Consider the following 228008-nt stretch of genomic DNA (forward strand, 5'->3'; position numbering starts at 1 on the left):
AGGGTGGCGGCCAGGGAGGTGATCAAGTCGCTGCTGTCGCTGAGGAAGACGGCGATGGCGCTGGCCGAGCCGAACGGGCTGTGCCAGGAGGGCAGGGGCGTGACGCGCAGGCGCAGCTGTTCGCCCGTCAAGCCATTCAGGTTGAGTACGCCGCCGGGGCCGCCTGCCGCCGTCGTACCCGTTTGGGCCGCCTCGTGCAGCATGCGCCGCAGCGCGCCGTTGTCCGCTTCGCGCGGGCAATACAGGGGCGCGCCTTCGCGCAGTTGCAGCAGCCGCGTCGAAGCCGTCATGGCCAGCGCCCGCTCGTTGGCGTAGAGCAATTGCGACGTGGCGTCGAGCAACAGCACGCCAAACGGCAGCAATTCCAGCACCTGGGTGGAGCTCTGCGACAGCACTTCCAGCCGGCGCAGCTTGCGCTGCAGGGCAAAGGCCGTCTGCAAATGGGGCATCAGGCTGCGGATCAGCACCAGCTCGCCCGCCTCGTAGGCGCCCGCCCGTTCGCGGCGCACCACGGTGACGTTGGTGGAGCGCTCGGCGCGCAATTCGACGATGGCCGCCGCCGTATAAAAGATGTCTTGCGGGCGCAGCCAGTCCGTCCAGTATTCGGTTTTTTTCAGGCAATGGTCGGGAAACAGCATGGAGCCGGTGACGACGGCGCCTTCGCGGTGCAGGGTGGCGTCTTCCAGCCAGACATTGCGCGCGCCGTAATAGCTGGCAAAGCTGGCCATGGCATCCGATTCGAAGCCATACGTGGCGGACAGGCCGCTGCCCGGCAGCTGGACGTCGACCGAGCGGTTGCTGAAATCATTGGCCCAGATCAGACCCGCGTGCGATTTCAGTTGTTGCGCAAAGGCGGCGAGGAATTGCGACCAGGCGCCATGCTGCGTGGCCGCTTCGTAGATCAGGGTAATCAGCGCCTGGCTGGCGACGGCGAGCGATGGCGTCATGGGCAATCCTCATGCGGCAAGCGGTGGACAAGACATATCTCGGGCGGCCTTGGCCTCGGCCGCCCGACTTCCCTAGCGCGATTCCAGCCAGCTTTTGCCGCCGGAGGTGCACGTGCTGAGGCTGGCGTACTGGCTGATATAGCTATAGCCGCTGCCGCAGCCGCCTTCGCCCGATTTGACGGGGCCGTAGCAAGCACCTTCATAGCTGAGCTTACCATTGACGCTGGTGCTTTTGACACAGAAATTGTAATTGCTGGCCGTGGTGTTGTTGGGCAAGGTGGGGCCATTGTTTTGCCCGCAACCGAGGTCCTTGCTTACGGAGCGCGCATAGTCGACCATTTTCTGGTACGTGCCGCTGTAGTAGGCATCGGCCTTGGCTTTGTCTCCCTGCTTGCAGGCGGCCACGAGGCTATCGTACCCCGAGTCTGCCTGGGCATAGTTGCCCGATACCTGGATGCCGCAGGCGCTGGCCTGCTTGCGCTCCGTATCACTGATCAGATTGCTGTACTGGCAGGTTGACGAAGTGCCGCCGCTGGCACTGGTGGAGCCGCTGCCCGAGCTGGTGCCGTCGCTGCCGCCGCCACCGCAGGCGGACAGCATGAGGCAGCCGAGCAGAGTGGCGGCAAAGGTGGTTGGATGTGCTTGCATGATTTCCCCTGTGGACTGTGACTTGCCACCATGTGTCTGGTGGTATCTTTTTTATTGCTACAAGGAATTGTATCGGGCATGTTTTTTGGAAACATCACCCATTTGGGGTATGCGCAGGCAGCACGGAGCGGAGCGAGGCAGGGCGGCCGGCTGGCCGCCCCGGCAGGGATCAGGCGAAGTGGAACAGCAGCAAGGCGATGACGGCAGGCACGGTTTGCAGGTAGAGGATGCGCGTCATGACGGTGGCCGCGCCCCACACGCCGGCCACGGCGATGCACGCCAGGCCGAACACGGTGAACGCATGGGCAATCGCCGCGTCCGGGTGAAAAAAGCCCAGCGCCAGCGCCGCGACGAGAAAACCGTTGTAGCAACCCTGGTTCGACATGGCGGGACGCACGATCTCCGCTTTTTCCTTGGACAGGCCAAACACCTTGCGTCCGCGCGCATCGAACAAGACGGTTTCCAGCAGCACGATGTAGACGTGCAGCAGCAGGATAAGGGCGGTAAGGATTTGGGCCAGAAGTAGCATCATTGTTCCCGAGAGTGAATGGATGCAGCAATTATGCTGCCATTAGCATGTTTTTTGGCAATTTTCGACTGGAGCGGCCGCACTAGAAAAAATGTGCTGGCGGCAAGATTTTTCACCCAATGGTATACTTTTGCCTTTGCTCCTGTGGGGACGACCCCGCTCGATGTGGGGGCTGTATGGTGGGGACGACCCTGCCGCCTCGGGAGAAAAGTATGGCGTGGATCATTCTGGTATTGGCGGGCTTGCTGGAAATCGGCTGGGCCATTGGCCTCAAATACAGTGCCGGCTTTACCCGCCTCGTGCCATCCGTATTGACCGCCATTTCCATGCTGGGCAGCGTGGTGATGCTGGGTTTGGCCCTGCGCACCTTGCCGCTGGGCACGGCCTACGCCATCTGGACGGGCATCGGTACCGTCGGCACGGCCATCTTCGGCATCATGGTGCTGGGCGAACCGGCCAGCGCCGCGCGCATTGCCTGCATCGCCCTGATCGTGTCCGGGATCCTGGGCTTGAAATTGCTCAGCCCTCAATAAAGGATGCCAGTATGAGTCTTGCCATGACGTATTTCTACCTGGGCATCGCCATCATTGCCGAAGTGATCGCCACCAGCGCCTTGAAGGCGTCCGAGGGTTTCAGCCGCTTGTGGCCCAGCGTCATCACCGTGGTCGGCTACAGCATCGCCTTCTGGTGCTTGTCCTTGACCTTGAAGGTCATTCCTACCGGTATTGTCTACGCAATCTGGTCCGGCGTGGGCATCGTGCTCATTTCCGCCGTCGGCTGGTTCTGGTTCAAGCAAAGCCTCGACACGCCGGCCCTGATCGGCCTGGGGCTGATCATTGCCGGCGTGCTCGTGATTAACTTGTTTTCCAAGTCCGTCGGGCATTAATCAAAAGCTGCTGGCCACCCGCGCCAGGTAATACCACTCGGCATTGGCTTGCGCGTTGACGTCCGGGAACAGGATGTAGGCGTCGAATTCGGCCGTCACGGGCGTGCCGTCCGCGCGCACGCCGATCTGGTCGCCCTGTTGCACCTTGTCAAAGCTGGACCAGGTCCTGATGAAGCGGTCGCCCGCATCGAGCTTGTCGTGCACGACGACCATGTTCAGCGCTTCCATGTCGGCATCGGCGATCGGATTCGGCTGCGGCGCGTCAATGAAACCGAGGAAGGCGAGGGTGTTCATGATGGCGCGGTAGGCCACATCCGGCGCGGCCGGGTCCGCGTGCTGGCCGCATTCCAGGGTCAGGGCGTAGCCGCCCGTCGAGCGCATGTATTCGGTGGTGCCCACGCCATAGCGCAAGACCATGCCGACCTGGTCGCTGCTGCCCAGGCGGCGCTGCACGCCGGCGCCATACGTTTGCAGCCAGCCATCGACGAAGCGGCGCACGCCCAGGCGGCGCGCCAGCGCGCGCTCCTTGTCTTCATGTTGAAATGGTTGCAGCGGGCCATCGTTGTTGCGCGGACCCACCATGACGAAAGGCTGACTGTCCGCATTGAACGAGTGCAAGTCGAGCAGCACGTCGTGCTGGCCCAGCAACGGGCACAGCCAGTTGGCGATGCGGTCTTCGAAATCCTGTGGATTGTCGTTCGGGAACAGATTGCGGTTCAGGTTGCGGTCGCCGCTGCGCACGCCCTTGGCGTAAGCGAGCGGGTTGGTGATGGGCACGAAGGTGACGCTGCCGGCCACGATGGAGAGGGCGCCGCTGTCGAGTTCAGCCATCACGCGTTGAATACCCTTGGTGCCGCAGGTTTCATTGCCGTGCACGGCGCCGGTGACGATCAGGCGCGGGCCGCTGCCCAGGCCCGTGTAGTTGATGGACTTGAAGTGGAGTGCGCTGCTCATGCTGGACATATCCTATGCTGTTGCTGGAAGGGAAAGCGGGGTCGGCATATTTTAGCGGGATTCGCCGTGGACGCCTGTAAAAATGTGGCCATGGCAGCGTGTGGCGTGGCATGATCGGCGCCACCGTTGTTTTCCCTTGCCGAGATCCATGTCGTCCTCTTCACCTTCTTCCCGCCTGTATGGCCTCGATACCTTGCGCGCGCTGGCCATCGTGCTTGTCTTCATGAACCATTATTTGCTGTTCGTCAGCGAGGGCGGGGCGTTTGGTTTCTGGGGAGAAATCGGCTGGGTAGGCGTGGACCTGTTCTTTGCCCTCAGCGGCTATCTGATCGGCAACCAGATCTTTGCGGCCTTGCGCAGCGAACATGGCTTTTCCTTGCCGCGTTTCTATGCGCGGCGCTTCCTGCGCACCTTGCCCAGTTTTTATGCCGTGCTGGCCCTGTATTACCTGTGGCCCGCGTTTCGCGGCGATAGCGCACTATTGCCTCTGTGGAAATTCCTGACCTTTACGCAAAACATCAACCTGACGCCGGGCACGGCGTTTTCGCATGCCTGGTCGCTGTGCGTGGAAGAGCAGTTCTACGTGCTGCTGCCGGCCGTGGCGCTGCTGATCGCCGCTTGCCGCAGGTCTCTGCTGTGGGCGTGGCTGGCCGTGGCCGCCAGCTTTATCGTCGGCATGCTGGTGCGCGCGACTCTGTGGGATGAATATGTGCAAGTGCCGCGCGGTGGCCTTGGCTACTACAAGTATATTTATTACGCGTCGTGGTGCCGCTTCGACGAGCTGGTGGCGGGCGTGGCGCTGGCGCTGCTGAAAAACTACCATCCGGTAGCCTGGTCGCGTCTGACCTCTTATGGCAACCGCACCTTGCTGGCGGGAATTGCTGGTACGGCGCTGATGTTTTATGTGTTTCTCAACGATCACTATGGCTATTGGGTGACGGTGTTCGGTTATCCGGCCCTGGCGGCCAGTTTTACTTTATTGCTGATCGCGGCGCTCAGCCCCGCCAGTGTCTTGTATCAGCTGCGCGTGCCGGGCGCGGCCAGCCTGGCGCTGTGGTCGTATGCGATTTATTTGCTGCACAAGCAGCTGTGCATCCTGCTGCGCCCGCTCTTGCAGGATAGGGGTTACGGGCCGGACAGCGTGCCGGCGATCCTCGTGATGATTATTCTCAGCATTGCCGCAGGCTGGCTTTTATATGCATTGGTGGAAACCCCATTCATGCGCTTGCGGGCGCGTTATGTTCCCGCCAATCACGTTTGATCTACATATCGATGACGTCCAGTCCCCGTGGCGTGCCGACCAGTAACTCGAGGATCGCATGCACGCGCAGATTCGTGTCTTCGTGCTCCGTGTTATAGATCAGGGCGCGCAGGCCGGGCACGGCTTCCGTGATGTGGTCGCTGGCGTAGGCATTGATCAATAACAAGACCAGGTCCGTGGCGCCCGTGCCGGGCTGGCGCCGCAGCCGGTCGTGGATCACGTTCAGCAGCGCGCGCTGCATGCGTGGCGTGGGATTGGTGATGTAGGCGAAGACGCTCGGCGTGTTGGCGATGGCCGCGCAGATGCGCCGTTCGATTTCGTCAGGCTTCACATCGGAGGCGATATCGAAATACGCAGCTTCCCACCGCGTGCGTGCGTAGGGATGATTGGGCGGGAAGGAGTCGGCCGTTTCAAAACCGCAGATGCGGCTCAGGGTTTTCAGCCAGGCTAATATAGTGGAGTTCATGTCGCGATTCTAGCGGCATTCAAGGTGCTGCGGGCTCCCTCTATATAAAGGGAGCTGACGCCCGGAGAACTGATTAAAGTTTCCTGTAAAACAGCCCTTGTCATTCTGGGAAAGCCTCTCTATAATGCTGGTCTTCGGGGCGGTTAGTTCAGCTGGTTAGAATACTTGGTCGACATCCAAGGGGTCGGGGATTCGAATTCCTCACCGCCCACCAGAATTTGGCAGTAGATGGTTTTAAAGACGATTGCTGATGCAGTAATCGATAAAAAAGTTTTACGGGCGGTTAGTTCAGCTGGTTAGAATACTTGGTCGACATCCAAGGGGTCGGGGATTCGAATTCCTCACCGCCCACCAGAATGCAGTTAGAGAGAAAGGGTAAACCGGTTATGACACCGCGAACTACTACCAAGCTTTGGGAGTGACGCTAGTCGAACGGGTTTCCTTTGTCTCAAGAAAGTGAAAAACGCGGCTAGTCCGCGTTTTTTTGCGTCTGCGTTTTCCTTTCAGTTTTTCAGTCCACACCACATTGCAGTTTTACCTGGCGCCAGCGCCGATATGGAGATCAATATGCTTACAATCCGACTTCCCGATGGTTCCGCCCGTCAATTTGACGGCCCGGTCACCGTGGCCCAGGTTGCGGCCAATATTGGTACCGGCCTGGCCAAGGCTGCCCTGGCCGGCAAGGTCGACGGCAAGCTGGTCGACACCTCCTATCTGATCGAGCAAGACGCCGAACTGGCGATTGTGACGGACAAGGACGCCGATGGTCTGGAAGTGATCCGCCACTCGACGGCTCACTTGCTGGCGTATGCCGTCAAGGAATTGTTCCCGGATGCACAAGTGACCATCGGTCCCGTGATCGACAACGGCTTTTACTATGACTTCGCCTACAAGCGTCCGTTCACGCCGGAAGATCTGGTCGCGATCGAAAAGAAAATGGCCGAGCTGGCCAAGAAGGACGAGCAAGTCACGCGCAAGGTGGTCGCGCGCGACGAAGCCATCGAGTACTTCAAGGGTATTGGCGAAGCCTACAAGGCTGAACTGATCGGCTCGATTCCGGCCGACCAGGAAGTGTCGCTGTATTCCGAAGGCAAGTTCACGGACTTGTGCCGCGGACCCCACGTGCCATCGACGGGCAAGCTGAAAGTGTTCAAGCTGATGAAGCTGGCCGGCGCCTACTGGCGCGGCGACTCGAAAAACGAGATGCTGCAGCGTATCTATGGCACGGCCTGGGCCAAGAAGGAAGATCAGGAACTGTACCTGCACAACCTGGAAGAGGCGGAAAAGCGCGATCACCGCAAATTGGGCAAGCAGCTCGATTTCTTCCATTTCCAGGAAGAAGCGCCGGGCTTGATTTTCTGGCACCCGAAAGGCTGGTCGATCTGGCAGCAGGTCGAGCAATACATGCGTAATGTGTACCAGGTCAACGGTTACCAGGAAGTCAAGGCGCCGCAAATTCTCGACCGTGGCCTGTGGGAAAAAACCGGTCACTGGGACAATTACCGTGAAAACATGTTCATCACGGAATCGGAAAACCGCGCCTATGCGCTGAAGCCGATGAATTGCCCTGGCCATATCCAGATTTTTAACAATGGCATGCGCAGCTACCGCGACTTGCCACTGCGCTACGGCGAGTTCGGTCAATGCCACCGCAACGAGCCGTCGGGCGCCTTGCACGGCATGATGCGCGTGCGCGGCTTTACGCAGGATGATGGCCACATTTTCTGCCTGGAAGAGCAGATCGCCGGCGAAGTGACGGCCTTCCACCAGCAGGCGATGGATGTGTACACGGCTTTCGGCTTCACGAATATCGACGTGAAACTGGCTTTGCGCCCCGATAACCGCATCGGCACGGAAGAGTCGTGGGATTTCGCCGAGGAATCGTTGCGTTCGGCCCTGCGCGCTTGCGGCGTGGAATGGACGGAATTGCCGGGCGAGGGCGCGTTTTACGGTCCGAAGATCGAGTATCATCTGAAGGATAGCCTGGGCCGCGCATGGCAAGTGGGTACCGTGCAGATCGACCCGTCGATGCCGGGCCGCCTGGGTGCGGAATACGTGGCCGTGGACAACACGCGCCAGGTGCCGATCATGCTGCACCGCGCGATCGTCGGTTCGCTGGAACGTTTCATCGGCATCCTGATCGAACACTATGCTGGCGCCATGCCGTTGTGGTTGTCGCCAGTGCAAGTGTCGGTGTTGAATATTTCCGACGCTCAAGCCGACTATGTACAGGAAGTTACAACAAAACTGCGCAAAGCGGGGCTGCGTGTACAGGCTGATTTGCGTAACGAGAAGATTACCTATAAAATACGTGAACATTCCGTACAAAAATTGCCTTACATCTTAGTAATTGGCGACAAAGAGCGGGATGCGAATACAGTGGCCGTGCGGGCGCGGGGCAATGTCGATCTGGGCGTCATGTCCGTCGATGCCCTGATTGAGCGACTCAAACATGAAGTCGACACCAAGGCCTGACGAGGAAACTCGCTGCACGACCGTCTTACAAGATTTTTAAAGGAAATTACAATAGCTACTGACAAGTCACATCGCATCAATGGCGAAATCACTGCCCCTGAAATGCGTTTAAGCGGGGTCGATAACGAGCCACTCGGTATCGTAAGTTTGGCTGAAGCCTTCCGCCTGGCGGAAGAGGCAAACGTCGACCTGGTGGAAATTGCGCCTACCGCGCAGCCACCGGTGTGCCGTTTGATGGACTACGGCAAATTTAAGTATTCGGAGCAAAAGAAAGCTCACGAAGCCAAATTGAAGCAAAAGATCATCCTCGTGAAGGAAGTCAAATTCCGTCCGGGGACTGATGATGGTGACTACAATATCAAGTTGCGTAATCTCATCAAGTTCCTCGAAGATGGCGATAAAACCAAGATCACCTTGCGTTTCCGCGGTCGTGAGATGGCGCATCAGGATATTGGCTTCCGTATGCTGGAACGTCTGAAAGCCGATCTGGAGCCGTATGGCCAGGTCGAGCAGTTCCCGAAGATGGAAGGCCGCCAAATGATCATGGTTCTTTCGCCTAAGAAGAAGAAGTAAGATACAATAGCGTTTTACTGTGGATCGACGTGGTTTGTGCCTGTATGGGCGCGACACCAGATTCCAGGCAGAATTTGCGCGGCCCGGTCAGTAATGCCCGGGCCGCGTGAACTGTAGTGGACTCGCATCCGCTGCACAACATGTGAAAGCAGGCATCTAAGCGCAGCGTCGTGTTGCCACCTGCAATCCTGTTATAAATGGAGCTGTCCGTAAGAGGACAGATTGCTATGCCTAAAATGAAGACCAAAAGCTCCGCGAAAAAACGTTTTCGCGTGCGTCCAGGTGGAACAGTCAAGTCGGGTCACGCGTTCAAACGCCACATCCTGACCAAGAAAACCACCAAAAACAAACGTCAGTTGCGCGGTACCCGTAACATCAACGCATCGGATGTCACATCCGTCATGCGCATGATGCCGACTGCTTAATCTCACACTCAATTTAAGGAGTTACTATGCCTAGAGTAAAACGTGGGGTTACAGCTCGTGCCCGTCATAAGAAGATTCTTGTTCAAGCTAAAGGCTACCGTGGTCGCCGCAGCCGTGTATACCGTGTTGCCAAGCAAGCAGTTATGCGCGCTGGCCAATACGCTTACCGCGATCGCCGCAACAAGAAGCGCGTTTTCCGCCGCCTGTGGATCGCCCGTATCAACGCCGCTTCCCGTGAGCATGGCGTAACGTACAGCGTATTCATGAACGGCTTGAAAAAAGCAAATATCGAACTGGACCGTAAAGTCCTGGCCGATATGGCTGTGATGGACAAGCCAGCATTCGCTGCGATTGTCAACGCAGTTAAAGCAAAAATCGCTGCGTAAGCATCGGTCATTGCACAACGTCATCCGTAGGGTGACGTTATAAAGAGCGGGGCAGGGGTGTGAACCTTATGCCCCGTTTCCGTTTTTGATTGTTGGGTTCTAGATTACTAAATCCAGGATTGATTTCCAAAACAGGAAAAGCCGCATGAACTCCCTAGAAGAACTCGTCGTCTCGGCCCAGGCTGACTTTATCGCCGCCGCAGACGCTGCCGCACTTGAAAACGCCAAAGCCCGTTACCTGGGCAAGACTGGCCAGATTACTGAAATGATGAAGGGCCTGGGCAAGCTGGACCCGGACGCGCGCAAGGCGCAAGGCGCCCTGATCAACGCCGTCAAAGTGCAGATCGAAGACGCGCTGACGGCGCGCCGTGATGCATTGGCCGATGCCCAGATGCAAGGTCGTCTGAACGCCGAAGCGATCGACGTGACCCTGCCAGGCCGTGGCCGCATGCCCGGCGGCATCCATCCCGTGATGCGCACGTGGGAACGTGTCGAGGAAATCTTCCGTTCCATCGGTTTCGACGTGGCCGACGGCCCCGAAATCGAGAATGACTGGACCAACTTCACGGCGCTCAACAGCCCGGAAAACCACCCAGCCCGTTCCATGCAAGACACCTTCTACATCGATGGCAATGACACCGATGGCAAGCCCTTGCTGCTGCGCACGCACACGAGCCCGATGCAGGTGCGCTATGCGCGCACGCACACGCCGCCGATCAAGGTCATCGCGCCGGGCCGCACCTACCGCGTCGACAGCGACGCCACCCATTCGCCGATGTTCCACCAGGTCGAAGGCCTGTGGATCGCCGAAGACATCAGCTTTGCCGACCTGAAGGGCGTGTACCTGAATTTCGTCAAGGCCTTCTTTGAAACGGACGACCTGCAGGTGCGCTTCCGCCCGTCCTACTTCCCGTTCACGGAACCGTCGGCCGAGATCGACATCGCCTTTGGCTCCGGCCCCTTGAAAGGCCGTTGGCTGGAAGTGTCGGGCGCCGGCCAGGTGCATCCGACCGTGGTGAAGAACTTCGGCCTCGATCCCGAGAAATTCATCGGTTTTGCTTTCGGCTCCGGCCTGGAACGCTTGACGATGCTGCGCTACGGCATCAACGACCTGCGCCTGTTTTATGAAGGCGACTTGCGTTTCCTGAAGCAGTTCAACTAAGCATTGTTCCGTTTGATTCATGGCGCTTGAGCGCCTGTGCGCTCGCGCTGTGAGCTTTGACCCTTTGAAGGCTTGATTATGCAATTTTCCGAAAACTGGCTCCGTACCATGGTCGATCCGAAGATGACTTCGGACGAACTGGCCCATCTGCTGACCATGTCCGGTCTCGAAGTCGAGGACGTCGATCCTGTCGCCCCGCCGTTCTCGAACGTGGTGGTGGGCCTGGTCCTGGAGATGGAAAAACATCCGAATGCGGACCGCCTGAATGTATGCCAGGTCGATGTCGGCACGGGCACCATGCTCAACATCGTTTGCGGCGCGCCGAACGTGCGTCCTGGCTTGAAAGTCGTCTGCGCGATGGCCGGCGCCGTGCTGCCGCCTGGCGCCGATGGCAAGCCGTTTGAAATCAAGGTGGGCCAGCTGCGCGGCGTCGAGTCGCAGGGCATGCTGTGCTCCGCGCGCGAATTGAAATTGTCGGAAGAAAACGCCGGCCTGATGGAATTACCGGACGACGCGCCGATCGGCCAGAATTTCCGTGATTACTTTGCGCTCAACGACTTGAAATTCACCATCAAGTTGACGCCGAACAAGGCGGACTGCCTGTCCGTGCTGGGTGTCGCGCGCGAAGTGTCGGCCTTGACGGGCGTGCCCCTGAATGCGCCGCAATTCCGTACCGTACCGGTTTCCAGCGATGAAATCCTGCCTGTGAAAGTCAGCGCGCCGGACCTGTGCGGCCGTTTCACGGGCCGCGTCATCCGCGGCTTGAACGCCAAGGCAGCCACGCCGGACTGGATGAAGCAGCGCCTCGAACGCAGCGGCCAGCGTCCGCTGTCGGCCCTGGTGGATATTTCCAACTATGTCATGCTGGAACTGGGCCGTCCTAGCCACGTGTTTGACCTGGCCAAGATCCACGGCAGCCTCGACGTGCGTTGGGGCAAGGCGGGCGAATCCGTCAAGCTGTTGAATGGCAACACCATCGCCGTCGACGAGTGGATCGGCGTCATTGCCGACGAGCAGGAAATCGAATCGTTGGCAGGCATCATGGGCGGCGACGCCAGTTCCGTGTCGGACGATACGGACAGCATCTACCTGGAAGCGGCATTCTGGTGGCCAAACGCCATTCAAGGCCGCGCGCGCCGTCTGAATTTCTCGACCGATGCGGCGCACCGCTTCGAGCGCGGCGTCGATTTCGCCACCAACGTCGAGCACATCGAGCGCATTACCGCGCTGATCGTGGAAATCTGCGGCACGCCAGCGACCACCGTCGGCCCCGTCGACGATCACGTGGTGAACTTGCCGCAACGCCAGCCCGTGTCGATGCGCACGGCGCGCGCGCAAAAAGTCATCGGCGTGCCGCTCAATGATGAGCTGATCGCCGATATCTTCACGCGCCTGGCCCTGCCATTCACTTTGCTTGATGGCGTGTTTTCCGTGACGTCGCCCAGCTACCGTTTCGACATCGAGATTGAGGAAGATCTGATCGAGGAAGTGGCGCGCGTGTACGGCTTTGAAAACATCCCGACCTTGCCGCCCGTGGCCGCGAACGTGATGCAGATTGCACCGGAAAATACCCGCTCCTTGTTTGCGGTACGTCATGAGCTGGCCGACCTGGGCTTCCAGGAAGTGGTTAACATGAGCTTTGTCGATACGGCATGGGAGCGCGATTTCTCGGGCAACACGAACCCGATCAAATTGCAGAACCCGATCGCCAGCCAGATGAGCGTGATGCGTTCCTCGCTGATCGGCAGCCTGATCGCCAATGTGCGTTACAACCTGAACCGCAAGACGAACCGCGTGCGCATCTTCGAAGTGGGCGCCATCTACCAGCGCGACGACAGCGTGGAAAACGGCCCCTTGTCGGTGGCTGGCTACGCCCAGCCGAAGCGCGTGGCCGCCATGGCCTACGGCGCGGTGGCCGACGAGCAGTGGGGCCAGCCTGCCCGCACGGTCGACTTCTTCGACGTGAAGGCGGACCTGGAAGCGCTGTTCGCGCCGCTGGTCTTGCGTTTCACCAAGGCGGAACACCCGGCCCTGCATCCTGGCCGTTCGGCCAACGTGGAGCTCGATGGCAAGGTCATCGGTTTCATCGGCGAATTGCACCCGCGCTGGATGCAAAAGTACGACTTGCCGCTGGCGCCCGTGCTGTTTGAAGTCGACGCCGCTGCCTTGACGCAACGCATCGTGCCCGCGTACCAGGAAATCTCGAAATTCCCTGGCGCCAGCCGCGACTTGGCCGTGGTCGTCAAGCAATCGGTGGCGGTGCAGGATCTGCTCGACAGCTTCCACGCCGCCGCCAAGGCTAGCCCTGCAGCGCGTATCGTGCAAGCCATTGTTTTATTTGATGAATATCGTGGAAAAGGTCTGGAAGCGGATGAAAAAAGCCTTGCTTTCCGGATTAGCTTGCAAGATACTCAAAACACCCTGCAAGACGATGTCGTCGATGGCCTGATGGCTGTCCTGATCGATGCGGCCAAGCAGGGCCACGACGCGAAACTGCGTTCGTAATTACCGGACTGGCCGTCGCCTTGCGTGACGGCCTTTCCGTCGTCAACAGTAGACGAGCTTGCCATATGGCGGGTTCGGGCGCACAGAAAAGGCAGGGCAGGAAAATTAATAACAGCGACGTTGATTCCGCCGTACTGCAATCCGCACTGGCTGCCGATCTGCATCGGGCCATGCTGGTTGCCAAAGTGCGCCAGGAAGCGGAAAAAGATTTACCCACCTTGACCAAGGCGGAACTGGCCGAACTGTTGTTCGAGCAAGTGGGCCTGAACAAGCGCGAAGCGAAGGATATGGTCGAGACGTTCTTTGACGAAATCCGCAACGCGCTCGAGCGTGGCGAGGCCGTCAAGCTGTCCGGTTTCGGCAATTTCCAGTTGCGCGACAAGCCGCAGCGGCCGGGCCGCAACCCGAAGACGGGCGAAGAGATTCCCATCACGGCGCGCCGTGTCGTGACTTTCCATGCGAGCCAGAAGCTGAAAAGCATGGTCGAAGAGACCAGTCCGCTGGCACGTGCTGCCTGAGTGAGTGGCGATGAACGAGCGCATCAGTAAAACCGAGTTGATCGCCTTGCCGCCCATTCCGGCGAAACGCTATTTCACGATCGGCGAAGTGAGCGAGTTGTGCGGCGTCAAACCGCACGTATTGCGCTACTGGGAGCAGGAGTTTTCCCAGCTCAAACCGGTCAAACGACGTGGTAACCGCCGTTATTATCAGCACCACGAGGTGCTGCTGATACGCCGCATCCGCGAATTGCTGTACGAGCAGGGCTTTACCATCAGCGGCGCGCGCAACAAGCTCGACAGCCGTGGCGCCTCGCACGCCATCGCCGACGAGCTGCCTGTGCTGCCGGCCATGCCCGTCGTGCCGCAGGAAGCGCCGCTGGACCGCGCGTGGATACGCCATGAATTAATTGCGATTTTAAACTTGCTAAAATAAGATTTGTACCAATATAGGTGGGGTTGTCCGGCCGCGGTTGACCAAGTTGACTATACTGCATGGGTGCTCCGTCCTCGCGCTGACGCTACCGTACGGCACGCCATATTTTGAATATAATGTTAATGTTGCGTTTTTGTTAGTGACGCTGAACCGGAGCAGCGTTCAGGTTCCGGTAGTCTTTCCCAGGCCAGGAAAATTTAAGGGGAAACAATGATACGCGTTGCCATTTGTGATGATCACCAAATAGTACGAGCTGGATTCAAACAGATTTTTTCGTCGTCAAGCGACTTCAGTGTGGTGGCGGAAGCCGGTACCGGGCGCGAAGCGCTCGATATCGCCCGCCGCGAAATTTGCGATGTATTGCTGCTCGATATAGCCATGCCCGATCAGAGCGGCATTGATACCTTGCGCACGATCCGCCAGGGCCAGCCGGAGTTGCCCGTGCTGATCCTCAGCGGCTATCCCGCGCAGCAGTATGCGCTGAACCTGTTCAAGATGGGCGCGAATGGCTATCTGAACAAGGAATGTGAAGCCGACGAGCTGATGACGGCCGTGCGCACCGTATTCCAGGGGCGCCGCTACGTCAGTTCCACCGTCGGTGAATTGCTGGCGCAATCGTTCGACCGCGATACGAATGCCGCCCTGCATACGGAATTGTCGGACCGCGAGTTCCAGGTCTTCCTGCGCCTGGCGCGCGGTGCCACGGTATCCGATATCGGCGTGGCCTTGTCGCTGAGCATCAAGACGGTGAGTACCTACCGTACGCGCATCATGGAAAAAATGGGCTTGCAATCGAACAGCGACTTGACCTATTACGCAATGAAAAACAATTTGCTTGACTAGCGCTGCGGTGCGATCATGGAAACATGATCGCTCAGCCCGCTGGCCAGCACGACTTGTGCAGTGCAGCAGTTTGTGGCGAGGACTATAATTGGCCGGCGCCGGCGCTCTCTCCCGCGCCGAACCTTGCTAAGGATGCACATCAGGATGTATTTCACCGCTGAACCGGCCCCGAATCACCGCCTGCCCCTCTACAAGACGATCCTGTGCGTGACGTGCGCCTTGCTGCTTGTACTCAATGGTTTCAGTCTCTATCATAATCTGCAGTCGCTGAAGGGCACGAACGCCTTGCTCAGCCAGAGCGCCCGCGTGGCGGACCGCCTGCAGTATTTGAACGTGCTCGTGCTCGATGCGGAAAGCAGCTTGCGCGGCTATTTCATTTCCGGCTCCGAAACCTATCTGGGGCCGTCGAAGACGGCTACCACCGAAATCGAAAACGAATTCAACGAGTTGCAAACCTTGCTCGCGGGCAGTCCCACCCAGCTGAAAAACCTGGGCCAGCTGAAAACTTTGATCCGTCGCAAGATGTCGATGCTGCAAGAGTCGATCGAGGTCTACAAGCAGGGCGGGCTGGCCGAGATCGTCAACATTTCCCGTGTCACCGATGACCGCGCCACCATGGACGAGATCCGCCTGCAGGTGGTGATCATGACGCGCGAACAGAATGAAGCGCTGTCGTCCGGCAGCGCCGCCTTCTACCATGAGTACCAGAAAGCCGTGCTGCTCGGCATCGGCATCAATGCCCTGGCCATCCTCGTGCTGATCATGTTTTACCAGCTGGTGCGGCGCAGCTTCCAGAACCGCGCGGCCGTCGAGTATGCATTGCAAAATGCCAACGACAACCTGGAATCGACGGTCAGCAAGCGTACGGAGCAGTTATCCGTGCTGTCGCGCCATTTGATCAGCGTCAATGAAGTGGAAAAAGCGCGCCTGGCGCGCGAGCTGCACGATGAGCTGGGCGCCAACCTGACCTCGATCAGCATGGACCTGGGCGCCGTCACCCAGCAACTGGCGCACACGCAGCCGGAACTGGCAGCGCAGTTGCGCCGCGCCAAGGCCACCCTGCTGGAAACGGTGGAACTGAAGCGCCGCATCGTGGAAGACCTGCGCCCCAGCCTGCTGGACAATCTGGGCCTGTGCGCCGCCATCGAAAGTTATTGCGAGGATTTTACGCGCATGAGTTCGGTGCGCTGCGAAACGGACGTGGCCATCAATATCGACAACCGCGAAGCCACTCTGACGATCGCCCTGTTCCGCATCGTGCAGGAATCGCTGACGAATATCATGAAATATGCGCGCGCCGGCATGGTCAGCGTGACCTTGAAACGCAACGAACACGGCCTGGTGCTGCGCGTCATCGACGACGGCATCGGCATCACGGAAGACGCGCTGCAAAAACCCATGTCGCACGGCTTGCTGGGCATGCGCGAGCGGGCTTTGCTGCTGGGCGGCACCCTCACCGTGCGCCAGGGGCCGGAAGGCAAGGGGACCTGCGTGGAAGCCGTGATTCCGCTGCCGCTGACGCCGGAGCCGGAAGACATCGACGCGGATATCGAAGCGTAATTTTCTTTGAGATAAAAAAATGGCCGGGCATGCAGCCCGGCCATTTTTTTGTCTATCTTGCCTGATCAGCAGCGCATCAGGTATCAGCAGCGCGATACGTCGCGCAGCAAGCGGTCGTATTCCGTCTTGGCGACCTTGTAGCACTCGCCCGCATAGCATTCCAGGCCGGCGCGGTCCAGCACCGTGATATTGCCGCGGCGATAGTGGATCAAGCCTTCTTCCTGCAGCTTGCCCGCGGCGGCCGTGATGCTTTCGCGGCGCACGCCCAGCATGATGGAAATCAGCTCTTGCGTGACTTTCAATTCGTTCGATGGCGAACGGTCCAGGCGGTCCAGCAGCCAGCGGCACAGCTTTTGCTCGATCGAGCTGTGGCGGCCGCCGACGGCGTTCTGCGCCATTTGCGCAAACAGGGCGTTGGTGTAGCGCATCAGCAACTGGGGCAGGGCGCCACCTTGATTGAAAGCATCGCGCAAGCTTTGCGTTTTCAGTCGGTAGCCGTAGCCGGCGCTTTGCACGACGGCCGTGCACATGGCGCGTTCGCCCGCCAGCAGCGAGGCACCAGCCACGCCTTCATGGCCGACGACGGCGATTTCCGTCGTCGCGCCGTCTTCCATTACATACAGCAGGGAAATGATGGCGGTGGTAGGAAAGTAGCTGTATTCCAGGTTGTTACCGTAGGCATACAATTCCTTGCCGAAAGGCAGTTCCACCAGTTCTAGGTCTTCGAACAGCGATTCGAGGGCGGCGCGCGGCAGGGCGGCCAGCAATTCATTCTGTTGTGCACTGCTGAGACTAACCCGCGACGCAAGCTTGATTTCCCGACCGGCCGCCGGCATGGCGCGCGGCAGCAACTGGTTCTTCTGGACCGGGGCGATAAGTTGAGTATGGCTCATAGTATTCCTCACAGGCTTTTTACATCGGAGTGCGACTGCCGCGTTGCTGGTCAAAAAAACTCTCGTACCCAGGTGGTAACGGCGTTTTTTTCAACCGCGCGGTGCAGATCGCGATGTAGCTACTTTAAAAGCTTATGTAAGTGGCGAACATAAGATTAGCAGTCGCCACCTTGTAGTCTCTTTTGAGGCGAAATTGTAGTCCTTGTCCTACGCGGACACTTTTGACTAGCTAGCCTTGCGCCGTTCCGCGCGATTTTGTGATATGACGCGCGGTTTATTGGCGCTCCACAGGCCGGCCGGCCGCACGCTGGGCAAGCCGTCGCGCATGCTTGCTGCGGGCGCCGGGCGCGCACTTGGCATCTCGTGCTCCCCCAGGCGGAAGCGGCTGACGGCCTGCGTCAGCGCCTCGCCTTCCTGGTGCAGGCGCTGCGAACCGGCGCGCGCTTCGTCGACCAGGCCCGCGTTCTGGCGCGTCATGTCGTCAATTTGCGCCAGCGCCTGGTTGATGCGGGCGATCTCGCCATTCTGCTCGGCGCCGGCGCTGCTGATGCGCCCGATGACGACGGCCACCTGCTGCACGGCGTCGACGACTTGCCGCATGGTGTTGCCGGCGGCATTGACGAGGTCGCCGCCTGCATCGACGGTGGCGACCGAATCGCCGATCAGGCGCTTGATTTCCAGCGCCGCCTCGTTCGAGCGCTGCGCCAGGCTGCGCACCTCGGAGGCGACCACGGCGAAGCCGCGCCCCTGCTCGCCGGCTCTGGCCGCTTCGACGGCCGCGTTCAGGGCCAGGATATTCGTCTGGAAGGCGATGCCGTTGATGACACCGATGATGTCGACGATCTTGTGCGAGCTGGCCTTGATCGAGGCCATGGTGTCGACCACGGCGCCTACGGTTTGCCCGCCGCGCAGGGCCACGTCGGCCGCCGTCGCCACCAGGGTGCGGCCCTGTCCTACGTGGGCTTCGTTGCGGCCGACGGTGGCCGTCAGCTCGCGCATCGAATCGACGGTGGCGCCCAGCGCGTCCGCCTGCGTGGCCGTATGGCCGGACAGGGCCGCGTTGCCCTGGGCGATGTCGGCGCCGGCGGCCGCGATGACGGCCGCGCCGCCGCGGATTTCCTGCACCAGCGTGGCCAGGCCGTGCGTCATGGCGCCGAAGTCGCGCACCAGGTCGCCGATTTCATCGTGCGCCTGCGAGGTGATGCGCTGCGACAGGTCGCCCGCCGCCGCCGCGCCGACGGCCACGCGCAATTGCGTCACGTCGCGCGCGAAGGCGGCATAAAAGCCTGCGCACAGGTAGGCGGCGGCCAGCAGCACCAGCAGCATGGCCGCCAGGATCAGGGCGCGGCGCGCCTCGTCGCGGGCGATGCGCTGCTCCAGCAAGCCGTCCAGCGCGGTGGCCGACGCGCCCGAGAGCGCGTGCAGGGCGTCGATCGCCTGCATGCCGGCCGCGTGGAATTGCGCGCCCGAGGTCTGGTCGTAGGAATTCGTCACTTCGTTTTTCGTGCGTTCGAGGAAGGCCAGCGCGGCCGGCACGGCTTTCAGGGACGGCTGCAGGCTGGCGCGCAGTTCCGGCTTGGCGGCGATGATTTCGTCAAAGCGGGCCGGCAGGCGTTCCAGTTCGTGGCGCGCGATCAGGGCGTTGGCGTTGACGAGTTGATCTTCATTCGCCTCGAACAAGCCCGTGTCGATGTAGGCGGCGCCGCGCCCGGCGATGTCCGACAGGCTTTCGGCCAGGTCGGGCAGGGTGGCCGTGAAGACGGCGCTCAGGTGGTTGGCGCCCGCGTCCGGGTCCAGGCTCAGGTGCGAGCGGTCGGCCACCAGCTGGCCCAGTTTGGCCGCCTGGCGCAGCAGCGCCGTGTGCGCCGCGTAGCTGTCGCGCGCCGCGAGGCCCGTCTGGCGGCCCAGCAGGGATTGCCACTGCTTCGTCAGCTCGGCCGCCTGGGGCAGGCCGGCGCCGGCCGGCAGGCGCGCCAGGGCGGTCAGCGTGGCCGTGATGCGCGCATTGACGGCCGTGTTGTCCATGTCCGCCTTGCCACTCAGGCGCAAATGTTCGAGGCCGCGCCGCTGCTGCAGCAGGCGCGTGCCTTCCTGCAACTGGCGCACATAGGCCACGCCCCGCTGCGCATCCTGCGCCTGGGCCAGCGACTTGCCCAGCTCCGAGATCAGCAGGGTGGTCGCCAGCACCAAAGGCAGCAAAAAGACCAGGCAGACAAGCATGAATTTGGGCAGCAGGCGCAGGCGCTGCATGAGTCGGATGGCGGGGGTGAGGAGCATTTTCATCGGGTTTCCAGGGTAGGGTGACAACATTTCTGCAGTGCAATGTTGCCTGCGGATTGTGACCCCTTGATGAAGCGGGCGATTTTGCTTTTCTCCAGAGTGAAGCAGTTCACACGGAAGGCCGATCCTTCTGTAAAATCGAGGGTTTTTTGCGAGGGCCATATTATGGTCACCAATATGGCCAACGAGAACGACATCAACACCCCCGATTCCAGCGACACTGCGGACAGCGCCGCAGCGTCCGTCAGCAGCAAAGCGCCGGCCGTGATCGCGCGCGAAGTGCAGCGCCGCCGCACCTTCGGCATCATTTCCCACCCGGATGCCGGTAAAACCACCCTGACGGAAAAACTGCTGCTGTTCTCGGGCGCGATCCAGATGGCCGGTACCGTCAAGGCCCGTAAATCGGGCCGCCACGCGACGTCGGACTGGATGGAGATCGAGAAGCAGCGCGGCATTTCCGTCGCTTCCTCGGTGATGCAGTTCGAATTCCGCGACCACGTCGTCAACCTGCTCGACACCCCGGGCCACCAGGACTTCTCGGAAGATACCTACCGCGTGCTGACGGCGGTCGACTCGGCGCTGATGGTGATCGATGCGGCCAAGGGCGTGGAAGCGCAGACGATCAAGCTGCTGGCCGTGTGCCGCATGCGCAATACGCCGATCGTCACCTTCATGAACAAGATGGACCGCGAGACGCGCGATCCGCTGGACCTGCTCGACGAACTCGAATCGGTGCTGAAGATCCAGTGCGCGCCCGTCACCTGGCCTATCGGCATGGGCAAGAACTTCCGCGGCGTGTACCACCTGCTGAACGACGAGATCATGCTGTTCAAGGCCGGTGAAGAGAAGGCCGATGGCGCCTTTGAAATCATCAAGGGCATCGACAACCCGCGCCTGCAGGAGATGTTCCCGCTCGAGATGGACCAGCTGCGCATGGAAGTGGAACTGGTGCACGGCGCGTCGAATCCGTTCAACCTGGAGGAATTCCTCTCCGGCGTGCAGACGCCCGTGTTCTTCGGTTCGGCCATCAACAACTTCGGCGTGCGCGAGATTCTCTCCGCGCTGGTCGACTGGGCGCCGGCGCCGCGCGAGCGCGATGCGACCGTGCGTTCGGTGGCCCCGTCCGAGCAGCCATTTACCGGTTTCGTCTTCAAGATCCAGGCGAACATGGATCCGGCCCACCGCGACCGCATCGCCTTTTTGCGCGTGTGTTCGGGACGTTTCGAGCGCGGCATGAAGGTCAAGCACTTGCGCCTGGGGCGCGAGATCAAGGTGTCGAACGTGGTGACCTTCATGGCATCGTCGCGCGAACAGGTGGAAGAAGCGTACGCGGGCGACATCATCGGCTTGCCGAACCACGGCAACATGCAGATCGGCGACAGTTTTTCCGAAGGCGAGATGCTGACCTTCACGGGCATCCCGTACTTCGCGCCAGACTTCTTCCGCTCCGTGCGCATCCGTAATCCCCTGAAAATCAAGCAGTTGCACAAGGGCTTGCAGCAGCTGGGCGAAGAGGGCGCGGTGCAAGTCTTCAAGCCGGTGCAGGGCGGCGAACTGGTACTGGGCGCCGTCGGCGTGCTGCAGTTCGAGGTGGTGGCCAGCCGCTTGCTCAACGAATATGGCGTCGACGCCGTGTTCGAAGGCACCAGCATCAGCAGCGCCCGCTGGGTCAGCTGCGACGACAAGCGCATCCTGCAGGATTTCGAGAACGCGCTGGGCCACAACGTGGCCTACGATGCGGCCGGCAACATGGCTTACCTGGCCACGTCGGGCGTCAACCTGCGCCTGACGGAAGAGCGCTGGCCGAAGCTGACGTTCCACGCGACGCGCGAGCATTCGGCGAAATTGGCTTGATGTAGCGTAGTGGTGTCGGATTACGCGCTGCGCGCTAATCCGACCTACGCCGACCTACCTGTTCATGGTGTGGTGCTGTAGGTCGGATTAGCGCGGGACGCGCGTAATCCGACACCATCGTTGGCACCAACTCAAGCCGGCAAAATCGTGCGCGTACTCCAGTCGCGCCGCTCCAGCAGCAATGCCGTCAGCTGCGCCGCCGTCATCGGGCGCGCGAAGAAGAAGCCCTGCACGTTGTCGCAGCCCGCTTTTCTCAAAAACTCCACCTGCTGCAAGGTTTCCACCCCTTCGGCCACCACTTTCAGGTGCAGGCTGTGCGCCATGGCGATGATGGCCGTGACGATGGCTTCACCCTCGCCGGGCAGGTCGTGCACGAAGCTGCGGTCGATTTTCAGCTGGTCGATGGGCAGGCGCTTCAGGTAGGACATCGACGAATAGCCGGTGCCGAAATCGTCGATCGACAGGTGGATGCCAGCTTCCTGCAGGCGCCGCATCAATTCCACGTTGGCGTGGACATTGTCCATCAGGACGCCTTCCGTGATTTCCAGCTCCAGCAAGCCATGCGGCAGCTGCGTTTCGTCGAGGATGGCGCGGATATCGTCCATCAGGCCCGGGTCGCGCGCCTGGCAGGCCGACAGGTTGACGGCCACGTGTTCGAGCGAATCGAGCAGGCCCGCCTTGCACCACAGAGCCGCCTGGCGGCAGGCGCTTTGCAGCACCCAGCGTCCCAGCTCGACGATGATGCCGCTTTCCTCGGCCACGGGGATGAATTCGGCGGGGCTCAACTGGCCCATGTCGCGGCAGTTCCAGCGTATCAGCGCTTCCACGCCGACGATGCGCCCGCTGCGCAAGTCGATCTGCGGCTGGTAGTGCAAATACAGTTCCTCGTTTTGCAGGGCGCGGCGCAGGTTCGCTTCCATGCGCAGGCGGCGCTGGGCCCGCATTTCCATTTCGGCCTTGAACACGGCGTAGCGGTTCTTGCCCTGGTGCTTGGCGTGGTACATGGCCGTATCGGCATTGCGCGTCAGGGTGGCCACGTCCTGCGCGTCGAACGGATACAGGCTCACGCCGATGCTGGCGCTGACATACAGCTGGTGGCCTTCGAGGTCGAACGGCGCGGCCAGCACGGCCAGGATCTTGCGCGCCACGCTGGCCATTTCCGACGCGTCGTCGGCCGGTTCGACGATGACGACGAATTCATCGCCGCCGATGCGGCAGATGATGTCGGTGCCGCGCAAGATGGCCACCAGGCGTTCGGATACGAGCTTGAGCAGCTGGTCGCCGCAGTGGTGGCCCAGCGTATCGTTGACGACCTTGAAGTTATCCAGATCCAGCAGCAGCAGGCCTACGCTGCTGTCCTGGCGGTCGGCACGCGCCAGCGCGTAGGCCAGGGCGTCGTTGAATTCATGGCGGTTCGGCAGCTGCGTGACCGGGTCGACGTGGGCCAGGTAATGCAAATGGTTTTCCGCATGCTGGGCGGCCGTGCGCGTGCGGCGCACCATCAGGAACGTCAGGCCGAATGCGCACAGGCAGACGAGCAGGGTGAAGGCGGCAAATTGCGCCAGGCTGGCGTACAGCGGCGCCAGGCTGGCGCGCAGGTACAGCGCGCCGCCGCCCGGCAAGGCCGTCAAGACGGCGGCGCTGCCGTCCAGGTAATCGAGATGCAGGCCGTTGCGCGGCGCCGCCGGCACGGCATCGTTGCTGCTGCGCGCGTAGCGGGCAAATGGCGTGCCATAGGGACTGTAAAGTATTGCTTGCCGGACATGCGGAGCGGCGGCGAGGGAGGCGAGCAGTTGTTGCGCCGCAAGGCGATTGTCCTGGCGCATGGCTTGCGCGGCGGCGGGGGCCAGCATGTCGGCCTGGATTTGCAGGTTGCGCTGCAAGGATGCCTGGAGGGCAAACAACTGGAAGAGGATCAGCAGCAGGCTGGCCATGGCCAGCATGGCCGCCGCGGCCAGCAAATTCAGCCTGGCAATCCGGTCGCCGCGCAATTGCGCCGACGGCAGCATCAATGGCGTCATCATGGCGCTCCCTCCTGCCGGCCCCGCTTGCCGCCGCCCCGTGTAATCCCGCCTCGCCCTGCCATACTTTGCGTTCCAGTCTGATGAAAACCGAAGTGAGCCGGAACTCTCAACGTGTTGCCAAGTGTTGCTAAGGCCGACATATTGTCATTTTGCAGCGTGAAAGTACAGGGCGCGCGGCAATTTTGTGTGCATGCGGCGGGCCGCTGGCAGCAGGCAAGGCGACAAAGCAGGCGGAAAAGGCAGGGCGTGTCTTTCTAATAATAATGCTGGCTGAATTTTAATCCTTTTTTTGCCAGCCGGTTTTTTCTCTAAAAACATGCTGACAGTAAACAAAATGCCATGAAGAATAACTTCAGTATCCCAAGATATCCGGATGCGGATTAACTTTTTGTCCGTATCGTCCATTGCAAGTCATTGATTTTAATAAATTTTAATGAAGAATGCGAGAACGCTATGGCCTTGCTCCGCGAGTTCGTCCATAATCCGCTGATGATGGACGTTCTGATGCTGTTTGTTTTGTCTCGCGCGGCCACGCAAGATGCCGCCAGCAAAACCGGACGTCGCCCTAATGATCAATAGTGAGGATATCTTGGAAAAAAAACCAAAAATTATTTTGTCGTCACAAGACCTGGAACGACTGGAAGCGTTGTTGTATGCCTTGGGTAATAACTTATCGCCGGACAAGGCCGCCTTGCTCGACGAGCTGGGCCGCGCCGAGGTGCTCGAGCCGCAAGAGATTCCCCCGACCGTCGTGACGATGAATTCCACCGTGCGCTTCACGGTGGAAAACAAGGAGGAATTCTGCCTGACGCTCGTGTATCCGAAGGATGTGGAAGGCCAGGCCGACCGCATTTCCGTGCTGGCGCCCGTCGGCAGCGCGCTGCTGGGCTTGTCCGTTGGCGACAGCATCGCCTGGCCCATGCCGGGCGGCGTGGTGAAGGTCAAGATCGAGGAAATCGTCTATCAGCCTGAACGGGCTGGCGAATACCACCGCTAAGCGCAGCAAGCAGTGACGGCGGACGGCGCCTGCCGTTCGCCTGCCAGGCCGTGTTTCCGATAGTTAACTATTGCGTTGCACGCGCACCACCAGCCATCCCGCCACCACTGTGAACGTGACGATGATGGCGACGATGATCCAGAAGCCCTGCGGATGCTGGGCCAGCGGAATCCCCCCCACATTCATGCCCAGCATGCCGGCGATGATATTGATCGGCAAGGCCAGCACGGTCACGATGGTCAGCACGAACAGGCTGCGGCTGTTTTCCTCGTTGACGCTGGCGGCGATCTCTTCCTGCAGCAATTTGATGCGTTCCTGTAGCGAAGACATATCGCTGAGCACGACGGAAAACTCCTCCGTCGACTGGCGCAGTTCCAGGCTGTCCAGTTCCGACACCCACGATGGCGGGCGTTGCAGCAGGCGGAACAGGGCGGCCGGTTCCGGCGCCAGCAGGCGCTGCAGCCGCACCAGCACGCGCCGCATGCCGCCCAGGTCTGCGCGTTTCGGCACCAGGCGCCCGGCCAGCAAGTGGTCCTCGATATCGTCGACCCGCGCCACGGCGTCGCGCACGATGTTGACCAGCACGTCGGCCTGGTCGCGCAGCAGATGGATCAGCAATTCCACCGACGAGCGGATCGGCTCGTGGTTCTTGATGACGGCCTGGCGCAGGCGCTCGATCGACTGCAACGGTGCGCGGCGCGCCGTGATGACGAGGTTTTGCGCCACGCTGGCCCACATGGTGGAAATGTCGGAAGCTTCGAACGAGAAATTGTGCACCACATCGTTGACCACGGCGATCAGGGTGTTTTCCGCCTGTTCGATGCGCGTCGAGCGGGAACCCTGGTGCAGGGTTTCATAGAATTCGTCGGCCAGCTGCGTGTGCGTCATCAGCCATTTTTCGCTGGCCGCATGCGACAAATTGAAATGCAGCCAGACGAACTCCTGCGCCGGCCGGGCCGCGCCATCGGCCAGCCAGGCCAGCGCCGCCGTCGAGTCGAGCGCCAGCGGCTGCCCGTCGCGCCCAAACAGGAAGCCCCAGACCAGGCCCGAGGTATCCGAGCCGTAGGTAAAACCGGCAGTTTCCATCGCCATCGTGAATCTTTCTCGTGCAGTGTGATTGATCGTCGCGCGATGTTAATACACGGATGTGTCGGGAAAATGACAAGGCCACCGCGATGGGTGGCCTTGTCCGGACTGCAGATGCATATTAATTGCGGCGCGGGTTGTCGGGGCGGCGGTCGTCGCGGTTCGGTATGCCGTCGCCGTCGCGGTCGTGGCGGTTGCCATTGTCGCGGTCATAGCGGTTGGGGATGCCGTCGCGGTCGCGGTCACCGTTCGGGCCGCGTGGCGACCAGCGGCCTTGCTCCATCTGCCAGCGGCCATCGCGCTGGTTCCAGGCGGGCGGCGCATACACGTAGCCGGGGCGTTCGGCGATCCACACGCCTGGCGTCCAGGCGTAGCGCTGGCCGCGCCATTCCCAGTGTCCTGGCGCCCAGGTGTAGCCGTGGCGCGCGCGCGGGATGGCTTCGCGGCGCGGTGGCGGCGGGGCGATGCGGATGTCGTCATAGCGCACGGGCTGCACTTGCGCGGCAACCCAGCCGCCGCGGTCCAGGCGCCAGCGGTTGTTCTCTTGTATCCAGGCGGCGCGGCGGTAGTGGTTGCCGCCCCGTTCGCGCAGCCATTCGCCATTGTTCCAGACATGGCGCTGGCCATCCCAGTTCCAGTAGCCGGGCGCCCAGACATAGCCGGCGCGCGGCGCTGGCACGCTTTCAAACCGTGGCGGAGGCGGCGCGTTGCCGATGACAATGCTGACGCCGAGCTGATTCTGTGCCATGGCTTGCGCGGGCAGGAAGGCCGCGGTGCTGATGGCAAGCATGGCTGCTGCGTAGAGTGTGATGGGTTTCATGATGTGCTCCATTTCGGTGATTGCTTGAAATGGACTATAGGCGCTTGCAGGCGGGCGGATCGCCTTTGATTCAACTTATTACAATTGACACAATGCTGTGTGTCCGTGTATCCGTGGCGGATACAAATGGCGGCCTGGCGCGGCGGAATTCACATTGGCGCCAGGCGGCGTGGTGTCAGCATCGTTGGCTCACAGGGTGCTGGCGGTGGCGTTGCCCAGCAAGGCTTGCCGTTCCTCGATCAGCGAGATTTTCTTTTCCTGTTCCGTCAGGCGCCTGGCGCTGACGACGACGACGGGGATGGCGCTCGCTTGCGCCACATCAGTCGCTTTGGCGGCCGATGGTTGCATGAAGCTGACGTAGCTGGCGCCGCAGGCGATGGCGACGGCGACGGTAAAGATGGCTTCCATGTTTTTTAACGTTTTCATGATGCTTCCTTTCGGGTGGCGGGTGGGTATGCATGCACTGTAGCCAGGCGCGGGCCGGCGCGCCATGCAGATGCGACCAGCCGTGGTTTTGGCGGGATGGCCTGCAAAAAAACGGCGCTGAAATGCCTGCGCGCGGCGCTGGCGGGCGACCGCATGAATTGAGGCCTAATTCGCCCTGTATCCGTGCATATGAATGCAATTGCCCTATGGCATTATCTGATGCTGCGCCGTTTCGTGCACGCTCGGCGCGCGGCAGGTGCTGCGCCAGCTGTGCTGCTAGAATCGGCATGGCAGCCGTGTTGCGCGCACAATCATTCTCATCAGGAGTCACACATGTTCCAATTGTTTGGTTTTGGCGGCGCCCGCTGCCCGCGCTGCGAGCACAAGAACGGCGCTGCCGCCGGCTATTGCGCGCAATGCGGCTTGTCGCTGGGGGCACCCGACAGCGACGCGGTGCTGCATGCCAATCAATGGCATCTTGCTGATGGGCAACTTGCCCTGTTCTTTGGCGTGCGCGAACTGTCCTCGCTGTTCGGCAGCGCCGCGCGCCGCCTGCAGGTGCCCGCCGAGTCGCGCGCCTGGATCGTGCAATCGGACGCTTTCACCTTGATACCGGCCGGCGACTACGACAGCGCCGCCTTCTTTGCGCGCCTGCCCGCGCTGCTGCCGGCGCGTCCGGCCGAAGTGCTGATCGTGCGCGCCGACGCCGTCAGCCTGGAATTCGACTTGCCGGCCCTGGCCAGCACGGAGCTGCTGAACGTCGCCGCGTCCCTGCGCGTCGACATCGCGCTGGGCCAGCCCGATGCGTTCGCGCGCCAGTTCATGCGCGCGCCGGGCGCCGTCACGCGCGCCCATTTGCACGCCTTGCTGCTGCCATCCGTGCGCCAGATCGCGCTGGAATTCATCGGCAGCCGTGCGCTGCGCGAGATGGATGCGAATGCGGACCTGCGGCCCGAATTGAACGAACGCCTGCAATCGGCGCTGACGCAGCGCCTGGCGCCTTCCGGCCTGGCCGTGGCGCGCGTGGAGACGCTGGCGCTACGCCATGACAAGCGCGAAGGAGATGCCGGCACCAGCATCGGCACCCTGTGGCTGGGCGGCTTGCCGGCGCAGGAACTGGAACAGCACAGCCTGGAGCGCATGAAGCAGCTCGACCAGCTGTATGACGAGGAAGAGTGGCAGCGCATCCGCCGCGAGGAACTGGCGGCGCGCCACGCGCACCGCCGCGCGGAATTGCAGCAGGATGCGACGGTGGAAAAGGCGGAATTGAACCACCAGGAAGCGGAGCGCCTGCAAGCGCTGCGCGGGCGCCAGATCGACCTGTATGGCCGCATCCTGGAAGCGAAATCGCGGCGCCAGGCGCTCGACCATGGCGCCGCGCTGGCGCTGGGCGAACTGGAACAGGAACTGGCGCAAAAAGGCGCGCAGCGCGCCGATGAAACGGCCAACTGGGAACACGTGCGGGCGCTGGCCGCCATCAAGATGCGCAGCGAGCTGGAACTGTCGCAGCTGCACGGACGCGAACAGATCCAGCTGGCGCAGCAGCGCTTTACGCACCAGGTCCATTTGCAGTCGATCGCGCAGCAAGTGGAAAGCGCACTGCTGATCGACGACGAGACGGGCCGCCGCACCCAGCTGGCGCGCCTGCGTCAGGCGGAAGCGGATGCGGCCCAGCGCGAGGCGCAGCTGGAGGCCGAGCAGCACCAGGCTGCGTGGCAGGGCCTGATGCTGGCGAATGCGGCGCGCAAGCGCGAAGCGGAGCGGGTGCAGGAGTGGGAAGACCAGATGCAGCTGGCGCGCCAGCGCGAATTGCTGCGCGCCGAGGCGCACAAGGATGAAGCGGCCCAGGTGCAGGCGACGGAAATCGCGGAAAAAGTGGCGGCGTTGCGGCGCGGCGGCGCGCGCGAAGACGCCATCGTGCAGCAGGAAAAATTGTTGCGCACCATCGAGGCCGATGGCGTGCACGCGCGCCAGCTGCAGCAGCAAACGCAGCTGGCGCAGCTCGACGCGCTGGCCATCGAGGAACAGCGCCAGCAGCTGCGCCAGCTGGAACAGGAAGCGCAATGGCAGCGCGATCTGCTGGCCATGGCGCAGCAGCGCGAAAGCGATTACGCGCGCTGGAAGGGAGAGTACGAAGCCTTGCTGGCGCAGCAGGCGCATGCGGCCGAACTGGCGCGCATCGATATCGACCGCATCGAGAAAATCGGCTCGCTGAGCGACACGGGCAAGGTGGCCATGGCCGCCGGACAGAATGCAAGCGCGCTGGCGCAAGTGCTGAAAACGCAGCTGCAGGCGGGCATGAGCGCCGAGCAGATCCACGCGCTGGCGGCGCTGGCGGCGGCCGAGAACAGCGTCGCGCCGCTGGACGCCATGCGCATGGCGCAGGACAGCGTGGCGCAGGAGCGCAGCTATCTGGAAGGCCAGGCGGAACGCGAACGGCGCCAGCAGCTGGACTTGATCAACCTGCAAAATGCGGCGCACGCGCATGGCCTGTCGGCCCAGGCGCAGCTGGGCGTGGCCGTGGCGCAGGCGTTGCAGCCGGGTGCCGCCGCCGTCGCAGCGCCGCCGGCCCGCTGCAAGAACGGCCATGCGCAGCGCGCGGGCCATCCGGAAGATAAATTCTGCGCCGCCTGCGGCGTCGCCCTGCAGCCTTGATGGAAGCGGTTCACCCCAGATGATGCAAAAAGCACGAGACAAGCTGCGGGAACTGCGCGCCCTCCACGACGACGGGCTGCTCAGCGAGCAGGAATTTGAACGCCGCAAGAACGCCATCCTCGACGCCGAGTACGCGCCGCCAGGCGCCGCGCCTGTGGCCGCGCCGCTACCCGTGCGCCAGGGTACGGAACTGGGCTTCATGAAGGGCCAGGAAATCGGCCCGCAAAACCGCCGCTACCGGCTTGAACGACTGATCGGCACGGGCGGCATGGGGCAGGTGTGGCAAGCCACCGACCTGGCCACGCACGCGGAGCTGGGCAGCAGTGAAATGGTGGCGCTGAAGATTTTGCCGCCGCAGCTGACGCAAAGCGCCACGCACGCCAAGCTGCTGATCGAGGAAGCGACGCAGGCGCGCAAACTCGCACATGAAAACATCGTGCGCGTCTACGAGTGGGCGCAGGATCCGGCCACGGCCAGCTATTTCATCATCATGGAATGCCTCGATGGCGAAGACCTCGAGCACTATCTGGCGCGTACGGGCGCGCTGCCCCTGTCCACGGTGCAGGAACTGCTGCAGCCGGTGGCCGAAGCGCTGTCGTATGCGTGGGAAAAGCACAAGCTGGTGCACCGCGACCTCAAGCCGGGTAATGTCTTCCTGACGGCGAAGGGCGACGTCAAATTGCTCGACTACGGCATCGCCTCGCGGGTGCGCAATGCGGACAGCAGCCTGGCGCTGGAGCTGCCGAACGCGGGCACGCACGGCTACCGGGCGCCCGAGGCTGGCGCCAACCAGCGCCAGCCCAGCCCGCGCCTGGACGTGTATGCGGTGGCCGTGATGATCTATCAGATGCTCGAAGGGCGCATGCCGTTCGACGACACGCGCAGCGCCAGCCATTTGCCGTCCGCGCCGCAAGCGCTCAACGCGCAGCAGTGGCAAGTCTTGCAGAACGGTTTTTCGCTGACGCCGGAACTGCGGCCCCAATCCGTGCAAGCCTTGCTGGAAAGCCTGGAGCGCGCCGCTGGGCCGTCGCCCGAAGAACTGGCGGAACAGGCGCGCCAGCAGCAGGCGCGCCTGGCGCAGCAACAACGGCAGGCGGCGCTGGCCGCCGAACAGGCCCGCGAGGAAGAACTCAAGCGGGCCCGCATACGCCAGGAAGAACTGGACCAGCGCCGCAAGGCGGAAATCCAGGCGGCCGCGCTGGAAAAGCAGCGCCAGGACAAACTGCGCCGCGAGCAGGAGGCGCAGCGCCATTTCGAAGCGGAAGAGGCGCGCAAGCTGCGCAAGGAAGCGCTGCGCGGCCAGTTGCGCGCGCGCCGCGAAGCCGATGCCGCCACGGCCTTGCAGGAACACCAGGAATTGCAGCGCAAGGCCATCGTCGCCAAGGCGGAGGCGGCCTACCGCGCGGAACAGGAACGCGCGCGCCGCGAAGAGGCCAGCCGCGCCGCGACCGCAGCCGTCCCTGCGCCGGCATCCGCGCCAGCGCAGGAAACGGAACACGCGGAACCGGTGGCCAATGCCGAAGGCATCTTGCGCGATGACTTTCTCGATGGCGCGGGACAGGGCCCGGAACTGGTGCTCATTCCCAGCGGCCGCTTCCAGATGGGCGCGCACGAGACGGAACACAAGGCCGCCATCCAGGCCGGCTCGCAGCAGTCCTGGCTAGAACGCGAGATGCCGCAGCACTGGGTTGGCATCGAGCGCCCGTTCGCGCTGGCGCGCCACCCCGTCAGCGTGGGCGAATGGCGCGCCTTCGTCAAGGCGACCGGCTGGGCGGGCGGATCGGAAACGGACTGGGACAATCCCGGTTTCGTGCAAACCGACCTGCACCCGGTGGTCGGCGTGAGCTGGAATGACGCGCAGCTGTACCTGGCGTGGATGAGCGAACGCACGGGCCGGCGGTACCGCCTGCCCAGCGAAGCGGAATGGGAGTACGCATGCCGCGCCGGCACGCGCACGGCCTTCAACGTGGGCGACACGATCAGCACCGAGCAAGCCAACTACGACGGCCTGTACGTGTACAACGGCGGCCCGCGCGGCGTGTACCGGGGCGGCACCACGCCGCTGGGCACGTTCGCGCCGAATTCCTGGGGCCTGTTCGACATGCACGGCAATGTGTGGGAATGGGTGCAGGACGTGGTGCACGACAATTACGACGGCGCGCCCGTCGACGGCAGCGCGTGGGAAGAGGGCGCCGACAGCAGCCGGCGCATCCTGCGCGGCGGCTCGTGGCTGTACCACCCGCGCTATTTGCGCTCGGCCCTGCGCAATGGCTTTTCCACCGTGCTGTCGAACGACATCGTCGGCTTCAGGGTGGCGCGCACGCTCGACTGACTCATTATCATATTGGTCATCTTGAGGGATACTGCATGCACCTTGACCGTGCCGGAGTGTCCATCGTCTTCGCCTGCCCACCGCTGCCCTGTTCCGTATCGAATGATCAGGTAGTGGGGCGGCAGGCTGCGCAAAGCGGGCAAACGGTGTAAATTGTGGCTTTCCAAACGCACCCAGGAACGCCATGACCATCAAAGCCATCCGCGACCAGTCGCAAGCCATGCGCCACATCGTGCACGTGCGCGATCACATCATTTCCGCCGACGCCTCGGTGGCCGAAGGCGGCGGCGACGCCGGCCCGTCGCCGCACGACCTGTACGACGCGGCCCTGTCGGCCTGCAAGGCGCTCACCGTCGTCTGGTACGCCAAACACAAGGGCATCCCCCTGGAGCACGTGGAAGTGTCGACCGAGCGCGACGCCAGCGAAGAGCGCAAGGGCGTGTACCGCCTGGCCACCACCCTGCACCTGACGGGCGAGCTGACGGAGGCGCAGCGCCAGGAATTGCTGTCAGCCGCCGGCAAATGCCCGATCCACAAGCTGATGACGGCCGTCACCACGGAAATCACGACGGTGCTGGCATGAGCGCGGCCATCCTGAAAAGCCACGAAAAGGACCTGGGCGGCGGCTTCGTCGTGCGGCGTTTGCTGCCTTCCGCCGTCAAACAGGCCGTCGGCCCTTTCATTTTCTTTGACCATTTCGGCCCCATCGACGTGGCGCCCGACGCCAACCACGACGTGCGCCCGCATCCGCATATCGGCCTGGCTACCGTCACCTACCTGTTCGAGGGCGCGATCGACCACCGCGACAGCATCGGCTCGTACCAGCGCATCGAACCGGGCGCCATCAACTGGATGACGGCCGGGCGCGGCATCGTGCATTCGGAACGCACGCCGCAGGACCTGGCCGGCAAGCCGCACCGCACGCACGGCTTGCAGCTGTGGGCCGCGCTGCCGAAGGCGCACGAAGAGGATGAACCGAGTTTCACGCATACGCCGCAGGCCGACATTCCCGTGGTGCCGCTCGATGGCGCCGTCGTGAAGGTGTTGATCGGCACGGCCTTTGGCCAGACCTCGCCCGTGCGCACCTACATGCAGACGGTGTACCTGGACGTGGCGCTGCAGGCGGGGCGCGAGTTGCGCCTGGAAGGTTTGCCGCCGGAAGCGGCGATTTATCCGATCAGCGGGGATGTGCTGGTCGATGGCGTGGCGCTGGTGCCGCACACCATGGCCTTGCTGGAAGCTGGTGCCGCGCCCGTGGTGACGACAGGCGGCGGCCCGGTGCAGTTCGTCGTGATCGGCGGGGAGCCGCTGGACGGCCACCGCTTCCTGTTCTGGAATTTCGTCTCGTCGAGCAAGGAGCGATTGTCGCAGGCGGCCGACGACTGGACCGCCCAGCGCATGGGGCACGTGCCGGGCGAGACGGAATTCATTCCGCTGCCGAAGGCGCCATTGCGTCCTCCGGCATAAGCTGGATTAGAACCGCGCGCGCAAGGTCAGTTGCGCCTTGCGCGGCTCGCCATAGAAATTGCCCCACGCCGGCGCGCTCACCGTCTGGTAGTAGCGCTTGTCGAGCAAGTTCGTCACGGACAGCGACGCCGTCCAGTTGCGGTCGATCTGGTAGGCGGCGCGCGCGCTCCACAAGGCATACGCGCCCTGCGCCACCTTCACGTCGCGCGTCGTGCGCGAGCTCTCCGTCTGGAAGTTCACGCCGCCGCCCACGCTCCACTTCTGCAAGGCGCCGGGCAGGCGGTAGTCGCTCCACGCGCGCAGCATGTGGCGCGGCGAGTAGGTACTGGCGAACATCACGCCTGCGTCCGACGTCTGCTCCAGGTATTTGAAGTTGTTCAGGGTGTAGCCGGCGAACAGCTGCCAGCCCGGCGTCACTTCGCCGCTGATTTCCGCATCGACGCCTTCGCTGCGCACCTTGCCGGTCGAGAAATAGCACTCCGTGCCGCTGGTGCAGATATTGACCAGATCGGCCTCGGCGCGGTTGCGCTGTTCGATGCGGAACAGCGCCAGCGAGGTATTGACCTTGCCATCGAACAGTTCACCTTTCACGCCCACCTCCAGGTTGCGCCCTTTCAGCGGCTCAAGCAGGGCGCCTTCGGCCGTGCGCTGGTTTTGCGGCTGGAAGATGTCGGAGACGCTGGCGTAGCCGGACCAGCGCTTGTCGAACGCGTAAATGACGCCGCCATACGGCGTGACGACGCCGTTTTCGCGGGACGGATCGAGATATACCTCGCCCGTGTCGCGGTACACGCTGGTTGATTTGAAATTCGATACGCGCGCGCCCGCCACCACGGTGAGCGGGTCGCTGACGCTGAATCGGGCCACGCCATAGGCACCCGTCTGTGTCATGGTGGTCAGGCTGTGGCCGCCGCCATATTGTTTCTCGCGTATCCAGGCATCGCTCGGTTCCGCCACGCCGTGATTCGGTTGCAGCGCGCTATTGGGCAGCTTCATCATGGCCAGGCTGTAATCGCTGTCGCTTTCCAGCCGGTTCGTGCTGACGCCGGCGCTGAAGCCGTGGCGGCGGCCGAAGGCGTTGAATTTGCCATCGAGCGACAGGTCGAGTCCCTTGTTGGTGGTGCCGTAGTCGAACACGCCCGCGTACATCATCATGCCGGCCATGGTGGCGGGATTGAGCGCGCCCAGGTTGAACATGTATTTCACGTCATGCTGTTCGCGCGTGTAGTTGGCGCTGGCCTTGAGCGACCAGTCGGCATCGAAGCGGTGTTCGAATTCGGCGAAGGCGGCCGTCTGGCGGCTGTCCCAGCGGTTCCAGTCCGCGCCCAGGTAGGTCGACCGGGGCAGTTTCGGGTCGCTGCCATCGAGGTAGCGGGGCATGCCGGAGAAAAACGGCGTCGACTTCAGTTTTTCGTAGCTGGCGCCCGTTGTCAGTTTGCTGCCCGGCGCCAGGTCGAATTCCAGCACGCCGTACAGCACGTCGGTGCGGCTGTCGGCCACGTCATAAAAATAATCGCGCTGGTCGTGCGCGGCCACGACACGGCCGCGGATGCTGCCCGACTCGTTCAAGGGGCCGGTGACGTCGACTTCGCCGCGCACGTCGTTCCAGCGGCCCGCGCTGAGTGCCAGCTGCACCTGCTTTTCCGCCAGCGGGCGCTTGCGCACCATGTTGATGGCGGCGCCCGGCGAACCGGTGCCCTGCAACAGGCCCGTGGCGCCGCGTACGATTTCGACGCGATCGAGCATGGCCGTATTGCTGGTAAAACTGTTCGCCTGCGGGTAGAACATGGCGCGGTTGACGCCATCGAACTGGTAAGTGTCGACCATGAAGCCGCGCGAATACACATAACGCCCGCCCATGGGGCTGTCGTACATGGTGATGCCGGTGGTGTTGGCCAGTACGGCGTCGATGGTGTTGAGGTTCTGGTCGTCCATCTTCTGGCGCGTGACGACGCTGACGGATAACGGAATTTCGCGCAGGGTTTGCACGCCCTTGCCGACGGTGACGGCGCGCGCCGCGTACGAGTTGCTGTGTTCACTGACGGGGTCGCGCTCCATGCTGGCGCTGACGGTCACGGGCGCCATGGTCTTTTCCGTGCCGGCCGCCGCTGCGGACGCTGGCGCCGCCTGGCGCAGCACGTAGGCGCCGTTCGGCAGCTGCACGGCCTCCAGTCCGCTGCCGGCCAGCACCTGGACAAAACCCTGGCCGACATTGAAGCTGCCGCGCACGCCCGGCGAGCGCAGGCCGCGTGTCTGCGCGGGATCGGTCGACAGGCCGACGCCGGCGGCGACGGCAAAGTCGTTCAGGGCCGTGGCCAGCGGACCGGCCGCAATGGCGTAGGCTTGCGGTGCCGCCGCGGCAGCCTGGCCTTGCGCCAGGGCGGGGGCGGCGACAAAGGCGGCGGGGGCGGCGCACGCCATGGCGAGGACGGCCAGGCGGATGGCGCGCGCGGCGGGATGGAGGACGGGGGTGGTCAGCTGCATGCTCGGTCTTTCTGTTCAGGGTATGGTCAATGGAGGATGAATCGGCTACTTATCTATGAAGCCGAAGCAGCGCAGCGAAACACCAACCCCTGGCGCAAAAAAACTGAAAATAATTATGTGGCGCGGGCCGCCACCGTGGCCCAGTAGCGCGTGAAGTACGTCACTTGCAACCCGTGCGAGGCGCACAGGCTTTCCAGCACGGCGTCGATATCGTCGAGGCGGTAAGTGCCCGTGACGGGGCGCCCCGCCACTTTGGTGTCGCAGACGAGACGCCCGCGCCGGTAGCGCGCCAGTTCCCGCACCAGTTGTTGCAGGGGCCAGTCGGCCGCCACCAGCATGCCGCGCAGCCAGCTGTCCTGGTGCGCAGGCATGATCTGCACGTCATCCGCGCCGGTTGCGCTGAAACGCAGCTGCTGTCCCGCTTCCAGGCGGCGCAAGGCGTCCGGGCGCGCCGCGCAACGCACTTCCACGGCATGTTCGTAGACACTGACCGTGCTGCCATCGCCATCGCCATCGCCATCGCAGCGCACGCCGAAGCGCGTGCCGAGCGCGCGGATCACGCCGTGCGGCGTGTCGACGAGGAAGGGGCGTGGGTCGGGCGCCGTCGTGATGATGATTTCGCCGTGATGCAGGCGGATGCGGCGGTGCGTGGCACTGTAAGCGACATCCAGGGCGCTATCCGTATTCACTTCCAGGCGCCCGCCATCGGCCAGGGTGACGTGGCGGCGCTGGCCCGGCGCCGTGCGCAAGGACGCCGTCAGGGCTTGCCATGGGCCCGATTGCAGGCCCGCCTGGCCCAGCGCGATACCGCCGCCGGCCGCCACCAGCAGCGCGAGTATTTTGGCGGCCGCGCGCCGGCGCTGCTGCGCCGCCTGCAGCGCGGGAATCGCCAGCGCTGCCGGTATCGCGCCCAGCTGGCCGTCCATGCGCTGCAGCAGTTCCCAAGCCCGTTCATGCTCGGCGCTGGCGTCGCGCCATGCCTGCAGGGCAGCCGGGTCGGCGCTGCCGCACTGGCGTTCCACATGCCAGTGGGCGGCGGCGGCCAGCACCTTGCGCGCGATGGGAATGGAAGGGGATGGGCCGAACATCAGGCGGCCGCCAGCATCAGGCATTCCGTGTAGGCGCGCACCAGGTGCTTTTTCACGGTGGGCAGGGAGACGCCGAGGCGCCGGCTGATGTCGACATAACTGAGCTCCTCGATCTGCGCCAGCAGGAAGATGGCCCGCGTGCGTGCGCCCAGGCCGTCGAGCAGGCGGTCGATGGCGAGCAGGGTTTCGATGATGATGGCATGCGTTTCGGCGCTGATCGTCGTCGGCTCGGCTTGCTGCGCCAGCGCTTCCAGGTAGGCTTGCTCCAGCGCCTGGTGCCGGTAGCGGTCGATCAGCAGGCCGCGCGCAATCGTCGCCAGGTAGCCGCGCGGCTCGCGCAGTGGCGCCAGCGGTGTCAGATCGCGCTTGCCCAGCAGGCGCAAGAACGTATCCTGCGCCAGGTCGGCCGCCTCGGCGCGGTTGCCCAGCTTGCCGCGCAGCCAGCCATACAGCCAGCCGTGGTGCTCGCTGTACAGGGTTTTCAGGTGGACAGCATGGACGGGACTGACGGTGCTCACTGCGTTCTCCAGGCAAGGGAAGAGCTGGGCTGACGGAACGCGGGGTGCCGGCTGGCTGGGCTGTTTGAGAATGATACTCATTATCACATTGCCACACGGCCGGCGTCAATTGGCGTCGCCGCCCAGGCGCCAGCGCAGCTGCCATTGTTGCAGATTTGCCCAGGCTTGCTGCAGGGCAGCGGCGGACCAGTGCAGCAGGCTATCGAACGCCAGGACGGTGCGCTGCCAGTGGATGCCGTCGAAAAACACGTGGTCGGCCACGATGGTGGCGGCCAGCCAGGCGGCAATGATGACGATGATGTCGTGGCGGCCGCTCTTCCACCAGCGCAGCGAGTGGCGGCGGAAAATCCACGGCACGCCCAGCGGATTGGGCCAGTCCGCCAGCAAATGCATGATGCCGCCGGCGGCAAAGCCGAACAGGGGCGGCGCCCACAGGTGGTGCGGCAATTGCAGGTAGGTGTAGACGAGCAGTGCGATCCAGGCCAGGCCCCAGTGCGTCCACGTGCGGTGCGTGATCCACAGCCGGTGCGTGCGCGCCCACCAGGCCACTTCCAGCCAGTCCGGCGCCGTGCCGCCCAGCGCGCCCATGACAAAGGCGAGCATGCTCAGCACTTGGTAGGGGCCACCGGCGCCAGCGTGCGCGACCAAGGCCGCGGCGATCACGCCGGCAGCCCAACCGGTCGCATGATGCGCTTTGTTGGAAGCCATAGAAAATGTAAAACGCCATGCGTGGCGTTGTGTGAAATGCAGGGGATATTAACTGGATGAATATACAGTATTCAAGGGCGTGGAGGGGTGCTATTTGCAGAATATCTGCCGATAATTTGTTAAATTGTGTGTCGGGAGAGCTTGGCCAGCGGACTCGGCAACGCATGCCGGGCTGTTAATTGTGTTGTGCGGCTGATAATGTAATCGGCGCAGGGCGCGCTATGCTGAAAGCAGTCCTGTGTTTTGAAGAGGTGTCGCCATGAAAATCCCGCGCGAATTGCAGATTCCCGCCCTCGTGTTTTCACTGGAAGCGGTATTTATTATCGGGCTGTCGCTGATTTTTCTCGTACTGGTGCCGCGCTAGCGTCCGAAAAAAGGCCATAGCTGCGTTGCACTGCCTTGCCGTACATTCATACTGTCTTCGGCAGCGCGCCTTGCTCTGACCATTTTTCAGACGCTAGCGGTCAGGTGGCGGGAGGCGTTGTATCAGGCCGTTTGCATGGCGCTATCGCACAGCACCGCGCCTTCGGTGCGGATGATCCAGCATTCCGGATACGGTTCGCTGGCGAAGCGGTTATGGCGCGCAAAGCCGCTGAGCTTGTCGAGCGCGGTGGCGGGAGCCAGCGCCGTTTCCTTGCCGCTGGCCGTATCGATGTGCCAGAAACCGCCGTTGCGGTGGAAGAGCACGGGCAGGCAGCTGGCCTGTGGCGTGGCAAGGTGGCTTGCCGGCGCAGGCTGGGTGTCGGGCAACAAGAGGTAAAAACACTCGGCGCGGGCGCCGTGGTCGATGCGGTGCAAGATCACGCCATGCGCGAGCAGGGCCGTGACGCTGAGCACGACGATGCCCTTGATGCTGGCAGACAATTCAATGCGCATGCCCAGGCGCAGGGCGACGGGCTTGTGTTTGCCGGGCCACACGCCGTCGAGCAGCAGGCCGTAGCGCGACACATCCTCGATTTCAAAGCCTTGCTGGCCGCGCCGGATGATGGCGTGGCGGCCCGACAGGCGGCGCGTCAAGCCATTATTGTCCTGGCCGTCGGGGCTGAAATGACTGAGCAGCACATCGGCTTCCGGGTCGACCAGCTCAAAACGCCCCAGCATGCATTCTTCCAGCGCGAACAGGCGGATCTGGCGCTGCTCTCCCGCTTCCGGCGCCGCATTGACGAGGCAGGCGGCCTGGCTCGGGTGCGGATGGCAGTGGCTGGCGGCGGGCAGGTCGACTTCGATCAACTCCTCGTCCCAGGCAATCGTGGTAAACCCCATGTCGATCTTGCCTTGCGGCGCAGATAAATCCACGTGGGCGATGCCGGCATTGCGCGCCGTGACGTCGAGGTTGCAGCCGTCGCCGCCCGTCACACGGGCAATCGACGCGTCGTCTGCCATCACGCGCACGTTCTTGTGCGTGCTGAGGAAGATCTGGTGGATTTCCGTCAAGGTGGCGTCGCGGCGCGGCACGAGGATGACAAACGTGCATACCCATTTCTGCGCCACGGCGCCATCGATGTGGCTGTGTACTTCCACTTCGATCTGGTATTGCCCGTGTTCCTTGTTGCGCGAGGAAAACTCGACAAACACGGGACGCCAGTCGCCGCGCGTGGTGCGCACGAAATCATGCTGCACGTGGCCGCGCGGGATCAGATCCGAACGCAGGCGCAAGGTCAGCTGCGGCGCGCAGGCGGCGCTCATGCCGCGCAATTCCATTTTCAGGGTTTGCCGTCCGCCCGCCGCACGGGGATCGAAGCCGCTGATGTGCAGGTGGGCTTGCGCGGGCTGGTAAGCTGATGGCACCGTCGGTGGAGCAACGGGCGCTGGCGTAAACGCCGGGGCGGCCGCCGGCACGCGGCGGCTTGCCGTTTGAATGGCCGCGCCGCGAATAACAGCATCACGAATATCATGCGCAGGGACGTGCGGAAGCGCCGTTGCCGATGGCTCGGAACGGGCGCTGCGCTGTGCGGTCAACAGGTCGTAGCTACTGGGGGCAGTCGTCGCTTGCGGGTGGTTGCCCGCGCAGACTGTTTCCCCAGGCAAGACCCAGAACGTACAGTGCGGGTGCTCCGGGTTGCTGCATTTTTTCATGACATTCTGACTCGAATCGAGCGGGGACATTCTGCCCTCTGTTATACATGAGAGCTTACGCGCTTTTGCGCCCGCTTGGCAACATTCGTGGCGCGGGAATGCGCTCTTTTTGCCCAAATTCATGTCCTTGGTCACACCTTGCCATGTATGCCATGGAAACTATTGCTCAAAAACACATTTTATGTCTTTCTGGATATGTTATTTTGCCATGATACTCATTCGCGCCGTTTGCTGACGATGACTTCCAGATACTCGCCCGGCACCACCAGCGAGTGGGCGCCAGCCGTATTCAGGCGCTCCAGCATGGAGAGCAGTTCCTGTTCCAGCGCCCCGGCGCCAGCCGTGTCCAGCGCGGCAAAGGCCTTGTGGACGGGGCCGTAAAAATCGCGGAACACTTGCAGCCAGTGTTGGGCGGAAGCGTAGCGGAAATTGAAAACCTTGCCTTGGCCGTGCACCTGCTCGGCTCCACGGCCGAACAGGTCGCGCACATACGCTTCCTCGCCCCAGCGGGCCGGCGACGCCATGCCTGCCGGGGGCGGCACATATTTGCCTATGGTCTTGAAGAGTTGCCCGACAAAGCCGTCCGGCGTCCAGTTGGCCATGCCGATGCGCCCGCCGGGCCGCAGCACGCGCAGCATTTCGCTGGCCGCGCGCCGGTGGTCGGGTGCGAACATGACGCCAAAGGTCGACAGGGCCGCGTCGAAACTGGCATCCGTGAAGGGCAGGGCTTCGGCGTCGGCCACGCGGAAGGTCACGGCCAGCCCTTCCGCCTCGGCGCGCGCGCGGCCCTTGTTCAGCAGCGCCGGCACGTAATCGGTGGAGACGACACGGGCAAAGCGGCGCGCCGCCGCCAGGGTGGCGTTGCCATTGCCGGCGGCGATGTCGATGACGTCTTCCCCTGCGCGGATGTCGGCGGCCTCGGCCAGCGATTCCCCGACCGGCTGCAGGGTCACGCCGATGACGGCGAAGTCGCCGCTGGCCCAGCCTGCCTGCTGGCGCTGCTTGATGGCGGCGTAGTCGGGCGCGCCGCCCTGCGGTGATGGGATGGTATTGCTCATGGCGTGCTCCTGACGTTGGAGAGGTCTATCCTTCAGACCGCGCGCCATGGGCATGGTTCAATTTAACCAGGCCGCCGTGAGCGTGGCGGCGTTTTGCATTATGCTGGCGCAACCGTTGCCCTCAACACCGCTTGATGCCGAAAGATGACCATGCCCGTCCAACGTCCGCTCCAGCTTGCCATTGCGTATGGCGCCACCTTGTGCGTGTTCCTGGCCATCGACGCCCTGTGGCTGGCGGTGCTGATGAAGCCCGTGTACGCCGCGGCGCTGGGGCCGCTGCTGGCGGAGTCTCCCCGCTGGGCGCCGGCCGTGCTGTTTTACCTGCTGTACGCGGCGGGGCTGCTGGTCTTTGCCATTTTGCCTGGCTTGCGTGCGCGCCGCGGGCGCACGGCGGCGGCGCTGGGCGCGCTGCTCGGGCTGCTTGCCTACGGCACCTATGATTTGAGCAACTATGCGACCTTGCGCGACTGGCCGCTGGCCTTGACGGCGATCGACATGGTCTGGGGCAGCGTCTTGTCGGCCGTGTCGGCAACGGCCGGCTACCTGGCCGCTAGCCGCCTGGGACGGTGAACGCCGCCTCGAAGCGCAGCGCCACCATGGTAATGTTGTCGCTATGTAAACCTGTTGGCGGATCGGAGAGAAAATCATCGAACAGGGTGCTGACGGCCTGTGCCGCAGTCTTGCCGGCACACAAGGCGGGCCAGCGGGCCGTCAGGGCCAGCGGCTCCTCGCAGGCCCAAAAACCGTCGCTGGCCAGCAGATAGTGGGCGCCGGGGCGCACGCGCAGCACGCGGCGGTCGCCCAGGTGCGCGAGGAAGGGCGGCAGGGTGGCCGCGTCGAGGCCGCGCAGGGGCTTGTCGAGCTGCAAGCTGTCGCTGATGGCGTTGCCCAAAATAAATGCCTGCGAGATCTGCGGATGGTGCTCGCCATGCACGGCGGCACGCCAGCGCGGCTCGTCGAGCGCCCCTCGCATGGCGTACACGGTGGCCGGCACGTGGTCGACGGTGAGGATACTGGCCACCCCGTCGGCAATTTCATACAGGCGCGAATCGCCCACGTGATACAGCAGCGGCGCCTCGCCGGGCGGCACTTCCAGCAAGGTCAGGGTGGTGCCGGGCGGACGCGCCTGGGCTGGCGCGGTCCTGGCGAAGGTGTCCTGCAAGCGCGTGTGCAATCCGTCGAGCCTGGCTGCCAGGCTGGCCATGTCGAGACAGGCGGGCATGGCCAGCAAGCCTTGCACGGCCGCTTCCGCCGCTTCGCGCCCAAGGCCGTGGCCGCCCATGCCGTCGAGCACGGCGGCGCGCACATGGCCGCGCGGCCAGCCCGGCACCTGGCAGTGGAACGGCGCCTGCCGCGACAGGCAGACGGCGTGGCCGCTGGCATCGATCAGCAGGAAGTTGTCCTGGTTTTCGCGGCGCGGCAGGGGACCGGCACCCACGCTGCTGCCGGCGGCGGCGTCGAGCCAGGGGCCGAAGTCGAGCTCGTCTTTAATTAAATGCATCGGTTGGTGCGGTCCAGGCGGCCAGCAATGTTGATCATAGGACACAGCTTAGCCGATATTGTGCGGGGGTGATACCTTGCATATTCATAAAAAAACCTGCGGCAGCAGGCTGGCGCAGGTTTTGCATGGTGCGGGTGCAGGGCGGTGCTTAACGGCGATGGCCCCAGCCGTGGCCGTGACCGTGGCCACGGTCGTAATAGTCGCGGCGGCCATGGTCGCGGTAATAGCCGCGGCCCGGTTGCACGTAGACGACTGCCGGCGGGCCGTAGTAGCGCGGTGGCGGCGCGTAATACACTGGCTGCGGGGCAGGGGCGTAGTACACGGGCTGCGGCGCCGGCGCGTAATAGGTTTCGCGGTAGCCGCCGCGATAGCCGCCACGGTCGTAATAGCGGTCATTCGTGCTGATGCTGTTGCCGACGGCTGCGCCCAGCACGCCACCGACGATCGCGCCATTGCGCCCGCCGGTGCTGTTGCCAATGGCCGCCCCGACAACGGCGCCTGCAACGGTATTGAAGTCGCGGTCACCGGCGACTGCGGCCGAAGACACAGCCACTGCCGCTACCATTACCGCACCCAGGAGTTTCTTGTTCAACATGGCATTTCCTTCCATTCCGGCGAGATCACAATGATCTGCATGAAGTGAACTATATCCGCTGCCGCACGCTTGTTCCACGTCTAATACAACTTATTACAATCGCGCCCCGGCCGTAACAAGTCAGCGCTGGCGCGCCTGCCATTCGGGACGCAGCAGGCTGTACATTTTGACATCGCGCATCACGCCATTGATAAAGAAGGCCTGGCGCAGCAAGCCTTCCTGGGTAAAGCCGTTCTTTTGCGCGATGCGCTCGGAACCGATGTTCAGCGGGTCCATCAGCAGCTCCAGACGGTGATACGGATAGGCGTTGAACAGGTAGTCGACCACCAGGCGCGTCGCTTCGCTGATGTAGCCGCGTCCATCCCGCTGCCGGTCGAACAGGCGGTAGCCGATCTCGCGCGAGGCTGGCGTGCGGCTCTTGAAGTGCGTGATCGTGCCGATGATGTGCTGTGATTGGTCTTCGATGAGGAACAGTTCGCTGTCCTCCGTCACAAATCCCGTTTGCAGGAAGTCGCGCCGCATGGCCTCGGGCGACTTGAACTGCATCGAGAAAAACTCGCCGCGCGACGGCAGGTCGTTGACGAGGGCGATATAGGTATTCAGGTCGGCGGCCTGCAAATGCCGGACGGTACAGAGTGTTCCCTTGAGCATGGCGGTTTCCGGTAGCGATCACGATCTCGATGGTAATCGACTCCGGGGGGACAGGCAATCGATCCCGTAAAAGTTGCTGCAATGACAGAATAAATACGCTATCGTAGAAAAAGTCGCGCCTTGCCCATGGCCACGGCGTACCCGCTTCGACCTCGTTGACTGGATTTGAATACATGCACAGCATCCTGACTGGCGCGCCACTGCGCCGTTCCGCTTTATCCCTTGCCCTGGGCTGCATCGTCAGCGCCGGCGCCTTTGCGGCCGCGCCGGGCAATACGCCGCAAGCGCTGGCGCAGGTGCGCGACACGGCGCTGCAAAGCGACTGGGCCTACGCCCGCCTGGCCGACATGACGGATCTGATCGGCCCGCGCCTGTCCGGTTCCGCCGCCGCCGCCGCCGCCGTGCAGCAGGTGGCCGAGACCATGCGCCAGCTGGGCGCCACCGTCACCTTGCAGCCCGTGAAAGTGCCGCACTGGGTGCGCGGCGTGGAAACGGCGGAAATCGTCGATTACGCGGGCCGTCCGCAGGGCGTCAGCCAGCGCGTGGTGCTCACCGCCCTGGGCGGCTCCGGCGCCACGCCGGCCGCCGGCCTGACGGCGCCCGTGATCATCGTCAAAAGCCTGGAAGAACTCAAGGCCCGCGCGGCGCAAGTGAAGGGCGCCATCGTGCTGATCGACACGCCGTTCGACCAGGAGATGGCCGAACGTGGCCTGGCCGGCGTCACCTATGGCCAGGGTTCGCGTTCGCGCTTCCTGGGACCGAAGGCGGCGGCCGACCTGGGCGCGGCCGCCGCGCTGGTGCGCTCGGTCGGCGGCGCCGATTTCCGCATTCCGCACGCGGGCGCTACGGGCCTGGACGAGAATAAACGCATCCCGGCCGCCGCCGTCACGGTGGAAGACGCCTTGCTGATGGGCCGCCTGGCCGCGCGCGGTCCGATAAAAATGCACCTGACCCTGACGCCGCAAAACCTGCCGGAAGCGGACAGCTATAACGTCATCGCCGACTGGCCGGGCACGGACAAGGCCGACGAAGTGGTGGTGGTGTCGGGCCACCTCGATTCCTGGGACCTGGCGACGGGCGCGCACGACGACGGCGCCGGCGTGGTGGCGGCCATGGGCGTGGTGGAAACCCTGAAAAAGCTCGACTACCGCCCACGCCGCACCATCCGCGTGATCGCCTGGATGAACGAGGAAAATGGCGGGCGGGGCGGCCAGGCCTATTTCGAGGCCCACAAGCAGGCGCTCGGCAAACAATACGCGGCCATCGAGATGGACAGCGGCGCCGGCCGCCCGTTCGGCATCCTCGCCAGCGTGGGGCCGAAGTCGGAAAAACTCTTCGCGCCCCTGCGCGCGGCCCTGCTGCCGATGGGCGCGCATGCCTTCACGCGCCGCGACGCGCTGGGCACGGGCGACTTGCACCGCCTGGAAACGGGCGGCGTGCCCAGTTTCGAACCGCTGGTCGACAGCCACAGTTACTTCCACTATCACCATACGCCGGCCGACACGCTGGACAAGGTCGACCCGGATAACCTCAAGCGCAACGTGGCGCTGATGTCGTCGCTGGCCTGGTTCCTGGCCAATATCGACGGCGAGATCGGCCGCGCGCCGGAGCAGGGCGAGTAAGCGCCTATGTCGCTACCCGATCTGAACCTGTTGATCACCCTCGATGCGCTGCTGGCCGAAGGCAGCGTCACGCGGGCCGCGCGGCGCTTGCGCCTGAGTCCATCGGCCATGAGCCGCGCCCTGGCGCGCCTTCGCGAGACGACCGGCGATCCGCTGCTGGTGCGTGCCGGCCGTGAACTGGTGCCCACGCCGCGCGCGCTGGAGCTGCGCGCAAGAGTTGGGTCCCTGTTAGGCGAGGTGCTGGGCGTGCTGGGGCCGGCGCAGCAGCTCGATCCGCGCCAGCTGGAGCAGACATTCACGCTGCGTGCGAGCGACGGTTTCGTGGAAAATTTCGGCCCGGCGCTGCTCGCGCATATCGGCGCGCAAGCGCCTGGCCTGCGCCTGCGCTTCGTGCAAAAGGTCGACCGTGAAAGCGTGCAGCTGCGCGAGGGCAGCGTCGACCTGGAAACGGGCGTGATCGGCAGTCTCACCAGCCCGGAAGTGCGCACGCGCAGGCTGTTCGGCGACCGTTTCGTGGGCGTCGTGCGCAGCGGCCATGCGCTGGCGCAAGGCGAAATCAGCGCCGAGCGCTATGCGGCCGGCCAGCATGTGCTGGTGGCGCGGCGCGACCAGGATACTGGGCCGATGGACGACGCGCTGGCCGCCCTGGGACTGCAGCGCACGATCGCCAGTATCGTCGGCGGCTTTACGGCCGCGCTGGCGCTGGCCGCCGGCTCCGACCTGATCGCCACCGTGCCGGAACGGCATACGGGCAATCTGCGCGCCGGCATGTTCAGCTTTGCGCTGCCGCTGCGCATGCCGGACCTGACGGTGTCGCTGATGTGGCATCCGCGCATGGATGCCGACCCCGCCCACCGCTGGCTGCGCGGCTGCGTGGTCGACGCCTGCGCCGGCCAGATCGGCGCCGTTTGACGCCGCCGGCGCCTGTCTTCTAGCGCTGCACCGGTCCGTCGAAGCCGCCCGCCATCGCCGTGTAGCCATGGGCCGTGGCGATGGCCACGTCGCGGTGGGCCGTCACCAGCTGCTCCTGCGTGGCCAGCGCGATGCGCTCCGCTTCGAGCACGCCGAGCAGGCTTTCCGCGCCTTCCTGGTAACGCACCCTGGCCAGGCGCGCGCTGTCCTGCGCCAGCTGGTGCGCCTCGCGCAGTGCCGCATGGCGGCTGCGCAGCTGCACCCATTGCGCGATGGCGCTGTCGGTTTCTTCCAGCGCCAGCGCCAGCGCCTTGTCGAAGCCGGCCTGCGCGGCCAGCACGTCGGCGCCGGCCGCGCGGGCGCGGGCGCGGCGCGTGCCGCCATCGAACAGCGGCAGGGTAAAGGCGGCGCCCGCATGCCAGCGCGCCGCGTCGCCGCCATGCCAGTCGCCGGCCACGCCGGAGGCGCCGAACAGCGCGCCCAGGCTGATGCGCGGGAAGCGCTCGGCGATGGCCGCGCCTTCGCGCGCACTGGCCGCCGCCAGCGCGCGTTCGGCCGCGCGCACGTCGGGCCGGCGCAGCAGCAAATGGGCCGGTTCGTCCGTCAGCAGGGTTTGCGGCAGCGCCAGCGGCATCGGCTGGTCGAGCGCCGCCAGTTCCGGCGCATCGAGCCGCTGCCCCGTGAGGGTCGCCAGGCGGTTGCGCGCCGCGCGCTCATCAAAGTTCAGGCTGGGCAGGCGGGCGCTGGCCAGGCGCATCTGCGCCTCGGCGCGCATGCGTTCGGCCGGCGCGGCGCGGCCCGCGCTTTCGCGCTCGCGCACCAGCCGCAAGGTGCCGGACTGGTTGGCTAATTGTTCTTCCAGGCTGGCGCGCATCTGCTGCGCGCCGCGCAGCGTCAGGTAGGCGTCCACCACCTGCGCCAGGATCAGGCGCCGCACGTCGTCGCGCACGGCGGCGCGTTCGTCCGCCGTGGCTTCGGCCGCGGCGATGCTGTGGCGCACGCGGCCGAACAGGTCGAGTTCCCAGCTGAAGGCGGCGTTCCACTGCACCGGCGAGGCGATGTGCGGCTGGCCGTCGCGGCTCCCGATCGCCGCCAGACGCGCGCGCCCGGCCTGGACATCGAGGTCCGCCGCCGGCAGGCGGGCGCCGCGCGCCGCTTGCGCAAATTCGCTGGCGCTGGCCAGGCGCGCGGCGGCGATGCGCACGTCGTCATTGTCGTGCCAGGCGCGTTGCACTAATTGCTCCAGCCTGGCGTCGCCCAGTGCTTGCCACCACCGTGCCGGCGGCGCGCCGGCCTGCAGCTCCGGTGCGCCGGCGGCCGAAGGCAGGACCGGCAGCTGCGCAGTATCGAGCGCCCGCGTCGCCGTGGGCGTGTCGACGCTGCAGCCGGCCAGGGCCAGCAGCGTGGCCACCAGCAGCGGCGCGGCGCGGCGCGTGTTCAAGTTAATCATGCGGCTCATGCGGCTTCTCCCAGCGCGACCGTGCGTGCGGCGGGCGCCGCGCGGCGCCGGCTCAGCAAGGTGAAAAACAACGGTGTAAACAACAGGCCGGACACGGTCACGCCCAGCATGCCGGCGAAGACGGCCGTGCCCATCGACTGGCGCATTTCCGCGCCCGCGCCAGAAGACAGCATCAGCGGTATCGCGCCCAGCAAAAAGGCCAGCGACGTCATGAGGATGGGCCGCAGGCGCGTGCGGGCGGCGGCGATGGCCGCCTCGCGCGCATCGGCGCCGGCCGCCATCGCCTGGCGCGCGAATTCGACGATCAGGATGGCATTCTTGGCCGCCAGGCCGATCAGCACCACGATGCTGATCTGCGTCAGCACGTTGTTGTCCAGGCCGCGCCACGACACGCCGACCAGCGTGGCCAGCACGCAGCTGGGCACGATCAGCACGACGGACAGGGGCAGCAGCCAGCTTTCAAACAGGGCCGCCAGCAGCAAATATACGAGCAGCACGGCCAGGCCCAGTACCATGCCGGTGCTGCCGCCCGCGTGCTTTTCCTGCAGCGCCAGTTCCGTCCACTCGTAGTCGAAGCCGTCCGGCAGGCGCGCCTTGAGCAGTTCTTCCATCGCGGCGATGGTTTGCCCCGTCGAGTAGCCAGCCTTGGTGCTGCCCTGGATTTCGGCCGCTGGATACAGGTTGTAGCGCGGCACGCGGAATGGCGCCGTGCCTTCGCTGAAGGCGGCCACGCTGCCCAGCGGGACCATGTCGCCGTTGGCGGCGCGCGTCTTCAGGGCTGCCAGGTCGGCCACGCTGCGCCGGTAGGGCGCGTCCGCCTAGGCGGTGACGCGCCACACCCGGCCCATCAGGTTCATGTCGTTGACGAACACGGGCGCCATGTAGCTTTGCAGGGTCTCGTTGAGGCGCAGCAGCGGCACGCCCAGGTATTCGGCCTTGGTGCGGTCCAGTTCAACCTTGATCTGCGGACTCATGGCGTTGAACGGCGTGAAGGCGCCCGTCACCGAGGGCAGCTTGCCCGCTTCCTCGACGATGGCGCGCGCGGCCGCCTGCAAGGCTTGCGGTCCCTGGCCGCCCGTGTCGCGCAGCATCAGCTTGAAGCCGCCGCCCGTGCCGATGCCGCGCACGGACGGTGGCGGTATCACCATCACGCGCGCCGCGCTGATGGGCGCCAGCCTGGCGCGCATGGCGCCCAGCATGGCCGGGCCGTCCAGGCCATCGCTGGCGCGCGCGCCGAAGTCCTTGAACATGGTGAAGATGACGGCCGTGTTGGGCGCGGACGTAAACGTGGCGCCATCCGTGCCGACGAAGGCGGCCGTGTGGGCCACGCCGGGGTGGCTCAACAGGCGGGCCGTGGCGTCCTGCACCACTTCGCTGGTGCGCGCCAGGGTCGAACCTGCCGGCAGCTGGATCGAGACGATGGCGTAGCCGCGATCCAGCTGCGGCACGAAACCATGCGGCGTCGCGTCCAGGCGCCACAGGGTCAGGCCCGCCAGCAGCAGGTACACGGGCAGCATCAGCCAGCGCCGCGAGAGGATGCGCCCCGTCAGCCGCACGTAGCCGCCCGTCAGGCGGGAAAAGCCGCGGTTGAAAATGCGCATCCAGCGCGCGCCCAGGCTGTTGGCATCGTGCCGCGGCTTGAGCAGCAGCGCGGCCAGGGCCGGCGACAGCGTCAACGAGACCAGCGCCGAGATCACGGTGGAGGCGGCGATGGTGACGGCGAACTGGCGGTAGAACATGCCGGAGATGCCGTCGATGAAGGCCGTCGGCACGAAGACCGCCACCAGCACCAGCGCGATGGCGACCAGGGCAAAGCCCACTTCGTCCATGCTGCGCTGCGCCGCGGCGACGGGACTCATGCCTTCCTCCATGTGTCGCTCGACGTTTTCCACCACCACGATGGCGTCATCGACGACGATGCCGATGGCCAGCACCAGGCCGAACAATGACAGGGTATTGAGGCTATAGCCCATCGCCGCCAGCACGCTGAAGGTGCCGACCAGGGACACGGGAATGGCCAGGATGGGAATGATGGCGGCGCGCCACGAGCCGAGGAACAGCAGCATGGCCAGGCACACCAGCAGGGCCGCCTCGAAGATGGTGTCGCGCACCTTGTCGATCGAGGAGCGGATGAATTCAGTCGGGTTGTAATAGCTGTGGTAGGCGACGTCCTGCGGGAAGTCGGCTTCCATTTTTGCCAGCAGCTCCAGCACGCGGTCGCCCGTGGCCAGCGCGTTCGAGCCGGGCAGCAGGCTGATGCTCAGCGCGATGGCCGTGCGCTTGTCGACGAAGCCGCTTTCCGTGTAATCCTGCGCGCCCATCTCGACGCGCGCCACGTCGCGCAGGCGCACCACGCCGCCGCCGGCATGGGCGGCCACGACGATGGCTTCGAATTCGGCCACGTCGCGCAGGCGGCTTTGCGCCTGCACCTGCACCTGGAAGGCGCCGTCGCTGCCGCCGGGCGGCTGGTTCAATACGCCGGCGGCGACCTGAGAATTGGCTTGCCGCACCGCCGCGATCACTTCCGGCGCCGTCAACCCCAGCGAGGCCACGCGCGCCGGGTCGAGCCAGATGCGCATCGAGAAGTCGCGCGCGCCGCGCGTGTAGATGTCGCCCACGCCTTCGACGCGGGCCAGCTTGTCCTTGATGGCCGTGCCGATGAAGTTGGAAATGTACTGCTGGTCGCGCGTGCCTTTGGGCGAATCGAACAGCACCACCATCAGCTGGTCGGGCGATGCCTTCTTGACGGCCAGCCCCAGCCGGCGCACGGCATCGGGCAGGCGCGCTTCGGCCACTGCCACGCGGTTTTGCACCAGCGACTGGGCCTGTTCGACGTTGGTGCCCGCCTTGAACACCACGCTGATGGTCAGCTTGCCGTCGCCCACCGATTGCGAGGACAGGTAGAGCATGCCGTCGACGCCGTTGATTTCCTGTTCGATCGGCGCGGCGACGGTGTCGGCGATTTCCTGCGCCGAGGCGCCAGGATAGCTGGCCTTCACGGTCACCGTGGGCGGCACGATCTCGGGAAACTCCGAGATCGGCAGGCGCATGGCCGACACCGCGCCCACCAGGGTGATGAGGATGGACAGCACGATGGCAAACACGGGACGGCGGATGAAAAATCGGGAAAAACGCATGCTCTCTCCTTATGCGCCGTTGGCGCGCGCAGCGGCCACCAGCACCTGGTCGCCCGGGCGCACCTTGGCCGCGCCGGAAACGATGACTTTATCGTGCGGTCCGAGGCCGGACAGCACGATCTGCTTGTCGCCCCGCAGGCCGCCCAGTTCCAGTTTGCGCGGCGCCACCTTGCCCGCCGCGTCCACGACGAACACCATTTTTGTATTCTGGTCGCTGAGGATGGCGGCGTCGGGCACCAGCAGGCGCTGCTGCGCCGCGCCGACGGGGATGCGCACGCGCGCAAAGCTGCCCGGCATGATGGCGCGGTTGGCGTTGGCCAGGCTGGCGCGCAGGCGCACGGTGCCCGAACGGGCGCTGATTTCGTTGTCGACAAAGTCCACGCTGGCATCCTGCGCGGGGCCGCCGCCGTCAAGCGCCAGCTGCACCTTCGATGGCAGCCTGCTTTGCTGGCTCAGGCGCTGGAAATCCGCTTCCGACAGGTCGACCATGGCGCGCACGGGGCTGTGCGCGACGATGGTGGTCAGCACGCCGCTTTGCGCCGCACCGCCGGCCACGTAGTTGCCGACATCGACGCGGCGGTCCGACACGGTGCCGGCGATGGGCGCGCGCATGGTGGTAAAAGACAGTTCCAGTTCGGCGCTGCGCAATTCCGCCTGGCTCAGCATGACGGCCGCCTGCGCGTCTTCCAGTTCGCCGCGCGCCCGTTCCAGCTCCTCGGTGCTGGCCGCGCCCGTTTGCTGCAGCCGGCTGCTGCGCTCGAACTGGGCCGTGGCCAGCTTGCTGCGTGCATTGGCCTGGGCCAGGCCGGCCCGGGCACGGTCGCGCGCCGCCGCGAAGGGGCGCGGGTCGATGACGAACAGCGCATCGCCGGCCTTGACCTGCTGGCCGTCGCGAAAGACGATCTGCTGCAAATAGCCGGAAACGCGCGAGCGCACTTCCACGCGCTGCGCCGGTTCGATGCGGCCCGTGTAGTCGAGGGTCGCCTGCACCATCGACGATTCGGGCAGCGCCACGGACACGGTGGCCTTGGGCGGCGGGCCGCCAGGCGCGGCCTGGGAACGGCCGCAGCCGGATAACGTGGCGTTGCAGGCCAGGGCCAGCAGCAGTAACAGCGGGACGGGCAGGGACGGGATCGGACGGGGGCGCGTCATGCGGGGTCTCCAGAAGGCGTGGGTGGCTTGGCCAAGGCGCGGCCGAGCGCGAAAATGGCCAGCGCGGCGAGCACCAGCGCGCTGGCGACGGCAAAGGTGGCGTGCATGCCGCCGATCATGGCGGCTGGCGGAGCACTGGCGATATCGCTGGTGCCAGCAGCGAAGACGGCACCCATCACGGAGGCGCCCGTGACGAGGCCCAGATTGCGCGACAGATTGAGCATGCCGGAGATGACGCCGCGCTGCTCGGCAGCGATATCGACCATCACGGCCGTATTGTTGGCTGCCTGGAACAGCGCATAGCTGGCCGTCAGCAGCATGATCGGGACGACGTAGCCGGCAATGCCCAGGCTGGCGGGCAGCAGGGCCAGCGCCAGGCAGGCGAAGGCCGCGCCGCACAGGCCCGCGCCGCCCATGCGCTGCGCGCCGTAGCGGTCCACCAGCCAGCCGGACGGCACGCCGCAGAACGCCGCCACCAGCGGCCCGGCCGCCAGCACCATGCCGGTGACGGCCGTGCCCAGGCCCAGGCCGCGCGCCAGGTAGAAGGGGCCGACCACCAGGGTGGACATCATCACCGTCGAGACCAGCATGCTGGTCGCCAGGCCGGCGCTGAGCACGGGCGCGCGCAGCATGGCCAGGCGTATCAGCGGCGCCGGCGCCTTCAGTTCGACGCGGACGAACAGGATGGCGCCGACGCAGGCGGCCAGCAGCAGCGCCACGTTGCGCACGCTGAAATGGCCGCGGCCCACGGTCATCGCCAGCGCATAGGCGCACAAGGTAAGGGCCAGCAGCACGGTGCCGCGGTGGTCGAAGACGGGCCGTTTGGCGTTGGCGCCGCGCTGGTCGGCTGGCAGGAAGCGCCAGGCCAGCAGCAGCGCCACGCCGGCCAGCGGCACGTTGACGAGGAAAATGGCTTGCCAGCCGAAGTGCGCGATCAGCAGGCCGCCCAGCGCGGGGCCAAGCGTGGTGCCGACGGCCGACATGGTGCCGAGCAGGCCCATGGCGCTGCCCGTTCTGGCCTTGGGCACGGTGCTGCCGACAAAGGCCATGGTCAGCGCCATCATGACGGACGCGCCCAGGCCCTGCAGGGCGCGCGCGGCAACCAGCAGCCACAAGGTGGGCGCCAGGGCGCACAGGATGGAAGCGACGGCAAACAGCGCGATGCCGGCCAGCAGCAGGCGGCGCCGGCCGACCATGTCGCCAAGGCGGCCCACGCTGACGATCAGCGCGGTGATGGCCAGCAGATAGGCCAGCACAATCCATTGCACATCCTGGAACGGTGCCTGCAGGGCCCTGGCCATGTCGGGCAAGCCCACGTTGGCGATGCTGGTACCCAGCGCGGGCAGCAGCATCGCCAGGGACAGGCTGGCAAGCGCGCCACGCACGGGGCGCGTGGCGCTACCGGCTTCGATGGCTTGCTGGTCGGGTGGAGCGGGTTTTGAAGGTGCTTGCATGGCGTGGTGGATCCTCGAATAGGGTCACCACATGGTACTGAGGGATCTGGTATGGCGGAAGACGCATCATTTGCATTGTGTTATTGCGTTTGACGCCATGTGAGCGGGAAGGACTACATGGCCAATCAGATCGCGTTCAGCGGTATTTTGAGGTAGCGCACGCCGTTGTCTTCCGGCTCGGGCAGCTTGCCCGCATTGATGTTGACCTGGATGGCGGGCAGGATCAAGGTCGGCATGTCGAGGGTGGCGTCGCGGCTGGTGCGCATGGCCACGAATTGTTCTTCCGTGATGCCGTCGCGCAAGTGGATGTTGCTGGCCCGTTGTTCGGCCACCGTCACTTCCCAGCGCGCCTCGCGGCCATTGGGCGGGTAGTCGTGGCACATGAACAGCCGTGTTTGCGGCGGCAGCGACAGCAGGCGTTGCGCGGAGCGGTACAAGAGGGAGGCCGAGCCGCCGGGAAAATCGCAGCGGGCCGAGCCTACGTCCGGCATGAACAGGGTGTCGCCGACGAAGACGGCGTCGCCGATCTGGTACGCCAGGTCGGCCGGCGTGTGGCCGGGCACGTGCAGGGCGCGTACTTCCAGCTTGCCAATATGAAACACCTGGTCGGGCGCGAACAGCTGGTCGAACTGCGAGCCGTCAGCCTTGGCGCCGTCCTGATGGTAGACGGCCGCGAACGCCTGCTGAACCGTCTGGATGGCGGCGCCGATGGCCACGTCGCCGCCCAGCTGCTGCTGCAGGTAGGGCGCGGCGGACAAGTGGTCGGCATGCGCGTGGGTTTCCAGCAGCCAGCGGCACTGCAAGCCGTGCTCGCGCACGAAGGCGATCACCTTGTCGGCCGAGGCGGTCGAGGTGCGGCCCGCCTTGGGGTCGTAGTCGAGCACGGAATCGATGATGGCGCAGTCGCGGCCATCGGCTTCGTAGACAACATAGGTGACGGTGGCGGTGGCGGGGTCGAAGAAAGCTTGGATTTGTGGAGTCATCACGGCGGCAGGGGGCGGGCAGGGAATAACATTATATCGTCAGAGTTCGTTCAAAAAATGTTGAAAACTGACATTTAACATGCGAAAAACAGATAAGCGAGGAGCCAGGCACGTGACTACCGTGCGCACCCTGTGTCTTGCCGCATGCTAACCTCATTCTTCCAAGGAGGAATTCATGAACGATATCACTGCACGCAGCGAACAGTACCGCGGTTTTACGATTTCCGTGACCCCGCAAAAGGATAACGACGATTTATGGGATTTTACCTACCGCTTGCAGCGCGAAGGTGAACCCGAGGCGCAGGCGATCACGCGCAGCCGCACCCTGGGCGGCTATGCGGCGCCCGAGACGGCTTGCACGGCTGGCCTGGAAGTGGCCAGGACGGAAGTGGATAATCTGCTGCGCCCTTGAGCGAGCGTAAATCGTTTAGCCCGAAACTGCGCCTGACTACGGCTGGCGCGTGAAACACGTCGCTGCCAGTCGCGCTTCATGCTACGATTTCCACTATTGAGTCAGTCACCAAGGAGGCACCCCATGGATAGCAGTTCTAAAATTCACTATAAAGGCTGGGAAATCGTTCCCCTGGCCGTGCCCACCACCGACGGCAAATGGTCGGCCAGTTGCGATATCGAACGCGCCACCGTGGAAGGCCTGGAAGTATTCGAAGGCTCGACCATGCAATTCGTGCGCGACGACGAGGAGGGCGCCATTGCCGCCGCCTGCGAGGAAGCCGTGCGCCAGATCGACAACATCATCGCCAATCCGCTGGTTAGGCTGGCCTAGTTTTAGCTCCTAATATCACTCTCAGCCGGCGCCCGCCGGCTTTTTTTTTATGCGCGCGCCCGGTGGCAGTCTCACCTGTTTCATGTTTCAGTGTTTCAAATGGAATGATTGAAACATATTTGAAACATCGTTGACCTCAATCGTGACATCGCTGTTCCCTTGCGTGACAGCGCGTGCAGCGCTGCTGCTTGGCCATTTCCCCTGGTTTTCACTGTGTCGTAGCGCATTTTTCGGGCCGGTGTGCGGTCCTGGCACGGCATTTGCAATACTGATGCTCATAGCCACTCCGTGAAACATTCGGGACCATCCGAAACCCATAAGGTGAACACATGACTCAATACTCCGCAGGTGCCGCATTCCGCAAGGCCGTCCAGGAAGAATCCCCGTTGCAAGTCGTCGGCGCCATCAACGCCAACCACGCCTTGCTGGCCAAGCGCGCCGGTTACAAGGCCATCTACCTGTCCGGCGGCGGCGTCGCGGCCGGCTCGCTGGGCTTGCCTGACCTGGGCATTTCCAGCCTGGACGATGTGCTGACCGACATCCGCCGCATCACCGACGTGTGCGACCTGCCGCTGCTGGTCGACGCCGACACGGGTTTCGGTTCGTCCGCATTCAACGTGGCGCGCACCGTGAAATCGATGATCAAGTTCGGCGCGGCCGGCCTGCACATCGAAGACCAGGTGGGCGCCAAGCGCTGCGGCCACCGTCCTGGCAAGGAAATCGTCAGCAAGGAAGAAATGGTCGACCGCATCAAGGCGGCCGTCGATGCGCGCACGGACCCGAACTTCGTCATCATGGCGCGCACCGATGCGCTGGCCGTCGATGGCCTGGAATCGGCTTTGGAACGCGCCGTCGCCTGCGTCGAAGCGGGCGCCGACATGATCTTCCCGGAAGCCATCACGGATCTGGACATGTACGCCACCTTCGCCAAGGCCGTCAACGTGCCTATCCTGGCCAACATCACGGAATTCGGTTCCACGCCGCTGTTCACCTTGGACGAATTGCGCAGCGCGCACGTGGGCCTGGCGCTGTATCCATTGTCCGCTTTCCGCGCCATGAACAAGGCGGCGGAAAACGTGTACCAGGCGCTGCGCCGCGACGGCACGCAAAAGAACGTCGTCGACACCATGCAGACGCGCATGGAGCTGTATGAATCGATCAATTACCACGACTTCGAGCAAAAGCTCGACGCGCTGTTCGCCGCGCAAAAGAAATAAGCAGAAATAAGCAAGAAGCAGGGGCCGCATGCCGGCCCCGCAGTGATGCAACCGAGACTAGTCAATTTTTGGAGAAATCAATGAACGCACCGCAAGCCGCCACTTTCAAGCCTAAAAAATCCGTCGCCCTGTCCGGCGTCACCGCCGGCAATACGGCGCTGTGCTCGGTCGGCAAGACCGGCAACGATTTGCATTACCGCGGCTATGACATCCTGGACGTGGCCGACAGCTGCGAGTTTGAGGAAATCGCCTACCTGCTGGTGCACGGCAAGCTGCCGACGTCCGCTGAATTGAAAGGCTACAAGGCCAAACTGAAATCCTTGCGCGGCTTGCCGTCGGCCGTGAAGCTGGCGCTGGAAGCGCTGCCGGCCGCCGCCCACCCGATGGACGTGATGCGCACGGGCGTGTCCGTGCTGGGCTGCACCTTGCCGGAAAAAGACGACCATAACGCGCCGGGCGCGCGCGACATCGCTGACCGCCTGATGGCGTCGTTCGGCTCCATGCTGCTGTACTGGTACCACTACAGCCATAATGGCAAGCGCATTGAAGTGGAAACGGACGACGACTCGATCGGCGGCCACTTCCTGCACCTGCTGCACGGCGAAAAACCGTCGGCGTCGTGGGAAAAGGCCATGCACACGTCCTTGATCCTGTACGCGGAACACGAATTCAATGCCTCGACCTTCACCAGCCGCGTGATCGCCGGCACGGGGTCGGACATCCACTCGGCCATCACGGGCGCCATCGGCGCGCTGCGCGGTCCGAAACACGGCGGCGCGAATGAAGTGGCGCTGGACATCCAGAAACGCTACGACAACCCGGACGAGGCGGAAGCCGATATCCGCGAGCGCGTCGCCAACAAGGAAGTGGTGATCGGTTTCGGCCACCCCGTCTACACGATTTCCGACCCGCGCAATGTGGTCATCAAGGAAGTGGCCCGTTCGCTGTCGCAGGAAGCCGGCTCCACGAAAATGTTCGACATCGCCGAGCGCCTGGAATCGGTCATGTGGGAAATCAAGAACATGTTCCCGAACCTGGATTGGTTCTCGGCCGTGTCGTACCACATGATGGGCGTGCCGACGGCGATGTTCACGCCGCTGTTCGTCATCTCGCGCACCTCGGGCTGGGCCGCCCACATCATCGAGCAGCGCATCGACAACAAGATTATCCGCCCGAGCGCCAACTATGTGGGCCCGGAAGACCTGGAATTCGTGCCGATCAAGGACCGCAAATAATGAGTACTGCATTGACTACCCCGATGAATACCCTGCACCGCAAGCCCTTGCCGGGCACCCAGCTAGACTACTTCGACACGCGCGCCGCCGTCGATGCGATCCAGCCAGGCGCCTACGCCACCTTGCCCTACACCTCGCGCGTACTGGCGGAAAACCTGGTGCGCCGCTGCGACCCGGCGACATTGAATGCTTCGCTGAGCCAGTTCATCGAACGCCGGCGCGACCTCGATTTCCCGTGGTTCCCCGCGCGCGTCGTCTGCCATGACATCCTGGGCCAGACGGCCCTGGTCGACCTGGCCGGCTTGCGCGACGCCATCGCGGCCCAGGGCGGCGACCCGGCCCTGGTCAACCCGGTGGTGCCGACGCAGCTGGTGGTCGACCATTCTCTGGCCGTCGAATGCGGTGGCTTCGACCCCGATGCCTTCGCCAAGAACCGCGCCATCGAAGACCGCCGCAACGAAGACCGTTTCGACTTCATCGACTGGACCAAGAAAGCCTTTAAAAACGTCGACGTGATCCCGCCGGGGAACGGCATCCTGCACCAGATTAACCTCGAGCGCATGTCGCCCGTGATCCAGGTGCAGAACGGCGTGGCCTATCCCGACACCCTGGTCGGCACGGATTCGCATACGCCGATGGTCGACGCGCTGGGCGTGATCGCCATCGGCGTGGGCGGCCTGGAAGCGGAAAGCGTGATGCTGGGCCGCGCCTCGTGGATGCGTTTGCCCGACATCATCGGCGTCAAGCTGACGGGCAAACCGCAGCCGGGCATCACGGCCACCGATACCGTGCTGGCGCTGACGGAGTTCCTGCGCAAGCAGAAGGTCGTCTCGTCCTACCTGGAATTTTTTGGCGAAGGCGCATCGCACCTGACCCTGGGCGACCGCGCCACGATTTCCAACATGGCGCCGGAATTTGGCGCCACGGCCGCCATGTTCTACATCGACGCGCAAACCATCAAGTATTTGAAACTGACGGGCCGCGACGACGAACTGGTGAAACTGGTGGAGCTGTACGCCAAAGAGACGGGCCTGTGGGCCGACAGCCTGGTCGACGCGCAGTACGAGCGCGTATTGACGTTTGACCTGTCGTCCGTGGTGCGCAATATCGCCGGGCCGTCGAATCCGCACAACCGCGTACCGACGTCGGAACTGGCCGCGCGCGGCATTTCCGGCGTGGTGGAAAACGAGCCGGGCAAGATGCCGGACGGCGCCGTCATCATCGCGGCCATTACCAGCTGCACCAACACGAACAACCCGCGCAACATGATCGCCGCCGGCCTGATCGCGCGCAATGCGAACCGCCTCGGTTTGACCCGTAAACCTTGGGTGAAATCGTCGCTGGCGCCCGGCTCGAAAACCGTGGAACTGTATCTGCAGGAAGCGGGCCTGATGCCGGAGCTCGAAACACTGGGCTTTGGCGTCGTGGCTTTCGCCTGCACTTCGTGCAACGGCATGTCGGGCGCGCTCGACCCCGTGATCCAGGATGAAGTGGTGTCGCGCGACCTGTACGCCACGGCTGTCCTGTCGGGCAACCGCAACTTCGACGGCCGCATCCACCCGTACGCGAAGCAGGCTTTCCTCGCCTCGCCGCCGCTGGTGGTGGCCTACGCGATCGCCGGCACCATCCGCTTCGATATCGAAAAGGATGTGCTGGGCCATGACGCGGACGGCAAGGCTATCCTGCTGAAGGATATCTGGCCGTCCGACGAGGAAATCGACGCCATCGTCGCGTCCAGCGTCAAGCCGGAGCAGTTCCGCAAGGTGTACATTCCGATGTTTGCCGCGCAGGCGGACGACGGCGTCAAGGTCAGCCCGCTGTACGACTGGCGTCCGCAGACGACGTATATTCGCCGTCCGCCGTACTGGGAAGGCGCGCTGGCTGGCGCGCGTCCATTGAAAGGCATGCGTCCGCTGGCCGTTTTGGGCGACAACATCACCACCGACCATTTGTCGCCATCGAACGCCATCATGCTCGATAGCGCGGCCGGCGAATACCTGGCGAAGATGGGTTTGCCGGAAGAAGACTTCAATTCCTACGCCACGCACCGGGGCGACCATCTGACGGCGCAGCGCGCCACGTTTGCCAACCCGACCCTGAAGAACGAGATGGTCATCGAGGATGGCAAGGTCAAAGCCGGTTCGCTCACGCGCATCGAGCCGGAAGGCACGATCTCGCGCATGTGGGAAGCCATCGAGGTGTACATGGAGCGCAAGCAGCCATTGATCATCATCGCCGGCGCCGACTATGGCCAGGGTTCCTCGCGCGACTGGGCCGCCAAGGGCGTGCGCCTGGCCGGCGTGGAAGCCATCGTGGCCGAAGGCTTCGAGCGCATCCACCGCACCAACCTGGTGGGCATGGGCGTGCTGCCGCTGGAATTCCTTCCCGGCGTGAACCGCAAGACGTTGGGCCTGGATGGCAGCGAAACCTATGACGTCGTCGGCGAGCGCACGCCGCGCTCCACCCTGACCCTCGTCATCCACCGCAAGAACGGCGAAACGGTGCAAGTGCCCGTCACCTGCCGCCTCGATACGGCGGAAGAGGTGTCGATTTACGAGGCCGGCGGCGTGCTGCAGCGGTTTGCGCAGGATTTCCTCGAGTCGTCGAAGGCAGCGTAGGGGTGATGTGATCGCACAATCCACCCCAAAGGCAAGGTCTGGGGTCGGACCCTCAGGGTCCGACCCCGGCATTTTGCCATTGGGTTTAATCAGTCATTCAACGCAGGAATTTCAATGACCCACACCCCCCAAATCAAAATCCCCGCCACCTATATGCGCGGCGGCACCAGCAAGGGCGTGTTCTTCCGCCTGCAGGATTTGCCCGCCAGCGCGCAAGTGCCGGGCGCCGCGCGCGATGCGCTGCTGCTGCGCGTGATCGGCAGCCCTGACCCGTACGGCAAGCAGATCGACGGCATGGGCGGCGCCACCTCGAGCACCAGCAAGACGGTGATCCTGGCGAAAAGCAGCAAGCTTGACCACGACGTCGACTACCTGTTCGGCCAGGTCTCCATCGACAAGCCGTTTGTCGACTGGAGCGGTAATTGCGGCAACCTGTCGGCCGCCGTCGGCTCGTTCGCCATCGCCAGTGGGCTGGTAGAGCCAGCGCGCGTGCCGGCAAACGGCATCGCCACGGTGCGCATCTGGCAAGCCAATATCGGCAAAACCATCATCGCCCACGTCCCCATGACCAACGGCGAAGTACAGGAAACGGGCGACTTCGAACTCGATGGCGTGACTTTCCCGGCCGCCGAAGTAAAACTGGAATTCCTTGATCCGGCCGCGGAGGAAGAGGGTGGCGGTGGCGCGATGTTCCCCACCGGCAACCTGGTCGACGACCTCGACGTGCCCGGCATCGGTGTTTTACAAGTCACGATGATCAACGCCGGCATCCCGACGATTTTTGTCGACGCGGACGCCATCGGCTACACGGGCACGGAACTGCAGGACGCCATCAATGGCGATCCGGCCGCGCTGGCCCGTTTCGAGACCATCCGCGCGCATGGCGCCCTGCGCATGGGTTTGATTTCCCACCTCGATGAAGCGGCGAAGCGCCAGCACACGCCGAAAGTGGCGTTTGTCGCCAAGCCGGCCGGCTATGTGTCATCGAGCGGCAAGCAGGTGGCAGCGGGCGATATCGACCTGCTGGTGCGCGCCCTGTCCATGGGTAAACTGCATCACGCCATGATGGGCACGGCCGCTGTGGCCATCGGCACGGCGGCGGCCATCCCCGGCACCCTGGTCAATCTGGCGGCCGGCGGCGGCCCCCGCAACTCGGTGCGCTTCGGCCACCCGTCCGGCACCCTGATGGTGGGCGCGGAAGCGGCGCTGGCCGATGGCGTGTGGAGCGTCACCAAGGCCATCATGAGCCGCAGCGCGCGCGTGCTGATGGAAGGCGTGGTGCGCATACCCGGCGACGCGTTTTAAAGCCAAACAGGCGAATGCGCATGCAGATCAGTTGATATTTCTGCTAGCAAAGAAACTGAGCGACAAGGAAAATGGGGGAGCGTCAGCCGCGATGCGCGTGAGCGTAGTGCAGGCGCTGGCGGCCTCCCATGCTTTCTGACTGGTGAACAGATGCTATTTAACTCCTACGTCTTCCTGTTTGCATATCTGCCCGTCACGCTGGCCGGTTTTTTCATCCTGGGACGACGCAGCCGCTTATGGGCCGCCGCCTGGCTGGCCGGCGCCTCGCTGTTTTTCTACGGCTGGTGGGACTACCGCTACCTGCCGCTGCTGCTCGGCTCCATCGGCTTCAATTACGGCTGCGCCACCGTGCTTGGGCCGGGACGCATCCGCCACCGCAAGGGCCTGTTGATCGCGGCCATCGCCGCCAACCTGGGCCTGCTCGCCTATTACAAATATGCGGGTTTCTTCGTTGCCAGCCTGGCGCAATTGCTGGCGCAGCCCATGCCCATCCTGCACGTGGTGCTGCCGATCGGGATTTCCTTTTTTACGTTTACCCAGATCGCCTTCCTGGTCGATACCTACCAGGGCAAGGTGCAGGAAAGCCGTTTTGTCCACTATCTGCTGTTCGTCACGTATTTCCCCCACCTGATCGCCGGCCCGGTGCTGCACCACAAGGAGATGATGCCGCAGTTTGCGGACCGGCGCATCTTCCTCCTTTCGGGCAGGAATGTGGCCATCGGCTCGACGATTTTCATTATCGGGCTGGCCAAGAAAGTACTGGTGGCCGATAACATCGGCCCGTACGCGGCGCCCTTATTCAGCGATCCGGCCGCGCCATCGCTGCTGGCCGCCTGGGGCGGGGTATTGGCGTACGCGTTTCAGCTGTACTTCGATTTCTCCGGCTATTCCGACATGGCCATCGGCTTGTCGAGATTATTTGGCGTGCGCCTGCCCTTGAACTTCGACTCGCCCTACAAAGCGCGCAATATCGCGCAATTCTGGCGCCGCTGGCACATGACCCTGTCGCGCTTCCTGCGCGATTACCTGTATATCCCGCTGGGCGGCAAGCGCTGCGGGCCCGTGCGTCGCTACCTGAACCTGATGATCACCATGGTGCTGGGCGGCCTGTGGCATGGCGCCGGGTGGAATTTCATCGTCTGGGGATTCCTGCACGGCGCTTATCTGGCCATTCACAAGGTCTGGAGCGAGGTTGCGCGGCGCCTGCATCTGCCGCTCGATAGCCGGGCGTGGAAGATCGTCGCCACCGTCATCACCTTTGCCGCCGTCTGCGTTGCCTGGGTCTTTTTCCGCGCACCGGACATGGCGACGTCATGGGCTATCCTGCAGGGCATGGCGGGTGGCAACGGCATTGCCATACCCGACGCGCTGGCCAGCCGCGTGCCTGCGCTGCAGCGCTTGCTGGAAACGGTGGGCGTGACGTTTTACCTGGGCGAAGGCTTCCAGTTCGTCAAAACCTGGACGTGGATAGGCATTGCGGCGCTGCTCGCCTTCGCCTTTCCGAACACGCAGCAGATCATGCGCCGCTGTACCCCAGCGCTGGATTTTCAGCGTGCCAGCACGGCAGGAGCGGCAGGTCCCCACATGGCGCGCCTGCTGACGTGGCGTGCTTCGCCGGCGTGGGCGACGGCCATCGCGCTGCTGGCGCTGGCGAGCATCCTGGCCCTGAACCAGCCCGCCGATTTTCTGTATTTCCAGTTTTGACGGAGAGCGCTGAAAATGAGCAGACCTTCTTATGCCCGTTATCTGTCCATCCTCACGCTGGTGTTGCTGTCTTGCGCTTGCCTGGTATGCGCCTTCGTGTACATCGTCGACCCCTACAATTTATATGGCGTGGCAAGGCGCGAAAACTTCAACGCCGTCAAACCTGGGCTGGAACGCTACCAGAGCCAGATCAAGCACGAACACGCGCTGCGCTTGCGGCCGCGCTTCATCATCCTGGGCAACTCGCGCGCCGAGATCGGCTTCGATCCGCGTGCCGCCGCATTTGGCGCAATGCGGGGCGCTGGCTACAACATGGGGATTCCCGGCACGGGGATGGCGACGGCCATCAGCCAGTTCGGGCAGCTGACCCAGGCTGGCATCAAGCCGGGGACGGTGATCGTGGGCCTTGAATTCATCGATTTTCTGAAGCCGGCCATCGCGCCGCCGGCGCGCACAGAGGCGCCGCCGGCGCGCACAGAGGCGCCGTCCAGCCATCTTCCTGGATTTTGGCGTTTCGACACCTTGTTTTCTCTGGCCTCGGTCAAGGACGCCTTGAAGACGCCGCTTATCCAGCATGACAGGGCGGCGTTCACCATCGAGCCAAGCGGCCTTAATCCCGCGCTGGACTATGGCGCGCATGCGGTCCGCGATGGCTATGACAAGGTATTCAGGCATCGGGCGCAGAAAAGCGCCGCCCGATTTGTCACCATGTCGAAAACCGATTTTGCTGACGGCGATTTTCAATCGCTGCACGACTTCTTGCAGGCGATGTCGGCCACGCAGGCCGATATCAAGCTGGTGATCTATCCCTACCACGCGCAGATGCTCACTTTGTTCGAAGGAGCAGGCCTGTGGCCCCTGTTCGAGGAGTGGAAACAGCAGCTGGTGCAGGAAGTGGCGGCAGTAAAGGAAAAGAACCCTTCCGCCAGCATCAGCGTGACCGATTTCAGCGGCTTTGGCCCTTACAACTGCGAGCCGATCCCCACGCAACAACAGCGCCACGCCAGCACGCGCTGGTACTGGGAAGCGGGGCACTTCAAGAAGGCACTGGGCGACATCGTCATGCAGCGCGTCATGACGCACAAGGACGGTGCGCCGGACGATGGCCAGTTCGGCATGCCGCTGACCAGCGCCACCTTGGCGGCGAATCGCGACAGGATTGCCGCCGAGCGCCGCGCCTGCGTGGCGGCGCAGCCAGCGATGTTCGCTTTCTCGAAAAAACTGTTTGAAAAATCGTTGGAGAGGGCATCCATACGCAGATAAAGGAAGAAAGACCCAGGTGGATGCTACACAAATAGTAAACATAACGTGGCCAGGCCAGTTCGCCCAAGCCCCGATACCAGATTGCACGCATACCGGAGGAGACATGAATTTCGCAGCATTTTATCAACGCTCGATCGACACGCCAGAGGCTTTCTGGCGCGAGGAAGCGGACAAGATCGACTGGAACACGCCGTTTTCGCAAGTGCTTGATTATTCGCGCCCACCGTTCGCCAAATGGTTCGTCGGCGGCACCACGAATTTGTGCCACAACGCCGTTGACCGCTGGGTGGACAGCCAGGGCGATGCCGCCGCGCTGATCGCCATTTCCACCGAAACGAACACGGAGCGCATCTACAGCTTTCGCGAACTGCAGCGAGAAGTGGAGCGCTGTGCCGCCATGTTGCTGTCGCTGGGCGTGGTCAAGGGCGACCGCGTCCTGATCTACATGCCGATGATCGCCGAGGCGGCGTTCGCCATGCTCGCTTGCGCCCGCATCGGCGCCGTGCATTCCGTGGTGTTCGGCGGCTTTGCCGCCAACAGCCTGGCCAGCCGCATCGACGATGCGCAGCCCAAGCTGGTGTTTTCCGCCGATGCCGGTTCGCGCAATGGCAAGGCGATTGCCTACAAGCCGCTGCTCGACGAAGCCATCCGCATCGCCGCGCACAAGCCGCGGCAGGTGCTGCTGGTCGACCGCCACCTGGTGCCGATGGAACTGACGCCGGGCCGTGACGTCGATTACGCGACACTGCGCGAGCGGCATCTGGATGCGCGGGTACCCGTCACCTGGCTCGAATCGAATGAACCGTCGTACGTGCTGTACACCTCGGGCACGACGGGCAAACCGAAGGGCGTGCAGCGCGACGTGGGCGGCTACGCGGTGGCGCTGGCGTCGTCTATGCAGTACAACTTCTGCGGCAAGCCCGGCGAAACCTTCTTCGCCACCTCGGATATCGGCTGGGTGGTGGGCCATTCCTACATCGTGTACGGACCGCTGATCGCCGGCATGGCCACCATCCTGTACGAGGGTTTGCCCACCTGTCCCGATGCTGGCATCTGGTGGAGCATCGTCGAGAAATACAAGGTCACGCGCATGTTCTCGGCGCCGACTGCCATCCGCGTGCTGCGCAAGCACCCGGTGGAACTGATGCGCAAATACGACCTGTCGTCATTGAAGGCGCTGTACCTGGCGGGCGAGCCGCTCGATGAAACCACCTCGCAATGGATCGCCGACGAACTGAAAGTGGACATCATCGACAACTACTGGCAGACGGAGACGGGCTGGCCGATTCTCTCGGTGGCGAAAGGCGTGGCCGACACGCCGACGCGCCTGGGCAGCCCCGGCCTGGCCATGTACGGCTACCAGGTCAGGCTGCTCAACGAAGCGACGGGCGAGGAGTGCGGCGCGAACGAGAAGGGCGTGCTGGTGCTGGAAGGCCCGCTGCCGCCCGGCTGCATGCAGACGGTGTACGGCGACGATGCGCGTTTCGTCGACACCTACTGGTCCACCTTCAGCGGCCGGCAAGTGTATTCCACGTTTGACTGGGGCGTGCGCGATGCGGATGGCTATTACTTTATTCTGGGCCGCACGGACGACGTGATCAACGTGGCCGGCCACCGCCTGGGCACGCGCGAAATCGAGGAAAGCATCACCAGCCATCCGAACGTGTCGGAAGTGGCGGTGGTAGGCGTGGAGGATAAGCTCAAAGGCCAGGTGGCGATGGCGTTCGTGATCCTGAAGAACCCGCAGGGTTTCGACAGCGTTGAAGCGAAAGCGGTGCTGGAGCGCGAAGTGATGGCCGTCGTCGACCGCCAGCTGGGCGCCGTGGCGCGGCCAGCGCGCGTGCTGTTCGTGGCGCAGCTGCCGAAAACGCGTTCGGGCAAGCTGCTGCGCCGTTCGATCCAGGCCATCTGCGAAGGGCGCAGCCCGGGCGACCTGACGTCGATGGATGATCCAGCCGCGCTGCAGCAGATCCAGGCAGCGCTGGCATAAGCGCCATGACGAGTGCGAAGTTTATCAATCGATAAACTTCGCGCTCAAATGCGGTCGCTTTCCTTGCGCACGACCCTGCCCACGATCAGGCATTCATTGCCGCGGCACAGCTTGCGGTGGTATTTGCGCTGGTCCGGGTTGTCCGACGTCAGCCACCATTCGCCGATATCGCGCGCCATGCGCTTGACCACCGGTTCGCCTTCATAGTTGATGGCGAATACCACGCCATCGGCCGGCCGGCTGTCGGCCGTATTGATGATCACCACGTCGTCCTCGTACAGGGCCGGCTCCATGCTTTCGCCCTTGACCTTGATCGCCACCAGTTTTTCAGGGTGGTAGCCATTGCGCTCGACCCAGCTGCGCGGCACGCTGATGGTGCTGCCGTCGTGCGTTTCCGGTTCGATGGCAAAGCCCGTGATGCCGGCCGACAGGCGCAGTTTCACCTTGCGGATCGGGTAAAAGCGCTCGTCCTCGCCATCTTCCACGATCACGGGCTGCGCGCCGGCCAGCGCGCGCGCGGCCATGGCCGCCTGGTCGGGCGCCGCGCCTTGGTCGAAGTACATGCTATCGAGCTGCAGGTCCGCTTCCAGCTTGCGCGCGATCTTTTCGCTGAAGGCACGGCCCTCGCGGTAGCTGGGCGAGAGGATTTGCGAGATGCGCGCCTCGCTCCAGCCGCTGACGTCGGAAATTTTCTTGCGCGTGTTGTCGTAGTGCTCGCGGATCAGGGCCAGCAGGCGATCGCGTCTGTATTGATACATATTCATCTCCACATTAAACCTGAAATTTACCGTTTGATAAATTACCAAATGCTTGACTTTAACATTAGCGATTGATAAAGTCCACTCGTTGCCTGTCGCAAACGCACTACAGCGTCTGCCGGTTGGCGACACCATGGGAGGTCAGGCAGATGTTGAACAGCAGTCAGTTGGTTGAAAGCAGGGCGGCGCCCCGGCAGGGGCGCCAGTTACAGGGACGCAGCAAGAAGTCGCAGCTGCACATCGCCCGCATCGCGCAGTACATCCGCGAGCAGGGCCAGGCCAGCGCGGCGCAGTTGTCCGCCTTGCTGGGACTCGATGCGGGCACCATGAGCCGCTATTTGCGCCACATGTGCGGCATGGGGCAGATCCATCTGGCGCAGCGCCATTGCACGGAGCCGGGACGCCAGCGGCCTGCCCTGTACGCACTGGGCGAACAGGATGACGAGGTCGATGGCTGGGCCGAACTGCCGCCGCAAGTGCGCCGCACGGCCAGCTGGGCGCGCGGCATGGCCAGCCGCGATCCGCTGGTGGCGGCCCTGTTTGGCCCGGCACAGAATAACAACGATTAGTATCAACGAGGAGAAATCATGGGGTTTGCAGAAAAATTCATCGCATCGCTGTCGTCGCAGAATCTGCGCGACGATGCCGTCCACCACGACCTGGATGTCATCGCGGCGGCCGCGCTGGCCGGCGACATGGGCGCCTTGCTGTGCCGCGTCAAGTATGCGGACGGCACCATCAGCCGCCTGTTCGAAGGCAATGCCGGCAATCTCGCGCAGTTGCTGCGCGCCTGGACGGCGGCCGTGACGCAGAAGGGCCGCGCGCGACGCTGGGTCAAGGCGAACACGGCCTGGGATGCGCAGGCCGCCAATACCTTGTACCGCCGCGTGGCCGAAGCGTCGCTCGCGCATTGGCTCGACAGCAAATGCAAGGTCTGCCACGGCACGGGCGTCGTCGCCGCCATGCAGGCCGGCGCGCCTGTCGTTTGCAAGGCGTGCCACGGTGGCGGCGAAGCGGCCATCAGCTGTTCCGGCGGCTTCGAGCTCGAACGCATCAAGGATATGGTGAGCGAACTGGAAGGCATCTTCCAGTCGCACAGCGCCCGCGCCATGCGCCGCCTCGGTCACTGACAAAAATTTTGCAATATGCCCGGCACTGAAAAAAACGCCCCTACAATAGAGTCTCGATCACGCAGCAACAGCAACACAGCCAATACCGCAGTACACCACATGCTTCTCCACTCGTAATAGACGCGCTTTCGGCGCGACACCGATAGGGGAACTCAGCGCAGAGAACGGCCTTCATGGCCCCTTCGCCCACTATCCATCCGGCATGGCCTCGCGCCATCCGGACGCCAGCCCGCCGCCTCGCCGCGTGCGGGTTTTTCATATGTCTTCCCGATTATTCGCAGTTCCTTCCCCAAGACCGCCGCTGGCGGTCTTTTTTTATCCCACGAAAGGTTTTACAACTATGGCATCGACAGCAAACGGCATCGACAGCGTGATCGTCATCAGCAAACAAAGCGCCGAAGGCAGCAAGGCCGCCGCCGGCGGCGGCCAGATTTATCCCCGCGTCACGGCCACCTTCGACACGGAAGCGGACAAATACGCGAGCGCCGAAATCGACGCCAGCCAGCAGCAGGGAGATACCCGCCTGGGCAACTTCCGCACCACGGGCGCCATCAAGGCCGAAGCGGCGTGCGGCACGTATGCACCGCTGATGGCTGCGCTGCTGCGCCGCGACTTCACGGCGGGCGGCGTCGCTGCCGCGCAAACCACCATCGCCGCTGCCGCCTCCGGCCTGACGCGCAGCGCCGGTTCCTGGCTGGCGGAAGGTTTCCGCGCCGGCAGCGTCGTGCGCATCACCGGCATGACGGCGCCGGCCGCCGCCAACAACGCGAAGAACTTCTTCGTCACGTCGGTGACGGCCACCAACCTGAATGGCCAGTTCATGGACGGTTCGGCCATGATCATCAAGGCGGCCGGCGACTCGGTCGGCGTGGCGGCGGTCGGCAAGCGCAGTTTTACCCCGTTGACCGGTCATACCACCGACTGGTTCACGGCCGAAGTGCAGGACCCGAAGATCGGCGTGCACCGCAGCTTCGTCGATCAATTGGTCAGCAAGATGGACATCGCCGTGCAGCCGAACGGCATCACCAGCCTGGACTTCACCCTGATGGGCAAGTCGGAAGGCCCGACCACGGCCGTGCCGCATTTCGCCGCTCCCCTGGCTGCACTGGGCACAGGCAAATTCTCGGGCGCCACGGCGATGCTGTCGGTGAACGGCATCCCGTCGCAGATTTGCACCGGCATGTCCGTCTCGCTCGACGGCCAGGTCAAGGTCGACCCGGTGATCGGCTCGAAGTACGCCACGGCCGCCTCGCGCGGCAAGGTGATGGGCTCGGGCCAGTTCACGGTGCTGCTGCAGGATGCCACCTACCTCGACTACTTCAAGTCCGAGACGGAAATCCCGCTGGCCTACGCCATGGCGTCGGGCACGGCGGCGACCGCCGACGTGCTGGCGCTGGCCATGGGCCGCATCAAGATCACCTCGGCCAAGATCGACGACGGCGAGAAAAACAAGATCGTCACCTGCGCCTTCGACGTCCTGCGCTACAAGGGCGCCGACGCGCAGCACGAAGCGACCACCCTGACCATTCAGGATAGCGCGCTGTAAGCGGCTAGCGTCTGCATAGGGGCCGCCGCGATGGCGGCCTTTTTACTTTTACTTCATCCAGAAAGCATCACACATGAACAACGCACAAAAAATCCAGGCAGGTTTCGACATCGGTAACATCCACGCGGCTGCCACGCCCGTCACCTTCGACGTGCCCGTCATCTTCGATGCGGACGGCGAAGCGGTGGCCGGCCTGACCATCGTCGGCAAGAACAGCGAACAATACCGCGTCGCCAACAACGCCGTGCGCGCCGAAGGCTACAAGAAGTCGGCACGTCGCAAGACGGCCATCGACGCCTCCACCGACGAAGGCGCGGAACTGCTGGTGCAAGCCATTGACGGTAACCAGAAACGCCTGGCACTGTCCGTGGTCACGGGCTGGTATGGCTTCACGAGCAACGGCGCACCCGTGCCGCTCGATCCGGCGCTGCTGGAAGCGGCCTTTGAAAAATACCCGACCTGGCAGGAAAAAGTGACCACCGCGCTGGAAAACGAGTCGAATTTTTTGAAACTCTGACGGCCAGCCTGCTGCGCTACGCCGGGCACCAGTTCGAGCGCGGCGCGCGAGCGGCCGATGGCCATGCCAAGGGCGAGCATATCGATGCCGCCCGGCGCCATCCGCTGTACCGCGCGCCACCCGAAGAGGCGACGCCGCCCATGCCGTTCGAGCTGGCCCACGTGTGGGAATGGTTCGCGCAATTGAACCGCAAGCGGCAGAACGGCATGGCCGTCAATCCCATCGCCAGCACGGAAATCCTCGCCTGGCAGGCGCGCCACGCCATCGCCATCGAGCCGTTCGAGCACCAGTTGCTGGATCAGCTCGACGCGCTGTTCCTGTCGCACCAGCATGCGGCGGGCTGACCCGCATTTTCCAACCCGGCCGCCATGCGCGGCTTTTTTTATGGGCCAACCATGCCAGAGATAACGGAAATACTCATTGTTGTGAATACTGCGGAGGTAAGGGCGGGTACGCAAGCAGTAAACGACCTGGCCGCCGCCAGCGGCGAGGCTGGGCAGCAGGTCCAGGATGTCAACGCCAGGATGCGCGATTCCGAGCAAGTCATGCGCGCACAGGCCGAAGCGGCTCGCGCAGCGGCAGACGCATCCAGAGTACTTGGTGATGAAAGTAGCGACGCTTCGGATGCCTTGTTCAAGGGCATGACTGCGGTCGAAGGCTTTGCCAGGGCATCGCTGAAGATTGGCGAAGGCGGCATGCATGCCGACGTCGGAAAAATCAAGGATGGCCTTGGAGAGCTGGCGAACGTATCCGGCTTGACGGAATTGGCAGTCACTCGTCTGGGCGCGGGGCCGGTGCTGGCGCTGCAAATGCTCGGGGAGGCTGCCGCATTTGCAGCGAATGCCTATGTGAAGGGACAAAAGGAGTCGGATAATTTTTCCAGGGCAATGCTGCTGACAGGCAACGCGGCCGGCATCACGGAAGGGCAGTTCAATGCCATGGTCAAGTCGGTTGCCGATCTTAACAATGTAGGCATGGGCGAGGCGCGCGTAGCCTTGCAAACGCTGCTGGAAACGGGAGAGTTTACTGGCGAGGCCTTGCTGTCGGTTGGGGCCGCCGCCGTGAAAACGGCACAGATTACAAACAAGCCAGCAGGGGAGGTTGCCGCGAACTTTGCCACAATGGCTGGAGGTGTTGTCAGCTGGGTCGATACCCATGCCGAGGTGTATCGAACGCTGGATGCCAGCCAGTACAGACATATCAAGACGCTAGTGGAGGAAGGCAAGACCCAGGAAGCGATGATCGCGACGGCGAAGAGTTACAACGAGGAGCTGAAAAAACGCGGCGAAAACCTGAGCATTGTTGGTACGGCGATGCGGGCTATAAAGACCCTCTGGTCGAATGGCGAAGATAGCGTCAATGGCATGGGCCACAGAACCGTAACGGAAGAGAAGATCGTGCAACTCGATCTGGAGGTCAATTCAGCCAAAGTTACCGGCCATGCCAGCATGGGTACGCATGAAGGCATGGGCATGAGTGGCAAGGAACTGCAGCGCTATCTTGAGCAGAAAGCAAAGGAGCGCCAGGTGCTGGTGGCCAGGCTCTCCCAAGAGAAAAATGTTGCGGATGCACAGCGTGGAGTTCAAGAAAAAAATCATGCTGAAAAAGAAGCACAGAAAGGTATTGACGCAACCAGGGCGCGCTATGCCAGGAGAATTAACGAGGAGGCTGCAGCAATTGATCAATACAACAAAAACGTTGCCACGCTAAATGGAACGCCACTGGCGGTTCCCCTTGCTGAGCAGGAAAAGATGCGTGCCAATATTCGCGCTGCATACAAGGTTGCGCCGCCTCCGCCCGCATTTGGTTCCGATGACAGCGAAGCACGGCGTGCCGGGCAATTGCAAGCCATTCAAAATGAGTTGCGCTTGAAAACGGATGCTTATGACCAGCTCGCCAAACTCGATGAGTTGCGCCGCAAGGGAGGGGCCTTAAGCGAAGAGCAATATTTTGAAAGTCGCAAAAACGCCATTCGCGAGCGGGGCAAGGCGGAAGTGGATGCCTACCAGAAGCAGATCGATGTGTTGAGCGCCTTTCAGCCGAAAATGCCGCAGGCGATTCAGGAAAACAGGAACAAGATCGCCGAAGCTGGCGCCGCCAAAGAGCGGGTGGAACCGAAGATGCAGGCCGAGTTGGCACAGGTGAATGAAATCGCACGCCAGCAGTCTGCCGAGACTCTGAAAAAGCAGGAAGAGGATGCGAAGGCGCAAAAGGCCAAGGACCGCGCAGATGCCAAGGCGGCCGATGAGCAGCAGTGGAAAGAGGCAGCCGACGGCGCCAAAGCCTTGGGTGATGCGCTGGAAAAGGCGTTCGGCAAGGTGGGCGGCACGATAGGCAAGGTGACTTCCGCGCTGGTTGACCACAAGAAGGCCCAGCAGGATATTCAACGGACCCTGGCGAATGCGAAGGAGGATGCGAAGGGGGATGAACCAGCGAAAATCGCTGCGAAATCGAAAGCGCAGCTCGATTCCACGCAAGCCCAGATGAAAGGTTACAGCGACATGGCTGGCGCGGCGGCAGGCTTCTTCGACGAGCAAAGTGCTGGCTACAAAGCCTTGACCACGGTATCGCAGGTGTTCCATGCGGCGGAAGTGGCCATGACTCTGGCCGAACTGGTGCCAAAGGGAATCAGCGCAGTGCTGAGCCAAGGATCGGGCGACCCTTATACCGCATTTGGCCGCATGGCGGCCATGGCGGCGATCGTGGCAGGCCTGGGCGTGGCGATTGGTGGTGGAGGCAGCGGTAATGTCGATGTCGCCAAGGAGCGCCAGAAGGCAAACGGCACCGGCACGGTGCTGGGTGACTCATCCGCCAAAAGCGATTCGATCGCGCGCAGCCTGGCCATCATGGAAAAAAATTCCGGGTTGGGCCTGGCGCATACCATTTCAATGGATAACTCGCTGCGCAAGCTCGCTGCCGGTATCGGCAATCTGGCCAATCTGCTGGCACGCGAATCCGTGGCCACGGGAGCGGGCGGAGCTGCTGCAAGTGTGCAGACCGGAACCAAGGTCCTGGGAGGCACGATGGGCGTTCTGGCGGGTACTTCTGCTGGTGGCTTGGGTGGTGCCATGCTGGGTACCTATCTGGGCATGGGCATGGCGGCGATTGGTGGCCCCATCGGACTGGTGCTCGGCAGTGTGGTGGGCGCGGTGTTGGGCAGCGTTGTTTCCAAACTGTTCAATACCTCCAAGACGGTGGTCGATCAGGGGATTACCGGCAAGGCCATGAGCCTGGGCCAGATCGAGGATATCGGTTTTACCGCCCAATCGTATGCTGATGTCAATACCAAGAAGAAAGCATTGGGTTTTACCTATAGCAATAAGAACAAGACGGAGACGGCAGCAATGTCCGATGACGTCAATCAGCAGTTCACGATGATTATCGTCAGCATGGGCAATGCCATTCGTGGCGCCGCCAACGTCATGGGCGTGGCTGGCGGAGATTTCAATGCACGGATGGACAGTTTCAAGGTCGATCTGGGCAAGATCAGTTTGAAAGGCCTGTCGGCCGAGGATCAGCAGAAAACACTGGAAACGGCATTTTCCGCACTGGGCGACAAGATGGCTGATGCCGGCGTTGTCGGCTTGCGCGATTTCGCCAAGATAGGTGAAGGTGCGTTTGAAACACTAAACCGCATCGCCAATGATTTCCAACAAGTTAGCGATGTCCTGTTTGTATTGGGAAAATCTTTCGGCGTCACGGGGATGGCAGCGGTAAAGCTGAGCGAAGACTTGATCGATACTGCCGGTGGCCTGGAAAAGTTGACCAGCAGCACCTCGTATTTTTACGAAAATTTCCTGACTGAAGCCGAAAGAATGGCGCCGATCACCAAGTCGGTGAATGACGCCATGGGCAAGCTGAGCTTGGGCGGCGTGACGACGATGGATGGCTTCAAGGCTGCCGTACTGTCCGCTGCTGATGGCGTGGCCATCGGAAAAGAAGGGTCGGCTGAATTGTATGTGGCCCTGTTGTCCTTGGCCGAGCCGTTCAAAAAGGCGGCCGACTATGCCGCCGATCTGGCCGCCGTCACGGGCGAACTGGCTGAAGTGAGCAAGACGGCCAGCGATATCGCCAGCGAACGGCGGGACTTACAACAGCAGTTGAATCAGCTGACGAAAACTGAAGCGCAGTTGCTGGCCGCGCAGCGCGCCGGCGTCGCTGATGCCAATCGCGGATTGTTCGACCAGATCCAGGCCGTCAAAGCGGTGACCAGCGCGAAGGATGCGCTGGCCAAGGCCTACGAGACGGAATCGGCGGCTGCCAAGTCGGCGCTGGAGAAGTCGAAATCGTGGGTGGCGATCTTGAACGGGCTCAATGCCAGCATGGCGCTGGGCGCACAGTCGACGCTCACGCCGGAGCAAAAGTACGCCGAGGCGCGGGCGCAGTTCGAGAAGACCCTGGTGGCCGCAAATGCCGGCGACACGACTGCGCAATCAGGATTGTCCGCCGCCGAGCAGGCGTTTCTGACGGCGTCGCAAGTGGTCAACGCCTCCGACGCCCGCTATGCGGCCGATTACGCCCGCGTGGTGGAAGCGAACAAGGAAGCGTTGAAATGGGCGGCCGCGCAGGTCGACGTGCAGCAGGCCAGCCTGGATGCGCTCAATGCCCAGGTATCGGGCTTGATCACCATTAACGACAGCGTGCTGACGGTGGCGCAGGCCATCGCCGGCCTGCGGGCGGCGATGGGCGGTGCGGCGGACCTGGGCGTGAAACTGAATAATCCTCCCGTGGTCGCCGCGCTTGCCGCGATCATTTCTCCCGTGACAGCGGCGGTCTTCGACCCCGTGCGCTACTCGTCGGCGGCGAACGTCGGCTCCGACGTACTGGTGGCCGAAATCCGCGGCCTGCGCGAAGACAACCAGGCCATGCGCGTGGAGCTGGAAGGCTTGCGCGCCGACCAGCGGGCGCAAACGGGTGCCACTATTCAGGCCACCTTTGAATCGAACGCCAATGCCGCCAGGACGGTGGTCGATGGCGTGGACAAATCGTCCCGGGCATCCGCCTGGGCCAATGCAGTGAAAGGAGAATACGCATGACCGATGCGCAATTTCAGGAATGGCTGCAAAGCCCGTCGGCCATCCGCATGGTGCTGATCGAGGCGCAGGTGAATGTGGCCGGCAGCGAGGTGACGCGGTATATCGCTTCACGGCCCTACGTGACCGGGCCGCTTGAGGTGCCGGCGAATACCGCGTACCAGCCGCTGGCCAAGGGCGGCCTGGCCTTCACGGAACAGGTCAGCCTGTCCGGCGAGGCGGGGTTGTCGGGCGGCGATATCGAACTTGATAACGCCGATGGCGCGCTCGATGGCTGGCTGGACGACGTTTGGATGAACCGGCCGCTCAAGGCCTGGGCCGGCGATGCATCGTGGCCACGCGCCGACTTCCGGCTGGTCTTCGACGGCATCATCGCCGACGTGGCTAGTGCGGGGCGCGAGTCGGTCAACCTGGTACTGCGCGACAAGCTGCAGCGCCTGAATACGCCGATTTCCGAGGCGAAGCTGGGTGGCACGACGCCGAACAAGGACGCCATCCTGCCGATACCCTTCGGCGAGTGCCACAACGTGACGCCCTTGCTGACCAATCCCGCCACTTTGGAGTACGGTTTTCTTGGCGCGGTCGAATCGACGTTTGAAGTGCGCACCAACGGCAAGCCGATTGCTGTGGCCTTGAATAACCAGGCGGGTCGCTTCAACCTGACTACCGATCCGTTTTCCACCACGATCACGGCCAGCGTGCAGGGTGACAAGGGCGGCGGCTATGCGCCGCGCATCGCGCCGCTGGTGCAGCGCATCGCCACGGCCTATGGCAAGGCAGCCGACCGTTTTACCCTGGCTGACCTGGACTTGGACAACCTGACCGCTTTCGATGCGTCCCACCCGCAACCGGTGGGGTTGTATGTAGCGGATCGCACGAACCAGGCGCAGGCGATTCAGCAACTGGCGGCCAGCGTGGGCGCCCAGGCGATCATGTCGCGCACCGGCCAGTTGCGCCTGGTGCAGATCGCGTTGCCGGCCGCCGGCGTGCCTGTGGCGATCGGTCCGGAGCAGATGCGCGAACGCTCGCTGCGTCCCGCGCAGCGCCTGCCGGTGACGGCCGCCGTGAAGATCGGCTTCGACCGGAACTACACGCTGCAGGCGGGCCTGACGACCAGCATTCCGCCCGCGCATGCGGATTTGTACGCCACTGAATGGCTGACGGAGACGGTGGTTGACACGGCGGTGCGCACGCGTTACCGCCTGTCTGATGATCCGGTGCAGATCGATACGTGCCTCAAGACGCGGGCCGATGCCCGCGCGGAAGCGCAGCGGCGCCTGGCCATGAACAAGGTACCGCGCACCATTTACGAATTTGATGGAGAGCCCGAGATGATGATGCTGGAACTGGGACAGCCCGTACAACTGCGCGCTGAACGCTTTGGCCTGCAGGACGGCGTGCCGGGCGTGGTGGTGATGCTGTCGCGTTTCTGGCTGACGGGCAGAGTGACGGTGGGGGTGCTGGTATGAGCGCCATCGTGGGGGAGCGCGATACCCTGCTGCAGGCGACGGCCGAGCGCTTCAGCACGACGGCCGATGGCAAGGCGATCCTGATGTCCGCCAGTACGCCCGTCTTCCGCGTCGATAGCGCGGGCGCGGGCACGCCCGGCTTGATCGCCATCACCGCCAAGCCGGTCAATGTGGTGGGCGATATCGTCTTTTCCGTCTCCGCCGGCACGGCGTTGCGGGTCAACGGCAACGTGGCGACTGTCGATTTTACCGGCATGACTACCGATACGGCGCTGGTACAGGCGCGTATCCGTGAATTTGGGGTCGACTACATCGCCAACTACATGGTCAGCAAGGTCTTCGACGGCGTCGCTGGCGAGACGGGCCTGGCCGGCCTGAACACGGGACAGGCCTTCGCCTACAAGCGCGCTGCCGCTGCGCCAGCCGATTCGCCGGGCGACGTGATTTTTACTTTTTCTACCGCCGCCATCACGACGCCGGCCGGCAACGATCTGGCGAATGGCTGGTCGAAGAATATCCCGTCCGGCACGGCGCCGCTGTACGTGCGCGTGGCCGCCGCCAGTTCGCGCAATGCGACAGACAATATCGCCGCCAATGAATGGTCGGCGGCGGTGCAGCTGGCCAAGGATGGCACCGACGGCTTGAACGTGGCGCCTGTGCGCATCTACCAGCGCGGCGCGACCAATATCGCGCCGGCATTACCGAGTGCGGCATGCACGTTCACGTTTGCCACCGGTGCACTGACGGGCCTGAACAACGGCTGGTCGGCCCAGGTGCCGTCGGCGGGCGGCGCGTATCTGTTCACATCGGGCGCCACGGCCGCGTCGCGCACAGCGATCGACGACATCGCCCCGGCCGAATGGGCGGCCGCCTCGCGCCTGGCCGCCGATGGCGCCACCGGCCAGCGCGGCACGGTGACGGTGACGGCGCCCGGCTATTCGGCCTGGTCGGATGCCTCGGCTGTGTATGAACTGGGACGTGCGGGCTATGGCGCGCCGATGAACCGCGATATCGTCACGTTGTATGACGCGACGCATGCGGTGACGAAGTTCTTTGTCGATGGTGCCTGGATGGTGCTGGGTACGGTGTTGAATGGCAGCCTGCTGGTCGATGGGACTGTGGCGGCGAAGGCGATTGTGGGTGACACGCTTGGCGCCATCAGGGCGAACCTGGGGAGTGTGGTTGCTGGCGACTTATACGGTACGACACTGCATGGTGGCTCAGGATATCCGACCAGTGCATACGCCTGGCCTAGCAATGGTGGCACGGGGTTTCACCTGAGCTCGCAGGGGCTATTGATTGGGAACCGCTATGTGCCAGGAGGTTACATTCAGCTGTCGAGTACGGGCCTTTTGGATATGCCCGGGCTCACAGTGACGCCTGGAACGGCGGCATCTCCGCCAGTTGCGAGGTTTTCTGGTGAACTCGTGGCGGCGACCGGAACGATTGGCCTGCTGCGCAGTCGTACGTCTGGTGGGCGTGTTGAGATTTCGGGAGAAAAGATCACGGTCTTTGATGATGCAAATCAGCCGCGGGTAATTATCGGGAGGCTGGACTAATGCTAACAGGTTTAAGGTGCCTTGATGCACAGGGAAATGTCACATTAGATATTAATGATCGAGCAACACGATTGCTGGGCACGGTGCAGACAATTTCGGATGCTGGTGGAAGTATTTCAGTACCTGAATTTGCTACAGGAACGCCTTGGGTTGTTTGCCAGCCAATAGCATTCCCTACTTGGAGTATCTATTACCATCCTAAGCCAGTAGCTATAGCGCAAGTAGTTGGCGCCACTTTGGTATGGAGCAGCGGCTCCCGAGAAACTAGAATTATATATGGGGTCTACTAATGGGAACCGGATTAATCGTCTATAACAGCAGTAATATTATACAAATTGATCAAGACTATAGGAATTACTTTTATAAGTATAAGTTCGCTAGATCTAATTTAACAACGAATCAGACTCTGGTAATTATGACTGCAGTAATGTCTCCGGCAGACTTTGGCGGCCTACCAGACAGCCCCTATAACTTGGGCTACAGTGCGTACATTGATGTGGACGCTCAAAGCCCATTTGTAGCTTTACGGATAGATGCAGCCCACGCTACAAATGCTTATGGCGTGCAGTACATGGCCTCTACCCAAATAAGCACAGGAAGATGGCGTTTATGGTTCATCTATTCTGCTGGCTGCGAATTTACCCTATATGTGCTGGACTCTTTATCCCCCGGTGAGGCTACAAAGGTTGGTTTTACGGTCTATAGAGCAGATGGCAGCATTGCTTTTGACGCTGGTTGGAAAGTCGCACGAGTGGCATCAGTTTCGTCATTTGATGCTGGCGGAAGAGAATATGCATTTGCCCCGTCAGGCTATGGTTTTTACCAAGTGGAGTGGGAAGAGAGCGGGAGTATTGACTACGACGGTATATCAGCGCATGCCCAGTGTGTTGCACGCAAGCCGGACGGCACTGTTGGCGAATGTACTGTACCGGTATTTTTCTACAGCGAAGAAACTGTTCCTGGTGCAAATTTACCTTATATGAACCCTTATCAAATTTATGGCGGTATATTTTTGGATGTGACAAATGTGTAGAGAAAACTTGATTTTTTTCCGAGGCTTTTCTATCCCGTGCACCAAGAAAATTGAACCAAACGCAAATGTGTGTGCATGTGGAACCTGTCGACATTCCCCCCTCCATTCGCATTACAAATGCGCTACCACGTTAGTACCGTGCTGCTCGAAATGGCGGATTGTTAATACCAATTTTCTGGAGTTGGCGACATCATGAGTAATCTTCGCATCATTTACGACAACGCCGCCGACCGTGCGTTGCTGACCGCATCAAGCCAGGCCGCGGCGCTGGGGCCGGCCAACCTGCAGCGCGAAGGCAAGTTTGCCGTGCTGCGCTCGCTCGGCGTGGCCTTGACCATTACCGCCACCTGGCCCACTCCCGAGATTATCGGCTGCGCGGCCCTGCCATTTTGCAACCTGACGCCGACGGCGACGATCCGCGTGCGCGGCTACGTCGAGCCTGGTGACGCCGTGTCCGATTTTGACACGGGCATTGTGCCTGCATGCGAGTACGCCAGGCTGGGCATGTGGAACTGGGGGGCGCTGCCGCTGGGCGTGAACGCTTTCAGCTATGGCGGCGGCACGTATGGCCGCAGCTGGTTCCAGATGCGCAGCGTCAAAAAACTGGTGATCGACCTGGCCGACCCGGACAACCCGGCCGGATACATCGAGGCTGCGCGCCTGGTGGCTGGCCCCTACTGGAGTCCGGAGCAGAACGCTTCGTATGGTGCTGGCGTCACTTCTGTCGACACCAGTACGCAGAACAGGGACGGTGCTGGCGGCCAGACCGTGACGCGCGGCGCGCTGTACCGCAAGCTGTCGCTTGCGCTCGACCATATGACGCCGTTGGACAGGGCCGAGGTGTGGCGCATCGTGCGTGGCAACGGCTTGTCGCGTCCGCTGCTGGTCAGCCTGTATCCAGAGAGCGAAGACGGCGAGCTGGAGCAGGCGCATCAGGTATATGGCCGTATCTCCAGCAATTCCGCCATCACCACACCGTATTACCAGGCATATGCCACCAACATCGAAATCGAGGAACTGTAATGGGCGACTTTTTTTACTATGGCCAGAAGGATACGATCCGGCGCCTGAATGAATTGGCCGGGCGCGGCGCCGTGGTGGCATCGTACGCGCCAGCCGTGGGGATGTCGCCACTTGGCGGGGCGAATGGCTACATGACGCCCGCGTGGCTGGACCCGAGTATCCCAATTACAACGACATTTCCTGTAGGGGTGGGCATAACCAATAAATCTGGCTACAGCTACATTGGCCAAAATCCTCCTACGGGCCTCTGGTATCGGATTGCCACATTTGCAGCTGACGGCGGCAGCAATGCGCAGCATCTGCGTATTGACGGGGTATTGAATGATAGCTGGGCAGCAAACGCCAGTTCCCCTTTCGTCCTCATGATGGGCGTCCGGGGCGGCTTTTACTACGATTCGACCTTTAATGGATCAGTTCCGATCAACGCTAGAATAGCGGTCTACCAACAGGTGAATGGAACGTTTGAAGTGTACCTGCACTTCCGCCCTGGCACGTATGGTTCGGCGTCATTTAACCTGCTGGGCTTTACCACGACAACATACGCACAGCCTGTATCAGTAACAGTAACTCCTGCTGGAACAATGGTTTATGACTCAGGCAATGCTGCTGTATATCCGCCACGTATGCGCGGTATATCCAATTCCGGCACGTACGCAGGCCTGCACGGTGCGGTGCAGGTCAATAATGGGTTGTTTATCGGGGATTGGACCACAGGGGGCGGATATATCCGACCAAGCGCGGTGGGAGCTGCGGTGGGCGCCGTAAATGACGTACTTTCGCTCGGCATAGGAGGGCTCGCTGGAAGCTACTCGGCCGGACAGTTTGTCTGGTATGTCTCGGGCGGTAACAACGCATTGGCTGGAAAGGAGGGGTTTCGCCTGATTCTCAGATCATACGACAAAAATTCCAACACAACTTCCGCAGATTTAATGAGGCTTGGCGGGAGTGGCTTGGTTTATATGCCGTTTCTGAAAGCAGGCAGTACGGATATCAACGCGCGACATAATATTAGCCGAGGCTCGGCCCAGGGCGATGAGATCCTGTATGTGGGTAGAGACGGTGCGACCAATCCCAGCGTTGCCATTCTCGCGGCAGACGGGCTTGGCGGGTGGAACAACGCCAATAACGTGTTGTACGTCGGCAAGCATTCTGTATCTGGACGCAGCCTTTCTGCGGCGGGCACAGTAAATACTGGCGGCAACGATTATGCAGAGTACATCCATAAATCCGCAACCTGTGCGTCTGTGCTGGCGGGACAAATTGTAGGCATCACTGCTGACAATAAGGTTACCGACCAATGGACCGACGCCGTCATATTTTCGATCAAATCGACCGCGCCGTCGTTTGTCGGTGGTGATTCCTGGGCTGACGATGTGGGGCCACGCCCATCCCCACAGGCAGGCGCGGCCCCAGTCCAGCCCGTTCGGCGCGAAGACGTAGTTGCGCAGCAGGTGATTCCCGACACCGACCCGCCGGAATTTGAGGAGGTGGTTACCGAACCCGGCGACAGCGACGATGAGTGGACAGAAAAGCAGGCGGCCTTCGCTGCCGCGCTGGAAGCGCATGAACTTGCCGTGCAACAGGACGCCGAGGCCATGGCCGCCTTCGACGCCGCACTGGAAGTCGCGCGCCAAAAAGTCGACCGTATCGCCATCGCCGGCCGCGTGCCGGTCAACGTGCTGGGCGCCCAGCCGGGCGACTACATCGTGCCGGTGCCGGACGGCGCCGGCATCAAGGGTATCGCCGTGCACGAGGATGATCTCACCATGAAGCAGTACCTGCACGCCGTCGGCCGCGTGATCTCCATCGAGTCGGATGGCAGGGCCTACGTGATGGTCAAGGCCGTGTAGCAAATCAGTCTTCCACTTTGAACCCGCTTCGGCGGGTTTTTTCATTTCCACCACCTGAAAGGCAATCATGGCCCTCGAAACCACCGCCGCCGGCGGCGCTTTGATCAAACTGTTTGGCGTGCCCGTGCTGGCCGGCGCCGCCGCCACGTCGCTGGGCTTCATGTTCATGTGGCCCCAGTCGACCAAGGAGGCATTTATTCGTTTTTGTTCCAGCATCATCATTTCCACCTTTCTCGGCCCCGTGCTGGTGGCTGCCGTGCTGTCGTGGTGGCCCAGCCTGTTCGACAGTGCGAAGACCGTGGCGGGTCTGTATGGCGGCGATCCGGCCACGGGTTTCTTGTTCATCGCCGCGCCCGTGATGGTGGCGGCCGGCTTGCCTGCCTGGTGGGTGCTGGGCGCTTGCGTGCGCTGGTTCGACAAACGGCGCGGCAAGGATATCGGCGAACTGGCGGCCGATGCGGCCGCTGCCGTCAAGGATGTGCGGGGCATGCTGTGACAGGCGCCCAATTGATGCAGATCATGCCCTTGGCCGGCCGCCGCGCTACGCTGTTTCTGGCGTCCTTGAATGCGGCGATGTCCGAGTTCGATATTGATACGCCGCTGCGCCGGGCATCGTTCCTGGCGCAGGTGGGCCACGAATCGGGACAGTTGCGCTATGTGCGCGAGCTGGCCAGCGGCGCTGCTTATGAGGGGAGGGCGGATCTGGGTAATGTGATCGCTGGCGATGGCGTGCGCTTCAAGGGACGCGGCTTGCTACAGGTGACGGGGCGCGCCAATTATGCGGCGTGCGGCGTGGCGCTGGGCCTGGACTTGCTGGCGGCGCCGCAGTTGCTGGAAGCGACGACTTTCGCGTGCCGCTCGGCGGGCTGGTTCTGGCAATCGCGCGGCTTGAACGGCCTGGCCGACGCGGGTGATCAGGAACGGGTGACGCGCCGCATCAACGGTGGCGTGAACGGCCTGGCCGAGCGCCTGGCCTTGTATGCGGCAGCGCGCAAGGTGCTGGCATGAAGCCGTCGTTGTTTGTGCTGGCCATGCTGGTGCTGCTGGGCGCAGCCGTGTTTTGCGCGCAACGCTGGGGACATGAGGCGGGTCTTGCCGCGTGCGCGGCGCAAGTGCAGGAGGTGGAGGGGCTGTTGCGGCGCCAGAACCAGGCGCTCAATGCGATGCGGGAGGAGGGCGCGCGCCGGTCGGCGCGGGTAGGGCAGGCAATGGCCAGTGCGCAGGCAGGGCAGGCAGAGGCGCAAGCGGCAGCGGCGCGCATCCTGGCGCTGCACCCCGAAGGCGACGCCTGCCGTGCCGCCGAGGCGCTGATCGCCAGTGAAATGCCATGAGGCCGCTGAGCGAACGTGAGAGTGAAAGTGGGAGGAGTGTGCGGTGGCGGGCAAGGCGGCGCAGTATCAAGTGCGCCGCCGAGCTATTGCTGGTGAGTTTATTGACTGGCTGTGCGGCGTGGGCGCCGGCATCACAGGCGGAAGTTTGGCCGGTGAGCGCGCCTTGCCTGGTCACGCGCCCAGTCGCGCCCGCCTTGCCGGCGGTGCCGTCCCACGGCATCTTCGAGCAAGTGCAAGCCTTGCTGGCGCGCGAGCAATTGCGTGCCGCCCATGTGCGGCAGCTGGAAGCGCTGCTCGATGCCTGCTCCGGGCCAAATAACTACTGACAACGCTTGACTACGCCTGATAACAACGTGTCGGGTAGAGGGAGGGCACGGCCCCCGGTTTGCTCAGGAAGCGCCACTGCACGAAGTATGTGGCGTTGAAGCGGTGAGCGTCGCGGGCCGCGCATGACGACGCGCAGCCGGTTTTGACAGGCGATCCTGGATTCACCCATCAGTCACCAATGGCCTGCCAGCGCTGCCGCCGTTTGCCGCCTTCTGGTGCAGGCGCGGGGCGGCATGCGAGAAAACGGTGCATCCATCGCCCAATTGCTTGATCTCTGGTGAATTTCGGCACAATTTCTGTATACAATCGACCTGGCACGATGCGTGCATGGCATACCTTGGTCGTCCCATTCAAGGAGCTTCGCATGCCTCATCCGCCGCCACTGTGTTCCTGTCGTCCCGTTTCTCTCTTGCTTTTCCCTTTCACCTGCGCCCATCCGGGCCGCGGCAACCCAGGAAATGGAGCGTAAATGGCCACTCCCCGATTGAAATCGATCCACCGCAGCGTGCCTGGCGCCACGCCTGCCGCGCCATCGCCCGTCGATGAAATCCTGCCTGCCGGCAAGCTGTTTACCTTGGGCTTGCAGCACGTGCTCGTCATGTATGCGGGCGCCATCGCCGTGCCGCTGATCGTCGGCCGCGCCCTCAAGCTGCCGCCCGAGCAGGTGGCGGCATTGATCAGTGCCGACCTGTTCTGCTGCGGCCTCGTGACCCTGATCCAGTCCCTCGGGATAGGCAAGTACTTCGGTATCCGCCTGCCTGTCATGATGGGCGTCACCTTTGCCGCCGTCAGTCCCATGTTGGCCATGGCGAACAATCCGGCCCTGGGCATCACGGGCATCTTTGGCGCCGTGATCGGCGCCGGCGTCGTTTCCATGCTGATCGCTCCCTTCATCAGCCGCCTGCTGGCCCTGTTTCCGCCCGTGGTTACGGGCAGCATCATCGCCGTGATCGGTGTGTCGCTGATGCGCGTGGGCGTGAACTGGGCCATGGGCGGGCCGCCCGCCATGGCGCAGATCGCCGATCCCGCCTTCGTCAAGATGGCCGCTGCCGCCACGGCGGCCGGCTTGCCTGGGCCGCTTGGCCCCGTGCCGCTGATCGCCAATCCCGGCTATGGCGCGCTGGACAACATGGGTATTGCCTTCTTCGTGCTGGCCGTTATCTTGCTGGTGGCCAAGTATGGTCGTGGTTTTCTGTCGAATATCGCGGTATTGATCGGCATCATCGCCGGCACGGCACTGTCGTTTGCGCTGGGCAAGGCCGATTTCGCCAAGGTGGCCAGCGCCAAGGCCTTTGCCATCGTCACGCCGTTCCAGTTCGGCATGCCAACCTTCGACGTGGTTGCGATTATCACCATGAGCCTGGTGATGATCGTCGTCATGATCGAGTCGCTGGGCATGTTTCTGGCGCTGGGAGAGATGACGGACAAGCGCATCACGCAGGATGACATCAGCCGCGGTCTGCGCGTCGATGGCCTGGGCACCCTGATTGGCGGCATCTTCAACACTTTTCCGTACACCTCGTTTTCGCAAAACGTGGGCCTGGTGGGCGTGACGGGCGTGCGCAGCCGCTGGGTCTGCGTGGCGGCCGGCCTTATATTGCTCGTCATGGGCGTGATCCCGAAGATCGCGCAGACGGCTGAAGCCGTGCCGGCGTTCGTGCTGGGCGGGGCAGGGCTGGTGATGTTCGGCATGGTCGCCGCCACCGGGATCCGCATCCTGGCCGGCGTCGACTACAAGAGCAACCGCAACAACCTGTTTATCGTGGCCCTGTCGATCGGCTTCGGCATGCTGCCGCTGGTGGCGGAGCAGTACGCGCAACACATGCCCAAGGCCCTGTCGCCATTGCTGCACAGCGGCATCCTGCTGGCCGCCATCGTCGCCGTGCTGCTTAACCTGTTCTTCAATGGCCTGGCGTCGCAGGAAAGGGCGCGGGAGCAGGCGCGCGAGAACAGCCATGGCAGCGAGTAAGGCGCCGCCCGTTGCCATGAATGCGGGTTAGCCGGGCGGCAGAATCCTCAGTACCACGCAATTGCGTCCCGCATCCTTGGCCTGGTACAGGGCGGCATCGGCCAGGCGCAGCAGCGCGTCCGGATCGGCGGCGCCCGGCGCCGACTGCACCGCGATGCCGACGCTGATCGTCACCTGTTGCGCGTCCGTGCTCGCGTGGACGATGTCCAGATCTTCGATGGCGCGCCGCAGCGCTTCGCCGATCTGGCGCGCTTCGCCCGCGCCCGTGTTTGGCAGCACGATCGAAAATTCCTCTCCGCCGTAGCGCGCCGTCAGGTCGCCCGCGCGCCGCATGCCGGCCGCCAGCGCCTGCGCGACCCGGATCAGGCAGGCGTCGCCGGCCTGGTGGCCATGCCGGTCGTTGAACAGCTTGAAGTAGTCGACGTCGAGCATGACGACGGCAAGCGGCTGGCCAAGGCGCGTGGTGCGCGCGCATTCGGCGCGCAGCACGTCGTCGAAATGGCGCCGGTTCGACAGTCCCGTCAAGCCGTCGGTGATGGACAGGGTCGCCAGCTTGCGGTTGGCGTCTTCCAGCTGTTCCGTGCGCTCGGCAACGCGCCGTTCGAGGCTGTCATGCAGCCTGGCGCTAGAGATCGAGATCATCGCCTGCGCGCCGAGCATGCGCAGGAACGCGACGCGTTCTTCCGTAAACGAGGCGTCGGCCAGCCGGTTTTCGAAGTACAGGATGCCGTCGATCTGCCCGCCATGCCGGATCGGCAGGCACATGACGGCGCGCGGCAGGTGCGACTGCACGTATGGGTCGGCGGCAAAGCGCGAGGCGCCCGTGATGCAGTCTTCGATCACCTCCGCGCCAGTGCGGATGACGTAGCGCAGCAGCGACAGCGGGAATTGCGGGTCGCTGGCGGCGTTCAGGTCGAGCTGGCGCGCTTGCAGCACGGTGACGCCATCGCCATCGATATTGGCTTCCAGCCGGTAGCTGCCTTCGGACAGCAGCAGCAGGCGCGCCACCTGCCCGCCGGCGTTTTCGCACACGATGGCAATGAGGCGTGTCAGCACGTTGCGCAGGCCGACTTCGTTCGACAGGATTTGGGCCGCCTTCAGCAGCGACACCAGGTCGAGCGCGGAACTGCCGTGCGTGTGGGAGACGGAATACCGCTGCGTGCCGCGCCCCTCCATCCTTGACAGCAGCGCGGTATGGGCCTCGCGCAGCTGCGCCGCCTTGCCCTCCGCGCCCCACTGGCCGTAATGGGCGATGGCGTCCCGGATGAAGACGGCGGCCACGCGCGGCTGTCCCTGCTCGCACCAGCATTCGCCGCATAGTTCGTTGCCCAGCGCTTGCATGTTGACGTAGCCCGCGAGCGCGGCGGCGTCGATCGCCTGCTGGTAAAGGCGCGTGGCCAGTTGCAGGTCGTCCCGGTAGCGCGCCATTTCTGCCATCACCAGCAGGTGTTTGGCGGCGCTATTGTCCGAGCCTTGCCTGGCCCACGCGGCAAGGTTCTCCTGCAGCGTGCCGATCATGGCCAGCATGGCGTCCGCATCGGTGCGTGCGGGAGCGCGCCGCAACGCGCGGATCAGGATCAGCGCGGCGTAGAAGCTGCATTCGGCAACCTTGGCCTGGCCGCGCATGATCTGCGTGACGATGCCGAGCTGGCCGGCCAGCTGTTCGGCGTCGGCGCTGTCGAACAGGTAGGCGTTGCGGATTTTCCCTTGCAGGAAGTAGGCGCGGTACAGCTGCGAGTCGCCATATTGTGCGAGGAAGCGCGCCTCGCTGAAGGCGGCATCGTCGTAGCTGTCGTGGTGGGGCAGGAGTCCCATCAGGCATTTGATCGGCTGGACCGCGGCGGCGACGCAGCAATCGGCCATCGCCTGCTGGCCGTTGGCGCGCATCAGCGCCAGGTCGTGCCCGATGTCGTGCATCAGGTGCGGCAGGTAGTCGCCAAGGATGATGCGGTCGGTGGCGCGCACGGCCGTCACCACGCCGACCTGCACGAAATCGGCGATTTCCAGCGCCCAGCCAAACGCCTCGTCGTACAGGGCGTCGGAGCTGCGCAGCGGCTGCGTCCAGTGGTTGCTGAGCGCGCCGAACATCAGGCCCGTGAGCGTGCGCGTCTGCAGATTGGCACGGCGCCTGGCCAGCGCCATCGCCATCGCGCCGAAGTCGTAGCCGCGTGCGATGTCGCCGCTGTACAGCGCCAGCATCATCGCGTAGCCGACATAGGCAACGGCGCTGAAATCGCTGTTCCCCCGTTGCATGGACAGGCGCGTCATCGACACCACCATCAGCGCGCTGAGATCCTGCTGGCCGGCGTAGTAGCTGGCCATCCACAGGCCCTGCATCATCTGCATCGCGGCCACCGCCTCCGGTTCGCACATGTCGGCCGCCGCCAGCAAGGTCTCGGGCGCCTGCGCGCCAGGCTGGCGCCCGATGTCGGCGAGGATATCGGCGAAGCGCGCCTTCATGTGCGCCACATCGTGCGGAATGTCGATGTCCAGCTGCGCCAGGCCGTCGCGCTGCACGGCGATGGCGTCGAGCAGGCGGCCCTGTAATTGATACTGGTGCGCCTGGATGGCAATGCAGCGCGCTTGCAGCAAGGGGTTCAGGGCGCGGGCGCGCACCACTGGATAGATCGCCTCGGCGGCGTCGAACTGGCCACACAGGTAGGCCGCTTCGGCCGCGCCGAGCTGCAGATCTAGCCAGAGCCCGGCGTGGATGCTCCATGCGTCCGCCGGCAGCAGGTCGAGACCGATTCGCATGTGCTCGAGGGTGGACTGGAACGCGGCGGAGCGCCTTGCCTTGACGCCGGCCTGGAGATTGAGCATCGCCAGCTGCGCGCGCTCGTCCGCATCGTCAAGCAGCGCGCGACCGGCGTTGAGCTGCTCGACGATGTCAAACAGCGTCTCGTCCTGGCGCTCCGGCGGCGTATGCCGCAGCAGCAAGCGGCCGATCAGAAGATGGTTGGCCACGCGCGTACCGGCATCGGCGACCACATAGGCTGCCTGCTGCACCCGGTCGTGCAGGAAGCGGTAGCTGACGCCGCTGTTGCCAGCAGCGGTGTCGCCATTGACGTATTTATAGCGTTCGTCGAGCGGCTGGATCAACCCGGCCCTGAGCGCCGGCCACAGGTCTTGCTGCGTTTGCCGCGCTGTGCGGTCCACCGCCAGGGTGAGCGTGTCGAGCGTGAAGCGGTTGCCGCTGGAGGCGGCCAGTTGCAGCAGGTGCTGCGTGATTGCTGGCAGGCGGCGGATTTTTTCCAGCAGCACCTCGACCACGTTGTCGGTGTATCTGGCCTGTTCGATCGCGGGCAGGTCCCAGTCCCAGCAATCGTCGGCGGGCCGGTAGCGCAGGTGGCCCGATTCGTTGAGCGCGGCGAGGAACTGGTTGAGGAAAAACGGATTGCCGGCCGTCTTGCGGTAGCAAATGCTGGTCAGCGGCGCGCAGGCGTGGGCCGGCACGCGCACGCTGGCCGAGACCATTTGCGCCACCTGCGGCTCGGTCAGTGCGCTCAGTAACAGCGTCGACAGACGTACGTCACGGGCGAGCAGCTTGTCGCGCAGCGCGATGAGCGGATGCGCGGCGCCCACCTCGTTGTCGCGGTACGCGCCGATGAACAGCAGGCAGCTCTTGTCGCAGGAGACCATCAGCAGCTCGATCATCCGCAAGGTGGCCGCATCGGCCCATTGCAGGTCGTCGAGGAACAGCACCAGTGGATGCCCGGCGCAGGCGAAGACTTCGACGAAGCGGGGGAAGAGGCGGTCCAGGCGCCACTGGACCTGTGCCGGCGCCGATGCGGGCATCGCGTCGGTGGCGCCGACGATCAGGGCCAGTTGGGGAATCAGCTCGACGATCACGCCCACGCCGCTGCCCAGGGCCTGGTGCAGTTTTGCGGACCACTGCCGCAGCGTTTCCTCGGGCTGGCCGAGCAACTGGCGCACCAATCCCTGGAAGGCCTGGATCAGCGAGGCATACGGCACGTCGCGCTGGAGCTGGTCGAATTTCCCGGACAGGAAGCAGCCGCGCCGGGCGATGATGGGCTTTTGCACTTCGTTGATGACCGCCGACTTGCCGATGCCCGAATGGCCGGCCACCAGCAGCATCTCGCACCTGCCCGCGCTACTGCGCTCAAACGCCGCCAGCAGCGCGGTGATGGCATCTTCGCGCCCATGCAGCGTTTGCGGCACCAGGAAGCGGCCGTTGTGGTCGGACAGCTTGAGCGCCTGCGTGGGCTTTTTCGCGCGGCACGCTGCGAGGTCGCTGCGCAGGCCTTGCAGGCTCTGGTAACGCTGATCGGCATTTTTTTCCAGCAGGCGCTGGATGATCGGCAGCAGCTGGCCGGGCAAGCTTGCCAGCGCCGGGTGCGACCAGTCGGGACTGCGCGCAATGTGGCAATGCACGAGTTCCATCTCGTCGCCTGCTTCGAACGGCGCCTGGCCGGTCAGCAATTCGTACAAGGTGGCGCCCAGCGCATAGAAATCGGCGCGCCAGTCGACCCTGCGGTTCATGCGCCCGGTCTGTTCCGGCGCCATGTAGCGCAGCGTGCCTTCGAGGGTCTGGAGGCTGACGATGCCATGGCTTTCGTAGGGCAGTTCACAGGCGATGCCGAAATCGATCAGCTGCAGCAGGCGCCGCTCGCCATTCCACACCAGATTGGAGGGATTGATGTCCTTGTGGATCACGCCCTGGCGATGGACCTCGTCCAGCGCGGCGCACAGTTGCAGCGCGATGTCGAAAAAATCATCCAGCGCCAACGCGGGTTGCGACGGCGTCCTGCGCGCCGCCACCTGTGCGCGCAATAGCTGGTCGAGCGCCAGGCCGCCGGTATCTTCCTGCAGCATGGTCCAGTGCCCGCCATGCAGCTGCAGCGCCAGCGGACGCGCCACGCCAGGGTGGCGGCAGCGGCGCGCGATCGCGTACTCGCGCTTGAACTGCGCCAGCTGCTGGAAGGAGGGGAACTGCTGATTCGGCATCTTGGCGATCAGCGCTGTGCCATCGGCCGCCCTGGCGCGGTAAACCCGCGAACGGGCGCCGCTGTGCAGCTGTTTGATGATTTCGTGGTTGAAAAGGGAGCGCATGGGCTGGGCTTGGCGGTACACAGACGGTTGCGGGAGCCTTGAGGCGCACAATTCGAAGTCTTACTTCGTTGCAAGTATTATATCAGCAGGGGGCCGTGGGGGAGGGGACGGGGTGATGGGGCTTGTTGTAAAAATGCCAGTGGAAGCAGGCGAGTGCGGGTGCGGGAATGGAACACGACGACTGTAACAACTGTAGCGATAGCGGGGAAACATGGCCAGCGTGATGCCCTGGTCATGCTCCGCGCCTAATTGCAGCCCGCCCGACTGGACGCCGCCGTGCAGGTGCTTGGCCAGGCCGATGGTGCCAGCCAGCACGTCCTCGCTCGCGTTCACTGTCCCTTTCGGGCAGGTCCAGCTTGATCGAAATATCGACCGTTTCATGGTTGTTGAAATCGACTTCGAAGGCAATGCCGTGCTTGCGCCGCTCGTCGTTGGCCAGCAGGTCGAGCTGGCGGACTTTCAGCCAGGCGATCAGGGCCACCATGATGGCGTCGGCACCGTCCGCGTAGTCGGTGACGATCATCGGGTTTGCGACCTCAGAACATGGCCCGACCTTGTGTCGCTAGTGCATGCTCTTCATCAACACCAGCACGAGGAACACGCCAAGCACGAGGTTGGCCGCCAGCAGCAACATGCAAGTGCGCCACAGCGCGCCCCATTTGCCCAGGTTGTAGGTGCCGCGTAGCTGCAGAAACATGTGCAGGGGCGGCGCCAGGCACACCAGCAATGCGATCAGCCAGCCCTGGTTGAGCATCGCTAGCGGTATCAGCACGGTAAACAGCAAGGACATGAAGCACAGCGAGTACAGCACGAAGACCGCATGGTCGTACATGGCCACGCCTGGCTTCCAGAAAAACATCAGCCACACGAAGGGCAGCGAGATCGGGATCAGCAGGAACGAGAACTTGTAGGCCGTGTTCTTGAACTTGTAAAACGCCAGCTCGGGATTCTCTGCGGCGTGATGAAAGCTTTTTTCCAGCTCCGGAAACATGGCGTTGGGATTGGGCGGGCTGGACGCGATCCTGGCGGCAGTCTTGTCGAACCAACCGGGCTCTGTCAGCTCAAGTGCTTCTTCACCGGTCGCTTTTTCGGGCGACACGACGTGCAGCAGGCGTTGCTCGGCTTCGTGGTGCAGCTTGCGCGAAACGGCCAGCGCCTTCTCGACACCAGCGACGCCGATATCGGCCTTGCGGGCCTCCTCCAGCGCCAGCTCATTGCGCTCGACCTTGAGCTTGGCAGACGCGGCGTGTTTGGTCAGCGAGGCGATATTGGCGTCGCGGGTGAGGAGCTGGCCGCCGCCGAACGAGGTGGCGAAGAAGGTCAGGAACACCATGAACAGGAACAGCGCGAGTGGCGAAACATAGTTCTTGCGCTGCCCGTCGATGTAGCGGCGCGTCAGACGGCCAGGAAAGGCCACCAGCAGCGGGATCGTCTTCCAGCCCTTGGCGTCGAAGTGCAGGATGCCGTGCACGACTTCTTCGGCCAGGTGCAGCAACGAATGGTGGACGTGGGCCGACTGGCCGCAGGCCTGGCAAAACGCGCCTCCCAGCGGCGCCTGGCAGTTGGCGCAGTTCGCAACGTGCGCGGCACTGGCCGGCTGCGGCGTTTTATCGTCCTCAACCTCGCTGGCCGCCACACCTGCCATCGCCAGGGCGCCGACCGCTTTCAGCTCACTCATCGTGCAACTCCCACCAGGAAAATGGCTGATTGTGCAACAAGGCGCCTGTATGTTCAAGTAATACTGGCAAAAACGGCAGTCGGTATGCTGCCGGACAGTGCCGCAGCGGCATCGCCAATGCCATCGAGCAGAGGGCGAGAGGAGGCGAGAGTCAGGTCCAGAGGGGGCGAGGGGCAGGTCCGGCAATCGAACAAAAACCTAACAGCTTTGCGCTTCAAAGCAGGGGGAATTCTGCGACGCCAGTTCTATAAAAGCTGAGGCCGTGTCCAAATATCAGACCTGACCCTGGATGCACAGTACCAAGGTGCTTTGTTTGATACCAGTCTTGAGCAAGAGGGGGCGAAAAGAGTGATGGCGACATTGGACGTACTCAATAAGCGATTTGGACGCGATACGCTGCATTTGGGGTCAGCGGGCATTACCAGACGTTGGCGTACGTTATCTGAAAACAGAACACCTAGATACACGACAAATTGGGATGAACTGCCAAAAGTATCATCTAAATAGTAGTTCTCTAAAATGGTCTTGCTAGTCAAGATGGTTTTCCGCTTTACGCATTTTTTCAAATTTCTCATTAAATTTAATAAAATTACTTAATTTTCTGTAAACCGTGAAGAGATCCTCTTTTTCTTGCTCTGAGAATAGTTCAAAAAGAGGGTCGCTGTAGTCTTTTGGCCACTGTGCTGCCTCCCAAACTGCTCTAATAGCTGTTTCAGGAATGCGGCGATTTCCATTTGACCAATTAATTCCATCTTCATTCCCAGGCTCAACCGAATCCCATGAAGCTAATTCTAATGATTGTACATTTTTAACGCCATAGAAAAAAGCAGGACTCTTATTGGTTAGTAGAATGCGAAAGTATTGTCGAATTTTCATTTGCCGTACTTCGAGAATATTTTTGTGATTTTCAATGGATATATCATCTGCAAGTTTCTTCGCAATTTTCAACATCCTGGCCGCTCGAATCCAAGTCACTCGATCATTGTTTCCGTCATCAAGTAAAGTTTGAGCCTCTGCGTAAGCATGTGTGGCATTTTCTAAATTGAATAGCGAGCGTGATACTTTTTCTTGATACTCGCTTTCATTTCTTTGGAAGTCTAATTGGGCGTTCTGAATTTCGATTAATTTTCTATTTTCTTCCTCCCTTTTGTCATGTTCTTCACTCTGAAGAGACATTTGTTTTTGCTGAGAGTGGATAGTATAAACTAATCCGCAAAATCCCAAACCCGAGAATAAGCAATTAAGTACACCAAAGCTATCACCAACTGTGCCCATTTCCGATATTAGTGTTGGCTTCATGGATGTGTAAACAAAAATACAAAAGGAAGAGAAAATAAAAATAACTGAAATAAATGCAATTATTACGAAATGTTGTTTGATTTTTGCCATATGTAAATATATCGAATTTAATTATTTGATCGCGATTAAAAAAATTAATGGTTGTGCTGATGGGATAGCGTTCCAATTAGGATTTCGTAATTCCCCTTATGGCCGCATCTAGTGCGTGGAGCTCTTCAATATCTTTGGCATGATGTTTATGCAAGAGATCAGAAAACCACCGATGAAAATCGTTAACCGTTGCACGATATTCTGAGACCAATGCAAGTAAGTCAAAATCGCCAGGCAAAGCGGCAAGGTATTTTTTGCTTCGTGCTTTCCAGTGCCCCCAAGATTTCAAAATTTCCAATTCAAGAAGTACCTTGTTACTCATTTCCATTTCTTGTTGATCTGGATGTGAGGATAGACTTAAGTGCATTTTTAATGGTGGAATTCCTGCATGCATAAAGTAATTTCGCAAATCCTCAATGACTGCAGCATTGCCATTATTTGAAAATATCATTTGTATTTTTTCATGATATGACAATTTAATGAATTCAGTATTGTTGTAATTTTCATTGACAAATAAGCGCGTATGCTCCACAAGACTTTTTGCAGAAGCAGCCATATTGTGAAAGTGCCTTATTACTTCTTGGAAAATAAATTCTTGCCTTCCTCTCTTTTCAATGTCCCATATTTCTAAGGTGAATTCTGGGTCACCCAGTTGTTCTAAGCTAAAAACCAGAGAACCCATATTCATTTCAAAGCAGTGGTGACTGAAGCTATAAATCCTCATTCTGTTAGTAAACAACATGCCTTTGCATGTTAGAAAATCATTGAATGTCGGAGAGTTAATGTTCATATTTTAAAATGTAATGAGGAAAATGCATTGAATTCCAAGGCATAAATTTAATGGCAACGCAATCTAGTATAGATTGCTATTGTGAACAGCAGGGATGGTGTGGCTAAAATTTATAATTTTTTAGCTATTTCTGCTGCTGTTTCGTTGTAATAAACCTGCAACTGGCGAATATCTTTGTGTCCAACCATCCTAGCTAATTCAAGAATATTCAACTTCTTAGCCAACCTTGTGATCGCTTCGTGTCTGGCGTCGTGGAATGTGAGTCCTTCGATACCGGCGCGAGTAACTGCTTTTCGGAAAAGGCTATCTCGGCTTTCATCGGTCACGTTGAAGTAAGGGGTGCTGGCCGCAGGCACAGGAAGTTCGCTTAGGATTTCAAGCGCACGCTTTGAAAGAGGGACGTCGCGTTTGCTGTCGTTTTTCGTGCGAGGGAGATGCGCAACCGAGCCAGTGATGCGTTCGGGCGTGAGACTGAGAATCTCGCCTGACCGCATGCCTGTTTCAATTGCAAACAAAAATGTTGCTGCGACGATGCCGGAAACATTGGTGATCTTACCATCGTAGGCAAGTGACAAGCAGATGCGGTCAATCTCATCTTGGCTGATTAGGCGGTCCCTCGGCGGCGGATCTTTAGGGCGACGAACGTCTGCGGTAGGGCTTTTTGAAGCCCAATTCCATTCGCGGCGCGCAGTTGTGAAAACATGTGAGATCAAGTTGAGGTCGCGATTGACCGTTGAGCCCAGTACAGTTTTAAGACGCATATCACGCCATTGCCCCAAGACGTCCGGTGTAATCTCCGTGACCAGGTAGTCGCCCAGTTGCTTGTCGGCGACGATGTGCCTGGCGATGGCGGATAGCCGGATGGTTTCCCATCGCGCACCCTTTTTGTGTACAGAGACCTCGTCGCGGTAACGTTCAAAGGCTTGTAGACAGGTTTTGCCTGCGACGATCCCGGTGGCTTCGCTGCGGCGCAGCTGAGCTTCCCGCTCTGCCGCCCATGCAACGGCTTCTGCCTTAGTACTGAATGTCTCCGATTCGCGGGTGCCAAGCACTGCTACTTCTGCGCGCCAGCCGCCTGAACGTTTTCTGAATGATGCCATGATCTCTCCAATTTGGCGTAATCATGGCGTAAATTTGGCGTAACGCCTATCAGTTTTTATCGGGAATAATCGGGAATGATCGGATTGATCAGGCAAGAAAAAAGCCACTAAATCCTTGATTCTATTGGATTTAATGGCTTTATCGGTACTTCTTCGATTTGTCTGGTGGTGCCGGAGCCGGAATCGAATTAACCCCGGAAGCCAGCCTATCATGAGGGGTCTTTGCCGCCATTGAGCTTAGATACCGTCAAAAGTACCGTCAAAAGAAATAGGGGCCGTGTGAGTGCTACCGGGATTCCCGCAGTTGCACCCACCGCGCTTGGCCGCGCCGGTGATTTATGCGGTGTGCTTTTCGGCCCAGGCGATCACTTCCCGCGCCTTGTATAGCGCTTGGGAACGTCCCTCCACCGGCAATCGAACCGGCCGGGGAAAACTCGGAAGGCAGACAATATCACTGCGCACGCGATTCGTTGATCGCTTGAAATACGCGGCGAGGCAGCTGGTGTCCCAGAGGTCGACTGATAGCGGTATCGGTGGCCGCTGCATCTTTTCTATCGCTTCCGCCAGTCTGGTCAGAACATCGATTTCGGTGGGTGTCATACTTGTGGTCCTTTCTCGTCGTAGTAACGCCAGGCCCCACCATAGCAGGCAGGGCATCTTGACGTCATTTTCAAGCAGCGTGCGCCTAGCCAATCGCGGTGACTTGACGGCTCGATCAGGCTTGCCAACCAAAATCAAGGCAGCAGTATTCAAGCAACATGTTCAAAAACGACCGTTTATGAACATGCGATAAAACCCCTTCATTGCACTGTTCATAAAATACACCTTTGATTTATGTGCATGTTCATATATATTGAATACGTTATTGAACATGCTTGCTCATACTTGGAGATAGAAATGGCAACTTTCGCATACGGCCGAGTTAGCACGGCAGACCAGACCACCGAGAACCAGCGCCAGGAGATTGAACGCGCCGGGATCGTGATCGATTACTGGTTCGCAGACGAGGGCGTATCGGGAAAGGTACCAGCAGCGCAGCGGCCGCAGTTTGCGCAACTACAGCAGCAGATACGCGCTGGCGAAACGCTGGTTGTATCCAAGCTTGACCGCCTGGGTCGTGATGCGCAGGACGTCGGCGCCACTATCAAGGCGCTGGCTGCCCGCCGCATCGAGGTGGTCGTGCTGCAGCTCGGCAAGCTTGATCTGACCTCGCCGGCAGGAAAGCTCATGCTGACCATGCTGGGCGCCGTCGCGGAAATGGAGCGGGACCTCTTGGTAGAGCGTACCCAGGCAGGACTGGCGCGCGCCAAGCAGCAAGGAACGGAGTTGGGCCGTCCAACCAAAACGAATGACAGCCAGCGGCTGGCCATCGTTGCGCAGCATGCAAAAGGCGTGTCGATCAGCGAATTGGCACGCACCTATGAAATATCACGCGCCACCATTGGCCGGATACTCAAGGCCCAGCCCGATGCGGCATAGGCCGTTGGGGGAGTGCACGCACCAGCTGCTTCGCTGGTGCGATATGGTTGCTGTGATACCTGCACCATAGGAGCATGGTGCAGGTACTGTGCAAGGCCATCATCAACACGATGGGTAGAGCGTCTATAATTGCCAGATCGACAGGTTTGCCGGGAAAAACCATGCACTACGATCCGATCATGCTGGGCGCTTTTATCGCCATGCTCATTACCGCCTGGCTTGAATCCAGGAAGTAGACGCTTAGTTTTCCTCTTGCTGCTGCATGAGCACGGCCGGCGACATTGCCAATCCCACCGGGCGTCCTGCTGCGCGCTGCAAGGCGTTACCCGCCAGTGCCTTCGGCACATTCATCGCCGCGCTTGATTTGAACCCGACCGCGATATTCTGGATCGGCTCCTGTAGCGACCTTCCAAATGGCACCTTACTCAGCAGCGAGCTGGCGGCGAGGCGGTCAAAAATATTGCCAATGGCCGCCGCAGTATTGGAGTTGTTGACCGCGCTACCCCTCGGCTGTACCTGCTCATAACTGGCCACCCGCCCGATCGCGCGCAATTGGTCGACCTCCGGCCTGGTGAAAAACAATGCCAGTTTCTCGTCGCCGATGGCGTTCAAGGACTTGTTGTAAGCCGACTGGCTCAGGTTGCCCACTTCGTCAGCGGCACCGTTCAGCGCCTTGGCCTTCAGGTGCGCGGCGATCTGTTCCCGGACGGCCTGAAGTGCATCCGGGCTTGCCTTCACCGACTGCCGCAGCGCGGCCAGGTCGGCCACGTTTGCCTTCGCCCCGCCGCCGACGATAAACTGTTGCACGAACTTGTCGGGTTCGATGCCATCGCGTACCGCTTGCAGCGCGGGCGTTTTCTCCACGATACCCATCCATGCCCGGTTCAAGCTGCGCGCCCGGTTGAAGGCGTTGATGGCGTCTTGCCCTTGCCCATCGAGCAGCGGCGTATCATCCAGCGCCTGGCGCACAAGTCCCAATGCCTTGCGCTCGCTGGCATCGGTGGACGAGCGCTGCAGGTCCCCGATGCGCGTCTTGAACTGTTCCGCAGTGTCGACCGTCAGCGGCATCTTGCCGCTGGCTGCCTTGTTCAGCAGGCTTCTCACGTCAGCCGGCAGTTTCCCGCCGAGCAATGCCTCATCGAGTGCGTCGTTCGCCCGATTGCTGAACGTGTGCGGATCAAGCGCCGCACTGCGGCCATCGGTCGCACGTGCTGCGGCATAGCGCGCATCGATGGCGCTCTTGGCCGCGTCGTTGCGGCTCGACAGCGCACCCATTACACGGCGGCCGCCCGAGATAGCGGTATCCGGCGTGCCAGCGCCCAGGTCATTCAATCCGCTGATCAGCACCCTGTTGTTGGCATTTTCGGTTTGTCCCAGAGCCTGCGCTGCGGAGTCCTTGCTGTTTACGCCAAGCTTGGCCAGGTTACGCTGCTGGGTGATGACGGCGGGATTGTCGGTCAGGCCCGCCGCAGTGGGGGTGGCACCGGTCAAGCGGTAATCAGCCAGGCGGCGTACGGCCATGGGATTGACCGAGCGGCTAACGTTGAGGGCATCGGCCACGTCTTTGCGAATGCGGACCTGCACGTTGGCGGGCATCTCCGTCAGCTTCATTCCACTTGGCTGAAGGGCGTTGTCGATATGTGTCTCGACGTCGGCGGGGGAGAAGGTTTGCGGGCGTGCAATGCGCCCGACTACACCTGCTGCCTGGGCCAGCTTATTCATTGCTAACGGTGCTGTCACGCCAGCAGCCAAGCTCGCCAGCAATTGCGATGAATCGCTGCCACCGGTCTCGCGCGTATAGCCGCCTGCCGCGCCTGCGCTCCCCGCAGAAACAAGCTGCTGCAATGGATTGGCCGCAAGCGTCTGGGCTACTCCTTTTGTCACGCCGGTGGCGCTTTGAGCTAGACGGTTCATTGCTGCAATTGGCACCAGGCCGCCGGCCACCGTGCGCGATGCGTCGCCGACTACGCGCTCAAGGGCATTGCGAGGCTCCGGCAATCCGGCGGCATCGGCCAACCCCCTGAAATTGACCGGCTGAATAAAGTCGCGCGACGAGCTGCCAGTGACCAGGTCGGCAAGCTTATTGCGTTCTGGCAGCACTGCGTTTAGACCAGCACGGAATGGTGTAGCCAGCATGTTAAGAGCGCTGCCGATTCCTTCAATGCCATAGCGGGCTGCTAGGCCTGTTTGGCGTGGAAGGTCAGCAATGCTGTCATTCAACTGCTGACCGAATGGCTTGGCGGGTGGCGGCGGTGGCGCTCCAAGCTGCGATTGCAGCATTTGAAATGCCTGCTGTTCGGTAGCGCCCTCCGGGCCCTCAACCGAATACTTCTTGCCTTCGGGATCGGTGAATTTGAATGTGGGCATTAGTGCACCTCAACTTTCCAGCCTTTGGGCAGGGCGGGTGCTGCTGGCGTCTCGGGAGGCTGTTTCTTCGATGGAGAAAAGACTACCTTACCGTCTTTGCGGCCTGTGGTGCGCTCGTACTGGTCAAGAAGTCCATCACGCTGTGCACCCATCAGTTCCAAAAAGTGGGTGACCACGCCCTTGAGCTGCTGCGGAGATTTAGCATCAGCCATCAGTTCAGACATTTCTTTGCGCTCGTCCACTCCACCCCCGCCGGCAATGATTGCCTTTACCACCTCCTTGCCGACGATTTCCTTCACGGCTTTGAAATCGGTAGGCGCTGCGGCGCCAGTCTGCTGCTTCCAAGTATTGCGGACTTTGTTAAGGATTTGTAAATTCCCGTTATCCAGCGCATCCGCCATGTGGCCCAGCGTTTCCAGGTGATCTACGGCCACGCTGAACGAACGCAAAGCCGTACCCTCTTTGCCAGTTGAAAAACCTCTCAGTGCATTTGCTTTAGCCGCATAGTCGCCGCCGTCATAGGTCGGATTGAGCTGCATTACGCGTGCCATGATGGCTTGGCCGCGCGGGCGGGCGAGTGCAAACCCGTTGATTGGCGCAAGTTGACCGGCAGCGATCGCTTTTGCCATGGCCTCCACATCTTCCGACTTGACCTCACGCTGGGCGGCAGACTCTTTGATCTGTTGTAGACGAATCTGGTTGTTGTTGCTATCCGCATTATTCTGGCGAGCCGTTTTCGCCGCCAGCCGTGCATTCGCATCCGGCGTGGTCATCTCAATCAACTTCTGCCCACCAAGCGCCGCCTGCATTTTCCATTCCGCCAGGCCGGCCGGATCCTGTGGGATGCGCGCGATTGCCTGATCAACGGTGGAGCCAGACGCGCCGACGATATCTTTCAGGCGCGGGTCGCTGTACATGGACTGCGTCCAGCCAATAGCCGCCTCGCGGTCGTTGACCATGCCAACGGCGTCCCGGTGCTGCTGGGCGGCCAGGTTGACGATCTTGCTGCGCACCTCGTCTGTTTGCGCGGTGGTGTGCAAGGTGTCGGCTTCGACCTTGCCAATATCGGCGGTCGCCTTTTGGCGGTCTTGATATTGCTTGCCATAGGCCAGACCAGCCTTGCCGAAGCCCTGCTCGGCAAGGCTGCGCGTTACGTCTTCGCCGCTCTTGCCCAAGCCGAGAAGCTGCGACAGCGCGTTTTCACCAGCCCGATCACGCTGGCTGTCGACAAAGCTCATGTCGGCCAGACGGTTTTGGTTGCGGGCCTGGTACAGCTGAGCCAGCTTGTTCTGGGTGTCAATCGGGTTGTCGAGCTGAACGCCGCGGCCTTGCAAAAGAATGTTGTGGTCGAGTGCCATGTTTATTGCTCCCTTATTACGGCGAATATGGATAATTTCCATTGCCGTAGTAGTTGAAATTGTCGGTCTGGTTGGTGGCGCCCTGGGTGACCCCCTGAGCGCCATTGCCGCCGTTCAGCAGGCTGTTTTGGTTGTACCAGTTGAGGCCCTGGCTCAAGCCATTGGTCAAGGCGTTGCCGGTGGCCACATAGCCCGATGCACGAGCATTACCAGCGGCCAGTTGGTTCTGCGCCACATTGTTGGCCGTGTTTTGCCCTGACGATGCGTTGACGTTGGACGCTGTCTGTCCGATGCCGGCCAGGCTGGCCAGGCGGTTCTTGTTGGTGGCGTCGCGGTTGAACGCGTCGTTGTACTTGGTGCTGGCGTAATCGTTGTTGTACTGGCTGGCGGCCTTCAGGGCCGCGCCCGACAACAGTCCGCCGCGTGCGGCAGCGCTGCTGGTCAGGCCTTTCATGCCCTCGGCCAGGCCGAACTGATAGCCTGGTTCGCTCTGCAGGTTGGCACCGGTGAAGTCGGGCATGGATGCCAGTTTGTTCAGCGCCGTTACGCCGGCGTCGTAGAACGGTTTGTTGTCGGCGCGATTCTGGTTGTACATCTCCCACTGCGTATCGTTGGCCTGATTGGCTGCCGCAGTTTGCGCCTTGCCCGCCTTGTTGGCCGACGAGATATTGGACGCTACGCCAACAGCGGCGATACCTGCGCCTACCCATGCTACTGACATAATGTCTCCTTGTGTTCTGGCAGTGCACCGTCCAGTTCGTCATGACTCTCGCAGGCAATTTCAACCTCGATGGCTGCGATATCGATCTGGTCGGTGCGGAAAACGTTAATAAAAATGGTGTCTTCGTGTGCGTAGCCCACCTTTTGCAGGCCGGCCGGCGAAGTCTGGACGTGTCCGGCGCGTACCCGGGCGTAGCCGGTTTCGGTCACTACCGAGATATCGCCCATGGCCACGATGTTGACGCAGGCCTTGCGGTGGATTTTGCCCACCAGGATGGTGCCTTTCTTGATAAACAGCTTGCGGGTATAGACGCCGTCTTGCACGGTGTGCTCGACTGGCATCTCGACGTGCAAGCCGGGCAGCGACAGCAGGTGGTCTTTCAGCGCCGCGATCTGGGCGCGCACCACCAGTGGGTCGGGATCGACCTGAAACACGATTTCGCCAACTGCATTTAGGGCCACAAGGTTGTCTGCCATGGCGTGCTCCTTTACGAAGCGTTCGAATGCAAGGATGTATAGCGCGTCCGATGGGTATAAGGATCGGCATAATCCGTGGCTGTTGGGCGTTGATCGAGCAAGCCGCTAACTTGGTTCGCCAGTTGCAGCTCAATTTCATACAGAACCACAACAGCCGCAGCGCGCTCAAGCTCGGTTTCCGTCGCCTGGCGAATTTCGACATTCTCACCGGCTGCTAGAGCGTTATCGATGTCTTGAGGCGTAAGCCACTGGCCGGTCGGCTCCAGGCAGAAAGCGCCCAGGAGGTCAGGCGCTCGAGCGCTCAACTCCGGATTGAAGTAGACGATTTTCATTTATTTCCCTTTCATGTCGATGGCGCATTAAAACCCGCTTGCGTCCGATTTTCAGGGGAAAAACCGGACAGTTACAGGGCTTCGGCAATGACCAGGTAGGCTTGCGAGCGACCGATTCCATACTTCGCCTGCAGGCGCTGGCAGATCGTTGCCCGGCTTTCCTTCTGGTCGAGCAGGCGGCGCGCGAATTTGACGCGCTCCAACCGGTCGATTGATGAAATGCCGTCCAGTGCTGCGCTCTTGCGTATCAGCTCTTCGAACTGGCGCTTTGCTGGCTCAGGCACCGATAGCGCGGCCAGCCCATCGAGCATTTTTTGATATGCCCCTTTACGCACAAGGCCACCTGCGGCGTTGCACCACCCGGTAAAGCTGTCGTGGTTCTTCACTAAAGCCATCACCAAAGGGGGGCTTTGGTGCGCACTTAAGGCCGCGTCGTGCTTCAAGCAAAAAACTTAAGCGATGGTCAAATATCGTCGAGCGCAGCCGAATCAAGCAGTGCGTCCCACGTGTGACCGAGGACGGTGTGTAAAAGTTTGTCGACATACCGTCTTTTACATCGAGCCGATAGCGCCGCGCCTTCGGCAAAACGCCGCAACAGGGCGTTCCATGCCTTGCTGGCCTACTTGGATTTTTCCCTATGAGGGGCCGCTGATGTTGCGGCCCAAGCGCTTGAAAAGTGTTCGGCGTTGCTTCGGCTCTATTTTGGGCCGAATCGCCACCCCGGCAGTAGTGGGGCCAACGGTCGAATCTACCTCCAGATGGCCCAAAACCGTGGAAATGGCGCGAAAATCCCCGATGATTCCCGATAAACATGGTGGTTACTTTTCAGCAGGAGGGGGCAGAGCGGCCGTTTCACTTTCTCGCCGCCCAAAACCCATCTTCTCCGCCATCCTCGCCTGCGCAGCTTTCACGCAATCCATATCCTTTTCGAGGTAGGCCATCGTCGTGATGGGGCTCTTGTGGCGCATGACGGCCTGTATCGTCTGGATGTTCGCGCCGGCCTCCGACAGCAGCGTTGCATAGCTGCCGCGCAGGCGGTGCGGCGTGAGCCCCTTGATCTGGCTCTTCGCATTGGCAGTTTTCATCGCTGTACGGGCATAGCCGGATTGAAGCTGCGTGCCGTCGGTGCGCGGCGCGATCAGGCCTTCGCCTTTGCGCAAGGGCGCCAGATAGTCGACCAGCCATGGCTGGATAGGGCAAGGCTCGGCCTCGCGGCCCTTGGTGATGCCCGGCGTGTAGGTCTTGCGTTCCCAATCGATCCACTCCCAGCGCGCAGTGGCGGCCTCGCTCTCGCGCAGGCCCAGGCCGAACAGCAGCCGTATGGCCACGGCAACTTCGGGCGTGTCTACCGTCGCGGCATCGACCTGGGCAAGCCAGTCGCCGGCCGAAGCGAGCGACAGGATGGCGCGCGGGACTTTCTGGACCTTCAACATGGTTACTCGCCATGGCAACCGCAGCAGGATCTCGCGCTTGACGGCCCAATTGACCATCAACTTGATCACCCGCAACCAGGCATTGGCGGACGCTGGCTTGTGGTCGACCAGGTGCAGGTTGCGCGCTTTCTCGATGTGCAGCGTAGTGATCTCGCTCACCGGCAGGTCGCCCAGGTCGTACAGGTGCAGGCGCCGGATAACGTCCACCGAACGGCGGTGCGGGATGCTGGCCACAGGGGCGCGCACCAGCTGCCACTCGGCGAACAGCTCGGCCAGCGTTGGCACCGGCTTCCCACCGTTCGCCCGGGTAACAGCGTCGGCGTAGGCCCGGGCGGCCACAATCTCGGCTTCGTGCTTCACCGTCAGGCGCGTGGTGCGCTGGACGCGTTGGCCGGCCACTTGGTACCGGTAATGCCAAATCTTGCTTTCTCCAACTCGAAATAAAGTTGCGCTCATGTTTTTTCCTATCGTAGCTAATTTTTGTGGCAATGCTGTGTGAGATGCAGCGGCTGGCGCGGCACCAGGGCCGCGCATCCGCGCGCTGCTGGCTTGACCGTCGCGAAGTAACGCATTGACCGTTACAGCGGCGTTACCGGAGCGTTTCCGGGCTTGCGGGCCGCGCCGTCACGGTGACGCTTCGCTATCCCGGAGCGCCCGGATCGCAAAGCCGCGACAGCGCTGCAAGACGTCCACCAGGTCGGCTGGCATGGCCGGGCCCTTCATCCGGGTTTGCCGCCATTGCCCGCAGCGCCTGGCATTGGCGGTGCCGGCCATGTGCGCGCATTCCAGGCATACCCGCCGTTCATCGTGCTGCTGGTCGCGCACCGTCAGCCGCTGCGCCAGCGCCATGGCGGCCGCCTGGTTCAAGCCCCGGCCCCGAAACAGTGTCACCCGTGCGCAGGTAGTATCGTCGGACGGTGCCGTGCTCGATGCCTGGCGAGGTTGCCCCGCTTGGGAAAGTGGTTCGGCGATCGGTTGATCAAGGTACTGCACCAACTCATCCTTGAAGGGGCGCAGCATGCCGGCGGCAAAATGCACCGCATCGGATTGGCCTTTCAGTTTGAGCGCACCACTTGCCAGCTCGACAATTACGCCAGCCTTTTGACATTCCGCCAGCAGGTTTGCGGGGGGCATATCGTCACCTCAACCGAGGAAATTGGTATGACATTGGATGCAACCTTTTGCGAAGGGGGCGCCGAAGGGAGCGAAGGGAGCGCTGTTTTTTCTGTGCTCCCTTCGCTCCCTTCGTGCTCCCTTCGTGGAATTGCACCCGGTAAACACCACATCCATGCACCGCCCATGCTGGCTTTCACCGCCTCAATTCCCAGCGATTTCTTGATGCGTTTGGCCGCATCCCATGAATGGCCAGCATCCCGGATTTCGGCTTGCAAAGCTTTGGTGGCCATGCGACCGCCTGCATCGGTGAGGGTGTCAATCAGCATGCGCTCCAGGTCGTCACGCTGCCCACCATCTCCACCGTCGCTCTCATCGTGCTCAACCTCGCCCAGAATTTCCCGTGCCGTTCCATCGATGGTGCCTTCCCATACCGCATGCGTGGCCTCAATGCCGCCATTAATCGTCTTCATGCCAAGGCTGTAAGACACACCACCGTCATCCGGAGCGATGTTGGACTTGGCGCGCGCCAGCACGCGGCGGGCGCCGTCTTCTTCCTTCGCAGTCACCAGCACCATGCGCGCCAGGGCACCGAATGCCTGGGAGCCGATAACCCGGTCCTGTGGTGCCTTGCCTGCGCCGCCCTTGGCAAAGTGGGTGATGCCGATCACCGCGCACTGGTGGGCCTCGGCGAAGTCCACCACGGCTTGCAAGCTGCGGCGCACATCATTGGCCCGGTGCATGTCGCCGGCTACCGCGGACACGATAGGATCGATCAGCAGCAGGCTCACGCCCCCGATGGCGGCCACCGCGCGGTGCAGCTCGGGAATGTCTTGGGCCGGATCGAATGGCACGCTCTCGCCGTTTTCCGTGATGCCCTCGATGAAGTGGCAGCGGCTCAGGTCGGCGCCAGAGGCGATCAGGCGCGGCACCAGGGTATCGTCGGCGACGTCTTCGCTCGACCACACCAGGACGTTACCCTTGCGCTTGCAGGCGCTGCCATCCGGCCATGTACCGCCTGCCGTCAGCACTGAGGCCAGGCCGAGCGCCAGTGTCGTCTTGCCTGTTCCGGCGGCGCCGGCCAGGATGGTCAGCTTGCCAGCTGGAACCCAGCCAGGCCACAGCCAGGTGATCGGTAGCGGCTTGATATCGGTGGCGCAGCGGATTTTCACGGTGCGCGTGTCGGTCGCCGGGATCATCGAACGATCGTTGGTCAAGCTCGTCACGGGCCCGGCCGCTGGCGCCGCCAGCGCAACAGGCGCAGCATGACTACCGTCCTGCGGCGTGGCCGCGCTGATTGCCGCCATGACAGCCTGGCTTCCCTCACGGGCATGCAGGTCGTTGAAGTCGGTAGGCTGTCCATCGTCAGACTGGAACACAGGCACCGCCAGCAAGCCGCCAACAGCAGCGGCCGCAGCCTTCGCCTTTATCAGGCCGGTATTGCTACTCTCCTTGAACCTGTCGTCATCGGCGCACACGATGATCCGGATACCCGGCAGTTTCCCGCGCAATACCTTGGCCACCGCCTCCAGGTTCCCAGCATTGAAGGCCACGGCCACCGGGTAGCCAGTCACGGCATACAGACTAGCGCCAGTAGCAAAGCCTTCGCAGACCAGCAGCGTATCGGCAGGCTTGCCGCCAAAGCTGTAGTAGCAGCCCTTGACCTTGCCGTTCGACTTGAGGAGCTTGCTGCCATCCTCGTAGATGAATTGCACGCTGGTGATGGCGCCGGTGGCGTCGCGTATTGGCACGATCAGGGTGCGCTTGTCCTTGAACTCTTTCAGGCCATACGGCTTGATGCTCTTGCGGACGCAGTACGGATTGTCGTCAGTGGCATCTCGCGCGCCGGCCAGTATGCGCACGCACACGGCCGCTGCTTCGCCTTCCAGCTGCAAGCGCGTGAACTCGGCATCCTGCCTGGCCTTGTCGATGCGTGCGCGGTACTCGGCGCGTTCGGCTGGCGTCAGCACCTGGTCGGACTTGCCGCACCACTTTTCGGACAAGTCGGTTTTCCAGTTACCGAAGGCGCCGGCCGGCACGCCATCGCTGTGCAGGATGTACCAGGCCGACTTCTTGCCCTTCTTGTCATCCGGGGCGTCGAAGCGGTGGCGCAGGCCATCGGCGACGATATCGGGCGGGGCCAGGTCGTAGCCGGCCATGGCGATGGCAAACTGTGCCTCAATGTTTGAAAGCGATGCGTTCAATGGATAGCCTCCTTCGGCACAGGAATGCGGACAATGACGGCCTTGAAGGTGCCACCGCGGCGATCTGCCACGTCCTGGTGATTGATGCGGATGAAGCGCTTGGCTTCTGCGCGCGTAGAGAAGGAAATGGTTGCGCCAGCAAAGGTGACGCCCCAGGGTTTATGCGGTGTGGTGGCCATCATTTCACCTCCTTTGTGCGGTACTCGTTCAGCCATGTGACGCGATCCTCGGCGTGCTCGGCCAGCAATTTCGCTGCCGAGATGGCAAAGCGCGTAAGGATGTAGGTATCTATCGGGTCAAGCACAGGCAAGTCTTCGTCGGCCGGATCGGCATCGGTGTTCGTTTCCCTGGCCAGATCGCTATTGGCAACCATTTCAAGGCACACGCCAATGCCACGGGCGATATCCATCGTGGCGGCGGCGAATTGCGCATCTTGGTCATGCTTCAGGCGGAGGTCCAAGTGCGAGAAGGGCACATGAAAGGCGGTGGCTTTTGGCAACTTGGCCGGTGCAGGTGTGTGACGGGTGCTCATGGTGCACCTCCGTCGATGCCAGCCAACGTGCCTGCGACTTCATCGGCCATTTGCTGTGCCAGCCAAAGCAGATCGTCAGGGCCTTTTTCTGGCTGCATCGCTCGGAGAAGTGCGGCCAACTGGCGCGCGCGCATGTGGGCATGCTCGGGAGCGGTGGCGTATGCGATGTGAATATCAACATAGGGCGCATCCAGCACGATGGCCGCATCAATTTGGCTACGAGTGCTCGTTTTCATGCTGCACCGCCGATCTTGGCAATGGCAGTGCGCCAGATGGTTTTGCCTTCTTCAATGCCGGCAAAGAAGGCATCAGCGGCGGCAGTGCCAGCCTGGTACGGCATATCGAGGTCTTTATGTTCGATGCGGTGCTCGAGCGCCATGCGTGCGCCGGCCTTGTATTCCTGGCTGCGTGGCGTGCGGCCGTTGTAGAACGCGGTTTGGAAAAGCTGGTCGACGGATAGGATGCCGGCGATTGATGGGGAATGTTGGGATGTGGTGGTGCCTGGCATGATTGCCTCCTTGTCGGTTGTTGAACCGCGCAACCCGTCGCCAAACGGGGAGAGCAGCAGATGGTGGGGTTGGCGAACCGGTGACAAAGGAAACCGGCATACCCGAAGGTATCCCCACCACTGCCGCTCATAGAGGACGTAATGGTGCAATGGACGAAAAAAAGCCGCCTGGTGGCGGTCGTCCGCCTTTGTCAAATTCAGGTCGCCAAACCCGGTCGCTTCTTTTTTCGCGACCTTTTCAGGATAGGCGGACAAACGCCATACGTCAACAGAATTTTTGTGGGAGAGGTGGTGTAGCGTCATGCGGCACCGTCGGCGCGTTGCGCGATGAATGCCTCTACCTGGTCGAGATCCCAAACGGTGACGCGAGCGCTCAGCTTGAACGGAGCAGGGAATTTGCCACTGCGCACCCAGCGCCAAATGGTGTCAGGGGAAACGGGCAGCTTACCCGGCTTACCCTTTGTGCTCGCCAGCTCAGCGAGTCTGATAATGCGTTGCGCCATGATGCACCCCTTGTAAATACGCCGTAAGGCAATGGGGGCATCGTTACTGAATTGATTGCGATGAGCTATTGCATGTGCCGGCACACGGTACACCTGTGCCGGCACACAGTACACCTCTGGCCGCTCATCGTAATGCGATTACTATTTATTGCCGGAGGCCGACAGTATCCATTTGTAAATTGTTCTTTGGGCCTCCTGATCACTAATGCGAGCGTTAAAGTCAGGTGCTTTTTTAATGGTACGGTCTACTAATCCAAATGAGGCGTTGCGTTTTGATTTCCATGAACCATCTCTGTATTCGTTTAGAACCCATTCTTTTAACTTATTCGTATTGACATTCTTTGCAATGCCACCTTTCTGCGATAGTTTTTTATTGCCAACATGCCGACCACAATGGGAAAAGAAGCCGAAGGACATCCCCATCCACTCGCTCGCTTTGCAAGCATAGGCCCACGCGCTACTACTCATCTCCGGCGCCTTCATCGATTGAATCGCATAGGCGCAGGCTGTACGCATCAAAGCCACCAATGTCCGCGCCTCCCGCTCACCGGAGAAAACCGGATTCTCAACCCATCCAACCAGTTCGGGATCACTATGCACTCGGCCGACCAAATCATCCCCGAGGACATCGTCGTTCCACATTGGTTCTACGCATATTTTATAAAAATCCGTAGAATTTCCGAAAGCCTCAACGTGAATTTCAGCTAATCCAGATAAGATTTTTTTAGCCTCCGATGTCGGTGTTCGCTCATCAATAGGTGATTTATCTATGAACTCTTCCATAATATTTTCCTTATTAGTTAATGCGAATACCATGGAGCGTTACGACATCAGCGCCTACGCGCAGCTTGTCCAAGTAGTCAGCCCAGCGCTGCATCATTTCTCGGCGCGCCGGCAGATGACTGGTGCGGTTGTAAGCCCGGCCGTTCACGTCCTTGACCGCATGCGCCAGTTGGTGCTCGATCAGGTCGACACGCTCACCCAGCACCTCGTCCATGATGGTCCTGGCCATGGCGCGGAAGCCATGGCCTGTCATTGTCTCCTTCGGGTAGCCCATGGCGCGCAGTGCCGCATTGACGGTGTTGTCGCTCATGCAGCGCTCTTGCGTGCGAATGCTTGGGAAGACGTACCGGCCAGTGCCGCTCATCGCATGCACGCCGCGTAGCAGTGCTATGGCTTGGCTCGACAGCGGCACCAGGTGATCGAGGCTCATCTTCATCTTGATGGCGGGGATGCGCCAGAGTGCATCGACGAAATCGATTTCCGCCCACTCAGCTGCGCGCAGCTCCCCAGGTCGCACAAACAGCAGGGGCGCCAGCTTGAGCGCCGCCACAGCGTAGGGATGGCCGTTGTAGTCGAAGATGGCGCGCAGGAGGCCGCCCGCCTGCTTGGGTTCGGTGATGGCGGCATAGTGCGTGCCAGGCACGGCGGCCAGCGCGTCGCGCAGGTCGGCGGTAACGTCGCGCTCAGCCAGATCTGATGCAACCGCAAATCGGAACACCTGGCCGCACAGCTGTTTGATCTTGTGGGCCGACTCGATGGCGCCGCGCGCTTCAATCTTGCGCAGGGCAGCCAACACGTCTCGGGGCTTGATGGATGCGATCTGCATCGCCCCAATCTCAGGGAAGATATTCTTTTCCAACCAGGACGTGTTCTTTTGCTGGGTGCTCTCGGCGCGTTCGGCTTGCGTTTTGCGCAGCCACTGCCGCGCGACGGCCTCGAAGGTATGCGAAGCGGCCGCCGTCTTGGCATGCTGGTCATCGCGCTTGGCCTGGCTGGGGTCGATGCCACCGGCCAGCAGCTCGCGTGCTTCATCGCGCCGCTTTCGGGCGGTGGCCAGCGATACGGCGGGGTAGACGCCTAAGGCAAGCGTCTTGCGCTTGTCCAGGAAGCGGTAATCTAGGCGCCAATACTTGCCGGCTTCCTTCACCAGCAGGTACATGCCGCCCCCGTCCGTGTGCTTATCACCGGCGGGCCTGGTGGGCTTCACCTGTCTTACAAATGTGTCTGTCAGCGCCATGTCTTCCTCCGTGACGGTACTTTTTATGGCGGCATCCAGAAGTACCGCCATAAGTACCGACAAAACTGTACGCTGTCATGCTACGACGTAAGACGACACAAGACAACAAAAAACCCGCGCCTCCTATGAGAAGGGCGGGTTTCGATACTTCTTAATACGATATGACATGATCATTTGGTGCCCGGAGCCGGAATCGAACCGGCACGCCCTTACAGGCGGGAGATTTTAAGTCTCCAGTGTCTACCAGTTTCACCATCCGGGCAGCGCGGCGAGATTCTAGCACAAGTGATGCCCATTGCACCATCTTGAACTCCCGCTGCCCGAACCGGCGATCCAGGCCGTGCCTGGCCATTGCCTTATGCCACCGCCGCCTTGATGGGCATGGGCCACAAGCCTGTCTGGCCTGATTCATTGTTTCCATTTCGCTTTTGGCTCCCGCTGCTTGCAGCGCCTGGGGCTATTTGGCGTTGTCCACTGAAAGGAGGTGCGTCGATGCGTGCGTAGTCAGGCGCGCGCGGTTGTTGTTCATTCGAAGTCGTTTTTTGCTTGGCAATCTGTCGTTAACTTAAAAGAGGAACACCATGGCACGTTCAGTAAAAGAATTGATTGAAAATACGCGTTCGGCACAGGCGAACAAGACTTTGCAGTCCTACCTCGACGGTGGTGGCAATTTCGTATATGGCACTGGCTACAATATGTACCAGCGCGGCAGCACGGTGAATGGCTTGATACAGTCGGGTACGATCTACATCGATGAAAGCGGCATCGCCGCCGCTGCCGCCAAGCGCGGCGTGCCGGTCGATCAGATCCTGACGGAAGTGTATATCCATGAATTGGGGCATTACGTGTATCGCCGCGACGACGCCGTGCCCGTCGCTCCCGAGGCGAAGGAAAACTGGTGCTATCAGCGCGAAGGGGAAGCGGCGGTATTTGGTTTTCAGGTTGCCATGGAAGCGTATCAGCAAGGTATTTCACTCAGCGTGGCAGGCACGAATTCCAATCCTGACCTGTATGCCACCATGCTGGCGATACATTACAGCCTGAGCATTTTTGATCCCAAGTCCAACCAGTATCTCGCCGCGATGATTGCGGCGGCAGGACGCGAGTTTGCCAAAGATCCGAAGTACAGCGAATACTGCAAAGCGCTTGCGAAAACTCAACTGGGCGCTCCGCCGCCTTATCAGATTCCCGGTGCATATGGCGAAGGTGGCACCGGTGGCACCGGTGGCGGTGGCGGCGGTGGTGGTAGCGGAGGTGGCAGCGGCGGCGGCGGCCCCAATCCCGGCGGTACCGTCACGGTGCCCAAGAATCCGAATGTCGAGATGATCCCTGGCTAATAGCCTGTGGCGGCGGAGGTATTCATCCGCCGCCACAGGCTCCAGGTAATGGCGTCGCCGCGCAAGAAAGCCGTCCGGTGAATGCCGGGCGGCTGTGTCATGCCAGAACGGCGCTACACGTTCAAAGCCATCAGAACGTCGCCTTGAACTGCACCCCATACGTGCGCGGTTCGTTGATGATGCCCGTCAGGTTGTCGAAATCGATGGCGCCCAGCGACTGGATCTGGTTGGTGATGTTGCGCCCGTACGCGGAGAGTTCATAGCGGTCCCATTTGTAGCCGACGCGCAAGCCGCCTTCCAGCAGTTCCTTGGCCTTGTATTCCTTCGCTTCATACAGGAAGAAGTTGTAGCTGGTGCGGTAGGCCCAGTCCGTGTAGGCATAGAACTCGCCATTGGCGAGGGGAATGCTGTATTTCAGGGTGAAGTTGGTTTGCCATTCCGGCGCGCGCGGCAGCGGGTTGCCGTCGATGTAGGCGGTGCCGCGGAAAGGGCCGACAGGGTCGGTGACGGTGCAGCCGCTGGCCGGATTGTTCAGCGCATTGCCGCAGCTTTGCACGAACAGCTTCTTGTCCTGGATTTCCGTGTGGTTATAGCTGCCGCCCAGGGTCATGCTGAGCGAATCGCTGAGGTTCGCCTGAAAATCGAGTTCCACGCCACGGCCCGTGGCCTTGTCGGCGTTGATCAGCTGGTTCATGTTGACGGCGCCGCTGCCGGCCGTCAGCTGCTTGTCCTTGACGCGGTACTGGAACACGGCCAGGCTCAGGCGCGCGCGCTTGTCGAACAGGTCCTGCTTGATGCCCGCCTCGACGGACAGGGCTTTCTCTGCGCCCGCGAACGAAGGGCGGTCGGCCAGGCCGTTCAGGCGTCCCTGCATCGATGGTGCGCGGTAGCCGGTGGCGATGCGCGCGTAGGCGTTCGTTTCCGGCGTCAGCACATAGGTGCCGCTCAAGTCCCAGCTGATGTTGTGCGACGTGTCGTTCAGCTTGAAGGGGCCGGCCGTGGTCGCCTCTACCCGCTTGGCCGAGAAATCCTTCTTGTCGGTCGTGTAGCGCAGGCCGGCGCGCAGTTTCAGGGCGTCCGAGACCGTGTAGTTGAGCGAGCCGAAGGCCGCGTACGACTTCGAGCTCTGGTTTTGCGTGGCATAGAACGGGCTTTGCGGGTTGCCGGGCGCCAGGCTGTTGAAGCCGATGCTGTCGATCTGGATATCTTCCTTGAAGTAGAACAGGCCGCCTATCCATTGCAGCGGGCCGCGGGCAGACGATTCGGCGCGGAATTCCTGTGAAATCTGCTTGTGGTTGGGAATCACGTCGGCCGTTTCCACGACGAAGGGGATGAAGCCGGGCCCCATCGGTGGCGCATACACGGCGCCATAGCCGCCGTCGACGTCGGCGCGGCTGAAGAAATCGAGTTTTTCGTAGCCGGTGATCGAATGCAAAGTGACGCCGGGCAAGTCCCATTTCAGGCGCATGCTGCCGCCCTTGGTTTTCAGGTGCTGGCGGTTGATGCCGTCGGTCGGATAGTTATCGTAATCAAAGCCGTCGACCAGGTCGTTCGTGCCTTGTTTCAGGATATTCGCGCGGAACAAGGTGGCCGTGCCGTCGAGGTTGCGCGCATGCACGTTGAACAGGGCCGTGAAATCGCGCGTGGGCTTGACCAGCACCTGCAGGCGGGCGGCGCTGTCTTCATAGCCTTCGAAGTCGCGCGTGCCTGTGGGGCGCGGGTTGTGCACGCGGTCGTCGCGGCGCTGCGTCTGGCCGGAAAAGCGCAGGGCGACCGTGTCGCTGACGGGCACGTTGAAAGCGCCTTCCAGGTTCTTCATGCCATCCTTGCCAAAGCCGCCGCTCAGGTAGCCTTCCGTTTTGAAGACGGGTTTGGCGGAATCGAACTTGATCACGCCGGCCGGCGAGTTGCGGCCGAACAAGGTGCCTTGCGGGCCGCGCAGCACCTCGACCTGATCCACGTCAAACACGGGAAAACCTTTCAGCATGGCATTTTCCTGCACCACGTCATCCATCACCAGGCCCACCGGTTGCGAGGCGTTCAGGTCGAAGTCGGTATTGCCCAGGCCGCGAATGTAGAAGCGGGGAAAGGTGCGGCCGTAATCCGATTCGACGGAGACGCTGGGCGAGCGGCTGTTGAGGAAGCGGATGTCGGCGCCGCCGGCCGTCAGGGTGTCGAGCTTGTCGCCTTTCAGGGTGGCGATGGACATCGGCACGTCCTTGATGTTTTCCGCGCGCCGCTGCGCCGTCACGATCACCGTTTCCAGCTGGCCAGGGCCGGCCTGCGCTGCCGGGGCGGCAGGCGCCGGGCCGCCGTCCTGCGCCATCGCCTGCAGGGGAAAGGCGGCAGTGATTGCCAGGGCAAGCAAGGTGTGGCGTAGTGGGCTGGAATGCGGTGTCATCATGAAACGGCTCCTGTCGGTCGAGGTTGTTGGGGCACTGCCAGCTGGCGCTGGCCAGCTGGATGAAAAATTATGCTAGCACGGAAAGTTTTGCTATTCATGCCATTTCCCATTGACGACTATTCATATCCGTTTCGACTGAATACACGAATAAAATCGTATTTGTCGTCAATATCTGGCGGGTGCATAGTGGAGTGCCGGCAGGCTCGTGCGAGCGCAACAGCGGCCAGGCATGGCGGCAGTTTGTCCTGCGGGAACGCAAAAAGCGGGATGGTTTTTGCCGTGCTGCGCGTGGCTGGACATTGAAAATACAACAGCTGCCGCGTTTTTTTTCGAAACGGGCGTGTTGTTGCAGCGCTACAGGGGACGGCGCCGTTTGCGGCGATCCCCTGTGAGCGTAAAGCGGGGCATGCGGGGCCGCATGCCCGATCAGCTTAAAACTCTTCCCAATCGCCGGCCGTCACGGCTTCCGCTTGCGCCGTGCGGTGTTTTGCGGGCGTGGCCTGGCGCTTGACGGTGCTGCTGGCCGCCGCCGGTACCAGGCGCAGCGGCTTGCGAATGGCACGCGCTGGCGCTGGTGCCGCCAAATGGGCGTCGTGTGTCTTGAAGATGCTCACGGTTTGCACCAGGTGGCTGGCCTGGTCGCGCAGGGATTCGGCCGCCGCCGCCGCTTCTTCCACCAGCGACGCGTTTTGTTGCGTGACGCTATCCATCTGCGTCACCGCCTGATTGATCTGCTCGATCCCGGTGGACTGTTCCTGGCTGGCCACCGTGATTTCAGCGATGATGTTGCTGACGCGGGCGACACTGGCGACCACCTCGGACATCGTCGTGCCCGCTTGCGCCGCCAGCCTGGCGCCCGCATCGACGCGGCTGACGGAATCGTCGATCAGCGTCTTGATTTCCTTGGCCGCGCTGGCGCTGCGCTGGGCCAGGCCGCGCACTTCGGTGGCGACGACGGCAAAGCCGCGTCCCTGTTCGCCGGCACGCGCCGCTTCCACTGCGGCATTCAGGGCCAGGATATTGGTCTGGAAGGCGATGCCGTCGATGACGCTGATGATGTCGACAATCTTGCGCGACGATTCGCTGATCAGGTCCATGGTGCCCATCACTTGTCCCACCACGGCGCCGCCCTTGCTGGCGACGTCCGATGCGGTGGTGGCCAGTACATTGGCTTCACGGGCATTTTCCGCATTCTTGCGCACGGTGCTGGTGAGTTCTTCCATCGAGGAAGCGGTTTCTTCCAGTGAACTGGCTTGCTGTTCCGTGCGCAGCGACAGATCGCTATTGCCGGTTGAAATTTCCTCGGCGGCAAGGGCCACCGTGTTGGAATCCTGGCGCACGGAGGACACTACCGTGGTCAGCGACGCCTGCATGCGCTGCAGCGCCGACAGCACGCTGACGCTATCGTGCGGTGCGACGCTGAGTTGGCCGGTCAGGTCGCCGGCGGCAAGCAGGCTGACGGCGTCGCACAACTGCTTCGGTTCCGCGCCCAGCGCCTTGAGCAGGCTGCGCGTGATGAGCCAGCCCGCCAGGGCCGCCAGCACGATGGACAGCAGGCTGGCGCCGATGAGGATATTCCTGTTGAGAATGTAGTGCTCTTTGTCTTCCTGCAAGATGACGGCGGAGTGCTTGTCCGTCAGGGCGAAATACTCATCGCTGGCGGCGACCAGGGCGGCCAGCAGCGGGCGGCACTCCTCGTTCATCTTGACGATGGCTTGTTCGGTTTTCTTTTGCAGCGCCAGGTCGACGATGCCCAGCGCCACGGGAGCATAGCGCTTTTCGATGCTGTCGATCTTGTTGATGATGGCGCGCACCTCGTCCGATACCTCCGGCTGCTGTGCCAGCTGCAGCAAATGCTGCATGTTCCTGACGACATCGGCGTGTGCCTGCAAGACTTGTTTGCGTTCGATTTCCAGGTCTTCCGGCTTGGTGACGAGCACCAGGTTCCTGGCCGCCACGGCGCGCATGTCGATCGCGTCACGCACGCGGTGCGCAGTATTGGCGCGCGCCGTGATGCCGTTGACATACTGGTCAAAGCCGGCGTTGAAGGTGGAAAAACTCCGTACGGACAGGATCGAGATGCCGATGAGGAAAAAGACCAGCAGGCCGAAAGCCAGAGTGAGCTGGGTGCGTACGGTGAATTTATCCATGATGTCTCTCCCAAAAATACGTGTTGAAGATTAGAAAGGGGGCGTGCGTGGGACGGGTGCAGGCGCTTGCCTGGCAGCGGGTGGTGCCCTACGCAGTGCTTCTCTATCCAGAACACGGATTCGTGGTGTGAGGATGGTGTTACTTAAAAACCGATTTCAATAATTTATTTGTTTTATTTATTAAATTCATTGTTGCACAAAAAATTCAGCAGATCAATCAGATTTTGCGTGCCAAAAAACAACTTTTTGACGGGCAAGGTTTGTCCCCGTGCCGCCGGACCGGGCGCGGGAGAGCGTCCGGAACCTGCAACTGCGCCGCCAGTGCTTTCAGATGGGAAATGCACCCGCGCCCGACACATTCAGGCAGGCGACCTTGTCGCTGGAGAAATACTTGATTTGGCCCAGGCCGATGGCGTAGCAGCCGTCGCTGAGCGGGGAAATGGGGCCGGTGAGTTTTTCACCGCTGACCAGGGTCACGACCCAGGGCGTGGTGGCCGGTTTGCCCGCGTGGGTCAATGCGTGTTGTACCAGGTCCGACATGTTGCCTCCGATGGAAATCAAAGCTTGATGATAGCAGGGCTGAAGCAGCCTATCCTTGTGTGCACGGGCCTGTAGCACGGGTATAACCGAGGCAGCTATGGGTGTCATAAAATATTTGCAATTATTATGTCCATAATTGCAATGATTTGGTATAGTTGATAATTACTCGAGGAAAGAAATCCTGCGAGAAATAATATATTTCTTATATCTTTTCTGTTGCAGGGTGTGCATTTCATCGGCCGCCAGGCACAGTCTCCCTGAAAGCCGCACCATGTCCAGCCAGTACCATGACGCACCGCCCCGCTTTTCCATGCCCCCGCCGCCGGTTACCAATACGCCGCTGGAATTCATGCCCACGCACGATCTGTCGTTCTGGGACAGCGATGTGACGCCGGGCTGCACGGTGTCGCTCGATGCCGCCGTGTCGTTCAAGGATGGCTACCCCTCCTTGCGCATCGACCTGCCTGCCGGATTGCCTGCCGGTACCGTCGTGAAAGTTGGAACGACAGGCGCTGCCGGCAAGGGCCAGCCGCGCATCCCGTTCAACTGGGATTTACAACGCTTTTCCTTCGCCCTGCGCTCGACGAATGCCGCCATCATGCAGACGGGTGGCATGATTTACCTCGGGAACAGCGATTACAGCAGTTTCTGGTCCGGCTTCCTGAATGCCTTGCATTACGGCGGTTCCGCCGCCGCTGACACATTGATGTTCGTCGACAATGCGTGGTGGGTGCCCAAGCTGGCCACGCCGCTCGATTGCGAGGGCACGCCCACGGCACAAAACCTGTCGCGCGGGAAATTTACCGTGCAGCTGACCGCCGCCACCACGCAGCCGGAAACGATCTGGCTGGGCATGCTTGCGGCATTGCCGAAGCGTAAATTGCCCACCGTCATCTTGTCCTTTGATGATGGTTATGCCTCATGGGATACGTATCTGATGGAGCGGCTGAAATATTATGACTTGCCCGCTTCGTTTGCCATCGTCACGTCGCTGCTGGGGAAATCTGATTACATGTCGGCCGAGCGCATGAAGGCGCGTTTCGACGATCCGTCGCGCCTGTTCGACTTTACCCTGCACCAGAGCGTGCACGACAATGTGGCGGTACAGGGTTCGGCCCAGTACGTCACGGCGCTGCAGGTGGGGCGCGACCAGATGCGCGCGGCCGGTATCGGCGGCGATGGGCCATCGCACCATGCGTGGGTCGAATCGTTGTGGACCAATACGGCCATCGACGCCATGCGCGCCGCCGGTTTTCTGTCGGCGCGCGGCGCCGGCTATACGGCAGAGCGCGGCTTTGACCAGGTGTTTTTCTCCGGCAATGACAAGGATGCGTACATCCTCAATACGTCCATGGTCAACCTGACAAACGACGCCAGCTTTGCGCAAGTCCAGGCGGCGATCCAGGCGGCGGTGGACGACGGCAGCTTTGTATTTGTCAACGGCCACGATATCGTCAGGACGCCAGCGTCCGACTACCAGACTTCGTATGCTGTCATCGATGAATTGCTGGCATGGCTGGCGGGGCAAGTGGCTGCCGGGGAGTTGCAAGTGGTGTCGCATAGCCGCTGGTTTGCCGATACGTCGGGCAGGGTGACGGACCGTCGCTGATCGCCGCGGAAGAAGGCTGCGCCGGCGCTTTACGCGTCGGCCAGCAAGTTCTTCGGCAGGGCCACCGACACCAGTTTCCAGCGCCACAGGCCGTCGCGCGTCAGGGTCAGTTCGCCGATATGGCTTTTGCTGTGGGCGCGCTGCACCACGACGCTATCCCAGGAGGTGTAGCGCAGTTTATAGTCGGGCTTGGTGTTGCGCTTGCGGCCGCTGATGTCGCTGACCTTGGCGATCGGCTTTTCGTAGCGGTCATTGAGCTTCATCAAGGCGACGATGCCCTCTGGCATCAGCATGGTATCGAGCAAGGGGTCAATGACGTCGGGGCTGATGTCGTCTGCCACTTCGGGCGCCGAGAACAGGGTGTGCAGTTGTTGCCCCAGGCTGCCGCGCAGCTGGGGCAGGTCGATATGCGCAGCCAGGGCCTGGCTATCCTCGTCCATGGTCGCCGCGCGGATCTCGTTCATGGTGAAATACGGGCTGCCATAGAAGGCGCCGGCCAGCGCGACCAGTGCCACTACAGCGAGAAGCATCATTCTTTTCATCGTGCAATCTCTCGGATGCCTGGCGATCCGTGCGCCTGAAGTGTTGGCATTCTACATAATATTTCCAAAAGTCAACATAGCGGTTTAGGTAAGTGTTGTTTTAGATCAAGTTTCGTCAGAGTAATTCTGGCGGCAAGGTAATGTCCGTCAGTTTCCAGTCCCAGATGCCATGGCGGCGCAGCAAAAACTGGCTGGCGGCGGAGCCGGCGCCGCTGCGCCGCAGCACCACTTCATTCCAGGAGCGGTACGCCATGCCGAAGTCGTGGCGCTTGCCGTCCGTCCCCTGCTTTCCGTGCAATATCAATACCGTGATGCCGGGCGGCGAGACGATGGTATCGAGCATTTCCTTGAAATCGTCTTCGTTGGCCGTTTCGCCGGCCTCCCGCAACTGGCGCGCCACGCTGGCCCGCACGGCCGGCAGGTCGGCCTGCTGCGCCAGGGTTTCCAGGCGCACGGATTTCGCCGCGATGCTGATGCGGTACATGGCGATGTAGGGGCTGACCCAGGTGAAGCCGATGGCGGCAACGCCAAAAATGATCGCGGTGGCGTACTTTCTTTTCATGGTCCGTGTTTTTGTATGAGCTGTGCCGCCGTGATTTTACCCGGCCAGCGGTGCCGGATGGTGTAGCATTCGTGCCGGCGCGGACCATCGCGCCGCAATATTGAGGACAACCATGAATATCACTATCAATCAGGTGCTGCAGTCGTATATCGACCCGCTCACCGCCAGCGAGTACGCGGCGCTCGAGCGCAGCCTGCTGGCCGAAGGCTGCCGCGATGCGCTGGTGCTGTGGAACGACGTGCTGATCGACGGGCATAACCGCTACGCCATCTGCCGCCAGCACGGCATCGAATTCAAGACCATCCAGAACACCAGCTTTACCTCGCTCGACGACGTCATGCTGTGGATGATCGACAATCACCTGGCGCGCCGCAGCGTGTCGGACTTCCAGCGCGGCGTGCTGGCCCTGCGCAAGAAGGAAATCGTCGCCGCGCGCAGCCCGGCGCCCGTCAGCGCCCAGGATGCGCCCGACGGCGAAAACGCGCCCAAGCCCCCCATGAGCACGCGCGAAGAAGTGGCCAAGGCGGCGCGGTTGAGCAGCAACCAGATCAGCCAGATCGAGAAAATCCAGAAAGCGGCGTCGCCGGAACTGGTGGAAGCCGTCCGTTCGGGCACGATCTCCATCAATGCGGCGGCCACCGTGGCATCCCTGCCGCCGGAAGAACAGGTGGCAGCCGTCGCCGGTGGTAAAAAACTGCTGCGCCAGGCGGCCAAGGAAATCCGCGAACAGCGCGCCGCCACGCGCACGCCGCGCGAGCCGAAGGCACCCCACGTGTCGCAGGACACGCCGGAGACGGGCAATGAGCCGTGGGCGGACAACGCGGCCCAGGCGCCATCCGAAGCGGAGCGCCTGCGCGGCGAGATCGCCAGCCTGAAACAGCGGGTGGCGCAGCTGCAGGCGGAAAACGTGGAACTCAACCAGCGGATTGCAACCCTCATCGACGCATCCTGATTAGTGGAGTAGTGCATGCCAGCTCGCCGTGCCCTGTTCGCCGCCATCGCCTGCGGCGCCGTTGCCGTTCCCCCGGTGCTGGCCGCGCCCGCCGTTTCTGTCACGGACATGGCCCGCTGGCAGGCGCAGGCGACTAATGTCAGCATCGCGCGCGATACCTGGGGCGTGCCCCACGTGACGGGCAAGACGGATGCCGATGCCGTCTTTGGCCTGATGTATGCGCAGGCCGAAGACGATTTCCCGCGCGTGGAACTCAATTACATCAACGCCATGGGGCGGCTGGCGGAAGTGGAGGGCGAACGGGAACTGTACCGCGACCTGCGCATGAAGCTTTTCATCGACCCGCTTGCGCTGCAAGCGCAGTACGGCGCCAGCCCGCCGTGGCTGCGCAAGTTGATGGATGCGTTTGCCGATGGCCTCAATTTTTACCTGGCCACGCATCCGCACGTCAAACCAAAGCTGATCACGCATTTCGAGCCGTGGATGGCCCTGAGCTTCAGCGAGGGCAGCATCGGTGGCGATATCGAATCGATCAACCTGGCGCAGCTCGAAGCGTTTTATGGCCAACAGGCCAGGCCGGCCGCCGTGGCGCTGGCCAGCGTGGAAACCGGGTTGGCGTCTGGATTGGAGCCTGAGCCGAGTGGCTCGAACGGCTTCGCCATCGCGCCCGCCATCACGAAAAATGGCCATGCGCTCTTGATGATCAATCCGCACACGTCCTTTTACTTCCGTCCCGAAGTACAGATGACCAGCGGCGAAGGCCTGAACGCGTATGGCGCCGTCACCTGGGGCCAGTTTTTCGTCTATCAGGGTTTTAACGAGCGCCTGGGCTGGATGCATACCTCGGGCGGCGGCGACGTTATCGACGAATACCTGGAAAGCATCGTCGACCGTGATGGCGCCTGGTTCTACCGCTATGACGGCGGCCTGCGCCCCTTGAAAGCCGTGCCGATGATCTTGCCCCACAAACTGGCCGATGGCGGCATGGGCTCGAAAACCATCACCGTCTATTACAGCCATCACGGCCCCGTCGTGCGCGCGCAGGACGGTAAATGGGTGGCCGTGCGCCTGATGCATGAACAGTTGAAGGCGTTGACGCAATCGTACACGCGCACCAAGGCGCGCGATTACGCGGCGTTTTACAAGACCATGGAACTGCGCACGAATTCGTCGAACAATACCGTGTATGCGGATGCGGACGGCAATATCGCCTACTTTCACGGCAATTTCATCCCCGTGCGCGACCCGCGTTTCAACTGGAAGCAGCCCGTCGACGGCAGCGACCCGGCCACGGAATGGAAAGGGCTGCACACGGTGGCGCAGACCATCACCCTGTTCAATCCGAAAAATGGCTGGATCCAAAACACGAACAACTGGCCGTATTCGGCGGCCGGCGCCGACAGCCCGCGCCAGCAGGACTACCCCGCCTACATGTCCGTGTATGGCGAAAACGCGCGCGGCCTGCACGCCGTCAAGGTCTTTCAAAATAAAACAGGTTTTACTCTCGACAGCCTGATCGCCGCCTCGTATGACAGCGAACTGACGGCGTTCGAAGCGCTGCTGCCGCCGCTGTTCGCGGCGTACGACGCACTGCCGGCCTGCGACGCGCAAAAGCTGGCGCTGGCCGACAAGGTGGCTTTGCTGCGAACCTGGGACTGGCGCTATGCGCTGACGTCCACCGCCACCCCGCTGGCCGTGTTCTGGGGCCAGGAGCTGGCCGAACTGACAGGGAAACAGGCTCGCGAACAGGGCGTGCCCGTGGTGGACTTCATGGCAACAGACAAGGTCAGTGCGGACCAGCGCCTGGCCGCGCTGGCGACGGCGGCCGATAAACTGCAGCGCGATTTCGGCCACTGGCAAACGCCGTGGGGCGAGATCAACCGCTTCCAGCGCCTGACGGGCGACGTGGTGCAGCCGTTCGACGATGCGCAAGCCAGCTTGCCCGTGCCTTACGCGTCGGGCAACTGGGGCGCGCTGGCCGCGTATGGACAGAGCAGCAAGAGCACCACGCGACGGATCTATGGCGAGCGTGGCAACAGCTTTGTCGCGGCCGTGGAATTTGGCCCGCGCATCAAGGCGAAAAGCATCCTCGCCGGCGGCCAAAGCGGCGACCCGAAGTCGCCCCACTTCAAGGACCAGGCGGCCATGTATGCGCGCGGTGAATTCAAGGACGTGCTGTTTTATCCCGAGGACGTGGCCAGGCACCTGGAACGCAGGTATCGGCCGGGGGAGTGAGTGCTGTTGCTGATGCCAACGATGTGTCGGATTACGCACGGCGTTGCCGTGCTAATCCGACCTACGACATACCAGAGCATGTAGGTCGGATTAGCGGCGGCACGCCGCGTAATCCGACAACTACCCCTCAAATCGCATCAAGCGCCGTGCGCAAGTCATGCCGCAAATCCTCGATATCCTCGATCCCCACCGACAGCCGGATCAAGCCATCACCGATGCCCAGCTTGGCCCGCTGTTCGGCCGGGATGCTGGCATGCGTCATCAGGGCCGGGTGCTCGATCAGGCTTTCCACGCCGCCCAGGCTTTCGGCCAGGGCGAATACTTCGCAGCGTTCGAGGAAGCGCCGCGCGCCGGCCAGGTCCGTATCGAGGTCGATCGAGATGATGCCGCCGAAACCATCCATCTGGCGCTGTGCCAGCGCGTGCTGCGGATGCGTGGCCAGGCCCGGATAGAAGACTTTTTTCACTTCCTTTTGCTGCTCCAGCCACTGCGCCAGCGCCAGGGCGCTTTCGCAATGGCGCTGCATGCGGATGGCTAGGGTTTTCACGCCGCGCAGAGCTAAAAAGCTGTCGAACGGCCCGGCAATCGCGCCCACGGAGTTTTGCAAAAAGCCCAGCTGCTCGCGCCATTCGGCCTGGCGTTCTTCCGCACCGACGATGGCGATGCCGCCGATGATGTCCGAGTGGCCGTTCAGATACTTGGTGGTCGAGTGCACGACGATGTCGAAACCATGTTCGAGTGGGCGCTGCACCAGCGGGCTGGCGAAGGTATTGTCGGCCACGGCGATGATGCCGCGTGCGCGGCAGATGTCGGCTATGGCCCGCAAGTCGGCCAGCTTCAGCATGGGATTCGTCGGCGTTTCGACCCACACCATCTTTGTTTCCGGGCGCAGCGCGGCCAGCAGATTTTCGGGATTGGTCAAATCGACATACGTGAATGCGTGACCGGCCGAGCGGCGGCGCACGCGCTCGAATAAGCGGTAGGTGCCGCCGTACATGTCGTCGCCGGCGACGATATGGCTGCCCGCATCGAGCAATTCCAGCACGGACGAGATGGCTGCCAGGCCCGAGGCAAACGCGAAGGCCGCGCTACCGCCTTCCAGGTCGGCTACGCAGCGTTCGAGCGCCCAGCGCGTGGGATTGTGCGAGCGGCCATAGTCCAGGCCCTTGTGCACGCCGGGGCTGTCCTGCACGAAGGTGGAGGTGGCGTAAATGGGCGGCATGATGGCGCCCGTCGACGGGTCGGGCGACTGGCCGGCGTGGATGACACGCGTGGCGAGATGGCTCTTGCGGGTGGTTTCCTGGCTCAAGATAGTGTCCTGCGTAAGTGGTTGAGAAGGTCGAAGCGGGTGATCAGGCCGTAGAAGGCGGCATCGTCGGCGACGACGGCCGTCAAGCCCCGGTCCAGGGTGGCGCGCAGGGCGGACAAGCCGCTGGACGGCGCCAGGGTTTCGATCTGCGTCGTCATGGTGGCGCCCACCAGACCGGCGAAATGCGCGGCGTCGCCCGAGACATGCAGCAGCAAGTCCGATTCGTCAAGAATGCCGATCAGCTGGCCGCCGTCGATGACGGGCAACTGGGCCAGGTCGCTCGAGCGCATGCGGTTGAAGGCCGTGAGCAGGGTGTCGCTAGGCGCCACGCTGACGACGTCGCCCTCGTCATAGCGGCGTCCGATCAGGTCGCGCAAGTCGCCCGACACGGCCCGTTGCAGCAGGCCCTGGTCGCGCATCCAGCCGTCGTTGTAGACTTTGGATAGATAGCGCGTGCCAGTGTCGCAGACAAACGTGACAACGCGCTTTGGCGTCGTCTGTTCGCGGCAGTATTTGAGGGCGGCCGCCAGCAGGGTGCCGGTGGACGAACCGCCTAAAATGCCTTCGGCAAGCAGCAAGGCGCGCGCGGAATCAAAACTTTCCTGGTCCGTGATGGTGTAGGCTTTCGTGACGCTTTCCATGTCGGCGATCGAGGGAATAAAATCTTCGCCGATGCCTTCGACGGCCCACGAGCCGCTCGTGTCCGACACTTTGCCGGACTCGATATATTCGGTGAGGATGGAGCCTTGCGGGTCGGCCAGCACGAATTCCAGCTTCGGCTGCGCCTTGCGGAAGTAGCGCGTCAGGCCCGTCAGGGTGCCGGACGAGCCGACGCCGACGACGATGGCGTCCACGTCATGGCCGCTCTGCTCCCAGATTTCAGGGGCCGTTGTCGTTTCGTGGGCCAGCGGATTGGCGGGATTGTTGAACTGGTCGGCAAAGAAGGCGCCGGGCAGTTCGCGCGCCAGGCGCGCCGCGTAATCCTGGTAGTACTCAGGATGGCCCTTGCCCACGTCCGAGCGCGTGGTGTGCACTTCGGCGCCCAGGGCTTTCAGGTGCAGCACTTTTTCCGTCGACATCTTGTCTGGTACGACGAGGATGACGCGGTAGCCCTTGATGCGGCCGACCAGCGCCAGGCCGATGCCGGTATTGCCGGCCGTCGCCTCGACGATGGTACCGCCCGGCTGCAAGCTGCCGTCGGCTTCTGCCGCTTCGATGATGGACAGGCCGATGCGGTCCTTGATGGAACCGCCGGGATTTTGTGATTCCAGTTTCAGGAACAGCTGGCATAGGCCCGTGTCTAGCCTGGTCACTTCGACCAGCGGGGTATTGCCGATCAGCTTGTATAGCGCTGGCGGCTGGGGTGGGGATGGCATTCGATCATTCATGGTGGCTCCTGTCAGAGAAACAACGGCTCCGGATTGTGTCCGGAGCCGCCTTCCGTGCCGCGCAGTGTAGGCGGGTGGACGAGTGCGGCGAACGAATGTTTATATGCTTGCATATGCGCCGTTCGCATATCGGCTGCAAGGTTCGCGATGCGAGTATGCGCCGTTTTTAGCCCGCTTGCCGCGCCAATGGCACGACTATTAAGCTGCCGCAAGCGCGCCATTGCGATTTATAATCACGCCTCGAAAAGGTACTGAACAGTATCCTGAAAAACCAGACGAACAGGGCAGGCGGCAGTGGCAAAACTTTATTTCCGGTATTCCGCGATGAACGCGGGCAAGTCGACGGCCTTGTTGCAGGTCGCGCACAACTACGAAGAGCAGGGCCAGCAGGTACGCCTGTACACGGCCGCCATCGACAGCCGCTACGGCGTGGGCAGAGTAACGTCGCGCCTGGGGCCGCAGCGCCAGGTCGATATCTTCCATGCCGACACGAATTTCCTCAATGACATTCCGCAAGTGGCCTGTTTGCTGGTGGACGAAGCGCAATTTCTCAGCACGGCCCAGGTGCAGCAGCTGCACCAGCTGGCGCAAGTAAAGGGCGTGCCCGTCATCTGCTACGGCTTGCGCACGGATTTCAAGGGCGAACCGTTCCCCGGCTCGGCCTATCTGCTGGCGCTGGCCGACGATATCGAAGAATTGAAGAATATTTGTACCTGCGGCAAGAAGGCCACGATGAACATCCGCGTGGATGAACAGGGCCGCCGCATCAAGGAAGGCGAGCAGATCAGCATAGGCGGCAACGAGAGTTACCGCCAGGCGTGCGGGCGCTGTTTTTACTCGTAAATCTACTCGTAAATTAATCGGCGACGGGCGCGCCTACATCGGCATCATCCGACAAGGCCAGATCGCCCCGCTCGAAGGCGGCCAGTATCTCATTGGCGCGCGCAACGTCGTGCTCGCGCACCAGCACGCGGGCGCCGCCGATGGCGGCTGCCAGCAGCATGTCGGCCTGCATGTGCTGGTCGTCCGTCAGCAGCACGTCGATGCCGGCCGCTGCCAGGCAGCCGCGGATGACGTGGGCATCCGTGGGGATCATCAGCCGGGCAATCAAAACATAGTCGTCGTGCATGGTTTCTCCTGGGGCGGTGGATTCTGCCCCATCTTAGCACCCGGACTGCACTTACAGCTTGAACACGCCCACCACCTGGTTCAGCTCCTGCGCCTGCTCCTGCAGGGCGTCGGCGGCCGCGGCCACTTCTTCCACCAGGGCCGCGTTCTGCTGGGTCACCTGGTCCATCTGGGCGATGGCCTGGTTGACTTGCTCGATGCCACTGCGCAGTTACCCGTCTGCCTGCGCCGGTGCGCTTGAGCCGTTTGGATTGTTCCGTTGAGTTCTGGCGAAATCCACCAGATCCCCTGGATAAAATTGCGCGTCGCGGTAGCTGCGGTCGTCGATATCGAGCAGGTAAGTGATGGCGGCTGCCTCCCAGGACCAGTATCCCATGAAGCTTGTGCCTCGGGTATGGCTGTCGTGGTAGGGTTCGCGATGGCTGGCGTGGTACCAGTCGTCCAGATATCCGGCCATCAATTCGCTGCGCTTTTCCTTGGGCGCCGCGAAAATCTTCAGCGTCTTGAAGTAAGGCAGGTGGCGGGTGCATTCGTCCGGCGGCGTACCGCGCTCAGATAGGTAGAAAGCGAGCAAGCGTTCCAGCATAGCGTCGCGTCGCGGGTTGTGATAGTCGAGAAGCGCTGGTAAACGAGGCAACAAATGCCCCCAGCCAAGCAGGATGCCAAGGCAGACTAATCGGTTTGCCTGGTCGAAGCCTTCACCAAGAAGAGGAAGGTGGGCGACATAGGTTTCACGTCCCTCCGGGGTGGCGTCGTATGCCTTGTCATACTTGGCATATTCTTCCCAATATTCCAGCGCGGTAGGGTAGAAGGAGCGGAGAACGGCCAAGGACACTCCTGCGGAATAATTTATTGACAGTAAATTTATAGAATTCCACGCTCTTGACTGTGTCATCATCATTAACTGTGCGGCGTCTTTATCTGCCATCCACTCCGAATTTTTCATATTTCGACCGAATCGAGGAATTCTTATTGTCAAGTCCTTTGCAAGGTCAAGATATGTCGCGTAGTCAAAAAGAGATTCTCGCTTCTTTTGCAAAAATTCAGTCAATGAGAAAATATTGTTCATCACATTATTTTGTGGTTATTTTATCTGGCAGGTTAATCAATAGCTGAATATCATGGGTCGCCCCCTTCGATTTTTCGTGTTTACTTAATTGACGACCTGTTACCAGCGATATCCAGCGCTGATAGGGGAAATTTCTTTCGCCTTCTCTGAAATCGGTAATCAGGCCTTCCTCGCCACGCAGGCATTCGAGCAGCAGTTTGTCGGGGCCGAGCGGGGTCGTCAGCCGTAAGAGGCGGGTGGTTTGCGTGAAGCCGCCCGGCATGGCATGCGGGCTGGATGCCTGGGGCTGTGAGTCAGTCGGCTGTGACATCTGGCAATACTCCCGTGTGCGGTACGCTAGGTTGCAATGCAAATTAAGTAATATTTATTTTGTGGCATTACACCTTGGATGAGGCCGTTGCGCAAGCGTGATTCAATTGAAATGCCAATTAATTCAAGATGAGTCCGTGGAGAATGAATGGCTGTGCTCGCTGGTCTTGCACAGCCAGAGCTTTAGGCTTTACTCGTACGCGGGCGTTCGTTACCCGCTTGCTTGCATAAGTATGATGTGCCGCTGTCTATCCGCCACTGGACGCAGGCGACAGAAGGCTGTCGCCGTCCATTGTGAGAAGCAATGATTTTACGAAAGAAGTATGTGCATTGGCGCATGCGTGACATCTTGCGGGAGGGGGCGCCGGGTTGCCATTGAAGAGTGCCATGGCAGCACATCTCCCGGCTGCGTTGATTCATGTCATCCTGACACCCGGACTGCATTTACAGCTTGAACACACCCACCACCTGGTTCAGCTCCTGCGCCTGCTCCTGCAGGGCGTCGGCGGCCGCGGCCGCTTCTTCCACGAGGGCCGCGTTTTGCTGCGTCACCTGGTCCATCTGGGCGATGGCCTGGTTGACTTGCTCGATGCCGCTGCGCTGCTCTTCGCTGGCCTGCGCGATCTCGGCCATGATGGTGCTCACTTGCTGCACGCTGGCCACCACGGTCTCCATGGTGGCGCTGGCCTGGCTCACCTGGGCGTGGCCCAGGTCCACCGTGCTGGCGGATGCCTGGATCAGGTCCTTGATGTCTTTTGCCGCTGCCGTCGAGCGCTGCGCCAGAGTGCGCACCTCGGTGGCGACGACGGCAAAGCCGCGTCCTTGTTCGCCGGCCCTGGCCGCTTCCACGGCCGCGTTCAAGGCCAGGATATTCGTCTGGAAGGCGATACCGTCGATGACGCCGATGATGTCGGCGATCTTGCCCGAGGAACTGCGGATGGCGTCCATGGTGCTGGCCACCTGCGCCACGGCGGCGCCGCCCGTCGCGGCCAGGCTGGACGAGTCGTGCGCCAGCCGGCTTGCCTGCTGCGCGTGGTCGACGTTCTGGCGCACGGTGGAACTGAGTTCCTCCATCGAGGCGGCCGTCTCTTCCAGCGAACTGGCTTGCTGCTCCGTGCGGCTCGACAAGTCCAGGTTGCCGCTGGCGATTTCACCGGAGGCCGTGGCGATCTGCCCGGCGCTGCCGCGCACATTGCTGACGACTTGCGACAGGTTGTCGCTGATGCGGTTCATGGCCAGCAGCAGGCGGCCGATTTCGTCCAGGCTGGTCGTGTCGAGGTGCACCGTCAGGTCGCCGGCGGCGATTTGCGCGGCGGCCGTTTCAGCGGCGGCCAGGGGGCGCGACACGAGGGTGCGCACCAGCCAGTACAGCAGCAGGGCGAAGACGAGCAGGGCGATGAAGCCGGAAACGGCCAGCTGGTTGCGCATCTGGCGCGCTTCCAGGGTGATCTCGTCCGTGAACGTGCCGCCTGCGATGATCCATTGCCAATCCTTGAACTGGCGGTAATACAGCTGCTTTTCGCGCGCGCTGGCAGCCGTTTCACCGGGCGCCGTCCACGTATAGCGCATGGCGCCGTCTTTTTGCGCCAGCATGTCCTGGATGAACAGGCGTCCGTCGCTGGCCTTGAACTCGAGCGCGCTCTTGCCTTCGCTGTTCGGATGCAGCACCAGGTGGCCGTAATTGGCGCCTGGCGCCGTGTCGACGATATAGATGTAGCCCGTCTGGCCGATCTTGACCTGGCGAATCTTCTCTTTCAGCATGGCCAGATTCTTGCTGATGTCCAGGCCGATGAACAGCACGCCCACCACCTTGCCGCCTGCGTCGCGCACGGGATCATATTGCGTGATGTATTGCTTGCCAAACAATGTGGCCATGCCGACGAAGCGCTGGCCCGCGCGCAGCGGCGCATAGCTGGGGTGGTTGTGGTCGAGCTGGGTGCCGATGGCCCGTTCGCCATCCTGTTTTTTCAGCGAGGTGCTGATGCGCACGAATTCATCGCCATTGGCGGCAAAAATGGTGGCGATCACGCCCGTTTGCGCCGTGTAGCGGTCGACCAGGGCCGTGTCGAGGTTGAGCACCTTGCCGCCGTTGGCCAGGGCTGGTGTGGCCTTGCCTGCCACGGCCACCATGGCGCCCGTGTCGACCGTGAACGGGCCGGGAAATTCGGCCGCGAACAGGCGCGCGAAGCTGGCCGCCTCGTTGACCATGGCGGTATGAAACACTTGCGTGGTCGTCATGACGCTATTGAGTTCGCTGGTGACGGCTGCTTCGGCGCGCTGTTCCAGTGCAGTCGAGGTGCGGATGCTGATCAAGGTCGTCAGGCTGGCGAGGATCAGGCTGACGAGGGCAAAGGTGAAAATGGTGATCTTGCCGCCGACACTCCAGTGGCGGGGGGAGAACGAAATTGTAGGCATAGTTTGAGTCTGGCAAAGGGTAATCAGCTCGGCCATTCCTGGTCATGACATGACACGCGGGGAGGGGATCTGGTGGGAATACTGTTGAAACGAAGGCGCGCCGGCTGTGGGAGCTGCGCATGCGCAAGCTGGATTTCAGGGCGCGATGATAGCATGTTGCTTGCGTTTTGTTACTAAGTGTTTCCCGCAGGAATCATTTTTTTCGCATAAAAACATCATCCGCATCAAGGATTGTAAAAATAGCCTGTTGACTTTTTTGATTTCAATCATGGTCTTTGATATTCGTCGCTGACGGGTGATGCAATTTTTGTCACGAATGTTTCACTTTGTAATGAATGAGACGCCGCCCTTAATTCGCGTTTAAGCTTCCGGGAAGAAACTGATATTCCATGGGAGACTGCCAGGCCGTATCCTGTAGAATAATATGCAGACCAGTCGTGTATTCCCCTTACTGTCTTGCTGGCTGGCGCACGAATAGCTGCGCCGCCTGGAATTGATTCAACTAATTTTCGGAGAAGCCGATGAAGAAGCAAATGATGCTGGTCACCCTGGTGCTTGCCCTGTCAGCCAACGCTGGCGCAGCCCAGACGGACAAGAGCGCCGCTCCTCCGCTACCCATGAAGCCGCTGGCCCAGCAAACGCAGGCCGCCTTGTGGGCATCGCGCGTATTGACACGCGTCCATTACAAGGCCATGCCGCTCGACGACGCCATGTCGGAGAAAATCTTCGACCGTTACTTCAAGTCGCTGGACGCGGAAAAACTGTTTTTCGTGCAGGCTGACGTCGACCGTTTCGCGCCGCTGCGCACCAGGCTCGATGACGCCATCATCAATGAAGACCTGACGGCGCCGTTTGCCATCTACAACCTGTACCAGCAGCGTTTCGACGAGCGCATGGCGTATGCGCGTGAATTGCTGAAAACCAAGTTCGACTTTACGGCCGACGAGAGCTACCAGCTCGACCGCGAAAAGGCCGCCTGGCCGAAAAACGACGAGGAAGTGCGCGACCTGTGGCGCAAGCGCGTCAAGAACGACTGGCTGCGTCTGAAACTGGCGGGCAAGGAAGACAAGGCCATCCGCGAGACGCTGGACAAGCGCTATGAAAGCTACACGACGCGTGCGCGCAAGCTCAACAGCGAAGACGTGTTCCAGATCTTCATGAACTCGTATGCCATGTCGATCGAGCCGCATACCAATTACCTGGGCCCGCGCGCCTCGGATAACTTCGACATCGCCATGCGGCTGTCGCTCGAAGGCATCGGCGCCGTGCTGCAGACGCGCGACGAATACACGGTGGTGCGCGAAGTCGTGCCGGGCAGCCCGGCCGGTTTGTCGGGCAAGCTGAAGGTGGGCGACCGCATCGTCGGCGTGGGGCAGGGCGAAAGCGGCCCCATCACCGAAGTGCTGGGCATGCGCATCGACGACGTGGTGCAGCTGATCCGCGGCGCCAAGGATTCCGTGGTGCGCCTCGACATCCTGCCGGCCGACGCCGGCCCGGACGCCAAGCACGTGGTCTTGCCGCTGGTACGCAAGAAAATCAGCATGGAAGAGCAGGCGGCGAAGAAATCGATCATCGAAGTGCGCGACAACGGCGTCAAGCGCCGCATCGGCGTCATTTCCCTGCCGACCTTCTACCAGGATTTCGAAGCGCGCCGCCGTGGCGACAAGGACTTTAAAAGCGCCACGCGCGACGTCACCCGCTTGCTGGGCGAGTTGAAGAAGGACAAGGTTGACAACGTCCTGATCGACTTGCGCAACAACGGCGGCGGTTCGCTGAATGAAGCCGTCGAACTGACGGGCCTGTTCATCGACAAGGGTCCTGTCGTGATGCAGCGCAATGCCGAAGGCAAGGTCGAAGTGGAAAGCGATACGAATGCCGGCCTGGCCTGGGATGGCCCGATGGGTGTGCTGATCAACCGCGGCTCGGCATCGGCTTCCGAAATTTTCGCCGCCGCCGTGCAGGACTACGGCCGTGGCGTCATCATCGGCGAAGGCAGCTTCGGCAAGGGCACGGTGCAGACCCTGTTCAACCTCGACCGTTTCGGCGGCAGCGAGAAAGCCCGTTTCGGCGAGCTGAAAATGACCATCGCCCAGTTCTTCCGCATCAATGGCGGCACCACGCAATTGCGCGGCGTCACGCCTGACATCAAGCTGCCGGCCATGTCGGACGCGGAAAACTTCGGCGAATCGAGCTATGACAATGCTCTGCCATGGGTGGCCGTCAAGCCGGCATCGTACATGCCGACGGGCGACCTGAAGGAGATCGTGCCGCTGCTGGACAAGAAGCATGACGCGCGCGTGGCCAAGGACAAGGATTTCCAGTACTTGCTCGATGACATCGCCCTCGTCGTCAAGCAGCGCAAGGAAAACCAGATTTCGCTCAATGAAACCGTGCGCCGCAAGGAGCGCGATGCCCAGGAAGCGCGCGCCAAGGCCCGTGAAAAACGCCTGATCGCGCAGATTTCGAATCCTGCCGACGACCTGGTGGTAATTCCTGATCCGAAAGACGTGCTGAAGGGCGCGAAAGCGGCCAACAAGACGGCCAAGCAGATCGCCGCCGTGAAGGGCGCCTTGCGCACCGACGACGGCTTGCAGGGTGACGAACGGGCCCTGAGCGCCGAACTGGACGCCGAAACGGCCGCGAAGAGCGCCAAGGACGTGCTGCTGAACGAAGCGGCGCGCATCCTGGCCGACGAAGTGGCGCTGATCAAGGCCGATACCCGCCTGGCATCCAAAGTCTTGCCGTATGCCGCGGATGTCAAGGCGACACCGGTGGCGGCGACATCGAAGTAATCAAGGTGGAGTAGGGGGAGAGTTATCTGTTTCGCGTATTTCTATCATTCCAACAATCAATTGGATTGATATGTCGCGACGCAGCATAATGCACTTGTCTCCTCTATTCTCCTCCAAGAAAATAGATTCAGCCCGCTCTCGTAGCGGGCTTTTTTTTTGCCTCAGATTTTGTGCGTGGGCAGTTGTACGTCGAGGTGGGCAGCCAGCAGGGCCGTCAGCCAGCCGGCAAACGCCTGCAGCTTGGGCGTGGCCAAACGGCCTTGTGGCGTCAGCAGTGACATGGGCATGGGTGTCGGCGAGCAGTCGGGCAGCACGGCCACCAGGGCGCCGCTGTCGAGGTGCGCGCGTACCTGGTACATGGCCGCCTGCGCCACACCCAGCCCTTGCAGCGCGCAAGCGACGCTGGCGTCCGCGTCGTTGACGGCGATGGGGCCGGCCATCTGCACGCGCACCACTTCCTTGCCTTGTTGGAAATCCCAGTCGAAGGCGCGTCCCGTGCGGCCCGAGTAATGCATGATGCCCAGGTGCGCCGCCAGGTCGGCCAGGGTGTGCGGCGTGCCATGTTGCGCCAGGTAGGCGGGCGAGGCGCACGTGACGAAGTGCATCAGGCCGATCTGTTTGCCGATGAAGGCGGAATCCTGCAAGGTGCCCACGCGCAAGGCGCAATCGATGCCTTCCTGCGTCAGGTCGACGAGGCGGTCCGTCAGGCTCAGCTGCAATTGCACGTCCGGATACGCGCCATGGAATTGCGCGATATGGGGAATGATCAGGCGCCGGCCCACGGTATTGGGCAGGTTGATGCGCAGCAAGCCGCGCGGTTTTTTCGCATCCGGGCCACGGAAGGCCAGTTCCGCCGTGTCGACGGCTTTCAAAATGTCGATGCAATGGCGAAAATATTCGGCGCCTTCCGGCGTCAGGGACAAACGGCGTGTGGTGCGCTGCAGCAGCTGCGTGCCCAGGTAGGCTTCCAGCTTTTGCAGGGTGGCCGTCAGCGCGGCGCGCGGCAAATTCAGGGTTTCGGCCGCCTTGGAAAAACTGTTGGCCTCGACGATGCGCACGAAGGTTTGCATGGCCTTGATCTTGTCCATGGGATAGCTTCCGTTTAATTGTTCATCTTATGTGAAAAGTATAAGCGGATTATGCCCTAATTATCTTTGCCTCAGCTTTGCCTAGAATGGCAACATCCCTATCGAACCGAGGAAACAACATGAACAAGGCCTCACCGTCTGCTCCCCACGACATTTCGCCCGCCATGGTGCTGCTGCTGGCCATCGCTTCCGGCCTGATCGTCGCCAATCTGTATTACGCGCAAACCCTCGTCGGGCCCATCAGTGCCTCGACGGGCCTGTCGGCCAAGGCGGCCGGGCTGATCGTGACCCTGACGCAAGTCGGCTATACCCTGGGCCTGTTGTTTGTTGTGCCGCTGGGAGACTTGCTGGAAAACCGCCGCCTGATCATCACCGCCTTGCTGGTGACAGCCACGGCCCTCGTGGCGGCGGCGCTCTCCACGGGCGCCATCGTTTTTCTCGCCGCCGCTCTGGCCATCGGCTTGGGTTCCGTGGCGGCGCAAGTGATCGTGCCGTTTGCCGCCCACCTGTCGCAGGAAGCGACGCGGGGCCAGACGGTGGGCAAGGTGGTCAGCGGCTTGTTGCTGGGCATCATGCTGGCCCGCCCCGTGGCCTCGCTGGTGGCTGCGCATGCCAGCTGGCACGTGGTGTTTGGCGGCGCCGCAGTACTGATGCTGGCGCTGGCTGCCGTGCTGCGCCGCGCCTTGCCCGTGCGCCAGCCCGTGTCGAGCATGAAATATCCGGCCCTGATGGCCTCGCTGTGGCATTTGCTGCTGGGTACGCCAGTGCTGCGCCGCCGCGCCGCCTATCACGCTGGCCTGTTTGGCGCCTTCAGCCTGTTCTGGACCGTCACGCCGCTGGTGCTGTCCAGCCCCGCGTTCGGCCTGTCGCAAACGGGCATCGCCATCTTTGCCCTGGTGGGCATGGCTGGCGCCGTCGCTTCCCCCATCGCCGGCCGCCTGGCCGATGCGGGCCACACATTGCCAGCCACGGCCGTTGCACTGGCGCTGGGCATCGTCGCCTTTGCCTTGCCGATGTTTGCGCCAACATCGAAACACGTGGCGCTGGGGCTGCTGGTGGTCGCTTCCATCGTGCTCGACATGGGTGTGGCCGCCAACCTGGTGCTGGGCCAGCGCGCCATCTTCAGCCTGGGCGCTGAAGTGCGGGGCCGTCTGAACGGCCTGTATTTCGCCCTGTTCTTCGCCGGCGGCGCGGCCGGCTCGGCCATCGGCGCCTGGGTGTATGCGAGCTATGGCTGGCAAGCGACCTTGCTGACTGGCATGGCGTTTCCGGGCCTGGCCCTGCTGGTGTGGCTGGGAGAATTTTTACCGCAGGCCACGCGCCGTACGGCTTGAGACCCTGATGGCGCCTCATTATCACTGATGAGTATTTCTATCATCATGAAGATAAAGTGGCGTGATATGCGGCGGTGCCGCAAGATGCACTTGTCTCCTCTATCTCCTCCAAGGAAATAGATTCAGCCCGCTTCCATAGCGGGCTTTTTTTTGCCTTTTCAGATCAAATCACCACCAGATCGAGCGCGCGCATGAAGTTGGCCGCTTGTGCATGCGTGATGACGGCGCCTTTCAGCAGCGCTGCTTCGCTCAATTTGAAACCGTCGATATCGGCGCCGCGCAAGTCCGCGCCCTGGAACTTCGCCAGCTTGATGGTGGCATTGCGCAAGCTACCGCCTTCGAAGACGGCCTCGCGGAAGTCGCAGCCGGCCAGGTAGGCGTCGGAAAAATCCAGCTGTTTTAAGGTCGCCTTGCGGAACGAAAAGCCGCGCAGGTCGGCGCCCACCAGCAGGCTGTCTTCGAAGGTGAGGCCCAGGTGGGCCACTTCCTCGAACGAGGCGCCCGTCAGCTTGCAGCCGCGGTAGGTGGCCGAGGCCAGCTTGGCGCGCCGCCATTTCGTGTTGTTCAGGTCGCAGCCTTCGAACGTGGCATCGACGGCATCGACGGACTCGAAATCGGCGCTGCCCGCGCGGCAGCGGCGCCAGGTGCTGCGCGCCAGTTTGCTGGCAAACAAGTTCGTTTCGGCAAAGGTGCAGCGTTCAAACGTGCAGCCCTGCAGATCGAGGCGCGACAAGTCTTCGCCGTCGAACGCGCAATCGATGAAGTGGTGCACTGATTGGGCCAGTTGCTGCTCGATGCCGGCGCGGTCCAGGGTCATGCCAGTTACTGCGGTGTCGTGTGTTGCCATCCGTCTCATTCCTAAAGTAAAAACAGGGGAGGGATGGCGCGGCGGGAAAATGCACGAACCAGAACACCTCCCCGGCTGGTGGTACAGTCAGAGGTCAGCGCCGTGGGTCCGCGTGGGCGGGAGCATGCCGGACTGTGCCGGGCACTTACCGGGTTACCAACCGGTGCGCTCATTTTCGATCAGCCTGCATTGTAACGGCTTGACTGCACACTTGCCAGTTCTTGCGAAGCCGGGTTAGTATCGTCACAGGCGCACACATTGTGCCAACGTCGCTCGGACGGATCCGGGCGCTTACGTATAGAGATACCATGACCGACAGCCAAGCTCCGCGCAGCTTTTCGCGCATCAATCGCCTTCCCCCCTACGTTTTCAATATCACCGCCGAACTCAAGATGGCCGCGCGCCGCCGTGGCGAGGACATCATCGACATGTCGATGGGCAATCCCGATGGCGCCACGCCGGCCCACATCGTGGACAAGCTGGTCGAGACGGTCAAACGCCCCGACACGCACGGCTATTCCGCCTCAAAAGGCATCCCCCGTCTGCGCCGCGCCATTGCGCACTGGTACAAGAAGCGCTACGAGGTCGACATCGACCCGGACAGCGAAGCCATCGTCACCATCGGCTCGAAAGAGGGCCTGGCCCACTTGATGCTGGCGACACTCGACCGTGGCGACACGGTGCTGGTACCCAATCCCAGCTATCCGATCCACATCTGGGGCGCCGTGATCGCGGGCGCCGACATCCGCTCCGTGCGCATGGGACCGGGCGTGGATTTCTTTGCCGAACTGGAACGGGCCATCCGCGAAAGCTATCCGAAACCGAAGATGATGGTGCTGGGCTTCCCATCCAACCCGACGGCGCAATGCGTGGAGCTGGAATTCTTCGAGCGCGTGGTGGCGCTGGCGAAACAGCACAATATTCTGGTGGTGCATGACCTGGCGTATGCCGACATCACCTTCGATGGCTGGAAGGCGCCGTCCATCATGCAGGTACCGGGCGCGCGCGACGTCGCCGTCGAGTTTTTCACCATGTCGAAAAGCTACAACATGGCCGGCTGGCGCATCGGTTTCATGGTGGGCAACGCGGAACTGGTGGCGGCCCTGGCGCGCATCAAGAGTTACCACGACTACGGCAGTTTTACCCCGGTGCAAGTGGCGGCCATCGCCGCGCTGGAAGGCGACCAGAGCTGCGTGACGGACATCTGCGCCCAATACCAGCGCCGCCGCGACGTGCTGGTGAAAGGCTTGCATGAAGCGGGCTGGATGGTGGAAAAACCGAAGGCCTCGATGTACATCTGGGCGCATATTCCGGAAGCGTACCGCCACCTGGGTTCGCTGGAATTTGCCAAGCTGCTGCTGCAAAAAGCCAAGGTGAGCGTCTCGCCCGGCATCGGCTTCGGCGAATATGGCGATGAATATGTGCGCTTCGCCCTGATCGAAAACGAGGCGCGGGTGCGGCAAGCGCTGCGCGGCATCAAGAATATGTTGCGTTCTGGCGACGGGAAAATGGAAGCAGCAGCATAAAAGTTGCCGTATGGAATTCTTCGTTGCCCTTAATATCACTGCTGCGTATTTCTGACATCACGAATATAAAGTGGTTTTATATGCTGCAACGCGGCATCATTCATCTGTCTCCTCTATCTTCCTCCAAGGAAATAGATTCAGCCCGCTCCCGCAGCGGGCTTTTTTTTTCAGTGCGCTCCTGGCTTCACAAGACAGCCTCCGGCGGCAGGGCCTGTTTTTCCGACGAAAATGTGCGGCTTCACCGGGTGCTTGAAAACGCTGCGCCACTACCGCGTGCTGCTTGCCTCGGCGATTCTCACCATCGCGGCCGGGTGGTTATACTCGGACATTCACTTGACAACACAGGGATAAGGTGACTAGCATGAAGTACAGGGAATTAAGTACAAGGAGTTCGATCATGGCGCGATTGGTACATCAATTCTTGCAAGATGAAGAGCGCAGCCGCAACCTGGTCGCGGCGGTAGGCATGGGGGCGGGCGTGATACTGCTTACCTTATCGATACTTAATACTTTTCTGGCCCGTTAATTTGCCCAGCTTGCCAGGCGTCGCCGCCGCCCGCAGGCGGCGTGTCGACATGCTGGCTACTGCAAGCGTTCGCTATCCCTCCCCATTTCCCGTAAACCGCCGCACCGCCACCTCCCACTGCTGCATCAGGCTGGCAGCCTGGTCGCGTCCGATGGTGGGCAGGAAGGTTCTTTCCGCGCGCCAGTGCGATGCCAGCTCTTCCACGCCACGGTACTGGCCGATGGCCAGGCCCGCCAGATAGGCGGCGCCCAGGGCCGTCGTTTCGATTACTTTCGGGCGCACCACGGGAATGCCCAGCAGGTCCGCCTGGAATTGCAGCAGCAGGTTGTTGGCGCAGGCGCCGCCGTCCACGCGCAGTTCCGTGATCGGTGCTTGCGCATCGCGCGTCATGGCGCCCAGCAGGGCGGCGCTCTGGAAGGCGATCGCTTCCAATGCCGCGCGGGCGATGTGGCCCACCGTGCTGCCACGGCTCAGGCCCAGGATGGCGCCCTTGGCCGACGGCACCCAGTAGGGCGCACCGAGTCCCGTAAACGACGGTACGAAGACCACGCCGCCCGAATCGGGCACCGAGGCGGCCAGGCCTTCCGCTTCGCCCGCGTGGCCGATGGCACCGAGGCCGTCGCGTAGCCACTGCACCACGGCGCCGCCGATGAAGACGCTGCCTTCGAGCGCATATGTCGGCTGCGCGCCCACCTGGCAGGCGGCTGTGCTGATCAGGCCATGCTGCGATTGCGCGCAATGTTCGCCCGTATTGAGCAGCAGGAAGCAGCCCGTGCCATAGGTATTCTTCGCCATGCCCGGCGTAAAACAGGTCTGGCCGAACAGCGCCGCCTGCTGGTCGCCGGCAATGCCGCCGATGATGACGGGGCTGCCCAGCACCTCGGCATCCGTTTCGCCATACACGTGGCTCGATGGGTGGACGGATGGCAGCAGGCTGGCGGGAATACCCAGCCAGTCGAGCAACTGGGTATCCCAGCAGCCTTCATGCAGGTTCCACAGCATGGTGCGCGAAGCGTTGGTGACGTCGCTCACGTGCAGGCGGCCGCCCGTCATCTTCCACGCCAGCCACGTATCGATGGTGCCGAAGGCCAGTTCGCCGCGCATGGCCCGCGCGCGGACGCCGGGCACGGCGTCGAGTATCCAGCGCAGCTTGGTGCCGGAAAAATACGGGTCGAGCACCAGGCCCGTTTTCGCGTGGATGGCGCCGGCCAGGCCGCGCGCGCGCAAGTCCTCGCACAGCGCTTCCGTGCGGCGGTCTTGCCAGACGATGGCGTTGTAGACGGGTTCGCCCGTGGCGCGGTCCCACACCACGGTCGTTTCGCGCTGGTTGGTGATGCCCAGCGCGCCCAGGGCATCTGCTTTCAGGCCTGTCTTGGCCAGAACTTCGCGGCAGGTCGCCAGTTGGCTGTGCCAGATTTCCATCGGATCGTGTTCGATCCAGCCTGGCTGCGGGAAGAGCTGGCGAAACTCGCGCTGCGCCACGGCGACGATGGCGCCGGATTCATCGAAGACCATGCTGCGCGAACTGGAGGTGCCCTGGTCGAGGGCCAGCAAATACGTCATGCCGCCACCTCTTGCGCCAGATGGGCCGCCAGCCACTGCTGCACGCGTTCCACATCGGCCGGCGCGCAGCGCAAGCCCAGTTTACTGCGCCGCCACAGGATGTCGTCGCTGCTCCTGGCCCATTCCACCTCGATCAGATAGCACGCTTCGGCCTCGTACAGGCCGGGCGCCAGCTGCTCACCCAGGTCGGCCATCGAAGTGGCGCCCGTCAGCAGGCGCGTGGCGCGGCTGCCGTAGGCACGCGCATAGCGGCGCGCCAGCGCGGGCGGCAGCCAGACGTGCTCGCGCTGGAAGTGGGCGAGAAAAGCGTCGAAATCATGGCTGTCCACCAGACGATTCGGCTGCTGCAGGTCGCCGCCGGGCAGGGGCGCCTCGGCCGTCCACGCCGCGCCGGTATTGTCCAGCAGGGGCGCCAGCAAGCCCAATGCTTCCTCGGCCAGCTTGCGGTAGGTGGTGATCTTGCCGCCCCAGATATTGAGCAGCGGCGCGCCCGTTGCCGCCTCGCCGCGCGCCACTTCCAGCAGGTAGTCGCGCGTGACGGCCGACGCGTTCTGCGCGCTGTCGTCGAGCAGAGGGCGCACGCCGGAATACGTCCATACGACGTCGGCGGGGGAAATCTCGCGCTTGAAATAGCGGTTCGCCGCCTGGCACAGGTAATCGATTTCCATCTGGCTGATTTTGACCTGGCTGACCTCTCCCTTGTATTCCTCGTCCGTGGTGCCGATCAGGGTAAAGTCATCCTGGTAGGGGATGGCGAAGATGATGCGCTGGTCCGGGTTCTGGAAGATGTAGGCGTGCGGATGCTCGAACAGGCGCGGCACGATGATGTGGCTGCCCTTGATCAGGCGCAGCCCTTGCGTCTTGCCGCCGCCGGCCGCGCCGGCAAATTGTGCCGTCCACGGTCCCGCCGCGTTGACGATGGCGCGCGCGCGCAGCGTCTTGCGCTGGCCGTCCCCGGCTTGCAGGGTGGCTTGCCAGGCGCCGCCATCGCGGCGCGCGTCGATGCAGGCCGTGCGCGTGAGGATGTGCGCGCCGTGCTCCTGCGCGTCGAGCGCGTTGAGCACCACCAGGCGCGCATCGTCGACCCAGCCGTCGGAGTACACGAAGCCCTTGCGGTAGCCGGCCTTCAGCGGTTCACCCGCCGCGTGCTTGTCCAGCGCGATGCCTTGCGAGGCGGGCAAAAAGGCCCGCTTGGCCAGGTGGTCGTACAGGAACAGGCCCGCGCGTATCATCCAGGCGGGGCGCTGTGCTGCGTCGTGCGGCATGACGAAGCGCATCGGCCACATGATGTGGGGCGCGGCGCGCAGCAGCACTTCGCGTTCCTGCAGCGCCTTGCGCACCAGTTTGAATTCATAGTATTCGAGGTAGCGCAGGCCGCCGTGTATCAGCTTGGTGGACGCGGAGGAGGTGTGCTGCGCCAGGTCGTGCTGTTCGCACAGCACCACGCGCAAGCCGCGGCCGGCCGCGTCGCGCGCGATGCCGGCGCCATTGATGCCGCCGCCGACGACGAGCAGGTCGCAGTCGGCGGGCAGGGAGGAAAAGCGGGAAGCGGACATGGAAGGTTCGTCTTGTAAAAGTAAAAGGGAAAAGGCGCCGCCTCAGGCAAGCAGCGACAGTACGGGCGGCAGCACGAGGGCCAGGCCGGCGATCAGCAGGAGCACAAAGACGGCGCGGCGCACGTGTTCGATGGGCAGGCGCGAAGGATGGCGGCGCGCCAGCCACGTCAGGCCCATCACCAGCGGCAAGGCTTCGAGGGTCAGCCACAGGGCCGTCATGCTGAACTGGCCGTGCGCCAGCACGAGGGCCAGGCGCAGCACGGCGTTCGCGGCGAACAGCACGATCAGCGAGTGGCGGATCATGTCGGCCGGCCATGGCTGGCGGTACAGGTGGTACACCATGGGCGGGCCGGCGCTGGCGAACAGGCCGCCCATCACGCCGGACACGCCGCTGAAAAACAGGAAGGCGGGCAGGCCGGATTGTTGTGCACGCGCGCTGGCGCGCAGCACCAGCATGAAGGCGCAGACGACGATGGCGCAGCCGAGCAGGAAGCGCAGCAGGCTTACCTGCTGCGCGCTGAACCAGCCCAGCAAGGCCACGCCCGCAGCCACGCCCATCTGGCTGACGGCCAGCGATGGGCCGAACACGGGCCAGGCCAGCTGCGGACGCGTGCGGCCAAACGTGATGGCCGCATTCACCAGCACCAGCACGCTGACCACGTTGGCGACGTCACCCAGGCTGGCCAGGTGCAGCACGGCCGTCAGGCCCAGCAGGATCAGGCCAAACGCAAAACCCGTCAGGTTCTGCGCCACGCTGGCCAGCGCCACGCAGGCCAGGAACAGCAGGTGCGACGCCACGCTCATGCCAGTCTCATTTCGCCAGCGACAGGAAGAAGTCCTGCTGCGCGCAGCCGCGCCGCACGAAGACGGGCGGCTGGCCCAGCGGCGCGTCGACTTCCACGCGCTGGCCGCCGTCGAAGGCGGCGCCGCTCCACAGGTGGATCCAGGCGTCGCCCTGCGGCAGGTAGGCGCTCCAGCGCGCGGCGCCGGCCGCGTGCACGGGCGCCACCAGCAGGTCGGGGCCGAACAGGTACTGGTCCTGGATGGCGTAGGTGGCGCGGTCGTGCTCATAGTGCAGGAACAAGGGGCGCTGCAGCGGCAGGCCGCGCGCCACGGCGTCTTCGGCCAGGGCGCGGATGGTGGGCGCCAGCGCCACGTGCAGCCGCGTCATGCGGGCAAAGTGGCGGAACACGTCTTCATCCTGGTAGAACTGGAAGTTCTCGTCGGGACGGTTGCCTTCGTGCGTGCGCATCATCGACGTAAACACGGCCATTTCCGTCCAGCGCTGGAACAGTTCGGCCGTGCGCAGGTTGCCGAACAAGCTCGTATAGCCGCCGATGTCGCTGTGGTGGTAGGCGTTGCCCAATAGGCCGGACGACAGGGCGCCGCAGATCACCGTCTGCAAGCCGTCGTGGCGGCTGAAGTCGACCGACTGGTCGCCCGCCCACAGCAGCGGGCAGTGCGCCTGCACGCCCGTGTAGCCGGCGCGCATGAAGAAGGTGGCGTCGCCGGTCTTGCCGGCCCGTTCGATGGCGCGCGCATTGACTTCGGCCCACAGGGTCGGCCACGCGTTGTGCATCAGGCGCGCGTCGGCGCCATTGTGCAGGCGCAGGTCGATCGGCAGGTATTCGCCAAAATCGGCCATCCAGCCGGACAGGCCGAAATCGAGCATTTCCTGGCGCAGGATGCGTTCCTCGAACCACAGCGCGGCGGCCGGGTTGGTGAAGTCGACCACGCCGCAATCGAATTCGCCGAAGTCGACCAGGTAGGCGCCGCCATCGATGGCTGTCGCCAGGAAGCCCTGTTGCAGCGCTTCCTGGTACAGGGTGCCGTCGTTGCACAGATAAGGGTTGACGTAGCCGAGGAAGCGGATGTCCTGCTTGCCCAGGTCGGCGATCCAATTCTTCAGGTCAGGGTAGCGCTGCGGCTGCCAGCGCCAGTCCCAGAACAAGCGTTTGCCGAACGAGGTCTGGCGCAAGCCCACCCAGTCTTCGCACCACAGGGCGCTGACGGGCAATCCGTGCTCCTGCGCCTGCGCCAGGATGGCGCGCGCGTGCTCCTCGCCGCCTTTCAGGCCCAGCATGGCGCCATTCTGCAGCCATGCCGGCAAGTGCGGCTGGCGGCCGAAGCGCTGCGAGACGACGCCGACCAGGTCGGCGAAGGTCTCGGCCAGCATGAATTCCAGGCGCTCGGGCATGGCCCAGAATTGCAGCTCGTGGAAATCGGGCTGGCGGAAATCGAAGTCCGCATACGCCGTCGTTTCCGCGTGCAGGCAGTAGCGCTGCGATGAGATGAAGCTCGGCTGCGGGTAATTCGTGTGATAGTAGTCGCCGCCCGACTTGGACGTGACGTCCGCCTGCCACGTCAGATGCGTCGACTTGTCGCGGCCCACGCCCGGCTCCGACGTCCACAGGGGGAAGTGGCGGCCGCGCAGGTCGAAGTACGACATCTGCTCGCCGCAGCCCCACACATGCTCGTCTTTCTCTGCGGGCAGGCGCAGCCACAGCCGGTTCCAGTCCGGCGCCGCATAGCGCACCACCAGGTGCAGGCCATGCGGCGTCGCTTGCACGGCCAGCACCAGTTGCGCAGCGTCTCCCGCATGGCGCGCGAAGCTCAGCGTGGTGGCGCCATCGGCCTCGGTGACGGCCAGCGCGCGCAGGGCGCTGCGCTCCTCGACGTAATCCTCGATCTCGAAGTTACCGCGGTACATTTCCATGCTTTCGCGGCCCTGGCCGACGAACACGCATGGCGCAGCGGCGCTGTGGCGCAGCAGCAAGCGGCCGGCGCAGCGCAGGGCGACGCCGTCATTTTCCTGGTGTAGTGTGTACTGCATGACGATCAACTCCTGTGAAAACCGGCCGCCGCATGGCGGGGCATGCGGGCGGGCCGGCGGTGCATCAACAATTAAGCACTAATTAAAAGACGAGGAACATGCCGGCGGTCAGCTCGACGGGGCTGTAGCCGAAGTAGTTATTGTCCCCCCGGAACTGCAATACGCCCAGCTTGGCGTGACTGTTGTTGGCGATGCGCGTGGCGTACGCGTAGAACGACAGGGTAGGCTGGAAGTTGTACAGATAGCCCAGCGAGTAGGCCGTCGATTTTGGCTTGCCCACGCCATCGCCCGTGTTCGTGCCGAACGCGCCTTTGGCGTTGACGCCGTCATAGCTGATGTGCGCCAGGCTGCCCTCAATGCGGTGCTTGCCAAGGTCATACGCGCCCGAGACGCCAAAGGCGTCGGCCGCATAGCCGCCCGCGTTCGACACGCGGTAGGACGTGTAGGAGCCGCCCAAGGTAAAGTCGTTCCACTTGTAGCGCGCGCCGACGATATCCGTGACCTGGTTGCGCTTGATGAAGTTCGGCGTGCCGGCCGTGCTGATGTCGTTGCTCTGCTGGTAATCCATGTGCGCATAGCCGAGGAACAGGTCGCCCTTTTTGTACAGCACGTTGGCGGCCCAGCTGCGGCCATCGTTTTCCAGGTCGGTTGCGGAAGACGCCTGCTGGCCGGCCGAATACGACACCTCGGCCGAGACGTTGTTCCAGGTGGGGCTGCGGTAGCGCAGCGCATTGCCGTAGAACAGGGCCGTGCCCGAGTTGTTGCCGGCCAAACTCGTCGTCTTGCTGGCGTTGCCCGTCACGGGGTCTTTCAGGTAGCGGCCCAGCGATTCGGGGCGCGTGAGCGAGAACAGGGCGCTGAAGTCATTGGCGCCGTAATTGTGCGCCGAGGCCAGGTCGGCGCCCAGCGAGACCCAGAACGGCGCCATGTACATGGTGCCGCCTTCGATCGAACCCCAGGTGGTCGACGCAAAGCCGACGGTGGAGCCGCGGTTGAACAGCACGGACGAGGTGGTGTTGTTTTGCGTGCCGCCGCCCGCGTTGCCGTTGAACAGGTTCAAGCCTGTCTCGACGCCGAAGATGGCCTTGTATTCATCGCTGAAAACCCAGGCGCCCGTGAGGCCCAGGCGGCTGGCCATCTCGCCCTGGTTCAGGCGGTGGTTCGTCAGCTGGCGCCCGCTGGCATCCTTGCCGCGCGAAACCGTGTAGCCGATGTCGCCACGGCCGTACAGCTTCCAGTTGAAGCCGGTGACGGGTTTCACGGGGGCCGCCGCCGGTGCGGCCGCCATCGCTGCGGCAGGTACCGCTGCGGGTGTAGGCTGAGCCGCTTTCGCTTCCATCTGCGCCACTCTTTCCTGCAGCTGGGCCAGCATGGCCTTCATGTCGCTCAGTTCGTCGGCGCGCGCGTTAGCGCTAACAAATGGCGACGCGAGAAGCACGCCGGTGATGGCCGCGGCCAATGTGGTCTTGCGCAATGTCGTTTGCATGATCTTGTCTCCTGTGTTTTTTATGAGTATGCTTGCTGATCCCTGCCTTGCCTACCTTGAAATAATCAAATCCCTCCCATGCACAAATATTTGATATCGAGAAAGTCGTCCATGCCGTAATGCGAGCCTTCGCGGCCCATGCCCGAATGCTTGACGCCGCCGAATGGCGCCATTTCATTGGCGATCATGCCCGTGTTGATGCCGACCATGCCCACTTCCAGTTCTTCGGCCACGCGCCAGACCCTGCCCAGGTCGCGGCTGTAGAAATAGCCGGCCAGGCCGAATTGCGTGGCGTTGGCCATGGCGACGACTTCGTCTTCGCTGTGGAAGCGGAACAGCGGCGCCAGCGGGGCGAAGGTTTCCTCGGTGGCGACCAGCATGTCGCTGTTCGCTTCCAGTACCACGCTGGGCTCGAAAAAGCTGCCGCCCAGCGCGTGGCGCTTGCCGCCGATGGCCAGCTTGCCGCCCTTGGCCAGCGCGTCGGCGATATGCTGCTCGATCTTGCGCACGGCGTTTTCATCGATCAGCGGGCCTTGCGTGACGCCAGCGTCCAGGCCATTGCCCAGTTTCAGCTCGGCCACCTTGGCCACCAGGCGGGCGGCGAAGTCGTCGTAGATGCTGTCCTGCACGTAGATGCGGTTGGCGCACACGCAGGTCTGGCCGCTGTTGCGGTATTTCGACATCAGCACGCCTTCGACGGCCGCGTCGATGTCGGCATCGTCGAAAACGATGAAGGGCGCGTTGCCGCCCAATTCCAGCGACAGCTTCTTGATGGTGCCGGCCGCCTCGCGCGACAGCCAGGCGCCCACTTCCGTCGATCCCGTAAACGTGATCTTGCGTACCAGGTCGTTGTGGCACAGTTCCGTGCCGATCGCTTGCGCGGCGCCAGTCACCACATTGAAGACGCCGGGCGGCACGCCGGCGCGCAGCGCCAGTTCGGCCAGGGCCAGGGCCGACAGCGGCGTTTGCGATGCCGGTTTCAAGACCATGCTGCAGCCGGCCGCCAGGGCGGGGCCGGCTTTGCGCGTGATCATGCCGTTCGGGAAATTCCACGGCGTGATGGCCGCGCACACGCCGATCGGCTGCTTGATGACGACGATGCGCTTGTCGTTCGACGGCGGCGCGATGACGTCGCCATACGCGCGCTTGCCTTCCTCGGCAAACCACTCCAGGTAGGCCGCGTTCGAGACGATCTCGCCCTTCGCTTCGGCCAGCGACTTGCCTTGCTCGCTGGTGAGGATCAGCGCCAGGTCGTCGGCGTGCTGCAAAATCAAGGCATGCCAGGCGCGCAGCACCGTGGCGCGCGCCTTCACCGTCTGCTTGCGCCACAGCCGGAAGGCCGCATGCGAGGCGGCGATGGCGCGCCGCGTCTCGGCCGCGCCCATGCGCGGCACGGTGGCGATGACGGCGCCCGTGGCCGGATTCGTGACATCGATGGTGGCGCCGTCATCGGCGTCGCACCAGGCGCCGTCGATCAGGCATTGCTGTTTCAACAGGCTTGCGTCTTGCAGGTTCAACATGAGGGTTCTCCTTGGATGGATGATGCGGCTTAACCCGCGACGGAAACTTGGGCCAGTCCCGCGTCGACGATGATGTTCTGGCCCGTGATGCCGTCCGAATCGTCGGCCGCCAGGAACAGGGCCGTGCGTGCCACGTGGCCCGCATCGAGCCGGTATTTCAGGCATTGCAGTTCGATGAAACGCCGGTCTTCTTCCGGATCGCGCCACAGCGCGGCCTGGCGGTCCGTGACGATGGCGCCCGGGGCGATGGCGTTGACGCGGATATTCTGTTCGCCCAGCTCGCGCGCCAGGGTGCGCGACAGGCCCGCGATGCCCGCCTTGGACGTGGTGTAGCCGACCAGGTTGGGGCGTCCGCGCATCCATGAAATCGAGCCGAGGTTGATGATGGAGCCGCCGCCGGCGGCCGCCATGCCGGGCGCCACCTGCTGGATGGCGAACACGTGGTGTTTCAGGTTCAGGGCCAGGCAGTTGTCCCAGTACTCGGGCGTCAGTTCGGCCAGCGAATGGCGGTCGTCGCGGCCCGCGTTATTGAGCAGCACGCGGATGGCGCCGAAGCGCGCCTCGACGTCGGCCAGGCTGGCCTGGTAGGCGGCGATGTCGCGGATGTCGCTGTACACGAAATGCGGCGCATGGCGGCACAGGGGCGCCAGGCGCGCAGCCAGGGCGGCGCTGGCGTCGCGGTCGATGTCGCAAAAAGCCACTTGCGCGCCTTGCAGGGCGAAGTGTTCGACCATGGAAGCACCGATGCCGGAGCCGCCGCCGGAGACGAAGACCACGCGGTCCTGCAGGCTGGGGTAGAGAGTGATGTTGGCGTTCATGCTGTCCTCGGGAGGGTTGTGTGGAGTATCAATCCCGGTAAAGGGGTTCGGCGCGGCCGGCCACGTCCAGGCGCACGGCAAACAGGCCTCCGGCTTGCGGCTGGCGCGCCAGTTCATCGTCGCTTGCGCCTTCGCGCGCGCTGGTGATGTACAGGGTGCGCAGGTCGGCGCCGCCAAAGGCGATCATGGTGGGGCGTGCGACGGGCACGTGCACGATGTCGATGATCTCGCCCTGCGGCGAAAAGCGCAGCACCCGGCCGCCTTCGTACTGCGCGCTCCAGTAGCAGCCTTCCGCGTCGATGGCCGCGCCATCGGGGCGGCCGCCATACACGGCCTCTTCGCCTTTGACGGGGAGGCGGGCAAACACCTGGCGCTCGCCCACCTGGCCGCTGGCCGCGTCAAATGCGAAACGGTAGATCACGTGGTTTGGCGTATCGGACTGGAACAGGAATTTTCCATCTTCCGCGAAGGCGAGACCGTTGCTGACTTTCACGCCAAGATCGTGTTGCGGTCCCCAGCCCAGGCGCGTGGCACCCCGTTCCAGGCAAAACATGGCAGCCAGTTCCGCCGTGCGCGGCTCATACATGGCGCCGGCCCAGAAACGCCCGGCGCTGTCGCAGCGGCCATCGTTGAAGCGCATGTTGCCGCTGTCGTACGGTGCATCGGCCAGCTTGTCGAGCAAGCCTTCCTGCGGATAGAAACGGTAGAAGCCGTCGCGCAGGGCCGCCACCAGGCCGCCCTTTTCAGCCAGGGCGATGCAGCCCGGCTCGCACGGCACCCACCAGACGCGGTCGTGGTTTGTGGCCGGATCGTAGCGGTGCAGACGTCGCCCGGCGATGTCGATCCAGTACAGGCATTGTTCGGCCACGCTCCACAGCGGGCATTCGCCCAGCTGGGCGCGCGTGTCGAGCACGAGTTCGGCTTGCCATTCACGCATGCTGTTTCTCCTCGATTGCCAGGCGCATGGCGATGTGCAGGCTCTCGCCGGGCGCCAGCAACCGCATGCCCGTGTCGTGCGCGCCGCGCGCGGCCAGCGCGAACGCGTTATTCGCGTGCGTGACGGGTTCCAGCGCAATGAAGCCGCGCTCGTCGTTGGGCGCGAAGCAGACCAGGTGGCGGCAATTGTCGCTGGCCGACAGCTGCACGGCATAATCTCCGTAATCGAGGCTGGCGCGGCCCGTCCAGCCGCTATAGCAATTGTCCGCCTGCCAGCCGGCCACCGGCTGCGGCGTGGCGAATGGCGACGCTTGCGCCACTGGTGCGAGGCCGGCCGGCAAGCGGTCGTCGCCCATGCTCCACACGCCATCCCATTGCGTTTGCAGGCGCAGGCCAGTGGCCAGCGGGAAGTAGGGGTGAAATCCCAGGCCGGCGGGCATGGCGCGCGTGTCGTCATTGCGCACCGATAAAGTCAGGCGCAGGCCGGCATCGTCGAGCAGCACGGTTTGCTGCACCGTGCAGGCAAATGGCCAGTCCGCGTCGCCGCCATGCACGAGCAGCAGTTCGGCGCTGTCGCTTGTGCGCGCCGCCACGTGCCAGGCGCGCTGCCAGCCAAAGCCGTGGATGCTGTGCGGCTCGGGCGGGAAATTGGCGCGCAGCGCATACGTCTGTTCCGACGCCTGCAGCACGGCGTTGCCGATGCGGTTCGAATACGGCACCAAAGGATAGCAGGCCATCTGCCGCACACCAGCAGCGGCCGGCGCGGCGCGCAGGATGTCGCGTCCGCGCCAGCGCAGTGCCGCCAGCGCGCCACCCGTGGCCGGGTGGACGTCGGCACGGCAGTCGCCGTGCGCCAGGGTGAAGGGAGACTGGTGGTCCATGTCTTCGCCTTAGCCCTTCAAGCCGCCCGAGGTCAGGCCGCTGACGACCTTTTCCTGGAAGATCACGATCAGCACGACGATGGGCACGATGGCCACCACCAGCGCCGCCGAAATGATCGGCCACGGGAAGGCGAACTCGCCCTGGTACAGCTGGATGCCGACGGGCAGGGTGCGGTAAGCCACGGCCGAATTCATCGACAGCGCCAGCAGGAACTCGTCCCAGGAATTGACGAACGCGAGGATGGCGGCCGTCGCCACGCCAGGCGCAGCCAGCGGCAGCACGATGCGCCACAGGGCGCTCAGGCGGGTGCAGCCGTCGAGCATGGCCGCATTCTCGATGTCGCGCGGAATATCCTGGAAAAAGCTCACCATCATCAGGGTGCAAATCGGCAGGTTCAGCACCGTGTACGGCAGCACGAGCGCCCAGTAGGAGTTCAGCAAGCCCAGGCTGCGCATGATTTCGAACAGCGGCACCATCAGGGTCACCAGCGGGAACATCGACACGCCGATGATGGCCGTCAGGATCAAGCCACGGAAACGCAGGCGCAAGCGGGCGATCGCGTACGCGGCCAGCGCGCTGATGAACAGGCTGAGCAGGGTCGACAGGCCGGCCACGATCAGGCTATTCGTCAGGAACGTCAGCAGCGGCTGGTCCTGGAAGGCCGAGATGAAATTGCCGATGGTCGGTTCGTGCGGCCAGTAGGTGATCGGCTTTTGCGTCAGTTCGCTCTCGGTCTTCAGCGAGGTGAACAGAATCCACAGGGCGGGAAAGACGCCGTTGAGGATGACGATCGCGGCGGCGAACCAGCGCAGGCGCTTCGATGAAAACAGGCCGCTCATTCTTTGTCTCCTCTTACATATTTCAGATACACAAACGTGGTGGCCATCGACAGCAGGAACATGAACACCGCCAGGGTCGAGCCGTAGCCCACGTCAAGGTAGTCCACCGTATTGGACTGGATGTACATGGCCAGGGTCTTGGTTTCATCGCCAGGGCCGGGCATGTTGTACGGAATATCGAAGGACTGGATGGCCGTCAAGGTGCGGAAGATCAGCGCCACCAGCATCGATGGCACCAAGAGCGGCAGGGTCACTTCCGTAAATTGCTTCCACTTGCTGGCGCCGTCCACCTCGGCCGCTTCATACAGCGAGGCGGGGATGGTCTGCAGGCCGGCCAGCAAAATCAGGGCCATGAACGACGAGGTTTTCCAGATGGTCGTGATGCAGATGGCGGCCATGGTCAGCGCGGGCGAGTTGAACCAGATTTGCGGTTCCCAGCCCAGGCCGGGGATCAGCAGGTCGATGCGGCGGATGATGTCGTTCACCAGGCCGTATTCGCTGTGGAAGAACCAGGCGAAGATCAGGCCGACGAAGGCCAGCGGCAAGGCCCACGGCAGCAGTAGCGCCAGGCGCACGGGCCAGCGGTATTTGAACGGCATGTTTGCCAGCATGGCCAGGCCCAGGCCCGCCACCAGCGCGCCAGGCACGGTGACGACGGTGATGATGATGGTGTTTTTCATGGACTTCCAGAACAGGCTGTCTTCCAGCGCCATCTTGTAATTGTCCAGGCCCACGAAACTGGGCAGGCCGCCGCCGGACAGGCGGATGTCGAAAAAGCTGTTGTAGATCAGTTTGCTGACCGGGTAGGCCACGATCAGCAGTAAAAACAGAATCGCCGGCGTCAGCAGGACCCAGGCCAGCGTCGTTTCGCTGGGGTCCGTGATGCGGCTTTTCAGGGTGCGTTGCCTCATGATTTCCTCGTCTGTTGCGGTGTGCGTATGCGTGTGCCGCCCGGGCCGCCGTTGTGGCGGCACGGGCGCATGCCGGTTAGCGCAGGATGCGCTTGACCCGGTTTTCGATCTCGGCCACGCCGGCCGCCGGCGTCTTCACGCCCGCCATCACGGCATTTGTATTGACGCGCACGGCTTCCGACACTTCGCTGTAGCGCGGCGTGACGGGGCGCGAACGGGCGCTTTGCACCACCGGCAGGGCATCGGCGAACCAGCCATTGACGGCCAGCACTTCCTTGTCCTGGTAGACGGACGGGTAGACGGGCAGGTTGGAGGCCTTGATGGCCAGCTGCTTCGACACTTCCGGACTCGACAGCCAGCGCACCAGCTTGGCCGACGCTTCCTTGTTCTTCGAGAACGAGGACACGGCCCACTGCCAGCCGCCGATGCACGAGGCCGGCTTGCCGCCCGCCATGGCCGGCAGGCTGACGACGCCAACTTTATCTTTCACGCTGCTGTCGGCGCCATCCTGGAAGTGGTTCCAGGCATAGCCCCAGTTGACGGCAAACAAGACATTACCCGCCTGGAATTCCTTGCGCGTGTCGTCGGTGGCCACTTCGGCAATGTTCTTTTTCGCCACGCCCTGGTCGACCAGCTTGCGCCACATGGCCAGGCCCGCTTCCGCCTTGGGCTTGTCCAGGGTCAGCTTGCCATTGGTGACCAGTTCGCCGCCCTGGCTCCAGTACGGCAACAGGAAAGTGCAGACGGCGCCTTCGATGGCTTTGCCCTGGAAGCTGATGCCTTGCAATTCCGGATTCTTTTCGCCGGCCTGGATGGTGCGCGCCACGGTGGCCAGCTCATCCCAGGTTTTCGGCGCCGCCAGCTTGTACTTGGCCAGCAAATCCTTGCGATAGTAGAGGAACATGGCGTCGGCAAAGGCGGGCAGGGCGACGACCTTGTTGTCGACCATATTCGCTTGCTTGTAGGCGGGCAGGTACTGGCCCATGATCTTGTCGCGGTCGGCGCCCAGGTATTTGTCCAGGCTTTCGATCCAGCCAGCCGAGGCATATTGCGCCGGGCGGATGATGTCGATCAGGAAGACGTCCAGGGTAGTGTCGCCAGCCGACAGTACCGTGTTCAGGTATTTCTGCTGCAATTCGGACGTGGCGCCGCCCGTTTCCAGGTCGATCTTGACGCCGGGATTGGCGGCCATGAATTTGGCGAACAGTTCGCGCATGACTTCGGGGCGCTCCTGGCCGCCGACAAAGACTTTGACCGTTTGCGCTTGCGCGCCGGTGGCGAGGACGAAAGTGGCGCCGAGCGCCAGGACGAGGGATTTGATACGCATGATGTTTGTCTCCTGTTTTGGTATGGAAATGCCGCTTGTGCGCGGCTTATCGGGATGGCAGAACCGCGCCGCCCTGCGGATCGAACAGATGGAATTTCTCCATGTCCAGCTGTACCGTGACTTGCTGCCCTGGCGCCAGGGCGAACGTGGGTGGCAGGCGCGCCGTCAATTCGCCGCCTTCGCACTGGAAGATGACGAGGGTTTCCGCGCCCAGCGGTTCGACCACCACGACTGTCGCGGCCAGGGCGGCGCTGGCGCTGCCGGCCGCTTCCAGAGTGATGTCTTCCGGGCGGATGCCGAATTCCACGGCGCGGCCATCGAGCTTGCCGCAGGCAGCCTGACGTTCGGCCGGCAGGGCCAGGCGGGCCGCGCCCAGCACGATCTCGGTCTGGCCGGCGCCATTGCGCGCCACCTTGGCGCCGAGGAAGTTCATCGGCGGCGAGCCCGTGAAGCCGGCGACGAATTTCGACACGGGTTCGTTGTAGATCTGGTCCGGCGTGCCGACCTGCATGATGTTGCCGCCGGACAGTACGACGATGCGTTCGGCCAGGGTCATCGCTTCGACCTGGTCATGCGTGACGTAAATGGTGGTGGCGCCGATGCGCTGGTGCAGCTTCTTGATTTCCGTGCGCATTTCCGAGCGCAGCAGGGCGTCCAGGTTCGACAGCGGTTCATCGAACAGGAACAGCTTGGCCTGGCGCACGATGGCGCGGCCCATGGCCACGCGCTGGCGCTGGCCGCCGGACAGGGCGCGCGGCTTGCGGTCGAGCAAGTGGTCGATTTTCAGGATGGTGGCGGCGGCGCGCACGCGCTGTTCGATTTCCGCCTTCGGAAACTTGCGCAGCTTCAAGCCAAAGCCCAGGTTGTCGAACACGGACTTGTGCGGGTACAGCGCATAGTCCTGGAACACCATGGCGATGTCGCGCTCGCGCGGCGGCAAGTCGTTGACGACCTGCCCCTCGATGGAGATGGTGCCGCCCGTGATGGATTCGAGCCCAGCGACCATGCGCATCAGGGTGGACTTGCCGCAGCCCGATGGGCCGACGAAGACGACGAACTCGCCTTGCTTGATTTCCAGGTCGATGCCATGAATGACTTCGACGCCGTTGTCGTACTTCTTGACGACCTTTTCCAGTTTTACACCTGACATGCTTGTCTCCAAAAGATGCGAATGACGCGTCTGAGCGCGCTACGTGCGTTGCAACAAAATAATTAGTAGGCACCCGTGTCGAGGGCTTTCGCCAGCGACGGTTTCAGGGCCGTGATGAAGGCGTTGGCCTGGCGCATCATCATGCCCATGTCCGAGGCGATGGCCACGTAGTCATAGCCGTAATGGATGAAAGTGTGCACCATTTCCGGCGAAGGGCCGACAATGCCGATCGGTTTGCCAATGGCGCGGGCGCGGCGGGCAGCGTCGGCAATCGCCGCCTGCACGTCGGGATGGCCGATATTGCCGATATGGCCCATCGCGGCCGACAGGTCGCCGGGACCGACGAACAGGGCGTCGACGCCCTCGACGGCGGCGATCTCTTCCAGCTGCGCCAGCGCGGCCGGCGTTTCCAGCTGAATAATCGAAAAGACGGCGCCGTTGGCGCGGGTGGCGTAGTCGGGCACGGTGCCATAGCGGCTGGCGCGGTGCATGGCGGCAAAGCCGCGCGTGCCGGGAACGGCCTGGCCCGGCTGCGGATAGCGCGTGGCGGCCACGGCGCTGCGCGCTTCCGCGGCGTTTTCCACGAACGGGAACATCAGCGTTTGCGCGCCGATGTCGAGCGCGCGCTTGATTTGCACCAGGTCGTTCCAGGCCAGGCGCACGACGGGGCAGGCCGGCGTGCCGCCCACGGCTTGCAGGATCTGGTAGGCGTCCTGGTAGTCGATGGGCACGTGTTCCATGTCCAGCACCAGCCAGTCGAAGCCGGCGCAGCCCATGGCTTCGGCCGTGACGGGCGTGCCGGCCATCAGCCAGCTGCCCAGCGGTACTGCTTTGTCCGCCAGCAAGGCGCGGAAAGGGTTGTTCAAGATATCCATGTTGATCCTGTGCTCTCTATATATGTCGGAAGATGGCGGCGTCAGAAGATCGGCGGCTCGGGCGTGGCGGCGTTGCCCAGCAAGAAGTCGAGGTCGCAGCCCTGGTCGGCCTGGGTCACGTGTTCCATGTACAGCTTGGTGTAGCCGCGCGCATATTTTTGCGCGGGCGCCTGCCACTCGGCGCGGCGGCGCGCCAGTTCCTCGTCCGTCACGTCCATGTTCAGGGTGCGCGCGGCGATGTCGAGCTCGATCATGTCGCCATTGCGCACCAGGGCCAGCGGGCCGCCCACGGCCGCTTCCGGCGTCACGTGCAGCACGCAGGTGCCGTAGTGGGTGCCGCTCATGCGCGCGTCGGAGATGCGCACCATGTCGCGGATGCCCTGCTGCAGCAGCTTTTTCGGCACGGGCAGATTGCCCCATTCCGGCATGCCGGGCGCGCCGATGGGGCCGCCATTGCGCAGGATCAGCACCGTGTTTTCATCGATGTCGAGGTCGGGCGCATGGATTTGCGCCAGCATCTCCGCGTTCGAATCGAACACGAGGGCGCGTCCCCGGTGTTTGGCGAACTTCGGATTGGCGGCCGACGGCTTGATGACGGCGCCGCCAGGGCACAGGTTGCCGCGCAGCACGGCCAGCGCCGCGCCGTCGGCCACCGGCTGCGACACCTTGCGGATCACGCTGTCGTCGAGGCAGACGGCGTCGGCGATGTTTTCGCCCAGGCTGCGGCCCGTGACCGTCAAGGCCGTCAAGTCCAGCTGCGGCGCGATTTCCTTGAGCAGGGCCGGCATGCCGCCCGCATAGAAGAAATCTTCCATCAGCTTGTCGCCGGACGGGAAGAGGTTGGCGATGACCGGGACTTTTTGCGCCATCGCATCCATTTCATCGAGCGACAGGGCCAGGCCGGCGCGCCCGGCAATGGCGACCAGGTGGATGGCCGCGTTGGTCGAGCCGCCGAGCGCCATGTAGGCGGCCACACCGTTCGACAGCGCGGCGCGGGTGAAGAAGCGCGACGGCTTCAAGTCTTCCCACACCATGCCGACGATGCGCTCGCCGCATTGCGAGGCCATGCGCACGTGGTTGGCGTCCATGGCGGGAATGCTGGTGGCGCCCGGCAAGGTAAAGCCCATCGCTTCGACGATGGACGTCATGGTCGAGGCCGTGCCCATGGTGTTGCAGGTGCCGGGCGAGCGCGTCATCTTCGCTTCGAGCTTGATCCATTCGGGCTTGGCGATGTCGCCGGCCACGTAGTCGTCCCAGAATTTCTTGGTATGCGTGCCCGCGCCCACGCTCTGGCCGCGGTAGCGGTCGTTGAGCATGGGGCCGGCAGGGCAAAAGATGGCGGGGATGTCCATGCTGATGGCGCCCATCAGCATGCCGGGCGTCGTCTTGTCGCAGCCGCCGAGCAGCACGGCGCCGTCGATCGGCAGCGAGCGCAGCAGTTCTTCCGTTTCCATGGCAAGGAAGTTGCGGTAGATCATGGTCGTGGGCTTGACCATGACTTCGCCCAAGGACAGGGCCGGCAGCTCGACGGGGAAGCCGCCGGCCAGCAGGATGCCCCGTTTGACGGCTTCGGCCCGTTCGCGCAAGTGCGAGTGGCACGGCGACAGGTCGCTCCAGGTATTGATGATGGCGATGACGGGGCGGTCGAGGAATTCCTCGCGGCGCAAGCCCATCTGCTGCAGGCGCTGGCGGTGGGCGAACGAGCGCATGTCGTCTGGGGCCAGCCAGCGCTGGCTGCGCAGGGATTCCAGCGTGCGGCGGGAGGTAGCGGAGCTCAATGTGTGTCCTTTTTGGTTGCCTGGCGCGCTGCGTATGGCGTTCCAGTGCTGCTGTCTCGGGTCTTGCTTGCGGCCTTTGTTAGCGCTAACATTGCAAGTACAGCGAAATATAATTTGAATCGCTGGGGGCTGTCAACAGATTTAATGCAGGGTGCAGGCGCGCAGCCCTTACACTATCGGCATGATTTCATTGACGCCAATTTCCAGGGTGGAATTTATGCGGCCCGGCCGAAGGGCCGTAAAGCACCGGCGTTACGCTGGCGTCCCCCGTGCGCCCGGCCATGGCATGATGCATGGTGATCACCGATTTTTGAGAAGGCAGTACCCATGAACGACCCAGTACGCAAGCGGCGCGGCCTCGGCCGCAGCACCGTGTTCGATGTGGCCAAATTGGCACAGACCTCGGCCATTTCCGTGTCGCGCTATTTCAAGGAGCCGGACCGCGTGTCGCAGGAAACACGCGAGCGCATCAAGAGCGCCATCGACCAGCTCGGCTATATCCGCAACGAGGCGGCCGGCGGCCTGGCCTCGACCCAGGGCCGCATCGTGGGCGCCATCGTGCCCAGCGTGTCGAACTCCATCTTTGCGGAAACCATCCAGGGCTTGTCGACCACCTTGTCGCAGCACAATTACCAATTGCTGCTGGCCACCCACGATTACTCGATCGAGACGGAAGAAAAAGTCGTGCGCGCCTTTCTCGGCTGGTCGCCGCGCGCGCTCGTGCTGACGGGCGCCGACCACAGCGCCGCCACGGAAACCCTGCTGGCCGGCTTGCAGATTCCCGTCATCGAAACGTGGGATATCCGCTCCGAGCGGCCGTATCCGCAGATCGGCTTTTCGCATATCGCCACGGGGCGCGACATGACCCTGTATTTGCACGCGCAAGGCTACCGGCGCATCGTCTACGTCGACAGCGGCATCGGCAGCGATTTCCGCGCCCGCAAGCGGGCCCAGGGCTATGAGGAAACCATGCGGCAGCTGGGTTTGCGTGCGGACATCGTGCAAGCGTCGGTGACGGCGCCGCTCGATGCGGGCGGGCAAGTGTTCAGCGAGCAAATGGCGCGCGCCGAACGACCCGACGCCCTGTTTTTTGCCAACGACAACATGGCTGCCGGCGCCATCTATGAAGCGGCGCGCCTGGGCATCCGCATCCCCGAGCAATGTGCGGTGGCCGGCTTTGGCGACTTCCCGTTTTCGGAAAAACTCATGCCGGCGCTGACGACGATACGCGTGCCGCGCTATGACATCGGCCGCCTGGCCGCGCAAGCCATCCTGCAGCGCCTGGGCGAAGTGGACGAGGGCGCCGCGTCACCGGCATTGGCGCCGCTGTCCTACGAGCTGATCGCGCGGGCCAGCGCTTGAGATACCGTACTTGCCGCAGATATTGATGAATCATATTTCCATCATCACAACATGCAATTGGATGGATATGCTGCGATGCGGCATCATGCACTTGTCTCCTCTACTTCCTCACAGGAATTAGATTCAGCCCGCTCCCGTAGCGGGCTTTTTTTTGCCTGTGCCCGTCTGCGCTTCTATGAATATTGCTAATGGATATATGAAGTTTTACCATTATTTTTCATGGATGAAAGCCTCTATGATGTCTCCATACTTCATCAGGAGGAACTACCGCCATGACCGTCACGACACATAACTTGGGTTATCCGCGCATTGGCGCCAAACGGGAATTGAAATTCGCCCTGGAAGACTACTGGAAGGGCCAAAGCAGCCTGGACGCGCTGGAAGGCCATGGTGCGGACTTGCGCCAGCGTCACTGGCAAGACCAGAGCGGGCTGGACCTGGCGCCCGTCGGCGACTTTTCCTTTTACGACCAGGTGCTGGACCTGAGTTTTACCCTGGGTAACTTGCCGCAGCGCGTGCGCGGCTTGCAAGGCGCGGCGCTCGACAACTATTTCCGCGTGGCCCGCGGCCGCTCGGCCAGCGACAGCGATTGCAGCTGCGTCCACGCCGGCGAAATGACGAAATGGTTCGACACCAATTATCACTACATCGTGCCGGAATTTTCGGCCGGGACGCAGTTCAAGCTCGACAGCAGCCGTTTGCTGCGGCAACTGGCGCAAGCGCGTCAATTGAGCGTCAAGGCCAAGCCCGTGCTGATCGGCCCGGTCACCTATCTGTGGCTGGGCAAGGCCAAGGATGATTCCGACAAGCTGGCGCTGCTGCAAGGCTTGCTGCCCGTCTACGTGCAACTGCTGCAGGAACTGGCGGCCCAAGGCGTGGAATGGGTGCAGATCGATGAACCGATCCTCGTCACGGAACTGGACGGCGCCTGGCAGCAGGCGCTGGTCACGGCCTATGATGCCTTGAGCAAGGTCAAGAACGTCAAATTGCTGCTGGCCACGTATTTCGGCAAGCTGCAAGACAATCTGGCACTGGCGTGCAGGCTGCCCGTGCATGGCTTGCATCTTGACGCCATCAACGCCCGCGAGGAAGTGGCGCAGGTGATGGCCCAATTGCCCGCCAGCAGCGTCCTGTCGCTGGGCGTGGTGAATGGCCGCAATATCTGGAAGACGGATTTGAATGAGGTGCTGGCATGGCTGGAACCCGTGCACGCCAGCCTGCAATCGCGCCTGTGGATCGCCCCGTCATGCTCCTTGCTGCACGTGCCCGTCGACCTGGACAGTGAACAAAAGCTCGATACAGATATCAAATCCTGGCTGGCCTTTGCCCGTCAAAAGCTCGATGAAGTGCACACCCTGGCTGGCGCGCTGAATAAGGGCCGCGCCTCCGTGCAGGCGGCGCTCGATGCCAATCATGCGGCCGTGCAAGCGCGCCGGCAGTCGCCGCGCGTGCACAATCCCGACGTGAAAGCGGCCGTGGCCCGTATCGATGCGAGCCTGGGCCAGCGCGCCGGCAGCTATGCCGAACGTGCCGCCAAGCAAGCTGCGCTGCTGCAATTGCCCGCGTACCCAACGACAACCATCGGCTCCTTCCCGCAGACGGCGGAAATCCGCCAGGCCCGCAGCCAGTTCCGCAGCGGCCAGCTCGATGCAGCCAGCTACAAAAAACTGATGCAGGCGGAAATTGCCCATTGCGTTCAGGAACAGGAAACACTGGGCCTGGACGTCTTTGTGCACGGCGAAGCGGAACGCAACGACATGGTGGAATATTTCGGCGAACAGCTCGACGGCTACGCCTTCAGCCAGTTCGGCTGGGTGCAATCGTACGGTTCGCGCTGCGTGAAGCCGCCCATTTTGTTCGGCGACATCAGCCGTCCGCGCGCCATGACGGTCGAGTGGAGCACCTACGCCCAGTCGCTGACGGACAAGCCGATGAAAGGCATGCTGACGGGCCCCGTCACCATCCTGAACTGGTCTTTCGTGCGCGACGATCAGCCCCGTTCCGTGTCGTGCTACCAGCTGGCGCTGGCCATCCGCGCCGAAGTGCAGGACCTGGAACAGGCCGGCATCCGCGTGATCCAGATCGACGAAGCGGCATTGCGCGAAGGCTTGCCGCTGCGCAAATCGCAATGGGCCGAGTACCTGCGCTGGGCCGTGGAATCGTTCCGCATCACGGCCAATGGCGTGGCCGATGAAACGCAGATCCACACGCACATGTGCTATTCGGAATTCAACGACATCATCGCGCAGATCGCCGGCATGGATGCGGACGTGATCACGATCGAAACGTCGCGCTCCGACATGGAATTGCTGGACGCCTTCGATGATTTCAACTATCCGAACGACATCGGCCCTGGCGTCTACGATATCCACTCGCCGAATATTCCTGCCCAGGAACAAATGGTAAAACTGATGCGCAAGGCGGCCGAGCGCATCCCCGCCCAGCGCCTGTGGGTCAACCCCGATTGCGGCTTGAAAACGCGCGGCTGGAAAGAAGTCATACCCGCGCTGGCCAACATGGTGGCGGCCGCGAAAACCTTGCGCGGCGACGCCGTGGCATAAGGATGGCAGGGGCAGGGGAGGCCGCTATGGCTGAGATATAGAACAATCGTATTTCTGTCATCACAACATGCAATTGGATAATGATGCTGCGATGCGGGATCATGCATCTGTCTCCTCTACTTCCTCACAGGAATTAGATTCAGCCCGCTTCCGTAGCGGGCTTTTTTTTGCCTGTTTTCCCACGGCTGCATGCCTTAAGATAAGCTTGTTTAAGCATAAACATACAAGGAGACAAGTTGATGATGCCTTTGTTTCGCGCCGCCGGCATGCTGGCGCTGATGGCGCTCGGTGCCTGTTCGGAGGAGAAGCACCCGCTTGACCGCCATTTGGCGCAGTTGCATCCGGTCACGGTCGCGGCACTGCCCGATATGGGATGGCCGCCCGGCACGATGCTGTGCCCGATGGGCATCTATCAGAGCGAGCTGATCGACCCGGTGCCGCATGCAGAGCGCGTTAACGCATTCCTGAAGCAAAAGAAATTTCTGGGTGATGAAGGCCTTTGGTCGCTGATCGTCGTCACACCGGTGTCCGAAGGGGACGCCGGTATCGAGCAGCTGCTTTTCAAGCGCGGCGATTACGACGTGATCAATGATCCGCAAATCATCGCGCGCGATGCGGAAACGGTGCCAGCGGGCTTTGCCCCGCAGACTTGCGTCACCGTAGAGCAAGCCCGCGTGCTGGTGACGCGCGCACAAGGAACGCATCGAAAGCTCGTTATTTTTGGAGCGAGCTAGGCCCGCTTGCATAGCGGGTTCTTTTTGCCTGCGTCATGCGTGGCGCTACAGCACATTCGCCGCCACGGCCGAACTGTAGTTGCGCGCCAGTGCCGCGATGATGGCGGCCATCGCCTGCGGGTTGTCGGTGGCGCCGAAATGCGCGGCATACAGGCGCTTGGCGGCCTCGACTTGCGCGTTCGTCAGTTTCACGGCATAGGCCATGCGCACGGTTTCAGGATTGTTCAGCGTCATTTTTCACCTCGAAGACAGGAATGTCGGTTGGCCCGCGTCCCTTGCTCGCGCAAAGGATTGCAACTACAATCGTTGCATTTGCAATCGTATAGGCTATGTCTGCCTTGCGCAAGCGTTGTTGAAACAGGAGCCTTCATGCATTCTTCCCCTTCTTCTCCGCCGTTGGACGCCGCGCGCGACGCCGCTCAAGCCTGCCTGGCCGCGCTGGCGGCAGCGCCGGCGTTGCCGTTGCGGCAGGTTTCGCCGCGCCGCGCTCTGGGCGCCATGGCGGGCAGCTTGCAGACGGGCCCGGGTGCGGCGAATGCCATCCGCGTCGTGCGCGCGGAAGTGACGCACCGGCATGATGATGCCTGGAATGTGACGGCGTCCGCCAGTGCCTGGCCGCTGCGCTATGGCGCCGACAAACCGTTGCTGTATCTGTGCCGTCCCGCTTCGGTTCAGGCACTGAGTGGCGTGCTGGTCGATGCGCGCGAGCGTGGCATCGTTTGCAGCGATGCGGAAACGCAATCTTCTCGCTGGCCGAAAGGCGTGCAGCCGGCGCTGCCCGCCTGGCTGGCCGCGCAGCACAATTGCATGCCCTTCGACCCGGCGACGGGCGAGGAAGTACGCGCCATCCTGCGCGCGGCACTGGAAACGCTGTATGTGGAACAGCAGCCAGGTTATTACTACCTGGCCATACATGATGCGGATGCGGTGGCGGCGCCCTTGTCGGATGCCGATGCGGCAGCGGCCAGCCTGGGCATGTACCGCGTGTCGCCGCTGAGCCCTGAGCCATGCCGGGTGCGTCTGTGCGGGGCGGGAACGATGCTGGCCGTCGTTGCTGATGCCGCCCGCTTGCTGCAGGAGGACTGGGATATTGCCGCGCAAGTGTGGAGTTGCCCCAGCTACACCCGCCTGGCGCGCGATGCGCAGGCGGCGGAGCAGTGGAACCTGTGTCACCCGCGCGCCATTCCAAGACTGGCCCATGTGCGGCGCTGCCTCGATGACAGCGCCGCGCCCGTCATCGCCGTTACCGGCTATGGGCAGCACATCGCGGGCCAGATCGGCGGCCATGTGCGCGGGCGTTTCATCGCCGTCGGCGCTGACGCCATGATGGAGGTCAGCGCGCCATGGCTGGCCGTCACCGCCTTGAAAGCCCTGGCCGACGACGGCGCGCTGCCCCTGCAGTTCGTCGAGTACGCGCTGCGGCGCTACGCCTTGGTCTGAACCTTGCCCTGGCCTGCGTTGCGTGCCGCCTCGGCGGCGCGCACGAGGGCGGCGCTGAAGTCTTGCTGACCGCCGTTGTCAAATTGCGCCAGGAACAGGTCGGCCACCGTGGCCTGGTAGACGGCCCACATTTGCTTGCGCAGGATTTTTCCTTCTTCCGTGATGGAAACGAAGGCGGCGCGCCCGTCTTCCATCGACCGCGTGCGCGTCACCAGCCGGTCCGTTTCCAGCTTGTCCACCAGACGCGTCAGGTTGTAGCGTTCGATGGCCAGCGCGTCGGCCAGTTCGTGCATGCGGCGCGAACCGTCGGGGCCGCTTTCGAGTCCCCACAGCACGTCATACCACGCATAGACGGGCAGCTTGGCCGCCGCCAGGCGGCGTTCGATCTCGCGGATCATCAAACGGTGCGTACGCACGAATGAAAACCACAGGTCGGGCGCGGGGGGCGAGCCAATTTCAGGCGCAGTTTCAGACATCGGTATTCCTCCAGATCAATCACAGTTGCAAATGCAATTATAGCGCTATACAATGGCCGGCATAACGATTGCAAATGCAATGATTGCAGTAGCAATCGATCATGACGATGTATGCCCACCCTCAGGAGACTGCCATGACCCCATCCCTCGCCGTACCCGATATCGATCCGCAAGAAACCAAAGAATGGCTGGAGGCGATGCAGGCCGTCGTCGCCGTGGAAGGGCGCCCGCGCGCCCATTACCTGATCGACCAGCTCGTCGATATTGATGCCGCGCAGCACGGCGGCATGCACGGCCGCGTCACCACCGCCTATACCAACAGCATCGCCACGGCGCGCCAGCCCGCTTATCCGGGCGACCTGGCCATCGAGCGCCGCCTGAATGCCTACATCCGCTGGAATGCGATGGTGATGGTGCTGCGCGCGGCCAAACACTCGAACGTGGGCGGCCACATCGCCACTTACCAGTCGGCGGCCGTGCTGTATGACGTCGGCTTCAGCCATTTCTTCCGTGGTCAAACGGACCAGTTTGCCGGCGACCTGGTCTACATCCAGGGCCATTCCGCGCCCGGCATCTATGGCCGGGCCTATCTGGAAGGCCGGATCACGGAAGCGCAGCTGGACAATTACCGCCGCGAAGCGGGCCGCGAGGGCTTGTCGTCATATCCGCATCCCCGGCTGATGCCCGACTTCTGGCAATTTCCCACCGTCTCCATGGGACTGGGACCGCTGACGGCCGCTTACCAGGCCCGTTTCATGCGCTATCTCGAGTACCGCGACTTGAAGCCGCACCAGGGCCGCAAGGTGTGGGCTTTCCTTGGCGATGGCGAGATGGACCAGCCGGAATCGCTGGCCGCCATTTCCCTGGGCGGCCGCGAGCGCCTCGATAACCTGATCTTTGTCGTCAACTGCAACCTGCAGCGTCTGGACGGTCCCGTGCGCGGCAACAGCAAGGTCATCCAGGAACTGGAGGGCACCTTCCGCGCGGCCGGCTGGCATGTCATCAAGGTCATCTGGGGCAGCGGCTGGGATGCTTTATTGCAGAGCGATACGAGCGGTTTGTTGCGTCAGCGCATGATGGAATGCGTGGACGGCGATTACCAGACCTTCAAATCGCAGAATGGCGCGTATGTGCGCGAGCATTTCTTTGGCAAGTATCCGGAACTGCTGGCGCTGGTGGCGCACATGTCGGACGACGACATCTGGAAGCTCACGCGCGGCGGCCACGATCCCGAAAAAGTCCACGCGGCCTACGCGGAAGCGATGCGCACGACTGGCCGTCCCACCGTGATCCTGGCCAAGACCGTCAAGGGCTTTGGCATGGGCGAGGCGGGCGAAGGGCAGAACATCAATCATCAATTGAAGAAAATGAGCGCCGACGCCGTGCGCGCCTTCCGCGACCGCTTCGCGCTGCCCGTCAGCGATGCCCAGCTGGAAGAGATGCCGTATCTGAAACCGGCGCCGGACAGCGAGGAAGCGCGCTACTTCGCCGCGCGCCGGGCGCAACTGGGCGGCTACATTCCTGCCCGTATCAGCAAGGTGGCGCCCTTGCCCATACCGCCGCTGTCCACGTTCGCCACCCAGCTCAAGGATAGCGGCGAGCGGGGCGCGTCCACCACCATGGCCTTCGTGCGCATCCTCGGTACCCTGCTGAAAGATCCCGCCTTGAGCAAGATCATCGTGCCCATCGTGCCGGACGAATCGCGCACGTTTGGCATGGAAGGGCTGTTCCGCCAGATCGGCATCCATTCCTATCTGGGCCAGCTGTACACGCCGCAGGACGCGGGCCAGCTCAGCTATTACAAGGAAGCCAAGGATGGGCAGATCTTGCAGGAAGGCATCAACGAATCGGGCGCCATTTCCTCCTGGATCGCCGCCGGCACGTCGTACAGCAACCATGGCCTGGCCACTATTCCGTTCTACATCTTCTATTCGATGTTCGGCTTGCAGCGCGTGGGCGACCTGGCGTGGGCGGCGGCCGATGCCCGCACGCGCGGCTTCTTGCTGGGCGCCACGTCGGGCCGCACGACCTTGATGGGCGAAGGCCTGCAGCACGACGATGGCCACAGCCATGTGCTGTCGTCCGTGATTCCCAACTGTATTTCCTACGATCCTACCTATGCCTACGAGCTGGCCGTCATCATCCACGACGGCATGCGCCGCATGTTTGCCGAGCAAGAGGATATTTTCTATTACATCACCTTGCTCAACGAAAACTATCCGCACCCGGCCATGCCGGCAGGCGCCGAGGCGGGCATCTTGCAGGGCCTGTATCTGCTGCAGGAAAGTCCGGAAGCACTCATGGCAACCACGCCGCGCGTCCAGCTGATGGGCAGCGGCTCCATCCTGCGCGAAGTGCAGGCCGCCAGCGTGCTGCTGCAGCAGGATTTCGGCGTGGCGGCCGACGTGTGGAGCGCCACCAGCCTGACGCAAGTGCGTCGCGACGGCCTGGCCGTGCAACGCTGGAACATGCTGCACCCGGACAGCGCACCGCGCGTGCCGTATATCGCGCAATGCCTGGCTGGCCGGCAAGGCCCGGTGGTGATCGCTACCGATTACATGAAGATCGTGGCCGACCAGGTGCGCCCCTTCGTGCATGACCGGCGTTTCGTTGCCCTGGGTACGGATGGCTTTGGCCGCTCCGATACGCGCGAATCCTTGCGCACCTTCTTTGAAGTGGACCGCCATTTCATCGTGCTGGCCGCCCTGACGGCGCTGGCCGATGGGGGCCAGCTGCCGCGCAGCAAGATTGGCGTAGCCATCGCCAGATACGGCATCGACGTGGACAAGCTCGATCCCGCGTCCGTGTAACTTTTCGAGGAGGGCATCATGAAACTGTATTACGCAACGGGAACGTGTTCTTTGTCGCCGCACATCGTGGCCATCGAGGCGGGTATTGCGCTGGAGCTGGAAAGAGTTGATATTCGCAAGATTCCACGCGTCACGGAAACGGGCGCGGACTATGCGCAGGTGAATGCGAACCTGTACGTGCCGGCGCTGGCGCTGGACGATGGCACCATCTTGCTGGAAGGCACGGCCATCGTGCAATACCTGGCCGACCTGGCGCCGGCCAGCGGCCTGGCGCCGCCGCCCGGCTCCCTGGCGCGCGTGCAGCTGCAGTCGTGGCTGGGTTTTATTGCCACCGAGCTGCACAAGGTGTTCAGCCCCTGGCTGTTCCACCCGGAATACGGCACGCAGGCGCAGGACGTGGCCCGCTCGCGCCTGGCCGCACGCCTCGACTATGTGGAGCGGCAACTGGCGGCCGGCGGGCCATATCTGCTGGGCGAGCGTTACTCCATCGCGGATGCCTATCTGTACACCATTCTCAGCTGGTCGGCGCACACCAAGGTGGACTTGTCGGCTTTCCCGCAAGTGCGGCGCTTGATCGAGCGCGTCGGCGAGCGTCCCGCCGTGCAGCAGGCCTTGCGCGAAGAGGAGGGTAGATATTGATAAAACATATTTCTATCATCACAACATAGAATTGGATGAATATGCTGCGATGCGGCATCATTCACCTGTCTCCTCTACTTCCTCACAGGAATTAGATTCAGCCCGCTCCCGCAGCGGGCTTTTTTTTGCCCATTTTTAAGGTGCAAAGCTGCGCACGCTTGCTTGTCATCATCGCCATCGTGTTGCTTTTGTGCATGCTAAACTGGGCCTTCCCCAGACCAAGGTTTCTGATGCTTCAATTATTTCGTCACACGCTGGAGTCCACGCCGATCCTCGCCCTGTTTCTCGTCATCGGCGCCGGTTATGCGCTGGGGCGCATCAGCGTGTTCGGCTTTTCGCTGGGCGTGGGCGGCGTGCTGTTCGCGGGGCTGGCGCTGGGCGCCTTTGCTCCCGGTTCCGTGCCGCCGCCGATGGTCGGCTCCATCGGCTTGCTGCTGTTCCTGTATGGCATCGGCGTGCAGTATGGCGTGCAGTTTTTCGCCGGCTTGCGCGGTGCGGGGCAGAAACACAATCTGATCGCCTTTGTCTCCGTCATGGGCGGCCTGGCCGTGTCCGTCTGGGGCGGGCAGTGGATCGATATCTCGCTGCGCATGGCCAGCGGCGTGTTTGCCGGCGCCATGACCAGCACGGCCGCCCTGCAGGCGGCGCTGGAAGCGTCGCACGGCAATGGCGACGCGGCCGTCGGCTATGCCGTCGCGTATCCGTTCGGCGTGGTCGGCCCCATGCTGGGCCTGTACCTGGCCGGGCGGATACTAAAACCCGTGCTGACGCCGCCGCCGGCGCCCATCGTCGTCTCCGAAATCACCATCGACGCAGCCACATTGGCGGGCGCGGCCCTGTCCGAACTGGCCGATGGTCCGCTGGCGGGCGTACAAGTCATCGGCGTGCGCCAGGGCCACCAGAACCGCTTGCCCGATCCGGGCCTCGTGCTGGGCGTGGGCGACGCGCTGATGGTGTCGGGCACGGTGGCGGGTGTGGAAGCGGCGCGCACGGCGCTGGGCCACCTGGATCCGGGCCGGCTGATGAAGGACCGCAGCGCGTTCGACGGCACGGAAGTGTTCGTGTCGGACGCGGAAATCGTCGGCGTGCCCCTGGGCGAATTGAATTTGGCCAAGGATTTCCCCCTGCAGATCGCGTTCATTCGCCGTGGCGACGCCATGATCCTGCCGCACCCGTTCCTGACCCTGGAGTTTGGCGACAGGGTGATGGCCATCGCGCCAGCCAAACATGCGGCCGACGTGCGCAAGCTGTTCGGCAACTCCATCACGGCCACGGCCGAGTTCAGCTATGTCTCGCTGGGCATGGGCATGGTCCTGGGTGTGCTGCTGGGCCTGGTGCCGATTCCCTTGCCATGGATAGGCTCGTTCAGCCTGGGCCTGGCCGGCGGCCCGCTGGTGATGGCGCTGATTCTGGGCCGCCTGGGCCGAGTCGGCAAGATCAGCTGGCGCCTGCCCCTGTCGGCCAACCTGGTCATGCGCAACTATGGCTTGACGATTTTCCTCGCCTCCGTGGGCATGGCGTCCGGCTTGCCTTTCGTGCAGCAAGTGGGCGCCGACGGCTTGCCCATGCTGGCGCTCGGCGCCGTGACGGTGCTGGTGGTGGTGGCGCTTGTCGTCATCCTCGGCAAGGTCTTCCTGCGCCTGCCGTTTCCCGAGTTGCTGGGCATCGCGGCCGGCGCCACGGGCAACCCGGCCGTGCTGGTGTTCGCCAACCGCCTGGCCAAGTCGGACCGGCCGAACCTCGGCTACGCCATGATTTTCCCCAGCATGACCATCGTCAAGATCGTGGCCGTGCAAGTGCTGCTGCACTTGTATGGCTGATGGCGGCCAGCGTCAATCGCTTGCAGCGCCAGGCTGCTTGCTGGCTTCCATAAAGCGGATGCCAAACGACAGCAGCAAGGCGGCCGCGGCAAATCCTGCGGCAAGCCACAGGTTGGCGGACAGGCCCAGCCTGTCCACGGCCTGGCCACCGGTCCACGCCCCGAGCGCAATGCCGATATTGAAGACGCCCACATACAGCGCGGCGACGATCTCCACGGCGCCGGGCGCCGCCTTCAGCATCAAAGTCATCAGGCCGACCGATACGCCACCGTAAGCCAGTCCCCAGGTCAGCAATGCCACGCCGCCGCCGATGCCCGAGTCGCCGACGGCCAGGAACAGCAGCGGCGTAAGCAGCAGGCCGCCCGAGATGGCGATGATGGTCGTCGCCGTGCGCCGCGAGGCCATGACACCGGCCAGGAAGTTTCCAAGGATGCCAGCGAAGCCATAGGCAAACAGCAGTGCGCCCAGCCATTGCGCATCGAACCCCGACACGGACAGCAGTAGCGGACGCACGAAGGTAAAGGCCATGAAATGGCTGCTCACCAGCAACAGGGTCAGAAGCAGCCCCGCTTGCAACCGCCTGTTGCGCAGCTGCTTGCCGAATTGGCGCCAGGTCGCCGCAGCGGCAGCGGGCAGGGCGGGAATGACGGCCAGGTGCAGCGCCAGTACCAGGCCGCTGAACAGTGCCATGACGCCGAAAGCCCAGCGCCATCCTGCGAGGTCGCCGATGTGTGCGCCTAGCGGCACGCCCAGCACGGAAGCGGCCGCCACGCCACCGAAGATGACCGACGTTGCCAGCCCAACCGAGCGGGCAGGAACCAGCCGGGAAGCGAGGCCGCCGGCGATGGCCCAGATGCCGCCCATGCAGAAACCGACGAGTACACGTGCCGCCAGCATCCACGCCATGTTCTGCGCCAGGGCCGAAGCAATGTTTGCGATCACCAGGAGTGTCAGCAAACCACAGAGTATTTTGCGCCTGTCCAGGCTACCCGATGCGAGCACGACCAGCGGCGCAAACATGGCCGCTAATAGTGCTGGCAGCGAGATCATCAGGCCGGCCGTTCCCGTGGAGGTGTCCAGTGTGTCGGCAATCGGCGTCAGCAGGCCGACCGGCAGCATTTCCGTCGTCACGACGGAAAAAGTAGCCATGCCGACAGCGGTGACCGCCAGCCACAGGTGGCGGGTAGAAGTTTCTGCGGCAGCGCAGGAAGACGTACTCATGGTGCATATCCTTCATTGATCATTTGATAAACGGCGCAGCCCTGCTTGCAATGGAGATACGTCGCAGTGATAATACATACATCGCGTATGAATAAGTATATATACATACGCACTGTATATAAACAATCATGCGCTACGTATGTAAGGAGAGAGAAATGGTTCGCCGCACCCGTGTGGAAATGGAAGAAACCCGCGCCTCGTTGCTGGCCACGGCCCGCAAAGTGTTTAGCGAGCGCGGTTATGCCGACACGTCGATGGACGACCTCACCGCCCAGGCAGGGCTGACGCGGGGTGCGCTGTACCATCACTTCGGCGACAAGAAGGGCTTGCTGCTGGCGGTGGTCGAGCAGATAGACGCGGAAATGGATGGCCGCCTGCAAGCCATCTCCGACGGCGCCGCAGACTTGTGGGAAGGCTTTCGCAGCCGCTGCCGTGCCTATCTGGAGATGGCCCTGGAACCGGAAATTCAGCGCATCGTCTTGCGCGATGCGAGGGCGGTCCTGGGCGGCGCTTCACCGGACTCGCAGCGCCATTGCCTCGAGTCGATGCAAGGGCTGATCCAGCAGCTGATTCACCAGGGCATCGTGGCCGACGCTTGCCCACAGGCACTGGCTGCGCTGATCTACGGTAGCCTGGCGGAAGCGGCGTTCTGGATCGCAGACGGCGACGAAGGCAATGCGCGCCTGATAAAAGCAGTTGCGGCATTGGAATTGCTGTTGCGGGGGCTATTAGTTCAAAGGTAATGGCGAAAAGTGGCATGGCTTCGCGATGAACCTTGAGCCTGTGTAAAACCGCTGGTGCCGCTCCCAATCTGTTGTACAATCCTTGAGAACGGTCGTGCTTTTTTGTGCGCTGAGCTTCCTTGCGTGCAGTCATCACGGCAACCGATAAGAACAAGGAGACAGACATGGACCTGCATTACACGGCCGAGGAGAGCGCCTTCCGCGACACGGTGCGCGCCTTCCTCGATACCCATTTGCCGGCGGACTTGCAGCGCAAGGTGCGCCAGCATCTGCGCCTGAACCGCGACGATTACGTGCGCTGGCACAAGATTGTCGCGCAACAAGGCTGGGCCGCGCCGGCCTGGCCCGTCGAACATGGCGGCACGGGCTGGACAGCCGTGCAGCGCCACATCTGGGAAGACGAGTGCGCGCGCGCCGCCACGCCACCGATCCTGCCCTTCGGCGTCAACATGGTGGCGCCCGTCATCATGGCCTTCGCCAGCGCCGAACAAAAAGCATATTATCTGCCGCGCATTTTGAATTGCGACGACTGGTGGTGCCAGGGTTACTCCGAGCCGGGCGCCGGGTCCGACCTCGCTTCGCTGAAAACCACGGCCCAGCGCGACGGCGACCATTACATCGTCAACGGCCAGAAAACCTGGACGACGCTGGGCCAGCACGCGGACATGATCTTTTGCCTGGTGCGCACGGACAGCACGGTGCGCAAGCAGGAAGGCATCAGTTTCTTGCTGATCGACATGAAAACGCCGGGCATCACCGTGCGCCCCATCATCATGCTCGATGAAGAACACGAAGTGAACGAAGTCTTTTTTGATAACGTGCGCGTGCCCGTCAGCAACCTGGTGGGCCAGGAAAACAAGGGCTGGACCTACGCCAAGTATCTGCTGGGCCACGAGCGCACGGGCATCGCCGCCGTCGGCCGCTCCAAGCGCGAGCTGACTTTCCTCAAGCAGCTGGCCATGCAACAAACCAAGCGCGGCGCACCGCTGCTGCACGATCCCGCGTTCGCCGCCAAGGTCGCCACCCTGGAAATTGAATTGATGGCGCTGGAAATGACGGTCTTGCGTGTCATCAGCGACGAAGGCAAGGGGCCGGGACCGCAGGCATCGATGCTGAAGGTGCGCGGTTCGGAATTGCAGCAGCAACTGACGGAACTGATGGTGGAAGCCATCGGCCCGCAAGCCTTGCCGTTCGACCCGGCATTTCTGGACGGCAGCGCGCCGCACAGCGCTGGCGGCGACGACCTGGCTGCGCCGCTGGCCGCGTATTACTTCAATTACCGCAAGACATCGATCTATGGCGGCTCGAATGAAATCCAGAAAAACATCATCACGCAGATGATCCTGGGCCTGTAAGCCAGAAGGAGACGACATGGACTTTCATTTTAATCAGGAACAGCAGCAATTCGCCGACGCGCTCAGGCGCTGGGTCGACAAGGATTACCGCTTTGAAACGCGGCAAAAAATTATCCACTCGGCCACCGGCACGTCCGATGCCGCCTGGGCCACCCTGGCCGAGCTGGGCATGACGGCCTTGCCGCTGCCGGCCGGCGCGGGCGGCTTCGACGGCACGGCCGTCGACATGCTGCTGGTGATGCAGGAACTGGGCCGTGGCCTGGTGGTCGAACCGTATTTCGCCACCGTACTCGGGGCGCGCTTTTTGAGCCTGGCGGGCGGCCACGATGGCGTGCTGGAACAGGTCGCCAGCGGCAGCCTGAAGCTGGCCTGCGCGCTCGGTGAGCGCCAGTCGCGCCACGAACTCAATGATATTGCCGCCACGGCGACAAGCCGAGGCGACGGTTTCGTGCTCGATGGCGAGAAAACCGTCGTCATCCACGGCGCGCAGGCGGGCGCCTTGATCGTGTCGGCCCGCAGCAGCGGCGGCCAGATGGAGACGGATGGCATTTCGCTGTTCCTCGTGCCTGTCGACGCGCCCGGCGTTTCCGTGCGCGACTACCGCACCATCGACGGCCAGCGCGCCGCCACCGTCACCCTCGTGCAAGTGGTGCTGGGCCACGACGCCTTGATCGGCCAGGCAGGGCAGGGCTGGTCCGTGCTGGACGCGGCCGTGGATTACGGCGCCTCCTTGCTGTGCGCGGAAGCCGTGGGCGCCATGGACGCCATCTTTGCCGCCACTCTGGAATACCTGAAGACGCGCCAGCAGTTCGGCGCGCCGATCGGCAAGTTCCAGGCCTTGCAGCACCGCATGGCCGACATGTTCATCCACCTGGAGCAGGCCCGTTCGATGGCCATGCTGGCCGCCGCCAAGGTCGACAGCGAGGATGCGTCCGAGCGGCGCCGTACGGTCTCGGCCGCCAAGGCGAGAGTGGGACTGGCCGCTACCTTTGTCGGCCAGCAAGCCGTGCAATTGCATGGCGGCATGGGCGTCACCGACGAATTGCCTGCCGCCCACCATTTCAAGCGCCTTGCCATGATCGCCCTGACCTTGGGCGACGTGGACCATCATATCGAGCGCTTTATCGCCCAGCCGGGCTTCTTGCCGACGGAGACCGCATGACCGCATCGCCTGCCACCACCCCGAAACACTGGTATTTCGAAGACTTTACGCAAGGCCTGCAAATCGACCTGGGCCAGCGCCACGTAACGGAAAAGGAAATCATCGCTTTTGCCACGGATTTCGATCCGCAGCCATTCCACGTCGACCATGCGGCCGCCGAAAAGACCATCTTCAAGGGCGTCATCGCCAGCGGCTGGCATACCTGCGGCATGATGATGCGCCTGGTGGTGGACAATCTGCTCAAGCATTCGTCGAGCATGGGTTCGCCCGGCCTGGACAGCATCCGCTGGCTCAAACCCGTGCGCGCGGGCGATACCCTGCAGCTGACCTACCAGGTCAAGGAAGTGCGTCCGTCGACGTCGAAGCCGGACCGCGGCATCGTCATTTCCGTGTGGAGCGTGCGCAACCAGCATGGCGAAGTGGTGACGACGGTGGAGGGCATGGGCATGTTCGGCCGCCGTCCGGCAGGCGAAAACCATGCGTGATATCGTCGGCATCGCCGGTTTCCAGGCCCTGGCGGGACAGCACGTGGCCGTCTCCGACTGGCTGACCATCACCCAGCAGCGCATCGACACCTTTGCCGACGCCACGGACGACCATCAGTGGATCCATGTGGACGCCGAACGCTGCGCGCGCGAGTCGCCATACGGTTGCACCGTCGCGCACGGCTTCCTGACCTTGTCCCTGCTGCCGGCCATGCTGCAGGGAGCGCTGCACATGGCCGGCATCCGCATGGCCATCAATTATGGCCTGAATAAAGTACGCTTCCCCGCGCCCGTGCCCGTGGGCAGCCGATTGCGCGCGCGGCTCGATATCCTCTCCGTCGACAACTTGCCGGAAGGGGCGCAAGTGAACTGGGCCGTCACCATGGAGCGTGAAGGCGACCCGAAACCCGTGTGCGTGGCGGAGTTTTTGATGCGCTGCTATCCCTGATCACTCCCCCTCCGACGCGCAATACCTGTCCCGCCCCGTATGCTTGGCGCGGTACAGCAGGGCGTCGGCGGCGCGGATCAGGGCGCTGGGGTCCATGCCTTCCGTGGGCATGATGCTGGCCATGCCCAGGCTGACGGTGACGTGCGGGCCGACGCTCGATCTGGCGTGGGCAATGTGCAGCGCGCGCACTTCGTCGAGGATGCGCTGGGCCACCACTTCGGCGCCGTCGCGCGTTTCCTGCGGCAGCAGGATGATGAATTCCTCGCCGCCGTAGCGCGCCAGCAGGTCGGGCGGGCGCACGGCGCAGCGGCGCAAGGCGGCGCTCACCTGCTGCAGGCACAGGTCGCCCGCCTGGTGGCCATACGTATCGTTGTAATCCTTGAAGTGGTCGATATCGGCCATGATCAGGGCCATCGGCACGCCGTCGCGCGCGCAGCGCCGCCATTCGCTGTCCATCGTGTCGTTGAAGCTGCGCCGGTTGGCCACGCCCGTCAGCGAATCCGTCAGCGACAGTTCGCGCATGGCGTCGGCTTGCCGCTTGATGGTCAGCTGGCTGCGCACGCGGGCGCGCACGACGGCCGCGTTGAACGGTTTCGTGATGAAATCGACGGCGCCCGCTTCCAGCGCCCGCGTCTCGTCTTCGGGCTGGTTCAGGGCCGTGACGAAAATGACGGGAATGGCGTTCAGGAGCGCCGATTCGCGCAGCGCGCTGCAGACGGCATAGCCATCCATGCCGGGCATGACGGCGTCGAGCAGGATCAGGTCCGGCAGTTGATTATGCGCAATTTCCAGCGCCTTGTCACCGCTCAGGGCGAACAGCACGTCGTGTTCCTCGCGCAGCAGCTGGTGCAGGATCTGGATGTTTTCCATGGCGTCATCGACGATGAGGATGCGCCCGTTCATGGCAAGGTTGGTCCAGCTCACTTGTTTTCCTCTCGTTTCAGCTGATCGAGCACGAGTTTTTCCGCCTCGGCAAAATTCAGCGTTTCAATCGCATGTGCCATCGCCAGCGCCGCTTCCCGGTCCGACTGTTGTATGGCGGGGTGCAGGGCCTGGAATTGCGCCAGCGCTTTCAGGTTGTTGTTGTGGATCAGGACCAGCAGCTCGGACAGCCCGGCGTGCAGATCGACGGGCGCACCGCCGGGCGCTGCCGCTGCCGGCTGGCTGCGCCGTACGGGCGAGGGCAGGGTGCGCGCCGCTTCGATGACTTCGGCCATCGCCTGTTCCAGCCGTCCCAGCAAGGTGGCCGCGGCGTGCGGTTGCCCCGTTTTCAGCGTTTTTTCCGTCTCGGCGGCCAGGCTGGCGATCTGCGTGGCGCCCAGGTTGGCGGCCACGCCGCACACGCGGTGCAGCAGTTGCGCCGCCTGCTGCAGATGGCCGGCGGCCAGCAGGCGCCGCGTTTCCTCGACGGCGTCGCCTTGCGAATTCTCAAAGCGCTTGAGCAGGGCCAGGAAGGCGCCGTAGTCGCCGCCGAAGCGGTGCAGGGCCGCCGCCAGGTCGATGCCGGGCACGGTGGCCGGCAAGTCCGGCGTCTGCGTGGCGGCATCGGCTGCCTGGACGGCGCCGTCGCCGGAACCCAGGGGCGCGCGCACCAGCCGGGTCAGGGTCTCGATCATCTCGTCGACATCGATGGGCTTGGCCACATGCGCATTCATGCCGCTGGCAATGGCGCGCAGACGGTCTTCATCCATGGCATTGGCCGTCATGGCGATGATGGGCAAGTCCGGCAAGCCCAGGGCGCGGATGGCCAGGGTGGCGTCGTAGCCATTCATGACGGGCATCTGCAAATCCATCAGCACCACGTCCCAGGCGTTGGGCGTGCTGGCGAGCAAGTCGACGGCCAGCCTGCCATTAGCGGCCACGGCCACGCGCGCCCCCGAGTGCAACAGGATGTACTGCGCCACTTCCTGGTTGATTTCATTGTCTTCCACCAGCAGCACGCGCATGCCTGTGAGCAAACCCGACAAGGGCGTGGACACGGGCAGCACGGATGGCGCGCTGCGGCCATTGCGGCCATCCCGCACGGCGGTGACGGCCGCCAGCAGGCGCGCCGGAGTGGCCGGTTTCGAGACGATGCCGGCCAGCATCAGGCTGTCGGCCAGGCGTTCGAGGTTCTCGCTGTCCTGGTCGGCCACCAGCATGATCACGGGCGGCAGCGCCAGGTGTTCGTCGGCGCGCGCCTCGGTGAGCATGGAAATGCCATCCATGCCGGGCATGGCCGCGTCGAGCAGCACCATATCCACGTGAGCGGCCGCCTGCAAGCCGTCCAGGCCGCTGGCGTGGGCGCGCAGCAGGGCCAGGCCGGCCGCGCCGCTGTCGGCGCTGCGGCTGTGCCAGCCCTGCGCCGCGCACCAGTCTTCCAGCATGGTGCGCACGCTGGCGTTGTCGTCGATGATCAGCAGCGACAGGGCCTTGGGCACGCCCTTGCCGGACGGCTCGGGCGGCGGCGCCACCTTCTCGAAGCGGCAGCTGAAGCGGAAGTCGGAACCCTGGCCCAGCGTGCTTTTGACGCTGAGGGTGCCGCCCATCAATTCCACCATGCGCCGGCAGATGGCCAGCCCCAGTCCCGTGCCGCCGTATTTGCGGCTGGTGCCGCTGTCGCCCTGGGAAAACGCGTCGAAGATGCGTTCCTGCTCGGCCGCGCCGATGCCGATGCCCGTGTCGCGCACGGAAAACGCGAGGGTGGCGCTGGCCGCATCCTCGGCCTCCATGCCGATGCTCAGCACCACTTCGCCATGCGCGGTGAACTTGACGGCGTTGCCCATCAGGTTGATGAGGATCTGTTCCATGCGCAGGGCGTCGCCGATCAGTTCGTCAGGCACGCCGGGATCGAGCACGAACACGGGCTCCACGCCGCGCGCCCAGGCGCTGCTGGCCAGCAAGACGCCCACGCTGCCCAGCATGCGTTCGAGCTGGAAGCGGCGCTGCTCGAGCACCATCTGTCCCGCCTCGATCTTGGAAAAATCGAGCACGTCGTTGACGATGTTGAGCAGCGACTGCGTCGCCATCTGGATCTTGCCGACGTAGCTGCGTTCGCGCCGTTCCAGCGGCGACTCTTCCAGCAGGCGCGCCAGGCCGATGATGGCGTTCATCGGCGTGCGGATTTCATGGCTCATGTTGGCGACGAATTCGCTCTTCGCGATACTGGCCGCCTCGGCCTTGTCGCGCGCGCGCACCATCTGCTCGTTGAGCTCGTGCAGGCGCAATTCCGTGCGCTTGAGTTCGGACACGTCCGAGGCCAGCACGAAGAAGCCGCGCACGCCGCCGCTGTCGTCGAAATCGGGGATGTAATTGGTCCACGTGTGACACACCTGGCCGCCGGGATCGAGCAGGTCGCGCTCGAAGCTTTGCGGCCGGCCCGCCAGCACGCCCTCGACGTGGGGCGCATACACGTCGAACAGTTCCTGCCCCAGCAATTCGCTCATGTGGATGCCGGCCAGCTCGGCGCTGCTGCGGCCAAACCATTCGTTATAGAATTTATTTGCAAATAGGCAACGCAAATCGGCGCCCCAGTACGACACCATGCCGGGCAGGTTGTCGGTGACGGTGCGGATGAAACGCTCGTTCTGTTCCAGGCGCCAGGTGGTGGCGTGCAGCACCTCGGTGGCGCGCTTGCGTTCCGTGATGTCGATCGAGACCCCCAGCACATGGCTGGGGCGCCCCGCATCGTCGCGCAAGACCACCTTGCGCGTGGTGAAGTGGCGCGTGGTGCCATCGGCCGTATTGATCGCTTCCTGTTCGATTTCCACCATCTGCCCCGTGGCCAGCAGCTTGCGGTCGGCGCTGACGAAGGCGGACGCTTGCTGCGGCGGGAAGAAATCGTGGTCCGTCTTGCCCAGCAATTGCTCGCGCGAGCGTCCCAGGGTCAGTTCCGCGTGGCGGTTGATCATTTCAAAGCTCAGCTTGTCTGCGCGCTTGACGAAGACCATGGCCGGGATGTTTTCAATGATGGTGCCAAACAGGTGTTTCGAGCGGCGAAATTCCGCTTCGCTGCGCTTGCGTTCTGTAATGTCCAGCCACAGGCCCGAGACGCCCAGCAACTGCTGTTCCGGGCCGAAAATCGGGTGGTAGGAGACGATCCAGTGACTGATCTGCTCGCGCTGCTGGCCGCTATGGCCTTGCAATTCCATGTCGACGATGGGCTGCCCCGTCCCGAGGACCTGGCGCGCGCAGCGTTCCACCTCGGCGCGCACGGCGTCGTCGAACAGCATGGCGCCCACGGGACGGCCCAGGTGCTGCGCCACGCTGGCCCCGTTGATGGCGGCCAGGTAGTGGTTGATCATGACGATGCGCAAGTTCAGGTCCACGAACAGCATGCCGATCGGCGCCGTCGCATACACGGTCTCCAGCAGGCGCGTGGACTTTTCCAGGGCCAGCGTGCGTTCGGCCACCAGGCTTTCAAGCTGCGTGCGGTGGCGCCGCAGGTCGCGTTCCAGCGCGCCCAGGGCACTGGCCATGTCGGCCGATTCGCGGTCCGCGTGCTTGTTCGACAGCAGCGGTTTGCCCTGCGCCAGCGCATGGATTTGCTGCGTCAGTTCCTGCAGGGTGCTGGCCAGACGGCCGCCCACGCGCCAGGCCAGGGCAAAGCCGGCGCCCAGCAGCAGCGCCAGGATGAGGGAACCCGTGACTACCGAGCGCAGCAGGGCTTCGGCCACCGTGCTGGTGCGCATGGTGACGGCTACCGTCCAGGCGGCGTCGGGGGCGCGGCGAAAGCCCGTGTACACGTCGATGCCTTCCAGGGTGGCATGGCGCAGCACGCCTTCGCGCGCCTGGCGTATCTGTTCCAGCAGGGGCGCCGCAGTGCGCTGGCCCACATAGCGCTGCGGCGCCAAGGTGCGCGCCACGTTGATGCCGTCGGCATTGATGATGGCCGCGCCCAGGTAGGCGGGCAGGCGCAGTTCGCGCAGCAACACGGACAGGTAGTCGGGCGGGTACAGTGCCGTCAGCACGTAGGCGGCTCCCTGCTTGCGCGGCAAGGGCAGGTTCAGGGCCAGCTGCGGCACGCTGTCGGGTGCCCTGGCCAGGCTGGTCAGCCGCGGCTTGCCGTAGTCGCGCGTGCGCTCCATGCTGGCGGCCCATTTTTGCGGCAGGGGCGGCGGCGCCTGGCTGGCGGGCAAGGTCGTATTGATCAGCTGGCGGCCCTTGGCGTCGGAAACGATGAAGGCGCTGACGGCCAGGCCCGGCTGCAGCAGGCTGGCGGCCAGGACACGCAGGGCGCCGATGTCGTCGGCTTGCAGGGCGGGTGAGCCGGCCAGGATCTGCGCGGCCATCTGGGCGCCGTTCAGGTCGCGTTCGACGGCGGCCGCGACGGCCCGCGCCGCCTGCGCCGTTTCGCTGACGACATGGTCGCGTTCGCGCGTATAGCTTTGCGCCACGAGCAGGAGAAACACGAGCGCCGTCGGAATGACCCAGGCGAGCACCAGCCATGAAATTCTTGAGCGTATCGAAGGCAAATCTTGCACCCGGAAAGCTCCCAGAATGGATGAGTCGACAGGCAGGCTCACGCTGGCGCTGGCTGACCTTGAATGAAAAGATGCTAGACGAAATTGATTGTTCTGACAAGCCTAGTTTCCGGCATGGAAAAAAGGTTGCGCAAGGCATACAGAAGAGGGGGAATTTCCCTCCCGCCGTGGCGGCGGGATGGCACGGCGGCTTACTGGACCACGGTCAGCACGTCGACGTCGATTTCCGGGCTTTCCATGAAGTCTTTTTCCACTTCACCGCGGATTTCCACGCGGGTCTTGGCGTCGATCTTGCGATTCATGAAGACCTTGTCGTCGATGTCCACGCGGATTTCCGCCGTGCCGTCGGAGAAGGTGTATTTCTCGTTGCCGACTTTGCGCAGCAAATGGCCGCGCAGCACGACGGCCTGGTCGTCGACGGGATTTTTCAGGATGGCGGCCACATTGCCGGGCGCGGCCGGGCCGGTCGTCGGTCCCACGTATTGGGCGTGCGCGCTGCCGGCCAGCAAGGCGCAGGCTGCGGCCAGGGAAACGATGAGTGTGCGGTGCAGTGACATGGTATTCCTTTGATAGTGACTGTAGGCTCAGAAAAAGACGGCGGTGCGGGCAATGATAGCACCGGCATTGCCATAGGGCATGTTCGCCCGGACGCTGCCCGTGCCGGCCACACCATCGTCGAGTTTGCTGTCGATCTGCTCCGCGTAGCTCTCGGGCAGGTTATCGAAACGGATGCCGTTGCCGGCGCGGCCGCCCACTTCATCGTTGTACAGGTAGACGGCGCCGCCCTGGGCGCTGGTCATGAATTGCGAGGTGCCGTTGAACGAGCCGGTAATAAAACCGCCCAGCGCCAGGTGTTGCGGTGCCAGGGTGAATTCGCGCGGCTGGCCGTCGCCGATCTGGCCGTCGCCATTGCCGTTGCCGGCCGAATTGGGCACGTGCACGGTGCCCTGGAGATCGTCGCCGGGCAGGGCGCGGAACTTGTCCTGGTAGGCGTTGACGGCGGCCGTCAGCGCGTTCGACTGCTGGATGATGTTTTTCACCTTGGCGCTGTCGATCAAGCCTTGCCCCTTCAGCACGCCGCCGAGCAGCAAGCCGATGATGACCAGGACGATGGCGATTTCTACGAGCGTAAAGCCGTGCTGGCGGCGTGGGGGCATGGGATTTCCTTGGAAAAAAGTGCTACAGCTTGAGATGGCAGTTTACTGCAATTGGTGCCGGATGCGCATGGCATTTCAGGCAGCGGCTCATGGGGCGGCCTGTGCTTTCTTCCTGGCCAGTTCGTCGAGCCGGCGCGCCAGAAAGGCCAGTTCGTGCGGGTCATTGATCTGGCCGCTGGCGAGCAGGCCGCCGATCACCAGGCGGGCGCTGTCGAGCTGGTCCATGTCTTCCAGGATGAACGCTTCCATCTCGCGCACCCACGGCGGCACCTGCGGCCCCGTCGCCAGCTGGCGCAATGCGCGCGCGTAGCCGAGCGCCAGCGGCAAGTCGTGCAACTGGTGCTTCGCCACCAGCACGGCCTGCGCCATGGCGGGCCAGCGGCGACGCGGGTCGGCCGCGAAGCTGGCGGCGACAAAGGCCAGCATGCGGCGCGCGCGTTGCGGATCGGCCACGCCGGCATACACCTCGCTGGCGGCCACCAGCGCGTATTGGCTGCGCGGATCGAGCGTTTGCGCCGTCTCCAGCCAGCCGGCCAGGCGGTCATAATCGAGTTCGCGCCACGGCAGGCTGACGCCGGCCTGGTCTTCGAACGATTGCAGGTACAGCAGCATGGCCTTCGACATGGCCAGCGGCTCGCCCAGGCTGGCCAGACGCGCCACGCCAGCCGGCGGCGCGGCGGGCAGCGGGCGTGCCTGGGCGGGAGCGTGCTGCTGCGCCAGACGCCAGCCCAGCTGCAATAACAGGCAAGCCGCCAGCAGCCAGCACACGGGGCGCGGCACGCTGGTCCATGGACGCTGGGTGGTCGCGGCCATCAGATGTTCCTGCGGTAAAAGTCGCACAATGCGCAGCTGGCCAGCAAGGCCACATAGATGCCGGTTTGCGCCGCCACATTGAGCAGCGCCTGCCAGTCGCCGGTGGCGTACAGCAGCCATTCCGTGCGGGTAAACGCGTCCAGGCGGGGCAGCAGCAGGGCCAGCACGTCGATGGCGCCGGCCGTTGCCCGTTGAACCAGGGAATCGCCCGCCTGCGGGCCGTGCGCCAGCAGTTGCAGGCTGCCCAGCATGCGCGCCAGTACGTAGAAGCCGCCCGTGGCGGCCAGCGCCGGCAGGGCTTGCTGCAAGCTGGCCGCGCACAGCAGGCTGAAGGCGGCGACGATCCACAACTCTCCCAGCAAGGACAGCGCCCACAGCGCGCATTGCGCGGGCGCGGCGAACAGCGCCATCAACAGGCCGAACAGCACGGCGGGTACGGCCGCCAGCGTGCCATAGCCCAGCAGTTTGCCCAGCAGGTAGGCGGCGCGCGGCATCGGCAGCGCCAGCAGCAGTTCCAGGCCCCGGTCGGCCGCTTCGCGCGCCATGCTGGTGATGATGAAGGTAGCAAGCAGGAAGACGCCGGCCAGGCGCAGGGTGGCCGCCAGCATGGCCGCCTGCACGGCGCCGCTTTCCGTCAGCGCCAGTTGCTGCAGTAAGCCGGCCAGGGCGGCCGCGCCGCAGGCGGCCAGCAGGAACAGCCACGGCAGGCGGCTGCGCAGCGCTTCGAGCAGCGTGTAGCGGGCGATGGTGAACGAGGGCGAGAGCATGGGCATCAACGGGGCAGCCTTTGCGCGGCCACCATGCGGTTGAACAGGATGTTCGGCGACAACCAGGCGACGATATCGTCGAACTCGCCGCCCGGCTGTTGCGGGCCGCTGGCGGCGCGGCTGATGACGGTGGTGGCGTTCGAAGCATTGTTGCGCTCGTCGACATTGTTGCCGAAAGGCACAGCCTGGCGCTGGCCCTGTGCGCTGGTGGCGCCGAAACCGTTCTTGCCGTGCGACATGATCATCGCGGGGATGTCGTTCAAGGCCGTCGCCTGCAGCAGCGCGCCGCCATTGCGCGTGACGATGCTGATGTCGCGCGGCGTGGACAGGCTGAAAAGCTGGCCGCTGTCGCTGAAGGCCGGCGTCACGCTGTAGCGCAGCAGATTGTTCCAGCTATCACCCTGGCGCAGCCCCAGGGTGGCCCAGGGCAGGAAGCCGGCGCGTTTTTCGCCCGTGCAGCGCGTGCCGCTCCGGTCTTCCAGGCCGCTCATGGAGGAGATGGCGGGACAGGGCAGGTAGCCGTAGCGCAACGCGTAGCCGGTCAGCGCTTCCTTCGCTTCATTCAGCGCTTGTTGCGTCTCGGCCACCTTGCGCTGCTCCAGCTGCACCGTCAAGGGCGTGACCAGGCCGCCGATCATGAGGCCCACGATGACGAGCACGATGGCGATCTCGATCAGGGAAAAGCCGCCCTGGCGGCGCGGATGGCGAGCGCTCATGGCAGGTTGCGCGCGGCGCGCATGCGTTGGTACAGGGTGGGCAAGGTAATCCAGGTGAGCATGTCGTCAAAGGCGCCACCGGGCAGTGCGGCATTGCCGGTGGCGGGGCGGGCAATGAAACCGCGGCTGGCGCGGTCGTTGGCCGCTTCGTCGATATTGCCGCGCGCCGTATTGATCTGCATCACGCCGCTAGCGGCCGTGCCGTAATGATCCTTGCCTTGCGAGAACAGCACAACGGGCAGGCATTGGGCGCTGACGTCGCACAGCGCCTGGCCCGCCACGAAGGCAAGTTCGCCGCGCGAACCGCGTTCAAGCACGACCCTGTTGGCGATGGCGGAAAACGAGACGATGGGCGCGCGCGCCATTTCCGGCGTGACGCTGTAGCGCAGCAGCTTGCCCCAGGCATCCACGCCGTCCACGCCCAGCGCCACCCACGGCAAAAAGCCGCTGCAGGCGGCATCGTCGGCGCAGTCGGCGGCCCGTTCGCGCCCGTCGAGGGCGGAGGCGGCCGGACGGGGCAGGCGGCCATTGGCCGCCGCAAAGCCCAGCAAGGCCTCGCGCGCCTGCGCCAGGGTGGCCAGGGTGCGCTGCTGGCGTTCGGCCTCGCCCGTGTTGCGGCCAAAGGCGCTGATCAGCAGGCTGGCCGCGCCCAGGCCCAGCACGGCCACCAGCAGGAGCAGGGCGGCGCCACGCTGGCGACGAGCTTTCCGTGGCGTCATGGCGGGGTCTCCTGCACTTCGGTGACCGTGCCGCTGGCCGGATCGTAGCGCTGGCCAGGTTTCAGCAGTACCACCTGGCCGTTCGACAGGCGCAGGGTCAAGGTGCCGGGTTTGTCACGGGCAAGGCGGTTGTGCGGCTCGTTCTGCGCTTCCTGGTTCAGCCAGACGGTGGAGCGGCCGCTGCTGCGCACCACCACGCCATTTAATTCCACGGGCGGGGCGGGCGGTGGCGGGGGCGGTGGCGCCGCCAGGGCCGGATCGGGGGGCGGCGGCCCGTAGCGTTGCGCGTCGAGCTGGGCGCGCTGCTGGGGCGACAGGAACAAGCGCCCCAGTTGCTGTGCCTGTGCATGGAGAGTGGGCGCGGTGCCGGCCAGCAGCGCGCACAGGACGAGAGCGTACCTCATGGCGGCCCCGCCACGGTCAGGCTGTTGACGGTCAGCCACAGCAGCTCGCATTCGGCGCCCAGGGCGGGCGCCGCCTCGCCGCCGGCCGCGCCATGGCGCTTGAGCGTGCACTCCTGCACGGCGAAATAGCCGGCCTGGCGCAAATCGTCAAACAGGTTCAGCAAATCCATCTCGTGCAGCAAATCCATCTGCAGGCGCATGCGGCTGCCGCGCAAATGATATTGCCCCATCACCATCGGCAACGGCACTTGCAGCCCTTGCTGGGGACTGATGTCATAGCTGATTGGCAGCAGCTTGCGCTGTTCCTGGCTGCGGCGGATGGCGTCGATCCAGGCCAGGCGGTTTTCCTCGCCGATCAGGCCGCGCTGGCGCAGCGCCAGGAATTGCGGTTCGTAGGCGCGGATTTCCTGCTTTTCCGCTTCCGCGTGGTTGAACAGGGTGGCCGCCGCCGCGCGCGTGTGCTGGGCCAGGTACAGCCGTTGCGCTTCGCGCGTGCGATAGGCGGTGCTCAGGCTCAGCAGCAGCACGCCGGCCAGCAAGGTCAGCGCAAAGCACAGCATGGCGCCGCGCACCAGGCGCAGTTCGCCCAGCCAGGCGGGCAGGGTGCGCGCAGGCGTGCTTGTCCGCTGCATGCCGGGCAGGGGCGGCTGCTTGACGGGGCCGCTCATGGCTGCCACTCCAGCAAGAGGGTAAAGCGGGCCTGGCTGTCCGGCGCCGGCGCGGCGCTCTTGCCGGACAAGGCCACGCTGGGACGCAAGTCGAGCGGCGTTTCCTCTATCCTTACCTGCATGCCCGGCTGGCGCGCCAGGGTTTGCGCAAACGCCGTGATGGCGGCCAGCGCCGCGCGGTAGTCATTGTTCGGCATGGCCACGTCCGCTTCCAGGCGCAGCGCCTGCGGCGGGGCGACGGGGATGCCGGCCAGGCTGCTGCCCAGCGGGCGACCGCTTTCCGTCTGCGGCGCTTGCTGGCTGCCGCTCGTGCGCGCTGGGGGCGGTCCCGCGTTCCAGTGCAGCTGGCCCAGCTGGATTTGCGGCGCCTGGTCCAGCGCCGCGCCCAGCAGGCCCAGCAGGCGGCCCGGTTCCGGCGCCTGGCTGGCGATCATCTGGCCCAGAGTGACGGCCACTTTCATGTTCTGCGTCCTGGCCGGCGCCGGCGGTTGCGTCGACATGACGCTGCGGTAGCGTTCCTGGTAGGACGCCGTTTCCTGTGCCAGGCGCTGCGTGGCGGCCCCATCGGCGATGCCGCCAAGCAAATTGATCACGCACCACAGGGCGGTCGACGCGCCGATCAGCGCGCTGGCGCCATACAGCGTCTTGCGCGCGCGCTGGAAGTGGTAGTAGCGGGCCAGCGCGCCGGGCGGATAGTGGCTGGCCGGCGGATGCTTGCCCAGCAAGGTCAGCAGCAATGCATCGGCCAGCGCCGGCGTCTGGCGCAAGCCCACGCGTGCGCCGGCCAGCTGCAGGTCGATGAAGTGGTAGGCCACTTCGACGCCGTTGTCGCACAGCAGTTCAAGCTTGGCGATCTGCGCGGCCGGCGCCAGGATGACGGTATTGAGCAGGTCGCCGCGCGCCAGCATGCGCGTGCTGGTGAGAAATTGCCGCGTCTTTTCCGTTTCCAGGACGATATTCACGGCCACGCCGTCGAGCGCGATGGTGGCCGTCTGGCGCGAAAAGCGCAGCTGGCCCTTTTCATAGTAACTTTGCCGCAAGCCGCCCGACTGCTGCGTCACCAGCAGCAAGTGTTCATGCGCGAGCGACAGCTTTTTGACCAGCGCGATACTGAGCAGGCTGGTCGAATAAATGCCGGCCACGGGCACGCGCAAGTGTTCAAGCGCCTCCGTCCACGGCTGCAGCAAGGACGGGTTGGTCAGGGCGAAAAACAGCACCTGATCGTCGTGGCGGCCCGCGCTTTCGCGGCCCAGCACGGTGCTGCCCCGGTAGGGCGTGTCGCGGTGCAACTGCTGGCGGCGCCGCTCCAGCAGGGCGCGGCCCGCCTTGCCGCGCACGTGGGGCACGAGCTGATGCTGGAAATCTTCCTCGATCAAGTCCGTCAGCAGGTAGGCGGGCACGTCGAGACGGTGCGCCTGCGGGTCTTCCAGCCATGCGGCGAAGCCGTCCAGCCCGGCCGCGCTGGCGGCGAAGGTCTGGCCCGGGCCCAGCACGCCATGGTCCCAGTCGTAGGCGCACAGGGCGTCGCTGGTAATGTAGAGTAATTGTTTGCGGAACACGGCGGCCTCAGGTTTTGATTGTGCTGATGGTGTCGTAGATCGGCCCCAGTACCGACAGCATGATCCAGCCCAGCAGCAAGCCCAGGATGACCGTCATGGCCGGCTCGATCATGGCTTGCACTTTTTCAATCAATTCCTTCACTTCGCGGTTGTAAAAGTAACTGACATTGCGCAAGGCCGTGTCCAGCGAACCCGTGGCCTCGCCCACCTTTAGCATGCGGATCACCAGCGGCGGAAAGATGCCCGTATGCTGGAAGGCGGCGGTGACGCCATGGCCTTCGCTGATCAGCTGGGCGGCGCGGCGCAGACCGGCCGCCACCACCTGGTTGCCGGCGATGCCTTCGGACAGGCGGATGCATTCGAGTATCGTGATGCCGGAGGCATACATCAGCGCAAAAAACGTGGCGAAGCGGGCCAGGATGATCTTGTGCAGCACGGGGCCGATCAGCCACAGCCGCAGTTTTAAGCCATCCCAGGCATAGCGGGCCGCCTCGCTGCGGCGGATCAGCGCGCGCAGACCGAAAAACAGCAGCACGGGCAAGGCCAGCAGCAGATACCAGTATGCGATGAACACATTCGACACGGCAATGAGCACGCGCGTGTGCAGCGGCAGCTCGCCGCCCATGTTGCGAATGAAGGCCGTCAGCTGAGGGACCAGATAGATCATCAGGAAAAACGTCACGGCCGCCACGACGATGGCCACGATGACGGGGTACATGACGATCTTGCGCGTCTGCGAGGCCAGCTCGTCCTGCCATTTCAGACTTTCGGACAGGTTCTTGAAGACGTCGGCGATCCTGCCGCTCTGTTCGCCCGCCAGTATCAGGCTGGTGAACGTGGCGTCGAAGATGTCGCCATGCTGGGCCAGCGCGCCCGACAGGGGCAGGCCGCCTTCGATGCTTTCGATCAGATCCGTGACGACTTCGCGCAGGCGCGGGTGGTCCGTGCTTTCGCGCAAGTCATTCAAGCCTTCCAGGATGGGCACACCCGCACCCGTCAATTGCTCCATGTGAAAACAGAAATTGATTAGGTCGCGCCGGTGGATGACCCGCTTGCCCAGCAACACCAGGTACTGCCCCGTGATCTTGCAGTCGATCAAGTCGAGCTGCATGCGGTGCAAGCGCGCTTCCAGATCCGGCACGTTGGCCGCCTCCATGCTGCCGGGAATCAGCGCGCCGGCGGCATCCATGGCGCGGTAGACATATTGCGCCATCAGGCCAGCCTTTCCGTCAGGTCGACCACGCGGCCCACTTCTTCCAGGGTGGTGACGCCTTCCATCACGCGGCGCATGCCGTCGTCGACGATGCCCTTGAAGCCGGCTGCGCGCGCCGCATTCTTCAATTCGCGCGAACTGGCGCGGCGTGCCGTCAATTCATCGAGTTCGGCCGTCATCTTGAGGATTTCCATGATGGCCAGGCGGCCCTTGTAGCCCTGGTGGGCGCAGCGCTCGCAACCGACGGCGCGGCAGATGGACACGGGCGCCTCGTCCGGGACCAGGCCCAGCAGGCGGCGCTCGATGGCGTCCGCGATCACCGTTTCCTTGCAGTGCGGACACAAACGGCGCACCAGGCGCTGCGCCACGATGCCGATGATGTTGCCAGCCATGATGTCGGGCAGGATGCCGATGTCGAGCAAGCGCGCCACGGAACCGATGGCCGAGCTCGTATGCAGGGTGGAATACACCTGGTGGCCCGTCATGGCGGCGGCAAAGGCCATTTCCGCCGTTTCGCGGTCGCGGATCTCGCCCACTAAAATGATGTCCGGGTCTTGCCGCATCATCGAGCGGATGCCGTCGGCAAAGCCCAGCTTGACGGATTCGTTGACGGAAGTCTGGCGTATCATGTTCATCGGATACTCGACCGGATCCTCCAGGGTCATGATGTTGACGCTTTCCGTATTGATATGGTTGAGTATCGAATACAGGGTGGTGGTCTTGCCGCTGCCCGTCGGGCCCGTCACGAGGATCACGCCGTCGGGGCGCGCGATCATCAGTTTCAGCAAGTTCAGCTCCGCTTCGGCCAGGCCCAGGGCATCGAGCGGGACGATGCCTTTTTGCCGGTCCAGCACGCGCAGCACGACGTTTTCGCCATGCGTGGTGGGCTGCGCCGAGGCGCGAAAGTCGATTTGCCGCCCGGAAAACTTGATGCTGATGCGCCCATCCTGCGGCGCGCGCGCCTCGGCGATATTCATGTTCGACATCACCTTCAGGCGTACGGCCATGGCCGGCCAGTACGATTTGTGCAGGCTGCGGATTTGCCGCAGGATACCGTCGATGCGGTAGCGGATGCGCAGGAACGACTGTTCCGGCTCGAAATGGATGTCCGAGGCGCCGTTTTGCACCGCATCGGCCAGCAGCGCATCGATCAGGCGCACCATGGGCTGGCTGTACTCGTCCGATGGCGAGGCCATGCTTTGATAGCTGACTTCGCCCGTTTCGATCTCGTGTAGGATGCCGTCGATCGACAGTTCAAAACCATAGTACTGGTCGATGGCGCGCGAAATGTCCGATTCGTTGACCAGCACGGTGGAAATCGTAATGCCCTTGACCAGCATGGCGCTGATCTGGTCGAGCGCGACGATGTTGCTGGTGTCGGCCATGGCCAGGATCAGGTTGTCCGCCTGGCGTTCGTAGACGATAGGAAAGACCCGGTAGCGCTTGGCCACGTCCTTCGGGATCAGTTTTAATGCAATGGCGTCGACCACCAGGCTCGACAGATCGGCGCTGACCTGTTTCAGGTTTTCGCTGAGCGCCTCGCGCACGGTCGCTTCCGTCACAAAACCCAGGGTGATCAAGAGCTTGCCCAGCGGCTCGCTGCTGCGCCGCTGCTCGATCAGGGCGATGCGCAGCTGGTCTTCGCTGATCACACCTTTCTGGATCAGCAGCTTGCCGAGGGGAAGTTTTGCCTGTTCTGCCATGTGATGCTTATTCCTGACGGGGTGGGATGGTGGCCGGCTCTGCCGTGGCCGCAGGTGCCGTCAATTCGCGCAAACGCGTTTGCACGACGGCCTGGTCGAAGGCGGCCGGCGCCGCTTGCGCCAGGCTCAGGGCGCGCTGGTAATACGTGGCGGCCAGCCGGGGCTGGTTCAGCCGGTCCAGGCCCACGGCCAGGTTGAAGGCATAGTCGGGATTGCCGGGCGCGGCGCCATAGGCGCGGAAAAATTGCTGCTGCGCTTCGTTCCAGCGGCGCTGCTTGGCGTACACATTGCCCAGTGCAAATAGCACGGGGGCGCTGTCGGGGCTGCGCGCCAGGATGGCTTTGAGCCTTGTTTCGCTCTGCGCCACGTCGCCCTGGCGCAGCCCGATCAGGCCGGCCAGCGCTTCGCCATCGTCGGGATTGATTTCCAGCAAACGCACGTACAGGGCCGCCGCTTGCGCGCCTTGTTGCTCGCGCAGGGCCACGGCCGCCAGGCCCAGCAGCGCGTCGCGGTTATTCGCATCCTGCCGCAGCACCGTTTCATATTGCTGACGAGCCAGGCCCAGCTGGCCGCCGTTGAAGGCCTGGTAGGCTTGCTGCACGCCGGGGTTGATTTGTGGCGCGGCCACGCTGCGCTGCACCTGGATCTGGCTATTGTCGGGCGCGGCCAGCGGTGGCAGGCTCGGTGGCGCGGGCGGGGCCAGCTGCGCCAACTGCGCCGCCACGGCGGCCTGGATCATCGCCTGCTGGTCCGCCGCAGCTGTCTGCTGGCGCGCGTCGCGCGGATAGTCGGGCGGCAGTGCGGCAGGCGTCATGGCGTCCGTCGGCGCGGCACCCGTGGCCGGCAGCACCAGCACGGGGCCGGCAACGCCGGCCGCGCCCGGAGCGTCCGTCAGCGGCATGGGCACGCCGGGCAGGCTGGCGCCCGCGCCGGGGCTGGTGCTGGCGCGCCAGTACCAGTACGCCATCGAGCCAGCCACCAGCAGCAATATCGCCAGCAGCACGGCCAGGCGCACGGTGGCCGGGTCGACGCTGATGGGGCCGGTGGGACCTTTCGGCGGCGGATTGCTGCGGCTGGCGCGTGGCCGGGCGGGCGGTTCTGGGCGCGCGCGTGGCGGTTCGGGAGGCGGACCAGGCTGCGCGCTACTCGACTCGGGCTGCGGCGCGGGTGCGTCCGCCAGCGGTTCCAGGCGCAAGGTGCTGGCAGTCGGCGCGGGCGGCGGTGCCAATGGCGCGGCAGGCGTGGCAGGGGGCGGCAGGGCGTCGGCCGGCGCCAGTTCCAGCACCTGGTCGTAGGCTTCGGACGGCTTTTCCAGTTCCTCGTCGGAAAGGCTGTTCTGTTTGGCGCGCTCGGCTTTCTTGAGCGCCTGCATCAGCAAGCTCATGGAAAATCTCCCTGCAGGCGCGCCTGCGGCCGGACGGCCGGCGCCGGCGGGCCATCCGTGTAGGGCTGGCTGTTGAGCGGCGCCTGGCCGGGCAGCAGGTAGCGGTAAGCGCGGTAATCGCCCTCGACGCTGGCATCCTTGACGACGACGGGGCGCATGAAGATCACCAGTTCCGTCTTGCTGCTTGCCTCATTGCGGTAGGTAAACAAATTGCCCACGACGGGCAGGCTGGACAGGCCGGGCACGCCATCCCTGGCGTTGTCGATGGAATCCTGCATCAGGCCGCCCATCACGGCGATCTGGCCATTGCCCACTTTCATGATCGATTCCAGCTCGCGCGCCTGGATCACGGGCACGCGGCTTTGCACGTTGGCCGTGGCCAGGGCCGGATTCGGGTCTTGCACGTAGCCCACGATGCGCGTGATGGTGGGGCGCACGTTGAGGGTGACTTCATCGCTGTCGGAAATCTGCGGCGTGACGCTCATGACGAAGCCGACGGGCACCGTTTCCAGTTTCGATTCATACGTGGCCGGCGTGGTGATGGTGCCCGTCGAGCTGATCACGGCGGGCGTCACCTTGATGGTAAAGAAGACATTGTTGTCGACCACCTTCAGCATGGCCGTCTGGTTGTTCAGCACGCTGATCTTCGGACTGGACAGCACTTTCACCTTGCCGAACGATTCGAGCAGCTGGATGGTCGTTTTGAAACTGTCCTTCAGGTAATCGAGCACGAAGATGCCGGGCGTGGAGCCGGGCGTGACTCCGCTGGACAGGCCCGCCGTGCCCACTTGCCCCTGGCGCAGTTGCAGGCTGCCTGTCAGACGCGACCAGTTGATGCCCTGCTGGTATTCATTGCTCAGGCGCACTTCGAGGATGGTCGCCTCGATCAGCACTTGCCGCTTGGCGCTGTGCAACACGGCGTCGAGGAATTCGGCGATCTTTTCATGCTGGCGCCCCGTGGCCCGCACGGCGATCAGGCCGCCTTCCACGTTGACGACGACGGACGAGGGGCTGCCCTTGTTGGCCAGTTTCAGCAGCGGCATGCCGTTCGCGTCGAGCGGCTGGCCGGGATTCGCGTTCTGGATGGGCGCCTGCTGCTGGCCTGGCGCATACTGGCCGCCAGTCTGCATCGGCGCCTGGCCGCCGTATTGATTGCCGGCCTGATTCTGCTGCTGGCCGGGCTGGACTTGCTGTCCTTGCTGTCCTTGTTGACCGGGCATGCTCGTCAATTGCTGGTTCAGCTGCGCCAGCGGGTCCACCTGCACGTCGTTGAGCGTGGTCTCGCGCAGCAGGTCGCGGATATTCTTTTCCAGGCTGTACCAGAAATTATTTTCCGAACGATTCACGACCAGGGTAGTCGAATTGTTATTGCCATTGCCGCCGCTGCCCTGCGTCCCGCCCACGGGGTTGCTGGCGTTGTTCGACCCGCCGCCCGCCGTGGAGATTTGCGTGGCGATATTCACGCTGCTGTTGGTGCTGCGCGCCATGTTGACGTAATCGACCTTGTAATTGCGCCACACGGGCGCATCGGGCAGGACGGTCAGGTTCTTGCCCTCGATTTCGTAGCGCATATCGACTTGCTTGCCGATACGCGCCAGTAGTTGCGGCAGGGTCTGGTTCAGCGCATTCAGGGTGACGCTGCCTTCGATTTGCGGGTGGATGTCGATATTCATGCCCGCGTCGCGCGCCAGCGCAAACAGCAGCGATTGCACGGGCACCTTGTGCACGGTGACGCTGTAGGTTTCCACTTTGGGCGCCGGCAAGGGCGCGGCCAGCGCGCTGCTTTGCTGCACCGGTTCGGGAATGACGCCGGTGGGAACGGGCGCGGCATTGAGGTGGGCCGGAGACAGCGGCGTTTGATGCGTGGCGCAGCCGGCCAGCGTGGTGCTGCAGGCGAGGGCGACCCAGGAGGCCAGCACAGGAATAGGGTGTTGAGTCATGAAAAGTTCGCCCTTGGAGTCGTGTTGTGCTTTTGTAATTTTACCCAGCATGATCGCTTAAAAGCAATCGGCTGTGCAGGCCCGGGAGGCAATATGCGGAAATAAAGTCAGGGGGCGCCACGCCCCGTTTTTGCCGCGATCATGGCTTTCATTTCCGTGCGGATACTATCTATGTCGCTCAGCAATATTTTCTGTGGCGATGCCGGGGCCAGCCTGGCCCGCACGGCTTCGGCGCCGGCTTGGTCGGCAAAGCTGCCGTAGACGATGAGCAGGCGCGCGGCGGAGGTATTGCGCGGCGTCTTGCGGGCGCGCCGCCAGGCAGGCGAAACACGTGGAGGTCGCGCAGGCCTGTGGCTTGCTGCGCCTGCTGCAGGAAGGTTTCCGCCGCAGCCGTCTCGGTGGCGGGAAGGCTGGCGATCTGCAGCACCAGTTGCTGTGCCCCTTGGCGGTCCAGCCAGTCGCGCGATTCGGCCAGCTTGCTGTCGAGCAGCGTGGATGGCGCTGGCAGCGGTGCGCGCGCCGCGGCTGCCTGCAGCGCGCCTGGGTGCGCGTCGGCGGGCGTGGTGGCATGTCCCTGCGATGCCTGCGATGCCTGGAATGCCTGGCTTGCCGGCGGGGCCGTCCTGGCGGTCGCCGCTGTCTTGCCCGGGCTGCTCGCCAGCCATTGCCACAGTAGCGCCGTGGCCAGCAGCAGCATCAGCGCGCTCAAGGCGCCCGCCAGCAGCTTGCCCGCATGCCAGGGCGCGCGGTAAAAGGGGCTGTCGGCAATGGCCAGGCGCATGTGGCGCGCATTGATTTCCTGTGCATCGTCAGCAAACGCGGCCAGCAAGGCCTTGTCGGCCAAAATGTTGACCCTGCGCACGATGCCTTGCGCGGCGCGCGCCAGCCGGCGCAGTGCGGCCGGCGTGAAGACGAGTGGCGCCATGCGGCCGGCGGCGCTCAGGCGGCATGCCAGATAGTCGCTCAGCAAGGTTAGCGGCAGGGGCGGCACGCTAAAACTGTGGGTGATGCGTTCCTTCAATGGGCGGAACTGCGGCAAGTCCAGGGTGTGCTGCAATTCCGGCTGGCCAAACAGGACGATTTGCAGCAGCTTGTGGCTGGCCGTTTCCAGATTCGTCAGCAGGCGCAGCGCTTCCAGCGTGGCGCCCGGCATGGCTTGCGCTTCTTCGGCCAGCAGCACCACCTGCCGTCCCGCCGCATGCCGGGTGATCAGCTCGCCGTGCAGGGCGCGCAGCACGGCATCGGCGCGGCATCCGTCCAGTTCCAGGCCCAGTTCGGCGGCGATGGCGTGCAGCACGTCGTCCGGCTCCAGGCGGGGATTGAGCAGGTACAGCACGTCAACATGGGGCGGCAGGCGCTCGGCCAGCATGCGGCACAACATGGTCTTGCCGCTGCCCACTTCGCCCGTCAGCTTGATGATGCCTTCGCCTTGCGTGACGGCATACAGCAGCGCATCGAGCAGTTCGCCCCGTGTATTGCCGGGATAAAAGAAGGCCGGGTCCGGCGTGATGCCGAACGGCGCCGTGCGCAAGCCGAAATGGCGCAGATACATGCCGTGCGGCGCGGGCGCGTAGCCGCTGGGGCTGGCGGCGTGCGGCGCGGAGACAGGGGCGTTCATGTCGCGATGCAATTGAGAAAAGCCTGTTCCAGGCTGGCGTCTTCGGCGCCACCATGGCGGGCGCGGCATTCGGCGGGCGTACCTGTAAACACGATGCGGCCCGCATGCAGGATGGCCATGCGGTCGCACAATTCTTCCACGTCGGCCAGCGCATGCGAAGTGAGCAGGGCGCCGCGGCCTTGCGCGCGCGCTTGCCGCAGCACTTGCTTGAATTGCGCGCGCGCCTTCGGGTCGAGTCCGCTCATCGGTTCATCGAGCACCAGTTGCTGCTTGCCCGACAGCAAGCAGGCGGCCAGTCCCAGCTTTTGCATCATGCCTTTTGAATAGTCGCGCGCGGGGCGCAGCAGGGCGTCTGGCGCCAGTTCCAGCGCGTCCAGGGTTTGCTGCAGCGCCTGCGCATCGGGGGGCACCTTGTGCAGGCGCGCCAGGTAGCGCAGGAAGTCGCCGCCCGTCAGGTAATGGGGTGCCTGGAAGCGTTCCGGCAGAAACGACAGGGGCTGGCGCGCCGCGCCGTGGCGGTGCGGCTGGCCGAAGATGGTGATGTTTCCCCGCTCGGGCGCGCAAAAGTCCAGCAGGCATTTCAGCAGCGATGTCTTGCCCGCGCCATTCACGCCGACCAGACCGAACAGTTCTCCCGTGCGCACCTGCAGGTCGACGCCGCGCAGCACGGCGCTGCCCGCCAGTTGCAGATGCACGTTGTGGAACTCGATGGCGCAGGCGTTCATAGGGGCAAGGGGCGGCAGGCAAGGCGGGGTACGGCCGCCATTATTGCCATGGGTGCTGGCGGGCGGCAAGTGTTTCCTTGCAGAGTGTCGAAATGCGCGAAAATCAAGCCACGCAATGTATTTTCTTTAAGAAACAACAGGTTCTGGAATAAAATACCTGCGCGCGCCGCTGGCGCGCATCGTCTGAAGAATCTGTCGAGGAGCAAGCATGGCAAGGCCAGAGAAAGTCCGGCTCGGTGAAATTTTGGTGCAGCAGAAACTGCTGACGGAAGAACAATTGGGCCAGGCCTTGACGGAACAGAAGCGTTCGGGGCGCAAGCTGGGCCGCGTTTTTGTCGAGCACGGCTTCGTCACGGAAGAGCAGATTTCGGGCGCGCTGGCGCGCCAGCTCGACATTCCCTACATCAATCTGAAGTTTTTCAACATCAATCCCGAACTGGTGCGGCTGCTGCCGGAAACCCAGGCGCGGCGTTTCCGCGCGCTGGTGCTGGAAGACCGCCGCGAGGGCTTGCTGGTCGGCATGTCCGATCCGACGGACCTGTTCGCTTACGATGAAATTTCGCGTCTGGTCAAGCGCCATATCGAGCTGGCCGTTGTCAATGAAACGGAAGTGCTGGCCGCCATCGACCGCATCTACCGCCGCACGGAAGATATTTCCACGCTGACGCGCGAGCTGGAGCAGGACCTGGGCGATGTGTCCGTCGACTTTGGCGCGCTGGCTGCTAATCCGGGCCTGGAAGAGGCGCCCATCGTCAAGCTGCTGCAATCCGTGTTCGAGGATGCCACGCAGGTGCGCGCTTCGGACATCCACATCGAGCCGCAGGAAGGCCGGCTGCAGATCCGCTTCCGCATCGACGGCGTGCTGCACCTGCAGACGGAAGCGGACAGCAAGATCGCCAGTTCGCTGGCGCTGCGGCTAAAACTGATGTCGGACCTCGATATTTCCGAGAAGCGCTTGCCGCAGGATGGCCGCTTCGCCATCCGCGTGAAAAACCAGCGCATCGACGTGCGTATTTCCACCATGCCAACGCAGTACGGCGAATCGGTGGTGATGCGCTTGCTGAACCAGGGCGGCACGACCTTGCGCCTGGACGCCATCGGCATGCCGCCCCAGCTGGTGGCGCAGTTCCGCGCCATCGTCAGCCGTCCGAACGGCCTCGTGCTGGTGACGGGGCCGACCGGCAGCGGCAAGACGACGACCTTGTACTGCGCCTTGTCCGAGCTCAATTCCGTGGAAAAAAAGCTCATCACGGTGGAAGACCCGGTCGAATACCGCTTGCCGGGCATTAACCAGGTGCAAGTGAACGAGAAGATCGAACTGAACTTTGCCCGGGTGTTGCGTTCGGCCTTGCGGCAAGATCCCGATATCGTGCTGGTCGGCGAGATGCGCGACCAGGAAACGGCGCAGATCGGCTTGCGCGCCGCCATGACGGGTCACCTGGTGCTGTCGACCCTGCATACCAACGACGCCATCAGCACGCCGCTGCGCCTGATGGACATGGGCGTGCCCCGCTACATGGTGGGCAGTTCGCTGCAAGCCGTGCTGGCGCAGCGCCTGGTGCGCGTGATCTGCGAAAGCTGCAGCACGCCGTACCAGCCCACGCCGAATGAATACGAATGGCTGCGCCTGGAACTGGGCGAGCTGGTCGAGCGCAACCAGTATTTCCACGGCAAGGGCTGCTCGCATTGCAACGGCATGGGTTACCGGGGCCGCACGGGCGTGTACGAATTGCTGGAGATCACGCGCGCCGTGGCCGACGCCGCCAACCATGCCGATCCATCGCACTTCATGAAGGTGGCGACGGCGCAGATGGCGGGCGAGACCCTGCGCCGCCACGCCGTGCAGCTGGTGGTGCAAGGCCGCACGACGGTGATGGAAGCGATGCGTATCAGCAACCAGAGCGAGGATTGAGGTGCCGTTTTTCTCTTACAAGGCGCGCAGCGCCAGCGGCGAACTGCTGACCGGCGTGATGGAAGGGGCCGACAGCGGCGCCGTGGCCGACCAGTTGATGGCGGGCGGCAGCACGCCCGTCGACATCAGCGCCACCAAACAGACGGTGACGAAGGCCGGCGCCAACCAGCTGGGCTGGTGGGCCAGGCTGACCGAGAAAAAAGTCACGCCCATGGACGTGCAGCTGTTCAGCCGCCAGCTGTACACCCTGCTCAAGGCGGGCGTGCCCATCATGCGCGGCCTGGCCGGCTTGCAGGAGTCCGCCATCAGCCCCGCGTTCGGGCGCATCATCAAGGATGTGCGCGAGTCGCTCGACGCGGGCCGCGAACTGTCGGCCGCCATGGCGCGCCACCCGGCCATCTTCACGCCGTTTTATTTGTCGATGGTGCGCGTGGGCGAAATGACGGGGCGCCTCGATGAAGTGTTTTTGCGCCTGTTCAACCACCTGGAATTCGACCGCGACATGCGCGCGCGCGTGAAAACGGCGACGCGTTACCCGACCTTCGTCGTCTTCGCCATGCTGGCCGCCATGGTGGTGGTGAATATCTTCGTCATTCCCCAGTTCGAGAAGGTGTTCGCCAGCTTCCACGCGGAACTGCCCCTGATGACGCGCATCCTGATCGGCACCTCGCGCTTTACGGTGGCGTACTGGCCCCTGCTGCTGATGCTGGGCGCGGGCGGCTTTTTCGGCTGGCGCGCCTGGCTGCGCACGAAAGAGGGCTTGTACAAATGGGACCGCGCCAAGCTGCGCCTGCCGATCGCCGGCAAGATCATCCTGAAGGGCACGATGGCCCGCTTCGCGCGCAGCTTTGCCCTGTCGAGCACGAGCGGCGTGCCCATCGTGCAGGCGCTGACGGTGGTGTCGCAAACGGTCGACAACACGTATTTGAGCGCGCGCGTGGAGCAGATGCGCGACGGCGTCGAGCGGGGCGAAAGCATCTTGCGCACCTCGGTGGCGGCCAACGTGTTTACGCCCGTGGTGCTGCAGATGATCGCCGTGGGCGAGGAATCCGGTTCGCTCGACGACCTGATGGACGAGATCGCCGACATGTACGAGCGCGAAGTCGATTACGAGCTGAAAACCCTGTCGGCGCAGATCGAGCCGATTTTGATCGTCTTCCTCGGCGCCATGGTGCTGGTGCTGGCGCTGGGCATCTTCCTGCCGATCTGGGATCTGGGCCGGGCGGCCCTGCACTGATGGCAAAAACGTTGCGCCAGCGCGGTTTTACTTTGTTCGAGCTGGCGGTGGTGGCGGGCGTGTTCGCCATCCTGATGGCCGTTTTCTTGAACCGGGTCAGCTATTACCAGCAGCAGGCGCAGCAGGTGGCCGTGGCGCAGATGCTGGGCGTCCTGCGCACCAGCTTGCGGGTGCAGGTGCTGCACTTGTACCTGGCCGACCGGCGCGACCAGTTGCCGGCGCTGGCACGGCAAAACCCGTTCGACTGGCTGGTCGACAAGCCGGCCAATTACCTGGGCGAGTTCGCGCATCCGGATCTTGAAAAATTGCAAGCCGGGAACTGGTTGTACGATAAAAAAGAGCAAAAAATCATCTATTTGTTTAGTAATGGCAATATTTTTCCCGCTAAAGGGGTTGAGTCAGTGAAATTTAAGGTAACCTTGCCACGAGCAGACGCCGATCTTGACAAGCTCGCCCAGGAACCCGATATCGTGGTGTGGAAATCGCCGGACTCGGTAGCAAACTGAGGCGCTTTCTGGTCCGGTGCGGCGACAGTTTCATGGCGTTGGTTTTGATGTTTTTATTTGATTTTGGAGAAAGCAAGAATGAACAAGTCTTTACGTAGTATGAAAAGCGGCGCCCAGGCAGGTTTCACCCTGATCGAACTGATCGTCGTCATCGTGATCCTCGGCATCCTGGCCGCCACGGCGATTCCTAAATTTATCGACATGTCGACCGATGCGCGCGTGGCCAAGATGCAGGCGGCCGCTGGCGCCGTCAAGGCGGGCGCGGCCCTGTATCATGCCCAGTGGCTGGTCGGCGGCGCGGTTGCCGATGCTTCAGGTGTTACCAGCGCGAAGATGGAAGGCAAGGATATCGCAGGTATTTATGGCTATCCGACTGCCGACAGCATCATCGATGCGGCTGGCCTGACCGACCCAGACTACAAGTTCGCAGGTGGTGTCGTGAAGCCCGATGCAACCCGCGCGACATGCACGGTAACGTACGTTGCTCCGACCAAGGCAGGTGACGCGCCGAAGATTACGGTCGAAGCAAGCACCACGACCTGCAATTAATATCTGAGCACTCTGCAAGGAAAGTCAGGCCACGCCCGGCTTTCCTTGCGCACCACCAGCCCAACCCCAGGCGCCAGCCCGTTGGGCTTTTTTACGGGCCATCCATTGCAGCAGTCACCGACAGCTTTTCCGCATCGCCACGCAGGGCCGCCACGCCCCCTGCCGCGTACGGCTGCGCGCGGCTTCACCCTGATCGAACTGGTGGCCGTGCTGGTGCTGGCGGGCTTGCTGGCGACCTTTGCCGTCAACCGGTTTTTCCAGCGCGACACGTTTGACGCGCGCGGTTTTGCCGACCAGGTGACGAATATCGTGCGCTACGGGCAAAAGCTTGCGGTGGCGCAAAACCGTGCCGTGTTTGTCCGCATCGACGCCAACAAGGTGGCCCTGTGCTTCGACACCGGCTGCAGCGATGAGCAGAAGGTGGTGCCGCCCACGGGCAGCAACAGCGGCAGCAAGGAGACGCTGCAGCATTGCCTGGGTAGCAATTGGCTGTGCGAAGGCCGTCCTTCCGGCGTGACCATGTCCACTGATCCCGTCAAGTCGGCAAGTTTTTATTTCGACGCGCTGGGCCAGCCATATGCGCTGACCAATGTGTTTCCTGACGCATCGACCTTCCCTGGCCCGCTGCAAATCAGCATCCAGAGCAACGGCCTGACGCGCACCGTCACGGTTGAAGGGGAAACGGGCTATGTCCATTAGCCAGCATCGCCGGCGCGAGCGCGGCGTGACCCTGATCGAACTGGTGCTGTTCATCGTCATCGTCGGCCTGGCCTCGGCCGCCATCCTCGGCGTAATGAGCCTGACGACAAAGCACAGCGCCGATCCGCAGCTGCGCAAGCAGGCGCTGGCGATTGCCGAAGGCATGCTGGAAGAAATCCAGCTGGCGCGGTTTACCTATTGCGACCCGCAAGACCCGGCCGCGCAAACGGCGACCAGCCCGGCCAGCTGCACCGTCCCGGAAGGACCGGGGGAAGAAGCGAACGGCGCGGGCCGGCCTTTCGACAACGTCAACGATTACGTGAGCGCGTATGGCGCGGCCACGGAGTACAAGACGGATGCGCAGGGCGCCGTCTGGGCTGCAGGCTCCGCCAAGGCATACGTTGCCTCTGTGGTTATCACCCAGGCAGCCCTGAACGGCTTGCCCGCCACGGAAGGTCTGCGTATCCAGGTGACGGTGCCATATGCCGACCAGCAGATCGTGCTTGACGGCTACCGCGTGCGCTACGCGCCGAACAGTATCCCATGAAAAAATTCCTCAATGCCCGGCGCCTTGCGCGCGGCTTTACCCTTGTCGAGCTGGTCATCGTGATCGTCATCACGGGCATCATCGGCGCCATGGTCGCCGTCTTCATCCGCGTGCCCGTGCAAGGCTATATGGATGTCGCGGCGCGCGCGGTACTGGCCGACACGGCCGATACGGCGGCGCGCCGCCTGACGCGCGACGTGCGCCTGGCACTGCCCAACAGCGTGCGCGTGTCGAACAACGGCCTGTTCCTGGAGTTGCTGCTGACCAAGACGGGCGGGCGCTACCTGAGCGACAGCGATGCGGCCGCGCCGGGCAATGTGCTGAGCTTTGATACCCCTCCCGACCCCAGCCTTCCATTGACCTTCACCGTCGTCGGCGCCATGCCCGCCAATGCGCTGGGCGCGCGCCAGGCGATCAACGTGGGCGACCAGATCGTCGTCTACAACCTGGGCACGGAGTACGCGCCGAACAATGCCTATGCCTGCAGCGCGGCGAATGGCTGCAACCGCGCGGCCGTGACGGGCGTGTCCGGCAGTGTCGTCACGCTCGGCAGCTATCCTTTCACGACGGCGCCGGCGCCGCTGCCGTCGCCATCGAACCGCTTCCAGGTGGTGTCGACGCCCGTCACCTATGCGTGCGATCTGGGAACCGGCACGCTGACCCGTTACGCCGGCTATGCCATCCAGGCCATCCAGCCGGTTGTGGCTGGCAGCGCGCCATTGTTGGCGGCGAAGGGTACCCAGCTGGCGCGCCAGGTGACGGCTTGCCGTTTCAGCTATGGCATTTTGGCCAACGTGCAGCGGGGCCTGGTAAATATTGACCTGAGCCTGGGTGCGGCGAACAGCAATACGGGCGTGCTGCGCCTGGTGCAACAGGTGCAGGCGAGGAATACGCCATGACGCGCTTGTTGCGCTACCGTGCACGCCGCATGCGCGGTTTCAGCCTTGTCACGGCCATTTTCCTGCTGGTGGTGTTCGCCGCGCTGGCGGCCGTGATGGTGAATATTTCCACCTTCCAGCAGACGGAATCGGCCATGGACGTGCAGGGCGTGCGCGCCGAGCAGGCTGCCCGCGCCGGCCTCGAGTGGGGTTTGCAGAAACAGATCGCCGCCGGCTTGACCACCGGCGCGGCATGCATCGGCGGTACCACGTTCAGCTTGCCGGCGGGCACGACACTATCAGCGTTCAGCGTCACCGTGCAATGCAGCGCGGCCACGGCGCCCGCTACCTTGACCAGCTGGACCATCACGGCCACGGCGTGCAATCAGCCGGCCTCGGTCGAGCCGCGCTGTCCGAACGCGGGCAATAACGCCGATTACGTCCAGCGCCGTTTGCAAGCCGTGCTGTCGCAGTAAGGTCAACTGCATGAAAAAAAGATCGCTAATTTATTGTTTTTACACAATAAAGTTGGCTTCATGAATTAAAATTGGCTGGATGCATTATCTGCGCGACAAGATCGGGCAGGCACTTACACTGGATAGTTCGCATGGGTTTATTCGCAAGAGCAAAGAAGTACGATGGATGGCTGGCCACGGCGTTTGGCCGCGAAGGCGTCAGCGCTGTCGTTGTCGAACGTCCCGCCGACGGCATGCCGCGCGTGCGGGGCGCCAGCTACCAGGCGGCTGCGCGGCCGGCGCCGGCCGAGGTGCTGGAAAAACTGGGCAAGGAGCTGCAGGCGACCGCGCGCCACTGCACCAGCGTGCTGGCCGGCGGCGAGTACCAGTTGCTGTCGCTGGAAGCGCCGGCCGTGCCACGCGAGGAACTGAAAACGGCCGTGGGCTGGCGCCTGAAGGATATGCTGGACTTCCCCCTGGCCGAGGCCACCATTGACGTGTTCGACATCCCCGGCGATCCGAACGGCACCCAGCGGGGCAGCAGCGTGTTTGCCGTGGCGGCGCGCAACAGCGCCGTGTCGCGGCGCCAGGCGCAGTACGCCGAATGCAAGATCGGCCTGTCCGTGATCGATATCCCCGAGATGGCGCAACGCAATATCGCCACCTTGCTGGAAACACCGGGACGCGGCATCGCCGTGCTGTTTTTCGATGGCGACGGCGGCTTGCTGACCATGAGCTTCAATGGCGAGCTGTACCAGGCGCGCCGCATCGACGTGACCCTGACACAATTGCAGTCGCCCGACGCCAGCCAGTATTACGACCGCGTCACCCTGGAACTGCAGCGCTCGTTCGACCACTTCGACCGCCAGTTCCATTTCATTTCGCTGGCCCGTCTGATGCTGATGACGGGCGCCAGCGATGGCTTGCACGCGTATCTGGCCGACAATCTCTACATGCCGGTCGAGCAACTGGACCTGGCCACGGTGCTGGACCTGTCGCAGGCCGCCGAGCTGCGCGACCCCGCCATGCAGGCGCGCTACTTCCTGGCCATCGGCGCCGCCTTGCGCGAGGTTGGCCAGCACCCGGGCAAGCACGAAGGGAAGGGCGCATGAGCCAGCAGATCAATCTGTTCAATCCCCAGTTTGAACTGAAAAAACACCATATGTCGGCGCGCACGGCCGGCCTGGGCCTGGGCGGCCTGGCGCTGGTCTTGCTGGCCGCGGGCGTGCTGGCCCAGCAGGCAATGGCCAGCCTGGAGCAGCGCGAAGCGGGCGTCAAGGCAGCGCTGGCGCAAGGCGAGGCGAAGCGTGACCAGATCTTGCGCGATTTTCCGCCACGCAAGAAAGATCCGGCCCTGGCGCAGGAACTGGCGGCCGTCGAGGCGCAGCGCCAGTTGCTGCAGGATGCGTCTGGCGTGCTGGCAAGCGGCAAGCTGGGCAATACCCTCGGCTATGCCGGCTATGCCGGCTATTTCCGCGAGCTGGCGCAGGCCAGGGTCGAGGGCGTATGGCTGACGGGCGTGGGCATCACCGGCGCCGGCAATGACTTCGGCTTGCAGGGCCGCGCCTTGCACGCGTCGCTGCTGCCTGCCTACATCACGCGCCTGGGCCAGCAGGAAGTGTTGAAAGGCAAGAGCTTCGCCAGCCTCGACATCGGCCAGCCACAGCCCCAGCCCCCGGCCGTGGCCGAGGGCAAGGCGTCCAGCCTGCCTTATATCGCGTTCAGCCTGCAGTCGGCCGACCGCGCGGCCGGGCCAGCCGCGCCGCCCAAACCTGTTGCGGGAGGAACACGCTGATGCTGCCCTTGCTGAAAAAATGGGCCACGGCCTTCGACGCCCTCAGCCTGCGCGAGCGGCTGATGGTGTTCGGCGCCGGTGCGGCCGCCGTGCTGTTCGTGTTTTATTTCATGAGCTTTAATCCCCTGCTGGCGAAACGCGCCGCGCTGGAGGCGAGCATTGCGCAAAAACAAAGCCTGTTGACGGCCACCGACAAGGAAATCGAGCTGACCATGCTGTCCCACGCCACCGATCCCGACCAGGAAGCGCGCGCGCGCCTGGTGGCACTGCAGGCGGAAACGGCATCGCTGGCGCAGGCGCTGCGCCAGAAGCAGCACGGCCTGGTGGCGCCCGAGCGCATGGTGACCTTGCTGGAACACTTGCTGCGCCAGCACGCCGGACTGCGCGTGGTGTCGCTGAAAACCTTGCCCGCCAGCGCCGTGGGTGCGCGCCAGACCGATGCCGCGAACGGCGATGCGGCGGCCAAGGCGGCGCCGGCGCCCCTGCTGCATCAGCATGGCGTGGAAGTGGTGCTGCAAGGCAGTTATGCCGACATGGTGCAATACATGCAGGCGCTGCAAGCGATGCCGACGCGCGTCTTCTGGGGCGCCGCCCACCTGGACGCCGCCAGCTACCCGAACGCCACCCTGACCCTGACCTTACATACCCTCAGCATGGACGATACATGGATCGCACTTTGACCGTTGGCCGCGCGCTGCCGGCGCTTTCCCTGGCGCTGGGGTTGACGCTGCACCTGGCATGGCCGGGCGCGCAGGCGCAGGCGCTCGATGATCCGACGCGCCCGCCGGCCGCCCTGTGGGCGCCCGCCAGTACCGCGCCCGCCGTCGCGGCCCGGCCGCAGCTGCAGTCGGTGCTCATCTCCACCCAGCCGGGCGGACGCCGCCTGGCCGTCATCGATGGCCAGACGGTCAGGGTCGGCAGCAAGGTGGGCGGCGCCGTGGTGACGGAAATCCGCGACACGGCCGTATTGTTGCGGCGTGGCAAATCACTGGAAACCTTCAAGCTGTACCCGAGCAGCAAGACCGATAACAAGGCCGATCGCAAGACCGATAGCAAGACCGGCAGCAAGCAGGAGTAGAAGAAGTGGCCAAGCAACTCAATCAACACAAGGCGAGCATGTTCAAGATCAGTACGATGGCGGCTGTCATCAGCGTCAGCCTGGGCCTGGGCGGCTGCAATGTCGCGCCCGTCAAGCGCGATACCTATAATGCGATCACCGATGCCGTCAAGGGCGCGGCGGCCACCACGGCGCCAGCGGCCCAGCCGGACGCCGTGGAAGCGGCGCTGCTGCCGCCCGTGGCGGCCCTGGCCCAGCAATTGCCGAAGGCCCGCGCCGCGCTCGACGAGCGCTTCAACGTGGCTTTCAACAATGTGCCGGCGCGCCAGTTCTTCACTTCCATCGTGGCCGGCACGCGCTACAACATGCTGGTCCATCCCGACATCGGCGGCACGATTTCCGCCAACCTGAAGGACGTGACCCTGTTCCAGGCGCTCGACGCCGTGCGCGAACTGTACGGCTACGACTACAAGGTCGAGGGCACGCAGATCTACATCAAGCCCCTGACCATGCAGACGCGTTTGTTCCACGTCAATTACCTGACGGGCGCGCGCCGCGGCAGTTCCAACCTGCGCGTGTCGTCGACGTCGGTCGGTTCGGTCGGCTCGACCAACTCGGGCGGTTCGGGCAATAGCGGCAGTAACAATCAGGGCAATAACCAGAATAACGAGCAGAACCAGCAAACGAACAGCGGCCAGGGCGGCCGCACCTTGGACAGCAGCAACCTGACCACTTCGTCCACGGCGGATTTCTGGCCGGAATTGAAAGCGGCGCTGGAAGCCATCGTCGGCAGCACCGAAGGCGGCCGGCAAGTGGTGCTCAGCCCGCAGTCGGGCGTGATCGTCATCCGCGCCATGCCGGACGAGTTGCGCAATGTCGACATGTATTTGAAGGCCACGCAGCTGTCCGTCGACCGCCAGGTGATCCTGGAAGCGAAAATCCTCGAAGTCGAACTCAACAACAACACGCAGACGGGCATCAACTGGGCCTCGTTCGCCTCGATCAAGAGCGGCCACACGAACCGCATCTCGACCGGCTTCATCCAGCCGGGCGGCAGCCTGGCGCCGCTGCCGTTCAACGGCGGCCAGCCGCCCAACATGACGAATGGCAGCGGCTTGACGGCCAGCAGCGGCTTCGGCCTCAGCTCGGCGGCGAACGCGGCCGGTTCCATGTTCGGCCTGGCTTTCCAGACGGCCAATTTCGCGGCCATGATTTCCTTCCTGGAATCGCAAGGCTCCGTGCACGTGCTGTCGAGCCCGCGTATCGCCACCATGAACAACCAGAAGGCCGTGCTGAAGATCGGCACGGACGAGTTTTACGTGACGGGCGTGTCGACCACGACGAATACGACGGCCAGCGGCGCGACGACCAGTCCCAACGTGACCTTGCAGCCGTTCTTTTCCGGCGTGGTGCTGGACGTGACGCCGCAGATCGATGCGGATGGCAACATCATCCTGCACGTGCACCCGTCCGTCAGCCAGGTGTCGACCATCAGCAAGGAAATCGACCTGGGCAGTGCCGGTTCGCTGAAACTGCCGCTGGCCGCGTCCAGCACGTCCGAGATGGACAGCATGGTGCGCAGCCAGGATGGCCGTATCGTCGCCATCGGCGGCCTGATGCGCCAGGCCACCACGGCGGACCGCTCGCAAGTGCCGGGCGCGGGCGATATTCCCGTGCTGGGCGCGCTGTTCCGCAACACGGGGCAGGTGATCCAGAAGCGCGAGCTGGTGGTGCTGATCAAGCCGACCATCGTCGACGGCGCCAATAGCTGGAACGAGGACTTGCTCGATTCGGGCAAGCGCATCGAGGCGCTCGACCCGCGCCGTCCGTCGGAGCGGCGCTAAATGTACCAGGCCCATTTCGGCTTGCGCGAGGCGCCGTTCGGCCTCACGCCCGATACCAGTTTCTTTTTCAACGGCCCGCAGTCGCAAAAGGCGCTCAACACCTTGCTGGTGGCGGCGCGCAATGGCGAGGGCTTCATCAAGATCACTGGCGAGGTGGGCACTGGTAAAACCTTTTTGTGCCGCAAGTTCATGCAGTCGCTGGGACCGGACTTCGTCACGGCCTACATCCCGAATCCGAACTTGCCGCCCCGTTCGCTGATCCTGGCGCTGGCCGACGACCTCGATGTGCTGCTGGAGAAAGATGCTGATCAGCATCAACTGCTCAAATCCCTCAACTTGCGCCTGCTCAACCTGGCGGCGCAGGGCAAGCGCGTGCTGCTATGCCTGGACGAGGCGCAGGCGATACCCGTCGACAGCCTCGAAGCCTTGCGTTTGCTGACGAATCTGGAAACGGAAAAGCGCAAGCTGCTGCAAATCGTGCTGTTCGGCCAGCCGGAACTGGACGTCAAGCTGGCCCTGCCGGAAATCCGCCAGCTGGCGCAGCGCATCACTTTTCACTACCACCTGGGACCTTTGTGCCGCGACGACGTGGATTTTTATGTGGCGCACCGCCTGCGCGTGGCCGGTTTCGATGGCGCGCGCCTGTTCAGCCGTGGCGGCGTGGGCAAGCTGTACCGGGCTTCCGGCGGCATTCCGCGCCTGATCAACATCATGGCGCACAAGGCGCTGATGGTGGCGTATGGCGAAGGGCGGCAGCAAGTGAGCGGGCGCCACGTGGCGCTAGCCGCCAGCGACACCCTGGCCAGCAAGCCGCGCCGCTTGTGGCAACGGCCGTGGCCATGGCTGGCAGGCGCTGGCGTGCTGGCCGCCGCCTGCGGCGCGAGCTGGACTTTATTGAACCGATGACGAAGATGAGCCTGTAGATGAGCCTGATTAACAAGATGTTGCAAGACCTCGATGCCCGCGGCACCCCCGATGGACGCGGCGACGCGGCCGGCATCCGCTCCGTGCCCGAACGCGAGCGGGGCGTTTCGCGCGCGCTGGTCTTCGGCGGCGCGGCCGGCCTGACGGCCGCCGCCATTGCCCTGGGCTGGGTCTACCTGAAGCGCCCGGCCGTGCCGCCCGTGCTGGTCAATGTGGCCAGCACGCCGGTGTTGCTTCCAGTATCGGCGCCCGTGCCTGCGGCCGTTGCTCCCGTGCCAGTGGTGGTCGCCGCAGCGGAGCCTGTCGTGGCGGCGGAACCCGAACCCGTGTTCCAGGCCGAGGAGACGGTCGCGCCAGCCAGGCTGCGTGCCGCCGACATGCGCCGCATCACGGAGCAACCCGCCAAGCGTGCCGCCGCGCCCGTGGTGAAAACGCCGGTACTGGCCGCCAGCGAGCGCATCATCGACGGAAAACAAGTCACGCCGCAGCAGCGCGTGGAGAATGAATACCGGCGCGCGCTGGCGCAGTTGCAGGATGGCCGCGTGTCCGACGCCATGCTGGCCTTGCAGCAGACCCTGCAGCTGGATCCGCGCCACCAGGGTGCGCGCGAAACCCTGGTGCGCCTGCTGCTGGAAGCGCAGCGCCCAGACGAAGCAGCGCGCCAGTTGCAGCTGAGCCTGGCGCTGGACCCGAAACAGCCGGCGCAAGCGATGATGCTGGCCCGTTTGCAGCTGGACAAGCCCAACGGCGGCGCGGTCGCTCTCGATACCCTGACGCGCAGCCTGCCGTACGCCAGCGACAACGGCGAATACCACGCCTTCCTGGCCGGCGTGCTGCAGCGCGAACAGCGCTACCGCGAAGCGGCGGACCACTACCAGCTGGCTCTGCAGACGGCGCCCGACAACAGCGTCTGGTGGATGGGTCTCGGCATCGCCTTGCAGGCCGACAACCATCCTGCCCAGGCGCGCCAGGCGTTCGAGCGGGCCAAGGGCTTGCAAACACTGTCGCCGCAATTGCAGGCGTTTGTCGAACGCAAGCTGGTGCAGCTGACGGCGGCTGCGGCGAAGTAACTTACCTCAATGAAAGAAACCAGCTTGAAGCCTTTCAGTCTGTTCATCGTCCTGTGCTGCCTGGCCGTCAGCGCCCTGGCCGCCCCCGCCAGCTACGTTCTTGAGAATACGGAAGTGCGCGACATCCGTGCGCAAGCCTTGAAGCGCGATTACCAGCTGTATGTCGCCTTGCCCGATTCCTATCGGCAGGGAAATAAACGCTATCCGGTGCTGTTCGTCGTGGACGCCAATTACTCGTTCGCCATCGTGCGCAATATCGCGCAGCGCCTGAACAAGCATGCGGGGATGGAAGAAGTGGTGGTGGTCGGCCTGTCGTATGCCAATGGCGATGGCGGGGTGTACAGCCGCCGCCGCGATTACACGCCCACCACGCCGCGCAAGCATGAGTACCGCTCGGACATGCCGGGGCGGCAGCCGGCGTTCGGCGAAGCGAAGGCGTATGGCCAGTTCGTCTCGGGCGAGGTGTTTCCCTTTATCGCCAGTAATTATCGCGTGAACATGCAGCGCAAGGTGTTCATTGGCCATTCCTACGGCAGCCTGCTGGGTCTGCAATTTTTGCTGACGCAACCGCGCACCTTCGAGCACTACATCCTCGGCAGCCCGTCGCTGTGGTACGACGCCGGCGTCATGTTCGACCGCGAACAGGCGTATGCGGCCAGCCACAAGGACTTGCCGGCGTCCGTGTTCTTCGGCATCGGCAGCCTGGAAAAGCTGGCGGCGGGCAAGAAGCGTTCGCGTTCGGAGGAAGATGCCGATATGGTGGCCGACTTGCGCGAATTCGATGGTAAGTTGAAATCGCGCAAGTTCCCCGGCTTGACAAGCCGCTTGCGCGTCTTCGAGGATGAAGACCATGCGAGCGTTTTCCCCTTTGTGCTCACGCATGGCTTGCGGGCGTATCTGACGTCCGTCAAATGACGGGTGCTCAGGGGCGCATCAATGCCGGCATGATCAGCTTGGTCAGCAATTTTTCGCTGAGTCCATGGGCATCGCGCACCTGGAAGTTGGTCGTGGTGATGACGACCACGGCATCGAGTTCCGGCAATACGAGCACTTTATTGCCGCCCGAACCCGCCATGCCATAGCTTTGCACCGTGCGGCCATTCGCCGTGAACGGTTGCAGCCACCACAGGTAACCATAGTCCATGCCTTCGCGCGCGTTGGCATGCGGCACGATCGAGCGCCTGACCCAGTCGGCCGGCATCACCTGCTGGCCATTCCAACGCCCGCCGTCGAGGTAGAGCTGGCCAAGCTTCATCAGGTCCACGCTGCGCAGCTGCAAGCCGCCGCCCGTCATGGCGCTGCCCTTGGGCTGGAATTGCCATTTCACCTTGTCGATGCCCAGCGGCTTGAACAGGTTGGCGGCCGCGAAGTCCGGCACGCGCTGGCCGCTCACTTTTTCAAGCAGCGGTCCCAGCAGGGTGACGCCGGCCGTGCAATAGCTCCAGGCGCGGCCATACGGCGATTGCTCGGGGCGGGGCTGCCATTCGGGAAAGCCGCGGATCGGCAGGTCCGCCACGAAGCGGCTCCAGTCTTCCACCAGATACATGCGCTCTTCGTTGCCGCGCGAATGCTGGTTGTCGTCGTCGCATTCGAGCAGCGAGCTCATGGTCAGGAAATCCTCGACCGTGATCTTGTCCTTGCGCGGGTCGGCATGGGCCAGCGGGCGCAGTTCCGGAAAATAGGGCAGCACGGGAGTGTCGGTGCGCAAGAGCTTGCGCTCGATGGCCAGGCCGACCAGCATGCCCGCCACCGTCTTGCCAACCGAGCGCGTGTTGCGCAGGCTGTCCGCGCCATCCTTGTCGAAGTAGTGTTCGTAGAGCAGCTTCCCATGCTGTGCCACCACGACGCTGGTGATCTGCTTGAAGTCGCCCGCTTCGATGGCGGTGGTAACGCCGTCCAGTTCGCCCGCGTGGACGCTGTTGCCGAAGGCCAGAAGAAGGGGTAAATATCGCAACATGGTGTACTCCTGAGTTGGAAAAGTTCAGTCTAGTCTTGCAATCCGGGCATTGTCTTGGACGTTTGAAACATTTGGCGTCGATAGTTGCTGGGCGTCATGCCGTAGCGGGCCTGGAAGGCGCGGCTCATGTGGCTCTGGTCGGCGAAGCCCACGCTCAGCGCCACCTCGGCCATGCTCAGTTCCGGGCGGCGCAGCAGGCCGCTGGCCTGGTCGACGCGGCGCCAGCGCAGCAGGTCGCCCGGCGAACAGCCCCAGGCCTGGCGAAACACGCGGGCCAGGTGCACGGGATGCACGCCCAGGGCGCCGGCCACGTCGGCGATGCGCAGATGCGTGTCATTGGCCAGGTCCATCACGGCTTCATATGCCTGGTGGGCCCAGCCGGGCAGGGATGGGCGCGCCTGCCGGGGCGTCTTGTGCAGGCTGGCCAGCATGTCCCACGCGCCCGCTTCGAGCATGGCGCCATCGCCGCCGCGGCCAATTTCGCGCGCCAGCCGGAACGCGGCGGCCGCGCTGGCCGTATCGCGCAACACGCTGGCGCACTCCTGGGCCGCATGCAATTCCTCGGCGCCCGCCAGCAGGGCAGGGTCAAGCGATACCGTCATGAAACTGCCCTTGCCATCGACGAAGCGGTCGCGGTGCGTTGTGCCGGCAGGATTGAAGACGAGGGTGGGCGAAGGCGCGCGCGGCGGGGCGTGCAGGGCGCTGGAAATATACGTGCCGGACAGAACGAAGACGAAGTGGGCGTCGTCATGCCGGTGCGTTTCGACTTCATCCTCGCCACGCGTGGCCTGCAGGCGGCGGATATCGAACATGCTGCCGCGCGCGCCGTGATGCACGTCGCCATAGAACTGGCCGGACTTGAACTGGAGTGGAGTGGTCATGTCGGCATGGTATGTGCGGCTGCCCGCACGGGCGAGCGCGGAACGACGAACAGCGCCGGGGGCAGGATGAACGGTCGATTCGGGGGAATGCGCGGGATGCGGGACGGCGCCATCAAGCCGGCCACACGCGTCCTCGAAATGGCGTTTCAATCCCCCAATCAAGCCGTTTGTCGCAATGGCATGCGCCGGAAAGGGCAATGGGATAGCATGCAGTGGGCTCCCTCATGATGAGTTTGCCCGCAAGCGAGTGTTCGATACTGGCGCTGCCGCAGGAATCAACGGACGCTTCTCAATGACTTCGACCAGGATGACTACGCATGAAATTGACTCTTCCACACGTTCTTTCCACCTGCCTGCTTGGCGCCTTCGGCGTGATCGGCAGCGCGTACGCGGCTTCCGGCGACGCCGAACTGGTGGCTCTGGTGCAGCGCCACGCGCAGGCGCAGAATAATTTTGATCAGCTTGCCTTGAAAGCCACGACGGCCGAGAATTATGTGGAAATATCGCCGGTCGGCGAGGTGGACGGGCGCGAAAAAATGCTCTCCTTTTATGCGCCAGAGCAGAAGCGGCCGAGCCCTCAACTCCAGGTCGACGAGCCAGTGGTGCGGCTGTTTGGCGATACGGCCCTCATCTCGGCGCGGCTGTCCTACCGTCTCAATCAGGAAGCGGGTGCCCGCACCTTCGCCCTGCGCGCCGGCTATGTGGCTCGGCTTGTTGACAAGCAATGGCTGCTGGTCAGCGCGCAGTACACGGGCATCCGTCCGCCGAAACCGTAAGCCGGCATTTTCCCGGCCGGGCGCCGGCCTTGCCCTGGCTGCCTACAGCCGCGCCTCGTCGCCCCACACATTGCGCATGCTGAAGCGCACGCCCGCATCGTCTTCATGCAGTGACGAGACGATGGCGAACTGGCTGTCGCCCGTGTCGCGCGGCGTCATCTGCGCCAGCTCGGCGGCGGCCAGCGGCGCGCCCAGCGCATCGCTGAGCGGGTGCACGTGGCCGGCGCTCCGTTGCGTCACTACCCCCAGTTCACCGCTGCGCAGGCGCACCAACGTTCCGGGCGGATATTTTCCCAGCAGGTTGACGAACTGTTCTCCCAGCAGCGGGTCGATGGGCACGCCCTGGTCGAGGAAGATGTGCTGCAGCGCCTGGTCGGGCACGATGGAGCGCCGGTAGTTGCGCGCGGAAACGCGGGCGCAATAGCGGTCGGCCAGGCCGATCAGCTTGGCATTTTGCAGAATTTCATCGGCCGTGCGCCCCTGCGGGTAGCCGCTGCCGTCGTCGTTTTCATGGTGCAGCAGCACACAGCTCAGCCATTCCTCGTCATCGACACCGGCGCAGCGCAGCAGTTCCGTGCTTTCCTGCGGATGCAGACGCACGATGCGCATTTCCTCGTCGTTCAGGGGGCCGCGCCGGTCCTGGAAGCTGTCGTGGTGACGCAGCATGCCCACGTTCATCGTCAGCGCGGCTGCACCGATCAGTAATAGTTCATCGTGGGACTTGTGCATGCTGCGGCCCACCAGCATGGCCAGCAAGGCTGTTTCGATGCAGTGGCGCACGGCGTAGCTGCCGGCGATCTGGTTGAGCAGGATGCTGGCCAGGGAGATATCGGCATCGTGTTCCAGCGCGCGCAGCAGTTCGCGGGCGATGTCGCGCACGTCGCGCTCGGCATTGTTTTCGCTGCGCAAGGCCAGCAGCAGCCGTTCCAGGCGCTGCGCCGCTTCATTGAGCAGGCGCAAGACGGATGGCTGCTCCGGCGCGCCCACGTACAGGCCCAGCTGCAGCAAACGGCCCAGTTGCGCGCCGTCCGTGATGATCTGTCCCTTGCGCAGTTGCGGGCCGGCGCTATGGTCAGCCAAAAACAGATCCCAGGGCAGGGGTTCGCCGGGAACCAGGTCGGCCGGGCCGATGCGACGCTGTACCATCTGTCATCCTTTGCCCCGCTGCAGCGAAGCCATGTTCAGTGCTCGGTTATATGCTGCGCAGGCGCTCCAGCGCCAGGCGCAAGGTCTCGTCTTTCTTGGCAAAGCAGAAGCGCACGATGCCCGACTCCTTGCCCTGCGCGTAAAACGCGGAGACAGGGATGGCCGCCACCTTGATTTGCGTCGTCAGCCATTCGGCGAACTGGGCTTCGGTCTCTTGCGAAATGGCATCGTAGCGTACGCACTGGAAATACGTGCCGTCGGCAGGCAGCAGGGTAAAACGGCTGCCCGCCAGGCCGTCGCGGAACAGGTCGCGCTTGCGCTGGTAAAACGCGGGCAAGTCCAGGCAGGGCTGCGGGTCGGCCATGTAGCCGGCCAGGCCGTGCTGCATCGGCGTGTTGACGCTAAATACGTTGTACTGGTGCACTTTGCGGAACTCCGCCGTCATGGATGCTGGCGCGGCGACATAGCCGATCTTCCAGCCCGTCACGTGATAGGTCTTGCCGAAGCTGGAGACGATGAAGCTGCGCGCCGCCAGTTCCGGGTTGCGGCTCAATGAAGCGTGCGGCACGCCGTCGTACACCATGTGTTCGTAGACTTCGTCGGAGAGTATCAGAATTTGCGTGCCGCGCACGATGTCGGCCAGCGCGGCCACGTCGGCGGGACGCAAGATCGTGCCCGTCGGGTTGTGCGGCGTGTTGATGATGATCAAACGCGTCTTGCTGCTGACGGCGGCGGCCAGGGTGTCCCACGGCACGCTGTAACCGTGTTCACCCACCTCCATGGCCACCAGCACGGGCACGCCGCCAGCCAGGGCGATGGCGGGCAGATAGCTGTCGTAGGCTGGTTCGATGACGATGACTTCGTCGCCCGGGTGCACGCAGCACAAAATGGCCGTGGTCAGCGCCTGCGTGGCGCCGGCCGTGACGGTGATTTCCGTGCCGGCGTCATAGCCGTGGCCGTACAAGCTGGCGATCTTCGCGGCAATCGCCTCGCGCAGGGGCGCGGCGCCCGTCATCATCGGATACTGGTTGTGGCCGGCGCGCATGGCGTCGCTGACGAGTTCAAGCAGTTCTGGCGCGCAATCGAAGTCGGGAAACCCCTGGCCCAGGTTGACGGCGCCATGCTGGGCCGCCAGGCTGGACATGCGGGTAAACACGGTGGTGCCCACGAGAGGCAGGCGGCTGGTCAGGGCGGGAGTCGTGTAGGGCAGGGACGGGCTGTTCATGAACGGTAGGGGCGCGGTGCGGAAAGTGGAATCGTGTCCCATTCTAGCGCAGCGCGCCCCGTTGCGTGTGGGGCTTTGGCGGCTCAGCCTGGCAAGGCCCAGCCTTCCGGCACCATGATCTTGAACATGCCGGCCTTGGCCGTCTTGCGGGCCAGTTTCAGCAGGGCCTTGTCCTTGGTGATGAGGATGTCGGCGTTGGCGTCGCGCGCCAGTTCGAGGAATTTCTGGTCATCCTTGTCCGTGCAGACGGGCAGGCGCACGCCAGAGACGGGCGGGGCAACGACGCTGATGTGGGCGTCGAAGCGGGCGGCTGCAATGGCGCGGCTCGCTTCATCGAGCGGCAAATGTTTGTAATGCAACACGACCAGATATTCCGCGCGGCAATCTTCGCGCGTGATGGCATGCACGGCGCCGCTTTCCATGGCCGCCAGCAGGCCCGCCCAGCGCGGGTCGTTAAAGACGAACAGGTCGAGGCAAACGTTGGTGTCGAGGACGAGTTTTTGTGGAGCAGGTATCATGTCGGCAATTCTATTCTGTAGTGATAATTTATGTTGATCGTGCTTTCGCCCGCCAAGAGTCTCGACCTGGAGACGCCGCCAACAACCTCGTTGCACAGCACCCCCGATTTTCTCGATCATTCCGCTCAGCTGATCGAGCGCATGCGCCAGTTTTCCCCTAGCGAAGTGGGTAGCCTGATGGGCATTTCCGACGCCTTGTCCGCTCTCAACGTGGCCCGCTACGCTTCCTGGACACCCCAGCTTGACGACGCGCGCCAGGCCATCATGGCCTTCAATGGCGACGTGTATGCCGGTTTCGAGGCGCGCAGCCTGCAGCCGGCCCAGCTCGACTATGCCCAGTCGCGCGTGCGCATCCTGTCGGGCCTGTACGGCTTGCTGCGCCCGCTGGACCTGATCCACCCGCACCGCCTGGAAATGGGCACGCGCCTGTCGACCACGCGCGGCAAAGATTTGTATGCGTTCTGGGGCGACACCATCACCAACGGCCTGAACCGCGCGGCCAGGGAGCAGGGCGCCAAGGTGCTGGTCAACCTTGCTTCCGAAGAATATTTCAAATCCGTCAAGCCGCGCCAGCTGGACGTGCCCGTCATCGCGCCCGTGTTCGAGGACTGGAAGAACGGCAAATATAAAATCATCTCGTTCTACGCCAAGCGCGCGCGCGGCATGCTGGCCCGCTATGCGGCCGTCAACCAGATCCGCGATCCGCAACAGCTGAAGCAGTTCGATGTCGACGGTTACGCGTATGTGCCGGAGGCGTCGAACGACAAAAACTGGGTGTTTCGGCGCAAGGTCGGAGAATAACCCTAAAGCAAATGCTGGGGTCGTACCCTCAGGGTACGACCCCGGATTTTGCCGTTGGGATAAGAAAAAACCGGGCTAGCCCGGTTTTTTCTTATCTTACTGCCAGAATTTCCACCACTTGCGTTCCTTGTTCACCCCTTCCGGGCTGAGGAATGCCGTGTTCGGGTAGTTCTTGGTCAGCACGCGCAAGGCGTCGTCGCGCAGGTCGGTCAAGCCCAGCTTGTCATACGAGCGGTACATGATGAACAGCGCTTCTTCGATGGCCGGCGAGGCACGGAAGTCGCTGACCGTCGTTTGCGCGCGGTTGGCGGCGGCCAGGTAGGCGCCGCGGCGGAAGTAATAGCGCGCCACGTGTACTTCGTATTTCGCCATGGCATCGATCAAATAGTTCATGCGGGCCAACGAATCGGGCGCATATTTACTATTCGGGAACTTGTCGACCAGTTGCTTGAAGGCCGCAAACGCTTCGCGCGTGGCTTTCGGGTCGCGCTCGGTCGGATCTTGCTCGTACAGGAAGTTCAGGAAGCTGATCTGGTCATTAAAGCTGATCAGGCCACGCAAGTAGTACATATAGTCCACATTGGCGTGGTTCGGATGCAACTTGATGAAGCGTTCGACGGCAGCCAGTGCCTGCGCCTGGTCTCCCGCCTTATAATACGCGTAAGCGATCTCCATCTGCGCTTGCAGAGCATAGTTGCCGAAAGGATAGTTAGCCTCCAGCTTCTGGAACAGGCCGATTGCAGCTTCATAGTGCTGCCCGGCCATTTCTTCACGCGCCTCCGAGTATAATTTCGTAACGGACCAGTTTTTGGTCTCATCCACTTTTTCAGGCAACAAGCTGCAAGCGGACATGCCGAGCAGAACGACTGAAGCGACTACCAACGATAATTTTTTTTGCATGACGTTTTGCAAGAAGGTTTTAACCAAGATTTTACAATAGGCTGATTATAGCCGATGGGAATGCTGTGATATTAACTCCGAAGCCTAATTTGGCTGACCCCGCGTTTGACTCCCTTTCTGACCATGCTGCCGAAGAGGCGTTTGACGGCGATTTTGCCGCCGACGACGTCTTCGAGGAAATGGCCCCGATTACATTGGAACTGACGCCGGACGCCTGCGGCCACCGCCTCGATAAAGTCATCGCCCAGCTGGTGCCGCAATACTCGCGCAGCCGCTTGCAATTGTGGCTGGAAGCCGGTTTCGTGACCGTCGATGGAAAAGTTGCCAAACGCAACATGACCGCCTATGGCGACGAGAAGATCGTCATTCTGCCGCAAAGCGCGCCGGAAGACGAGGCTTTTAAGCCGGAAGCGATGGAATTGAACATCGTGCACGAAGATGAGCATATCATCGTCATCAACAAACCGGCCGGACTGGTCGTGCATCCGGGCCCCGGCAACTGGTCTGGCACCCTGCTCAACGGCTTGCTGCACCACTGCCCGCAACTGGCCGGCGTGCCGCGCGCCGGCATCGTGCACCGCCTGGACAAGGATACGAGCGGCCTGATGGTGGTCGGCAAGACCCTCGCTTCGCAAACGGACCTGGTGCGCCAGTTGCAGGCGCGCACCGTCAAGCGCGAGTATTTCGCGCTCGTGTGGGGCACGCCGAAAATGGCGGGCACCATCGACGCGTCCATCGCGCGCCACCCGCGTGACCGGGTCAAGATGGCCGTCTCGGAAAACTTTACGGCCAAGCCTGCCATCACGCACTATGAATTGATCGGCAGCGGCGAACTCGACCGTCGTCCCGTGAGCCTGATGCAATGCCGTCTGGAAACAGGCCGCACGCACCAGATCCGCGTCCACATGCAGCATCTGGGCTTCGCGCTGGTCGGCGACTACGTGTACGGCAAGCAGCATCTGGTGTCCGTGTTCTCGCGCCAGGCGCTGCAGGCGCGCCGCCTGGGCCTCGTGCATCCAGGTACCCTGGAAGCGTGCGAGTGGATCGTGCCGCTGGCAGATGATTTCGCGCAACTGATCGCCACGGCCGGTATTCCCGAGCCGGAACAGGTCTGATGACGTCGCCGTTGCCTTGCCTAGTACCCGATTGGCCCGGCTTGCCCGCGAACGTGGGCGCGCTGGCGACCGTGCGCGCGGGCGGCGTCAGCCAGGAACCATATGGTGACGGGCAGGGCGGCGGTGGCTTGAATCTGGGCACGCACGTGGGCGACGAGCCCGCACACGTGGCCGCCAACCGCGCGCGGCTGGCGGCTATCTTGCCTGCCGAGCCGGCCTGGCTGTCGCAGGTGCATGGCGTGGCCGTGGCCGATGCTGGCAAGCTGGACGGCCATGTGCCGGACGCCGACGCCAGTATTGCCGCCTTGCCTGGCGCCGTGTGCGTGGTGATGACGGCCGATTGCCTGCCTGTGCTGTTCTGCTCGACGGATGGCCTCGTCGTCGGTGCGGCCCACGCGGGCTGGCGCGGCCTGGCCAATGGCGTCTTGCAGCGCACGGTGGCCAGCATGCGGTCGCAAGGTGCGACGGATATCCTCGCGTGGCTGGGGCCGGCCATTGGTCCGCAGCAATTCGAAGTGGGGCAAGACGTGCTGCAAGCGTTCCGCGACGGCGCGCGCGATGAGGCGGAACGGCAAGTGTTGAGCGCTTCTTTCGCCGCCATCGCTGGCAAGCCGGGCAAGTACCTGGCCGACATGTATGCGCTGGCGCGCACCATGCTGCTGCGCGATGGCGTGGCGCAAGTGGCGGGTGGGGAATATTGCACCGTGAGCGATGCGGCGCAGTTTTACTCGTACCGGCGCGATGGCGTCACGGGAAGACAGGCCAGTTTGATCTGGCGCAAATAATCTGCACGGCAGACACTTATGTGTCTGCCGTTTTTGTTTTATCGTCTGCTGAGGCAAGTGCGCGGGCTTTTAGCTCGGCCTTGCGTTTGCGTCTCCGCGAGCCCGTCAGATAGAATAGGATGGACAGGGGGATGACGCAGTACAGCACGAAGGTCATCACCCCGGCGACGATGGACGGTTCCGTCAGCGCCATGAGGCCGACGACATAGATCCAGGCAACAGCGGTCATGAGCATCATCGGTATTGGCAGTCAGTAAAAGTTTGCATGCAGGTGATCCTAAAGTATTTATTTTTCGACTACGTTTCGGCGCCGAACAAAACCGTAGCGAGCGGAAGGGAGAGGTGGCTAAGAAGCGCAACCGTACTCTAGTACGGTGAGCATCGCAGGCCGCCTATACCGACGCGCAGTAGGTTTTGTTCGGCGTCCCTCAATCTTGAATGGACTTACATACATCTATGAACATGCCCGATCCTCAAGCAATGACCAAAGAATGGATGGCGCAGATCAGCAATCCTGAGCAGTGGAAGACGTGGTTCAACATGGTACCGCAGCCCCAGGGCAATCCGATTGCCGGCATTTTGCAGGATGCGGGTGCCGGCATCAAGCCGGAAGTGATCGAGCAACTGAAAAATGCCTACGTGGCCAAACTGACGGGCTTGTGGGCCGACTTTATGGCCGGCAAGGCGCCGGAGCTGAAAGACCGCCGCTTCGCCGCGCCCGCCTGGCACGCCAGCCCCCTGTCGGCCTTCAATGCGGCAGCTTACCTGCTGAATGCGGAGTTTCTCAGCGCCATGGCCGATGCCGTGGAAGCGACGCCGCACCAGAAGCAAAAGATTGCGTTTGCCGTGCAGCAAATCGTCGACGCCATGTCGCCCGCCAATTTTCTTGCGACCAATCCCGACGCCCAGCAAACCCTGATCGAGACCAAGGGCGAGAGCCTGGCCAAGGGCTTGAGCAATATGCTGGCCGACATGCAGAAGGGCCGCATCTCGCAGTCCGACGAGTCGGCCTTCGAAGTGGGGCGCAACGTGGCCACCACGCCGGGCACGGTGGTGTTCGAGAACGCGCTGTTCCAGCTGATCCAGTACACGCCAAGCACCCCCACGGTACATCAGCGGCCGCTGCTGATGGTGCCGCCATGCATCAATAAATTCTATATCCTTGACTTGCAGCCGGAAAATTCGCTCGTGCGCTATGCGGTGGAGCAGGGTAATACCGTGTTTCTGATGTCCTGGCGCAATCCGGACCTGAGCATGCAGCACCTGACGTGGGACGATTACGTCGAGCAAGGCGTGATCGAAGCCATCCAGGTCACGCAGGACATTTCCGGCCAGGACAAACTGAATATGTTCGGCTTTTGCGTGGGCGGCACCATCGTCTCGACGGCGCTGGCTGTGCTCAAGGCGCGCGGCGAGAATCCGGCCGCCAGCCTGACCTTGCTGACCACCTTCCTCGATTTCTGCGACACGGGCGCGCTCGACGTCTTCATCGACGAGCCGCAAGTGGCGCTGCGCGAGCAGTCCCTGGCCAAGGGCGGCCTGATGTCGGGCCGCGACCTTGGCAGCACTTTCTCGAGCCTGCGGCCGAACGACCTCGTGTGGAACTATGTGCAATCGAATTACCTGAAAGGCAAGGAGCCGCCCGCGTTCGACTTGCTGTACTGGAACGGTGACGGCACGGGCTTGCCGGGTCCCATGTTCTGCTGGTATCTGCGCAACACTTACCTGGAAAACAGCCTGAAAGTGCCGGGCAAGCTGACGGTGGCCGGCGAAAAGGTCGACCTGAGCAGTATCGACGCGCCCGCTTTCATCTACGGTTCGCGCGAAGACCATATCGTGCCCTGGGGCGCGGCCTACGCCAGCACGGCCTTGCTGAACCCGAAAAAACCGAAAGCCAACCGCTTCATCCTCGGCGCTTCGGGCCATATCGCCGGCGTGATCAATCCTGCCTCGAAGAAAAAGCGCAGTTACTGGAGCAATGATGCAGCTAAAACCGCCCGCACGGCGAAAGCCAAGCCCTTGACTGCCGAGCAATGGATGGAAGGCGCGACCGAGCACGTGGGCAGCTGGTGGCCCGAATGGGCGGCCTTCCTGGCCGAACACGGCGGCGCGCAGGTGAAGGCGCCAGCCAAGCCGGGCAACAAGCGCCACGCGGCAATCGAGCCGGCGCCGGGGCGGTATGTTAAAGTCAGGGCGGACTAGTTTACAAAAGCTTCTCGCCAGGCAAGACCGGCGTAATCTCCGGTCTTGTCAGGAATCTACTCTTAGTTGCGTTGCAATAAATATGGGAATCTACTACCCTGATGTGCAATGGAGCCATTTTCCACTCTATAATGGAAAAAGTAGGCAGGTGCGAAAGCGGACCCACGTTCGCTTTTTTTTCGGATTAACTCAGTATGCGCTGCGGCGCAATAAGTGGAACTTGTGATGAGTAGTGCAAAAAAAAGTATAGACCGCCTGATTAAAAAATATCCCAACCGCCGTCTGTATGACACGCAAACCAGTTCCTACATCACCTTGACGGACGTCAAGCAGCTGGTGTTGGACAATGAGGTGTTTACCGTCGTCGATGCCAAATCCAATGAAGATTTGACGCGCAGCATCTTGCTGCAAATCATTTTGGAAGAGGAAGCGAATGGCGCGCCGATGTTCTCGAGCAGCGTGTTGTCGCAGATCATCCGCTACTATGGCCACGCCATGCAGGGCATGATGGGATCCTACCTGGAAAAGAACGTGCAAGCGTTCACCGATATCCAGCACAAATTCACGGGCACGTCGGCCGGCAGTTTCGAAGGCAAGCCATTCAGTCCGGAAATGTGGACCCAGTTCATGAATGTCCAGGGCCCGATGATGCAAGGCATGATGAACAACTACATCGACCAGAGCAAGAGCCTGTTCGTGCAGATGCAGGAGCAGATGCAGAGCCAGAGCAAGAATCTGTTCGGCACGTTCCCGTTTGTTCCGCCGGTGCCGCCAACGGACAAAAAGTAGTCCATGCCACACGCTCACCGGGCGCTTTGATCGCCCGGGAGTTGTATCGGCGTCATCAAAACAGCATAGTTCTGTCAGCTAAGGGCGGCTCGGGGTACAATAGCCGATTCGCCTCACCATTTTACTAGCTGCCAACTATGTCTGAAATTCACCGTATTCCCGTTCCTTCCGCCCAGCCCGAGGCCATGCTGGCCATGCCAGGTGCGGCGCCGAAAGTGGGCTTTGTCTCGCTCGGCTGCCCGAAAGCGCTGGTCGACTCCGAACAAATCCTGACCCAACTGCGCGCCGAAGGCTACGAAACGGCGAAATCCTACGCTGGCGCCGATCTGGTGATCGTCAATACCTGCGGTTTTATCGATGCTGCCGTGCAAGAGTCGCTCGACGCCATCGGCGAAGCGCTGGCTGAAAACGGTAAAGTCATCGTCACTGGTTGCCTGGGCGCCAAGAAAGATGCTGCCGGCGACGACATCATCATGAAGGTGCACCCGAAAGTGCTGTCCGTCACGGGCCCGCACGCGCTGGCCGAAGTGATGGATTCCGTTCACTTTCACTTGCCGAAACCGCATGCGCCATTCCTCGACCTGGTGCCGCCGCAAGGCGTCAAGCTGACGCCGAAGCACTATGCTTACCTGAAAATTTCCGAAGGCTGCAACCACCGTTGCAGTTTCTGCATCATCCCGTCGATGCGCGGCGACCTCGTCTCGCGTCCGATCGGCGAGCTGATGATCGAAGCGGAAAACCTGTTCAAGGCTGGCGTCAAGGAATTGCTGGTCATTTCGCAAGATACCTCCGCGTATGGCGTGGACGTGAAATTCCGCTCCGGCTTCTGGAATGGCCGTCCCGTGAAGACGCACATGACCCAGCTGACGGAAGCGCTGGGCGAGCTGGCCAAAACCTACGGCGCCTGGGTGCGCTTGCACTATGTGTATCCGTACCCGCACGTGGACCAGATCATCCCGATGATGAGCGGCGGCCACATCCTGCCTTACCTCGACATTCCGATGCAGCACGCGCACCCGGATGTACTGAAACGCATGAAGCGTCCGGCCAGCGGCGAGAAAAACCTCGACCGCATCCAGGCCTGGCGCGCCATCAACCCGGACCTGACCATCCGCTCGACCTTCATCGCCGGTTTCCCTGGCGAAACGGAAGCGGAATTCGAGTATTTGCTCGACTTCCTCAAGGAAGCGCAGATCGACCGTCTGGGCTGCTTCGCCTATTCGCCTGTCGAAGGCGCGACGGCCAACGAAATCGCCAATCCCGTGCCGGAAGAGCTGCGCGAAGAGCGCCGCGGCCGCGTCATGTTGCTGCAGGAAGAAATTTCCAAGAAACGCCTGCAAGCCAAGGTCGGCAAGACTGTGCGCGTGCTGATCGATGAAGTCACCCGCTCCGGCGGCGTGGGCCGCTCGTCCGCCGACGCGCCGGAAATCGATGGCGTCGTGTATGTGAAGCCGCCATTCGAGCCGCACCGCAAGCTGGCGGTGGGGCAATTCGTTGACGTGACCATCACGTCGGCGGATGCGCATGACTTGTGGGGCGCCGCCGAGTAAAAAACGTCCATGCCGGCGTTGCGCTGCCTTGCCGTACAGTAAGGTACTGTCTTCGGCAGCGCGCCTTGGCCTGAACGTTTTTTATGCAGGTGTAACACTCTGTCATGTGTACGGCGTACAGGGCGTAAAGCCCTTACAATCAAGGCGGATCAGCAATTGCTGATCCGCCTTTTTTTTATTTCCCGACGCCATGACCCAGACCAAATCTCCGCAAACCGCGCTGATCCACAGCGATTACCAGGCGCCGCAAGGCTTTGCCGCGTTTCCCAACGCCATTCATCACGCATCGACCGTGCTGTTCAAGGATGTGGCGGCCATGCGCTCGGGCGACTGGAAAGAGAAGAACGCCTACACCTACGGCTTGCACGGCACGCCCACCACCTTCACCCTGGAAGCGCGGCTGGCCGAGATCGAAGGGGGGCAAGTACTGCCTGCTGGCGCCGTCTGGCCTGGCGGCCATCGCCATGGCGGATTTTGCCCTGCTGAAAACGGGCGATGACGTTTTATTACCGGAAAATATCTACAACCCGAACCGCGAACTGGGACGCTGGCTGGCGCAGGATTTCGGCATCACGGCCCGCTATTACGATCCGCTCATCGGCGCCGGCATCGCCGCCCTGATCCAGCCCAACACCAAACTGATCTGGACGGAAGCACCGGGTTCCGTGACGATGGAAGTGCCGGATTTGCCCGCCATCTGCACGGCCGCCCATGCGCGCGGCGTGCTGGTGGCGTTGGATAACACCTGGTCGGCCGGCCTGGCCTTGCGCGGCTTTGACCTGGGCGTGGACATCATCATGCAGGCGCTGACGAAATACCAGTCGGGCGGCTCCGACGTGCTGATGGGCGCACTGATCACGCGCGAGCGGGCGCTGCACGAGCGCCTGGCGCTGGCGCACATGCGTCTGGGCATGGGCGTGGGGGCGGACGACGCCTATCTGGTGCTGCGTGGCTTGCCGACCATGAAGCTGCGCTTTGACGCGCACGATGCGGGCGCGCGCACGGTGGCCGCCTGGCTCAAGGGGAGAAGCGAGATTGCCACGGTGCTGCATCCGGCTTTCGACGATTGCCCCGGCCACGCCATCTGGCAGCGCGATTTCACGGGCGCGGGCGGCCTGTTTTCCGTGCTGTTCGATGCCCGCTATACAGAGGTGCAGACGGACCGCTTCGTCGATGCCTTGCAATTGTTCAAGATTGGCTACAGCTGGGGTGGCGCGAACAGCCTGGTGATGCCGTACCGAATCGCCGCCATGCGCAAGGGCTGGCAGTTGCCGGGCCAGCTCGTGCGCCTGAACGTGGGGCTGGAAGCACCGCAGGATTTGATCGCCGATATCGAACGGGCGTTCGCGGCGATGTAGCGGTGTGCGGGCAAGCACGGTGGCTTGCCCGCACAGCCGTTACATGGGGACGGGGCTGTTGTTGTTCAGGTCGATGAAGCCGCGCAGCAGGCGGTACGCCTTCCACAGCCAGGCCACGCCCCACACGAGGAAGGCCAGCGGAATGCCGATGATGGTGACCCACAGCACGGCGCCGAGAACGATCCAGGCCAGATACCACCAGAAGGAACGGATCATCCAGCTGTGATGGCTGTACACGAAGGTCCCGGCCGCCTCGCCCCGCTTCACATAATTGATGATGAGCGGAATGAAGGAAAACGCGCCCAGCGAAAACACAAAGCTGGCGCCATGTATCAGGTACAACCACCAGGCCAGGTTTTTGGTCTGCTGGAGTTGGGTATCCAAAATAATATCTTGTGACATGAAAGCTCCCGTCGTTGCTCAATTTTTAATTGTAACAAGCAAAGCGGGGCAGGAGCGCAGTCCATGCAAAAAGGCAGAATACATTGTTGAAACGAGATCGCTATCGCACCCTGGCCGCGCGCGCCAGGTCATGGCTGCGCCAGGCTTTGCCGGCCTTGCTGCTGTGCGCCACCGCAGCCCACACCGCCGCCGCTCCCCTGGACGCGGAGTTTGCCGCCGGCTTGAAGGACGAGGGCCTGACGGGCGCCGTCTGGAGTGAAGTCTTGCCTGACGGAACAGTCAAAGTCGGTGCGTCCGGCCTGCGCGATGCCGCCAAGCACATGCCCATGCAGGCGGACACGCGCGTACAAGTGGGCTCCGTGGGCAAGGTGGCGCTGGCGCTGGGCGTCTTGCGCCTGGTCAGCGAAGACCGGCTCACGCTCGACACGCCCTTGCAGCAAGTGCTGCCGGAACTGGCGCTGAAAAACCCGTGGCAAGCCAGCGACCCCGTGCGCATCCGCCACCTGCTGGCGCATACGTCCGGCCTGGACAACGTGCGCTTCTGGCAGGCGTTCAGCCTGAACCCGGCGCCGGATGCACCGCTGGCCGCCGCCTTTGACGGCGACCGCAATCTGCTGCGCGTGCGCGCCCGTCCCGGCAGCCGCTATGCGTATTCGAACATGGGCTATGGTTTGCTGGGTATGGTGATCGAGAAGGTCACGGGCCAGCCGTATGAACGCTACCTCGATGCGCAGCTGCTGCTGCCGCTGGGCATGGCGGACAGCACGTTTGCCTACGTTACGCAAATGAGTACGCAAATGAGCACTCAGGCGGGAGCGCATGCGGACCCGCGCCTGGCCATGGGCCACTTCGAGCATGGCGTGGCGCAGTCGGCCGTGCCGCAATACCTGCGTCCGGCCGCGCAATTTACCACCACGGCGGCCGACATGGCCAAGCTGGCGCAATTCCTGATGGGCGACGGCAAGCTGCAGGGCAAGCGCTTCATCGACCTGGCGCTGATGGGCGCCTTGTCCGAACCGGCCGACACGGATGCGGCGCAGGCGGGCCTGGCCACGGGCCACGGCCTGGCGCTGGCCGTGCGCGACCGCCACAACGTGGTGGGTGCCTGCCATCCTGGCACGGCCGTGGGTTTCCGCGCCATGCTGTGCCTCTATCCGGAGCAGGACAGCGCGTTTTTCGTCGCCTTCAATACGGATGCCGAGCAAGCCGACTATGAACGCTTCAACCGCCTGCTGCTGCGCGACCTGGAACTGCCGCTGCGCGCGCCGGCCCCGCGCGGCACGCCCGCGCCCACGGTGGAAAACTGGCAGGGCGTGTATGTGCCGTCACCCAGCCCCATGGCCAGCATGGCCTGGGTCGACGCCGTCTTCGGTTTTACGCGCCTGAAATGGGATGGCGAATCGCTGTTCCTGATCCCGTTCCAGGGCGAGCCAAAGGAACTGGAACCGGTGGGCGGCCTGCTGTTCCGCGCCAGCGACCGCAGCACGCCGTCGCACGTGTTGATGCAGGAGGATGGCAAGCATGTGCTCAGCGACGGCTTGCGCAGCTACGAGCGCGCGTCGATGTTGCGCATGCTGGTGCTGTGGGGCAGCCTGGCGCTGGGCGTTGCTGGCTTGCTGTACGTGCTGGTGGTGGGCGTGTGGCGCGCCGCGCTGCGCAGCCTGGAGCGGGGCGACCATCTGTTCGCGCCTCTGTTGGCTATGCTGGCGCTGCTCCTGCCGCTGCCGTTCTACTATTTTCAGTCCTATCTGCGCCTGGGCGACGTCACCATCGCCAGCGTGCTGCTGGCGCTGGCGACGGGCGCGCTGCCGCTGGCGACGGCGTTCGGCCTGGCCCGCTGCTGGCGCAGCCGCGGCACAGCGGCCGAGGCGGGTTCGTGGGCGAAATGGGATTGGGTCGCCTTGCTGGCGGCCTTGCAGCTGCTGCTGGTGCTGGCCTGGTGGGGACTGTTGCCGCTGCGTATGTGGCAGC

200 protein-coding genes, 3 tRNA genes and 3 pseudogenes (2 of these 206 only partly in view) are annotated in these 228008 nt (G+C 62.9%); 97 read left to right on the forward strand and 109 right to left on the reverse strand.

Annotated elements, in window-relative coordinates; translation table 11 throughout:
* From ACPJXG_RS10440 to ACPJXG_RS10450, 3 genes are all read right to left on the reverse strand, one after another.
* A protein-coding gene (locus ACPJXG_RS10440; protein WP_425254181.1) for a helix-turn-helix transcriptional regulator crosses the window boundary here: on the reverse strand, positions 1-947 show its 5' portion. 226 nt of this gene lie to the left of the window's left edge; 947 of the gene's 1173 nt are visible here — the first part of the coding sequence; it begins with the start codon at positions 945-947; its stop codon lies off the left edge, out of view.
* Between the two features lie 72 nt (positions 948-1019).
* Positions 1020-1595, reverse strand: coding sequence for a hypothetical protein (locus tag ACPJXG_RS10445; RefSeq protein ID WP_219306865.1), 576 nt, complete (start codon positions 1593-1595; stop codon positions 1020-1022).
* Positions 1596-1764: 169 nt separating this feature from the next.
* Positions 1765-2127 carry a DUF1304 domain-containing protein gene (locus ACPJXG_RS10450; protein ID WP_035819959.1) on the reverse strand — a complete coding sequence of 121 codons (363 nt, stop codon included), beginning with the start codon at positions 2125-2127 and terminating at the stop codon, positions 1765-1767.
* Between the two features lie 209 nt (positions 2128-2336).
* On the opposite strand from ACPJXG_RS10450, the gene sugE reads away from it, so the two are divergent.
* Complete coding sequence (gene sugE / locus ACPJXG_RS10455; protein ID WP_034783172.1) at positions 2337-2657, forward strand: quaternary ammonium compound efflux SMR transporter SugE; 321 nt, start codon at positions 2337-2339, stop codon at positions 2655-2657.
* Between the two features lie 23 nt (positions 2658-2680).
* Positions 2681-3010, forward strand: coding sequence for an SMR family transporter (locus tag ACPJXG_RS10460; protein WP_099400615.1), 330 nt, complete (start codon positions 2681-2683; stop codon positions 3008-3010).
* Here ACPJXG_RS10460 and ACPJXG_RS10465 read toward each other — a convergent pair whose 3' ends face one another.
* Positions 3011-3973, reverse strand: coding sequence for a succinylglutamate desuccinylase (locus ACPJXG_RS10465; protein WP_425254182.1), 963 nt, complete (start codon positions 3971-3973; stop codon positions 3011-3013). It abuts the gene before it with no gap.
* A 139-nt stretch (positions 3974-4112) separates the two neighbouring features.
* Here ACPJXG_RS10465 and ACPJXG_RS10470 point away from each other — a divergent pair, with 139 nt between their 5' ends.
* Positions 4113-5225, forward strand: coding sequence for an acyltransferase family protein (locus ACPJXG_RS10470; protein ID WP_425254183.1), 1113 nt, complete (start codon positions 4113-4115; stop codon positions 5223-5225).
* Position 5226: 1 nt separating this feature from the next.
* Here ACPJXG_RS10470 and ACPJXG_RS10475 read toward each other — a convergent pair whose 3' ends face one another.
* Positions 5227-5691 (reverse strand): hypothetical protein, encoded by a 465-nt coding sequence (locus ACPJXG_RS10475; protein WP_425254184.1) that lies wholly within the window; start codon positions 5689-5691, stop codon positions 5227-5229.
* A 137-nt stretch (positions 5692-5828) separates the two neighbouring features.
* Between ACPJXG_RS10475 and ACPJXG_RS10480 the strand changes: the two genes are divergently transcribed.
* The 12 genes from ACPJXG_RS10480 to ACPJXG_RS10535 all read left to right on the forward strand — a co-directional run bounded on the left by ACPJXG_RS10480 (position 5829) and on the right by ACPJXG_RS10535 (position 16553).
* A tRNA-Val gene (locus ACPJXG_RS10480) sits at positions 5829-5905 on the forward strand.
* A gap of 63 nt (positions 5906-5968) precedes the next feature.
* Positions 5969-6045: transfer RNA gene (locus ACPJXG_RS10485), tRNA-Val, on the forward strand.
* Between the two features lie 213 nt (positions 6046-6258).
* A complete protein-coding gene (gene thrS, locus ACPJXG_RS10490) occupies positions 6259-8166 on the forward strand; it encodes a threonine--tRNA ligase (RefSeq protein WP_076571675.1) in 1908 nt (635 codons plus the stop codon).
* Positions 8167-8178: 12 nt separating this feature from the next.
* Complete coding sequence (infC, locus tag ACPJXG_RS10495) at positions 8179-8739, forward strand: translation initiation factor IF-3 (RefSeq protein ID WP_205711303.1); 561 nt, start codon at positions 8179-8181, stop codon at positions 8737-8739.
* 227 nt (positions 8740-8966) lie between these two features.
* Entirely contained in the window at positions 8967-9164 is a 198-nt protein-coding gene (gene rpmI, locus ACPJXG_RS10500) for a 50S ribosomal protein L35 (RefSeq protein ID WP_038493025.1), read from the forward strand.
* A gap of 26 nt (positions 9165-9190) precedes the next feature.
* On the forward strand, positions 9191-9550 hold the full coding sequence (gene rplT, locus ACPJXG_RS10505) for a 50S ribosomal protein L20 (protein ID WP_010399214.1): 360 nt from the start codon (positions 9191-9193) through the stop codon (positions 9548-9550).
* 145 nt (positions 9551-9695) lie between these two features.
* Positions 9696-10712 carry a phenylalanine--tRNA ligase subunit alpha gene (pheS, locus tag ACPJXG_RS10510; RefSeq protein WP_034751917.1) on the forward strand — a complete coding sequence of 339 codons (1017 nt, stop codon included), beginning with the start codon at positions 9696-9698 and terminating at the stop codon, positions 10710-10712.
* Between the two features lie 78 nt (positions 10713-10790).
* Entirely contained in the window at positions 10791-13217 is a 2427-nt protein-coding gene (pheT, locus tag ACPJXG_RS10515) for a phenylalanine--tRNA ligase subunit beta (protein ID WP_035819954.1), read from the forward strand.
* 170 nt (positions 13218-13387) lie between these two features.
* Positions 13388-13735 carry an integration host factor subunit alpha gene (locus tag ACPJXG_RS10520; RefSeq protein ID WP_010399205.1) on the forward strand — a complete coding sequence of 116 codons (348 nt, stop codon included), beginning with the start codon at positions 13388-13390 and terminating at the stop codon, positions 13733-13735.
* A gap of 10 nt (positions 13736-13745) precedes the next feature.
* Positions 13746-14150 carry a MerR family transcriptional regulator gene (locus ACPJXG_RS10525; protein WP_035819952.1) on the forward strand — a complete coding sequence of 135 codons (405 nt, stop codon included), beginning with the start codon at positions 13746-13748 and terminating at the stop codon, positions 14148-14150.
* Between the two features lie 210 nt (positions 14151-14360).
* Positions 14361-14993, forward strand: coding sequence for a response regulator (locus ACPJXG_RS10530; protein WP_034783185.1), 633 nt, complete (start codon positions 14361-14363; stop codon positions 14991-14993).
* Between the two features lie 144 nt (positions 14994-15137).
* Positions 15138-16553, forward strand: a complete 1416-nt coding sequence (locus ACPJXG_RS10535; protein WP_176390473.1) for a CHASE3 domain-containing protein — start codon at positions 15138-15140, stop codon at positions 16551-16553.
* A gap of 83 nt (positions 16554-16636) precedes the next feature.
* Here ACPJXG_RS10535 and ACPJXG_RS10540 read toward each other — a convergent pair whose 3' ends face one another.
* Both ACPJXG_RS10540 and ACPJXG_RS10545 read right to left on the reverse strand, forming a co-directional pair.
* Positions 16637-17446, reverse strand: a complete 810-nt coding sequence (locus tag ACPJXG_RS10540) for a Crp/Fnr family transcriptional regulator (protein WP_034783188.1) — start codon at positions 17444-17446, stop codon at positions 16637-16639.
* Positions 17447-17671: 225 nt separating this feature from the next.
* A complete protein-coding gene (locus ACPJXG_RS10545; protein WP_425254185.1) occupies positions 17672-19729 on the reverse strand; it encodes a methyl-accepting chemotaxis protein in 2058 nt (685 codons plus the stop codon).
* Between the two features lie 174 nt (positions 19730-19903).
* Between ACPJXG_RS10545 and ACPJXG_RS10550 the strand changes: the two genes are divergently transcribed.
* Positions 19904-21580: a peptide chain release factor 3 gene (locus ACPJXG_RS10550; protein ID WP_225242286.1), complete on the forward strand. Its 1677-nt coding sequence runs from the start codon at positions 19904-19906 to the stop codon at positions 21578-21580.
* A 131-nt stretch (positions 21581-21711) separates the two neighbouring features.
* Here the strand turns inward: ACPJXG_RS10550 and ACPJXG_RS10555 are convergent, their stop codons facing one another.
* Together ACPJXG_RS10555 and ACPJXG_RS10560 are read right to left on the reverse strand one after the other, a co-directional pair.
* Positions 21712-23604 (reverse strand): putative bifunctional diguanylate cyclase/phosphodiesterase, encoded by a 1893-nt coding sequence (locus ACPJXG_RS10555; RefSeq protein ID WP_425254186.1) that lies wholly within the window; start codon positions 23602-23604, stop codon positions 21712-21714.
* Between the two features lie 144 nt (positions 23605-23748).
* Entirely contained in the window at positions 23749-24009 is a 261-nt protein-coding gene (locus ACPJXG_RS10560; RefSeq protein ID WP_425254187.1) for a hypothetical protein, read from the reverse strand.
* A gap of 184 nt (positions 24010-24193) precedes the next feature.
* On the opposite strand from ACPJXG_RS10560, the gene rnk reads away from it, so the two are divergent.
* Positions 24194-24601, forward strand: coding sequence for a nucleoside diphosphate kinase regulator (gene rnk / locus ACPJXG_RS10565; protein WP_162835757.1), 408 nt, complete (start codon positions 24194-24196; stop codon positions 24599-24601).
* Between the two features lie 63 nt (positions 24602-24664).
* Here the strand turns inward: rnk and ACPJXG_RS10570 are convergent, their stop codons facing one another.
* From ACPJXG_RS10570 to ACPJXG_RS10580, 3 genes are all read right to left on the reverse strand, one after another.
* Positions 24665-25693, reverse strand: a complete 1029-nt coding sequence (locus ACPJXG_RS10570) for a transporter (protein ID WP_425254188.1) — start codon at positions 25691-25693, stop codon at positions 24665-24667.
* Positions 25694-25808: 115 nt separating this feature from the next.
* Positions 25809-26507 (reverse strand): YXWGXW repeat-containing protein, encoded by a 699-nt coding sequence (locus ACPJXG_RS10575; RefSeq protein WP_425254189.1) that lies wholly within the window; start codon positions 26505-26507, stop codon positions 25809-25811.
* Between the two features lie 189 nt (positions 26508-26696).
* Complete coding sequence (locus ACPJXG_RS10580; protein WP_225241731.1) at positions 26697-26933, reverse strand: hypothetical protein; 237 nt, start codon at positions 26931-26933, stop codon at positions 26697-26699.
* A gap of 333 nt (positions 26934-27266) precedes the next feature.
* On the opposite strand from ACPJXG_RS10580, the gene ACPJXG_RS10585 reads away from it, so the two are divergent.
* The 4 genes from ACPJXG_RS10585 to ACPJXG_RS10600 all read left to right on the forward strand — a co-directional run bounded on the left by ACPJXG_RS10585 (position 27267) and on the right by ACPJXG_RS10600 (position 33387).
* Positions 27267-29588 carry a hypothetical protein gene (locus ACPJXG_RS10585; RefSeq protein WP_425254190.1) on the forward strand — a complete coding sequence of 774 codons (2322 nt, stop codon included), beginning with the start codon at positions 27267-27269 and terminating at the stop codon, positions 29586-29588.
* Between the two features lie 19 nt (positions 29589-29607).
* Positions 29608-31920, forward strand: a complete 2313-nt coding sequence (locus ACPJXG_RS10590; protein WP_425254191.1) for an SUMF1/EgtB/PvdO family nonheme iron enzyme — start codon at positions 29608-29610, stop codon at positions 31918-31920.
* 184 nt (positions 31921-32104) lie between these two features.
* Entirely contained in the window at positions 32105-32503 is a 399-nt protein-coding gene (locus tag ACPJXG_RS10595; protein WP_035819934.1) for an OsmC family protein, read from the forward strand.
* Positions 32500-33387 (forward strand): pirin family protein, encoded by an 888-nt coding sequence (locus ACPJXG_RS10600; RefSeq protein WP_425254192.1) that lies wholly within the window; start codon positions 32500-32502, stop codon positions 33385-33387. Before ACPJXG_RS10595 ends, ACPJXG_RS10600 begins: the two co-directional genes overlap by 4 nt.
* Before the next feature lie 6 nt (positions 33388-33393).
* On the opposite strand, the gene ACPJXG_RS10605 is transcribed toward ACPJXG_RS10600, so the two are convergent.
* The 6 genes from ACPJXG_RS10605 to ACPJXG_RS10630 all read right to left on the reverse strand — a co-directional run bounded on the left by ACPJXG_RS10605 (position 33394) and on the right by ACPJXG_RS10630 (position 41319).
* Entirely contained in the window at positions 33394-35871 is a 2478-nt protein-coding gene (locus ACPJXG_RS10605; protein ID WP_425254193.1) for a TonB-dependent siderophore receptor, read from the reverse strand.
* Between the two features lie 113 nt (positions 35872-35984).
* Positions 35985-36959: a FecR domain-containing protein gene (locus ACPJXG_RS10610; RefSeq protein ID WP_425254194.1), complete on the reverse strand. Its 975-nt coding sequence runs from the start codon at positions 36957-36959 to the stop codon at positions 35985-35987.
* On the reverse strand, positions 36959-37477 hold the full coding sequence (locus tag ACPJXG_RS10615; RefSeq protein WP_425254195.1) for a sigma-70 family RNA polymerase sigma factor: 519 nt from the start codon (positions 37475-37477) through the stop codon (positions 36959-36961). Before ACPJXG_RS10615 ends, ACPJXG_RS10610 begins: the two co-directional genes overlap by 1 nt.
* Positions 37478-37582: 105 nt before the next feature.
* Positions 37583-38185 (reverse strand): metal-dependent hydrolase, encoded by a 603-nt coding sequence (locus ACPJXG_RS10620; protein WP_035819929.1) that lies wholly within the window; start codon positions 38183-38185, stop codon positions 37583-37585.
* A gap of 486 nt (positions 38186-38671) precedes the next feature.
* A complete protein-coding gene (locus tag ACPJXG_RS10625; protein WP_425254196.1) occupies positions 38672-40024 on the reverse strand; it encodes an FHA domain-containing protein in 1353 nt (450 codons plus the stop codon).
* A gap of 452 nt (positions 40025-40476) precedes the next feature.
* Positions 40477-41319 carry a class I SAM-dependent methyltransferase gene (locus tag ACPJXG_RS10630; RefSeq protein WP_425254197.1) on the reverse strand — a complete coding sequence of 281 codons (843 nt, stop codon included), beginning with the start codon at positions 41317-41319 and terminating at the stop codon, positions 40477-40479.
* Positions 41320-41469: 150 nt separating this feature from the next.
* Between ACPJXG_RS10630 and ACPJXG_RS10635 the strand changes: the two genes are divergently transcribed.
* Entirely contained in the window at positions 41470-41889 is a 420-nt protein-coding gene (locus ACPJXG_RS10635; protein WP_425254198.1) for a DUF2177 family protein, read from the forward strand.
* Here ACPJXG_RS10635 and ACPJXG_RS10640 read toward each other — a convergent pair.
* The 3 genes from ACPJXG_RS10640 to ACPJXG_RS10650 all read right to left on the reverse strand — a co-directional run bounded on the left by ACPJXG_RS10640 (position 41870) and on the right by ACPJXG_RS10650 (position 44066).
* Entirely contained in the window at positions 41870-42820 is a 951-nt protein-coding gene (locus ACPJXG_RS10640) for a PP2C family protein-serine/threonine phosphatase (RefSeq protein ID WP_425254199.1), read from the reverse strand. The genes ACPJXG_RS10635 and ACPJXG_RS10640 overlap by 20 nt on opposite strands.
* Before the next feature lie 148 nt (positions 42821-42968).
* The gene (locus ACPJXG_RS10645) at positions 42969-43415 is read right to left on the reverse strand and encodes a glycine zipper 2TM domain-containing protein (protein ID WP_034751896.1); all 447 of its coding nucleotides are present in this window, start codon (positions 43413-43415) and stop codon (positions 42969-42971) included.
* A gap of 120 nt (positions 43416-43535) precedes the next feature.
* Entirely contained in the window at positions 43536-44066 is a 531-nt protein-coding gene (locus ACPJXG_RS10650; protein ID WP_099400634.1) for a GNAT family N-acetyltransferase, read from the reverse strand.
* 173 nt (positions 44067-44239) lie between these two features.
* Here ACPJXG_RS10650 and ACPJXG_RS10655 point away from each other — a divergent pair, with 173 nt between their 5' ends.
* Positions 44240-45688, forward strand: a complete 1449-nt coding sequence (locus tag ACPJXG_RS10655; protein ID WP_425254200.1) for a M20/M25/M40 family metallo-hydrolase — start codon at positions 44240-44242, stop codon at positions 45686-45688.
* A gap of 6 nt (positions 45689-45694) precedes the next feature.
* Complete coding sequence (locus tag ACPJXG_RS10660; protein ID WP_425254201.1) at positions 45695-46600, forward strand: LysR family transcriptional regulator; 906 nt, start codon at positions 45695-45697, stop codon at positions 46598-46600.
* Positions 46601-46619: 19 nt separating this feature from the next.
* Here ACPJXG_RS10660 and ACPJXG_RS10665 read toward each other — a convergent pair whose 3' ends face one another.
* From ACPJXG_RS10665 to ACPJXG_RS10685, 5 genes and pseudogenes are all read right to left on the reverse strand, one after another.
* Positions 46620-48059, reverse strand: coding sequence for an efflux transporter outer membrane subunit (locus tag ACPJXG_RS10665; protein ID WP_425254202.1), 1440 nt, complete (start codon positions 48057-48059; stop codon positions 46620-46622).
* Positions 48056-51196, reverse strand: a pseudogene (locus ACPJXG_RS10670) (efflux RND transporter permease subunit). The gene ACPJXG_RS10665 and the pseudogene ACPJXG_RS10670 overlap by 4 nt, the downstream one beginning before the upstream one ends.
* Positions 51197-51205: 9 nt before the next feature.
* Positions 51206-52348 (reverse strand): efflux RND transporter periplasmic adaptor subunit, encoded by a 1143-nt coding sequence (locus ACPJXG_RS10675; protein ID WP_425254203.1) that lies wholly within the window; start codon positions 52346-52348, stop codon positions 51206-51208.
* Entirely contained in the window at positions 52345-53802 is a 1458-nt protein-coding gene (locus ACPJXG_RS10680; RefSeq protein ID WP_425254204.1) for an MFS transporter, read from the reverse strand. The genes ACPJXG_RS10675 and ACPJXG_RS10680 overlap by 4 nt, the downstream gene beginning before the upstream one ends.
* A 125-nt stretch (positions 53803-53927) precedes the next feature.
* Positions 53928-54785, reverse strand: a complete 858-nt coding sequence (locus tag ACPJXG_RS10685) for an MBL fold metallo-hydrolase (protein ID WP_425254205.1) — start codon at positions 54783-54785, stop codon at positions 53928-53930.
* Positions 54786-54960: 175 nt separating this feature from the next.
* Here ACPJXG_RS10685 and ACPJXG_RS10690 point away from each other — a divergent pair, with 175 nt between their 5' ends.
* Entirely contained in the window at positions 54961-55197 is a 237-nt protein-coding gene (locus ACPJXG_RS10690; RefSeq protein WP_070257673.1) for a hypothetical protein, read from the forward strand.
* Between the two features lie 123 nt (positions 55198-55320).
* Positions 55321-55569 carry a hypothetical protein gene (locus tag ACPJXG_RS10695; protein WP_035819905.1) on the forward strand — a complete coding sequence of 83 codons (249 nt, stop codon included), beginning with the start codon at positions 55321-55323 and terminating at the stop codon, positions 55567-55569.
* An 87-nt stretch (positions 55570-55656) separates the two neighbouring features.
* On the opposite strand, the gene ACPJXG_RS10700 is transcribed toward ACPJXG_RS10695, so the two are convergent.
* Positions 55657-55848 carry a hypothetical protein gene (locus ACPJXG_RS10700; protein WP_425254206.1) on the reverse strand — a complete coding sequence of 64 codons (192 nt, stop codon included), beginning with the start codon at positions 55846-55848 and terminating at the stop codon, positions 55657-55659.
* A gap of 50 nt (positions 55849-55898) precedes the next feature.
* Here ACPJXG_RS10700 and prpB point away from each other — a divergent pair, with 50 nt between their 5' ends.
* The 7 genes from prpB (at position 55899) to ACPJXG_RS10735 (ending at position 66901) form a co-directional block, all read left to right on the forward strand.
* A complete protein-coding gene (gene prpB, locus ACPJXG_RS10705) occupies positions 55899-56786 on the forward strand; it encodes a methylisocitrate lyase (RefSeq protein ID WP_035819901.1) in 888 nt (295 codons plus the stop codon).
* Between the two features lie 80 nt (positions 56787-56866).
* Entirely contained in the window at positions 56867-58021 is a 1155-nt protein-coding gene (prpC, locus tag ACPJXG_RS10710; RefSeq protein ID WP_100873471.1) for a bifunctional 2-methylcitrate synthase/citrate synthase, read from the forward strand.
* Between the two features lie 23 nt (positions 58022-58044).
* Complete coding sequence (acnD, locus tag ACPJXG_RS10715) at positions 58045-60639, forward strand: Fe/S-dependent 2-methylisocitrate dehydratase AcnD (RefSeq protein WP_425254734.1); 2595 nt, start codon at positions 58045-58047, stop codon at positions 60637-60639.
* Positions 60640-60753: 114 nt separating this feature from the next.
* Positions 60754-61944 (forward strand): 2-methylaconitate cis-trans isomerase PrpF, encoded by a 1191-nt coding sequence (gene prpF, locus ACPJXG_RS10720; protein ID WP_425254207.1) that lies wholly within the window; start codon positions 60754-60756, stop codon positions 61942-61944.
* Positions 61945-62094: 150 nt separating this feature from the next.
* The gene (locus ACPJXG_RS10725; RefSeq protein WP_425254208.1) at positions 62095-63648 is read left to right on the forward strand and encodes an MBOAT family O-acyltransferase; all 1554 of its coding nucleotides are present in this window, start codon (positions 62095-62097) and stop codon (positions 63646-63648) included.
* 15 nt (positions 63649-63663) lie between these two features.
* Positions 63664-64911, forward strand: a complete 1248-nt coding sequence (locus ACPJXG_RS10730) for a hypothetical protein (RefSeq protein WP_425254209.1) — start codon at positions 63664-63666, stop codon at positions 64909-64911.
* A 103-nt stretch (positions 64912-65014) separates the two neighbouring features.
* Positions 65015-66901, forward strand: coding sequence for a propionate--CoA ligase (locus ACPJXG_RS10735; protein WP_425254210.1), 1887 nt, complete (start codon positions 65015-65017; stop codon positions 66899-66901).
* 44 nt (positions 66902-66945) lie between these two features.
* Here the strand turns inward: ACPJXG_RS10735 and ACPJXG_RS10740 are convergent, their stop codons facing one another.
* Positions 66946-67659 (reverse strand): S24 family peptidase, encoded by a 714-nt coding sequence (locus tag ACPJXG_RS10740; protein ID WP_219306836.1) that lies wholly within the window; start codon positions 67657-67659, stop codon positions 66946-66948.
* 149 nt (positions 67660-67808) lie between these two features.
* On the opposite strand from ACPJXG_RS10740, the gene ACPJXG_RS10745 reads away from it, so the two are divergent.
* From ACPJXG_RS10745 to ACPJXG_RS10820, 16 genes are all read left to right on the forward strand, one after another.
* Positions 67809-68228 (forward strand): FeoC-like transcriptional regulator, encoded by a 420-nt coding sequence (locus ACPJXG_RS10745; RefSeq protein ID WP_099400644.1) that lies wholly within the window; start codon positions 67809-67811, stop codon positions 68226-68228.
* A gap of 18 nt (positions 68229-68246) precedes the next feature.
* On the forward strand, positions 68247-68789 hold the full coding sequence (locus ACPJXG_RS10750; protein WP_278316303.1) for a hypothetical protein: 543 nt from the start codon (positions 68247-68249) through the stop codon (positions 68787-68789).
* 340 nt (positions 68790-69129) lie between these two features.
* Positions 69130-70335 carry a phage tail tube protein gene (locus ACPJXG_RS10755; RefSeq protein ID WP_425254211.1) on the forward strand — a complete coding sequence of 402 codons (1206 nt, stop codon included), beginning with the start codon at positions 69130-69132 and terminating at the stop codon, positions 70333-70335.
* Between the two features lie 73 nt (positions 70336-70408).
* Positions 70409-70852, forward strand: a complete 444-nt coding sequence (locus tag ACPJXG_RS10760; protein ID WP_099400647.1) for a hypothetical protein — start codon at positions 70409-70411, stop codon at positions 70850-70852.
* 104 nt (positions 70853-70956) lie between these two features.
* On the forward strand, positions 70957-71196 hold the full coding sequence (locus ACPJXG_RS10765; RefSeq protein ID WP_425254735.1) for a phage tail assembly chaperone: 240 nt from the start codon (positions 70957-70959) through the stop codon (positions 71194-71196).
* A 51-nt stretch (positions 71197-71247) separates the two neighbouring features.
* On the forward strand, positions 71248-75888 hold the full coding sequence (locus ACPJXG_RS10770) for a phage tail length tape measure family protein (RefSeq protein WP_425254212.1): 4641 nt from the start codon (positions 71248-71250) through the stop codon (positions 75886-75888).
* The gene (locus ACPJXG_RS10775) at positions 75885-77354 is read left to right on the forward strand and encodes a hypothetical protein (RefSeq protein WP_425254213.1); all 1470 of its coding nucleotides are present in this window, start codon (positions 75885-75887) and stop codon (positions 77352-77354) included. The genes ACPJXG_RS10770 and ACPJXG_RS10775 overlap by 4 nt, the downstream gene beginning before the upstream one ends.
* On the forward strand, positions 77351-78913 hold the full coding sequence (locus ACPJXG_RS10780) for a hypothetical protein (RefSeq protein WP_425254214.1): 1563 nt from the start codon (positions 77351-77353) through the stop codon (positions 78911-78913). The genes ACPJXG_RS10775 and ACPJXG_RS10780 overlap by 4 nt, the downstream gene beginning before the upstream one ends.
* A 289-nt stretch (positions 78914-79202) precedes the next feature.
* A complete protein-coding gene (locus ACPJXG_RS10785; protein ID WP_425254215.1) occupies positions 79203-79946 on the forward strand; it encodes a hypothetical protein in 744 nt (247 codons plus the stop codon).
* Positions 79947-80138: 192 nt separating this feature from the next.
* Positions 80139-80969: a hypothetical protein gene (locus ACPJXG_RS10790; RefSeq protein ID WP_425254216.1), complete on the forward strand. Its 831-nt coding sequence runs from the start codon at positions 80139-80141 to the stop codon at positions 80967-80969.
* Positions 80969-82819 (forward strand): hypothetical protein, encoded by a 1851-nt coding sequence (locus ACPJXG_RS10795; protein WP_425254217.1) that lies wholly within the window; start codon positions 80969-80971, stop codon positions 82817-82819. The genes ACPJXG_RS10790 and ACPJXG_RS10795 overlap by 1 nt, the downstream gene beginning before the upstream one ends.
* Positions 82820-82886: 67 nt before the next feature.
* Positions 82887-83315 carry a hypothetical protein gene (locus ACPJXG_RS10800; protein WP_035819886.1) on the forward strand — a complete coding sequence of 143 codons (429 nt, stop codon included), beginning with the start codon at positions 82887-82889 and terminating at the stop codon, positions 83313-83315.
* Positions 83316-83329: 14 nt separating this feature from the next.
* Positions 83330-83827 (forward strand): glycoside hydrolase family 19 protein, encoded by a 498-nt coding sequence (locus tag ACPJXG_RS10805; RefSeq protein WP_425254218.1) that lies wholly within the window; start codon positions 83330-83332, stop codon positions 83825-83827.
* Entirely contained in the window at positions 83824-84150 is a 327-nt protein-coding gene (locus tag ACPJXG_RS10810; protein WP_425254219.1) for a hypothetical protein, read from the forward strand. The genes ACPJXG_RS10805 and ACPJXG_RS10810 overlap by 4 nt, the downstream gene beginning before the upstream one ends.
* Before the next feature lie 152 nt (positions 84151-84302).
* Positions 84303-84476, forward strand: coding sequence for a hypothetical protein (locus ACPJXG_RS10815; RefSeq protein ID WP_425254220.1), 174 nt, complete (start codon positions 84303-84305; stop codon positions 84474-84476).
* 470 nt (positions 84477-84946) lie between these two features.
* The gene (locus ACPJXG_RS10820; protein WP_278316292.1) at positions 84947-86446 is read left to right on the forward strand and encodes a nucleobase:cation symporter-2 family protein; all 1500 of its coding nucleotides are present in this window, start codon (positions 84947-84949) and stop codon (positions 86444-86446) included.
* A 27-nt stretch (positions 86447-86473) separates the two neighbouring features.
* On the opposite strand, the gene ACPJXG_RS10825 is transcribed toward ACPJXG_RS10820, so the two are convergent.
* From ACPJXG_RS10825 to ACPJXG_RS10835, 3 genes are all read right to left on the reverse strand, one after another.
* Positions 86474-91516, reverse strand: a complete 5043-nt coding sequence (locus tag ACPJXG_RS10825; RefSeq protein WP_425254221.1) for a diguanylate cyclase domain-containing protein — start codon at positions 91514-91516, stop codon at positions 86474-86476.
* Positions 91517-91748: 232 nt separating this feature from the next.
* Positions 91749-92039 carry a phage tail protein gene (locus ACPJXG_RS10830; RefSeq protein ID WP_425254222.1) on the reverse strand — a complete coding sequence of 97 codons (291 nt, stop codon included), beginning with the start codon at positions 92037-92039 and terminating at the stop codon, positions 91749-91751.
* 39 nt (positions 92040-92078) lie between these two features.
* Positions 92079-93194, reverse strand: coding sequence for a DUF3667 domain-containing protein (locus tag ACPJXG_RS10835; protein ID WP_425254223.1), 1116 nt, complete (start codon positions 93192-93194; stop codon positions 92079-92081).
* Between the two features lie 351 nt (positions 93195-93545).
* Here ACPJXG_RS10835 and ACPJXG_RS10840 point away from each other — a divergent pair, with 351 nt between their 5' ends.
* A complete protein-coding gene (locus tag ACPJXG_RS10840; RefSeq protein ID WP_425254224.1) occupies positions 93546-93701 on the forward strand; it encodes a DUF4113 domain-containing protein in 156 nt (51 codons plus the stop codon).
* A gap of 21 nt (positions 93702-93722) precedes the next feature.
* Here ACPJXG_RS10840 and ACPJXG_RS10845 read toward each other — a convergent pair whose 3' ends face one another.
* The 4 genes from ACPJXG_RS10845 to ACPJXG_RS10860 all read right to left on the reverse strand — a co-directional run bounded on the left by ACPJXG_RS10845 (position 93723) and on the right by ACPJXG_RS10860 (position 97073).
* Positions 93723-94583, reverse strand: coding sequence for a hypothetical protein (locus tag ACPJXG_RS10845; RefSeq protein ID WP_425254225.1), 861 nt, complete (start codon positions 94581-94583; stop codon positions 93723-93725).
* A gap of 76 nt (positions 94584-94659) precedes the next feature.
* Positions 94660-95265 carry a hypothetical protein gene (locus ACPJXG_RS10850; RefSeq protein ID WP_425254226.1) on the reverse strand — a complete coding sequence of 202 codons (606 nt, stop codon included), beginning with the start codon at positions 95263-95265 and terminating at the stop codon, positions 94660-94662.
* A gap of 218 nt (positions 95266-95483) precedes the next feature.
* Entirely contained in the window at positions 95484-96473 is a 990-nt protein-coding gene (locus ACPJXG_RS10855) for a tyrosine-type recombinase/integrase (RefSeq protein WP_425254227.1), read from the reverse strand.
* Positions 96474-96809: 336 nt separating this feature from the next.
* Positions 96810-97073, reverse strand: a complete 264-nt coding sequence (locus ACPJXG_RS10860) for a hypothetical protein (RefSeq protein ID WP_305052492.1) — start codon at positions 97071-97073, stop codon at positions 96810-96812.
* A gap of 297 nt (positions 97074-97370) precedes the next feature.
* Here ACPJXG_RS10860 and ACPJXG_RS10865 point away from each other — a divergent pair, with 297 nt between their 5' ends.
* Complete coding sequence (locus ACPJXG_RS10865) at positions 97371-97952, forward strand: recombinase family protein (RefSeq protein ID WP_425254228.1); 582 nt, start codon at positions 97371-97373, stop codon at positions 97950-97952.
* Between the two features lie 240 nt (positions 97953-98192).
* On the opposite strand, the gene ACPJXG_RS10870 is transcribed toward ACPJXG_RS10865, so the two are convergent.
* The 17 genes from ACPJXG_RS10870 to ACPJXG_RS10950 form a co-directional block, all read right to left on the reverse strand.
* Positions 98193-100319, reverse strand: a complete 2127-nt coding sequence (locus tag ACPJXG_RS10870) for a hypothetical protein (RefSeq protein ID WP_425254229.1) — start codon at positions 100317-100319, stop codon at positions 98193-98195.
* Positions 100319-101677: a hypothetical protein gene (locus tag ACPJXG_RS10875; RefSeq protein WP_425254230.1), complete on the reverse strand. Its 1359-nt coding sequence runs from the start codon at positions 101675-101677 to the stop codon at positions 100319-100321. Before ACPJXG_RS10875 ends, ACPJXG_RS10870 begins: the two co-directional genes overlap by 1 nt.
* A 16-nt stretch (positions 101678-101693) precedes the next feature.
* The gene (locus tag ACPJXG_RS10880; RefSeq protein WP_425254231.1) at positions 101694-102398 is read right to left on the reverse strand and encodes a hypothetical protein; all 705 of its coding nucleotides are present in this window, start codon (positions 102396-102398) and stop codon (positions 101694-101696) included.
* Positions 102389-102874 carry a hypothetical protein gene (locus tag ACPJXG_RS10885; RefSeq protein WP_425254232.1) on the reverse strand — a complete coding sequence of 162 codons (486 nt, stop codon included), beginning with the start codon at positions 102872-102874 and terminating at the stop codon, positions 102389-102391. Before ACPJXG_RS10885 ends, ACPJXG_RS10880 begins: the two co-directional genes overlap by 10 nt.
* A gap of 11 nt (positions 102875-102885) precedes the next feature.
* Positions 102886-103206: a hypothetical protein gene (locus ACPJXG_RS10890; RefSeq protein ID WP_425254233.1), complete on the reverse strand. Its 321-nt coding sequence runs from the start codon at positions 103204-103206 to the stop codon at positions 102886-102888.
* Positions 103207-103277: 71 nt separating this feature from the next.
* The gene (locus tag ACPJXG_RS10895; RefSeq protein WP_425254234.1) at positions 103278-103649 is read right to left on the reverse strand and encodes a hypothetical protein; all 372 of its coding nucleotides are present in this window, start codon (positions 103647-103649) and stop codon (positions 103278-103280) included.
* 375 nt (positions 103650-104024) lie between these two features.
* Complete coding sequence (locus tag ACPJXG_RS10900) at positions 104025-105095, reverse strand: tyrosine-type recombinase/integrase (protein WP_425254235.1); 1071 nt, start codon at positions 105093-105095, stop codon at positions 104025-104027.
* 168 nt (positions 105096-105263) lie between these two features.
* A complete protein-coding gene (locus ACPJXG_RS10905; RefSeq protein WP_425254236.1) occupies positions 105264-105773 on the reverse strand; it encodes a hypothetical protein in 510 nt (169 codons plus the stop codon).
* On the reverse strand, positions 105728-107956 hold the full coding sequence (locus tag ACPJXG_RS10910; protein ID WP_425254237.1) for an AAA family ATPase: 2229 nt from the start codon (positions 107954-107956) through the stop codon (positions 105728-105730). Before ACPJXG_RS10910 ends, ACPJXG_RS10905 begins: the two co-directional genes overlap by 46 nt.
* The gene (locus tag ACPJXG_RS10915; protein WP_131689426.1) at positions 107953-108138 is read right to left on the reverse strand and encodes a hypothetical protein; all 186 of its coding nucleotides are present in this window, start codon (positions 108136-108138) and stop codon (positions 107953-107955) included. The genes ACPJXG_RS10910 and ACPJXG_RS10915 overlap by 4 nt, the downstream gene beginning before the upstream one ends.
* On the reverse strand, positions 108135-108488 hold the full coding sequence (locus tag ACPJXG_RS10920; protein WP_425254238.1) for a hypothetical protein: 354 nt from the start codon (positions 108486-108488) through the stop codon (positions 108135-108137). The genes ACPJXG_RS10915 and ACPJXG_RS10920 overlap by 4 nt, the downstream gene beginning before the upstream one ends.
* Positions 108485-108724: a hypothetical protein gene (locus ACPJXG_RS10925; protein ID WP_425254239.1), complete on the reverse strand. Its 240-nt coding sequence runs from the start codon at positions 108722-108724 to the stop codon at positions 108485-108487. Before ACPJXG_RS10925 ends, ACPJXG_RS10920 begins: the two co-directional genes overlap by 4 nt.
* Positions 108721-109299, reverse strand: coding sequence for a hypothetical protein (locus ACPJXG_RS10930; RefSeq protein WP_425254240.1), 579 nt, complete (start codon positions 109297-109299; stop codon positions 108721-108723). The genes ACPJXG_RS10925 and ACPJXG_RS10930 overlap by 4 nt, the downstream gene beginning before the upstream one ends.
* A complete protein-coding gene (locus ACPJXG_RS10935; RefSeq protein WP_131689430.1) occupies positions 109296-109499 on the reverse strand; it encodes a helix-turn-helix transcriptional regulator in 204 nt (67 codons plus the stop codon). Before ACPJXG_RS10935 ends, ACPJXG_RS10930 begins: the two co-directional genes overlap by 4 nt.
* Before the next feature lie 141 nt (positions 109500-109640).
* Entirely contained in the window at positions 109641-110282 is a 642-nt protein-coding gene (locus ACPJXG_RS10940) for a hypothetical protein (RefSeq protein ID WP_131689431.1), read from the reverse strand.
* 13 nt (positions 110283-110295) lie between these two features.
* Positions 110296-111519 (reverse strand): tyrosine-type recombinase/integrase, encoded by a 1224-nt coding sequence (locus ACPJXG_RS10945; protein ID WP_425254241.1) that lies wholly within the window; start codon positions 111517-111519, stop codon positions 110296-110298.
* 175 nt (positions 111520-111694) lie between these two features.
* A tRNA-Leu gene (locus ACPJXG_RS10950) sits at positions 111695-111781 on the reverse strand.
* A gap of 319 nt (positions 111782-112100) precedes the next feature.
* On the opposite strand from ACPJXG_RS10950, the gene ACPJXG_RS10955 reads away from it, so the two are divergent.
* Entirely contained in the window at positions 112101-112856 is a 756-nt protein-coding gene (locus ACPJXG_RS10955) for a hypothetical protein (protein ID WP_402718641.1), read from the forward strand.
* A gap of 130 nt (positions 112857-112986) precedes the next feature.
* Here ACPJXG_RS10955 and ACPJXG_RS10960 read toward each other — a convergent pair whose 3' ends face one another.
* The 3 genes from ACPJXG_RS10960 to ACPJXG_RS10970 all read right to left on the reverse strand — a co-directional run bounded on the left by ACPJXG_RS10960 (position 112987) and on the right by ACPJXG_RS10970 (position 117950).
* Complete coding sequence (locus tag ACPJXG_RS10960; RefSeq protein ID WP_425254242.1) at positions 112987-115260, reverse strand: TonB-dependent receptor; 2274 nt, start codon at positions 115258-115260, stop codon at positions 112987-112989.
* A gap of 431 nt (positions 115261-115691) precedes the next feature.
* Positions 115692-117410 carry a methyl-accepting chemotaxis protein gene (locus ACPJXG_RS10965; protein WP_425254243.1) on the reverse strand — a complete coding sequence of 573 codons (1719 nt, stop codon included), beginning with the start codon at positions 117408-117410 and terminating at the stop codon, positions 115692-115694.
* 327 nt (positions 117411-117737) lie between these two features.
* Positions 117738-117950 (reverse strand): hypothetical protein, encoded by a 213-nt coding sequence (locus tag ACPJXG_RS10970; RefSeq protein WP_099403040.1) that lies wholly within the window; start codon positions 117948-117950, stop codon positions 117738-117740.
* Positions 117951-118221: 271 nt separating this feature from the next.
* On the opposite strand from ACPJXG_RS10970, the gene ACPJXG_RS10975 reads away from it, so the two are divergent.
* Entirely contained in the window at positions 118222-119559 is a 1338-nt protein-coding gene (locus tag ACPJXG_RS10975) for a polysaccharide deacetylase family protein (protein ID WP_425254244.1), read from the forward strand.
* Positions 119560-119588: 29 nt separating this feature from the next.
* Here the strand turns inward: ACPJXG_RS10975 and ACPJXG_RS10980 are convergent, their stop codons facing one another.
* Positions 119589-120092, reverse strand: coding sequence for a DUF2939 domain-containing protein (locus tag ACPJXG_RS10980; RefSeq protein ID WP_161784157.1), 504 nt, complete (start codon positions 120090-120092; stop codon positions 119589-119591).
* 124 nt (positions 120093-120216) lie between these two features.
* Complete coding sequence (locus tag ACPJXG_RS10985; RefSeq protein ID WP_425254245.1) at positions 120217-120663, reverse strand: DUF2939 domain-containing protein; 447 nt, start codon at positions 120661-120663, stop codon at positions 120217-120219.
* A gap of 112 nt (positions 120664-120775) precedes the next feature.
* Here ACPJXG_RS10985 and ACPJXG_RS10990 point away from each other — a divergent pair, with 112 nt between their 5' ends.
* Both ACPJXG_RS10990 and ACPJXG_RS10995 read left to right on the forward strand, forming a co-directional pair.
* Entirely contained in the window at positions 120776-121615 is an 840-nt protein-coding gene (locus ACPJXG_RS10990) for a hypothetical protein (protein WP_425254246.1), read from the forward strand.
* 15 nt (positions 121616-121630) lie between these two features.
* Positions 121631-123850, forward strand: coding sequence for a penicillin acylase family protein (locus ACPJXG_RS10995; RefSeq protein WP_425254247.1), 2220 nt, complete (start codon positions 121631-121633; stop codon positions 123848-123850).
* A 127-nt stretch (positions 123851-123977) separates the two neighbouring features.
* On the opposite strand, the gene ACPJXG_RS11000 is transcribed toward ACPJXG_RS10995, so the two are convergent.
* Together ACPJXG_RS11000 and ACPJXG_RS11005 are read right to left on the reverse strand one after the other, a co-directional pair.
* Entirely contained in the window at positions 123978-125159 is a 1182-nt protein-coding gene (locus tag ACPJXG_RS11000; protein WP_425254248.1) for a trans-sulfuration enzyme family protein, read from the reverse strand.
* Positions 125156-126547 (reverse strand): pyridoxal-phosphate dependent enzyme, encoded by a 1392-nt coding sequence (locus ACPJXG_RS11005; protein ID WP_425254249.1) that lies wholly within the window; start codon positions 126545-126547, stop codon positions 125156-125158. The genes ACPJXG_RS11000 and ACPJXG_RS11005 overlap by 4 nt, the downstream gene beginning before the upstream one ends.
* Positions 126548-126841: 294 nt before the next feature.
* Here ACPJXG_RS11005 and ACPJXG_RS11010 point away from each other — a divergent pair, with 294 nt between their 5' ends.
* Positions 126842-127390: a thymidine kinase gene (locus ACPJXG_RS11010; protein WP_034778598.1), complete on the forward strand. Its 549-nt coding sequence runs from the start codon at positions 126842-126844 to the stop codon at positions 127388-127390.
* Positions 127391-127403: 13 nt separating this feature from the next.
* Here ACPJXG_RS11010 and ACPJXG_RS11015 read toward each other — a convergent pair whose 3' ends face one another.
* From ACPJXG_RS11015 to ACPJXG_RS11035, 5 genes and pseudogenes are all read right to left on the reverse strand, one after another.
* On the reverse strand, positions 127404-127676 hold the full coding sequence (locus tag ACPJXG_RS11015) for a putative signal transducing protein (RefSeq protein WP_219312887.1): 273 nt from the start codon (positions 127674-127676) through the stop codon (positions 127404-127406).
* 51 nt (positions 127677-127727) lie between these two features.
* Positions 127728-127880: pseudogene (locus ACPJXG_RS11020) on the reverse strand (methyl-accepting chemotaxis protein); the annotation flags it as partial.
* 6 nt (positions 127881-127886) lie between these two features.
* Positions 127887-128744: a PoNe immunity protein domain-containing protein gene (locus ACPJXG_RS11025; RefSeq protein WP_425254250.1), complete on the reverse strand. Its 858-nt coding sequence runs from the start codon at positions 128742-128744 to the stop codon at positions 127887-127889.
* Between the two features lie 4 nt (positions 128745-128748).
* Positions 128749-129054: a hypothetical protein gene (locus ACPJXG_RS11030; RefSeq protein WP_425254251.1), complete on the reverse strand. Its 306-nt coding sequence runs from the start codon at positions 129052-129054 to the stop codon at positions 128749-128751.
* A 443-nt stretch (positions 129055-129497) separates the two neighbouring features.
* Positions 129498-131468 (reverse strand): methyl-accepting chemotaxis protein, encoded by a 1971-nt coding sequence (locus ACPJXG_RS11035; RefSeq protein ID WP_176389285.1) that lies wholly within the window; start codon positions 131466-131468, stop codon positions 129498-129500.
* A 521-nt stretch (positions 131469-131989) separates the two neighbouring features.
* On the opposite strand from ACPJXG_RS11035, the gene ACPJXG_RS11040 reads away from it, so the two are divergent.
* Positions 131990-134260 carry a carboxy terminal-processing peptidase gene (locus ACPJXG_RS11040; RefSeq protein WP_035819778.1) on the forward strand — a complete coding sequence of 757 codons (2271 nt, stop codon included), beginning with the start codon at positions 131990-131992 and terminating at the stop codon, positions 134258-134260.
* Positions 134261-134421: 161 nt separating this feature from the next.
* Here the strand turns inward: ACPJXG_RS11040 and ACPJXG_RS11045 are convergent, their stop codons facing one another.
* Positions 134422-135348 carry a LysR substrate-binding domain-containing protein gene (locus tag ACPJXG_RS11045; protein WP_425254252.1) on the reverse strand — a complete coding sequence of 309 codons (927 nt, stop codon included), beginning with the start codon at positions 135346-135348 and terminating at the stop codon, positions 134422-134424.
* Between the two features lie 119 nt (positions 135349-135467).
* Between ACPJXG_RS11045 and ACPJXG_RS11050 the strand changes: the two genes are divergently transcribed.
* Positions 135468-136682 (forward strand): MFS transporter, encoded by a 1215-nt coding sequence (locus ACPJXG_RS11050; RefSeq protein ID WP_425254253.1) that lies wholly within the window; start codon positions 135468-135470, stop codon positions 136680-136682.
* 163 nt (positions 136683-136845) lie between these two features.
* Here ACPJXG_RS11050 and ACPJXG_RS11055 read toward each other — a convergent pair whose 3' ends face one another.
* Positions 136846-137529 carry a pentapeptide repeat-containing protein gene (locus tag ACPJXG_RS11055; RefSeq protein ID WP_225241695.1) on the reverse strand — a complete coding sequence of 228 codons (684 nt, stop codon included), beginning with the start codon at positions 137527-137529 and terminating at the stop codon, positions 136846-136848.
* 308 nt (positions 137530-137837) lie between these two features.
* Here ACPJXG_RS11055 and alaC point away from each other — a divergent pair, with 308 nt between their 5' ends.
* Positions 137838-139055: an alanine transaminase gene (gene alaC / locus ACPJXG_RS11060; RefSeq protein WP_425254254.1), complete on the forward strand. Its 1218-nt coding sequence runs from the start codon at positions 137838-137840 to the stop codon at positions 139053-139055.
* A 397-nt stretch (positions 139056-139452) separates the two neighbouring features.
* Entirely contained in the window at positions 139453-139581 is a 129-nt protein-coding gene (locus tag ACPJXG_RS11065) for a hypothetical protein (protein ID WP_258002789.1), read from the forward strand.
* Positions 139582-139653: 72 nt separating this feature from the next.
* On the opposite strand, the gene glpK is transcribed toward ACPJXG_RS11065, so the two are convergent.
* The 15 genes from glpK to araD form a co-directional block, all read right to left on the reverse strand.
* Entirely contained in the window at positions 139654-141144 is a 1491-nt protein-coding gene (gene glpK, locus ACPJXG_RS11070; protein ID WP_425254255.1) for a glycerol kinase GlpK, read from the reverse strand.
* Positions 141141-142700: a glycerol-3-phosphate dehydrogenase gene (glpD, locus tag ACPJXG_RS11075; protein WP_425254256.1), complete on the reverse strand. Its 1560-nt coding sequence runs from the start codon at positions 142698-142700 to the stop codon at positions 141141-141143. The genes glpK and glpD overlap by 4 nt, the downstream gene beginning before the upstream one ends.
* A gap of 42 nt (positions 142701-142742) precedes the next feature.
* On the reverse strand, positions 142743-143504 hold the full coding sequence (locus ACPJXG_RS11080) for a TSUP family transporter (protein WP_425254257.1): 762 nt from the start codon (positions 143502-143504) through the stop codon (positions 142743-142745).
* 7 nt (positions 143505-143511) lie between these two features.
* A complete protein-coding gene (locus ACPJXG_RS11085) occupies positions 143512-145533 on the reverse strand; it encodes an alpha-glucosidase (RefSeq protein ID WP_425254258.1) in 2022 nt (673 codons plus the stop codon).
* 82 nt (positions 145534-145615) lie between these two features.
* Positions 145616-147019 (reverse strand): porin, encoded by a 1404-nt coding sequence (locus ACPJXG_RS11090; RefSeq protein WP_425254259.1) that lies wholly within the window; start codon positions 147017-147019, stop codon positions 145616-145618.
* Between the two features lie 65 nt (positions 147020-147084).
* Positions 147085-148539: an NAD-dependent succinate-semialdehyde dehydrogenase gene (locus tag ACPJXG_RS11095; protein WP_425254260.1), complete on the reverse strand. Its 1455-nt coding sequence runs from the start codon at positions 148537-148539 to the stop codon at positions 147085-147087.
* Positions 148540-148568: 29 nt separating this feature from the next.
* Entirely contained in the window at positions 148569-149357 is a 789-nt protein-coding gene (locus ACPJXG_RS11100; protein ID WP_425254261.1) for an SDR family NAD(P)-dependent oxidoreductase, read from the reverse strand.
* 28 nt (positions 149358-149385) lie between these two features.
* Positions 149386-150294: an SMP-30/gluconolactonase/LRE family protein gene (locus ACPJXG_RS11105; protein WP_425254262.1), complete on the reverse strand. Its 909-nt coding sequence runs from the start codon at positions 150292-150294 to the stop codon at positions 149386-149388.
* A complete protein-coding gene (locus ACPJXG_RS11110; protein ID WP_425254263.1) occupies positions 150287-151174 on the reverse strand; it encodes an aldose 1-epimerase in 888 nt (295 codons plus the stop codon). The genes ACPJXG_RS11105 and ACPJXG_RS11110 overlap by 8 nt, the downstream gene beginning before the upstream one ends.
* 9 nt (positions 151175-151183) lie before the next feature.
* Positions 151184-152014 (reverse strand): carbohydrate ABC transporter permease, encoded by an 831-nt coding sequence (locus ACPJXG_RS11115; RefSeq protein ID WP_034755232.1) that lies wholly within the window; start codon positions 152012-152014, stop codon positions 151184-151186.
* The gene (locus tag ACPJXG_RS11120; protein WP_402718619.1) at positions 152011-152925 is read right to left on the reverse strand and encodes a carbohydrate ABC transporter permease; all 915 of its coding nucleotides are present in this window, start codon (positions 152923-152925) and stop codon (positions 152011-152013) included. Before ACPJXG_RS11120 ends, ACPJXG_RS11115 begins: the two co-directional genes overlap by 4 nt.
* Before the next feature lie 76 nt (positions 152926-153001).
* Entirely contained in the window at positions 153002-154252 is a 1251-nt protein-coding gene (locus ACPJXG_RS11125; protein WP_035819750.1) for an ABC transporter substrate-binding protein, read from the reverse strand.
* 46 nt (positions 154253-154298) lie between these two features.
* Entirely contained in the window at positions 154299-155402 is a 1104-nt protein-coding gene (locus ACPJXG_RS11130) for an ABC transporter ATP-binding protein (RefSeq protein ID WP_402718618.1), read from the reverse strand.
* 62 nt (positions 155403-155464) lie between these two features.
* Positions 155465-156277: an HpcH/HpaI aldolase family protein gene (locus ACPJXG_RS11135; protein ID WP_402718617.1), complete on the reverse strand. Its 813-nt coding sequence runs from the start codon at positions 156275-156277 to the stop codon at positions 155465-155467.
* Positions 156278-156318: 41 nt separating this feature from the next.
* Positions 156319-157986 (reverse strand): L-arabinonate dehydratase, encoded by a 1668-nt coding sequence (araD, locus tag ACPJXG_RS11140; protein ID WP_254798439.1) that lies wholly within the window; start codon positions 157984-157986, stop codon positions 156319-156321.
* A gap of 396 nt (positions 157987-158382) precedes the next feature.
* On the opposite strand from araD, the gene ACPJXG_RS11145 reads away from it, so the two are divergent.
* The 3 genes from ACPJXG_RS11145 (at position 158383) to ACPJXG_RS11155 (ending at position 162712) form a co-directional block, all read left to right on the forward strand.
* Positions 158383-159417 (forward strand): LacI family DNA-binding transcriptional regulator, encoded by a 1035-nt coding sequence (locus tag ACPJXG_RS11145; RefSeq protein ID WP_425254264.1) that lies wholly within the window; start codon positions 158383-158385, stop codon positions 159415-159417.
* Between the two features lie 272 nt (positions 159418-159689).
* On the forward strand, positions 159690-161978 hold the full coding sequence (metE, locus tag ACPJXG_RS11150) for a 5-methyltetrahydropteroyltriglutamate--homocysteine S-methyltransferase (protein ID WP_425254265.1): 2289 nt from the start codon (positions 159690-159692) through the stop codon (positions 161976-161978).
* 239 nt (positions 161979-162217) lie between these two features.
* Positions 162218-162712, forward strand: coding sequence for a hypothetical protein (locus ACPJXG_RS11155; RefSeq protein ID WP_425254266.1), 495 nt, complete (start codon positions 162218-162220; stop codon positions 162710-162712).
* Between the two features lie 45 nt (positions 162713-162757).
* On the opposite strand, the gene ACPJXG_RS11160 is transcribed toward ACPJXG_RS11155, so the two are convergent.
* Positions 162758-162946 (reverse strand): hypothetical protein, encoded by a 189-nt coding sequence (locus tag ACPJXG_RS11160; protein ID WP_099378805.1) that lies wholly within the window; start codon positions 162944-162946, stop codon positions 162758-162760.
* 135 nt (positions 162947-163081) lie between these two features.
* On the opposite strand from ACPJXG_RS11160, the gene ACPJXG_RS11165 reads away from it, so the two are divergent.
* Complete coding sequence (locus ACPJXG_RS11165) at positions 163082-164152, forward strand: transketolase-like TK C-terminal-containing protein (protein WP_278316256.1); 1071 nt, start codon at positions 163082-163084, stop codon at positions 164150-164152.
* On the opposite strand, the gene ACPJXG_RS11170 is transcribed toward ACPJXG_RS11165, so the two are convergent.
* Entirely contained in the window at positions 164137-164628 is a 492-nt protein-coding gene (locus ACPJXG_RS11170) for a MarR family winged helix-turn-helix transcriptional regulator (protein WP_425254267.1), read from the reverse strand. The two genes, ACPJXG_RS11165 and ACPJXG_RS11170, sit on opposite strands and share 16 nt — an antisense overlap.
* A gap of 134 nt (positions 164629-164762) precedes the next feature.
* Here ACPJXG_RS11170 and aceE point away from each other — a divergent pair, with 134 nt between their 5' ends.
* The 3 genes from aceE (at position 164763) to ACPJXG_RS11185 (ending at position 169897) form a co-directional block, all read left to right on the forward strand.
* On the forward strand, positions 164763-167438 hold the full coding sequence (gene aceE, locus ACPJXG_RS11175) for a pyruvate dehydrogenase (acetyl-transferring), homodimeric type (protein WP_425254268.1): 2676 nt from the start codon (positions 164763-164765) through the stop codon (positions 167436-167438).
* 18 nt (positions 167439-167456) lie between these two features.
* Entirely contained in the window at positions 167457-168077 is a 621-nt protein-coding gene (gene gstA / locus ACPJXG_RS11180) for a glutathione transferase GstA (RefSeq protein ID WP_425254269.1), read from the forward strand.
* A gap of 230 nt (positions 168078-168307) precedes the next feature.
* Positions 168308-169897, forward strand: a complete 1590-nt coding sequence (locus ACPJXG_RS11185) for an aspartate:alanine exchanger family transporter (protein ID WP_425254270.1) — start codon at positions 168308-168310, stop codon at positions 169895-169897.
* Between the two features lie 12 nt (positions 169898-169909).
* On the opposite strand, the gene ACPJXG_RS11190 is transcribed toward ACPJXG_RS11185, so the two are convergent.
* Positions 169910-171118, reverse strand: a complete 1209-nt coding sequence (locus ACPJXG_RS11190; RefSeq protein WP_425254271.1) for an MFS transporter — start codon at positions 171116-171118, stop codon at positions 169910-169912.
* A gap of 155 nt (positions 171119-171273) precedes the next feature.
* Between ACPJXG_RS11190 and ACPJXG_RS11195 the strand changes: the two genes are divergently transcribed.
* The 5 genes from ACPJXG_RS11195 to ACPJXG_RS11215 all read left to right on the forward strand — a co-directional run bounded on the left by ACPJXG_RS11195 (position 171274) and on the right by ACPJXG_RS11215 (position 175311).
* Complete coding sequence (locus ACPJXG_RS11195; RefSeq protein ID WP_035819724.1) at positions 171274-171861, forward strand: TetR/AcrR family transcriptional regulator; 588 nt, start codon at positions 171274-171276, stop codon at positions 171859-171861.
* A gap of 164 nt (positions 171862-172025) precedes the next feature.
* Positions 172026-173216, forward strand: a complete 1191-nt coding sequence (locus tag ACPJXG_RS11200) for an acyl-CoA dehydrogenase family protein (protein WP_035819722.1) — start codon at positions 172026-172028, stop codon at positions 173214-173216.
* Between the two features lie 16 nt (positions 173217-173232).
* Entirely contained in the window at positions 173233-174378 is a 1146-nt protein-coding gene (locus ACPJXG_RS11205) for an acyl-CoA dehydrogenase family protein (RefSeq protein WP_425254272.1), read from the forward strand.
* Positions 174375-174863, forward strand: a complete 489-nt coding sequence (locus tag ACPJXG_RS11210; RefSeq protein WP_425254273.1) for a MaoC family dehydratase — start codon at positions 174375-174377, stop codon at positions 174861-174863. Before ACPJXG_RS11205 ends, ACPJXG_RS11210 begins: the two co-directional genes overlap by 4 nt.
* Positions 174856-175311 carry a MaoC family dehydratase gene (locus ACPJXG_RS11215; RefSeq protein ID WP_425254274.1) on the forward strand — a complete coding sequence of 152 codons (456 nt, stop codon included), beginning with the start codon at positions 174856-174858 and terminating at the stop codon, positions 175309-175311. The genes ACPJXG_RS11210 and ACPJXG_RS11215 overlap by 8 nt, the downstream gene beginning before the upstream one ends.
* Here the strand turns inward: ACPJXG_RS11215 and ACPJXG_RS11220 are convergent, their stop codons facing one another.
* The 17 genes from ACPJXG_RS11220 to ACPJXG_RS11300 all read right to left on the reverse strand — a co-directional run bounded on the left by ACPJXG_RS11220 (position 175312) and on the right by ACPJXG_RS11300 (position 196228).
* On the reverse strand, positions 175312-176235 hold the full coding sequence (locus ACPJXG_RS11220) for a diguanylate cyclase domain-containing protein (protein ID WP_425254275.1): 924 nt from the start codon (positions 176233-176235) through the stop codon (positions 175312-175314).
* Entirely contained in the window at positions 176232-180731 is a 4500-nt protein-coding gene (locus ACPJXG_RS11225) for a PAS domain-containing protein (RefSeq protein ID WP_425254276.1), read from the reverse strand. The genes ACPJXG_RS11220 and ACPJXG_RS11225 overlap by 4 nt, the downstream gene beginning before the upstream one ends.
* A 233-nt stretch (positions 180732-180964) precedes the next feature.
* Positions 180965-181330, reverse strand: a complete 366-nt coding sequence (locus tag ACPJXG_RS11230) for a NirD/YgiW/YdeI family stress tolerance protein (RefSeq protein ID WP_425254277.1) — start codon at positions 181328-181330, stop codon at positions 180965-180967.
* 27 nt (positions 181331-181357) lie between these two features.
* Positions 181358-181930 (reverse strand): prepilin-type N-terminal cleavage/methylation domain-containing protein, encoded by a 573-nt coding sequence (locus ACPJXG_RS11235; RefSeq protein WP_035819706.1) that lies wholly within the window; start codon positions 181928-181930, stop codon positions 181358-181360.
* Between the two features lie 87 nt (positions 181931-182017).
* Positions 182018-182743 (reverse strand): hypothetical protein, encoded by a 726-nt coding sequence (locus tag ACPJXG_RS11240; protein WP_425254278.1) that lies wholly within the window; start codon positions 182741-182743, stop codon positions 182018-182020.
* Positions 182743-183516 (reverse strand): ABC transporter permease subunit, encoded by a 774-nt coding sequence (locus ACPJXG_RS11245; protein WP_425254736.1) that lies wholly within the window; start codon positions 183514-183516, stop codon positions 182743-182745. Before ACPJXG_RS11245 ends, ACPJXG_RS11240 begins: the two co-directional genes overlap by 1 nt.
* Entirely contained in the window at positions 183516-184226 is a 711-nt protein-coding gene (locus tag ACPJXG_RS11250) for a type II secretion system protein (protein WP_425254279.1), read from the reverse strand. The genes ACPJXG_RS11245 and ACPJXG_RS11250 overlap by 1 nt, the downstream gene beginning before the upstream one ends.
* Entirely contained in the window at positions 184223-184945 is a 723-nt protein-coding gene (locus ACPJXG_RS11255; protein WP_425254280.1) for a hypothetical protein, read from the reverse strand. The genes ACPJXG_RS11250 and ACPJXG_RS11255 overlap by 4 nt, the downstream gene beginning before the upstream one ends.
* On the reverse strand, positions 184942-185349 hold the full coding sequence (locus ACPJXG_RS11260; RefSeq protein WP_425254281.1) for a hypothetical protein: 408 nt from the start codon (positions 185347-185349) through the stop codon (positions 184942-184944). Before ACPJXG_RS11260 ends, ACPJXG_RS11255 begins: the two co-directional genes overlap by 4 nt.
* Positions 185346-186017: a hypothetical protein gene (locus ACPJXG_RS11265; protein WP_425254282.1), complete on the reverse strand. Its 672-nt coding sequence runs from the start codon at positions 186015-186017 to the stop codon at positions 185346-185348. The genes ACPJXG_RS11260 and ACPJXG_RS11265 overlap by 4 nt, the downstream gene beginning before the upstream one ends.
* A complete protein-coding gene (locus ACPJXG_RS11270; protein WP_425254283.1) occupies positions 186014-187576 on the reverse strand; it encodes a hypothetical protein in 1563 nt (520 codons plus the stop codon). The genes ACPJXG_RS11265 and ACPJXG_RS11270 overlap by 4 nt, the downstream gene beginning before the upstream one ends.
* 7 nt (positions 187577-187583) lie before the next feature.
* A complete protein-coding gene (locus ACPJXG_RS11275) occupies positions 187584-188789 on the reverse strand; it encodes a type II secretion system F family protein (protein ID WP_425254284.1) in 1206 nt (401 codons plus the stop codon).
* The gene (locus ACPJXG_RS11280; protein WP_099403086.1) at positions 188789-190492 is read right to left on the reverse strand and encodes a GspE/PulE family protein; all 1704 of its coding nucleotides are present in this window, start codon (positions 190490-190492) and stop codon (positions 188789-188791) included. Before ACPJXG_RS11280 ends, ACPJXG_RS11275 begins: the two co-directional genes overlap by 1 nt.
* A gap of 7 nt (positions 190493-190499) precedes the next feature.
* Positions 190500-191876 carry a tetratricopeptide repeat protein gene (locus tag ACPJXG_RS11285; protein ID WP_425254285.1) on the reverse strand — a complete coding sequence of 459 codons (1377 nt, stop codon included), beginning with the start codon at positions 191874-191876 and terminating at the stop codon, positions 190500-190502.
* Entirely contained in the window at positions 191873-193816 is a 1944-nt protein-coding gene (locus ACPJXG_RS11290; protein ID WP_425254286.1) for a type II secretion system protein GspD, read from the reverse strand. The genes ACPJXG_RS11285 and ACPJXG_RS11290 overlap by 4 nt, the downstream gene beginning before the upstream one ends.
* Positions 193817-193994: 178 nt before the next feature.
* Complete coding sequence (locus ACPJXG_RS11295; RefSeq protein WP_425254287.1) at positions 193995-195434, reverse strand: ExeA family protein; 1440 nt, start codon at positions 195432-195434, stop codon at positions 193995-193997.
* Positions 195431-196228 (reverse strand): ABC transporter ATP-binding protein, encoded by a 798-nt coding sequence (locus ACPJXG_RS11300; RefSeq protein ID WP_425254288.1) that lies wholly within the window; start codon positions 196226-196228, stop codon positions 195431-195433. The genes ACPJXG_RS11295 and ACPJXG_RS11300 overlap by 4 nt, the downstream gene beginning before the upstream one ends.
* 139 nt (positions 196229-196367) lie before the next feature.
* On the opposite strand from ACPJXG_RS11300, the gene ACPJXG_RS11305 reads away from it, so the two are divergent.
* The 16 genes from ACPJXG_RS11305 (at position 196368) to ACPJXG_RS11380 (ending at position 210547) form a co-directional block, all read left to right on the forward strand.
* Positions 196368-198071 carry a GspE/PulE family protein gene (locus ACPJXG_RS11305; protein ID WP_425254289.1) on the forward strand — a complete coding sequence of 568 codons (1704 nt, stop codon included), beginning with the start codon at positions 196368-196370 and terminating at the stop codon, positions 198069-198071.
* Between the two features lies 1 nt (position 198072).
* Positions 198073-199308, forward strand: a complete 1236-nt coding sequence (locus tag ACPJXG_RS11310; RefSeq protein ID WP_425254290.1) for a type II secretion system F family protein — start codon at positions 198073-198075, stop codon at positions 199306-199308.
* Positions 199308-199814 carry a type II secretion system protein gene (locus tag ACPJXG_RS11315; RefSeq protein WP_425254291.1) on the forward strand — a complete coding sequence of 169 codons (507 nt, stop codon included), beginning with the start codon at positions 199308-199310 and terminating at the stop codon, positions 199812-199814. Before ACPJXG_RS11310 ends, ACPJXG_RS11315 begins: the two co-directional genes overlap by 1 nt.
* Positions 199815-199892: 78 nt before the next feature.
* Positions 199893-200363: a type II secretion system protein gene (locus ACPJXG_RS11320; RefSeq protein WP_425254292.1), complete on the forward strand. Its 471-nt coding sequence runs from the start codon at positions 199893-199895 to the stop codon at positions 200361-200363.
* 45 nt (positions 200364-200408) lie between these two features.
* The gene (locus ACPJXG_RS11325; protein ID WP_425254293.1) at positions 200409-201062 is read left to right on the forward strand and encodes a pilus assembly FimT family protein; all 654 of its coding nucleotides are present in this window, start codon (positions 200409-200411) and stop codon (positions 201060-201062) included.
* The gene (locus tag ACPJXG_RS11330) at positions 201052-201609 is read left to right on the forward strand and encodes a type IV pilus modification PilV family protein (RefSeq protein ID WP_425254294.1); all 558 of its coding nucleotides are present in this window, start codon (positions 201052-201054) and stop codon (positions 201607-201609) included. The genes ACPJXG_RS11325 and ACPJXG_RS11330 overlap by 11 nt, the downstream gene beginning before the upstream one ends.
* Entirely contained in the window at positions 201606-202508 is a 903-nt protein-coding gene (locus ACPJXG_RS11335) for a prepilin-type N-terminal cleavage/methylation domain-containing protein (RefSeq protein ID WP_425254295.1), read from the forward strand. Before ACPJXG_RS11330 ends, ACPJXG_RS11335 begins: the two co-directional genes overlap by 4 nt.
* Positions 202505-202963, forward strand: a complete 459-nt coding sequence (locus ACPJXG_RS11340; protein ID WP_425254296.1) for an agglutinin biogenesis protein MshP — start codon at positions 202505-202507, stop codon at positions 202961-202963. Before ACPJXG_RS11335 ends, ACPJXG_RS11340 begins: the two co-directional genes overlap by 4 nt.
* A 131-nt stretch (positions 202964-203094) precedes the next feature.
* Positions 203095-204054 (forward strand): agglutinin biogenesis protein MshI, encoded by a 960-nt coding sequence (locus tag ACPJXG_RS11345; RefSeq protein WP_278316227.1) that lies wholly within the window; start codon positions 203095-203097, stop codon positions 204052-204054.
* Positions 204051-204737, forward strand: coding sequence for an MSHA biogenesis protein MshA (locus ACPJXG_RS11350; protein WP_425254297.1), 687 nt, complete (start codon positions 204051-204053; stop codon positions 204735-204737). Before ACPJXG_RS11345 ends, ACPJXG_RS11350 begins: the two co-directional genes overlap by 4 nt.
* Positions 204737-205417 (forward strand): type II secretion system protein GspM, encoded by a 681-nt coding sequence (gene gspM / locus ACPJXG_RS11355; protein WP_425254298.1) that lies wholly within the window; start codon positions 204737-204739, stop codon positions 205415-205417. The genes ACPJXG_RS11350 and gspM overlap by 1 nt, the downstream gene beginning before the upstream one ends.
* Positions 205402-205815 (forward strand): MSHA biogenesis protein MshK, encoded by a 414-nt coding sequence (locus ACPJXG_RS11360; protein ID WP_425254299.1) that lies wholly within the window; start codon positions 205402-205404, stop codon positions 205813-205815. The genes gspM and ACPJXG_RS11360 overlap by 16 nt, the downstream gene beginning before the upstream one ends.
* Before the next feature lie 38 nt (positions 205816-205853).
* Entirely contained in the window at positions 205854-207638 is a 1785-nt protein-coding gene (gene mshL / locus ACPJXG_RS11365) for a pilus (MSHA type) biogenesis protein MshL (RefSeq protein WP_425254300.1), read from the forward strand.
* Entirely contained in the window at positions 207639-208544 is a 906-nt protein-coding gene (locus tag ACPJXG_RS11370; protein WP_425254301.1) for an ExeA family protein, read from the forward strand.
* Between the two features lie 17 nt (positions 208545-208561).
* Positions 208562-209632: a tetratricopeptide repeat protein gene (locus ACPJXG_RS11375; RefSeq protein WP_425254302.1), complete on the forward strand. Its 1071-nt coding sequence runs from the start codon at positions 208562-208564 to the stop codon at positions 209630-209632.
* A 24-nt stretch (positions 209633-209656) separates the two neighbouring features.
* Positions 209657-210547 (forward strand): alpha/beta hydrolase, encoded by an 891-nt coding sequence (locus ACPJXG_RS11380; RefSeq protein ID WP_425254303.1) that lies wholly within the window; start codon positions 209657-209659, stop codon positions 210545-210547.
* Positions 210548-210554: 7 nt separating this feature from the next.
* On the opposite strand, the gene ACPJXG_RS11385 is transcribed toward ACPJXG_RS11380, so the two are convergent.
* Both ACPJXG_RS11385 and ACPJXG_RS11390 read right to left on the reverse strand, forming a co-directional pair.
* Complete coding sequence (locus ACPJXG_RS11385; protein ID WP_425254304.1) at positions 210555-211589, reverse strand: serine hydrolase domain-containing protein; 1035 nt, start codon at positions 211587-211589, stop codon at positions 210555-210557.
* A 29-nt stretch (positions 211590-211618) separates the two neighbouring features.
* Entirely contained in the window at positions 211619-212470 is an 852-nt protein-coding gene (locus tag ACPJXG_RS11390; RefSeq protein WP_425254305.1) for a helix-turn-helix transcriptional regulator, read from the reverse strand.
* 317 nt (positions 212471-212787) lie between these two features.
* Between ACPJXG_RS11390 and ACPJXG_RS11395 the strand changes: the two genes are divergently transcribed.
* Positions 212788-213246, forward strand: a complete 459-nt coding sequence (locus ACPJXG_RS11395) for a nuclear transport factor 2 family protein (RefSeq protein ID WP_425254306.1) — start codon at positions 212788-212790, stop codon at positions 213244-213246.
* A 42-nt stretch (positions 213247-213288) separates the two neighbouring features.
* Here the strand turns inward: ACPJXG_RS11395 and ACPJXG_RS11400 are convergent, their stop codons facing one another.
* From ACPJXG_RS11400 to ACPJXG_RS11410, 3 genes are all read right to left on the reverse strand, one after another.
* Positions 213289-214392: an HD-GYP domain-containing protein gene (locus ACPJXG_RS11400; RefSeq protein WP_425254307.1), complete on the reverse strand. Its 1104-nt coding sequence runs from the start codon at positions 214390-214392 to the stop codon at positions 213289-213291.
* Positions 214393-214438: 46 nt separating this feature from the next.
* Positions 214439-215617: a pyridoxal phosphate-dependent aminotransferase gene (locus tag ACPJXG_RS11405; RefSeq protein WP_425254308.1), complete on the reverse strand. Its 1179-nt coding sequence runs from the start codon at positions 215615-215617 to the stop codon at positions 214439-214441.
* An 83-nt stretch (positions 215618-215700) separates the two neighbouring features.
* Positions 215701-216135, reverse strand: coding sequence for a putative toxin-antitoxin system toxin component, PIN family (locus ACPJXG_RS11410; RefSeq protein ID WP_425254309.1), 435 nt, complete (start codon positions 216133-216135; stop codon positions 215701-215703).
* Positions 216136-216165: 30 nt separating this feature from the next.
* Between ACPJXG_RS11410 and yaaA the strand changes: the two genes are divergently transcribed.
* The gene (yaaA, locus tag ACPJXG_RS11415; RefSeq protein WP_425254310.1) at positions 216166-216936 is read left to right on the forward strand and encodes a peroxide stress protein YaaA; all 771 of its coding nucleotides are present in this window, start codon (positions 216166-216168) and stop codon (positions 216934-216936) included.
* Between the two features lie 96 nt (positions 216937-217032).
* Here the strand turns inward: yaaA and ACPJXG_RS11420 are convergent, their stop codons facing one another.
* Entirely contained in the window at positions 217033-217836 is an 804-nt protein-coding gene (locus ACPJXG_RS11420) for an outer membrane protein assembly factor BamD (protein ID WP_099403105.1), read from the reverse strand.
* An 89-nt stretch (positions 217837-217925) separates the two neighbouring features.
* On the opposite strand from ACPJXG_RS11420, the gene ACPJXG_RS11425 reads away from it, so the two are divergent.
* Positions 217926-218951: an RluA family pseudouridine synthase gene (locus tag ACPJXG_RS11425; protein ID WP_034781141.1), complete on the forward strand. Its 1026-nt coding sequence runs from the start codon at positions 217926-217928 to the stop codon at positions 218949-218951.
* Positions 218951-219736 carry a peptidoglycan editing factor PgeF gene (gene pgeF / locus ACPJXG_RS11430; RefSeq protein WP_425254311.1) on the forward strand — a complete coding sequence of 262 codons (786 nt, stop codon included), beginning with the start codon at positions 218951-218953 and terminating at the stop codon, positions 219734-219736. The genes ACPJXG_RS11425 and pgeF overlap by 1 nt, the downstream gene beginning before the upstream one ends.
* Positions 219737-219752: 16 nt before the next feature.
* Here the strand turns inward: pgeF and ACPJXG_RS11435 are convergent, their stop codons facing one another.
* Entirely contained in the window at positions 219753-219974 is a 222-nt protein-coding gene (locus ACPJXG_RS11435) for a hypothetical protein (protein WP_307789224.1), read from the reverse strand.
* 242 nt (positions 219975-220216) lie between these two features.
* Between ACPJXG_RS11435 and phaC the strand changes: the two genes are divergently transcribed.
* The 4 genes and pseudogenes from phaC to ACPJXG_RS11455 all read left to right on the forward strand — a co-directional run bounded on the left by phaC (position 220217) and on the right by ACPJXG_RS11455 (position 225635).
* Complete coding sequence (gene phaC / locus ACPJXG_RS11440) at positions 220217-221938, forward strand: class I poly(R)-hydroxyalkanoic acid synthase (RefSeq protein WP_425254312.1); 1722 nt, start codon at positions 220217-220219, stop codon at positions 221936-221938.
* A gap of 225 nt (positions 221939-222163) precedes the next feature.
* Positions 222164-222727, forward strand: a complete 564-nt coding sequence (gene phaR, locus ACPJXG_RS11445; RefSeq protein WP_010399000.1) for a polyhydroxyalkanoate synthesis repressor PhaR — start codon at positions 222164-222166, stop codon at positions 222725-222727.
* Between the two features lie 194 nt (positions 222728-222921).
* Positions 222922-224277, forward strand: a complete 1356-nt coding sequence (rimO, locus tag ACPJXG_RS11450) for a 30S ribosomal protein S12 methylthiotransferase RimO (RefSeq protein ID WP_219312916.1) — start codon at positions 222922-222924, stop codon at positions 224275-224277.
* Between the two features lie 190 nt (positions 224278-224467).
* Positions 224468-225635 (forward strand): annotated as a pseudogene (locus ACPJXG_RS11455) (cystathionine beta-lyase).
* 39 nt (positions 225636-225674) lie between these two features.
* Here the strand turns inward: ACPJXG_RS11455 and ACPJXG_RS11460 are convergent.
* A complete protein-coding gene (locus tag ACPJXG_RS11460; protein WP_035819646.1) occupies positions 225675-226037 on the reverse strand; it encodes a DUF4870 family protein in 363 nt (120 codons plus the stop codon).
* Positions 226038-226123: 86 nt separating this feature from the next.
* Between ACPJXG_RS11460 and ACPJXG_RS11465 the strand changes: the two genes are divergently transcribed.
* Positions 226124-228008, forward strand: the 5' portion of a protein-coding gene (locus tag ACPJXG_RS11465) for a serine hydrolase domain-containing protein (RefSeq protein ID WP_425254313.1). Its footprint extends 5 nt past the window's final position; the window shows 1885 of its 1890 coding nt (coding positions 1-1885); it begins with the start codon at positions 226124-226126; its stop codon lies off the right edge, out of view.

The sequence above is a fragment of the Janthinobacterium sp. NFX145 genome, assembly GCF_049810325.1.
In the GTDB taxonomy this organism is placed as follows: Bacteria; Pseudomonadota; Gammaproteobacteria; order Burkholderiales; family Burkholderiaceae_D; genus Janthinobacterium; species Janthinobacterium rivuli.

Excerpts from the sequence above, each read along its gene's own strand:
- ACPJXG_RS10445 (WP_219306865.1), bottom strand. The coding sequence starts at position 1,595 with ATGCAAGCACATCCAACCACCTTTGCCGCCACTCTGCTCGGCTGCCTC.
- ACPJXG_RS10450 (WP_035819959.1), bottom strand. The coding sequence starts at position 2,127 with ATGATGCTACTTCTGGCCCAAATCCTTACCGCCCTTATCCTGCTGCTG.
- sugE (WP_034783172.1), top strand. The coding sequence starts at position 2,337 with ATGGCGTGGATCATTCTGGTATTGGCGGGCTTGCTGGAAATCGGCTGG.
- ACPJXG_RS10460 (WP_099400615.1), top strand. The coding sequence starts at position 2,681 with ATGACGTATTTCTACCTGGGCATCGCCATCATTGCCGAAGTGATCGCC.
- ACPJXG_RS10465 (WP_425254182.1), bottom strand. The coding sequence starts at position 3,973 with ATGTCCAGCATGAGCAGCGCACTCCACTTCAAGTCCATCAACTACACG.
- ACPJXG_RS10470 (WP_425254183.1), top strand. The coding sequence starts at position 4,113 with ATGTCGTCCTCTTCACCTTCTTCCCGCCTGTATGGCCTCGATACCTTG.
- ACPJXG_RS10475 (WP_425254184.1), bottom strand. The coding sequence starts at position 5,691 with ATGAACTCCACTATATTAGCCTGGCTGAAAACCCTGAGCCGCATCTGC.
- thrS (WP_076571675.1), top strand. The coding sequence starts at position 6,259 with ATGCTTACAATCCGACTTCCCGATGGTTCCGCCCGTCAATTTGACGGC.
- rpmI (WP_038493025.1), top strand. The coding sequence starts at position 8,967 with ATGCCTAAAATGAAGACCAAAAGCTCCGCGAAAAAACGTTTTCGCGTG.
- rplT (WP_010399214.1), top strand. The coding sequence starts at position 9,191 with ATGCCTAGAGTAAAACGTGGGGTTACAGCTCGTGCCCGTCATAAGAAG.
- pheS (WP_034751917.1), top strand. The coding sequence starts at position 9,696 with ATGAACTCCCTAGAAGAACTCGTCGTCTCGGCCCAGGCTGACTTTATC.
- pheT (WP_035819954.1), top strand. The coding sequence starts at position 10,791 with ATGCAATTTTCCGAAAACTGGCTCCGTACCATGGTCGATCCGAAGATG.
- ACPJXG_RS10520 (WP_010399205.1), top strand. The coding sequence starts at position 13,388 with ATGCTGGTTGCCAAAGTGCGCCAGGAAGCGGAAAAAGATTTACCCACC.
- ACPJXG_RS10525 (WP_035819952.1), top strand. The coding sequence starts at position 13,746 with ATGAACGAGCGCATCAGTAAAACCGAGTTGATCGCCTTGCCGCCCATT.
- ACPJXG_RS10530 (WP_034783185.1), top strand. The coding sequence starts at position 14,361 with ATGATACGCGTTGCCATTTGTGATGATCACCAAATAGTACGAGCTGGA.
- ACPJXG_RS10535 (WP_176390473.1), top strand. The coding sequence starts at position 15,138 with ATGTATTTCACCGCTGAACCGGCCCCGAATCACCGCCTGCCCCTCTAC.
- ACPJXG_RS10540 (WP_034783188.1), bottom strand. The coding sequence starts at position 17,446 with ATGAGCCATACTCAACTTATCGCCCCGGTCCAGAAGAACCAGTTGCTG.
- ACPJXG_RS10545 (WP_425254185.1), bottom strand. The coding sequence starts at position 19,729 with ATGAAAATGCTCCTCACCCCCGCCATCCGACTCATGCAGCGCCTGCGC.
- ACPJXG_RS10550 (WP_225242286.1), top strand. The coding sequence starts at position 19,904 with ATGGCCAACGAGAACGACATCAACACCCCCGATTCCAGCGACACTGCG.
- ACPJXG_RS10555 (WP_425254186.1), bottom strand. The coding sequence starts at position 23,604 with ATGATGACGCCATTGATGCTGCCGTCGGCGCAATTGCGCGGCGACCGG.
- ACPJXG_RS10560 (WP_425254187.1), bottom strand. The coding sequence starts at position 24,009 with ATGGACGATACGGACAAAAAGTTAATCCGCATCCGGATATCTTGGGAT.
- ACPJXG_RS10570 (WP_425254188.1), bottom strand. The coding sequence starts at position 25,693 with ATGGCGATGGAAACTGCCGGTTTTACCTACGGCTCGGATACCTCGGGC.
- ACPJXG_RS10575 (WP_425254189.1), bottom strand. The coding sequence starts at position 26,507 with ATGAAACCCATCACACTCTACGCAGCAGCCATGCTTGCCATCAGCACC.
- ACPJXG_RS10580 (WP_225241731.1), bottom strand. The coding sequence starts at position 26,933 with ATGAAAACGTTAAAAAACATGGAAGCCATCTTTACCGTCGCCGTCGCC.
- ACPJXG_RS10585 (WP_425254190.1), top strand. The coding sequence starts at position 27,267 with ATGTTCCAATTGTTTGGTTTTGGCGGCGCCCGCTGCCCGCGCTGCGAG.
- ACPJXG_RS10590 (WP_425254191.1), top strand. The coding sequence starts at position 29,608 with ATGATGCAAAAAGCACGAGACAAGCTGCGGGAACTGCGCGCCCTCCAC.
- ACPJXG_RS10595 (WP_035819934.1), top strand. The coding sequence starts at position 32,105 with ATGACCATCAAAGCCATCCGCGACCAGTCGCAAGCCATGCGCCACATC.
- ACPJXG_RS10600 (WP_425254192.1), top strand. The coding sequence starts at position 32,500 with ATGAGCGCGGCCATCCTGAAAAGCCACGAAAAGGACCTGGGCGGCGGC.
- ACPJXG_RS10605 (WP_425254193.1), bottom strand. The coding sequence starts at position 35,871 with ATGCAGCTGACCACCCCCGTCCTCCATCCCGCCGCGCGCGCCATCCGC.
- ACPJXG_RS10610 (WP_425254194.1), bottom strand. The coding sequence starts at position 36,959 with ATGTTCGGCCCATCCCCTTCCATTCCCATCGCGCGCAAGGTGCTGGCC.
- ACPJXG_RS10620 (WP_035819929.1), bottom strand. The coding sequence starts at position 38,185 with ATGGCTTCCAACAAAGCGCATCATGCGACCGGTTGGGCTGCCGGCGTG.
- ACPJXG_RS10630 (WP_425254197.1), bottom strand. The coding sequence starts at position 41,319 with ATGAGCAATACCATCCCATCACCGCAGGGCGGCGCGCCCGACTACGCC.
- ACPJXG_RS10635 (WP_425254198.1), top strand. The coding sequence starts at position 41,470 with ATGCCCGTCCAACGTCCGCTCCAGCTTGCCATTGCGTATGGCGCCACC.
- ACPJXG_RS10640 (WP_425254199.1), bottom strand. The coding sequence starts at position 42,820 with ATGCATTTAATTAAAGACGAGCTCGACTTCGGCCCCTGGCTCGACGCC.
- ACPJXG_RS10645 (WP_034751896.1), bottom strand. The coding sequence starts at position 43,415 with ATGTTGAACAAGAAACTCCTGGGTGCGGTAATGGTAGCGGCAGTGGCT.
- ACPJXG_RS10650 (WP_099400634.1), bottom strand. The coding sequence starts at position 44,066 with ATGCTCAAGGGAACACTCTGTACCGTCCGGCATTTGCAGGCCGCCGAC.
- ACPJXG_RS10655 (WP_425254200.1), top strand. The coding sequence starts at position 44,240 with ATGCACAGCATCCTGACTGGCGCGCCACTGCGCCGTTCCGCTTTATCC.
- ACPJXG_RS10660 (WP_425254201.1), top strand. The coding sequence starts at position 45,695 with ATGTCGCTACCCGATCTGAACCTGTTGATCACCCTCGATGCGCTGCTG.
- ACPJXG_RS10665 (WP_425254202.1), bottom strand. The coding sequence starts at position 48,059 with ATGAGCCGCATGATTAACTTGAACACGCGCCGCGCCGCGCCGCTGCTG.
- ACPJXG_RS10675 (WP_425254203.1), bottom strand. The coding sequence starts at position 52,348 with ATGACGCGCCCCCGTCCGATCCCGTCCCTGCCCGTCCCGCTGTTACTG.
- ACPJXG_RS10680 (WP_425254204.1), bottom strand. The coding sequence starts at position 53,802 with ATGCAAGCACCTTCAAAACCCGCTCCACCCGACCAGCAAGCCATCGAA.
- ACPJXG_RS10685 (WP_425254205.1), bottom strand. The coding sequence starts at position 54,785 with ATGACTCCACAAATCCAAGCTTTCTTCGACCCCGCCACCGCCACCGTC.
- ACPJXG_RS10690 (WP_070257673.1), top strand. The coding sequence starts at position 54,961 with ATGAACGATATCACTGCACGCAGCGAACAGTACCGCGGTTTTACGATT.
- ACPJXG_RS10695 (WP_035819905.1), top strand. The coding sequence starts at position 55,321 with ATGGATAGCAGTTCTAAAATTCACTATAAAGGCTGGGAAATCGTTCCC.
- ACPJXG_RS10700 (WP_425254206.1), bottom strand. The coding sequence starts at position 55,848 with ATGAGCATCAGTATTGCAAATGCCGTGCCAGGACCGCACACCGGCCCG.
- prpB (WP_035819901.1), top strand. The coding sequence starts at position 55,899 with ATGACTCAATACTCCGCAGGTGCCGCATTCCGCAAGGCCGTCCAGGAA.
- prpC (WP_100873471.1), top strand. The coding sequence starts at position 56,867 with ATGAACGCACCGCAAGCCGCCACTTTCAAGCCTAAAAAATCCGTCGCC.
- acnD (WP_425254734.1), top strand. The coding sequence starts at position 58,045 with ATGAATACCCTGCACCGCAAGCCCTTGCCGGGCACCCAGCTAGACTAC.
- prpF (WP_425254207.1), top strand. The coding sequence starts at position 60,754 with ATGACCCACACCCCCCAAATCAAAATCCCCGCCACCTATATGCGCGGC.
- ACPJXG_RS10725 (WP_425254208.1), top strand. The coding sequence starts at position 62,095 with ATGCTATTTAACTCCTACGTCTTCCTGTTTGCATATCTGCCCGTCACG.
- ACPJXG_RS10730 (WP_425254209.1), top strand. The coding sequence starts at position 63,664 with ATGAGCAGACCTTCTTATGCCCGTTATCTGTCCATCCTCACGCTGGTG.
- ACPJXG_RS10735 (WP_425254210.1), top strand. The coding sequence starts at position 65,015 with ATGAATTTCGCAGCATTTTATCAACGCTCGATCGACACGCCAGAGGCT.
- ACPJXG_RS10740 (WP_219306836.1), bottom strand. The coding sequence starts at position 67,659 with ATGTATCAATACAGACGCGATCGCCTGCTGGCCCTGATCCGCGAGCAC.
- ACPJXG_RS10745 (WP_099400644.1), top strand. The coding sequence starts at position 67,809 with ATGTTGAACAGCAGTCAGTTGGTTGAAAGCAGGGCGGCGCCCCGGCAG.
- ACPJXG_RS10750 (WP_278316303.1), top strand. The coding sequence starts at position 68,247 with ATGGGGTTTGCAGAAAAATTCATCGCATCGCTGTCGTCGCAGAATCTG.
- ACPJXG_RS10755 (WP_425254211.1), top strand. The coding sequence starts at position 69,130 with ATGGCATCGACAGCAAACGGCATCGACAGCGTGATCGTCATCAGCAAA.
- ACPJXG_RS10760 (WP_099400647.1), top strand. The coding sequence starts at position 70,409 with ATGAACAACGCACAAAAAATCCAGGCAGGTTTCGACATCGGTAACATC.
- ACPJXG_RS10770 (WP_425254212.1), top strand. The coding sequence starts at position 71,248 with ATGCCAGAGATAACGGAAATACTCATTGTTGTGAATACTGCGGAGGTA.
- ACPJXG_RS10775 (WP_425254213.1), top strand. The coding sequence starts at position 75,885 with ATGACCGATGCGCAATTTCAGGAATGGCTGCAAAGCCCGTCGGCCATC.
- ACPJXG_RS10780 (WP_425254214.1), top strand. The coding sequence starts at position 77,351 with ATGAGCGCCATCGTGGGGGAGCGCGATACCCTGCTGCAGGCGACGGCC.
- ACPJXG_RS10785 (WP_425254215.1), top strand. The coding sequence starts at position 79,203 with ATGGGAACCGGATTAATCGTCTATAACAGCAGTAATATTATACAAATT.
- ACPJXG_RS10790 (WP_425254216.1), top strand. The coding sequence starts at position 80,139 with ATGAGTAATCTTCGCATCATTTACGACAACGCCGCCGACCGTGCGTTG.
- ACPJXG_RS10795 (WP_425254217.1), top strand. The coding sequence starts at position 80,969 with ATGGGCGACTTTTTTTACTATGGCCAGAAGGATACGATCCGGCGCCTG.
- ACPJXG_RS10800 (WP_035819886.1), top strand. The coding sequence starts at position 82,887 with ATGGCCCTCGAAACCACCGCCGCCGGCGGCGCTTTGATCAAACTGTTT.
- ACPJXG_RS10805 (WP_425254218.1), top strand. The coding sequence starts at position 83,330 with ATGCAGATCATGCCCTTGGCCGGCCGCCGCGCTACGCTGTTTCTGGCG.
- ACPJXG_RS10810 (WP_425254219.1), top strand. The coding sequence starts at position 83,824 with ATGAAGCCGTCGTTGTTTGTGCTGGCCATGCTGGTGCTGCTGGGCGCA.
- ACPJXG_RS10820 (WP_278316292.1), top strand. The coding sequence starts at position 84,947 with ATGGCCACTCCCCGATTGAAATCGATCCACCGCAGCGTGCCTGGCGCC.
- ACPJXG_RS10825 (WP_425254221.1), bottom strand. The coding sequence starts at position 91,516 with ATGCGCTCCCTTTTCAACCACGAAATCATCAAACAGCTGCACAGCGGC.
- ACPJXG_RS10830 (WP_425254222.1), bottom strand. The coding sequence starts at position 92,039 with ATGATCGTCACCGACTACGCGGACGGTGCCGACGCCATCATGGTGGCC.
- ACPJXG_RS10835 (WP_425254223.1), bottom strand. The coding sequence starts at position 93,194 with ATGAGTGAGCTGAAAGCGGTCGGCGCCCTGGCGATGGCAGGTGTGGCG.
- ACPJXG_RS10840 (WP_425254224.1), top strand. The coding sequence starts at position 93,546 with ATGGCGACATTGGACGTACTCAATAAGCGATTTGGACGCGATACGCTG.
- ACPJXG_RS10845 (WP_425254225.1), bottom strand. The coding sequence starts at position 94,583 with ATGGCAAAAATCAAACAACATTTCGTAATAATTGCATTTATTTCAGTT.
- ACPJXG_RS10850 (WP_425254226.1), bottom strand. The coding sequence starts at position 95,265 with ATGGGTTCTCTGGTTTTTAGCTTAGAACAACTGGGTGACCCAGAATTC.
- ACPJXG_RS10855 (WP_425254227.1), bottom strand. The coding sequence starts at position 96,473 with ATGGCATCATTCAGAAAACGTTCAGGCGGCTGGCGCGCAGAAGTAGCA.
- ACPJXG_RS10860 (WP_305052492.1), bottom strand. The coding sequence starts at position 97,073 with ATGACACCCACCGAAATCGATGTTCTGACCAGACTGGCGGAAGCGATA.
- ACPJXG_RS10865 (WP_425254228.1), top strand. The coding sequence starts at position 97,371 with ATGGCAACTTTCGCATACGGCCGAGTTAGCACGGCAGACCAGACCACC.
- ACPJXG_RS10870 (WP_425254229.1), bottom strand. The coding sequence starts at position 100,319 with ATGCCCACATTCAAATTCACCGATCCCGAAGGCAAGAAGTATTCGGTT.
- ACPJXG_RS10875 (WP_425254230.1), bottom strand. The coding sequence starts at position 101,677 with ATGGCACTCGACCACAACATTCTTTTGCAAGGCCGCGGCGTTCAGCTC.
- ACPJXG_RS10880 (WP_425254231.1), bottom strand. The coding sequence starts at position 102,398 with ATGTCAGTAGCATGGGTAGGCGCAGGTATCGCCGCTGTTGGCGTAGCG.
- ACPJXG_RS10885 (WP_425254232.1), bottom strand. The coding sequence starts at position 102,874 with ATGGCAGACAACCTTGTGGCCCTAAATGCAGTTGGCGAAATCGTGTTT.
- ACPJXG_RS10890 (WP_425254233.1), bottom strand. The coding sequence starts at position 103,206 with ATGAAAATCGTCTACTTCAATCCGGAGTTGAGCGCTCGAGCGCCTGAC.
- ACPJXG_RS10900 (WP_425254235.1), bottom strand. The coding sequence starts at position 105,095 with ATGAGCGCAACTTTATTTCGAGTTGGAGAAAGCAAGATTTGGCATTAC.
- ACPJXG_RS10905 (WP_425254236.1), bottom strand. The coding sequence starts at position 105,773 with ATGCCCCCCGCAAACCTGCTGGCGGAATGTCAAAAGGCTGGCGTAATT.
- ACPJXG_RS10915 (WP_131689426.1), bottom strand. The coding sequence starts at position 108,138 with ATGATGGCCACCACACCGCATAAACCCTGGGGCGTCACCTTTGCTGGC.
- ACPJXG_RS10920 (WP_425254238.1), bottom strand. The coding sequence starts at position 108,488 with ATGAGCACCCGTCACACACCTGCACCGGCCAAGTTGCCAAAAGCCACC.
- ACPJXG_RS10925 (WP_425254239.1), bottom strand. The coding sequence starts at position 108,724 with ATGAAAACGAGCACTCGTAGCCAAATTGATGCGGCCATCGTGCTGGAT.
- ACPJXG_RS10930 (WP_425254240.1), bottom strand. The coding sequence starts at position 109,299 with ATGACGCTACACCACCTCTCCCACAAAAATTCTGTTGACGTATGGCGT.
- ACPJXG_RS10935 (WP_131689430.1), bottom strand. The coding sequence starts at position 109,499 with ATGGCGCAACGCATTATCAGACTCGCTGAGCTGGCGAGCACAAAGGGT.
- ACPJXG_RS10940 (WP_131689431.1), bottom strand. The coding sequence starts at position 110,282 with ATGGAAGAGTTCATAGATAAATCACCTATTGATGAGCGAACACCGACA.
- ACPJXG_RS10945 (WP_425254241.1), bottom strand. The coding sequence starts at position 111,519 with ATGGCGCTGACAGACACATTTGTAAGACAGGTGAAGCCCACCAGGCCC.
- ACPJXG_RS10955 (WP_402718641.1), top strand. The coding sequence starts at position 112,101 with ATGGCACGTTCAGTAAAAGAATTGATTGAAAATACGCGTTCGGCACAG.
- ACPJXG_RS10960 (WP_425254242.1), bottom strand. The coding sequence starts at position 115,260 with ATGATGACACCGCATTCCAGCCCACTACGCCACACCTTGCTTGCCCTG.
- ACPJXG_RS10965 (WP_425254243.1), bottom strand. The coding sequence starts at position 117,410 with ATGGATAAATTCACCGTACGCACCCAGCTCACTCTGGCTTTCGGCCTG.
- ACPJXG_RS10970 (WP_099403040.1), bottom strand. The coding sequence starts at position 117,950 with ATGTCGGACCTGGTACAACACGCATTGACCCACGCGGGCAAACCGGCC.
- ACPJXG_RS10975 (WP_425254244.1), top strand. The coding sequence starts at position 118,222 with ATGTCCAGCCAGTACCATGACGCACCGCCCCGCTTTTCCATGCCCCCG.
- ACPJXG_RS10980 (WP_161784157.1), bottom strand. The coding sequence starts at position 120,092 with ATGATGCTTCTCGCTGTAGTGGCACTGGTCGCGCTGGCCGGCGCCTTC.
- ACPJXG_RS10985 (WP_425254245.1), bottom strand. The coding sequence starts at position 120,663 with ATGAAAAGAAAGTACGCCACCGCGATCATTTTTGGCGTTGCCGCCATC.
- ACPJXG_RS10990 (WP_425254246.1), top strand. The coding sequence starts at position 120,776 with ATGAATATCACTATCAATCAGGTGCTGCAGTCGTATATCGACCCGCTC.
- ACPJXG_RS10995 (WP_425254247.1), top strand. The coding sequence starts at position 121,631 with ATGCCAGCTCGCCGTGCCCTGTTCGCCGCCATCGCCTGCGGCGCCGTT.
- ACPJXG_RS11005 (WP_425254249.1), bottom strand. The coding sequence starts at position 126,547 with ATGAATGATCGAATGCCATCCCCACCCCAGCCGCCAGCGCTATACAAG.
- ACPJXG_RS11015 (WP_219312887.1), bottom strand. The coding sequence starts at position 127,676 with ATGCACGACGACTATGTTTTGATTGCCCGGCTGATGATCCCCACGGAT.
- ACPJXG_RS11025 (WP_425254250.1), bottom strand. The coding sequence starts at position 128,744 with ATGAACAATATTTTCTCATTGACTGAATTTTTGCAAAAGAAGCGAGAA.
- ACPJXG_RS11030 (WP_425254251.1), bottom strand. The coding sequence starts at position 129,054 with ATGTCACAGCCGACTGACTCACAGCCCCAGGCATCCAGCCCGCATGCC.
- ACPJXG_RS11035 (WP_176389285.1), bottom strand. The coding sequence starts at position 131,468 with ATGCCTACAATTTCGTTCTCCCCCCGCCACTGGAGTGTCGGCGGCAAG.
- ACPJXG_RS11040 (WP_035819778.1), top strand. The coding sequence starts at position 131,990 with ATGAAGAAGCAAATGATGCTGGTCACCCTGGTGCTTGCCCTGTCAGCC.
- ACPJXG_RS11045 (WP_425254252.1), bottom strand. The coding sequence starts at position 135,348 with ATGGACAAGATCAAGGCCATGCAAACCTTCGTGCGCATCGTCGAGGCC.
- ACPJXG_RS11050 (WP_425254253.1), top strand. The coding sequence starts at position 135,468 with ATGAACAAGGCCTCACCGTCTGCTCCCCACGACATTTCGCCCGCCATG.
- ACPJXG_RS11055 (WP_225241695.1), bottom strand. The coding sequence starts at position 137,529 with ATGGCAACACACGACACCGCAGTAACTGGCATGACCCTGGACCGCGCC.
- alaC (WP_425254254.1), top strand. The coding sequence starts at position 137,838 with ATGACCGACAGCCAAGCTCCGCGCAGCTTTTCGCGCATCAATCGCCTT.
- ACPJXG_RS11065 (WP_258002789.1), top strand. The coding sequence starts at position 139,453 with ATGGCGCGATTGGTACATCAATTCTTGCAAGATGAAGAGCGCAGCCGC.
- glpK (WP_425254255.1), bottom strand. The coding sequence starts at position 141,144 with ATGACGTATTTGCTGGCCCTCGACCAGGGCACCTCCAGTTCGCGCAGC.
- glpD (WP_425254256.1), bottom strand. The coding sequence starts at position 142,700 with ATGTCCGCTTCCCGCTTTTCCTCCCTGCCCGCCGACTGCGACCTGCTC.
- ACPJXG_RS11080 (WP_425254257.1), bottom strand. The coding sequence starts at position 143,504 with ATGAGCGTGGCGTCGCACCTGCTGTTCCTGGCCTGCGTGGCGCTGGCC.
- ACPJXG_RS11085 (WP_425254258.1), bottom strand. The coding sequence starts at position 145,533 with ATGCAGTACACACTACACCAGGAAAATGACGGCGTCGCCCTGCGCTGC.
- ACPJXG_RS11090 (WP_425254259.1), bottom strand. The coding sequence starts at position 147,019 with ATGCAAACGACATTGCGCAAGACCACATTGGCCGCGGCCATCACCGGC.
- ACPJXG_RS11095 (WP_425254260.1), bottom strand. The coding sequence starts at position 148,539 with ATGTTGAACCTGCAAGACGCAAGCCTGTTGAAACAGCAATGCCTGATC.
- ACPJXG_RS11100 (WP_425254261.1), bottom strand. The coding sequence starts at position 149,357 with ATGAACGCCAACATCACTCTCTACCCCAGCCTGCAGGACCGCGTGGTC.
- ACPJXG_RS11105 (WP_425254262.1), bottom strand. The coding sequence starts at position 150,294 with ATGCGTGAATGGCAAGCCGAACTCGTGCTCGACACGCGCGCCCAGCTG.
- ACPJXG_RS11110 (WP_425254263.1), bottom strand. The coding sequence starts at position 151,174 with ATGGACCACCAGTCTCCCTTCACCCTGGCGCACGGCGACTGCCGTGCC.
- ACPJXG_RS11115 (WP_034755232.1), bottom strand. The coding sequence starts at position 152,014 with ATGAGCGGCCTGTTTTCATCGAAGCGCCTGCGCTGGTTCGCCGCCGCG.
- ACPJXG_RS11120 (WP_402718619.1), bottom strand. The coding sequence starts at position 152,925 with ATGAGGCAACGCACCCTGAAAAGCCGCATCACGGACCCCAGCGAAACG.
- ACPJXG_RS11125 (WP_035819750.1), bottom strand. The coding sequence starts at position 154,252 with ATGCGTATCAAATCCCTCGTCCTGGCGCTCGGCGCCACTTTCGTCCTC.
- ACPJXG_RS11130 (WP_402718618.1), bottom strand. The coding sequence starts at position 155,402 with ATGTCAGGTGTAAAACTGGAAAAGGTCGTCAAGAAGTACGACAACGGC.
- ACPJXG_RS11135 (WP_402718617.1), bottom strand. The coding sequence starts at position 156,277 with ATGGATATCTTGAACAACCCTTTCCGCGCCTTGCTGGCGGACAAAGCA.
- araD (WP_254798439.1), bottom strand. The coding sequence starts at position 157,986 with ATGCGCTCGTTCGCCCACCGCCAGCGCCTGCAGCAGATGGGCTTGCGC.
- ACPJXG_RS11145 (WP_425254264.1), top strand. The coding sequence starts at position 158,383 with ATGAACGACCCAGTACGCAAGCGGCGCGGCCTCGGCCGCAGCACCGTG.
- metE (WP_425254265.1), top strand. The coding sequence starts at position 159,690 with ATGACCGTCACGACACATAACTTGGGTTATCCGCGCATTGGCGCCAAA.
- ACPJXG_RS11155 (WP_425254266.1), top strand. The coding sequence starts at position 162,218 with ATGATGCCTTTGTTTCGCGCCGCCGGCATGCTGGCGCTGATGGCGCTC.
- ACPJXG_RS11160 (WP_099378805.1), bottom strand. The coding sequence starts at position 162,946 with ATGACGCTGAACAATCCTGAAACCGTGCGCATGGCCTATGCCGTGAAA.
- ACPJXG_RS11165 (WP_278316256.1), top strand. The coding sequence starts at position 163,082 with ATGCATTCTTCCCCTTCTTCTCCGCCGTTGGACGCCGCGCGCGACGCC.
- ACPJXG_RS11170 (WP_425254267.1), bottom strand. The coding sequence starts at position 164,628 with ATGTCTGAAACTGCGCCTGAAATTGGCTCGCCCCCCGCGCCCGACCTG.
- aceE (WP_425254268.1), top strand. The coding sequence starts at position 164,763 with ATGACCCCATCCCTCGCCGTACCCGATATCGATCCGCAAGAAACCAAA.
- gstA (WP_425254269.1), top strand. The coding sequence starts at position 167,457 with ATGAAACTGTATTACGCAACGGGAACGTGTTCTTTGTCGCCGCACATC.
- ACPJXG_RS11185 (WP_425254270.1), top strand. The coding sequence starts at position 168,308 with ATGCTTCAATTATTTCGTCACACGCTGGAGTCCACGCCGATCCTCGCC.
- ACPJXG_RS11190 (WP_425254271.1), bottom strand. The coding sequence starts at position 171,118 with ATGAGTACGTCTTCCTGCGCTGCCGCAGAAACTTCTACCCGCCACCTG.
- ACPJXG_RS11195 (WP_035819724.1), top strand. The coding sequence starts at position 171,274 with ATGGTTCGCCGCACCCGTGTGGAAATGGAAGAAACCCGCGCCTCGTTG.
- ACPJXG_RS11200 (WP_035819722.1), top strand. The coding sequence starts at position 172,026 with ATGGACCTGCATTACACGGCCGAGGAGAGCGCCTTCCGCGACACGGTG.
- ACPJXG_RS11205 (WP_425254272.1), top strand. The coding sequence starts at position 173,233 with ATGGACTTTCATTTTAATCAGGAACAGCAGCAATTCGCCGACGCGCTC.
- ACPJXG_RS11210 (WP_425254273.1), top strand. The coding sequence starts at position 174,375 with ATGACCGCATCGCCTGCCACCACCCCGAAACACTGGTATTTCGAAGAC.
- ACPJXG_RS11215 (WP_425254274.1), top strand. The coding sequence starts at position 174,856 with ATGCGTGATATCGTCGGCATCGCCGGTTTCCAGGCCCTGGCGGGACAG.
- ACPJXG_RS11230 (WP_425254277.1), bottom strand. The coding sequence starts at position 181,330 with ATGTCACTGCACCGCACACTCATCGTTTCCCTGGCCGCAGCCTGCGCC.
- ACPJXG_RS11235 (WP_035819706.1), bottom strand. The coding sequence starts at position 181,930 with ATGCCCCCACGCCGCCAGCACGGCTTTACGCTCGTAGAAATCGCCATC.
- ACPJXG_RS11240 (WP_425254278.1), bottom strand. The coding sequence starts at position 182,743 with ATGGCCGCGACCACCCAGCGTCCATGGACCAGCGTGCCGCGCCCCGTG.
- ACPJXG_RS11245 (WP_425254736.1), bottom strand. The coding sequence starts at position 183,516 with ATGCCCATGCTCTCGCCCTCGTTCACCATCGCCCGCTACACGCTGCTC.
- ACPJXG_RS11250 (WP_425254279.1), bottom strand. The coding sequence starts at position 184,226 with ATGAGCGCTCGCCATCCGCGCCGCCAGGGCGGCTTTTCCCTGATCGAG.
- ACPJXG_RS11255 (WP_425254280.1), bottom strand. The coding sequence starts at position 184,945 with ATGACGCCACGGAAAGCTCGTCGCCAGCGTGGCGCCGCCCTGCTCCTG.
- ACPJXG_RS11260 (WP_425254281.1), bottom strand. The coding sequence starts at position 185,349 with ATGAGGTACGCTCTCGTCCTGTGCGCGCTGCTGGCCGGCACCGCGCCC.
- ACPJXG_RS11265 (WP_425254282.1), bottom strand. The coding sequence starts at position 186,017 with ATGAGCGGCCCCGTCAAGCAGCCGCCCCTGCCCGGCATGCAGCGGACA.
- ACPJXG_RS11275 (WP_425254284.1), bottom strand. The coding sequence starts at position 188,789 with ATGGCGCAATATGTCTACCGCGCCATGGATGCCGCCGGCGCGCTGATT.
- ACPJXG_RS11280 (WP_099403086.1), bottom strand. The coding sequence starts at position 190,492 with ATGGCAGAACAGGCAAAACTTCCCCTCGGCAAGCTGCTGATCCAGAAA.
- ACPJXG_RS11285 (WP_425254285.1), bottom strand. The coding sequence starts at position 191,876 with ATGAGCTTGCTGATGCAGGCGCTCAAGAAAGCCGAGCGCGCCAAACAG.
- ACPJXG_RS11290 (WP_425254286.1), bottom strand. The coding sequence starts at position 193,816 with ATGACTCAACACCCTATTCCTGTGCTGGCCTCCTGGGTCGCCCTCGCC.
- ACPJXG_RS11295 (WP_425254287.1), bottom strand. The coding sequence starts at position 195,434 with ATGAACGCCCCTGTCTCCGCGCCGCACGCCGCCAGCCCCAGCGGCTAC.
- ACPJXG_RS11305 (WP_425254289.1), top strand. The coding sequence starts at position 196,368 with ATGGCAAGGCCAGAGAAAGTCCGGCTCGGTGAAATTTTGGTGCAGCAG.
- ACPJXG_RS11315 (WP_425254291.1), top strand. The coding sequence starts at position 199,308 with ATGGCAAAAACGTTGCGCCAGCGCGGTTTTACTTTGTTCGAGCTGGCG.
- ACPJXG_RS11320 (WP_425254292.1), top strand. The coding sequence starts at position 199,893 with ATGAACAAGTCTTTACGTAGTATGAAAAGCGGCGCCCAGGCAGGTTTC.
- ACPJXG_RS11330 (WP_425254294.1), top strand. The coding sequence starts at position 201,052 with ATGTCCATTAGCCAGCATCGCCGGCGCGAGCGCGGCGTGACCCTGATC.
- ACPJXG_RS11335 (WP_425254295.1), top strand. The coding sequence starts at position 201,606 with ATGAAAAAATTCCTCAATGCCCGGCGCCTTGCGCGCGGCTTTACCCTT.
- ACPJXG_RS11340 (WP_425254296.1), top strand. The coding sequence starts at position 202,505 with ATGACGCGCTTGTTGCGCTACCGTGCACGCCGCATGCGCGGTTTCAGC.
- ACPJXG_RS11345 (WP_278316227.1), top strand. The coding sequence starts at position 203,095 with ATGGGTTTATTCGCAAGAGCAAAGAAGTACGATGGATGGCTGGCCACG.
- ACPJXG_RS11350 (WP_425254297.1), top strand. The coding sequence starts at position 204,051 with ATGAGCCAGCAGATCAATCTGTTCAATCCCCAGTTTGAACTGAAAAAA.
- gspM (WP_425254298.1), top strand. The coding sequence starts at position 204,737 with ATGCTGCCCTTGCTGAAAAAATGGGCCACGGCCTTCGACGCCCTCAGC.
- ACPJXG_RS11360 (WP_425254299.1), top strand. The coding sequence starts at position 205,402 with ATGGATCGCACTTTGACCGTTGGCCGCGCGCTGCCGGCGCTTTCCCTG.
- mshL (WP_425254300.1), top strand. The coding sequence starts at position 205,854 with ATGTTCAAGATCAGTACGATGGCGGCTGTCATCAGCGTCAGCCTGGGC.
- ACPJXG_RS11370 (WP_425254301.1), top strand. The coding sequence starts at position 207,639 with ATGTACCAGGCCCATTTCGGCTTGCGCGAGGCGCCGTTCGGCCTCACG.
- ACPJXG_RS11375 (WP_425254302.1), top strand. The coding sequence starts at position 208,562 with ATGAGCCTGATTAACAAGATGTTGCAAGACCTCGATGCCCGCGGCACC.
- ACPJXG_RS11385 (WP_425254304.1), bottom strand. The coding sequence starts at position 211,589 with ATGTTGCGATATTTACCCCTTCTTCTGGCCTTCGGCAACAGCGTCCAC.
- ACPJXG_RS11390 (WP_425254305.1), bottom strand. The coding sequence starts at position 212,470 with ATGACCACTCCACTCCAGTTCAAGTCCGGCCAGTTCTATGGCGACGTG.
- ACPJXG_RS11395 (WP_425254306.1), top strand. The coding sequence starts at position 212,788 with ATGAAATTGACTCTTCCACACGTTCTTTCCACCTGCCTGCTTGGCGCC.
- ACPJXG_RS11400 (WP_425254307.1), bottom strand. The coding sequence starts at position 214,392 with ATGGTACAGCGTCGCATCGGCCCGGCCGACCTGGTTCCCGGCGAACCC.
- ACPJXG_RS11405 (WP_425254308.1), bottom strand. The coding sequence starts at position 215,617 with ATGAACAGCCCGTCCCTGCCCTACACGACTCCCGCCCTGACCAGCCGC.
- ACPJXG_RS11410 (WP_425254309.1), bottom strand. The coding sequence starts at position 216,135 with ATGATACCTGCTCCACAAAAACTCGTCCTCGACACCAACGTTTGCCTC.
- yaaA (WP_425254310.1), top strand. The coding sequence starts at position 216,166 with ATGTTGATCGTGCTTTCGCCCGCCAAGAGTCTCGACCTGGAGACGCCG.
- ACPJXG_RS11420 (WP_099403105.1), bottom strand. The coding sequence starts at position 217,836 with ATGCAAAAAAAATTATCGTTGGTAGTCGCTTCAGTCGTTCTGCTCGGC.
- pgeF (WP_425254311.1), top strand. The coding sequence starts at position 218,951 with ATGACGTCGCCGTTGCCTTGCCTAGTACCCGATTGGCCCGGCTTGCCC.
- ACPJXG_RS11435 (WP_307789224.1), bottom strand. The coding sequence starts at position 219,974 with ATGATGCTCATGACCGCTGTTGCCTGGATCTATGTCGTCGGCCTCATG.
- phaC (WP_425254312.1), top strand. The coding sequence starts at position 220,217 with ATGACCAAAGAATGGATGGCGCAGATCAGCAATCCTGAGCAGTGGAAG.
- phaR (WP_010399000.1), top strand. The coding sequence starts at position 222,164 with ATGAGTAGTGCAAAAAAAAGTATAGACCGCCTGATTAAAAAATATCCC.
- rimO (WP_219312916.1), top strand. The coding sequence starts at position 222,922 with ATGCCAGGTGCGGCGCCGAAAGTGGGCTTTGTCTCGCTCGGCTGCCCG.
- ACPJXG_RS11460 (WP_035819646.1), bottom strand. The coding sequence starts at position 226,037 with ATGTCACAAGATATTATTTTGGATACCCAACTCCAGCAGACCAAAAAC.